Source organism: Nakamurella lactea DSM 19367 (genome assembly GCF_000426645.1).
Lineage (GTDB): Bacteria > Actinomycetota > Actinomycetes > Mycobacteriales > Nakamurellaceae > Nakamurella > Nakamurella lactea.
Genome location: NZ_AUFT01000008.1, coordinates 113,755 through 344,440, shown reverse-complemented (window position 1 = coordinate 344,440; position 230,686 = coordinate 113,755). Strand labels below are relative to the sequence as shown.

Below are 230,686 nucleotides of genomic sequence, written 5' to 3'. Positions count from 1 at the left end.
GCTGGCTTTCAGCGTACGGCCATTCCTGACCCCGTCTCGAAGTGCCTGCGGGACAACCCCGCCGCGGCCACCCGCGGGACAACCCCGCTACGCCGGGGTCAGGCGACGTCGCGGCGGCGGAACAGCAGCAAAGAGGCGACCGTCACCACGACGATCAGCACCCCGATGTAGGCCCCGCCCTGGAGCGCGCTGATCCGGATGATCTCCGCCTCACAACCGGACGTCCCGCAGACGTTCGGGTACCGGTAGATCAGGTACTGACCATCGAGGAATGCCGCCACCCGGCTGGACAGCAGGTACGGCTCGACACCGCTTGATACCGACCGCAACACGGCCTCACCGACCAGCCCGTATCCGGCGACCAGACCGACCGCGACCAGGCTGCTGCGGAACATCATCGCCAGGGCGAAGCCACCGGCTCCGCCGCCCCCGATCAGCGCCAGCGCCCGCAGCGCCCGTCCGACCAGGTCGGTCCTGCTCAGCGGGACCTGAGCCCCGGTTACCGGATCGTTGCCGATCAGCGCGGTGGTCCCCCACTTCGAGGCCATCCAGTAACTCGCACCCCAGGCCAACAGCACGCCGACGGCACCGATCACCAGTGCCACCAGCGTGATCGCGCCCAGTTTGCTGCCGAACACCCGACCACGCCGGGACTCGAACAACAATTGGGTGCCGATGCTGCCGGACGACCAGTCCGCGCCGGCGAAGGTGACGCCGGCGAGGGCGAAGACCAGCGTCAGGATCCCGGTAATACCCAGCAGCAGCACCCGGAACTGTTCGACGAAGTCCGGCGCCCGCCAGTCCACGAAATACTCGGCCTTGGGCAGCATCTGGTCGCAGTCGAGGTCGGCGGGGAACTGGGAGTTTCCACCGGCCGTCACGGCGGTTCTGCACTCCGTCAACATCTGCTGGAATTCGGGATCAGCCAGCTGCTGGTCCACCTGCGCCTTGGCCGAGGCGAGCTCCGCCGCGCTCGGCGGAACCGCATCCGTGACGGCGAACCCGATCAACAGGACGCACCCGAGCAGACCGAGCAGGACCAGCAGCAGCACGGCGCGCCGGGATCGCAGACGCAGCAACTCGACGCGAAGGCCTGCGGTCACAGCCCTTCCCCCTCGGTGATCTGCAGAAAGACACTTTCCAGATCGGCCGAGACCGGCGTCAGCTCACTCAGATAGATACCGCGTTCCGCGAGCAGTCGGGTGATCTGCGCCGGCTCGGCCGCACCGCCGACCAATAGCAGCTCGCCGTCCGGTCGGGATGTCAGGCCGTTGCCCTGCAACAGCTCTGCGGCCGCAGCCGGATCAGGCACGCGAACCCTGACCTCGCTCGGTCGGGTAGTGCTTCGGAGCACCTCGGCGACCGAACCGCCGGCCAGCAGCCGACCGCGTCCGATGATCGACACCGAATCGCACACCTGCTGTACCTCGGCCAGAATGTGCGAGCTGATCAGGACCGTCGTTCCGTCAGCCGCCAAGGCGCGAATCAGGTCCCTGATCTCCCTGATCCCCGCCGGGTCGAGTCCGTTCGTCGGCTCGTCCAGCACCAGCAGGTCAGGCTGCTTCAACAGTGTGGCGGCGATCGCCAATCGCTGCTTCATCCCCAGCGAATAGGCCTTGTACCGGTCGCCGGCGCGATCGGTCAACCCGACCGCCGCCAGCGCGGCGTCGACACGTCGATCGTCCTGATTGATGCTGCGGGCCAGCACCTGCAGGTTCCGTCGACCGGTGATTCCCGGAAACAGGCGCGGTTGCTCGACCACCGCACCGACCCGGCCCAGCACCGATGGCAGCGACTTCGGTACCTCTGCACCGAAGAGTCGCACGGTGCCGGCATCGGCACGGGCGAGCCCGAGAACCATCCGGATCGTGGTGGTCTTACCGGAGCCGTTCGGGCCGAGGAATCCGTGGACGCCGCCGGCCGGCACGGCCAGATCGAGTCCGTCCACTGCAGTCTGTCGTCCGTGCCTGGTCCGAAATGATTTGCGCAGGCCCCTGGTCTCGATGACGAACTCAGGCATTCGGCTCCCCCGGCAGACCTCGGTTCGCAGGGACGCTACCCGATGGAGGTCGATCCGGCCGTGGTGGTTTGGCGCGGAGTCGCGCGCACTTCACGGCAGGGCGCTGGTCCGTCAGCCGTTCAGCACCAACCATTGCTTGCCATCGAGCAACTCGCGAACGGCGTCGAGCTGCCCGGCGTGGGTCGCCGTGTCCGTCAGCGCGTGCAGGACGATCGCCCGTAGCGACTGCCGCTCCCCGTCGCCGACGAACTCGGACGGCCACCAGCTCGCGAGCGAGTCCAGCGGGGTCGCGGAGATGATCGCATTCGACTTCGCGATCTCCTCGCGATACTGCTGGAGCACTGTCTCTGCAGGCACTTCGGGCCCGACCTTCCAGGCCGTGTCCATCGCATCAGTGTCCACCCGCTCGCCGGCGACGATGCCCTGGAACCAGAACTGTTCGACCTCAAGGGCGAGGTGTCGGACGGCGCCGAGGCAGTTCCAACCCGACGGCAACACCGCGCGGTGGAGCTGCTCTTCCGTCAGCCCCTCGAGGGTGCCCAGTACGTGCCGGCGCTGCCCGGCCAGGCACCGCAGCAACAGGTCGGTTTCGCTCTCAGCCACCCAGTGACATTAGCCTGGGAACAATGAGCGAATGGCCGTCCGTGCGGACACACCGCGAGATCTGTTACGCCGTAATCCCGGGCTTCCGGCCGCTGCTGCTCGACCTGACGATCCCGCATTCGGATGGGCCGGTCCCGGTGGTCGCGTACGTCCACGGCGGGGCTTTCCGGGTCGGAACCCACACAGCGGGCGGCAATTCGCTGGTACGTGAACTGACCGACGAGCTGCTGCCGCGTGGCATCGCCCTCGCCTCGGTCCAGTACCGGCTCAGCGGCGAGGCCCGGTTCCCGGAGCCGGTGCACGACGTCAAGGCGGCGGTGCGTTGGCTCAAGCTGAACGCCGGCGAGCTCGGCCTGGATCCGTTGCGGGTAGGCGCTTTCGGCGATTCGGCCGGCGGCTATTTCGCCACCGCGCTGGCTACCACAGCCGGAGTCAGCGACCTCGACGGCGAGCTGAACCCGACCGAGCTGGGCAGCGGCATCAAGGCCGCCGTCAGCTGGTACGGGCCCACGCACCTGCCGACCATGCCGCCACTCGGGGCGAAGTCGTTGGGCGGCACCGACCCGGCCGCCTCACCGGAGTCGGAGTTCCTCGGCGCGGTGGTCGCTTCGGTGCCCGACCTCGCCGAGTACGCGAGCCCCGTCAGCCACGTCACGGCCGACGCCGCACCGATCCTGCTGGTGCACGGCACCGATGACGACGGCGTGCCACTCGAGCAGAGCGAGCGTCTGCGGCACGCCTACCTGACGGCCGGCGCGGAAGCGGAGCTGATCGTCGCGCCGGGCGGTGACCACGGTTTCCACACGGTGGATCGATCAGCACTGCTCGCCAGGTCAGCCGACTTCCTCCAGCACCGGCTCGGCGCGTGAGCGCCGCAGGAGCGGGTAACGCCGAGGCAGAACGGCTGCTGCTCGCGGCGGCCCGCAACAACGCGGAGTGGTGTGCTGCGGTGTGCCGGTCGCACGGCCTGGTCACCAGCTTCGACGAGAATGCCTGGTGGAGCGAGGATCCCGCCCCGCAGTACTACCCCGATGCGATCACCCTGCATCGCGAGGCAGGGCCGCACGACGTGTTGCCGAACCTCCGGCAGCGGCCCGGATGTTCGATCAAGGACAGCTTCGGCGCTCTCGACCTGCGCGAGCACGGCTTCGTCGAACTGTTCAGGGCCGACTGGATCTATCGACCGGCAACGCTTCCGGCCCCGAGGATGACGAGACTTCGCACCGAGAACGTCCGCACGCCAGCATCTCTGGCCGAATGGGCACGCGCCTGGAGCGACGATGAGACACCGGCCGACGTCTTCCGCCCGGCGTTGTTGAGGAACGGCGACATCCGGCTGCTGCGAGTGCTCGACGGTGACCGCGTGGTCGGCGGCGCAGCCCTGAACATCGCTGCCGGACTCGTCGGGATCTCGAACGTCTTCGCCGGTCCGGCCGCCATCGACGATGTCTGGCAGGCGGTCGCGACCGCTGCCGCCGACCAGTTCCCCGGGATCGATCTCGTCGGCTACGAGACTGACGGCGATCTGCCGCCAGCAGCGGCGGCCGGCTTCGCCACGATCGGGTCGCTCCGGGTCTGGTTGCGGCAACGATAGCCGGGCCGGCGCGGTTCATCACCGACAACTCCCGCGGATTCGGCGGGCAGGGCGACCGGCCGCGTGACCACGTTCTCCCATGATTGCCAGCGCGGCTTCAACTTCTTATGCATTGGACGGCAGGGTGACCCGCTGGACCTTCAGCGGCTTCCGGCGGATCAGCTGCCGGACACCAGCTTCGATGTCGCCGATCTGGCCCAGGATCACCTTGCCAGGAGTAACACGGTTGTTGATCCACTCGCCTTCGGCCTCAAGCGCGTCCAGCACCATGTCGAACCGATCGCGGGAGATCTACAACCAAGCGAACGCAGCGTCAGCGCTGAGCGGATAAACTCACCCACCACGGTTCGTCGACCTGGGCCGCGCTCGTCGCGGGCCGCCAGTCGCGTCCCGGCCGTCGGGGAGTACAGATGCGTGGTGAGACCGAATCGGCGTGGCCGCTGGCCCGCTTGCGCCTGACCCGCTTCTTCGGCCGGGCCGCCGAGACCGCCGAGGTGCTGGCGCTACTGCGGGGCTCCCGGCTCGTCACCCTGGTGGGCGCACCCGGCGCAGGGAAGACCCGGCTGGCGGCCGAGGTGGCAGACCGGGCCCGGTCGTCATTCTCGGGCGGCCTACGACCGATCAGCCTGGCGGCGGTGTCCGACGACGACGTCGTCCGATCCGTGGCCGACGGGCTGGAGGTCCGCAACGAACGGGCCGCCCGACTGACGGATTCGATCCTGTCCGCGCTGCGACCGACCGAGGTCCTGGTACTGCTGGACAACTGCGAGCACATCACGGCACCCGTCGCCGAGCTGGTGAGCCTGGTCCTGTCCAACTGCCCCGACGTCCGGGTGCTCGCAACCAGTCGGATCCCGCTCGAGGTTCCGGGCGAACAGCTGCACCGCGTCCCGCCGTTGGACGGCGGCTCGGCGGCCGAACTGTTCGTGGATCGGGCTTCGCTGGTGACCGACTTGGTGCTGGATGACGCGGGAGCCGTTACGGTGCAGCAGATCTGCGACCGTCTCGACGGCCTCCCACTGGCGATCGAGCTGGCCGCCAGGCAGACCCGGGTGCTGTCCCTGAACGACCTGCTCGCCAGGCTGGACACCGAGCTCGCGCAGCTGACGGAGCCCCGGTCAACAGCTTCCGGGTCGACGGCTTCCAGGTCGCCGGCCAACGGTTCGACGACCGCCGAGCGCCCGACGATGGCGGCCGCTATCGCCGGGAGCTGCCGGCTGCTGTCGGCCGAACAGAACGACCTGTTCGAGCGGCTGTCGGTGTTCGTCGAGGGCTTCGACCTGCCCGCGGCGGCGGCGGTAGCCGGCCCCGACCTGCCGCTGCTGCCCGACCTGACGGTGCTGGTCGACCACTCCCTGGCACTCGCCGAACCCGCGGGGTCCGCAGCCATGCGCTACCGGATGCTCGAGCCGATCCGGCAGTACGCCGCGGCCCGTCTCGACAAGCGCGGCGACACCGACACGGTCCGGCAACGCCACGCCGCGCATTACCTGCAGGTCGCCCAGCGGGCAGCGGGCAACCTGATGGGAGTGGCCGGCCACCGCTGGTACGGCGAGCTTCGGCGGGCCGAGGCCAATGTGCTGGCCGCGGTCGGCTGGGCCCGCGAACTGACGTCGGATCTCGCACTGCAGCTGGTGACCTGCTTGGGCGGCTACTGGGAGCACCGCGGGTACGTCAACGAGGCCCGCGATCGGATCGCGGGGCTGCTCGACCATGGTGTGCCGTCGCCACGCGCCCGGGCCGAAGCACTTCTGGTGCTCTGCTACTTCGGCTATCGCCAGGGCCGGTACCGCGAGGCACTGGCGCACGCCGACGAGCTGCTGGACATCATGCGCGAGCTCGGTGACGACGACGGGGTGGCGCGGGGGTTGCGGGCCCGCGGCATGGTCGCCGCCGGCGCCGGGGACGGGGCACTCGCCGTCGCCTCCGCCGAGCGGAGCGTGCAGATGTTCGCCGCGCTCGGCGACCGGCACGGACAGGCCTGGTCCTGCACGGTGCTGGGCCTGTCCCATTTCGTCGCCGGGGACGTCGACCGGGGCGCCGAGGCACACACCACTGCTCTGGACCTGCTTCGCGCCGCCGGCGAGGCGCCGGCGGTCTCCCGCCGGGCCCACATCGGGCTGACGTTCGCCGCGTGGAGTCGACGGGATGTCGCGGCCCACCGCCGGCACCTCGAGGCTTCGATCACTGACCTGCGCCTGATCGGCGCCCTCGACGGCGACACCGAGTGGATCTGGTCGGGCGCGTCGCTGGCCCGCAGCGAGGGCCGGATGACGGCGGCGCTGCGGCTCGGCGGCGCCGCCAGGGTCCGGGGGCGACGCGGGAGCGTACTGCCGCCGGTCGCCGAAGCCGTTGCCAGCGAGGCGATGACCGCGGCGGAGGCAACGCTTGGGCCGCGGCTGGCGCAACAGCTGCTGGCCGCCGGCGCCACCCTGACCATCGACGAAGCGGTCGCCACGGCGTTGGCACCGCCGTCGGTGGACGACTCGCCGCTCTCGGCCCGCGAATGGGAGGTCGCGCGATTGACCGGCCAGGGACTCAACAATGCCGAGATCGCCCGGCGCCTCGTCATCTCCCGTCGCACCGTCGAGTCGCACCTGGAGCACATCCGGGAGAAGCTGAAGCTCACCAGCCGCTACGAGCTGATGGCCTGGGCGCTCGCCGAGCGATCATCGGGTTCAGGAACCGCCGAAAGATCCGTGTAATTACCGATGTGCCCGGCGCTTCGCCCGGCGCAGGCTCGAATGCATGACGAAAGCGCATGCCACCGAACAACAACCCGATACCGAATACCTGTTCGACACCGGCTCCGACGCGGGTGCCGAGCACATGGACCTGCTCAGCCGACTGTTCGACCGGCACAGCTTCGGCGTGCTGGAGCCGGTCTCGATCCGGGCCGGCCAACGGTGCCTCGACCTCGGTGCCGGTGGTGGTTCCGTCACCCGCTGGTTGGCCGACCGGGTCGGCCCCGCCGGCGAGGTCGTCGCGATCGACATCGACACCACCCGGCTCGCCACGGGACCGGGGATCACCGTCCATCGGCACGACATCAACGACGGGCTGACGGGGCCGCTGGCCGGCCCGTACGACCTGATCCATGCGCGACTGATGCTGATGCATCTACCGCGGCGCGACCAGATCTTGACCGGACTCGTCGACGCCCTGGCCCCGGGCGGCACGCTGGTCGTCGGGGACGTCAGCGGACGACCGCTGACGGTGCTGTCCGCCGGCGACGCCCGCGACCTCGCGGTCTGGGAGCGGATCCAGTACCTGTCGCATGAGGTGGTGAGTCCGGCCGGCGGCATCGACTTCGGCTGGGCGCACCGGATCAACGAGGCGATGATCGGCGCCGGACTGGTCGACATCGAGGGCGTCGAGGTCTCGCACACGGTGTCCGGCGGAACTCCGGGAGCCCTGCTGCACGCAGTCCTGAACCAGCAGGCACACAACCAGCTGCTCGCCGCCGGGGCCGAGCCGTGGGAGCTGGCGCGCTACCAGGAACTGGCCAGGGATCCGCAGTTCCGGACCTGGTTCTATCAGTTCGTCTGCCTGCGAGGACGGCGCTCGTGCTGACCGCAGCGGACGGACGCGAGGACCCCGCATGTCCGGGGCCGGAGGATTGGCCGCTTTCGTCGGAATGACAGTGCTGGTACTGGCGGTGCCGGGACCGTCGGTGATGTACGTGGTCGCGCGGAGCCTGTCGCAGGGTCGCCGGGCCGGCCTCTGGTCGGTCCTCGGCCTCGAGGCCGGGCTGCTCGTGCACGTGTGCGCGTCGGCCGTCGGCCTGTCCTCGGCCCTGGCCGCATCCGAGCACGGCTACGACGCGGTGCGCATCGCCGGTGCCGGCTACCTGGTCTACCTGGCGGTCCGCCAGTTCGGCGCCCGGGCCGAGGCGGGCACGCTGACCCTGAAGTTGGGGCCGGTGGCCACCCCCGCCCGGTGGATCCGGGACGGCTTCTTCGTCGACGTGCTCAACCCGAAGACCTGCCTGTTCTTCCTGGCTTTCCTCCCGCAGTTCGTCGATCCGGCCGGCGGCGCCCCGACGCTGCAGCTGTTGCTGTTGGGGGCGGCGGTGATTCCCGTTGCTGCGCTCTGCGATGGCGGCTACGCGGTGCTGGCCGGGAGTCTGCGGCAGCGACTGCTGGGATCGGCCCGGTTCCAACGGCGCCTCAACCTCGTCACCGGCGGCGTTTACGTTCTGCTCGCCGGCGGCGCGCTGCTGGGGTGAGCGCCGGAGCGCCGGAGCCATCGAAGGCCGTTCCCTGCGCGGTGAGGCAATTCTCATCCCTGACGTGCGGCGGGCCTCACATCTTTGGCGGCTGGATCGTCAGACCCGGGAAGCTGTCGATCGAACCCGAACACGGGAAGTCGACGCGGCTGTGCAAACTCCAGTCAACCGTTTGAGCGAAGGCAGCCACCTATGACTATCTCATCTCACACCTTGCACCTCACCGTCGCCGGAGCTGACGCCGCCTCGCGCTGGTACGCGGCCGCGTTCGGGGCGATCGAGCTGGCTCGGATCCAACTCCCCGGCGACAAGCTCATCCACGTTCAGCTCCAGATCGGCGACCTTCGCGTCACCCTGGCCGATGAGTTTCCCGAGCTGGAGTCGTTCGGCCCAGCGCACTTCGGCGGAACCTACGGCGCCACCTATCTCCACGTCGACGACGTCGACGCGGCCTGGGAGCGCGCGATCTCGGCCGGCGCCGAGACCGTTCGTCCGGTCGCAGATGCATTCTGGGGGGAACGGGAGGGCCAGTTGCGCGATCCGTTCGGCCATCGATGGGGGCTGACCGAACACCTGCTGGACATCGCCCTGGACGAGTTGCAGCGGCGCGCAACCGCCGCATTCTCTGGCGAAGGCCTGCACTGAACGCGCGGCCTGGCAGGCTCACTTTTGAAGTCATCGACATCCACGATGGGATGCGGGCCAGGCGTGCCACACCTGACGGCTCACGTTCTCGAATCCAACTGCTCGGAAACGAATCCACGCTCATCGGCGCCCTCACCGACGCCGTGGTCGAGGCAATTCCTGCGCCGCCTCAACCTCAAGGCCGGCGGCTCAGGACGAGTCGCGCAGCTGCGACAGTCGCGGTGATGGAGCCGACGCGATTGCCACCAGGGTCAGAATGACGACTCCTGCCGCGACCAGAACGATCATTCGCCACGGCACGGCGAGTGGGATGTCCGTCTCCAGCAGCCGCAGCCAGGCAACAGCCAAGCCGCAGATCGCACCGATGCCCGCTCCGGCGAGCACCGGGACCAAGCTTGCGGTAACTCCGATGCCCTTGACCGCCCGGCGGCTCATCCCCAGCATTCCCAGCTGGTCGCCGGTACGCCGGCGTTCTCGCAGCGTCATCAGGGTGACCCCGATCGCGGTCAGCAAGGCAAGGATGGCGCCGAGCAGGACGGCGAACTGGCTGAAGCCGTCCAGCACCTCGGTGGGCGGCTCGTCAACCGTGACATCACGGCCGGCGACGAGATGCGCGATGGCGACCGCCCGAACCGCAGCAAGCCGGTCGGTCGGTGCCGTTGTTCGGTATCTCTGCACTGTCCCGGTCAGACCTTCGACGGCCTGTGCTGACGCCAGTACAACGGCGGCGGAGACGCCAGCAGGGAGCACGCCATCGGCGTGAACCGCTGTAGCGGTGCGCATTGGCTTGCCGTCGGGAGAAAGCAGCTGTGTCCGGTCCCGGCTGCTGGGCCAGGCAGCCGTGGAGGCCAGAACGAGGATGGACCCGGCATGCAGTGCTTGTGTGTCGCGCCCGGCAGGCTGATAGGAAGTGAGCGGCTGAACGTCCGCCACCGAATCCACCACGAGCACGTCGAGATGATTATCGCCGGTGGCGATCGACCAACAGCCGCGGTACTTGCGATCTGACAGGCATTTGCTCGGAACTATCGGCGCCCCTGCGGCGGTCCGCAGCGCTGCCAGCGCCGCGCCGTCGAGCGCCTGGCCGTGGGTATTGATATCGATCTGCCCGATCGGCACGGTAGGTGTCCGGGCGGCCAGGTTCCGATCGAACGAAGACTGTGCGCTGGTGCCGATTCCGATCGGTAGGCACACTCCGGCCATGACCACGGCCGCTACGACGATCGATCGTCCGCGGTCCCTGCTGGCCAGCCAGCCGCTGAGCCGGCCGATCAGGCCGACACGCGACAGCAGCCACGCCAGTCCCCCGATCAGATCCCTCGCTGTCGCCGAGAGCAGGACCATCACCGCCAAAACAGCGACGATTGCTCCGAGCGGTCCATCGCGCAGAAAGACCACGGCGACCACGGCTACAGCCAGTGCGACAGCTTGCACGCCACGCCGCGCGGCCACTCGTTCGGCGACGGTGGGAACACTGTCGGTCACCGGCCGTGCGGCCACGCCGTTGGCGATTCCGGCTGCCACGACCCGGCTGACGATCGCGCCAGCAAGCGCGGTCGCACCTGCCACCACCGCGAGTAACACACCGGCACCGCTGACTCCGATCCGTGCGGGCGACACCATTTCCCGGTCTAGGGCCGACGCCAACAAACTCCCCATAATGGGACCGGCCAGAGCGCCGATGAGGACACCGAGCACGGCCCCGATGAGTGCCACCAGCAAGGACGCAGCGGTCACCACGATACGAATCCGTGCCGGAGACAATCCGAGCGCTGCGAGAACGGAGAGGTCGGTCTGCAGCCTGCGCAAGCCGAGCATGAATCCGCCCGCGATCACGAAGGTCAACAACACGACCAACGGGATCGCCACCAGCAATGGTTGCTGTACGTAGAACGGATCTCCGGCCGCCAACGTGGCCGCAATGACGGAGCCACCACCTAGAACCTGAGGATCAAACTGAGCATCAGACGCGCCGCGGTCCAGGTAGAGCGTCCGAAAGGGAAACAAGGAACCCCGAACCAGGGCAGGGCTGCGCAATGTCGACCATGTGCCCTCGCCAGCCAGGATGAAGTTGCCGCTGACCGCCCTGCGGTGAACAAATGTTCCGACGACAACAGCAGGATGTGCGCGATCGTGCGCAAGAAGCACGGTATCCCCAACTGCGACACCAAGCTCTTGTGAGAGGCTGGTGCTGAGGGCGACACTGCCACTCGCCGTCGGGAACTTGCCATTAGTCATCCGGTAGATTTCGGCTGTTCCCATATTTGACCATGGTGCCTCGAAGTACCTAACTTCGTCACCGCCGGACGGCGACGTGACCGGAAGATTCATCACATCGAGCATGGAGGCAGCGAGTACCGCCGCCCCTCCGAGCTTGGAGTTAAGGTCCTTGGGGACTGCTCGTTCACCGATGGAGGCAGCGTAGTCGTGTCCTCCAGTTGTCAGTTCCGACTTCTGCTCCGCAGTGGTGACAACACCGTTCGCTCCCGCGACGGCGGCCACCGTGAGCGCCAACGGAACCGCGATCAACGTCGCCGCCAAGAGCGTTCGCCAAGACCCGGCAAGTGTCACCCTGACGATCAACAGCCGCCACAGGCGCACCGGCACGATCACACCACCGACGGCGCGACGACCCGACCATCGGTGATCGCGACCACGCGATCACCATGTCCGGCAACGGCGTCATCGTGAGTCGCGACCACAACGGCAGCACCAGCATCCCGGGCACGCAGAAGTGCAGCAACCACCTCGGCGCTCGTCCGGCTGTCCAGCGCCCCCGTCGGCTCATCGGCCAGCACCACAGGTTTGCCCGACGCAATCGCCCGAGCTACAGCCACACGTTGCCGTTGCCCACCGGACAGCTCTCCCGGGTATCGATCAGCAAGCTGATCGATACCCACCGAGGCCAGCGCTACTCCCGCCTTCTCCCGCGCCGATGCCGGATCAACACCGAGCAACTCGACCGCGAGGGCGACGTTTTCGCCGACGCGCAGCATGCTCAACAGGTTGAACTCCTGAAACACCAGGCTGGCGCATCGTCGCCGATAGTCAGCACGCTGACTCTCGCTTGCCGCCACCAGGTCAACTCCGCAGGAGGTCACGCACCCATCCTGTGGCGACAACAACCCGGCGATGATGTTGATCAGTGTCGACTTCCCGCTGCCCGAGACACCCTGGAGCACTACCATTTCACCGGCCGAAACCTCAAGGTCAACACCGTCGAGCGCCGCAACTTGCTCCGCAGCTGTCGTATAGCGAAGGCTTACACCCCGAAGAACGATTCGAAAGGCAGAAGCTGATACCGTCTGCACGTACTCAGCAGACCGTTGCACTGTGATAAACGCGCATCACAGAGGCTTCGTCATTGAAGTCATAGCCCACGTTGGAAACGCGATTGCCTGTACTGACGCAAACGTATGCCGATCCCGGGAGATCCTTGTACCACATGGTGTCGCCGCCGGTATTGCTGTGCCGGTTTCCGATGGAACTGGTCTTATCGTTGGCGACGTCCGGGAAGTTGCTCGAATCGTCATGATGAGGATCTCCGAAGCATCTTTGCCCCCCCCCGACGGAAGGCGGTTGTCATCAGAATCACACGGCGGGTCGGGGCTGTCAATACCCTGGCCTCGCCTACGTTGAGCCGGTGGCCGGAATGCCCGCCCGATGTGGTAGGCGAGCTCGACTTGACCCGAGATACAGCAGGTAACGAACAAGCCGAGGACCCAGTTCCGCAACGCCCACCCGCCGACCGATGCGATCCCGGTCGTGTGTGGCGGATCGGGGGAGAGTCTGCTGGTCTAGCGTCAGGGGCAGCTATCGACGAAGGTGAGCAGCCATGACAGAGCCCATCCGCAGAGTTGTCGTCACCTCCCCCGGCGTGATCGAGGTGACCACCGCCGACAAGCCGGTCCCAGGACCCGACGAGGCGCTGGTGCAGATGACCGTCAGCGGCGTCTGCGGGTCGGATACGCACGCCGCCCACGGCCGACATCCGTTCGTGCCCTTGCCGTATCGACCCGGGCACGAAGTGGTCGGCGTGGTCACCGAGGTCGGCGGTGACGTCACCGCGGTGACGGCCGGACAGCGGGTCACGGTCGAACCGACCCTGCCGTGCTGGCACTGCAAGATGTGCACCACCGGCCGCAGCAACCTGTGCGAGAACCTGCAGTTCTTCGGCTGCGGTTACTCGCAGGGCGGGATGGCCGACTTCTTTACGATCCCGGCCAACCGGCTGCACGTGATACCCGACGACCTGGACGACGAGCATGCAGCGCTGATCGAGCCGCTGTCCACCCCGGTGCACGCGGTGCGGCTGGCCGGTGACGTCGCAGGCAAGACCGTGGTGATCATCGGCGCCGGCACCATCGGCCTGCTGGTGCTGGCCGCCGCCCGGCACGCCGGGGCCGGCCGGATCGTGATGACGGACATGTTGCCCAGCAAGCGGGATCGGGCGGCCCGGCTGGGCGCCGATGCGGTGATCGACGGCGGCCGCGCCGACGTGGTCGAGGCGGTCCGGGCCGAACTCGGCGAGAGTGCCGACGTGGTCTTCGACTGCGTCGCGATCCAACCCACCGTCGACCAGGCGATCGCGCTGGCGCTGAAAGCGGGCACTGTGGTGATTGTCGGCGTGCCGGCGGCGCCAGTCACCGTTCCGCTGCCGCAGATCCAGGACCAGCAGGTCCGGATCCAGGGCAGCGCAACGTATCTGCCGCAGGACTACGCCACCTCCATCGAGATCATCAGGGCCGGCGGGGTGTCCGCTGCCGACATGATCACCAGCCGGTTCCCGCTGGACCGGGTGGCCGAGGCGTTCGCCGCCTCCTCCGGCGGCGAAGAGGTGAAAGTGCTCGTCACACGTGAATGACCGGTGGTCCGCCAACGAGTTCGAGCACATCGAAGTCTGCGTCCTGGGTGATCACCGACAGGCCGTTCGCAGCGGCGACGGCCGCGATCCACAGGTCGTTGACGTTGATCCGGCGCCCGATCTCGTGAACACGCACCCGCAGCGTCGCCCATTCGGCGGCAGCGGCAGCATCGATCGGGAGCGGCTCCAAGGCCGCCACCGAGTCAAGTGTCGCCAGCCGGCGAGCACGTGTCGAAGTATCGGCCGCAGCCAAAACCCCGGCCTGCAGTTCGGCAATCGTCACGACGCTGACGAACACCTCGTCGGGCAGCAGCTCGCCCCGGATCGCACGGCCCGACTCAGCTCCGATGAAGACGCTGGTATCAGCTAGGCCCTTGACCGGCCCGCCAGTCACCTGAGCGGGTCGAGATCGTCGGTGGTATCCCCTGCCAGCACGGCGAGATCGTCACGCAAGGCTGGATCTGCCTGATGCCGTGCGAGCAGTTCGATCAGGTCCTGCTTCGTGATCGACGGGCGCCGCCCGTGGCGAACCCTGGTGATCACCGCGACTGGCGCGCCATTGACCGTCACCGTCACCGCGGCGCCCTCGGAGACTTGCCGTAACACCTCGGCGGTGTGATTCCGCAGTTCACGAGAGGCAACTACTGTCATGCGCGCAATCGTAGCACTCTGCGCGCACCCGGGCACGAGGGGACGCTCTCGGTCACGCCTCAGCGGCCCCGCGCCCAGGTCGCCCGATAACGGAAGCTGTCCGGCTGGGCCATCGGCAGCCGATCCGGGCGGGAGTCCGGGCAACGGCCGGTCAGCCGGCTCGGACGAGTCGCTCCGCGAACAGCAGCACGCCGATGACGATCATCGCCGCGCCCGACAGCAGCGACACGCGGCGGGCGACCGCTGGCCGGGTCCGCAGAATCGCGCCGGCGCCGGCGCCCAGCACCGAGTAGAAGACTCCGCAAGTGCCGACGAACACCAGCCCGAGGACACCGAACTGCAGCGGTGCCGGCCAGCCCGCGGTGCGGGTGAACTGCGGCAGCATCGCCAAAAAGACCAGCACGCCCTTGGGATTCAACGCACTCACGCCGACCCCGCTGAGCACCAGTCGCCAGCGCGACGACGTCGATCGCTCCGTCGAATCATGCTGGATCGCAGCGGGTCTCGTCAGCGTCCTGGTGCCGAGATAGACGAGGTAGGCGGCTCCGACGATGGTCAGAACGGTGAGCACCGCCGGGACCCCGGCGACCACCGCACCGACGCCGCCGGCAACCACCCCGGTGAGCAGCAGGTACCCGAGCATCAGGCCGCCGACGGCCGGCGTCACGGTCCGCTCGCGCAACCCGACCGCGAGAACGAAGGCCCAATCGGGGCCCGGCACCACGATCAACAGCAGCGCGACACCCCAGAAGGCGAACACCAGCCTCGGATCCATATCGCGTCATCGCCTTCGTAAGAGGTAGCCCTGAAGGAAAAGCTATGCCGGAAGGGGCCGAAGGAGGTTCCGATCTCTGGACGATTTCGGAGTCGGCGTGGAAGAATCCACTACGTGGACGCCATCGATCGGAAAATTCTTGCCATCCTGCAGGATGACGGGCGGATCACTGTCACCGAGCTGGCTGCCAAGGTTCGGCTGAGCGTGTCGCCCTGCCACCGGCGGTTGCGTGACCTGGAGAGATCCGGAGCGATCCGCGGCTACCGCGCCGTGCTGGATCCGGCCGCCGTCGGCCTGACCTTCGAGGCACTGGTGTTCGTCACCATGAGGCAGGAGGACCGGGACACCCTGCTCGGGTTCGAGGCGGCGCTCACCGAGGTGCCGAATGTCGTGCAGGCGCAACGACTCTTCGGCGATCCGGACTACCTGCTGCGGATCTTGACCGCCGACCTCGCCGGCTATCAGCAGCTCGAGGACGACACCCTGTCGGCGTTGCCGGGGGTGCAGCGGCTGAACTCCACCCTGGTAATGAAGCAGGTCGTCGCCGATCGCTCGCTGCCCACCTGAGCCGGGCGGGCCGCCCGGTCAGGTCGTCGTCGTCAGACCGACCAGGTCGGCACTCAACCGCCAGAGACGCCGTCCGGCCGCCTCGTCGTAGCTCCGCTCGGACGATCGCCTGGGCTTGCCGTTCACGAAGAACCGGCCCGTCACACCCGTCAGTTCCGGTGACGACGCCAGCTGGATCGAGGTGGCCGCCCCGCCCGTCGGCGACTTCATGAAGGGCCGCAGGATCGGCACCATGAGGCGCTGCACGGTGCCCGGATCTCCGGCTCCGAAAGAGGTGCTCACCATGCCGGGGTGCAGCGCGTTGGCGGTAACCGCGCTTGCCGGCAGCCTCCTGGCCAGTTCGTAGTTGAACAGCAGGTTGGCCAGCTTGGACTGGTTGTAGGCCCTGGCGCCGGAATAGTTCTGCTCGCCCTGGAGGTCGTCGAATGCCACGCGCCCCAACGACTGAGCATTGCTCGACACCATGACCACCCGGGCCGGGGCGCTGCCCGTCAGCCGCTCGAGGAGCAGGTTGGTGAGCAGGAATGGCGCAAGGTGATTGATCGCGAAGGTGCGCTCCAGCCCGTCAGCGGTGATGTGTCTGGTGTTCCAGTACCCGCCGACGTTGTTGATCAGCACGTCGATGCGGTCCAGCCGGTCCAGGACCTCAGCGGCCAGCCGCCGCACCTGCGCCTGATCCGACAGGTCGCCGACGAACACGTCGACCCGACCGCTGCCGACCTGCTGGATCTCCCGTGCCGCGTCCTGCGCCCGGCCCGGATTCCGGCCGATGATCGCGACGTCCGCTCCCATGCCGGCCAGGCCCAGGGCGGTCGCCCGGCCGATGCCGTTGCTGCCACCCGTCACCAACACGGCGCGGCCGGCCATCGAGTCGGACCGGATCTGTTGCCGGCTCACGACATCGCCGTGCCCATCGGCAGGACGGCGATAGCGACCTTTGCTCGGACGTTGCCTGCTTCGAGGTGACGCAGTGCGTCGGGCACTTCCTCCAGCGGGTAGGTCCGCTCGATGCTGGGGATCACTGTGCCGGCCTGCAGGTAGGTCGCGAGCCTTTCGAAGTCGCCGGCTCGCTCCTTCGCCAGGATGCTGGTCAGCCGCTGCCGGGAGAACAGCGACGTTGCCCTGGCCCGCAGTTGCCGCCCGATGGTGCCGCCGGTCCAGTCGCCGCCGTCTTCGCCGCCCACCAGGACCAGGGTGCCGTTGGGCGCGAGCGCCCGGCGTAGCCGCTGCAGCTTCGGCAACCCGGCGATATCCAGGATCAGGTCGTAGCGGTGACCGGTGTCGGCGAAGTCTTCCCGGGTGTAGTCGACGACGTGAGTGGCACCCAGGGAGCGCACCAGGTCGAGCTTCGGGGTGCTGCAGACGCCGGTGACCACGGCCCCGATCGCCGCGGCCAACTGCACGGCATAGCTGCCGACGCCGCCGGACGCGCCGGTGATCAGCACTCGCTGGCCCGGTTCCACCCGGCCGGTGTCGACCAGTGCCTGCAGCGCGGTGATCGCCGAAACCCCCACCACCGCAGCCTGTTCGAAGGTCAGGCTCGCCGGCTTGCGGGCGATCTTGTCTGACCGGGCCGCGGCGAACTCGGCGAACGCGCCCCTGGCGATCCCGAATACTTCGTCACCGACAGCAAACCCGGTGACGGCAGGGCCGGTCGCCACCACGGTGCCGGCGACGTCCTGTCCGGGCACCCGGTTCTTCGGGCGCCGCAGGCCGAATGCCAGCCGCAGCAGGTACGGCCTGCCCGTCATCAGGTGCCACACCCCCCGGTTCACCCCGGCGGCCCGCACCCGCAGCAGTACCTCGCCGGCGCCGAACTCAGGTCGGGCGGTCCGCACCGACCGCAGCACATCGGCGGAGCCGTAGCGGTCCTGGACGATCGCCCGCATGGTCGACCCGGCCTGCTCGACCACGTCGGAAACGGCCTCGGGCCGCACCGTGCGATCCATTGCTGTCATGACTGGTGTCCCTTCGGTCGGCGGGGCGTACCTGCCGTACTAAGTAAGGGACGATACAGTACTTAGTACGAATTGGCGATGGTCGAGGAGAAGAATGTCGAAGGCAGTCAGCAAGGGCCCGGCGGTACGTGTCCCGCTCAGCCGTGATCGGGTGCTCGAGGCGGCGATGACAGTCGCCGACTCCGGCGGCCTCGATGCGCTGACGATCCGGTCGCTGGCCGCCGAGCTGGGTGTCAAACCGATGTCGGTGTATCACCACGTGGCCAACAAGGACGAGATCCTCGACGGCATCGTCGACCGAGTGTTCGCCGAGATCGAGCTGCCGGAGCCCGACGGGGACTGGCGGGCGGGAATGACGCACCGCGCCGGATCGGCGCGGCGCGCACTGGGCCGCCACTCCTGGGCGATCGCCCTGCTGCAGTCGCGGGTCAACCCGGGCCCGGCGACCCTGCGCCACCACAACGCGGTGATCGGCGCACTGCGGACCGCCGGCTTCTCGGTGAAGCTGACGGCGCACGCCTTCGCCCTGATCGACAGCTACGTGTTCGGTTTCGCGCTCTCCGAGGCGGCACTGCCGATCCACGGCCCCGACACGGTGCCCGAAGTCGCCGCATCGATGATGCAGCAATACTTCTCACCCGACGCGTACCCCCATCTACTGGAATTCACCACCGAGCACGTGATGCGGCCGGACTACCAGTTCGGTGACGAGTTCGACTTCGGGCTCGCCGTGATCCTGGATGGACTGGCCGGAATCCAGAGCAAATCCGCCTCGCGCATGCCTTGACAGGCATATACCCCTAGGGTAATACTCAGCTCGTGAGCGGCGTGTTCGAGGTTCTGGCGGAACCACATCGGCGGCAGATCCTGACGCTGCTGCTCGAGCACGAGCGCTCGGTCGGCCACCTCGTCGAGGCCCTGCCGCTGTCGCAACCCAGTGTGTCCAAACACCTTCGGGTGCTGCGCGAAGCCGGTCTGGTAACGACGCGCCAGCAGGCCCAGCAACGGGTCTACCGGTTGCAGCTCGATGCACTTCTGGAACTCGACAGCTGGCTGACGCCGTTCCGGGCGCAATGGAACTCCCGGCTCGATGCCCTCGAGTCACATCTCGACGCGACGGATCCTCCTGTGGGGCGCACCGGCCAGGACAACCCGACGTCACCAGGAATGAGGCTCAAATGACCACGACCGACGATCGACTCGGAGTCGTCGAACGCGACGGCGAACACTGGCGAATACGATTCCAACGCCGACTCAACCACTCTCCGGAGACCGTGTGGCGAGCGCTCACCGATTCCGCACAGCTACAGCACTGGATGCCGTGCGACATCGTCGGCGAGCGTCGCGCGGGCGCCGAGATCGAACTGCCGTTCTGGCCGGCGCATGTCGAGAAGTACGGGATCCAAACGCCGACACTTCAGGGCACCATCCGGGTCTGGGATCCGCCGTGCGTCTTCGAGTGGACCTGGGAAACCGACGTGCTGCGCTGGGAACTGGAACCGCGGGATGGCACGACCATCCTGACCTTCACCACCTGGCTCGGCAACGACGACAACGGTGCCGCCAACACGGCCGCCGGCTACCACGCGTGCCTTGCCAACCTTGTCGGGCTACTGGACACCGGGGCCGCCCCACCCCTGGTCGATGCCGATGTCGGTCCGCTGGAGCAGGTGTACGGCCGGGCCGTCCGGGCGGCCCATTGACGAACCCGCGCCCCGGCTCCCGATCCCGGGATCCGCGGGTCAGGCCGTCCGCACCACGGCGAGCTCCGTCGGCTCCTCGCGTCCCGGCCAGGTCCCGACCAGCGTCGGCCGGCCGGCGGGCAGCGCGTGTGTCCTCCCGGAACCCACCACCCGCACGACCACGAGTTCCAGATCACCTGACCTGACGACGGTCGTCGTCCCCACATCGACGCAGGTCACCGATCCGGCACCGGGCGGCGCCGAGTCGCTGTTGCCGCTACCGACGACCCTGGTCGTCACCGGTCGCGGCGGAACATCGGTCCCTGGTGGGTATTCCAGCTTGGCCTCGGTGCCGCCGGTCAGGATGGCGGTGGCCAATGCCGTGACGTACACCGGATCTGCGCAGCCGTCATAGACCCAGCGTTCGCCGAGGACCGAGTGTTGCATGGTGCCGATCAGCGCTTCGTCAGCACCGGGAAGCGGCGCCGCGCGGTAGGTCACCGGAACCTGGAGGACCTCCCCGGTGGACGTCGTCAGCAGATGCGTCTCGATGCCGACCTCGCCATCGGGATCGTCGAAGCGATACGCGCCGACCGCGGACAGGTCGCTCGCCGGCATCCCACCGAGCCAGTGCTGGGCCGGCACCCAGGGGGCCAGCAACTCGACCTTCGAGGGCGTCAGACTCGCCCGATGGATGATCGCCATCTCAGCACGGTACCCGGCATCGGCCGCCGTCGTTCCCACGCGGTGGCATTGCATCTCGTGCCGATGCGACTACCGCCCGGCCGGCTGTTCCGGCGGGAAATGGCAGGCGACCGCCAGACCGGCCGGGTCGACAACTGGCGGTTCCCGATCGATGCACACCGTGCGGTCCTGGTGGGTCAGCGGACCGACCGGGCAGCGGCTACGGAAGCGACACCCGCTCGGCGGATCGTGTGGATCCGGCAGGTCGCCGGCCAACGGCACCCGGTCCTCGCGATGCGCCGCCAGGCTGGGCGAGGCGTCCAACAACGCCCTGGTGTACGGGTGACGCGGCGCCGTGTACAGGCTCTCGTCGCCGTTCTCGACGATCCGGCCCAGGTACATCACCGCCGTCCGGTGACTGAAATACCGTGCCACCGCGAGATTGTGGGTGATCAGCAGGACGGCTACCCCGGTCCGCGCCTGGATCTCCCGCATCAGATTCAGGATCGACGCCTGCACCGAAACGTCCAGCGCGGAGGTGATCTCGTCCGCGATCACCACCTCAGGGTCGGTGGCGAGAGCCCGCGCTATGGCGATCCGTTGCCGTTGCCCTCCGGAGAATTCCGCCGGGTACTTGTCTGCGCCGGTGCCGGACATCGCCACCAGGTCCAGCAGCTCGGCGGCCCGGGCTCGGCGATCGACCCGGTTCAGCCCGGTGTGCAGCGCCAAGGCCTCGTCCAACGTCGCGGCGACCGTCATTCGCGGGTTCAGGGACGAGTACGGATCCTGGAAGATCATCTGCACGCGGCGGCGGAAGTGCGCAGCACTTCGTCCCCGCTCCGTCGTGACGTCCATCCCGCCGAGCAGAATCTGCCCGCCCACCGACGGCGCCAGCCCGACGATGGCCTTGGCGATAGTGGACTTCCCACACCCGGATTCGCCGACCAGTGCCAGCGTGCTGCCGCGCGGCACGGACAGGTCGACGCCGTCCACCGCCCGGAGAGCGGTGGCGCCCGCGCCGTAGGTCACCCGCAGGTCGGCCAGAACCAGCCCGGATCCGTCGTCTGCCGACTGACGATCGTGCCGGGCATCGGCTCGCTCCGCTGAGGAGGTATTCGTCATGTCCGCACCCGCCGCGTCCCGGGGATCGACCGGCCCGCCGGCGAGCCGACGCGGGGCGAAGCGAGCCCGCCGGGGGCCCGACCCTCGTCCGACTCCGACAGCGGGTGCCAGCAGGCGAGATCCCGTTGGCCATCGGGAATCAGCGGCGGCATCTCCTGCCGGCATGTCGCGTCCGCCGCCGCACATCGCGGCGCGAACGGACACCCCGCCGGCATCGCCGTCGGACTTGGCGGCTGGCCGGGAATGGACGCCAGTGGTTCCTCCCGGCCGGTCTGCAGCGTCGGAACAGCAGCCAGCAGGGCCGCGGTGTACGGATGGCGCGGCGCCGCGATCACCTCGGCCGTCGGGCCCTGCTCCACGATTCGGCCGCCGTACATGACGACCATCCGGTGGCACAGTTCGTTGATCACGCTCACGTCGTGCGAGATGAGCACCACCGCGGTGCCGTGTTCGGCATTCAGCGCTCGCAGTAGATCGATGATCTGGGCCTGCACGGTGACGTCCAGCGCGGTGGTCGGCTCGTCGGCGATCAGCAGGCTCGGACTTCCCATCAGGCCCATCGCGATCATGATGCGCTGGCGCATTCCGCCGGACATCTCGTGCGGGAACTGATCCAGCCGGCGCCGCGCAGCGGTGATCCGCATGTCGGTCAGCGCCAGGATCGCTCGCTCCGTCGCCTCGGCCCGGGTGATGCCCTCGTGGACCTCGAGCTTCTCGGTCAGTTGGCGACGCAGCCGCAACGCCGGGTTGAGCGACGTCATCGGATCCTGGAACACCATCGCCAGGTCGGTGCCCAGTAGCTTGCGCAATTGCTCCGGGTGCATCGTCGCCACGTCGGAGCCGGCGATTTCGCGGCGCTGCACCCGCACCTGGCCGGGATAGGGGACCAGGCCGGCCGCGGCCAGTGCCGTCAACGACTTGCCGGAGCCGGATTCCCCGACGATGCCCACCATTTCGCCCTCGCCGACGGTGAGATTGACGCCGCGCACCGGCTGCACCAGCGTGCCGTCCGGACCAGGGAAGTAGACCGAGAGGTCCTCCAGCCGGAGCGCGACGCGAGGTTCACCATCTGGTTCCGGTGGAGCGGCCGGCAGACCACGACCCGGCAGCAACGATCGGCCCATCCGGCGCAGCGCCCGCGCCGATACCGACCCGGCACGGCTGTCGAATCCGTGCGCCATCGACTCACCGAGCAGGTTGAATGCCAGGCCGGTCAAGACGATCGCCGCGCCGGCGCCCAGCGCCACGGCCGGTGTGGTGTAGATGTCCTGCAGGCCCTCGCCCAGCACCCGACCCCAGTCGTAGGACGGTGGTTGCACGCCGAGCCCGAGGTAGCTGAGCGCGGCGAGCGCGATCAGCGCGTCGCTGGCCGCCATGGTGACGGTGATCAGCAGCGGTTCGGCGATGTTCGGTAGCACGTAGCGGCGCAGCAGCGCTCCTCGCCGTACGCCGAGAACCCGTGCGGCGGCGACGTAGTCCGACCCGGCGACGGCGGTACCCAGGGTCTGTGCGAGTCGGGCGAAGCCGGGCGCCATGGCCAGCCCGATGGCCAGCACTCCGCCGAACGCGCCGATGCCGATCACCGTGCAGATGAACAGTGCGGTGACGATGCCCGGAAACGCGAGCGCGATGCCGATGCCGCGACCGACCAATCGGCGCCCGCGGGGCGGCAACAGCCCGGCCACGGCACCCAGCGGGAAACCGATGGCCGAACCCAGTAGCACTGCGGCCAGCGCGAGCAGCAACGACGTGCGGGTGCTGGCCAGGATGCGGGCCAGCACATCCCGGCCGAGCACATCGGTACCCAACCAGTGGCTGGCCGAGATCCCTTGCCGCGCCTCCATCACGTTCATCGTCATGGCGCGGTCCTGCCAGACCGCGGGGCCGATGATCGCCACCACGACGACGATTGCCAGGATCACCAGCCCGACGACGGTGCCGGGGGCACCGACGATGGCGCGCAATCTGCGGGACGCCATCGGTCAGTCCTCCCTCAGTGTCGAGCGCGGGTCGATGGCGGCGATGATCAGATCGACGACGGCGTTCACGATCAGCACGGCCGCCCCCAGGATCAGGATGATCGTCTGCGCCACCGGAAAGTCCTTACCGGTCACGGCAATCACGACCTGGGTGCCGATACCCGGCCAGTTGAAGACGTTCTCGATGATCACTGCGCCACCGAGCAGCCCGGGCAGCAGCATCCCGCCGATCGTCAGCGTTGCGGTCAGCAGATTGGGCAGCGTGTGCCGCAGATACAACAGCCGGTCCGGCAGTTGCTTGGAGCGCGCGGTGCGCAGGTAGTCCTCGCCGAGCACCACGGCGGTCTGCGACCGCACGATCCTGGACAGCCCGGCGATGGGCGCTATCGCCAGGGCTGTCACCGGCATCAGGTACGAGGTCCACCCGGCGCGACCGCTCACCGGCAGCCATGGATTGGCCACCGCGAAGAAATACACCAGACCAACCGCCAGCAGGAAGCCCGGGATCGAGGCAAAGAGTCCCGTCACCGCAGTGAAGGTGGTCTGCAGGGCGCGCCGGCGGCCACGGGCGGTCAGCACACCGACGGTCATGCCGAGCGGGACCGCGATCAGGATCACCGCGACGAACGCCACCGCGGCCAACGACGCGGATGCCGACAACCCGGAGGCCACCACCGTGGACACCGGGATCCGGGTTCGCAGAGAGATGCCGAGGTCACCGGTGAAGAGACCGGAAAGATATCGACCGAACTGCTGCCACAGCGGCAGGTTCAGCCCGAGCGCCTCGCGCATCCGCTCGACGTCCTCGGGTTTGGCGTTCAGGCCGACGACGTTGCGGACCGGGTCACCCGGGATCAGATGGACCATCAGGAAGGTGGCCACCAGCAGTACGGCCAGCCCCACCAGTAGTCCACCGAACCGGCGGACGGCGAAGCGCAACCATGGGTGCGCGTTCGCCGGCCGCCGGCCGGTCAGGGTGGCAGTCGTCATCTACTCAACCGGTGGTCCGCAGGGACAGCGGCAGCAGGCCCTCATCCCACACCGGGGTGAACTCAACGTTGTGTGCGAACCACTGGCCCTTGGGCACGTACATCGGGAACAGATCCAACGAGCTGAACGCCGACTCCTCCGCCTGCACCCAGAGGTCGCACCCGGCCTGCCCCGGCGTGGCCTGTGCCTTGGTGGCCAGCTCCGCATAGGTCTTGTTGCCGGAGCCCAGGTTCAGACCATCGGGTGGCTGCGGGCCAAGCAGGAACTGCGTCCACGACGTGTGCAGGGTGGTGGCGATCCGGATCAGGCTGACGTCCCAGTCTCCGCCCTTGAGCAACCGGTCGGTGCTGGAGTTGTTGTCCAACGAGACCAACTGGGCGTCGACGCCGAGCTGGGTGGACCACACCTGCTGCAGGTATTCCCACACCGGCTTGCTCGCATCGTTGGCCAGCAGGATCAACGTCAGCTTCTTGCCGTCCTTCTCCCGGACGCCGCCGGCACCGACGGTCCAGCCGTCGTCATCGAGCAACTTCTTCGCGGCCTCGACGTCATAGGTCGGAACCGAGGAAGCCGCGGCCGAGTCGTCGCAGGTCCTTGGTTGCTGGTTGACCAGGGTATTGGTGATCTCGCCCAGTCCGCCGGTGGCGACCTGGACCAGGTCCTGCCGGTTGGTCGATTTGGCCAGTGCCTCGCGCACGGCCTTGTCGCCGGCCAGCAGCCGGCCAGGCAGCTGGTTGTACACCATGAACGAGCCGGTCGATGCGACGGTGTCGGTCTTGGTGACGCTCGGATCCTTCGTCAGCCGGGTGGCCTCGTTGCCGCCCATCGGCAGCAGGTTGAGCTCGCCCCGGATGAACATGTTGACCGCGGTCGAATCGTCCTTGACGACCTTCCAGACGACCTCCGACGGGAACCCGGCCGCGGCATTCGTCTGACCGTCCGGGCCCCATTTGTAGCCGGGCCGCGCCTTGATCGTGTACTGCACGTCCGGGGTGGCCGTGTCCACGACGAACGGCCCGGTGCCGTCGCTGCCGGCCGTCAGGCTGGCCGGGTCCTTCAGGCCGCCCGGGCAGACGATGCCGACGGCCGAGATGCCGCTGATCAGGTCGCCGTAGGGCTTGGGCAGCTTGATGGTGACCGTACGGGTGGCATCGTCGGCGGTCACCGTGTAGTCGGTCGTGCTCATGTTGGACACGATCCAGGTGGCGTGGGTCTTCGGGTCCTTCAGATAGTCGTAGTTCGCCTTCACGTCGGTGGCGGTGATGACGTGACCGTCGGTGCAGGTGACGTCGTCGCGCAGGGTGAAGGTGGCGCTGTCGGGTTTGACGCTCCACTTCTCGGCGATGCCGCTGACCACCTTGCCGGACAGGTCGATGTTCACCAGCGGGTCGTACAGGTAGGTGTCGATGACCTGACCGCCGACCGTTGACAGTGCCGGGTCGAGGGTTCCCGCGTCGGCGTTCAACCGGGTGGTGACCGTGCCGCCGGGAGCGCCAGGGGCGTCCGAAGCGCCTGGCGCACCGGTGGTTGCGCTCGCGCCGGCGGTCGAACCGGCCGAGCCCGCCTGGTCGCTGGAACCGGTCGCAGCCGCCACCGTTGACGCCGGGCCGGTCGGTCCCGATGTCGGCGACGTCGAACCGGACGAGCCGCAGGATGCCAGGGCCAGGCAGGCGGCGCTCGCCGCCGCGACGAAGATCAGTTGCCGTCTCACATCGGAGCCTCTCGGGACGAAATGCGGAGGTGGATCCACGTACGGTAGGGCGACCCGACTGCCGGGGCATCGTCGGCGACAACTACGACGGACGCCGGTACTGGTGGCACCGAACGATGCGGCCGGACCAAGGATCCGACCAGACTCAGGCCGTGACCTATGCCGAAGTCGATGCATCGACCTCCAGCCCCGAGTCCGGATGGACAGCCGCGCCACTCACCGCGGCGGCACGAGCGGGCGCCGATGTATTTGCGCACGCGCTCGACATCGACTCCGGCGCTGAGGTCGGCATCAACTCGGACCACCCGGTGGTCACCGCGTCGGTGTTCAAGGTGCCGGTGCTGACGGAGTACGTCCGGCAGGTCAGCAGCGGCGAGCTGGACCCCAACGCCCGGGTGACGATCCGGGCCGGCAGCGCCACGATCGGTCCGACGGGGCTGAGCGTGTTCTCCGACGACACAGAATGGTCACTGCGGGACGTGGCGACCTCGATGATCACCGTCAGCGACAACGGCGCCACCGATATCGTCACCGGCATGGTCGGCGTCGACCGGGTCAACGCCACCATGCGATCGCTCGGACTGCCGTCGACCGCGCTGATCGGCGACTGCGCCGCCCTTTTCGCCAGCATGTCCGACGACTTCGGCACCACCGACCCGGAGCGGGTCGAGCAGCTGATGGTCGCCGACCCGGGCCGGATCGCCACCATGTCGGTGTGCACCCCGGAGCGGACCAACCGGTCCACTCCGCGGGAGTCGGCTCGGCTTCTGCAGTTGCTGTGGACCGATCAGGCCGCCGGCCCGGCCGCCTGCGCCGAGGCCAGACGCATTCTCGGCCTGCAGATCTGGCCGCACCGGCTGTCCTCCGGATTCCCCCGCGACGATGTCAAGATCTCCGGCAAGACCGGCACCATCGGCATTGTGCGCAACGAGATCGGGGTCGTCGAATTCCCTGACGGCCACCGGTACGCGGTCGCCGTCTTCACCCGCAGTCACGCCTTTGGATATCGTCAGCCCGCGGTCGACGCCCTGATCGGCACCGTCGCCGCCGCCCTGGTCGACCGACTCGCGAACGCCTAGGTCGGGGCATGGACGCCGATGCGGTGCTGCGGGGCGGAGTGCTGGTGGACGGCACCGGCGGGCCGCCGCGGCCCGTCGACATCGCCGTCGCCGGCGGGCTCGTCTCCGTCATCGCCCCACCAGGGTCGTTGACCGAAACCCCAGCCGTCGTCGAACTGGACGCTACCGGTCGGGCGATCGCGCCCGGATTCATCGACGCGCACGCACACAGCGATCTGGCCATGTTCCTGCCGGATCGGTGGCGCGATGTCACCCTGGCGCCGCTGCGGCAGGGGGTGACGACGGAGGTGTGCGGCAATTGCGGCGAGAGTCCGTTCCCCAGTACCCCGCTGCACCGATCGGCGGTCGACGACTACACCCTTGCCGGATTCCAGGTGGGGCTGGGCGGCTTCGACTCGTTGGACAGCTACGCCGAGCACCTGGCCGGCGCGGATCTGCCGACCAACCAGGCGCCGTTGTTGGGGCACGGCATGCTGCGCGGTGCTGCCATGGGTTTCGACGACCGGGCACCGACCGATGACGAACTGGCACTGATGCTGCGGCTGGCCGAGGAGGCGTTCGACCAGGGCGCGTTCGGACTCTCCACCGGCCTGATATACCCACCCGGGGTGTACGCCCACGCCGACGAGATCGCCCGGATCGCCGGTGTGGCAGCACGTTTCGATGCCCCATACGTCTCACACATGCGTGACGAGGCCGACCGGGTCGACGCCTCGATCCGGGAGGCGCTACAGGTCGGCCGGCTGTCGGGGGCGGGCATCCAGATCTCACACCACAAGCTCGCTGGCCGGCCCAACTGGGGCCGCAGCAGCCAGACGCTGGCCATGCTGGACGCCGCTCGCACCGGCGGCCAGGACGTGACGGTCGATGTCTACCCGTATACCGCCGGCAGTACCGGGCTGCACTCGTTGCTCCCGCCGTGGGTGAACGCCGGCGGGCTGGCGGCGATGCTCGAGCGGATCGCGGAGCCGGCCGTGCGGGCGCGCATCGACACGGACTTCGTTGCTGGCCTGCCCGGCTGGCAGAACCTGGCCGGTCCCGCCGGCTGGGAGAACCTGGTGATCGCCGGATCGCCGTCGGACACCAGTCTTGAGAGCCGCTCGGTGGCCGAGATCGCCGCCGGGGCAGGACGTTCGCCGGTCGACGTGATCTGCGACATCGTGGCGGCCGACCGCGGACACACCGTCGTGGTGCTGCACATGATGTCCGACGACGACGTGCAGGCGATCCGCCACTGGGACGGGGCGATGCTCGGCTCGGACGGGGTGCCGCTGCCCGGCAGGCCGCACCCGCGGCTGGCCGGCACCTTCACCAAAGCGCTGCGCGCCCCCGCGGGCACGGACGCATGGGCCGGACTGGCCGACCGGGTGCACCGGATGACGGCCATGCCCGCGCAGAGATACCGGATCCCCGGCGGCCGCGGGACGGTGACGGTCGGTTCGGTGGCCGACCTGGTGGTGTTCGACCCCGTCAGCGTCGCCGACCGGGCCACCTACTCCGACCCGTTGCTGCCACCGGTCGGCGTCGACCACGTGCTGGTCGGCGGAGTGCACTCGGTGGCAAAGGGGCAACCCACCGGCCGGTATGCCGGCCGGGTGCTGCGAGCGCGGTGAGACCCCCGCCGGGCGCTCTGCCCGGCGGAGCATTTCGGGAAAGGCTGATCAACAATGTCCAACGAGTCCCTGCTCACGGCGCTGCCCGATGAACTCGACGCACTGTTCGGCCAGTACACCGCGGCCGACAACGCACGGGGTCTGGTCTACGGGCTGGTCGGCCCGGACGGCCTGGTGCACAGCCGGGGGTTCGGCGTCGCGGACGACGCCGGCCATCCACCGGATGCGGACACGGTGTTCCCCATTGCGTCGATGACCAAGAGCTTCGTCGCCTGCGGTGCCTTGCTGGCCAGGGACCGGGGTCTGGTGAACCTGGACGCGCCGATCACCGACTTCTTCGACGAGTTCTCTGCCGGTGGCACCTTCGACGACCCGTGCGACCCACCGACCCTGCGGATGCTGCTGTCCATGTCGGGCGGGCTGACGGAGGACAACTCCTGGGTCGACCCCTTCATCGACACCCCGGTGGACGATCTACTGGCCACCGTGTCGCGCGGCCTGTACTACAGCACGCTGCCGGGGACCGTGTTCGAGTACTCCAACCTCGGCTACACCCTCGCCGGCCTGGCCGTCGGCCGGGCGGTGGGCCGGCGCATCGAGGACTGGGTCAGCGAGGAGCTACTGGCCCCACTGGGTATGAGCCGCAGCTGGTTCGACAACCAGGCGCCCGCCGATCCGGGCCTGCTGGCCACCGGATACTCGCTGGACGAGTCCGGCCAGTGGCAAGGCTTCCCACCGGCCCGCTCGGATGCCTACGCCGCAGCCGGCGGCATCCAGAGCACGGTGCGGGACCTGGCCACCTGGGTGAGTTGGCTGGCCTCGTCGTTCCGGCCGCCAACCGGAACGGGTCCGGATCCGGTCGGCCGTGCCTCGCGGCGGGAGCTGCAGCGGCTTCACCAGTTGACCCTGCCGTCAGTCGTGACCCGCGCCGACGGCGCCGTCAAGGTCAGCATCGGCGGCTACGGCTTGGGGCTGCTGGTCACCGAGGATCTGCACCGGGGCACAGTCATCTCGCACAGCGGCGGTCTGCCCGGGTTCATCCTCAACATGATCTGGCACCCGGGCTCCGGGCACGGGATCGTGGTGCTGACCAACAGCCACCGCGGCAATCCGGTGGCGCTGTCCGAGGAGGCGCTGTTCCGGGTCCTTGACCGGCACCGCGCACCGGCCCGCACCATCCGGCTGTGGCCGGCCACCCGAGATCTGCAGGGACTGGCCGAGTCGCTGATCCGCCGGTGGGACGACGAGCTGGCCGCGCGGATCTTCGCCGAGAACATCGCCTTCGACCGGCCGCTGGATCAGCGCCGCACCGAGATCGATCGGATGATCGGCGAGGTCGGACCGCTGCTGGAACCGAACCCGGCGCCGGACGCGACCCCCGACCTGCTGTCCGCGGCCACCCCCGCGGACGTCACCTGGGCCATCCCCGGGCAGCGCGGCGAACTGGTCTGCATGATCCATCTGACCCCAGCCGCGCCGCCGCAGATCCAGGAGTTCGAGGTGACGGCATCGCCCTACGCAACACCGCGCAGCGCGCGACCGACCGACATCTCCGTTCGCCGTCGGGGCGCGGGGCCCGCCTCGCTGTCGTCGCTGCCCAATTCGCAGATCGAATGGCCGGCCCCGGCCGACGCGAACGGCGGGTAGGCAACGGCACCGGCGCTGCGCGGACGGCAACGCCGACCGGCGGACCGCCGCAGGGTGGCCAAGCGCGTCCGTCAGCACGACGTGCGCAGCAGCAACCACAACACCAGTCGCTCATCCGGATCGTCCAGATTGAGCCCGAAGATCTCCGTCATCCGTCGCATGCGATGCCGGAAGGTGTTCTGGTGCAGGAAGATCCGCAGCGAGGCGGCCGGCACGTCGCCGAAACTGTCCAGATAGGCACGCAGGGTGTCCAGGTAGCCGGTCCCCTTGCTCGCGTCGTACGCGGCGATCCGGTCGAGCACCTCAAGGGTGAGACGCGGGTCTCCGGAGATGACCTCCTGGAGCTGCCGCAGCACGGTACGGCTGCGCACGTCGGCGATGGTCGCGACGGCCGGTCCGTCGGCGCGCTCGGCGAGCACCTGTAACACGCGGTCGGCCTCCTCACGAGACTGCGCCACGGCCGCCAGATCGGCCACCGTGCCGCCGATGCCGGCCCGCATGGTGACCCGCAGCGACTCGACGGCTCTGCTGATCACCCGTTCAACGAGCGCGGGCAGCACCGTCCGGTCGGCGCCGGGGCTGGTCGGCAGCAGGGCGTAGATGGTCTGGCCCAGTGTCAGGCAGGCCGCTGTGCGGTGCACGCTCTCGCAGAAGACTGTCACCAGATCGGCGGTGCGGGTGAGCAGAGTGCCGTCGGGGTCGGCCTCCCCGTCGGCAAGCTGGAACGCCACCACCGTTACGTCGAGGCGGTCAACGGTTGGCAGCGCATCCACCACCGGTCCCGGGCGCCCGAGCAGCAGCGCTCGCAGCCCCTGCGCCCTTGCCGTCCGTTCCACGTCCGCGGTGGTGCGTAACCGCAGGATGTGCAGCGAGGCGAGCCGGGCGGCGTCGGCGAGCGCCCGTGCCGCGTCCGGTGCGAATCCGCCGTCCCCCTCGATCGCCCAGATCGATCCGATCGGTTCGTCACCGGCCCGGATCGCCGTCGCCAGCCTGGGCCGGATCCCGTCCAGGACCACCCGCAGCACCGTCTCGCTGCGCCGCACCTGCTCGTACACATCGGCCAAGCGGAACTCGGCCGGCACCCGGCGCCCCAGGATTCCCGTCTGCCGGACGTCGTCGATCACCTGGCCCGGCACGTTGGAATAGGCCAGCACGTGCTGGTGTGGATCCTCGATCGCGATCGCCCCGCCGACCAACGCTGCCACCGCATTCGCCAGGGCGAACAGGTCGCCGGACAACACCGCCGACAACGGCTCGTGCCCGGCCCAACGATCTCCGGAGACGGCGGCCGACAGCAGCAGGTGCAGATGTGTCCACGGCACCGAGTCATCCACCACCAACAGTGCGATGCCCGCGGATTCGGCCGCCGCCAGGGCCGGCGTCAGATCGTCGCCGTAGCACTTGACCACGACGGCGGACAGCCCGGTTCGGGCCGCCTGGCCGATGGCGGCCGCGGCATCGGCCGCGCCGGGCCGGCAGCCAACCGCGAGCAGCAACGATCCCGGCGGGGCGCAGACCCCGTCCGCCGGGTCCAGCAGCGCCGGCTCGCCGGCGGGCAGGTCAGGACCCTGTGGCAGGCACAGCGCCTGCAGCACCGGTTGTCCCACTGCGGTCAGCACCGACTTCAGGGTGGCGAGCGAGGAGGCAGTCACCTATCGCAGCCAATCACATCGCGTTCCTGCGCGGCCGACCAGCATTCGTGGGGGGTCGACCGGCGGAGGGATCAAACTTGGTGGGACAGCACCATTTCCCGGCTGACCGTCACCGCCGCCAACGCCTCGGCATCCACCTCGACGCCGAGGCCCGGGCCGGCCGGCACGGCGATGTGGCCGTCGTCCAGTACGAACGGATCGGTGATGATGTCATGGGTGTAGAACCGGTCGGACGCGGAGGTATCGCCGGGCAACGCGAACCCGGGCAGCGCGGCCAACGCCATATTGGCGGCCCGGCCGATCCCGGTCTCCAGCATTCCGCCGCACCACACCGGAACCCCGTTCGCGGCGCAGACGTCGTGCACCCGCCGCGCCTCCAGGTAGCCACCGACCCGACCGGCCTTGATGTTCACCACCGAAGTGGCGCCGAGGCGGATGGCATCCGCCGCGACCTTGGCCGAGGTGATCGATTCATCCAGGCACACCGGAGTGGCCAGCGACCTGGCCAGGTCGGCGTGCTGGGTCAGGTCCTCGTCCTCCAGCGGCTGCTCGATCAGCAACAGGCCGAACTCGTCCAGCCGGGCCAGGTGCCGGGCGTCGGCCAGGGTGTAGGCGGTGTTCGCGTCCACCTGCAGCAGGATGTCGCCGAAGCGTTCACGCACCGCGCGCACCGGCTCGATGTCCCAGCCCGGCTTGATCTTCAGCTTGACGCGTAGGTAGCCGGCATCGAGGTAGCCCTGCACGGTATCCAGCAGCGCCGGGATCGATGGCTGGATGCCGACGCTGACCCCGGACGGGACGCGGTCGCGGACCGCGCCGAGGTAGGCGGCCATCGACATCCCGGCGACGCGCAGCTCGGCGTCCAGCACGGCCAGTTCCAGCGCAGCCTTCGCCATCCGGTGACCCTTGAACTTCGCCAGGATCGTGCCGACCCGGGCAGCGGTGAGGGTGTCAGCGGCGGCGAGTGACGGCAGCAGGAATTGCCGGATCGTCACGGCCGCCGCTTCGTTGAACTCGGGCGAGTACACCGGGTCGGGCAGGGTGACGCACTCACCCCATCCGGACTGGCCGTCGAGCTCGACCCGCACCAGCAGCAGATCCCGCTCGTTCTGCACGCCGAACGACGTCTCGAACGGGGCCACCAATGGCATTCGCACCTGCAACAATTCGGCGGCAGTGAGTTTCACGGTCGCTCCTTCCGGGTGATGTAGGCATTGTTGTCATCCATTCCGACGATCCGGTGGCCGTCGTCGAACGCCTCGGTGAACGTCGCCCGCAACGCCATCCGCCAGCGTCCGCCCAGCGCAGGGTCCTTGCGACGCAACGCCTCCATGTCGAGCGGAACCTGCAGCAGCCGATCGGTGTCGGAACCGGGTCGGCGGACCGGTCCGCCGTGCTCGTCCAGGTCCAGCACCCTGACAGCGTCCGGCTCCGGCGCGATCGGCCGGCCGGGTACGGGTCCGAGGAGATCCCATTCCACCAACAGCCGGTCGCTGCGCTCACCGACGTTGATCTGGTCCGTCATCTCTCCGTAGAAGTCGCAGAGGTAGTCGGTGGCTGCGGCTCCGAGTTTGACCAGGTTGAAGTGCGCGTTGCGCCGGATCAGCGGGTCGAACGTCCAGGCGATGGAACCGATCCCGTGTTCCAGCGCCCAGGCCCGCTGGTGCAGCTTGAGCAGGTAGCCGATCGACCGGCCACGGTACTCGGCCAGCACACCGGCGATGTGCGAGTGCAGTACACCGTGGTCCGTTCGGAATGCAGTGGAGACCCCGACGATCCGGTTCCCGTCCAGCACGGCGCCGACGTAGTTCCCGGTGTAGGCGAATGCCCGCAGCATCTCCGGCGGCAGCGGCGCGCCGTCCGGATGACCCCAGATCCGTTGCAGCACGGCCGATGCCGCGCGGTGCTCGGCAGGGTCGATGAGCGCGGTCGCTCGCACCCCGTTGCGCGCTCCGACCTCGGCGACCAGCATCCCGGCCCGCACCGCGGCACCGGTGCGTTCGGTAGCGCCGGCCGCTTCGGCGCCGGCGGCCCCGGCGTCGCGCGCCGGGTCCTGGCGCGGGGGCCGGCCCGGGTCGACGCCCTCGGCCACGCTGCTACTCACAAGGTTCAGCGTGCCGTGATCCGGACGTCGTCACATCGTTGCGACAGCCGATCCTGCCGCGAGAGTTTGGTTCCGCGCGACGACGGCAGCGCGGAAGTGTTCATCCGCTGGTCCTGGCGAACACGCGGCTGCCGAGCAACAGATGGCGAGGATGCCCGTCCGGTGTCAGTCCTGCGGCGGACAGGTCGGCCAACACCGGCAGGTACGAACCGTGCTCGGGTTCGGCACTGATCAGTGCCAAGGCCGATCCGTCCTGATACAGCGGCACCAGGGAACGGACCTGGGACTCTCCACCCTCACCCAGTGCCTGGTTGGGTTCCGGCACGGTGGTCACCGTGGCTGCGGCCCGGTCGTCCATGGCCGGCGACTCGCCCCCGACGCCGAGATCGATGGTGACGCCGTGGTGCGCGTACCGGCCGACCAGCGGGCGCACGTCGACGGCGGGCGGATTCTCCGGTGGCACCAGCGGCTCCGGCTCGGTCAGGCCGGTCAGTTCGGCGAACAGCGGTTGGCCGAACCGGCGGAACACCGCAGCCCCGCCGGGGCCGTTGGTCAGCAGCACGGCGATCGCCCCGGTGTCCGGATGCACCCGTAGGAAGGAGTACTGGCCCAACGTGCCGCCATCGTGGCCGAGAACGGTCGAATCGCCCCAGGGATACAGCGCCCACGGCATGCCGATACCGCGCACCGGCCATCGATCGGGCAGGGCCACCTGCATGCGCTGCATGGCGGCGACCGACTCCTCGGACAGCACCCGGGTGCCGTCGGTGGCCAACCCACCTGCCAGGTGCATCCGAACGAAGGAGACCAGGCCGGCCGGGGACATGAATGGGGTGGCCCCGGCCGGCCCGGCGGAATACGGGATGGCCCAGGCTCCCGCTGGCACCACGGGGCTGCCGTCCGGGCCGTCGACATGGCCGACCGCGGCGCGGTGCAGCATCGCCTGCTCGGCCAGCGTGCCGCCGGCGATGCCGAGCGGTCGCAGCAGTCGCTCGGTCAGAATGCTGTCGAAGTCGTTGCCGCGCAGGGTCTCCAGCAGAAGGCCGAGCACACTGAACCCGCTATTGCAGTACGAGAAACGCGAACCGGGTTCGTGCAGCATCCCGACGTCGGCCAGCGAGTGAACGTAGCGACGCACCGCATCGCTGCCCCGGCCGAAGTCGGCGAAGTAGTCCCCCTGCAGGCCACTGGTGTGGGTCAGCAGCTGCCGCACGGTGATCGAGGATGAAGCAGCCTCGTCACCGGCGTCGAAGTCCGGCAGATAGCCCCGCACCGGCTGGTCCAGGTCCACCAGGCCATCGTCGACCAACTGCATCACCATGGTGCCCGTGAACAGTTTGGTGATCGAGCCGATCTGGAACCAGCTGTCCGGCGTGGCCGCCAGACCGGTGGTCCGGCTGAGCACTCCTGCCGCGCCCTGCACCAACTCGTCGCCCCGGGCGAACGCGAACGCGGCGCCGGGCAGGTCGAACTCGTCCAGCCGGTCGGCGAGTCGTGCCGAGAGTTCCGCCGATCGATCCGCCGACGAGTCCGCGGTCAAGGTAGATGTCTGCATGGTTCAGCACGCTAATCCGGTCCGGCCGCCCACTCATGGTCGACGACCACCAAAGCGGCGCACGGACTTGGGGCAGTCCGACATCGCCCGGCGGGATCGACTTCGCCCCCACGGATCGCCAGACCCACCGTGCCACGGCCGGTTCGGCGCCGGTCGCCAGGCCTACCGGTCGCCCGGGCCTACCGGTCACCCGGCCCTGCTGTGCTGTCGGGCGAGGCCGAGTCGGTCGGCAGCCGGTTACCCAGCCGCAGGCTCCAGCGCAGCGCATCCACGCGCCCATCGGCGTCGCGCAGGAACACCCCGCCCGGCTCTGCTGGATCCTCGTTCGTGGCCAACAGGTCAGGGCCGATGAAGTGCGCCGGGAGCACGGGGCCGTCCAGCGATGGTTCGGCCGGATAGCGGGTCTGGACGGTCAGCGCACCGGCACCTTCGCGGACCGCGACGAACGCGTCGCCGGTGCCGTAGTCGCCCACCAGCTCAGCCAGATCGCCCGGGGGCGGCACGGTCGGCAGTGGTGTCGCCTGTGCGCCGAGCACCCGCTGCAGCGCCCAATCCAATACTCTGCCGCCGAGCTTCTCACCGGGACGTGCATTGGTCAGCGTGCTCACCGCAAACTCCGCCTCCGGCACCATCGCGAACGCCGACAGTTGTAGGTAGGAAACGTTTCCGCCGTGCGCGACCAGCTGCAGGCCGGCGCGTTCCCGCAGCAGCCAGTTGATGCCGACCTGCTGTGCAGGATTCATCGTGCTCCGTGGGCGCCGCATCATTTCCCGGGTCGTGTCGTCGATCGGCGGGTCGCCGGCGCCCCGGCCGGTCAGCTGGAACCTCGCGTACGCCAACTGGTCGCGCACGCTGGACAGCACGCCGCCGGTGGGGGTGAAGCAGCGCGGCAGCGGCCAGTCCGGCATCGGAACCTGCCGCCCGGCCACCTCCCGGTGCCCCACCGCGTGGCGCCGGTTGGCTACCTCGGCCGGGAACAGGAAGGTGTTGGTCAACCCGATCGGCTCCAACACGCGACTGCGGAGCAGGGCTTCATAGCTACCGCCTGCCAGCACTTCCACCAGCCGAGCGGCGACGACCATCGACAGATTGTTGTAGGAGGCCCTGTTGCCAGGAGCGGTGTGCTGCGGCACCGTCGGCAGCTGCTCGTGCACGGCCCTGGCCAGCGCGTCGTCGCCTGGCCCGGCGTCGAAGTACACGTCGCCCACCCATCCCGCGGTGTGCGTGAACAGGTCGCACACCCGGACGGCGGCCCGCTGCTCGCGCAGTTCCGGCGGGCAGGCCAGCACGTCCGGCAGGTACTCGTGCACCGGTCGGTCCAGGTCCAGCAGTCCCTGCTGGACGAGCGACATGGCCAGCGTCGCGGTGTATGTCTTGGAGGTCGAACCGATCATGAACAACGTGTCGGCATCGATCGGCAACGGATCTGCCAGGCTGGTCACGCCGGTCACCGCGACCGTGTCGACGCCGCGGTAGGTGATACCGACGGCGGCACCCGGAACGCCCAGATCAGCGGCGGCCGCGCCCAGGAATTCCTGCAGGTCCGCCTGCAGGTCAGCGTCGGTGGTAGCAACAGCGGGCGGGTTCTGCGGAGTCGGGGCCATGGTCGGTGACGCTATCCGCCGACGCGTCGCAGAACATGGTCCGTCAGCACGATTCTCCCCGGTGGCGATGTGCGTCCGCGACGAGCGCGGTCAGCCGAGAGCGCGCACGAAACGATCCCGCAGATCCGTCAGCCGCTCCACCGGCTCGTTGGCGAAGACGAGCCGGAGGTAGCGGTCGCCGCTGGGTCCCCAGCCGCCCATCGGGGTGGCGGCGACCCGCCCGAGGTCGAACAGCCGATCCGAGGCCTGCGCCGGGGTCATTCCGAGTTCGGTGGTGTCGATCAGCAGTGACCAACCGCCGTCCGGTCGGATCAGCGGGTAGTCGGCGAGCTGGTCGACGATGAGATCGGCGCGGCGGCGCCAGGTCTCGGTGGCGGAGGTGATGTCGGCGTCGGCATCCGGGGCGGTCAGCGCGGCGGCCACCGCGTCCTGCGCGATGCCCACCTGGCACACCACGTTGGCCATCCCGACCAGCGCGATGTCCGTCATGATCGGCGCCGGTCCGACCACCCAGCCGACCCGCCAGCCGATCATCCGCAACTCCTTGGACGCCGACCCGACCGTGATCGTCCGCCCGGCCAGGCCGGGGTGCGCCGCCGGGTGCACCGGCGGCGATCCGTCGAACCGGATGCGCTCCATCGCGGCGTCGTAGATCACCCAGGCGCCATGTTCGTTGACCGGTCCGGCGATCGCTGCCAGATGCGCGGCGGTGAGCAGCGCACCAGTCGGCATCGCCGGTCCCATCAGCAGCACGGCGGCGGTGTCGGGTCCGATGGCGGCCGCCAGTTCGTCCGGGTCGGTCTGCCAGCCGGTGTCGGTCGGTCGGGCAGCGACATGGCGCGGGACGCCGCCGACCAACCGGATTCGGTTGATCAACCCCGCGTAGATCGGATCGGAGATCACCACCTGCTGGCCCGGTTCGACCGTCGCCAGCAGCGCGTTCAGCACACCGTTCAACCCGCCGGCAACACTCACGCACTCCGTCACCGGGTCGTAGCCGACGCCCGAGATTCGTGAAACGTGTTCCGCAGCAGCAGTTCTCAACGAGAGCAGCCCCTCGAACGGCAGATAGCTGTTCGCCGCATCGTCGTCAACCGCCCGGCGGGTCGCCGCCAGCGCCACCGCCGGTGGTGGCAGGTCGGTGTCCAGATTCTCCAGCCGGAGCATGTCCGGATCGTGCTCGGCATCGGCCCGATCGCCGAGCTGATTGACCCCGATCCCGGGGATGTGTTGCAGTCGCGACACCGTCATTCCGGCAACGATAGGCCACCGCGACGGACCACCAGGGCCCGGGCCGACATCACCAGCGCGAGCGTGAACAGTGCGGCACCGACCGCCGCGCACCAGATCAAGCGGTCGAGAAACTCACTGCCGCGCAAGGGGTCTCCAGCGATGGCACCGAAGAGCGCGACCCCCAGCGCGGTGCCGGTCTGCCGGGCCGCATTGTTCACCCCGCCGGCCAGTCCGGCGCGCCCCGGCACCGCCGCAACCGTCATCGTGACCAGCGCCGGCGTCAACCCGCCGAGCGCGAGGCCGATACCGAACAGCGGGACCCACCAGGCCCAGACGGAGTCCGTCCCCAACAGCGACAGACACCCCACACTCGGCGCCGCCAGGGCAAAGCTGACGACCAACGTGCCCAGCGGGCCGTTCCGGGCAATCCGACGGCCCGCCAGCGGTGGCAGCGCCACCAACGGCACCAGCAGGGGCAGCATCGTCAGACCGGCCTGCAACGGGTCCAGGCCGTGGACCACCTGCAGGGCGAGGGTCGTCACGAACAGCACCCCGTTGCAGACCAGGTTCATGCTCAGCGACCCGAGGACGGCACCGGTGAACGGCCGTACCCGGAACACCGCGATCGGCAGCAGTGGTTGGGCCACCCGCCGTTCGACAGCCAGAAACGCCAGCAACAGCAGGGCCGATCCGATCAGCAGCAGCGCCGCCATGCTGCCCCATCCGGAGTGACCGATGCGGATGACGCCGGAGACCAGCAGCGCCAGGCATCCGCCGCCGGTGACCGCCCCGGCCAGATCCGGTCGCGGCGCAGCGGTGCGGACCGGGCGTGACGTCGCGTGCCGGCCGAACCAGCTGCCGAGCAGTGCCGCCGCGACCACCGGCAGGTTGATCGCGAAGATCCATCGCCAACCGATCCCGGCGACGATCAGTCCGCCGAGCAACGGCCCGGCCGGAAGCGCCAGCGCCGAAATCCCGGACCACACACCGAGAGTCCGGGCGCGGGCGGCCGGACCCGGCACCAGCCTGGTGATCGCTGCCAGGCTGGCGGGCAGCAGTGCGGCACCGCCCGCGCCCTGGACCGCGCGCCCGGCCAGCAAGGTCGCGATACCCGGCGCGACCGCGCAGATCGTCGATCCGGCCGCGAACAGCAGCAGGCCGAAGCCGAACACCCGCAACGGGTTTGCCCGATCGGCCAGGCCGCCGGCCAGCAGCAGCAAGCCCGCGATGCTCACCGTGTAGGCATCCACCACCCACGACAGGGCCGCCGGCCCGGCACCCAGTGACCGGCCGATCGATGGCAGCGCCACATTCACCACGGAGACGTCCAGCAGCACCAGGAACATTCCGGAGCACAGGGTCAACAGCAGCGGCAGCGCGATGCCGATCGGCGCAGGCGAGGTGGTCGCGGCCGGCAACGGCGACCGGGCCACCTGGGTGGTGGGTTCTTGCACCCGCCGAGTGTGGACGCCAGATACTTCGCCGGCCGCCGAAGCATCGTCGGGGCACACTGGTTCGCATGGCCGCAGCACCCGCACCGACCCCAGCGCCCGATCCACCGGCAGCGCCGATCGAGGTGATCACCGGCCGCGCCAGGTCGGCGGGCGGCGGCGGCGACCCCGACGTGTCGAAGGTGGCCGCGATGTTCGCCGACGCCTCCCGCGCCCGGATGCTGTCCGCCCTGACCGACGGACGGGCACTGCCGGCCAGCCGGTTGGCGAGTGAGGCCGGCGTGTCGGCCGCCACCGTCAGCGGACACCTGACGCGACTGCTGGATGCCGGCCTGGTGACGGTGACCCGCAGCGGTCGGTTCCGTTTCTACCGACTGGCCGGGCCCCGGGTCGCCCAAGCACTCGAAGCGCTGACCGCACTGTCGAAACCCCGACCGATCACCTCATTGCGGGCAAGCACCAGGGCGGCCCGGCTGCGCGCCGCCCGCAGCTGTTACGACCATCTGGCCGGAAGGTTCGGGGTCGCCGTCACCGCGACCCTGGTGGATCGGGGCGTACTGGTCCGCACCGACGGGCTGACGGGCGTCTGCGCCGCGCCCGGCGACCGGTACTCCGCACCGGTCGCCGAGATCCCGTACCGGCTCGGCGGAGCGGCCGGCGCCGGGCTGGCGGACTGGGGCGTCGACCTTGACCGGGTGCTGCAGGAGTCCGGCAGCCGGCCGCCGCTGCGGTTCTGCATGGACTGGACGGAACAACAACACCACCTGGCCGGCGCTCTCGGCGCCGCCGTGCTGGACGCCTTCGTCCGACGCGGCTGGGTACAACGAGGGTCACAGCCGCGGGAGCTGACGGTGACCGACGCCGGCCTACAGTCGCTGGCGGATTCAACCGGCGTGCGGCCAGATTGAGCTGAGGGCCGACTTTCGACCCGAAATGACCAACCGGTCGCAGTCTGACTGAATCCGCGTCGGTCAGTTCACCTCGTCCGGGTGAGCGGAAACCCGGTGGCCGCGCTCGAGTCCGGTGATGCCGGCCATCTCGGCATCCGTCAGCTCGAAGTCCGTCACCGCGAAGTTCTCGGCGATCCGGGCCGGATTGTTCGACTTCGGGAAGACGATGTTGCCGCTCTGCAGATGCCAGCGGATCACCACCTGGGCGGGCGTCTTGCCGTGCGCCTGCGCCGGGCCGGTCACCTCGGGAACCTCGAACAGGTCGTACTTGCCCTGGCCGAGCGGACCCCACGCCTCGATCTGAACGCCCTTGCTCCTGGCGAAGGTCGTCAGCTCGGTGCTCTGCAGGGCCGGGTGCAGCTCGATCTGGTCGACGGCCGGGACCACGTCCGTCTCGGCGAGCAGCCGGGTCAGCTGCGGCAGCAGGAAGTTGGAGACGCCGATCGAGCGGGCCTTGCCCTGCTGCTGGATCTGCTCGAGCGCCTTCCAGGTCTCGATGTAGCGGTCCTGGGCCGGCGACGGCCAGTGGATCAGGTACAGATCGACGCGGTCCAGACCGAGTTTGCCGAGGCTGGCGTCGATCGCAGCGAACGCCGATTCGGTGCCGTGCTCGGTGTTCCACAACTTGGTGGTGATGAACAGCTCGTCCCGCGGGATCCCGGAGGCGGCGATGGCCCGGCCGACGCCTTCTTCGTTGCCGTAGATGGCAGCCGTGTCGATATGCCGGTAACCGGCCTCAAGCGCGGAGCTGACGATCTTCTCGGTCTGTGCCGGGTCGACCTTGAAGACGCCGAAGCCGAGCTGCGGGATGGTGGTGCCGTCGTTGAGCTCGATGGTGGGTACTGCAGATCGGGATGCGGTGGTGTCGGTCATCGCACCGGTCTATCAGATTCCGCCCGCCGCTCGGAATTCGGCGAACCACCCGGACCCCGCCGGGGCCGCACCTACGGCGGGCCATTCGCTAAGCTTCCCCGGCGAGACCGGGCAGCGCCGTTGCGACGTGATGGTCCGGCGCCGACTCAGTTTGACCCCGACGCAAAGGACGAACCCGTGCGGGACTACGCGGTAGCCGCCGTCGGGCGGACGCATGTCGGCCTGCAGAAGCCGAACAACGAGGACTCGTTCCACATCGGCCGCGGGCTGCTGCTGGTCGCCGACGGTGTCGGCGGCAGCGTCGCCGGCGAGGTCGCATCGCGCACCGTCGTCGAGGTGTTCGCCGGCGTGGAGACCGCATCCCCGGACGATGATCTGTACGCCATCCTGACCGACGCCGTGCAACGCAGCACCAACTCACTGCTGGAACAGGTGGAGGCCGACCCCGAACTGGAGGGGATGGGGACCACTGCCACCGTGATGATGTGGTCCGGCCGGCGGATCGTGTTCGCCCAGATCGGCGACTCCCGGGCCTACTACCTGCAGGGCGGAGCGCCGGGCGGCACCCTGCATTCGGACCAGCAGCCGGAACTGCAGCAGGTCACCAAGGACGACTCGTTCGTCCAGCACCTGGTGGACCAGGGCCTGCTGGCACCGGACGAGGCGGCACATCACCCACGCCGCAACGTCATCCTCAAGGCGTTGAACGGATCCACCGTCTCACCGTCGTTCAGTACCTTCGCACCGCGGATCGGCGACCGTTACCTGCTGTGCAGCGACGGCCTGTCGGACTATGTCGAGGCGGACGAGATTCGCGAGGCCCTGCTCGGCACCGATGCCGAACCGGCGGCGGACCGGCTGATCGAGCTGAGCCTGGCCGCCGGCGCCCCGGACAACGTCACGGTGATCATCGCCGATATCGGCGCCGGCCACTGACTTTCGCCGAGCACGGACCTTCGTCGAGCACGGATGGTCGCCCCGCTCAGACCGGACGCGGTTTGTCGGCTCCGTCGGCGAAGCCCCACCGCACCTGCACCGTCGCCGTCACCTCGGTGTCGCCGGTGGACACCGCCATCGAATCGGCACTCTGAATGGACCGCATCAGGCCCGCTGCCATCGGGACCGCGTGTTGCATCGGGTTTTCGCTGATCTCTTGCACCGCACCGAGGGTGCGGCCGGCCAGTCCTGCGTACTGTTGCGCCTTCTCGGCGGCAGCCGCGAACGCGGCATCCCGTGCGACCCGGTAGGCCTGCTCCGGATTGCCGGCCGACAGCACGACACTGTCGATCCGCACGCCGGCGCCGCCCCTGGCGGCCACCTCGGACAGGATCCGCTCGACGTTCCCCAGCGCCTCCAGGTGCACGATCATCCGCTGCGAGGCCGCATAGCCCAGCAGCACCTCATGGCCTTCGCGATAGTCGGTGCGCGGACCCAGGTTCAGGTCGGCGGTCCGCACCGAACGGGCGTCGACGCCGTTGTCGGCCAGCACCGACAGCAGGCTGCTGACGGTGGCCGCGGCGGTCCGGAACGCCTCACCGGCGTCCGGTCGCAGGATCTCGACGCCCAAATTGATCGTGACCTCGTCGACCGTCGCGGCGGCCGACCCGGCGCCGATGACGGTGACGCCCTGCCGGTGCTGATGCTTGTTCGTCATGACACCAGTGTGCCGTCGGGCCGGACCGTTCGCCCGATCGATCCCGGGGATCTCCGGCCGCCGCCGCCGCGGCGCCGTCAGGGCGTGCCGCCGGCCTGTCGACCGAGGGTCGATTCACGGGCGGTGACCACCGGCCGGAAGCTCCGGTGGCTCTGCCCGGGCTCTTCCCGGCCCGCCATGCAGGCCAGCAGGATTTCCGCGGCGGCGACGCCCATCTCGTACGCGGGCTGGGCGACGGTGGACAGCGGCACGGTCGCGTTGGCGGCGAATTCCGAGCCGTCGTAGCCGATGACGGCGATGTCGCCGGGGACGTCGATGCCCGCAGCGCGCAGTTCGTGCAGTAGTCCCACTGCGATCAGGTCGTTGGCGGCGAACACCGCATCGGGCCGGTCGGCCGCGGTCATCTCGATGATGCTTCGGGCGGCGTCGGCGCCGTCCCGCATGGTGAGTCCCCAGGTTTCCAGGAGGCGGCGCCTCGCTCCGGCCGCGTCGGCGGTGCGGCTGAAGCCGTCGAACCGGTCCTTGACATGGCTGACCCGCTCCGGGTTGCCGACCAGCACGACGTCCCGGCGACGGCACCCCAGCAGATGCTCGGCGGCAGCCCGACCGCCGGCGAGGTCGTCGATCTCGACGGAGGAGATGTCGTCGGCGTTGGCCGGCTGCTCAACAGTGACGCAGCTGATGCCCTGCCGCTGCAGGTTGCGGAGTCGGTCGCGCAGGTCCTGAGCCGGCACCACCAGAATGCCGCCAACCCGTTGGGCGGCAAAGGTGTCCAGGTTGCGGAGCTCGCGTTCGGGGTCTCGGGCACTGTTGCTGAACAGCACCGTCCAGCCGCCGGCGCTCCCGATGTCCTCCACCCCGCGGGCCAGTTCGCCGTAGAACGGGATCCATGCGTCCAGCAGGACGACCGCGAAGGTGCGGCTGGATCCGGCGCGCAGCTGCCGGGCGCTCTCGTTGCGGACGAAGCCGAGTTGCTGCACCGCCCGGTCGATCTTCGACCTGGTGTGCTCGTTCACCACTTCCGGTCGGTTGAGGTAGTTCGAGACCGTCGATGCCGATACCCCGGCCAGCGCGGCGACGTCCTTGAGTCCGGCGCTCGGGCCGGCCGGCCGCTTGACCATCAGACCTCCCGATTCGCCGGTGCACCCGGGGTCAATGTAGCCCGGGCTGCGGCCACTCACCGGGCGCCGACCCGGATCGTTGACACGTTGCAGCCCGCAGTCTAACGTCACTGGTCAGCTGCAGTTGTAACGTTTCAATGAAGGGACCGTGACAGAGTGACCGGATCACCGATCGGCTGCCATGCGCTCGTCTGGACGGGCGATTTCGACGCCGCCGGCATCACCTCCTCGATCGATCGGACCAAGGCCGCCGGGTTCGACCTGATCGAATTTCCGTTGATGGAGCCGGAATCGTTCGACAGCACGGTCGCCCGTCGGGCCCTGCAGGACGCCGGGCTGAGCGCGACGGCCAGCCTCGGCCTGCCGGAGCATGCCGACGTCAGCAGCGACGACCCGGAGGTGGTCGCCGCCGGCGCGAAGCTGTTGCGGACGGCGCTGGAACGGACCGCGGAAATGGGCGGCACCGTGCTGTGCGGCGTGCTCTACGGCTCGATGCGCAAGCACCTTGCGCCGATGTCGGATCGGGGCCGGGCGAACAGCATCGAGGCCATCCACCGTCTCGCCGATCAGGCGCAGGCACTGGGCGTCCGACTCTCCCTCGAGGTGGTGAACCGTTACGAGTCCAATCTGCTCAACACCGGCCGGGACGCGCTGCGGTTCCTCACCGGAGTCGACCATCCCTCGGTGTCGGTCCATCTGGACACCTATCACATGAATATCGAGGAGTCGGACCTGTTCCAGCCGTTCCTGGACACCGGGGAGCGCCTCGGCTACGTGCACATCGGCGAGAGCCACCGCGGTTACCTGGGCACCGGGTCCGTCGATTTCGACAGCGCGTTCCGGGCCTTGGACCGGATCGGCTACACCGGTCCGATCGTCTTCGAGTCGTTCTCCTCGGCGGTGGTCTCGGCGACCCTGAGTAACACGCTGGGGATCTGGCGGAATCTGTGGACCGACTCCGACGATCTCGGCGCCCACGCGAACCGCTTCATCCGGGACCACATCGCCGCCGTGCGGACCATCGAACTGCACTGAACGGCCCCGATTCCCGTTCCTGGAACCACGTTCGCTGCGCGGGACTCAGTGCCCGCCGAGGTGCCCGGACAGCCGTTCGTGGCGGGCGGAGCTGTGTTCGTCGAGGCCGATGATCTCGACAGTCCGGCCGTGCCGGTGGAATTTGTTGGTCACGGCGTCGAGGGTGGCGGTGCTCGAGGCGTCCCACAGATGCGCCCCGGTCAGATCGACGATCACGTGCTCGGCCGGGTCGTTGTAGTCGAACTGGGCGTAGAGATCGTTGGAGGAGGCGAAGAACAGTTCTCCGGTGACGACGTAGATGCGGGTGGTGCCGTCGGCGGACAGGGTGCTGGTCAGGTTCACCAGGTGCGCGACGCGGCGGGCGAACAGGGTGAGCGCCAACAGCACTCCGGCGATGACGCCGTACGACAGGTTGTGGGTGACGACGGTGACCACCACGGTGAGCACCATGACGGCGGTCTCGCTCCTGGGCATCCGGCGGAGTGTCTTCGGCGCGACCGAGTGCCAGTCGAAGGTGGAGATCGACACGAACACCATGACGCCGACCAGCGCGGCCATCGGGATCTTGCCGACGGTGTCGCCGAGCACGACGACCAGGATCAGCAGGAAGGTGCCGGCCAGGAACGTGGACAGCCGGGTGCGGGCACCGGACCGGACGTTGATCATCGTCTGGCCGATCATCGCGCAGCCCCCCATCCCACCGAACAGCCCCGTGACGATGTTCGCGCCGCCCTGGCCCCAGGCCTCGCGGGTCTTGTTCGAGTGGGTGTCGGTGATGTCGTCCACCAGCTTCGCGGTCATCATCGATTCCAGCAGACCGACCAGTGCCATCCCGATCGCGTACGGGGCGATGATCTTGAGGGTGGCGATGTCGAACGGCACGTCCGGCAGACCGAGAGTCGGGAGGCTGTCCGGCAGTTCACCTTGGTCGGCGACGGTGGGAACCTGCAGTCGGAGGATCATCGTCAGCCCGGTCAGCACGATGATGGAGATCAGCGGTGACGGAACGACTTTCGTCAGCCGCGGTAGTCCGTAGATGATGGCCAGGCCGACGGCGACCATCGGATAGACCATCAAGGGAACGTGCTGCAGCTGCGGCAACTGGGCGAGGAAGATCAGGATGGCCAGCGCGTTCACGAAGCCGACCATCACGCTGCGCGGCACGAACCGCATCAACTTCGCGACCCCGAGCAGACCAAGGACGATCTGCACGACGCCGGCCAGGATGACGGTCGCGATCAGGTACTGCAGGCCGTACTGGTGCACCAGCGGGGCGATCACCAGGGCAACCGCGCCGGTGGCGGCGGAGATCATCGCCGGCCGGCCACCAAGGATCGAGATCGACACGGCCATGGTGAACGAGGCGAACAGCCCCACCCGCGGATCGACGCCCGCGATGATGGAGAACGAGATCGCCTCGGGGATCAGCGCCAACGCGACCACCAGCCCGGCCAGCACCTCCGTCCGCAGGATCCTCGGGGCCAACCAGGCAGGACGAGAAACGGTGAATCGCCGGGTCAGTGCGCCAGCCAACGAAGATCCGATCTGTGCACGGCAGGGCCCGGCCCACCGTCGGGAAAGTCACGGGATCCGGCGTCCGAGTACGCGCCGGCAGAGCTAGTGTCCCAGCAATGTGCGCTCCGGATCCCCGCCCCGGTCACGCTGGAGCTCTGGCGGTGGCCGGTCACCCGGGGAATATCGGTTGCGGTCGGCAACGCTGGTTCCGGGTATGACGACAATCGGATTGATCGGAAGCGGCAATATCGGCGGCACGGTGGCACGGCTGGCGGTGGCGGCCGGGCATCAGGTGGTGCTGAGCAACTCGCGCGGCCCCGAGACGCTGGCGGCGCTGGTATCCGAGCTCGGGCCGTCGGCCCGGGCCGGGACCCCCGAAGAGGCGGCGGCCGCCGGCGACATCGTGGTGGTGACCATCCCGTTGAAGGCCTACCCCAGTGTCCCGGTGGAGCCGTTGGTCGGGAAAGTGGTGATCGACACCAACAACTACTACTCCCAGCGCGACGGCAACATCGCCGAGCTGGATGACGATTCGACGACCTCCAGCGAACTGCTGCAGCGGCACCTGCCCGGCTCGCACGTGGTCAAGGCGTTCAACAACATCAACTTCGTCCACCTGGGCGAGCTGGCCCGGCCGGCCGGCTCACCAGAGCGCAGCGCCCTGGCCGTCGCCGGTGACGACGCCGCCGCCAAGCAGCAGGTCAGCACCTTCCTGGACAGCCTCGGCTACGACAGCGTCGATGCCGGTCCGCTCGCGCAGGGCCGGCGCTACCAGCCGGGCACCCCCGCGTACGGCACTCCGTACAACGACCCGCAGGCACCGGCGCAGGAGACCGACCCGGCCCGCGGGGTCATGCCTCCGGCCTCGCCGACGCCGGCCGTCGAGCTGCAGCGGGCGCTGGACGCGTTCGGCGGGTAGACCGAGCAGGATCCGCGCTGCCTGCGGCACCTGCGCTCCCGGTGGCGCTTCGTCCTGCAGGGTGACCGCGGGCTGGGTTAGGTTCGGCCGACCCAGTCGCGATCGCACCGAGGAGATCCGCCATGACCATTCGTCACCGATCACTGCCTCGCCCGACGATGGGCCTGGCGGCGACCGCCGGGCTGATTGCCGCGACCGTCGCCGTCAGCCCCGCGGTGTCTGCCGCGAGCCTGGTCCCGACCGGCCACGGCGACCATCGGGCCACGACCTTGGTACCGATTGGTGGTGGCTACGAGGCCGACACCGAGCAGCAGTTGGTGACCATCGCCGAACGCACCGCCAGCGGCCCGACGCTGGACATCCTGGTGGTGCCGTCCAGCTACGGCGATGCACCGGAGGACCGGGAGGCCAATCTGGAGCAGGCACAGCTGCGGACCGACGAGCTGGACACCAACTGTGAAGCGGTGATCGATCACAGCCGGTTCACCAACTGCACTGCGACTCTGCTGGTGCTGCTGGACCGGGCCGACGCCGAGAACCCGGTGAACTCAACGGCCTTCGACAACCCGGCGGTGGACGTCGGGTTCGTGCTCGGCGGCGACCAGGTACTGGCCATGCAGGTGCTGGCGAACACGCCGGCCGAGGCAGCGATGGCCCGGGCGCACGCCCGCGGCGTGGTGATCAGCGGGACCAGCGCCGGCAACGCCGTCGAATCGCGGACGATGATCACCGGCTACACCACGGACGGCCAGCCGTGGACCGGTCTGCAGAAGGACTCGGTGACGATCGGCTGGGGTGACGACCTCGCCTCGGACGACCGCGGACTGACCTTCGGCTCCGGGCGGGCCATCTTCGACCAGCATTTCTACCAGCGAGGTCGGTTCGGCCGCCTTTTGAATATCACCGCGCAGTCGGTCGACCGCTATGGCCACGGCGGCAAGATCGGCCTCGGCTCCGACTACGCGACCGCTCCGGTGGTGGTCGACGACCGCCAGGTGACGTCGATGATCGGTGAGTCGTCGGCGACCGTCCTCAACTTCGACACCGCGACCCGGCCTCGCTGGGTCGGCGCCGACGCCACCCTCTCCACCCGTAACGTGCTGACCCATCTGATCGCCCCCGGCACCTCGACCGGCTACGACCTCGTCCACCGGCGGATCGAACTGAGTGGACGTCCGGTCTCGACGCCGCGACCGACGTCACTGCCAACGCTGCGGACCGCGGGGCGGGCGACCGTGTTGCTGGGGGGCGGCGGGAATGACGCCGCCGACTCGGCGGTACTCAAGTCGTTCGTCAAGGCGGCCAAGGGTTCTCGGGTGGTCGTGTTGACTGCGGGTTATCCGTCCGCCACGGCGGCCGAGCAGGCCGGTGACCTCTACCGCAGCGCACTCACCGGCGCGGGCTGGCCGGGCGCGGTGTCGGTGCTGGTGCAGGGCCGGGACCGGATCGATGCCACCGCGGTCCGCAACGCCGCCGGCGTGATCGTGGTCGGCGACGACCAGTCGCTGATGCCGGCCGCGGTCGCCGACCGCGGCTTCGCCGATGCCGTCCGATCGGCCGTCAGGACGACCCCGGCGGTGCTGACCGACGGCGCGGCGACCGCCGCGATGGCCGAGCGCTACGAGGCCGTGCCGAACCCGACCTCGGACAACTACGAGGACGAGGGCATCCGCTACTTCCGCACCGATGCACAACAGTTCCGGCCCGGCCTGGGCATCGTACAAGGGGTGACGCTGGAACCGTGGCTGACGTACAACTACCGCTGGGGTCTGCTGTTCGGATCGGCGGCACATCGATCGGTAGCCCTCGGGGTGAGCGAACAGACCGCGATCCGGTTGCACGACAACGCCTCTGCCGTCGTCGGCGCGCGGTCTGTGGTGAGCGTCGACGGGCGGCAGGGCCGCTTCGACACCGCCCCGAACGGTGCGATCACCGCAGTGAACGCCTATCTGTCGACGTTCGCCGGCGGCGATCGGCTGCGCTGAGTTGTCCGGTTCGCCGGCCGCGCTCGGCTGCGGTCACGAGGTCGGCTCGGCCCAGCGGGGCGGTGCCGGTGGCATCCGGCACAATCGTCATCCATGTCTGCCCTCTCAGCGCCACCGGTCCCCGCGCCGGTCCGCCGCGTCCTGACCCGCCGTCTGGCCACCCAACGACTGACCTCCGCGGGACTGACGTCGGCCGCCGAGGTGGTCCGGTTGCTCTGCTGCGTCCAGTCCCAGGAACCGCTGTCGGCGTCGTATTCCTTGGGCCTGCGGATCGGCGGCCGACGCCCGACCACCCTGGAGACGGTGCGGGCGGAGATCGATGCCGGCGCCATCATCCGGACCCATATCCTGCGCCCCACCTGGCATTTCGTCGCACCCGAGGATCTGCGGTGGATCCTGGCGGCCACCTCACCGAAGGTGGAACAGGGAATGGCCGGCCGGCACCGGCAGCTCGAGCTGGACGAGCGGACCATCGGACGGGCGCTCGAAGGGCTGACGGAACTGCTGGCCGGCAAGAACTACCGCACCCGCAAGCAGCTCGGCCCGGAGATGACGGAGCACGGGATCGACGTCGGGGAACGCCTGGGGCACATCTTGTTCCTGGCCGAAATGCGCGGGTTGATCTGCTCCAGTCCGATGATCGGCGGCCAGCACGGCTACGCCCTGATCGACGAGTGGGTGGCACCGGCACCGGAGTTGGACGCCCAGGAGGCGACCGCGCGCCTGGTGTACCGGTTCTTCGCCGGCCATGGACCGGCATCGGTCGACGATCTGGTCCGCTGGTGCGCGTTGACCAAGGGACAGATCCGGCCGGCGCTCGAGGCGATCGGTGACGGCCTCGAACGGATCGAGGTCGACGGCGATGAGCTCTGGTTCGATCCGAACATTCCGGCCCGTCCCAGCCGCCGGCCGGAAGCCTTGCTACTGCCGGTGTTCGACGAGGCAACGTTGACGTATCCGCGGATCAATTTTCCGCGACTCGACGGACACCCGCTCGCCGGGCGACCGACGGGCAGCGCAGCTTCCAGCGATCTGGCCAGCGGCGCCGTGCTGGTCGACACGGAGAACGTCGGCCGCTACACCCGCACCGTCGGGCCGAAGTCGGTCACGGTGCGGATCCAGTTCGCACCGACCGCGACCGCGGAACACCGTGAGCGCGCCCGGATCGGAGCACAGGCGATCGGCGCCTTTCACGGCCGTCCGATCACCATCGAGGAGAGCTAGCTCCGCCCGGACGACGCATGCTTGACTTGAAGTCAGCTTCAAGTTCTAGCGTGAAGAAATGTCCTTCACCGACGCAGAAGTGAGTTATCTCCGCAGCCAGACCCTTGGCCGGATGGCCACCCAGCACCCGAACGGGACGCTGCAAGTGAACCCGGTCGCCTTTGTCGTCAACGACGACGGCACGATCGACATTGGCGGGCACCGGATGGAGGCCTCCCGGAAGTTCCGCAACGTGCGGGCAAACGGTCGGGTGGCCTTCGTGGTCGACGATCTCGTCTCCGTCGACCCGTGGCAGGTTCACTGTCTCGAGGTGCGCGGAACTGCCGAGACAGTGCCACGGGACCCGGATTCGCCGGCCGTCGGCAGCGGCGACCTGATCCGGATCACCCCGACGTGGGTCCGCAGCTACGGCCTGGACGGGTCCACCGGCTGAGCCCGGCCCGACCGGCCGGAGCGCCGAGTGGACAGGCAGCTCACCAGGCTGTGTGGCCGGGCGGAGTGCCGTCCTGATCCAGACTCACCTGTCGGGTTCGGGGACCCAGCTCCGGGTCGCCCAGCACTTGGTCCACCAACGCCTGGGTGCCACCGATACACGTCCAGTCGTCGTCCCACAGGGTCGAGACCAGCCAGCAGTGATCGGCGGGAAACAGCAGATTGGGCAGTGTGCCCTTCCAGAAGTAGGCCGGCTCGTCGAGGCGCCACGTTGCCGCCTCCGGCGGTCCGGCCTCGACAATCACGTACTTCCAGCCCGCATACAGCGTCGTTTGGGGTGCATCAGGAAAGACGAGGTCGTCGGCACCCGTGTCGAGATACCCGAGCCACCACGACTGCGGCTGTGCGTGTGCGGTCAACAACGCCAACAGCGCGCGTTCGTGCCGCTGCTGGATCCGGGTGCGATGGTCCGGTTCTGTGGTCGGCAACTCGACGGTCGCATAGGCATCGAAGAGCGGCGGGATCGCCGAGGTAACAGCCTTGGTGGCAAAGGTGCCGGCGCGGATCCAGGCGACGTCGACATCGCTGCCGATCCGCCACGAGCGGCCGCCCTTCTGCCGCGTGACCAGCCGGGCCGAGCCGTCAGCATCCACACCGACAACCCTAGCTAACCTCGAGCAGCTGAAGCAGACCCGCTGCAGTCGAACGCATCCCACAGGCGTCTTCGTAGAAGCTGACCAGCCCTGGTTCGTAGTCTGCGTGAAGCCACTGGCAACCCAACCGCTTCGCCTCCTGAGCAGCGGCGCGGACAACGACCCGGCCGATGCCGCGACCCTGCAGATCCGGGGCAACGCACGCGTCCAACAGGACCGCATGAGCGCCGCCATCGCCGATGATATTGACGAAGCCGCATAACCTGCTGTCGAGTCTGGCGGTCACCCAGGTCAGGCTGTGCCTCGTCAGCCGATCGTTCCACGGGACGGTCGTCGGACCATGGCCGAAGGCCAACGTGTGCAGCACATTCAGCTCTTCATCGGAGACCTGGCCACGCACCCGCACATCCACCGATGGGTCCATGACCCCATTCGATCATCCCGCCGGCCGCGGCGGCGCGCCGGACCAGTAGCGTCCGAGAGCGTGGAGTCACGAATGGTCGAGACCGGCGATGTCGCGCTGCACGTCGGCGTCACGGGGGAGGGGCCGGACGTTGTCGTCCTGACCGGCGGACCCGGCTGCGTGCAATATCTGGAACGGGACGAGATCGCGCCGGCCGGCCACCGCGCCTGGTATCCGGAGCCCCGCGGCGTCGGCCGCTCCGGCGGCGGCCCGCACGACATGGCGCAGGCGATTGCCGACATCGAGGCCATCCGTCGGTCGGTCGAGGTCGACAGTTGGATCGTGCTCGGTCATTCCTGGGGAAGCGATCTCGCCGTTCGGTACGCCGTCGAACATCCGGAATCGGTGACGGCGCTGGTCGGCATCGCCGGTCGCGGTCCTCAACGCGACCGCAGCTGGTCCGAGGCCTACGAGGCCGGCAAAGCCGTCGAGCCGGTCGTCGAGATCGACTGGGTGCCCGAGGTCCACGCTGCCCTCAGTGCCTCGTTCTCCGAGTGGATCCGTCGCCCCGATCTGTGGCGCGGTCTGCGTGACTGCGAGGTGCCGATGCAGTTCATCGCTGCCGGCGACGACATCCGGCCGTCCTGGCCACTCGCACAGCTGGCCGCCCTCGTTCCGCGCGGCACTTTCTCGTCCATCCCTGGTGTCCCCCATGACTTCTGGTCCACCGACCCCGACGTCTGGACCGAGGCTGTCACGGCGGCCTGCGCCCGTCACTCAACCGGCATGCACGCCCAGTTCGGCGCCAGGGGCCGCTGACGGCGGGCGGTCCTCGGCCCAGATCCCGGCGAACGCATCACCGGCACCCCGCCGGATCGCGGTGATCGCCAACACGAATCTGCTGAACCGTGACTGTCTGGTCTCGGTGTCGTAGGGCGGCGTCCTGGTCCGGAACAGGTCGAGCTGCACGTTCATCGCATTCGCCATCTGCATCGCGGCCAGCGCCGAGTCGCGCCAGCGGTACAACTGGATCAGCGATTCTGCGACCACCGCCAGCGCTCCGAGCGCGCCCAACCAGACCTTCCCGATCTCGGGCACGGTCGCCAGCACCGGCACCAGGCCCGCGGCAACGATCGCCACCACTCGCGCCACCCGGTATCTGCGCAGCCGCGAGGTCATGTAGCCCTGTTGCTTCTCGATGTCGTCGGCCACGTCCTGGACGAACTCGGCGATGACGGCTGCCACTGCCTTGTCGTAGGCAGACCGACCCGCCGGAGTTGCCGGGTCGGCGGGCGCGGATTCCGTGGCCGGGCCCGGATGAGTTGCCGGGTCGTCGACGGCACTGTCCGATGCCGATGCGGCAGCGGTCGAACCGCCGCCGGTCATGTACCCGCCGGCTCGTCCGGGATCTGCGTGGTACGGACCGTCGTCGTGTTCTTGTCGTCGAGGACGTAGCTGGTGACCCCGGGTGCGCCCTCGGACGGTGCCGCCGATCCGTCGAACGGCGGACGCTCGAACGGCCGGCCGGGCAGATTCGACAAGTCCGGTTGGTCCGATGCAGCGCCCGGGTGGATCTCCCGGTCCTGATCCTGGTTCTGTTCCTCGGCCATTGCGGCCTCCGCGTCGTCGGGTTCGGGCGCGGCGGGTCCACGCCCCCTACCAGGTAGAGCGGCGAGCCGGCCGGCCGGATTCAGTCGGCCAGCACCGAACTCAGCCGGTCGGCGCATTCCTGCATCTGCGCATCCGAGTCGTACGGCTTGCGGGGCCAGAAGAAGCCGCGCAGCCCGTCACCCTTGGTCCTTGGCACCACGTGAAAATGCAGATGCGGAACGCTCTGGCTGACGATGTTGTTGTTCGCCACGAAGCTGCCCTGCGCCCCGAAGGCCTCGGGTACTGCCGCGGAGATCCGTTGCGTCGCCAGCATCACCGAGGTCAGCAGCCCCGTCGGCAGGTCGCCCAACGTGACGTGATGCTCCCGTGGCACCACCAGAGTGTGGCCGGGGAAGACCGGCCGCCGGTCGAGGAACGCCAGCACCTCCGGCTCGTCGATCACGAACGCGGCGGGCAGCCGGCCGGCGATGATGTCGCAGAACACGCAGCTGTCGCTCATCCGGCACAGGGTAGTCAGCAGCCGACCGGTGATCGGCACGGTCGGTCCGCCCGGCCCCGGCATTTCGCGCTGCCGGTCGCCACGGAGCGCTCTACAGTGCCAGGAGCCGGGATCCCCCGACGGTGGGCCGGGTCGGCTCGCCCGAGCCGGAAGGTCGACAGATGACTGGTCTGCTGGACACAGTGCTGAGCACCAGCATGTTGGATGCGGCGAGCAGTCGGCTGCACCGCATCGCCGCTCCGTTGGCAGCCGGCGAGCCGACCGCTTCCGAGAAGGCACACGAGCCGTGGACCGGCATGGACACCCGGCTGATCATCGTCGCGGTGATCAGCATCGCGGTGATCGTGCTGCTCATCGCCTGGCTCAAGATGCATCCGTTCCTGGCCCTGATCCTGGGCTCAGCGGTGCTCAGCATCGCCGGCGGAGTGTCGGCCGCCGACAGCGTGGTCAACTTCGAGAAGGGCGTCGGCGACACCCTGAAGGAAGTCGGGCTGCTGATCGCGCTCGGCGCGATGCTCGGCAAGCTGCTGGCGGATTCGGGCGGCGCCGACCGCGTCGTCGACAAGTTGCTGTCCGGCGCCCGGAAGTCCGCCGTGCCCTGGCTGATGGCGCTGGTCGCGGCGATCATCGGCCTGCCGATGTTCTTCGAGATCGGTCTGGTGCTGCTGCTACCGGTGATCGTGCTGGTGGCCAGCAGGTCCAAGCTCCCGTTGATGAAGGTCGGCATCCCGGCGCTGGCCGGCCTGTCGGTGCTGCACGGACTGGTGCCGCCGCACCCGGGGCCGCTGATCGCCATCGACGCGCTGAACGCGCCGCTGGGTCTGACGCTGGCCTTCGGACTACTGGTCGCCATCCCCACGGTGATCATCTGCGGGCCGTTGTTCGCCATCATCGCGGCCAGGTGGGTGCCGGTGTCGGCGGCCAACGCGCCGCTGGCGCAGACCGCCGGGATCACCGCCGATGACGACACCACCGACAACTCCGCCGGCGACCGACTGGATTCGGGCATCTCCGGCGGCGTCGCCGACAAGGATGTGAAGCGGCCGCCGAGCTTCCTGGTCACGGTGCTGACCATCCTGTTCCCGGTGGTGCTGATGCTGATCCGCGCCATCTTCGACGTGATCTGGGCCGACTCTCCGGACAACGGCGTCCGGAAGTTCTTCGACTTCCTCGGCGAGCCGCTGGTCGCGATGACCCTGGCGGTGCTGTTGGCGATGGTCACCTTCGGCTACTCCGTCGGATTCACCGGCAACTCGATCTCGAAACGGCTGACCGCCAGCGTCGGCCCGATCGCCTCGGTGTTCCTGATCGTCGGCGCCGGTGGCGGCTTCAAGCAGAGCCTGATCAGCGCCGGGGTCGGCGACACGGTGGCGAAAGCCGCCGTCAGCCTGGGGGTTTCGACCCTGCTGCTGGGCTTCCTGCTCGCCGTGGTGATCCGGGTGGCGACCGGTTCGGCGACGGTGGCGACCACCACCGCTGCCGGCATCATGGCCGGTCTGGCCACCGGTCTGCCGCCGAGTCAGGCGGCCCTGCTGGCGCTGGCCATCGGCGCCGGCTCGCTGTTCCTGTCGCACGTCAACGACGCCGGCTTCTGGCTGGTCAAGGAGTCCTTCGGGCTGACGGTCGGCCAGACCTTCAAGACCTGGTCGCTGATGGAATGCCTGATCTCGGTGATCGGATTCGGCGGCGTCGCCCTGCTCTGGTTGTTCGTCTGAGCGGAGCCGGGCAGCGACCGGCCGGCGACCGGGCTCAGGCGCGGCCCCGGACGCACCAGGCCGTCGCGGAGATCTCGAACGGCCCGGCCGGCAGCAATTCGCGGCACCTGGCCCGGAGTTGGTCGCGGCCCTGCTGGTCGAGGCCGGCGACGTAGGCTCCGGCCGGCCCGACGCCCAGGGTGTACGGCTCCCACCAGTCGTCGAAGTCGGCGAAGGCGGAGGTCACCGTCAGCTCCCCGTCGCGGATGTCGGCCAGGCCGGCCGCTGCGGCCAGTTCGGCGAGCTCGCCCCGGCCGCCGCCGGGCAGCTCGGCCTCGCCGACGAACCCGGGATCGAGGTCGTGCACCGCTCGCCACAGCAGCGAGATCGGCGCCCGGGCGCCCGGGCCGAGGTCCCAGACGCACGCCGCGACCGTCCCGCCGGGCCGGGTGACCCTGGCCATCTCGCGCAGTCCGGCCACCGGGTCGGTCATGAAGTGCACCACCAGCTGGGCCATCGCGAGATCCACCGCCGCGTCCGGCAACGGCAGCGACTCGGCCGACGCCTCCGCGATGTCCAGGCCGGGGAACCGGGCGCGGGCGGCCGCCACGAACGACGGTGACGGGTCCACCGCCCGCACCTGGTCAGCGCCGAGCAACTCGACCAGCCGGGCGGTCAACGCTCCGGGGCCACATCCGACATCGAGCGCCTGCTGCCCGTCGGCGACCCCGGACCACTCGGCGAACTCGACCGCGAGCGGCTCCGAGAACCGCCCCATGAACCGCCCATAGGCATCCGCGGACACGTTGAACGACATGGGCTGACGATACGCCGTCAGCAGTCCGAATTGTCCGGCCCGACCGGGCCGGATTCGGAACCCGGGCCCTTCGTCAGCGGAGTGGGTGTTTCCGGGAGAACGGCGACCCTGGCTGCTCGCAGAGGAACGGCGGGCGGTTCCTGGCGGAGTGGTAGTCGTAGCGCCGGCCGGCGTGCTCCAGCACGATCCGGCTGCCCTCGGTGAGCATCTGCGGGTACATCATCCCCGGCTGCGGACAACCAGCACTGCCATCCGGCCAGACCACCGCCTCGTCACTGACCACGGTGATCGCCGCGGCCTCGACGTTCAGCCGGCCGACCAGGTCGGCGACGGCCGCGGCCACCAGTTCGTCGGTCATGCCGTTCTCCTTCGTCCGGGCAGGTCAGCGACGGTACTGCTACATCTGGGTGAACGCCGCCGTAGCCGGGTCAGCGCCGGTCCGGGCGCCGGCCTCGAGGCCGTTCAGGCTCTCGATCTCGGCGTCGGTGAGCCGTACGTCGACTGCCGCCAGGTTCTGCGCGATGCGCTGCGGGTCAACAGATTTCGGGATGACGATGGTGCCGGCGGCCAGGTGCCAGGCCAGCACGACCTGGGCCGGGGTGGCATCGTGCGCCTGGGCGATCGCGAGCACCGCCGGGTCGGTGAGATCGGCGCCCTGACCCAGCGGACTGTAGGCCTCGACAGCGATGCCGGCGTCGCGGGTGGCTGCGGCCAGCTCCCGCTGTTGGAACGTCGGGTGCACCTCGATCTGGTTGACCGTCGGGAGCACATCGGTGGCCGCCAGTAGCCGCTCCAGGTGCTCCGGGAGGAAGTTGGAGACGCCGATCGCCCGGGCCCCGCCATCGGCATAGATCTTCTCCAGCGCCTTCCAGGCGTCGATGTACTTGTCCTGCGAGGGAACCGGCCAGTGGATCAGATACAGGTCGATCACCTCGAGACCGAGAGCCTGCCGGCTGGCCTCGAAGGCCTCGGCCGCGGTGGCCTGCTCGCCGTTGCGCAGCTTGGTGGTGATGAACAGTTCCTCGCGCGGGAGGCCCGCGGCCGCGATCGCCGCGCCGACGCCGGCTTCGTTGCGGTAGGCCGCGGCGGTATCGATGTGCCGGTAACCGGCCTGCAGTGCGGTCTCGACGGCGCGCTGGGTCTCGTCGGCCGGCACCTGGAAGACGCCGAACCCGAGCTGCGGGATGCTGACGCCGTTGTTCAGGGTGACGGTGGGGACCGTGGTCATGGTGCTCCTCGTACTTGATGGCTCATGAATCTGTCCCTACCACGCTAGTCGGTCGGCCGACGGTGGGCCGGGGCGGTCGCCCGCCGCCCCGGCCACTGACCCGCTCAAGCCTGCGTGCCCACCCGTTGGCTCTCGACGAGGACAGTGACGTCCTTGCTGCCGGCGTCGCCACGACCATTGGGGAACAGATCGTCCAGATCGACCGCGGCGTGGATGTGCCCGCTGAAGGTCGCCCGGCCCGCCCCGATCGCCTGGTAGTCGAACTCCAGCTCCACCGATTCCCCGACGTCCAGCCGGGAGTCGAACGCGAGCGGGTTCGCCGCGACGCCCGGATCGGGCAGGAAGACGAACATCTCGTCCACCAAGGTGTTCGAATTCAGCCGCGGGTCGTTGATGTCGGCGGTGGCTCTCGGCTGCAGGATCGCCGAGCCGGGCGGTTTGATCAGTGCCACCGACCCGGGGTCCACCGTCAGGTGCAGGAAGACGTCCCGGAGTCGGACGCCGGTCGGCGCGGCCGCGTTGGTCCAGCGCACGGTCCAGGTGCCGGACTCGCCGGCCTCCAGGTTGCCGGTGACCCGGCCGATTCGGACCTCGACCTGGTCGTGGAGGTAGTCCGACGTCGCGGTGACGATGTCGGAGAGTTGGATGGTCATGACGATGTCCTTACTGGTGGGGTGGAACCTGATGTGGAGGTGGAAAGTGTGATGGCGTCCAACAGCTCTGCGCGATCCGGAGTCGTCGGCGGGTAGCGGGGCCGGCCCAGGTAGCGGCCCAACCGCTGTTGGACCGTCGGATCGGCGAGCACCGTCTGCGGCGGCGCGAGCAGGCCGGCGATCCGGCTGGACGCCCTGGCCAGCAGCGGGTCGAGGCCGGCGCCGGCCAGCAGGGCGGTCGTCATCGCCCAGCTCGGATCGTCGGTGGCGTAGGCGATCCCGTCGATGTCTGCGTTCAGTTCGGCCAGCCGGTGCCGGTCGAATACGGCGGACAGCTGCACCCAGGGCGCGACCTGTTCGGCGGTCGCGGCGGCGAACCTGACGATCTGCTCGCGCGGGTCGACGGTGGCGGCGAGTACGTCGCGCAGCGCCAGGGCAGCGATCACGCCGAGGGTCACGCCGCGGCCGAGCGCCGGGTTGGTGGTGGCCAGCGCGTCACCGATCGCGAGTACCCCGGTGACGTTCGGTTCGCCGTCCCGCAGATAGCTGCGACTGTGCTGATCGGGGCCGGCGTACGGCGTCACCTCCGTCATCGGGATTCCGCATCGAACCCAGTGCGCGGCAACCGGACTGCATCCGACGGCAGCCAGCCACCCGTGCTCGTTCCGGAGCGCCCGCAGGGCGCGGTCGCGAGAGCTGGTGACCAGCACGACGCTGTACGTCCCGAGATCAGCGGGCAACGTCAGCACCGAGAATGACGGCAGGTGGCTGAGAACGGCGCCGCGACCGGCTGGCAGCCGGCCGTCGGCCGCGCGGAACTGCCTGCCGTAGTAGCGGAATCCGCCCGGCACGAGGCGCTGCTCCGGGAGCACCCCGAGGCCGGCGAGCCAGCCGGGAACGGGGGTCCGGCGGCCGGCGGCGTCGACCACCAGATCGGCGGCGACCTCGCCGGAGTCGGTCCGCAGTCCGCGGACATGCGGCGCGCCCGAACGGGTTCCGGCGAGCAGCCCCGTCACCCGCAGACCGCGCCGGATCGTCAGCCGCGGCTGCGCCGCTGCCGTCCTGGCGAGCGTTGCCTCCAGCGCCGGGCGGCGGGCGGCGACGGTATCGAACCGTTCGTCGCCGGGCCGCCAGCCACCGGTAGCCGATGCTGGCTGCAGGTGCAGCAGGTTCGTCCGCCGGCCGCCGCCGGCCAGCAGCGCCTCCAGCAGGTCGGGCAGTTCCCGCGCCATCTCGTGGTGCCAGCGCGGCAGCATCAGATGCGGCTGTCGGAACTGGCCGACGCCCGGGCGCTGCCAGCCCTGGCACGCGGCCTCGGCATCGACCGGGGGACTCTCGGGGTCCCGCTCCAGCACGGTGACCCGGTGCCCGTCCCTGGCCAGCAGGATGCCGGTGGTCAGGCCGATCACGCCGGCGCCGATGACGGCGATGTCGGCCCGTTGCTTAGTGATCATCTGCGTCTCCTTCCGACGAGATCACCACCGTCGCCCGAAGAACTGATCGCCTACCAGGTCATTTGCCGTCCACTTGCTGCCCACTTCGGTCCGGCCGGAAGCCCGGCCGCTCACCGATCTCGACCGCCCACAAGATCTCGATCAACCGCTGCTGGGCCTGGCCGAGGTGCCGGCGGTAGGTGCTGAACGGGAGATCGAGCAGCTCGGCGGCCGCCTCCTGCGACCGCGCGCCCTTCAGGTACGTGCGTTCCAGCACCCGGCGATGCTCGGCGCCACGGCGTTCGTCACCCAGTGCACCGATCGCCGCCAGTACGGTCGCCCGCAGCGCCTCGGCGGGGTCCGCGGCCGCCGGGTCGACGAGCGCCGAGCCCAGCAGGGGCGACCGGGAGAGCCGGTCGGGTCGAACGGCGTGGACCAGCGCATCCCGCACCGCGACGGCAAAGTCGTTGCGCGACATCGGTGCCGGCCGTAGCTGGTCGTCCGGCGGCGGGCCGACCTCGCCGCTGAGCTCCCGGCGGGCCATCAGGTCGAACAGCCCGGTAACCGGGAACCGACGACGGTCCCAGCCGTAGCCGACGATGTCGCGGCCGAACGCTCGAAGCCGCACCATCGGGCTCATCCCGAGGTACTCGAAGTAGCGGCCGAAATAACCATGGTCCACCGGCACGATGAAGGTCCAGGCGGCCGGTTGGTGCGCCCACTCCAGCAAACACGAGACTCCACCCGCCAGCAGCACCATCGGATCGCGCTGATAGCTGCCGGTGGCGCCGGAGAACCGGTTGATGTGGATCCGCTCGCCGGGCCGCAGCGCCCCGTGCTCGCCGACGGCCCGAAGGATCGCCGCGGCCACCGGATCGTCGGACTCCAGTCCGCCCGACACCGGCAGATAGACGTGCATGGAGAAGCTCTCGACCCCGTTGTCCGATCGGGACCGGTACAGGGAGCGCGGTTGCTCGCCGGCCCAGCGCCTGGCCAGCTCGGCCGATTCGGCGCCCTCGGCGTCCTGGATGAGGGCGAAGATCGCCTCGCTGTCCCCGGGTCCGGCCAGGGAGATCGGCGGCAGTCCGCGTTCGCGCAGGACGGCCGTCTCGGTCGCCAACGGGCCGCTGCGGTGCAGCAACAGGATCTCGGCGGCCGCGCGATCGGCCCGCGGCTCTGCCGGGTCGAGGAGCCGCTGCAGGAAGTAGCCGCGTACCGCCACGTGCAGCGCGGAGTAGCCGTCCGGCGAGCGGTGGATGAACTCGGCCTCGAAGAGTTCCCTGACCACATCGTGCAGGAACAGACCGATCGCCCCACGGCGCACGTACGCACGCGACTCCAGCCACGCCCAGACCTCCGGCGCCCGCGCACCGACGATGCGGGCCAACAGGTCCTGCGTCATCCTGGTGGCGTGGGCGCAGGTCGCCAGGCCGGCCCGGTGGGCGGCATCCGGAACGTCGTCGACGATCAACGCACACAGCCGCCCGACAACGTCGGGGGCGTCCGCCAGTTGAGTGGGCACGTTCCCGCTCCGGCCGGCCTCGGCGAGCATCGCCAGCACCAGCGGATGCCCCCGGCCGAGCCGGGCCAGCGCGGTTCGATGCGGTCCGTCGACGCCCAGTCCGGCGAGCAACGCGTCGCTGTCGTCGCCGTCGAGCGCCGTCAGCTGATGGATGTCGATCAGCTGACGCCAGCCGACATCCAGCCACCACGGCGTCGGCGGTGCCGCCCGGCCGGCCAGCACCGTCACCGATCCGTACGGCAGCGACGGCAACAGCTCCTCGCGGATCCATCGATCGACCGGGGTGAGCAGCTCGTAGCCGTCGATCAGCAGCACCTGTGGGTCGCCGGGCGTCGCTCCGCTGCGGACCGACCGCTCGGCGATCGCCGCGGTGACGGCTTCCGCGGTGCAGGCCACGTCGCGGGCGTCCAGGTAGACGGGCCTGCGGCCGGCTCGTACCGCGTGCCGGGCGAAGGCGTCCAGCAGCGTGGTCTTGCCGATGCCGCCGGGCCCGTGCACGAAGTGCAGGCGAACGTCCGACGATCCGGTCAAAGACTCGGCGAACGACCGGATCTCGGCGGTCCGCCCGACGAAGCCCCGCTCACGCGCGCGATGCAGCTGTCCGGACAGCTGCCCGGCGCGGGCGGATGACGGTGGATCACCGGTGACCACCCGCTCAGTATGACCCGGTGAGGGCGCCCCAGCCCTGGTCGAGCGCGGACGGGTAGGCCCGCGTACCTTGGTGACGCGAACGGACATTGCCGGAATGCCGCGCAGGCCCACGGGTCTGGCCGGCGGCGGACGGTGTCCGTCCGATCCGTCCTCCCCGGTTGTGAAAGGCATACGCATGACGATCGCCGCTGCGGCACCGACAGCACCGGATCTGGTGCAGATCTATCAGGATCTGCACGCCCACCCCGAGCTGTCCTTCCAGGAGACCCGGACCGCGTCGGTCGCCGCGCAGTGGTTGCGGGCCAACGGCTTCGAGACGACAGAGGGCGTCGGCCGGACCGGCGTTGTCGGGATCCTGCGCAACGGCGACGGACCGACGGCGTTGCTGCGCGCCGACATGGATGCGCTGCCGGTACTGGAGGACACCGGCCTGGCCTATGCCAGCGTCGTCCGCGGAACCGATTTGGACGGCAACGACGTCCCGTTGATGCACGCCTGCGGCCACGACGTGCACGTGACGTGCCTGCTCGGCGCCTGCCGGGAACTGGCGGCCGACCGCGGGTCATGGGCCGGCACCCTGATGGTCGTGTTCCAGCCAGCGGAGGAGGTGGGCGCGGGCGCGCAGGCGATGATCGACGACGGGCTGTTCGACCGGTTCGGCCGACCGGATGTGGTGCTCGGACAGCACGTCGCGCCGCTGCCCGCCGGATTCATCGGGATCCGGCCCGGGCCGTCCTTCGCCGCGGCGGACGGCATCAGGATCACCCTGTTCGGGCGGGGCGGACACGGGTCGCGTCCCGAGGCGACGGTCGATCCGGTGGTGATGGCCGCGGCGACGGTGCTGCGGCTGCAGACGGTCGTCTCCCGCGAGCTCGCCGGTACCGACGTGGCCGTGGTGACGGTCGGCGCGCTGCGTGCCGGGACCAAGGAGAACATCATCCCGGACAGCGCCGAGCTGCTGGTCAGCACCCGCAGCTACGACGAGAAGGTGCGGAGCAGGATGGTGGCCGCGATCGAGCGGATCGTGCGCGCCGAGGCCGCTGCCGCCGGTGCCACCCGCGAGCCGACCGTCGAGCTGATGTACGGATTCCCGGCCGTGGTCAACGACATCGCCGGATCGGCGAAGGCCACCGAGTTGTTCACCGGCCTGCTCGGGCCGGGCCGGGTCGTCGACCCCGGTCTGATCACCGGGAGCGAGGATGTGGGGGTGCTCGCCGCCGCATCCGGCGCGCCGTGCGTCTTCTGGCTGCTCGGCGGTGGCGACCCGGCGCCGTTCGCCGGCGCCGGCACCGTCGAGCAGATGGCCGCCATCCTGAACGACGTGCCGTCCAATCACTCTCCGCACTTCGCCCCGGTCATCGAGCCCACGCTGACGATCGGCATCGGCGCGCTGGCGGCCGCCGCGCGGGCCTGGTTGCCGGCACCGGCCTGACCGCGACCGGCCGGCTCCGGAACGCTTCCGACCGGGCCCGGCTAGCTCGATGCCGAGCGGCCGGACCGTTTCGCGGTACTTTCCCGCTGGACCAGCCGGGTGGGGAACGTCAGATGAGTGTCGGCCGGGGTTCCGCCCTTGATCAGCGTCAGCAGCATGTCCACCGCAGCCATACCCATCTCCCGGATCGGCTGCGCGACCGTGGTCAGCGTCGGCGTGGTCGTCGCGGATTCCGGAATATTGTCGAAGCCGATGATCGAGAGCTGTTGCGTCCCGGCGGGTCTGCTCACCACCGCGGGTGCCGGCCGACCCGGGAGCGGGAGTCACCACGGATCTGCTGGCCGACCGAACCTTCCCGGCTGGGGCGGCGGCAGTTGCTCAGCGGCCTGACCGCCGGGTTCGGCAAATAGCCGCGCTGGCTGTCATTCGCGGGTCGGACGGTGCCAGGTGACCCCGTCAAACCGGCGAAATCGCTGTCGAAGGAACAGATTCCGACGCCGTTCTCGACGGCGAGGGCCGCAAGCTGCGCGTTCGTGACGAGATTTCCGCGCAGTTCGCCCCGGACCAGCATGTCGCCGAGGCCCTGGGATGGGTGGCGATTCGCTGGAACGCCATCAGTGAGGTCCACGGCAGCCCGATCCTGGACGGGCCATCCGCGTTCCAACCACTGCCTGGCCGGGTCATGGAAGGCCGCATCGGAGTCGACTGCGTAGAGAAGAACGCTCGCATCAACGATCACGCGGACGGTCCACCTGCTCTGTCTTGCTCGTCCAGCAGTTCGAGAGCCTCTGCGATATTGGAAACATTGACGCGGAGGCCGAGCGCCGCGGTGCGCTGCCGGTAGGGCTGGTCAGCGCGTGAAGCACGCGCCAGCCCCGCCCTGGCGAGTTCGTTGATCGCTTCGCCGAGCCCGATATGCCGTTCTCGACGTCACACACTCAGAATTCCTTGACACGAATATTCGTGTTAGTGAATACTCGATGGCATGGACGAGTTCCTCGCAGCACTGGCCGATCCGGCCCGTTGGCGGCTGGTCAGGCTTCTGGCCGAGCGGCCCCGCTCGGTCGGCATCCTGGCCGAGCTGGCCGGGGCACGTCAGCCGCAGACCACCAAGCACCTGCAGACATTGGAACGCGCCGGCATCGTCAGCTCCCAGCGCACCGGCCAACGACGCATCTACGCCCTGCGGTCCGCGCCGTTGCGGGAGCTGTCGGCGGAACTCGGTCGACTCGCGGAGACGGCGGACCGGCCGGGCGGCGCGGGCGAGACCCACCAGCGCTACCAGCACAGCCTGGACGCCGAACGACGGGCAGCGGACCAGCCGGGCTGGGCCGACGGTCGCGGCTTCCACTTCCGCCGGCAGCTGCCCGGCCCACCAGACGCCGTCTGGCGTCAGCTGACCGAGCCGTCGCTGCTCGCCGGCTGGTGGGCACCCGCCGATCTCCGCACCTCCGAGCTGGTCTTCGAGCCGGAGCCGGGCGGCCGGATCGTGCTGGAGTTTCGCGACCTCGAGGACACCGACGGTCGGGAACCGGTCGCCGGCCAGGCGGAGGGCCGGGTCGACGACGTCCGCCGCGGCGAGCATCTCGGCTACCGACTCTCGCCGCTGTCGGCTGACGGCAGTCCCGCCTTCACCTCCCACGTCGATCTCGACCTGTGGCCCACCGACACCGGCACCGACCTGGAGGTCAGCTGGCGGATCACCGGCAGCACCGTCGATGCCGCCGACTTCATCGCCGGCATCGAGATCGGCTTCGGCCAGAGCCTGGACACCCTCGCGGCCATCCTCGCCCCCGATCTGCACGCCCAGGACCGCACCACCAGCGCCACCGAGCAGGACACCGACACCATCGGCAACACCGACCCAAGGAGCACGACATGACCCAGCAGACCGACGGCCGCCGGATCGTCACCAACATCGCGCTGTCCCTCGACGGCCGCTACGCCAAGCCGGACAACCCGCTCGACATGAGCTGGGTGATGCCGTACGCCGTCACCGATGTCGCCCGCGACCACCTGACCAGCCTCTGGGAGCCGGCCACCACGGCGGTGATGGGACGGGTGAACGCCGAGGGGTTCCTGGGGTTCTGGCCGACCGTGATCGGCGTGGAGGGCGTCGACCCGCGCGACGAGGGCTTCGCGAAGTGGCTCGTCGACAGCGACAAGGTGGTGCTGTCATCCACCCTCGCCGACGCGCCGTGGGAACGGACCACGGTCGTCGACAAGCCGACCGCGGAGGTGGCCGACGACCTGAAGGCAACCGACGGGGGTGACGTCCTGGTGCTGTCCAGCGCCAGCGTGATCAAGGGGCTGCTGGCGGCCGACCGGGTGGATCGGTTGGCGCTCACGGTCTTTCCGGTCTTCCTCGGCGGCGGACCGCGACTTTTCGACGACGGCCTGCCGACCGGACAGTGGGACCTGGCGAGCCAGGCGGCCGGGGAACACGGCACCCTGGCACTGGTCTACGAACGGGTTCGAAGTTGAGTCACGGCACATCGGGCATCCGTCGGCGGCTGGCCTGTGCGGTTCGGTCGTACCATTCTGCCCCGGCTGCCGGGGCACAGTGGTAGCACCGCGACCCCCGTCGGGCAGCTTCTGCCCGGGCAGCTTCCGCCTGGCAGCTTTCGCGCGCCGTATTGCCTGCCTCAGCCGTTCGCCCGTAGATACCGGCCGAAATGCGGGACGGTGAACGCGATCCGGCCCCGCTCGCCGGAGTAGATCAGGCCCTTCTTGAGCAGCGCGTCGCGGGCCGGCGACAGCGACTGCGGCTTGCGGTCGAGAATGACGGCGACGTCGGACGTGGCGACTGAATCCAGTTCTTGCGCCGCTCCGTCCGGTTCGGAATCGCCAGCGGGGGTTGGGTTTTCGTCATCCCCGTTGTCGTTGCTGGCCGCCGGCAGGGCCGCGTCGGCCATCGCCCGCAGGTACTCCCGCTCCGCGGGAGTGGCCCGCTCGTACCGGGAGCCGAAGAACCCGACGGCGAGTTCCTGCTCCGCCTCCGGCACCGCGACCGCGACGTCGGCGGCGGTGATCGGGCTGGTCGGCGCCAGGTCCCAGACCACCTTCCCGTAGGCCTGGACGAAGTAGGGATAGCCGGCGGTGATCGTGTACATCGACTCCAGTGCGTCGTCGGTGAACTCCGCGTTCTCCTCCCGGGCCGGCGCGACCAGTGCCCGGCGGGCCGCCAGGGGATCCAGTCGATCGATCCGCTGGTAGCGGAAAAGCCGTTCGCTGTACGACTTACTGGCACTCAGTACGGCGGGAAGATGCGGCAACCCGGCGCCGACCACGATCACCGGGAGACCATTCTGGCTCAGCTCGTGACAGGTGGCGCAGAGCGCCGAGATGTCGTCCGGCCCGAGGTCCTGCATCTCGTCGATGAAGATCGCCACCCCCTTGCCGAGGTCCGCGGCCAGCCCGCCCACGTCCGAGAGCAGCTCCACCAGGTCGATCTCGATGTCGCCGGAGTCGGCCCGGCCGGTGGTGGCCGGGGCATCGATGCTCGGGCTCCACCGGTCGCGGACCTTGCCGCCGGAATTCGCCGGGTCCCGCTGGGCGAACGACTTGATGGTGCCGAGCACCTGGTCGACCTCGCCGGTGTTGGGATGCCCGAGTTCCCGCACCGCCATGTGCACGGCTGCCGACATCGGCCGGCGCAGCGGCTGGTCGGGCCGTGCCTCAAGTTTGCCGGTACCCCACCCGGCCCGCACCGCCGCCGACCGCAAGGTGTTGAGCAGCACCGTCTTTCCGACGCCGCGCAGACCGGTCAGCACCATCGAGCGTTCCGGCCGGCCGCGGGCGATGCGTTCCAGCACGACGTCGAACGATGCCAGTTGCTCATCGCGACCGGCCAACTCGGGTGGGCGCTGCCCGGCGCCGGGGGCATAGGGGTTCCTGATCGGGTCCACGATGGGACTGTATGCGGCTCTCTAGCCAAATCCCGATATTGGCCGATCGAGCGGCATCGGCGCGTCGTCGTGATCCCGCCGGTGGCGCTTATCAACATCGCAGGCGCTTACCAACGTGCGGGATTTGGCATTGAAGTGACAGAAGTCGATCACTTCGCAAGCGGCTGGGAAGTTGATAAGCGCCGGTGGGGTCAGGCGACGGGGTCGATCAGCGGGAAGTGGCAGGCGGCCTGGTGCGTCCCGCCGAACTCCCGCAGTGGCGGCTCGACCTCGGCGCAGCGGTCCTGGGCCAACGGACACCTGGTGCGAAACCGGCAGCCCGACGGCGGATCGACCGGGCTGGGGAGCTCGCCGCGCACCAGCGCCCGCTCCTTCTCCCGCGCGACCCGCGGATCCGGCACCGGGATCGCGGCGATCAGACCCGCGGTATAGGGATGGGCCGGGGTGTCGTAGACCTCGTCGCTCGTCCCGGTCTCGACCAGGACCCCGAGGTACATCACGCCGATCCGGTCGGCGATGTACCGCACCACCGTCAGGTCGTGCGAGATGACGATGTACGTGGTGCCGTGTTCGCGCTGGGTGCGGCGCATCAGGTTGAGGATCTGCGACCGGATCGACACGTCGAGCGCGCTCACCGGTTCGTCCGCAACGATCACCTTCGGATTCAGCGCCAGCGCCCGCGCCAGACCCACCCGCTGACGCTGGCCGCCGGACAGCTCGTGCGGGTAGCGGGACGCCGCGCTCCGCGGCAACCCGATCTCGTCGAGCAGCTGTCCGACCCGCTCGGTCCGATCGGCCGCCGATCCCTGCCGCTGGATCTCCAGCGGCTCCGCGAGCGACTCGGACACGGTGAGGTGCGGGTCGAGGGAGTCGAACGAATCCTGGAACATCAGCTGCAGGTCCCGCCGCCGGCGGCGCAGCTCGGTCCGGCTCATCCGGGACAGATCGCTGCCCTCCAGCAACACCGCGCCGGCGCTGGCATCCTCCAGCGCCACCACCATCCGCCCCAGGGTCGATTTGCCACAGCCGGACTCGCCGACCAATCCGAAGGTCTCACCGGCGCGCACCTGCAGCGACACCCCGGACACCGCCTTCACCGTCCGGACCTCGCGACCGGGCAGCAGCCGACGACCGAGCGGGTACTCCTTGCGCAGCTCCCGGAGCTCGATGACGGGCGGGGATGACGTCACCGACCACGCAGCCGGCACCGACGACGCGGCCGGAACGGACGACACCAACGGCGCCGATGCGTCGGTACGCACGGACAGCTCGATCGGGACCGGACCTGCAGCGGCCGGTGCCGTTTCCGGCTCCGGGTTCCAGCAGGCGAAGGCGTGCTCCGGATCGGCCAGGTCGAGTTCGGGTGTCTGCTCCCGGCAGCGCGGCTGGGCCCGGGTGCACCGGTCGGCGAACGAGCACCCGACCCGATGGTCGCCGAGCTCCGGCGGGGCACCGGGGATGCTGTCCAGCTCGACCGAGCGGTCGGAGTCCAGCCGCGGGATCGAGCCGAGCAGCGCCGCCGTGTACGGATGCCGGGTCCGCTGGAACAACCTGGCTGTGTCGGCGGTCTCGACGATGCTGCCGCCGTACATCACGCCGACCCGTTCGGTATGCCCGGCAACGACTCCCATGTCGTGGGTGATCAGCATCATGGCCATGCCGAGCTGCCCTCGCAGATCGTCCAGCAGCTCGAGGATCTGCGCCTGGATGGTCACGTCGAGCGCCGTCGTCGGCTCGTCCGCGATCAGCAGGCTGGGCTCGCAGACCAGAGCCATCGCGATCATCACCCGCTGCCGCAACCCGCCGGACAGCTCATGCGGGTAGGCGGCCAACCGTTCGGCCGGGCGCGGGACACCGACCAGTCCGAGCAGTTCGGTCGCCCGGCTCAGCGCGGCGGCCCGGCCTAGTCCCAGGTGCAACTCGGCGGGCTCGGCGACCTGCCGGCCGATAGTGCGGGTCGGGTTCAACGCCGTCAGCGAGTCCTGGAACACCATCGCGATGTCCTTGCCCCGCAACCGGCAGTAGTCCGCCTCGGCGAGGTCGGCCAGCTCGGTACCGCGGAACCGGATCGACCCGCCGGTCACCGTGACGCCCTTGGGCAGCAGGCCCATCACCGCCAGACCGGTCATCGACTTCCCGGAGCCCGATTCCCCGACGATGCCCAGGGTCTGACCCGCTCCGAGCTGCAGGTTGACGTCGGTCAGGATCGGTTGGACGGTGCTGCCCTTCACCAGTCCGGCCGACAGAGAAGTCACCTCGAGCACAGGGTCCACGGTGTTCTCCCGGGTCCGGGCGACCGCGACCGCCGGTGGCGTTGTCGGTGGCATCAGCGCCGCCGCAATCTGACGTCGACGGCATCCCGCAGCGCGTCGCCGACGAAGTTGAGGGCCATCACCACCCCGATCAGGCAGATCGCGACCGGGTAGATCAGCCACCAGTAGCCGTCTAGCAGGTGGCTGACGCCGCCGGAAAGCTGGCCGCCCCAATCGGTCTGCGGGAAGTACAGGCCGAAGCCGAGGAAGCCGAGGGTGGCGACGGCGAGGATCGCGTCCGCCACCTGGAAGGTCACGTTGACGACGATGACGCCGAGGGCGTTCGGCACCAGGTGCCGGCTGATCGTCCGCCAGCGGCTGCCGCCCATCCCCTTGACGGCGATGACGAACTCGCGGGTCCGCAGCACCAGCACCTCGCCGCGGACCAGGCGGGCCGGCATCAGCCAGGCGAACAGCCCGAGGACCAGGCTCAGCGACAGCACCGTCGAGCTGAATCTGGTCGCCACGATCAGCACGATGAACAGGAACGGCACCGACATCAGGATGTCGACGATCCGCATCATCACGCTGTCCAGCACGCCGCCGGCCAGCCCGGCGATCGCTCCGTAGAGGGTGCCGATGACGGTCGCGATCAACGCCGCCAGCAGTCCGATCTCCAGCGAGGCCTGGCCACCGAGCATGATCCGGCCCAGCACGTCGAAACCCTGATCGTCGGTGCCGAGCGGGTATCCGCCACCGGGCGGGAGGAAGCTGTTGAGCACATCGACCGAGAGTTGATCGGTGCGGTAGAACAACGGTCCCAGGTAGCAGAAGCCCACTGCCAGCAGCAGAATGGCCGCCCCGATCAGCCCCAGCTTGGACTCGGCGAAGCTGTGGGCCACGCCGCGCCAGCCGCCGGGGGAGCGCGGGTCGGGTTTCGGCAACAGTGCCGCCGCCGGCGGCGCCTCCGGCCGGGTCGCCGGAGCTGGCTCCGGGAGGCTGTTCTCGGGCGTCGAGGCTGGCATTGCGTTGTCCTCCACGATCATCGGAGCTTGATCCGCGGGTCGGCGAAGGTCAGCGCCACGTCGGCGGCGAAGTTGCCGATCACCGTCAGCACGCCGGTGACCAGCGCGTAGGCCAGCAGCACTGGGTAGTCCTGGCTCTCCAGGCTCTTGTAGAACAGCAGCCCCAGCCCTGGATAGTTGAAGACCTGCTCGATCACCAGATTCCCGGCGAGCACCAACGGCAGCGTCATCCCGATCAGGCTGATCAACGGCAGCAAGGCGTTGCGCACCACATGCCGGCGGACCACCTGGTTCATCGTCAGCCCCTTGGCCCTGCCCACCCGCACGTAGTCGGCGACCAGTTCGTCGAGCGCCGCCGACCGTTGATATCGCGAGTAGAGCGCCACCGTGATGGCCACCAGGGACAACACCGGCAGCGCCATCGACACCGGGTCGGTGAAGACCACCCATGGCGAGGTCGACTGCGATGCCTGCGCCGGAAAGATCCCCAGCCGCAACGAGAACACCTCGATCAGCACCATGCCGAGGAAGAACGAGGGCATGGCGTAGGTGGTGAAGGCGACCGTGGTGACCGTGTAATCCATGATCGAGTTCCGCTTCACCGCCTGGGCGATCCCCAGCGGCACCGCGATGAACAGCGCGATGATCAACGACACCGACACCAGCACGGCGGTCCGGCCGGCATTCTGGCCGAACAGGTCGACCACCGACTGGTTCAACTTGTACGAGTAGCCCAGATCGAAGTGCAACAGCTTCCACAGATAGCTGCCGTACTGCAGCAGGAACGGCCGGTCGTAGCCGTTCTCGGTGTTGAAGGCGGCCACTGCCTCCGGGCTGGCCTCCAGCCCGAGCACCGTGCGGCCGGGCGATGGCGAGATGATGTGCAGCAAGGCGAAGCTGACGAAGGTCACGCCCAGGATGACGACGAGCGACGTGCCCAGCCGCTTCAGGACGTAGGAACCCATTGATCGCTTCCTCGGTGTCGTCGTTGTTCGGGGCCCCGCCGCCCCCCGGCCGGCGGGGCGGCACGGCGGGAGGCGGCGGGGCGGTCGGTCAGCTGGTGAAGTACCAGTCCTCGGGACTGAAGCTGCTCTGGGTCAGGGCCGAGAAGGAATCGGGCGGGCCCGACAGATCCTGCTGCCACGCCCAGACCTTGTCCGGGGACGGCAACCACAGCACCGGCAGATCTTTACGCAGGAAGTCGCCCTCCGCCTTCACCGCCATTGAGTCGCTGCCGAACACCGACTGTTCGATGAGCTTGTCCGCCTCTGTCGACGAGTAGCTGCCGACGTTGCCGCTGCCGGTGGTGTTGAAGGTCCCGTTGGCCGTCGGATAGGGGGTGATGGTGAATCCGCCCCACTGCTCCATCGACCAGGCGTCGGCGTTGGCCGGGGCCGCGGGATTGTTGAAGTTGGTGATCATGTAGCCGAAGGTCTTGGGCTGCACCGTGATCGTGATGCCGAGCTTCTTGGCCTCCGAGGCGAAGGTATTGCAGATCACCTCGTTGGCGGCGGTCTGGTCGCTGTGGAACAGGCTGAAGTTGATCGCCTGACCGGCCGGAATGCCCTCGCCGCACTGGTCGTCACCGGTTCCCGGCTTGGTGCAGGTGGTGGTGCCGTTCGGCTGCACGTCCCAACCGTGCGAGGTGAGCGACTCGGCCGCGGCCTTGGGGTCGAACGGGTACGGCGAGACGGTGCTGTCGTCAGAAGCGAAGTCGTTCGTCGGAACGCCCGGCACGGTGCCGTAGGACGGGGCCGCCGCACCGTTGTAGACGGACTTGCTCTTGATCAGCGAATCGGTGTCGATCAAGCGCTGCAGGACCTCCCTGACGTACCGCTGGCCGATGATCTTGTCGTTGTTGTCGGTGGTGTTCTTGAAGTTCAGCATGATGAAGCTGAAGCCGAAGTTCGGTGCCCCGAAGACGTTGTAGCCCTGCTTCTGCAGCTGCGGGACCTGCGCCAGCTGCGACGCATCGACCGGTCCCATGGTGATCTCGCCGCTGCGCAGTGCGTTCAACTCGGCCGCGGCGGAGGTGAACGCCATCTGCTCGAGCTTGTCGATCCGTGGTTTGGTGCCCCAGTACTTCTCGTTCGGGACCATGGTGTTGGCGCCGGTCGACGGGGTGTACGAGGACAGCTTGAACGGGCCACTCACGTTCTGCCACAACGGGTTTGTGGCGAATGTCGCCAGCTCGTTCGACTGCTTGTTCAGATAGGTGTAGATCTTGGCGGCGTCGGCCGGATCGGCGGAATCCAACGGCGCACCGGAGTCCGAGTCCCGGTTCCACTGCTGCGAGGGCAACGGGGTGATGTTCGTCAGCTGGTTGTTGGTGAACCACTGCGGGTTGTACGCCTTGTCGAGCTCCAGCACCACGGTGCTGGCGTTCGTCGCCTTGGCGGACACCACGTTGTCCGGGAACTGCCCCGGGGTGTAGCCGGCCCAGTTGGCCGGGCTGAGCTTGAGCGCCGCCTTGATCAGCTGGATGTCGAACACCACGTCCGAAGCGGAGATCGGGTCGCCGCCGGACCAGGTGAGCCCGGACCGCAGTGTGATGGTCACCGTCTTGTTGCCGTTGGAGTACTTGGGCAGCTCGGCGATGCTCTTGTCCGCGTTGATCTTCGGGTTCATCCCGGTCGGGTACCAGTACAGCGGGCGGAACATCAGCCACTGGAACTGCTTGGTGACGTACACCGAGTTCGCCTTCGCCGGCACGATCGGCAGGATGTAGTTCGGAGCGGCGCCCGGCGGCAGCGCGACCTTCACGGTGCCACCGTCCTTCGGTGTGCCGCCCTCCTTCGGCAGCGTGCCGAAGGTGTAGCCGTCGGAGGTACTCGCCGGGGCGGCCGCGGAGCCGGCGCCGCCCGCCGAGCCCGATGCGCCCCCTGCGCTGCTGCCGCAACCGGCCATCACCACCAGGGCGGCGACCGCAGTACTGATCCGGATGATGCGGGTGCGATGTCGGCTGCCCATAGGTGTTCTCCTGTTCGGGGTGGGACTGGTATTCGGGTGGTCGTTGGCGATGTCTAGGCGTCGGCCCAGACCCGCTGTGCGTAGGCGATGAAGTTGCCGCCCAACAGCTTGTCGATCTGCTCGGCACCGAATCCACGGTCTCCGAGCAGGCCGGCGAGGCGCTCGAACTGGCCGACTCCGCTGAGGTCCTTGACGAACGGCACGGTGTCCGCGCGTTCTCCGGCGGCCCCGGCCCCGGATGCCCGGCGCGCCTCGACGTGGTCGGCGAGGGTCACCAGATAGCCGTCCAGGTCGTCGATCGGTGTTGCCGACCCGTCGGTCCCGATCCCGACCTGATCGATCCCGCAGACGTCGACGGCGTGCGCGATGTGCTCGACAACGTCGGCGGCGGTGGCGTGTCCGGATGCATTCAGGAACGGCATGAAGTAGATGCCGACGAAGCCGCCGCGCTCGGCGACCGCGCGCAGTTCCTCGTCGGTCTTGTTGCGCGGCAGGTCGACCAGCGCGCGGCAGCCGGTGTGGTTGATCGAGATCGGGGTCCGCGAGTACCTGGCGGCGTCCAGACAGGTGCGCTCGCCGCTGTGCGACAGATCGACCATCAGGTTCCGCTCGTTGAGCCGGTCGATCACCTCGCGGCCCAGGTCCGACAGGCCCGGGTTGCCCGGCGCCATGCAGCCGCCCCCGAGCTTGTTCACGGCGTTGTAGGTGAGCTGCACGACACGGACGCCGAGGTCGGCGAACAGGTTGATACGACTCGCGTCTGCGCCGACCATGGCGGCGTTCTGGAACCCGTAGATGATGCCGAGCCGGCCGTCGTCGTGCGCCCGGGAGATGTCTTCGGCCGTGTAGACCTTGACCAGCTCGTCGTTGGTCCGGACGATCTCGTCCCAGTACGCCAGGTCGCGCACCGTGCTCTCGAACGGGTCGTCGTCACCCGCCGTATAGCCGATCGTCACGTTGACGGCGGCGAGGCCGGAACGCAGCGCGTCGTCGATCGCACGGGCGTCGATGGTCAGATCGGCCGCCCGCTGGTTCAGCTGCCCGCCGGTTTCGGCGGCCACCCCGGCGTTCGGATTGTTCAGGGTGCCGAGGGCATTGACGATCGGTGCCCGCCGGGCATCGAGGGTTCCGGTTGCCATGGATCAGCCTTTCGGTGCAGCGTCGGACGTTCGGGCGCCGCCGGCCGGCCGGTCGTCCCGGCAGAACCTGCGCCCGCGCTTGAGGACGAATTCGATCCGGCCGATGTTGCGGATGTCGGCCGTCGGATCGGCGTTGAGTACCAACAGGTTTGCCAGCTTCCCGGGTTCGATCGTGCCCATCACGTCCTGCTGGCCCAGTGCGCGGGCGCCGACCAGCGTCGCCGAACGCAGCACCTGGATCGGCGACATCCCGACCTCCTCGGCGAGGAACAACAGCTCCCGGTGCAGCGACGGGTACGGATCCGCCGCCGGCGTCTCGTAGTCGGTGCCGGTCGAGATGTCCACGCCGGCCCGGTGGGCCTGCGCGGTGAGTCCGACGGCCGCCCGCCGGTCGGCCTCCCTGGTCGGCCGACCCTCGGTCTCGACACTGGTCCACATGCTGACCGTCGCGTCGAGGATGGTGCCGCGCTCACGCATCTGCGCGAACAGACCCGCGATCTCGGGCACCGGATTCCCGGCCGGCACGGTCGGCATCGCCGGCCGTTTGCCGGCATAGGTGGACAGTTCGCCGTCACCGGCTAGCTCGTAGCCGAGCATCTGGGCGTGCGAGATCGAGTCGACCCCGGCCGCCACCACCTGGCTCGGCCGGGTCGGGAAGACCGCGGCATGGGCCCAGACCAGCAGCCCCTGGCGCTGCGCCTCGGCGGTGATCCGCTCGATCAGGTCGCTCGGCAGGTCGGCATAGATCTTCACCGCGACGGCCGAGGTGCCACGGGCCAGGGTCACATCGGTGGGGATGTCGCTCGCGGAGTCGATGGCCTTCATCCACGGCAGGCCACCGGGTTCCAGGCCCTGGGAGACCTGCCAGGTGCGGGGATCCGCGAAGAAACCAGGGCCGGCCATCAGGGCGGAGTAGGCGATGTCCGGGCCCGGAATCTCGCCGACCAGGGTCGCCCTGGTCAGGTCGCTGATCTGCCGCAGATCGTCGGCCATGTCCCGGATCGCCGTCACCCCACCGAAAACCTGCCGCCGCAGCCAGGCCTGTGCCTGCTCCCGGTTGGGCGGCGTGGCCAGGTGCTGGTGGGTGTCGATCAACCCCGCCAGCACGTACCGGCCGGACAGGTCGACCGACTCCGCCGCGTCGATCAGCTCGGCCGTCACCGACGCGTCGGGCAGCACTGCTTCGATGACGGAACCCCGGACGACGACCGTCATCCCGGGCCGGATTGCGCCGTCGACACCGTCCGCGCAGTCCACCAGGGCCGCCGATCGGTACAGCACGAGCTCGTCCTTCGCCGGCGCCCAGGGCGTCGGAGCGCCCGCCGGGGCTGTCGGTCCAGCGGCCGGAATCGGGTCCGCCATCAGAGTCTCCTTGTTGCATTGTAGGTAACGCGTGTTGCGACTACGGTACCCAGGGCGGTAACATATCGTCAAGAGCGCCTCCGATCCCGTCGCTACGGGGAGCAGCGCTGTCGGGCCGACGAGAGGGGTTCTCCAGTGCCGTCGAATGCTGGAAGCTCGTCCATCGACAAGGCTCTCGACCTGCTCGAGGTCATCGTCAGCGCCGGCCGGCCGATGCGGCTGAGCGAACTTGCCCAGGCCGTCGACATGCACCGCGCCACCGCCTACCGGGTGCTGCTCACCCTGATCCGCCGTGGGTGGGTGCTCCGCGACGGCGACGACTATCTGCCGGGGCTGCGCCTGCCGCAACTGTCCAAGGCGGACACCATCGGCGTCCTGGTCGCCAGGGCCCGACCGGTCCTTGAACAACTCGCCGGCGATTCCAACCTGATGGTCAACCTGCAGGTGCTGCACTCGGCCGGCTCACAGGTGGTCGACGTGGTCCGCCCGCAGCGGCTGGAGATGATCAACGACCTGCGCGGCGAACTGCTGCCGATCCACCGGTTCGCCGGGCCGCTGGCACTGGTCGCACTACTCACCGAACCGGCCCGCGAACACTACTTCCGGCTCGCGGCGGAGGCCGGGCTCGAGCCCGCGGCGATCCAGGAACTCCGCGACGACGTGGAGGCGGCCGCCCGGACCGGCTTCGTCATCGAGCGCGGGCGGCATGAGGCGGTCATCGCCTCGATGAGTCACGGCGTCCGGGTCGGAGACGGGCTGCCGGACTGCGCCGTCACCGTCGTCGGCCTGGTCGCAGACTTCGACGACGAACGACTGCCGGCCATCCGGGACCGACTGACCGGCGCGGCCGACGCGCTGCAGGCGGCATCCCTGTGACCCTTCCGGTTCCGAGAAGCCATCCGACCACTCCGCGTCCGGCACGTCTGGACACCGCGGCACCCGACATCGAAGCGGAGCCCATGCACCGAACCCTGCTCCTTGACCGTGCGCAGACCCGTCAGGCGCTGATCCCGGACCGCCTGATGGCCGCCGTCAGCCATGCGCTGGTCTCGATCTCCCGCGGCGAGGACTCGACGCCGGCGCGGGTCGCGGCCTTCACCCCGACGGGGCTGCTCGGCGCGATGCCCGGCTACGTCCCGGGTCTCGGCCTGGCCGCGAAGCTGACCTCGGTGTTCGGGGTCAGGGAGGCCGCCGGACGGACGGCCCACCGCGGCGTCGTCGTGTTGTTCGACGAGGACGAAGGGCGACTGCTCGCGGTGATGGACGCGGAAGCGGTGACCGCGGCCCGGACCGCCGCGACCGCGACCGTCGCGATGCAGACGCTCGCCCGTCCGGACGCCGAGCGGATCGCGGTGATCGGCGCCGGCGCCCAGGCCAGGGCACAGGTCGGCTATCTGGCCGGACTCGGCGTGCTGTCGAAGGTGGTGGTCGGCGCCCGGTCACCGGAGGTGGTCAGGGCCGGCGCCAGGTTCGACGAATCGATCCCGGTCACCGACATCGAGAGCGCCGTGCGCGGGGCCGACATCGTCCTGTGTTGCACCGGCGCCCATAACCCCGTGCTCTGCAGGGAGTGGCTGGACTCCGGAGTCCACGTCGGCTCCGTCGGCGGGTCCGAGGGGTGGGAGATCGATACCGAAACGCTGGATGCCGGCACGGTTTTCGTCGAATGGACCGGAGCGGTCGACTGTCCGCCGCCGGCCGGCGCGCACGAACTGCAGAACTATCCGGCCGACCAGGTCACCGTCATCGGCTCGGTGCTCGACGGCCGCCGACCGGGCCGCACCTCGACCGCCGACCTCACCGTCTTCAAGTCGACCGGGCACGCGGCGCTCGACGTCGCCGCGGCGCACACCGTCTACGTCGAGGCACGCCGGCTGGGAATCGGTACCAGCGTTGATCTCTGATCCGACTCGCCCGACCCGACGGGCTCAGGCTCGGCGGAGCCGGTAGCGGGTCTGGGCGTACCGGCCCTTGGCGAAGGCCAGCACCTTCGTCGGGTCCACCCGGTAGAGACCGGCCAGGCTTTCGCCGTCGGGGCTGACGAACTCGCCGCGCACCCGGTAGTCCCAGGCGCCCAGGTACTTCTCCCGCATCAGATCCGCGAACCGCTGCAGCTCAACCGGATCGGTGACGGTCGCCGCGGCGCCCTCGATCACCACGTCCAGCCCGGTCGTCCAGCCGTTGCTGCCGGTGGTGATCGCGACCTGCTGGTTGCCGGCGAGGTTGTGCGCCTTCTGCTCGCCCGGGCCGGTGGCGAACAGGAACGTGTCGTCGACCCACAGTGCCGTCAGCGGGGTGACGTGCGGCCGCCCGTCGGCGCGCACCGTTGTCAGCCAGTACAGTTCCGCCCCTGCCAGCGCGGCCGACGTCTCGGTCCACGGCGTTGCGGCAACGGTCGAGTCGGAGAACCGCGGGTCGACGACCGCGGCCGGGGCGGCGTTCACCGGACCTCCGCCGTTCCCCAGTGCGGGTCACGGCCGGCCATCCCGAGCAGCCGATCCAGCAACGACGCATCCGTCGGCACCTGGACTTCGGGGCCGTAGATCGGCGGCCGGGCGGCCTGCGGATCGGGACCGGAGAACGGTGCGAGCAGACCGCTGCAGACGCGCAGGTCGATCTCGGCCGGTCGGTACTCCTGGCCGCTGGCCCTGGCCAGGTCCCAGCCGTGCAGCACCAACTCGTTCAACGCGACCAGGCCGGCCACCTCGCCGGGCAGCGGCACGCCGCCGGCCTCGGTCATCCCGGCCCAGGCATCCGGTTGCTGCCAGGCCGCACCGAGTCGATCCAGGTCGGACGCGATCCGCAGCCGCCAACCGGCTTCGAGACGCGAACCGTCGGGGTGGGGCGCCTGCGAGCCGCCGGGCGGAATGTCCTTGGTGGCCGCATCGGTGAATGCCTGGGCCAGCCCACCGACGTGTTCCACCAGATCGCCCAGTGAATACTCGGTGCACGGAGTCCGCCCGGCGAGCGCATCGTCGTCGATGGCGGTGATCAACGCGGACATCCGGGTCGCTGCCGGAGCCAGATCGTGCATGGTGGATCCCTTCAGGTGACGTCGCGGGTCGCGCAGGGTCGGGTCCCGACCCTGCGGATGAGACCACCGTCGACGGCCGAACTCATCGGCGCCACCGGAGCCTGCAACAGATTCGTCGCCGGATACTGGTTTCAGCCCGCCAGGGCGGCATTGTTCAATCTGGCGGCGAATCTGTTGCGGCCGGGTCACAGGGCAAGTTCGGCCGGCCCGGGGCGAAGCGCGATCACGCCGAGTTCCTGGGTGCAGCGCGTCATCGCGACGTACAGCGCATTCCAGCCGCGCCGGCGTTCGACGATGCCGTGCGGGTCGACGATCAGCACCGCGTCGAATTCCAACCCCTTGCTCTGTTCGGGATCCAGCACCACCACCTCTGCCGGATCGTCCGGATCCGGCTCGGTGCCGGTCACCAGCAACGAGGACAGCCGGCCACACCGCTCGGGCGGGGCGATCAGCGCCACCCGGCCGCCGCGGTAGCGGTCGGCCAGTTCGCCGACAGCGCGCACCGCGTCCACGGCGACGTCGGCCTCGGTCGACGCCAGGCGCCAGGGTTCGATGCCGTTCGACCGCACGGCTTTCGGCGGCACGACGGAACTGCCGGCCGCCGCGAGAACCGGTGCGGTGCGCGCCATCACCTCGTGCGGCGTGCGGTAGCAGACCGTCAGGTCGACCCGCCGGCGGCGGTCGCCGAAGACCGGTGCCAGCGCCTCGTCCCAGGACAGCGAGCTGCCCGGCGCTTCGGCCTGGTTCACGTCACCTACCACGGTGAAAGAACGAGAGGGGCAGCGGCGCAACAGCATCCGCCACTGCATCGCCGACAGCTCCTGCGCCTCGTCGACGATCACGTGGCCGTAGGTCCAGGTGCGATCGGCCGCCGCTCGCTGCGCCATCGCGTCGCCGGCCACCGCCGCCCGGCCGTCCGGGTTGGGTGCGCCGACCAGGTCGGCCAGCTCGTCCAACAACGCGACGTCCTCGGCCGACCAGCCGGCCGGGCCGCCCGCGCCGACTGCGCCGACTGCGCCGACTGCGCCGACTGCGCCGACTGCGCCGCGATGGTCGCGGCGGCGCACCGCGGACCGCTCGGCGGCGGTCAACTCCGGTGCCAACCTGTCCAGGGCCTCGGCATCGGTGAGCAGCTCGTGCAGCACCACGGCCGGATCGAGGGCCGGCCAGACCTCGTCGAGCGCCTGCCCGACCCGGGCGTCGTCGGCCAGGTCCTGTCGGATGGCCGCCCGGTCGGCGGCGGTGGCGACGCCGTCGACCTCCAGGCCGGCGACGTTCTTCCGGGCGCCACGACCGGGATCGCGGTCCAGCCCGGCGTCCACCTTGGCCAGGATGTCCTCCAGACCCGCCTCCACGTCGGTCAGCAGCTGTCGCCCCTCGTCGATCACCTGGTGCGTCAGCAGATCCAGCATCGCGGACCGGAAGGTCTCCCTGGCCAGATGCCGACCGGCAACCTCCGCCCTGGCCTCGTCGAGCGTCTCGGCGAGCGCATCGGCGTGCACCATCAGCGTGCCGCCGCCGTACCCGAGCACCAGGTCGGCGACCACCGGATCCCGTTCGTCGACAGCCCGGGCCAACACGTCGGCCCAGATCGACCGGCCCTTGATCTCGGCGGCCACCGGGTCGTCCTGGCCGGTGGCGACGATCCCGGGCAGCAGTGACCCAGGGGTGGCCGAGACCACCTGGGTCTCGCCGAGGGACGGCAGCACCTGATCGATGTAGGACAGGAACGCCGGTGACGGCCCGACCACCAGCACCCCGCGCTCGGCCAGCCGGGGAAAGCTGAACAGCAGGTAGGCGGCGCGGTGCAGGGCCACCGCGGTCTTGCCGGTACCGGGTCCGCCCTGCACCACCAGGCAGCCGTGGTGCGGCGCCCTGATGATCTCGTCCTGTTCCGCCTGCAGGGTGGCGACGATGTCGCCCATCGCGCCGGTCCGGCGGGCGTCCAGCGCGGCAATCAGCGCGGCCTCGCCCACCAGTTCGGTCGATTCCCCGTCAGCCGCAAGAGTTTTCGACGCGGCGCCGGCCAAGATCTCGTCGTCCACGCCGCGGACCAGTCGGCCATCGGTGCGGATGTGCCGCCGGCTGCGCAGGCCGAGCGGGTTGGCCGCGGTGGCCGTGTAGAAGGTGCGGGCGATCGGCGCCCGCCAGTCGACCAACAGCGGGTCGACCTGGTCACCGTCGCCTGCAGCGTCGTCGGTGCCCGCGCCGTCCGGAGCGCGCAGACCGATCCGGCCGATGTACCGGCGACCGCCGTCGGCCTCGTCGATCCGGCCGAAGCACAAGCCGCTGTCTGCGTGCTCCAATTCGGCCCGGCGACGGGTCAGCGCGTCCAGCCTGGCCTGCTGCCCGATCCGCTCACCCGGGTCGTCCAGCCGACGGGCTCGGGTCGCCTCGAGATCGGCGACGGTCGCGGCCAGCTCGCCGTCGCGGGTGGCGAACAGCAGATCGAGATACTCCTGCTCCACCTGCACCTGATGCTGCTGTCGTTGTTCGGGCGTTCCGGTCGAGGTCGCTCTGGTCACACAACTCCTTCGCTCACCGTACGATGTACGGAAGACCCAACGGCGACCACACCCGGTTTGTTCCCGCTCGTTGCAGGACATTCGCCGGGCCGCCGGCCTGGCCGGTCCCGATCGCGGGGTACGCTCACTTCGTGACCACCCGTTGGTATGCGTTCTTTACGTTGGCTCTGAAGGAGCCCGCGGCAAGCTGACGCGCACCGACACCTTCAGAGCCAACAGGGCAGAGAGCAATCTCTGCCCTTTCGCCATTTCAGCGGCGGGTTCTGAACACTGATCCCGCTCGAGCAGACGGGATCTTCGCAGATGGACACCAGCACGGCCGGCGCTGCCGGCACCGACGACCGCCTCGGCACGGACAAGCTCCCCGGTACGGACGACCGGCCGGCCGCCACCTCGAACCTGCGGGTCCGGCGGTTCGAACCGCTGCCGTCACCGCGGGAGCTCATCGACGAATGCCCGCTTACCCCGGCGCAGGCCGCCGTGGTCGAACGCGGCCGCAGCCAGGTCCGCGCGGTGATGGACGGCCTTGACGACCGACTGCTGGTGATCGTCGGCCCGTGTTCGATCCACGATCCGGCGGCCGGGCTCGAGTACGCCGGCCGACTGGCCGAGCAAGCGCAGCGACATCGCGGCGAGCTGCTGATCGTGCTGCGCAGCTACTTCGAGAAGCCTCGCACGACCGTCGGCTGGAAGGGCCTGATCAACGACCCGCTGCTGGACGGCAGCCACCGGATCGGCACCGGGCTGCGTACCGCGCGGGCGTTCCTGGCCGAGGTGACCGATCTGGGGCTGCCCGCCGCGACCGAGTTCCTGGAGCCGATCAGCCCGCAGTACCTGGCCGACCTGATCAGCTGGGGCGCGATCGGCGCCCGCACCACCGAGAGCCAGATCCACCGGCAGCTGGTCAGCGGACTGTCCATGCCGGTCGGGTTCAAGAACGGTACGGACGGCGGGCTGCAGGTCGCCCTGGACGCGTGCGCGGCGGCCGGCGCCGCGCAGTCGTTCCTCGGCATCGACGCCGATGGCCGGGCCTCACTGGTCGCCACCGATGGCAATCCGGACACCCACCTGATCCTGCGTGGCGGCGCCGGTGGCCCGAACTACTCGGCCGCGCACGTCGCCGCCGCCGGCGAGCGGCTCGGCCGTGCCGGACTCAACCCGCGGCTGATCCTCGACGCCAGCCACGGCAACAGCGGCAAGAGCCACCTGCGTCAGGCCGAGGTGGCCACCGAGATCGCCGGCCAGGTGGCCGGCGGCGGCACCGCGATCGGCGGGGTGATGCTGGAGAGCTTCCTGGTTCCGGGTGCGCAGCGGTTCGACGTGGCGGACGGTCCGGCCGGGTTGACGTACGGGCAGAGCGTCACCGATGCCTGCCTGGGTTGGGACGCGACGGTAGCGGCGCTGGACCGGTTCGCCGACGCGGCCCGGACCCGCGCGGCGCACTGAGCGGGTGACGTTACCGGCAAGTACGGGGCAGATTCCGCCGCGACTACGCGGCCGAAATCGACCCAACAACCGTCACGGTGCCGGCGCAGCAGGGGTCAACGCGGAACCGGGCACCCGAGCGCCCGGATCGACGCCCGGTTCGAGCAACCGTGCGTGACGGTCAACGGGTGACGCTGGGCCGGCCGGTGGAACCCACTGGCCCCGGCGGGGTTCGGGGCGCAATGCTCAGGGTCATCCCGACCCGCACCCGGAGGTGCCGATGTCCCGCTCCACCCGAATCTCCCTGTCCATCCCGATCGCCGTGGCCGCGTTGCTACTGGCCGCCGGTTGCTCGACGGCGCCCGGCTCGGCAACTGCCGTCGTCGCGCCGGCCGCCCCGGCCGACGGCGGAGCGGTGGTGGCCGCAGCCGCGCCCGCGAACGCCGCGGCCGGCAACGCTGCGGCCGGCACACCCTCGTCATCGAACCCGCCGACCGCCGGCCAACCCGGCCGCTACGACGCCGTCACCGACGTCCCCGGCGTGCGGGTCGGCCAGGTGCAGTCGGCCAGGGCGCCGTACCTGACCGGTACCACCGTCGTGTATTTCCCGGCCATGTCGGTGGCCGGTGTCGATCAACGAGGCGGCGCGCCGGCCACCAAGGAGACGGACCTGCTGAGCCCGCTCAACTCGAATCCCGGGGTCAACGCCATCCAGCTCGGCGGCAGCTCGATGTACGGCCTGGGCGCCACCGACGGGGTGATCCGCTGGCTGGAGGACCGCGGTGAGGGCGTCCCGCTCGGGCCGACCGGGGTGGCGCCGATCGTGCCGGCCGCCGACATCTACGACCTCGGCCGCGGCGGGAACATCAAGGCCCGTACCACCGCCGAGTGGGGCTATCTGGCCGCGCAGGCGACCTCCGCCGGACCGGTCCGGCAGGGCGTCGTCGGCGGCGGAACCGGGGCCAGCTCCGGCGGTCGCAAGAGCGGTGTCGGCACCGCCAGTGTCTACCTCGCCAACGGCTACTGGGTCGGCGCCATCGTGGTGGTGAACTCGGCCGGCTCAGCGGTCGATCCGACCGATTGTTCGCTGCTGGCAGCGCATCTGGGCATCGGCGACGAGTTCGCCGGGCTCCGGACGCCGACCGCGGCGGAATGCCACCCGACGGCCGCCCCGGCGATGAACTCCGACAACCTGAACACCACCATCGCGGTGGTGGTGACCAACGCTCCGCTGGAGAAGGCGGCCGCCCAGCGGCTGTCCGGCAATGCGCACGACGGTCTGGCCAGGGCGATCAGCCCGATCCACACGCTTGCCGACGGCGACACCGTGTTCGGTGTCTCCACCGGCACCGGCACTCCGTTGGCGAACAACAACCCGGCGGACGGTTCGAAGTTGAACGCGATCTACGGCGCCGGCGCCGACGTGCTGTCCAGGGCGGTGGTGAAGGCGTTGCTGTCGGCCACCTCGGTGGGCAACCGCACCAGCTACTGCGACACGTACCCGTCGGCCTGCGCCCAGATGCCGCAGCTGCAGCAGTGGCGGACCGCGGGCGACGCGCCGGAGGTCACCCAGAAGGCGATCGACCGGGCGCACAAGAAGCTCGCGGTGCTGCCGGTGCCCAAGCGCTGATCCGCCACGTCCCCACCATCCGCCGGCGACTGGTGCAGCGGCTGGCAATGCACAACGCCGGCGGACGGTGGGGAACGCCAGCGGCTATGGCTGACACCGTGAGACCGTCGGGGAATGGACACCGAACTACGAGCTGCCCGCGAGTCGCACCTGCACCGCTGGTTGGGCGGCAACTACGACATCCTGCAGGAGAAGGAGTCCGACGCGATCCGGCTCGACGTATACGTCTTCGACGTCGAGCCCGAGCGCCCGTACCTGACGCTGGTCACTTCGGGGATGTCCGATCTTCCGATGACGATGCCGCCGGGGCTGGAACGGTTCGCGCGCGCCGAACTGGTGCTCAACCTGCCGTCACCCTGGCCCGGACTCGGGCTGATCCGCGAGGGCGAACTGCCGCAGGAGCTGGCCGACGACCGGCACTACTGGCCGATCCGGTTGGTCAAGGAGCTGGCCAGGCATCCGCACGACCGCGGCAACTGGCTGGGCATGGGGCACAGCATCGAGAATGCCGGGCCGGGGACCGGGCCGGCGGAACCGTTCCCCGGCACCGGTTTCACCGGGTCCCTGGTCGGCCCGCTGCTCACCCTGCCACCGGGATTGGCGCGCCTCGACACCCCCGACGGGCCGGTCCTCTACTACGGGATCTTCCCCGTCACCCCAGCGGAGCTGACGCTGGCGACCCGCGATCCGGACGGCCCGCGCGAACTGTTCGAGCTGTTCGACCAGCGGGGGATTTCCGACGTGGTGGACGTCGGGCGGGCGAGCGCCGTCGAGCCCGGCTGAACCGGAGCCACCAACTGCGCACAGCTCCCGGTCGCGACCATCAGCCGCTGATCAGCACCACCTTGCCGACAGCCCTGCGCTGCTCCAGATCTCGATGCGCGCGGGCAGCGTCGGCCAACGGATACCTGCTGACCAGAGGCTGCCAGCGACCGTCCGTCAACCGTTCCAGCGATCGGCCGGCCAGGCCGGCGGAACCGCCCGGCAGCGACTGCATGGCCGGGCCGAGCCGCCAGGACACGCTGATGCCACCGCGCACCACGTCGTCGCTGTCGAACCGGGTCGGTGTGCCGGCCGAGAACCCGAACATCACCAGCCGCCCGCCGGGCCGCAACAGCTCCATTGACGCCCGGCCGACCTGACCACCGACGCCGTCGTACACCAGGCTGACGCCGCCGAACGTGTCCCGAACCGACTGTCCCCAGCCGTCGACCCCGTAGTCGACGACCAGATCCGGCCGCAAGGCGGCAAGCCGATCGACCTTGTCGGCGCCGCGCGCGGCAGCCACCACGGTCGCCCCGGCCTCCTTCGCCGCCTGCACCAACAGCCAACCCATGCCACCCGCGGCCGATGGCACCAGCACCGTGTCGCCGGAGTCGATCGGATCGAGTTCGAGGACGGCGAGCGCCGTCCGACCGGTACCGACCGCGGCGACCGCGTCGGCCAGGTCGATGTCGGCGGGTACCGGGAACGCGTTCTCCACTGCAGTCACCGCCTGCTCGGCGTAGCCGCCCGGCACTTGGCCGAGGTGCGCGACAACCCGTCTACCGAGCCAGCTCTCGTCGACCCCATAGCCGATCAGATCGACCGTGCCGGCAACCTCGCGGCCCGGGATCGTCGGCAGCTCCGGCCGCGGCATCGGGCCGGCATCGCCGCTGCGCAGCTTCGTGTCGATCAGATGCACACCGCTGGCGCCGACGGCGATCCGCAGCTGACCGGCGGCGGGTATCAGATCGGGCAATTCGTCCAGGACAAGATTCTCGGCGGGACCGAAGGCATGGAGTCTGATCGCGTGCATGCGATCAGTCGACCTCCTCACGTCCACTTGAGGTCAAGCGGTCGCCCGCTCGATCCGCGGCTCGGGCAACAGCAGGCCCAACAACAGTACCAGCGGCGGCACCACGCAGAGCGCGGTGAACACCGCCTGGGTCCCGTAGTGATCGGCGATCGCGCCGAGCACCGGGGCGGACAGCCCGCCGATGCTCACCCCGAGGCCCAGCGTCACCCCGGCCGCGGTGCCCGGCCGGGTCGGCAGGTAGTCCTGGCCCAGCTTCACCAGAACTGCGAACGGAATGTTCACCGCGACCCCGACGAGCACGGCGAAGATCAGTGGGGCAACGGTTCCCGACGTCATCCGGAAGGCGAGCAGCAGCGGAATCGCCACCGCACCACCGAGTTGGACGGTGCGGACCGACCCGATCCGGTCGGCGATCCGACCACCGAGCAAGGTTCCGCTGACGCCGCCCACCAGGAAGCAGGCGAGCGCAACGCCGGCCATCACCTTGGAGCCGTTCAGGTAGCCGATCCAGTACAGGGCGATGAAGGTGTTGATGCCGAAGAACATCACCGAGCGGACCACCTCGACCGCGGTGAGCACGGCGAACGGCCCCCAGCGGTCGGCGCCGGCCCTGGGCGGCGCGTCCGCGATCATCTCCGAGTGCCGACGACGATTGCGCAGCAACAGGAATGCCATCAGCACCGCCGGCGGCATGAACAGCGCGGTGGCCCCGACGCCCCAGGCCATCAGCGCCGGGGTGGCCAGCACCGGGGCGAGGAAGAAACCGACGCTGCCGCCGGCGGCGAAAATGCTCATGCCGGAGGTGCTCTCACCGGCGGCTTCCCTAGCCGCCTTCCCCGCCGCCGGGTGGAACATCGCTACGCCGAGGCCGGACAGCAGGATCAACGTCCAGACCGCCGGATAGCCAGTGACCAGACCGGAAAGTCCCAGCCCGATGCCGGCGACCGCGATCCCGCCGGCCGGCAGCCAACCCAGCCGGAACCGGTCGACCGCCAGCCCGAAGATCGGCTGCGGCAGCGAGCTGCCGAGGGTCGCGGCCAAGGTCAGGCCGGACGCGGCCAGGTAGCTGTAGCCGCGATCGAGCACGAAGTACGGGAGAGCGGCCGGCACCAGACCCTGGTAGAGGTCGTCGACCGCGTGGGCAATACCCCACAGCCGCATCCGTTTCCAGATTCCGGCGGCCGGCTGGGTCGGTTCGGCGCGCGCCGTCGGCAGGTGCTGCATGACGTCCAGGATTGTCGCCCGACCGCGCGACGGGCTACCGATATGCTGCCCAACTATGTCGATAACCCGCCAGCATCTGTCCGGGCCGACCCGGCTCGATCTGACCAACCGAGAGCGGATCGACTGGCACGACCACGACGTTCACCAGTTGATCCACCCGAGCCAGGGGGTGCTGCAGGTCTCCACACCGATGGGCGCCTGGATCGTGCCACCGCACCGGGCGGTCTGGGTGCCGGCCGGTGTCGCGCATTCGCACCAGGCGCACGGCCCGACGCAGATGCGGAATCTGATCTTCGACGCCACGGTGAATCCGCTGCGACTCGACCGGCCGACAGTGCTGGCCGTCAGCCCGCTGTTGCGCGAGGTGATCATCAGCCTGACCACCGAGCCGCAGGTCGGCGCCGACTCCCGGGCGAACCTGGAACGTGTTGCACTGGACCAACTCCGGCGGGTGGAGGAGCTGCCGGCCTGCCTGCCGACGCCGAACGATCCGCGGCTGGCGCGGATCGCCGACCTGTTGCATGGCGAGCCGTCCGACCAGCGTTCACTGGCCGACCTCGGCCGAGCGGTCGGCGCCTCCGAACGCACCTTGAGCCGGTTGTTCCGGCAACAGACGTCGATGACCTTTCCGCAGTGGCGCAGCCAGCTGCGGCTGCAGCACTCGCTGATCCTGCTGTCGACCGGCGCCTCGGTGACCAGTGTCGGAACCGCCTGCGGCTACCACAGTTCCAGCTCCTTCATCGAGACCTTCCGGCGCGCCTTCGGGGTGACGCCCGGCAGGTACTCCCGCGAGTCGCATCCGGCCGTCGCCGGTTGACGCCATCGGTGTGCTGCAGCCGAAGGTCACGAATCAGGACAATGAGCACTTTGGTGAAGCAGCACGACCTTCAGCGTGGGATGCTCACACCGGTACATTTCACCGCTGCTTGACGCTAGGGGAGCCATGTCGACTGCCGACGCCACCGCTGATGAAACGGCACCGTCCGAATCCGGTGGGTTCCTGGGTTGGATCGAACGGGTCGGCAACAAGGTGCCCAACCCGTCGATCATGTTCCTGTACCTGATCGGCCTGATCGCGGTGCTGTCCGCGGTGCTGTCCTGGATCGGCGTCAAGGTCACCGAGACGGTCGCGATTCCGCACCCGACGCAGGAGGTGCTCAGGTCGATCGACCAGCTCGGCGGGTCGATGGCACTGCACGACCTGCAGCTCAACGCCCCGGTCGATCCGCAAGGCCTGCCCGCGTACACCATCGAGACCATCACCGTCCCGGTCCGCAACCTGCTCAACGGCGACGGAATAGCACACATCTTCTCCTCGTTCGTCGCCAACTTCTCCGGTTTCGCGCCGGTGGCGGTGGTCCTGATCGCGATGGTCGGTGTCGGCGTTGCCGAGCATGCGGGCCTGATGGCCAGCCTGATCCGCAAATTGGTGAAGGTGGCGCCACGCTCCTGGCTGCCGTTCATCATCATCTTTGTCGGCGTGCTGTCCAGCGTCGCGACTGACGCCGGTTACCTGATCCTGATCCCACTCGCCGCCTCCGCATTCGCCGCCGTCGGCCGACACCCGCTGGCCGGAATGGCCGGGGCGTTCGCGGCCGTCGGCGGAGTGTTCGGATTCAACCTGATACCGACTCCGTCGGATTCGATGCTGACCGAGATCACCAACGAGACGTTGCCGGGCAGCGCCGAGCCCCTTGACGTGCTGGCGAACTACTTCTTCATGATCGTCGCCTCCATCCTGCTGGCGATCGTCGTCACCTATGTGACCACCAAGATCATCGAGCCGCGGCTCGGCACCTGGGAGCCGTCCGAGGGATCGATCGTGGTCACCGAAGCGACGGAGGGGGACTACGACGAGCAGGCGGACCGTCGCGGCCTGCGCTGGACGTTCTGGGCCTTGATTGCGAGCGTCGTCGGGTTGATCGCGCTGGTCGCTCCGCCGGGAGCCCCGCTCCGCGGCGACGACGGCGCGATCTTCGGCCCGACGCCGTTCATGGACAGCCTGGTGTTCACCATTTCGCTGTTGTTCCTGATCTGCGGCGCCGCCTACGGATTCGGGTCCAAGTCGTTCCGCAGCAAGGACGATGTGATTGCCGGCATCACGCACGCATTCGCCGGTCTCGGCGGATTGCTGCTGATGTTCCTGATGATCGCCCAGTTCATCGCGCTCTTCAATTACACCCAGATGCCGATGATTCTCGCCGGGGTGATGGCCAACTGGCTCGAGTCGGCGAACATGCCGGCGCTGGTACTGCTCATCGTGCTGATCCTGGTGTTCGTCCTTCTCGACTTCATCATGCCGGGGCTGGTGCCCAAGTGGGCCATCTTCGCGCCGATCTTCATCCCGTTGTTCTACAACCTGGGCATTGCCCCGCAGACGGTTCAGGCGGCCTACCGGGTCGGCGACAGTCCGGTCAATGTGCTGACCCCGCTGATGGTCTACATGCCGTTCATCGTGACCGTCGCCCAGCGTTACCGGAAGAAATCCGGCATCGGCACACTGATCGCCCTGATGCTGCCGTATGCGGCCATCCTGCTGGGGGTCTCCACGTTGCTGTTCGTCGGCTGGTACGCGCTCGGGATTCCCTGGGGGCCGGGCGCGCCGGTACACCTCTGAACGTGTTCCGACTCGCCTTCCTCGAACCGCGGATCCCGCCGAACACCGGCAACGCGATTCGCACCGCGGCGGCCACCGGCTGCGAACTGCATTTGATCGGGCCGCTGGGCTTCGACCTGTCTGATGCGAAATTGCGCAGAGCCGGTCTGGACTACCACGACCTGGCGTCGGTAACGGTGCACGAGAACCTCGACGCCGCCTGGGAATCGCTACTTCCGGCGAGGGTGTTCGCGTTCACCACCGGCGCCACAACGGGCTATGCCGATATCGCCTATCTGCCGGGGGATGTGCTGCTGTTCGGCACCGAGCCGACCGGGCTGCCTGCGGCGGTGGTGGAGGACGAACGGATCACCGGCACCGCCCGGATCCCGATGCTGCCGGCCCGCCGGTCGCTCAACCTGTCGAACGCCGCCGCGATCGTGGTTTACGAGGCCTGGCGCCAGCACGGCTTCGCCGGCGCGACCGGCGCCGGCGCGGGCGTCATCGAGGGCTGACGCGCACACTGGAGCGTGCTCGGTCACCCCTCGCCGCCCGGCGGCGGGTGCACAGCACGAGAGGAGCTCGACGTGGCTTTCTTCCCGGAGCCGTCCGGACCGCCCGAGGACGACGAGTTGTTCGACGAACCGCAAGGGCCGGTCTGGCTGAATCCTCCGGAGGACGTGCTCCCCGGAGTCGTTCCCCTCGAGCTGGTGCTGGGTCGCTCGGACAGCACCGTGGTGATGCTGTCCGAAATCCGGGCCTTCTCGCAGGGCCTGCAAATGCAGTTCGCCGTGCGGGTCAGGGGCCGGCTCGTCCCGCACGATCTGCACAGCGAGGTGTTCCGTCATCCGGGTCGTCGCGGCACCGTTCCCCGCCGCAATCCGGGCGGGTTGCAGTGGGGCTTCGAATTCGCTGACGGCCGCCGGGTCACCAACGTCGATGCCTGGCCCGACACTCCCCCCGATGATCGGCTATGGACGCCCGATCACCCGGTACTGGTCGTCGGTGGCGGAGGCGGCGGTATGCGGTCGGTGGACACCAGCTTTTGGCTGTGGCCGCTGCCGCCGGCCGGACCGATGAAGGTCGCCTGCCAGTGGACCGATCAGGGCATCGAGTTCACCGAACACGACCTCGACACCCAGCTCATCCTGGACGCCGCCGCTCGCGCCCGATCGGCCTGGGACGTCGACTGACGGATCCGGCGCAGCAGCCGGACTCCGGGATGGTGTCGGCGAGCCGTCAGCAGGAACCGAACTCGGTGTTGAGCTGTTGTTGCAGGCCCGTTCCGTCCGGTTCGCAGCCGCCGACGAACACCTGAAGGTGCGGGCCCCCACCGACTTTCAGCGTGTATCGAACGGGAGTACCGAGCGCGGCAATCGCCAACAGATCCGTGCGGGCCGTCGGCTCGAGCGCCTCGGCCTCGCCTTTCCAGACGGCCATGGCCAGGCCCGGCGCGATGGCCGGATCGGCTTCGATGTTCCACTGACGGTGTGTCGCGGCGAACGCCTCGGCCAGCGCGGCCACCGGCCCGGTGAGAAAGCCGTCCTGCATGGCCACCGTCGTCCGGTCCCGGCGGATCTTCCAGTGCACGCCGTGCTGCAGATCGGGTGCGACGGTCCGGAGCTGCTCGACAGCGGCATCGACACCGCCCGCGGGCGAATATTCGATCAGGTTCAGGTCCCCCTCCGACGCCATCGACCAGCCGAACGGGCCGTCCAGCGCTCCGGTCAGCGTGTACCAACGTTGAAAGATGGTCAGCGGCGGATCCGGGCGGGTCCGTCCGGAGAAGAACGTCATCGAGCTGTCGTCGATCCTGGCGTTCAGACTCGAGGTGTGACCATCGAGCTTCGGGTCGGCGAGCCGGGAAAAGTACAGCGCGACAAGGGTATTCACCTCGTCAGCGGCCACCGCGGGGGTGAACCTGACCCGTACGTTGTACGACTGCCCGCTCGTCATCCCGTTCTGGTAGTCGCCGACCACGTCGTCGACCCCCGGCAGCTGACGCAACTCAGCAGTGATCGCCGCGGCCAGATCGGTCCGGTCCGGCACTCCGGAGCACCCGGTGACGGTGGACAGCACCGCGGCCAGCACCCCGAGGAACCCGGTCAGCCGACGAGCCATCCAGCCCTTGGGGCGCATCCGGACCCGGTCGCCGCACTGCCCGCGTGCGCCGACATCGCCTCCGCCCATCACGCAGACCCCCATACGTCCGGCAGCGCAACAACTCCAACAGGCCGAACTCTATCCGCACCAGGCGATGCAGGAGTGACGTTCCGACCACCCCCACTCGACACCAGCGGGGTCGCTACCGGACCTCGGACCGCGATCAACCCACCGCCGGCAGCACCCTGGATCGGAACATGTCGATGAACTCGGCGTGGTTGTCGCCCACGTTGTGCACGTAGACCTGGTCGTATCCCGCGTCCAGGAACTGCTTCAACAGCACGACGTGACGATCCGGGTCGGTCGCGACCAGCAGTCGGTCGTCCAGGTCATCCGCCCTGACCAACGCCGCGATCTGCTCGACCAGCAGCGGCGAGCGCAGGTCGCCCCGGGCGAATCGCATGGCCCCGATGGGAAATCTCGTCAGCGCCTGCTGCACCGCCTGCTCCTGGTCGGGCGCCCAACTGACATTGACATGTGCGACGCGGAGCAGCCCGGCCGGATCCCGCCCGGCACTCTCGGCGCCCTCGTCCAGGCGCTGCAGCAGCCGGCGCGCCTGGTCCGGCCGGACCCCGAGGGCCAGCAGGCCGTCCGCCACCCGGCCGGCACGCCTGGCGGTGACCGGGCCACCGGTGGCAACCAGCACCCGCGGTGGGGTCGGCGGAACCGTCCACAGCCGAGCCGTCTCGAGCGTCACAAACGCCCCGCCGTAACGGCTGTCGCGACCCGATGCCGACGCGGTGAACAGTCGCCGGATCGCTTCGATGGCCTCGAACATCCGCTCGATCCGTTCGGGTGCCTCCGGCCAGACCGTCCCGGTGACGTGCTCGTTGATCGCCTCGCCGGGCGCGACGGACAACCACACCCGGTCGGGATGCAGGGCCGCCAAGGTCGCCGCGGCCTGCGCCAGCGCGGCGGGATGCAGCCGATAGCCGGGTACCGTCATCCCCGGGGCGAGGTCACCGGAGATGTGTTCGCCGATGGCCGACAACAGGTTCCAGACGAAGGGCGCCTGTCCAAGACTGGGCAGCCACGGCTGGAACAGGTCGGAGGCGAGGACACCCCGGAAGCCGGCGGCGTCGGCCTGTTCGGCCAGGGTCACCGCGTCACGCGGCGGCACCCGATCGATCGGCAAGACCCAACCCACTCGCGACGGCACCGGGTCAGGATAGGGCACCGGCTAGCCGGCGCCCCGGCTGAAGACGATCACCGGTCGCTGGGTCCGCGGATGCAGCAGCACGTCGACCCGCACGCCGTAGATCTGCTCAAGGACCAGCGGGTCGAGTGCCTCGGTGACCGGGCCGGCGGCGACCACCCGGCCGGCGTCGAGCACCACTGCCTCGTCACAATGCGCCGCTGCGGCGGAAAGATCATGCAACGCAACGAGAATGGTCATCCCCTCGACATCGGCGAGCTCGCGGAGCAGGCCGAACATGTCGAGCTGCGCAGCGACGTCCAGATGGTTCGTGGGTTCGTCGAGCAGCATCAGCCGGGGCTGCTGAGCCAGCGCCCTGGCGAGCTGGACCCGTTGCTGCTCGCCGCCGGACAGGGTGCCGAGCAGCCGCCGTGCCCACTGCGTCACGCCGGCCCGCTGCATGGCAGCCTCGACGACATCGCCGTCGGACTCTGCCGCCCACCAGCCGCGGTGCGGGGTCCGCCCCAGGGCGACCACCTGCTCGACCGTCACGGCGAACTCGGTGCTGGCCTGCTGCTCGACCAGGGCGACCCGGCGGGCCCGCTCCCGCCTGGACAGCCGCAGTAGGTTCTCGCCGCCCAGGCTCACCTCGGCCAGCTCCGGCCGCTCGGCCGGCAGCGCGCCGCTGATCATCCGCATCAGGGTCGACTTGCCGGCACCGTTCGGCCCGACCAGGGCGATGATCCGGCCGGCCGGCGCCGAGAACGCCGCGTGGTCGACCAGGGTCTTGCGGCCAACGGAGAACGTCAGCCCGGCGACCGACAGGACCCTGTTCGATCCCGTCATGTCCGACCCCGTCATGTTCGACTCGGTCATGATCGGCTCCTGTTGCGCCACAACACGATCGCGAACAATGGCGCACCGACCAGCACCGTGATGATGCCCACCGGCAGTTCCCGCGGCTCGAACAGGGTGCGGGCGCCGGTGTCCACCCAGACCATGAAGATCGCGCCGACCACGGCGCTGACCGGCAGCAGTACCCGATGCCGGAAGCCGACCACCAGCCGCACCGCATTCGGCAGCACCAGCCCGACGAATCCGATCGACCCGGACACCGAGACGGCCACGCCGGTCAGCAGCGCGGTGGAGCCGAGCAGCAGCCACCTGGCTCCGGACACGTTGATGCCCAGTGATGCGGCGGCGGTGTCGCCGAAGACGAAGGCGTCCAACAGCCGGCCGCTGGCCGCCAGCGGTACCCCGACCACGAGCAGCGCGAGCCACACCGTCCAGGTGGTGGTCCAGTCCGATCCGGCCAACGAGCCGAGCAGCCAGTTGAGGATCTCCCGGTAGGAATCGCCGGTGACGTTCCAGAAGATCAACATCGAGGCGATCGCGGAGGCCAGCGCGGAGACCGTCATCCCGGCCAGGATCGTCCGCGACGGCGAGATCGGCCCGAGGCTGCGCGCCAGCAGCAGGGTGGTGACCAGCGCCAGCAGGGCGCCCAGGAATGCCGCGACCGGCAGCAGCAGGCCGACGCCGAGCATCAGTACCGCGACCGCGCCGAGCGAGGCCCCGGACGACAGCCCGAGCAGGTACGGATCGGCGAGCTGGTTGCGGGTGATCGCCTGCATCACCGCGCCGGACATGGCGAGCGCGCCGCCGACCGCGGCCGCCGTCAGCACCCTGGTGAGCCGCAGATCCCAGACGATGCCGTCCCGGATCGGGCTCAGCGGGCTGGTGCCGAGATGCAGGTGCGCGGCCACGGTGCGCCAAACGTCCACCATGCCGATGCCGGCCGAGCCGACGGTGACCGCGAAGGTCAGGGTCAGCAGCAGCGCGGCCGCCAGCACGATCGCCCAGCCCCACACGCCGGCCCGGCGCCGCCTGGTGGCGGTGGGCCGGCTGGTCCTGGATGCGGTGGTGACCATCAGTCGCCGAACCCCAGCTGTCGCGCCTTCGCGCCGACGTCGACGGCCGCCTGGACCGACCGGACGCCGGCCTCGGCGGCCGCGAACGGGACGACGATGTACCGATGGTGGACGACCGCGTCCAGCCGGGCGGTCGCCGGATTGTTCTGCAGGTCCGCGATCTTCTTCGTCGCCGGGTTCCAGGACGCGTCGACCAGCACGATCACGTCCGGGTTCGCCGCGATGATCGGCTCCCAGCCGAGCGACGTCCAGGTGTCCTTGACGTCGGCCGCGATGTTCGTCAGCCCTGCGGCGTCCATCACCATCTGTGGGGCGCCGATACCGGCACCGACGTACGGGGTGTCGGTCCCGGACGACCACCACAGTGCGGTGGTGCCGGCCTTCGCCTTCTGCACCGTGGTGAGCAGCTGTTGCTGTTGCGCGATCAACGCCGCGGCCTTGTCGGAGACACCCAGCAACCGGCCGAGCTCGGCGAACTCGTCGAAGAGCAGCTGGTAGGTCAGCTTCGCCGGCTGGTACTGCTTCTCCTTGCAGGCCGCCGGGGACACGTAGCTGGCGATTCCCTTGGCGGCCAACGTGTCGCGCTTGCCGGCCGTGTCGGCCGCCAGGTTGGACTCCCAGCCGGCGACGATGAGGTCGGGTTCCAGCTCGAGCACCGGTTCCTGCGCCGGCGCCTGGTCGGAGATCACCGGGATCTTGCCGGCGGCCGCGGTCCACTGCGCCGGAACCGGGCTGTCGACGAACGCCTGGCCGACCACCCGGTCACCCACCCCGAGGGCGAGCAGCAGCTCCAGCGAGGTGGACTTGATGGCCAGGATCCGTTGTGGCGGCGCGTCGACGGTGACCTGGGTGCCGCAGTTGTCGATGGTGACCGGGAAGCCGGCTTGGGCCGCGGGCGGCCCCGCGGTGCCGGACGGTGACGCGCCGGTCGGCGCGGTGCCGGACGATGATGCGCCGGTCGGCGGCGCGGTCGGGACGGCCGTTCCGGCGGCATTCGACGCCGGTGAGGCACAGGCCGCGCTCAGCAGGGCGATGACGATCAACGGAATGACGAGAACCCGCCGACGGTGGGCGCGACCGGCGGGCGAGCGAGGAACAACGGGGGGCATGCGGAGACCTCCGGGACAGTGCACTGCCGGACCCGCACAAGAGGCGGGCAGGGCGGACGGCACGCAAAGGGAGGGCCTTCCTGGCCCGGACCAGATCCGCCCGGGCACTGCGTCGAATCATACGACCATCGATTGAGGCTTCGCCCCCGGCGTTGGCGCTCCCCGCGCCCGACCGATTCAGCCCAGCTGAGACCAGTAGCGCGAAACCGGCTTTTGATGACAGATATGCCGGACTGGTCGCAGTCCGGATGAATCTTCGCCGGTCAGGGCGTCATACCGGGCGGCGACCAGGCCGACGCAGTTGAGGCGTTCCGCTCCTGGAGCTCGGCGTTGGCGACAGCAGCGTCTGCTCGGGTCAGTCGCGAGCGGCCCAGACGGCGCTGGGGGCGCTGACCCCGAGCGAGGTCGATGTACTCGCCCTGAGGGCAGAGGGCTGGTCGAACCCGGCGATCGGCACCCGGTTGTTCTTGTCGGCGCGCACGGTCGAGACACACATCGGCAGCACTTTCGCCAAGCTCGTCGTCCCCGAATCGTCCGATGCGAACCCGGCGAGTGCGCGCGATCCTCACCTTTCTGGAGGTGCGCGGGCGATGACGCTGGGATTCGCATCGGCGTAGTCCTCGGCCCGCGCGGATGCGGAACCGACACGATTGGGCCAAGCCTGAAGCGATCCTGAATCACCGCAATGCCGTTCGTCCGGGTCACGGCAACTTTGGTTCGAACCATTGCCAAGCGCTCCACACCCTGCCACAATCATGTCCGACATAAGAGACATAGTTTCCGTATATCGAAACGTTCTGGCAGGCACATCCCTCAGGAGGACCACATGGCAGAAAGCATCTCCCGACGAAGAGCACTGCAATTAACGGGCGGAGCAATGGCGACAGGCGCGTTGGCCGCCACCTCGCCGTGGGGGGTGAGCGCGGCTGCCGCCGACACCATCCTGGACACACCGTTGCGGCCAGGAGCGCCCGAACCGAATGTCGACGCCGCCAAACACTGGTGGCATCCGGCTCGCCAGGTGTGGACGCCGATAGGTTGGAAAGGACACATGTTCCGTTTCAACTGCTTCTACAACGGCACGATGGTCTGTGAACCGAGCACCGTCATGGCGGCGAAGCCGAACGTTCAGCCATACGCTGGCAAGAACTTCCAGCTCACGGTCACCATGCCGCGACGCGACGGCTCCTGGAATCCGTTCCCCACCCACGACCAGGCCATGTGGGACGAGGATCTCGGCTATCGCAAACAGGGCTGGGCTACCGACCAACAGACTCCAGTGCTGTGGACCGAGTACCGCCGCCAGGAAGGGGTGGTGCTGCGCCAATCGGTGTTTGCCCACCTACCAGGCGGACAGGACGTGGACACCGCGGTCGAACCGCTCTATGCCTGGATGCGATTCGAAATAGTTCACGTCGACGAGGTGAAGGCACCGAAGGAATTCACCGTCGGGTTGTGGCTGTCCAAGGCATTCGCCAAATTCAACGGACCGTTCGACCAACAGCACGGCGTCGAGGTCTATCTGATGCCCGAGCTGGCGCCGATGGCCGGACCGCTGCGGACCGACCGAATCTACAACCCGACCGGCAAGCCAATGTCGGTACCGGTCTTCGATTCCGACGACAACATCCGATTGATGGTCGGTACCCCGCAGGGCGGCTCGATCGCGCTGACACCCAACACTAACGAAGGGATCTACGACCTTCGGCTGGGACTGCCGGCCGAGGTCGGCACCGCAGTCGACATCATGGTCCCGATGATGGTTGCCCCGGCGGACGAGGCGAGGGCGGAGTTCGCCCTAGGCCGAGCCGCCGCACTTGCTGAATGCGAGAGCTTTTGGGCTCCCAAGGCGGCAACCGTCGCCGACGTCCAAACCCCGGAGGATCACCTGAACCAGCTACTGCGGCGGGGTCCGCAATTGGCGCAAGTGGTCGCGGAGAAAAGCACCGATACCGGCCTGTACACCTTCTTGTCCGGCTCGTACGCCTACGACGTGCTGTGGAGTACGCCCACTTCGATGGTCAGCCACATGTTCCTGGATCTGCTCGGCTACCACGACGTGGTCGAGCAGCACATCGAGATCTACCACGAGTCGCAAGGCAGCCGGGTGCCGCCGGGCACCATTTTCGCCGGCGGCAACTATCCGGGTTTCCTCTCGACACCGAAACAGTTGCAGGCCATTGATTGGCTCAGCGACCACGGCGCCATCCTGGAGACCATTTCCGTGCACGCACTGTTGACGAACCGGAAGGCATTCATCGACCGCTGGCTGGATCCGATCGTCAAGGCCTGCGATTTCATCGTCCAGGCCTGCGCGATGACCAATCACAATGGCGTGAAAGGACTGATGCCGCCAGGGTTCGCCACCGACGAAACGATCGACACCCAGGGTGTCAACATCCAGTGCTTCACCTACAAAGGGCTCACTTCGGCGATCGCGCTGCTGCGCCGAGTCCGCCATCCACGGGCTCACGAATTCGCGGCCTTCGCCGCCCGATTCCGCTCGGTCTATCAGCAGGCACTGCGCGATATGGCTCAGGGCGCCAGGACCTGGACGGATGCAACGGGCCTTAAGCAGCCGGTCCTGCAGCCGAGTTTCACCGACGAGGCGACTCCGTGGGAGGGAATGACCCGGTACGATACCGGCCCGCTGATGTCGGTCTGGGCCGGCCTGATGCCCGCGTCTGACCCATTGATGGTTTCGTTCCTGGACTTCTTCCGATCCGGCCCGGACGTCGCATTGTTCGACGAGGCGCACCACAACGCTCTCGATCGAGTGATCTTGCAACACGAAGTCGGGTCGGGTGAGCCCTGCTACAGCTGGAGCATGATGCACAACTGGCAGCTCGGCGACCGAGTTCGCTATCTGGAAGGGATGTACGGACTGGTCACCGGGGCTCTCTCGCAGGACACCTTCATCTCCTGCGAACACCGCAATGCGATCTACGGCAACCTTTTTGCCCACCCATTGATCGTGTGGTCGCTCCGGCATGCGGTGGTCGACGACGACATCGACCCGGACCGGCTGCACCTGCTGCGGATGTGCCCACAAGGTTGGGTCACCGACAGCCAGACTCGGTTCGATCGGATGCCGACCCGGTTCGGGCCGATCGACCTCCGCATCCAAAGGTCCGCCGACGGTCGCACTGTCGACCTGACGGTGCACGGCAGCTGGCATCACCGGCCGGCGGGTATCACCGTGCACACCGCAGCGCTGGCCGGCGCAAGACGGCTGCGGGTCAACGGCAAAACGCATCCCCTCGGTCATAAGGAGACGATCGACCTGTGAACACCGACCGGACTCATCGGCTGTCCCGGCGACTCCCCCGGCCGGCCACCGCAATCGTCATAAGTGTGGCGCTTATGCTCGGCGGCATCGTGACCGCGCCACTGGCTGGCGCCGGTCCGGACACGGCCGGTCCGACGATCGACGCCGATCCCCCGGCACACGCCCTCAAGCTGCCGTCGAGACATAAGGCACCGGTTGCCCGACATGACCGCGCGGGTACGACGCCGAAGGCCGGCCGGACCACCGATGGAGCCGAGACCAGCGCCGGTACGGGCCACTGGTCCGACCTGGTGGTCAGGCAGTCGGGGCCGGGTGCGGGCCAGCTCCGCACCCACTACGGAAACGGCTCAACCACATCCGACCCGTGGACCGAAGCTCCGCTGAACACCGCTGCCGCCTGGGACTTCGCCGACATCCTATTGCTGGCCGACATCACCGGCGACGGCCTGGCTGACATTTTGGCCCGCGAGCCCGGTCTGGACAACGGAACGCTGTGGATCTACCCGAACGATGGCTCCGGCAGCGCCGATCCGTGGACGAACCGCTATGCCGCCGGCAACGGCTGGAACACGGTCAACACCATCCAGCTCGCCGACGTCACCGATGACGGCCGACCGGACATCGTGGCCCGGAATCCTGCTCGCGACTCGGGGTTGTTGAATGTGTATCCGCACAACGGATCGACTACCAGCAACCCGTACACGTCCGTCTTCGCCGCGGGCACCGGCTGGAACCTGGCCAAGGACATTCGGTTGGCAGACTTCACCGGCGATGGTCACCCGGATATCATGATCCGGGACAGCAACGACCATCTCGCGGTCTATCCCAACAACGGGTCCACCACCGGCAACCCGTGGACGACCGCGCCGGATCGAATCAGCGAAGCGGACTGGAACTGGGCAGACACTCTGGCACTGACCGACGTGACCGGCGATCAGCAACCCGACCTGATCGCCCTGGACCCCACCGGCGCCCTGTGGATATATCCGAACAACGGCTTGGGCCAGCCGTTCACCGCGCCCAGGCTGGCTGCTGGGAACGGGTGGGGCTATACGGACACGCTGCAGATCGGCGACGTCAACGGCGATGGGAAGCCAGACATCGTGGGCCGGGTCCCCAGCGGCTCGGACCTGTGGATCTATCCCAACAACCATTCGACCGGCGGGCCGCCCTGGACCGACAGGGTGGCCGCGGGGACCGAATGGGTCGGCATCGACCTGGTTCGAACAGCAGACGTCACCGGCGATGGTCGACCGGATCTGGTCACCAGGGACCCGAGCACCGACAACGGCACCCTGTGGGTCTACCCGCACAACGGATCCACCTCCGGGTCCCCGTGGGACTCGCGGTATCGCGCCGGCTTCGGCTGGAACACCATGACGTCCATCCTGTTGGGTGAACTCACCGGCGACGGCAAGGCCGATGTCCTGGGCCGGGACGCTCAGGGCAACCTCTGGGTCTACCCGGGTAACGGCAGCAGCCAGAGCTTTCCATGGAATTCCCGGATGTGGGCGGGCAGCGGCTGGAACACCGCCCGGCTGCTGGCCCTGGCAGACGTCGACGGCGACCACATCGACGATCTGATCGACCTGGAGAAAGACGGCTCGCTGTGGCTGTATCCCACAGGCGTCTCGACCGTACCGGTGAACATCCCAGGTGATTGGTCCGGCGCCACCGCGATCGACCTCGGCGATACCACCGCAAGCGGCCGGCCAGATCTGGTGATCAAGGAGGGCTCAGATCTCTGGATCTATCCCAACACCGGGCCGGAAGGCGGCAATCCGTGGTCCACTCCTCGCAGACCGGCCGGCTCAGGTTGGGACGGCGCGCTGAATTTGGCGGTGACGTAACCGACCCCTGGCCACCGGTTCGGAACGCGAGGGCCCCGAGGACGCGAGGTCCTCGGGGCCTTTACGTTTCGGGCTTCCATCGCAGATCGATGATCAACGTCAGTTGCTCGCCCGCGGCCATCTCGGCAAGCTGTTCTGCTGGTCCGGTGACCGGTTCGGCGCACACTCCGTCCGGGTGCGCCGTGTATGCGATCAGGTACTCGGTCGTGGAACAGATCTGCAACGCTCCCGCACCCGGCCAGCGGAGAGTCACGGGTGCACCGGTTCGCAGATATTCGTCCCAGGGGGGCGCCGACAAGCGTTCCCAACTGCCGGTAGGGACACCGCGAGAGTCCCGCTGTTGTTGCTGCGCGGCCGGATCGACCTCGACCTGCACCTCGTCACCGACATCCAGGCGGCGCCGGAACCATGGGTGCCAACCGAGCGCGGCCACCATCGGACCGTCACCCGCAATCAGACACAGCTCGATGCGTAGGTGCCCGGCTCCGAGCCACAATCGCTGTTCCACCGAACCCCCGAGCGGCCACGGCGGTGCCATTTCGCATCGCCAGGCACCATCGCCGATCCGCTGCCAGGCCGACCCTCGGGCCACTCCGTGATGGGCGAGGTGCCCTGCGGAGTCCGGAAAGCTGCCCGACAGCGGGTAAGGCTGCCCAGCTACCGTCAATGTGCGGTCCCGCAGCAACCCGGTCCACGGCGCCATCACGAAGGCCCCCCATCCCAGGGCGTCGTGAGAGTCATGCGGCACCAACATTGAGTGATGGCCCAGTACCAGTTCGGTGATGCGGGCGCCGTCGATCGCATCCACTGATACACGGTCACCGGGCTCAGCGCGGTTCTGGGAGCGCATCAGCCCTTGACTGCGCCCACCGTGAGCCCCGCGGTGACTCGTCGTTGCAGCAGACCGTAGACCAGCAGTACCGGTACCGCGGTGATGATCATGCCCGCGAACAGCTTCGGCCATTGGCTGCCGTACTCCGCGGCCTGGCTCAGCTGGAACAGCCCGAGGGGCAGGGTCGCCTTCTCCTCGCTGTGGATCAGCACCAGGGCGTAGAAGAACTCGTTCCAGTTGTTCAGGAAGCTGATGATGGCCACCGACGACAGACCGGGGCCGAGCAACGGCATGATGATGCTCGCGAAGGTACGGGTCGGCCCGGCACCGTCCACCGCCGCAGCTTCTTCCAGTTCCTTGGGCAGGGTCTTCATGAATCCGACCAGAACGAAGATGTTGAAAGGCAGGTTGTAGGTCGCGTAGACGAGGATCAGCCCCAAGTGGGTGTCCGAGAGCCCGAGGTCGTCGATGATCATCGACAGCGGAATGAACGTGACCATCCACGGCACCATCAGACCGGTGACGAACATCCCGAGCACCAGCCCGCTGAACTTGAAGGGGATCCGGGCGATCGGGTAGGCGGCGAATACGGCCAACACGATTCCCAGCGCGGTGGCCGACACCGACACCACGACGCTGTTCCAGAAGTAGCGTCCGACGTCCGCGGAGACCCAGGCGTCGCGGAAGCTGGTCAACCGGATCGAATCGGCCAGGCTCCACGGCGGGGTGCCGATGAACTCCTGGTCCGTCTTGAACGAAACATTCAGCACCCAGAGAAACGCCAGGATGGCGGCAACCGACAAGCCGCCGAGGAACAGGTAGAGCACCAGGTGGAACAGCCGGAACCTGGCCCGCTCGGGCGGCGGTTCCCGCCGCCGCCGACCGGTCTTCTCCGGTCCGACGGGTGGCGCACCCGGGTCGGCGGGACGAAGCTCAGTATTCGATGTCATGGCTCTTCATCACCTTGTTCACCAGCAGCGCGACCGCCAGCATGACGACCACCAGCACTATTCCCATAGCCGCGGCCAGACCGAAATCGCCCTGGTCGAAAGCCGTTCGGTACATTAGGTTGGCCACAATGTCGCTGGACCCGAATGGTCCACCGTCGGTCATGATGTGGACGAACGCGAATGCCTGCATGGCCTGGACGATCCACAGCACCACCAACACCCGGAACAGGTCACGCATCATCGGCAGCATGACGCTGCGGAACAGCCGCCACTCGCTGGCACCATCGATCCGTCCGGCCTCCAGGACTTCGGTGGGCAGTCGTTCGAATCCGGCGGAGATCAGGATCACCCAGATCCCCACCCCCTGCCAGACGACAGTCAGGGCGATCGCCGGCAAAGCGGTGGCCGGGTCACCGAGCCACGCGCGGGTCAGCCCACCGAGCCCGATCCCTTCCAGGGCCGGATTGATCAGGCCCAGTGTGGGGTTGTACAGAAACTTCCACATCAACGACACAACTGCTGCCGACAACACCACCGGGGCGAAGATGCAGAACCGGAAGAACGATTCGCCGCGCAGTCGCTGCTTCAACGCCCAGGCGATCGCGATGGACAGTGGGAACAGCAGCACGCCGCCGATCAGGGCAAAAACGAAGCTGTTCTTCAGTGTCGAGACGTAGGCCGGATCATGCAGTAGTTCTTGGTACTTGTCCAGACCAACGAAATGTGATCGCCCGGTTCGTGAGTACTCGCTCAGCGAAACAACTACCGTCCGTACCAGCGGATAGACGAAGAACAACCCCAGCAGGGCGGCGGCCGGCAGTACGAAGGGGAGGATGATGCGTCGTTGAGCGTGCCTGAGCATTCGGTCTCCAATGGCGACGCCGGGCGACGTTGTCGCGCCGCCCGGCGTCTTCTCGCGTCGGTCAGTTCCCGTAGACCCGCTTCAGCCCGGTGTCGATGGCCGCCAGCGTGGCGTCGGCGTCCTGCTTACCGAAGAACAGTTTGGCAATCTCCGGATAGACGACGTCGTTCGCCTTCGACTGCAGCAGCCCGTAGTAGCTCGGATTCAACGATCCGGCTCCGGCCACTAACTTGTCGATGCCGGGCATACCTTCCGGGCTCGGCACACCCAGCACTGCCGACACCTCGCCGGTCGCCTTAGCGCGGTCGGTTTGGACCTTCTCGCTGGTGACCAGCTTGGCCCATTCGACGGCCAGCGGCACGTTCGCGCTGTTCGCGTTGATCGAGATGTTCTGCATCGTGCCGAGCATGGCCTCTTGATCACCGTTCGCACCGTCGATGGTCGGGAACGCGACCACGCCGAGGTCGAAGTCCTTCGGGATCACCGCCTTCATCTCGCTCACCAGCCACGATCCCATCAGGATCATGCCGGCTTTCCCCTGGAAGAACTGGGTCTGGACAGCGGTGAAGTCGGTGCCCTCGAAACCCCTCAGAAAGGCGTCCTTGTCGCGCAACTCCTGGATCTTCGTCAGCCCCGCAAGGAACCCGGGGTCGTCGGAGATGCTCCCCTTACCTTCGGTGAGCACCTCGTGCGTTTTGGCGTATCCGACCTCTCGTGCCCACAGATAGTCGCTCCACATCCCCATGTAGGGCTCGATCATTCCCGACACCGCGATCGGATCCACTCCGGCGGACTTGAGTGCGTCGACGGCGGTCAGGAGCTCGTCCCAGGTGGCCGGCGGTGCGATGTTGTTGTCCTTGAAGATCTTCGCGTTGTAGAACAGCACCTCGGCGGACAGCTCGGTCGGCACGCCGTAGTACTTGCCCTCATCAGGCATCTGCATGAACTTCCGCACTGCGGGGTTGAAGGTGTCCAGCCAGGTCTTGCCGGAGTCCGGATCCTTCTGCTGCAGGTAGGGAGTCAGGTCGAGCAGATCACCTTCGCTCGCCCAGTCCATCAAGGCGGCATTGGTGCCGTCGAACATGCCGTAATCGACGTCCGGGCCCTTCCCGGAGCGCCATCGCTGCTCCATCGCCGGACGGGCGTCCGTGTTGGCGAAAGTGAAGGTCATCTTCGTCCCCGGATAGCTCTGCTCCAGTTCGTCCCCGGTCGCCTCCCAGAACTTCATGCCGGGAGTGTCCTTGGCGGTCAGTACCCCGACCTCCAGTGGGCCGCCGGTCACCGCGGCGGGTGCCTCGGCCGAAGCATCCGCCGAAGCATCCGCGGCTGCAGCCGGCGGGCTCACCGCGCCCTCGTCATCACTTCCGCAACCGGTGACGATCAACGCGACAACGGCAATCACCGCGGTCCCGGCAAGTCTCTTGATTCGCATGTCTTCCTCCTGTGCTGTGGCCGTGGGGCCGGATGAAAGTGCGGGTGCTCAGCCGATTTCCGATGTCACCGGCCTCGATGGATCAGACTCCGATCGAAATGAAGTCTGTGAACTCAGCCATGAAGCGGTCGATCATGCTGAGCTCCTCGGCGTCCAGGCGATGGGCAGGCTCACGACAACGGGCGCTCGCGAACAGACCGCGGCGTCGCGAGATTTCCTTTTCGGCTGCAATGATCAACTCGGTGTCGAGCATCCAGTAGGAGATGTAGGGCAGTAGCCGTCGGTGCAGCGCATCGCCGCCGGCCAGGTCGCCATCGGCGAACCGTCGCCAGATCTCCTGGTAGATCTCGATGAACGAGCAGCCCGGCTGGCTGCCGACCGCCCCTCTGCGGAAGGCATCGGGGAGTTGCACCCCCGCATAGCCTTCCACCGCCAGCAGGCTAGGAGTCCCGGCGGCCAGCTCATGGATCAGACTGCCCGGTGGGCTGGACTCGACCTTCACCATCCGCAGGTTGGTCGACTCAGCGGCGATCATCCGCAGAGTAGCGGCGTCGAGACTGGTCCCGGTCTCTTTCGGCGCGTACTGCATGATCACCCCGGCCGGTGCGACCGCCTCGAGGACTGCGCTGACGTGTTCGATCAGCGCCCGCCTTGACGGCGACAGGAAGTGTGGCGGCAGCAGGTTGATCATGTCGGCGCCCGCAGCGATGACACTACGGGCACGCGCCACTGCCAGCGTGGTGGCGTGGTCCTGGACCGCGACGATCGCACAGACGTCGGGCCGATCCCTGGTGTGCCGCAGCAGAATCTCGGTGAGCGTGTCCCGCTCGAGCTCAGACAGTTTGTGAAATTCCGAAGCGAACCCGGGGAACATCACGCTGCTCACGCCGGTGGCCAGCACGTACTGGACCACCCGTTCGAAGCCGTCGAGATCGACGTCCCCGCCATCGGTGAACGGCACTTCGAGCACCGGCGAAATACCGCGGACGAGGTCTGAAGCAGACGGGTTCGGCCCGGCAGCTGAGGCTTGCAGCTCCGATCCGGTCGTACGGGATTCGGAAGTCATCTTCGATTCTATGGTCACAGGATCCCCTTCAGCTGAAGTCATTACCGTCAGATCTGCAGGCCGAGCAGTGCGGCCACGGTGCCACCGAGGACCGCCAACCGCTCGGCCTGGGTCAACGGCCAGTCGGTGACCCGCTCGAGTTCGGTCGCGGACACCGTGTAGGGCGCGTCAGTGGAGAACATCAGCCTATTGGCGCCGATCTCCGGGTCTGCCGCCAGCGCGGCGAGCACCGTATCCCAAGGCGCGTAACACGTATCCCCGACCAGATTCGGCGCCTGCCGCAGCGCCGGTCCGGCATCGATCCAGAAGTCCGTCGCCCCACTGCGGCCCATGACGAATCGAACCTCCGGATGCTGCCCTGCCAGCAGTGCCAGCGGCATCGGCAGCGCGGTCGGCGGCGTCCCGGTCCGCACATAGACCGGCCAGTGCCTGGCGGCGGCGAACTCCAGCAACGGGACCAACAGGCCATCGAGCAGGTCAAAGCCCTGCAACACCGGATCGACCGCGAGGGCGACGGCCCCGCGGTCGGCGGCCCGGTCCAACTCGTCCAGTGCGTCCCGGCCGCGCCACGGGTTGGCGACCGCGTAGGCCAGTAGTCGCCCGCCGGAAGATGCTGCTGCCGCGGTGACAGCGTCGTTTCCGCGGCGGTTGTGGTAAGCGATCGCTGCTTCGTCGGGTGCGACCAGTGCCCGGTCGATGCCGAGCCGGTCCATCGTGTCCAACAGGGTATCGGCCGTGAGTTCGACCTCGCGGCCCTGGCCGATCCGCACGTGACCGTCAATAATCACGATGCACCAGGCAAGGTCAGGCCGAGCATGCCGAGCGCATCGGCGTGGATGATCTGCTCGATCAGTTCCGTCGGGATCCTCGGCAGCGCAGTGCCCTGCAGGATCTCATTGACCCGCCGCAAGCCGGCGATGGCCTCCCCTGTGGTGGCGATCGGGAAGTCCGACCCTAGAAGCAGTTTGCTGGTGGCTCCCCATTCGACCGCGGACAGCAGCGATTCGTAACAGACCCACGGCCGCAGGTAGATCGAGGAGACGTCGGCATAGACGTGTGGATGTTTGCGCATGGTCACCACGGTTTCGCGGCCCCATGGATGGCCCATATGCGCCATCACGATCCGCAATTCCGGAAAGGCAAGTGCCACTTCGTCGGTGACCAGCGGGTAGGTGTAGCGCAGGGGTGCATGCCTGATCGGCGACGCGCCCTGATGGAACAGGATGGGCAGGCCGTTGCGCTCGCAGTAGGAATAGAACTCGAACGCTTTGTCGGACAACGGGTCGAACACCTGGTAGTTGGCTCCGAGCTTGACACCAACCAGGCCGGCCTGCCGCCACCGTTCCGCCTCCTCGATCGCGTCCGGCCGGGTCGGGTTCACCGACAGGAACCCGAGCCGACGCGTCGGATCGGCCGCGACGAACTCGGCGGTCGCTTCGTTGATCCGATCGGGCGAGCTCGGGATTCCGGTCGACCCGGCCGGGTCTTCGACGTCGATGTTGAAGGCAATCGTGACGTCGGCATCGGCCATGGTCGTGTCGTATTCGGCCCAGGAGTTCGTGGTCACGACCGGTCGATCGGTCCGCCACGCCGCAAATTCTGTGCGCTCCGACTCCGGGACCATGTCCCGATGAGTCGGAGTGTGCGTGTGTACGTCGACGATCATCATCGGCCCCCGAGCAGTCGTTGCGGATTGTCCACCAGCATCGCCTGGCGCTGGTCGGCGGTGATGCCCCAGCCGGCAATTTCCCTGACCCGGGCCGCGGCGTAGTCCTGGCTGGGTTTGTCGGAAAGCCCCGCGTCGGTGCCGAACAGCACCCGGTGCTGTGGTGCGTGTTCGAGAATGTACCGGGCGGCGTAGGGAGGAGTACCGCAGATGCACAGGTAGAGATTGGGTGTCTGGGCAACGGCAGCGAGGGCCTCTCGCCAGCAATCGTGCAGCCCTCCGTGACCCAGCACAACTGGAAGTTCGGGATGCCGACGAGCCAGCGCGGCGATCTGAGCCGGCGTCGAATACGGCGGGGTGCCGTCGTGCGAGACCACGATTCCGCCTGCGGCCTGCACCGTTTCGCAGATCGGGTCGAGCGCTGCCTCATGCAGGCTGAACCCCTGCAGCCAAGGGTGGAGTTTGATCCCGCGAAGTCCGAGTACCGACATCATCCGCTCGGTCTCGACGACCGCATCGGGCCGCCGCGGGCTGACCGAGCCAAACCCGATCATCCGTTGCGGATGCCGCGCCACAAAGGCGGCGAGCTCGTCATTGGCCTGCGAACTCGGATCGAACAAGCCGTCGTGGCTCAGCACCACAGCCCGGTCCACTCCGCTGTCGTCCATGAAACTGATGAACTCATCCGCGTCGAAAGCCGCCCCGGCCAGCCAACTCGCGCTGCGCCATGCGGGTGTGTGGGTGTGGAAGTCGATCACAGCATCCTCGCCAGTTCATCGATGCGTCCGGACATGCCGGCAACGATTTCTTCGAGCCAGCGAGCGCCGATTTCAGCGGTCGCCAACTCCGGTTCGTCGGTATACCCGTCGATCTGGTGCCAACCGGCCGCGCTGTGCAGGCCGACGTCCTGTACCGCCGGGTACGGCGGCCGCGATCCGCGCCCGGTCGTCGGCCGAACGAGGTCGGGACGGGTCGCGATCATCAGTGACGTCTCGAACGCACCAGCGTGGCCGGGCACCGGATGTGCGGATCCGGGGGCGAGCACATTCCAGTAGTCCAGGTGCGCCACCCGCATCGAATGGCGGGCCGCCGCGGCGCCAGCCGCGGCCTGACAGATGCCGGCGTTGCCGCCGTGACCGTTGACCAGCACCAGCCGGTGACATCCCGTGGTTGCCAACGAGTCGACGATGTCGGACAGCACCGCCAGCAGCGTTGCCGGCGACAGCGACAGCGTCCCGCCGAAAGGCAGGTGATGATCCGACGCGCCAATGGTCAGAGTCGGCGCGATCACCAATTGTCGGTCCTGCGCAGCCGCGCTCCGCGCGGCAGCCTGCTCGGTGACGGCGGTCGCGATGATCGCATCGGTGCCGGCCGGTAGGTGCCGGCCGTGCTGCTCGGTGGCGCCCATCGGGAGCAGGACCAGCGCCTCAGTCAGCACCTCGGACAGGGTCTGCCGGTCGGTCTCAGCCCAGTGCAGCACTGTCATCGCTCCGCCACCGCGGCAATCCTTTCGGCAGTCCATAAGGCGTCCAGCCCGTCGGCGATGCTCGGGGAGGGTGCGGATCGCCGGCCGGTGATCAGCTCCACGAATCGCTGCAACTGCCGGTCGAATGAGCGGAGCGTTCGGTCACCAGGCGTGCTGATCATCTCGGTGCGACCATCGAGTTGAACAGTCATCTCGAAGGTCCGGGCATCCATCACGACCAGCCCGTTGGAACCAAGCAGGCTCAGTTCGCACACTGGCAATGCCGCTGTGTACCAGCCGAATTCGACCAGCGCGGTCGAGCCGTCCGGATACCGCAGCCGACCACCGGTCAGGTTGTCGGCCAGATTGGCCGGGTCGGTACGCATCGACCAGCAGTCCAGCACCTCCCCGGCGCCACCGAACAGGTGGGAGAGCCAGTCGAACACGTGCGCACCCTCGTGAATGACCGGGACTCCGTGCGCCAACGCGGACTGAATTCGCTCGCTGTGTGCGACGTCAGCCGCATCCAGACGTTCGTCGTAGATGTGCGCACGCACCAGCAGCGGGCTTCCAAGCCGTCCCGAGTCGACCAGCGCCTTCAACGCGTCCATCGCCGGATCGTGTCGATAGGTCAGTCCGATCTGGACCCTGGCTGCCGCCTCGGCCGGCAGACCCGCCAACGGTGCCGCGGCCTCGGTCGAGACGGCAATCGGCTTCTCTGCCAGGACACGAACACCCTCGTGGGCGAGCCGGGCGGCCAGTCCGGTGGTAATCCACGGCGGCGTCGCCAGCACGACACCGTCCATTCCCACCGGCAGCTCGGTCAGATCCCCGAACGCCGGGACGTCCGGCGCGATCGCCCGGGCGGCATCCCGGCGACTCTGCACGGGATCGACCAGGGCGACCACGCGCACCTCGGGATGACGCAACAGCGCGGGAAGGTGGGCGCCGATGCCGATCTCGCCCAGTCCCACCAGCGCCAGATCGACCTGCATGTCCACCACTCTCGCATTCTCAATATTTCGTAATAACGAAGATACCTTCGTCCACTCAGAGATAGTAGAAGGTGTCCGGCTCAAGCCGCAAGGGTTGTGCGGCGTTATCCGTGATCGGGATGAAACCCGAGGCGGGCCGACACTTCCCGACTGATCGCAGTGACTCCGGCCACCGCCCGCTTGAGGGAAGCACCTTTGAAGTCCTTGGCGAAGCCGGTGATCCCTACGGCGCCGGCCGCGCGCCCGTCGGCGTCGAAGAACGGGGCAGCGGCGCACCCGATGTCGCTCTGCTCCTCCTCGATCTCCACCGCGTAGCCACGACGTCGCACCTCGTCCAGCAGTGCCAGGAAGGACTCTGGATCGGAGGCACGTGCCTTGGGACCGGCGCCCGCACTGAGCTTGCCCAGCAACGGCTGCAACTCTTCGTCCGACAGGTGGGCGGTGATCGCTCTGCCCAAGGCGGTGAGGTTGAACGGGGCGATCTTGCCCAGGTAGGTGTTGAACTGGATGAAGCCCTCATGGGTTGCCTTGGCGACATAGACGACGGACGTCCCATTGAGGACACCGATGTGCACGGGCATGCCCAGCTCGAGAGCAAGCTGTTGCATCTCCGTTTGGGCAATGGACGTCAAGTCGACCTTGCGCACCAACTGAACAGCCAACCCGTACAAGCCCAACGTGGGACGCCAGAAGTGGCTTCGCCCGACGATCTTCCGCGCCGCGTAACCGCGCTGTTCCAGCGTGTACACGATGCTGGCGCAGGTGGCCAACGGGATGCCCGCCTTCTTGGCGAGCGCCGTGAGGGTGAGGCCCTCCTGACTCGCAACCAGAGTTTCCAGCACCGTCAACGCGCGACCGACCGCCGGCGACGGCTCGTGAGCCGGGGCGGCAGAGCGGGAAGGTGAGGCCGTCATGGACGGAGCGTACGTCAGAGTGACGATCCTTCGCCCTGCGGCGACCGCGACTACTCGACACGCTATATTCCAGAATCAGTAAACGCCTTCCGAATGCCGGAGTCCCGAAGAGCCCGAAGGAAGCCTTGATGACAGGTGCAGCAACCACGCCCGAGGAAGGGCTCGTGGCGGTTCCTGCGGAACCGCCGACTCCGGGCGCAACCCGGCCGGAAGTCGCCGGCGCGGTCCGGTACGGCGATCTGTTGATGACCTCGGGACAGACGGCCGTACAGCCCGACGGTGCGCTGGTGGCCGTCGGCCGACTCGGGGAGTCGGTCGATGTCCCTGACGGGCGACGGTGCGCCTGGCAGTGCGCGGCGAACGTCGTCGCGGCGGCGCGCGCCGAGTTGGGTTCTTTGGACCAGGTGGAGCAGGTGGTGCGGGTGACGGTGTACGTCGCGAGCGCCCCGGGATTCGTCGAACAACACCTGGTCGCCGACGCGGCGACCCAGTATTTTCACTCTGTCTTCGGAGCGGACATCGGCCGCCATACTCGCGCTGCGCTGGGGGTTGCCGAGCTTCCGACTGGCAGCCCGGTCGAGATCGAAGCGGTGATGCGGATCCGACCGGCCACCGGATCCTGATCCGATCAGTTCGAGATGCCCAGGCGTGCCAGCAGTTCCGGCTTCAGCTCAACCCCGAGACCCGGCCCATCGGGCAGCACCGCCCGGCGGCCGTCGCTGTCCAATGGCGATGCCAACACATCGTCATCGTAGTAGAAGGCGCCGATGATGTCGGACGGAAAGTCCGACAGCAGTTCGGGTGCCGCACAGGCCACGTGCAGTTGCGCCGCCGCGCCGAGGCCGAGTTCGCCATTGGAGCCCAGCAACACACCGAGACCGTGCGCCGCGGCGACAGTGGCCATCGCCACCGCCCGTCCCGGCCCCCCACTTTTGCCGACGTACAGGCTGACAGCGTCTGCCGCCCGCGCCCGCAGCACAGCGATCAGATCGGCCATCCCGAACACGCTCTCGTCCGCAATGATCGGCAGACCCAGCGAACGAAGCTCACTCATTCCCGCCAGGTCGGCCGCCGGTACCGGTTGTTCCAGGAAAGCAGGCGCGAACTCCCCCAACGCCTTCACCGCTCGTCGTGCTTCCGCCAGACTGTAACCTCCGTTGGCATCCAGGCCCAGGAACGTATCCGGCCCGACCAGGTCTCGCGCCTGGGCTACCCGTTCGATGTCCGATGCCAGCTCGATGCCGACCTTGATCTTGAACGCCCCGAAGCCGGCTACTGCCGCGGCCCGGTGAGTGTCCGCCAGTCGCTGCCCGTTGCCGCTCAGTGAACACTTGATCGGAACCTGCGTGCGTCTGGGTCCGCCCAGGGCGGTCGCCAGCGGCACATCGAGCAGCCGCGCGTAGGCATCCCACAAGGCAGTGGCCACACCGGCTTTGGTGAACGCGCTACCGGCCAGTACTGCGTCCATCCGCGCCTCGAGATCGGCCACCGGAACAATCGGTCGGCCGACGATCGCCGATGCGAGCACCGCCGAGATCGCATGCTCCGCGGTCACGGCGTCCTCACCACTCCACAGCAGTGTTGCGCTCACCTCTCCGAAACCGTCGACACCGGCGGAGGTCTCGACCCGGACCAACAGGAAGTCTGACCGATCGTGGGTTCCTCGTGCACCGCTCACCAGCAGCTCCGGTCGGACCTGCGGGCTCACTGCCAGCGTCCGGACGGCGGTGACGGTGACGCGGTCGAGCGACGGTATTGGCATTCGTGGTCCTCCACAGATTGGTGCAACGACCGGGCCGAGGAAAGGCACCCCGGATCATGACATGTTGGCGCACGCTCGGAGCCACCTTCCTAGCCGCGGATGCACCGGACCCGGGGTGAGTCAGATGAAGATGACCCGGTCCGGCTCGGTGAATCCATCGGCGATGATCACGGAGTCGCCGTAGGGCCTGTCGGTGAAGCCGGTGTCGTTGTGCCAGGCCCGCACCTGCCCGTCAGGCTGGATCGAGATCATCTCGACACGACCGTCCTGGTCGAGGTCGGCGACCCTCACGCGTTCGGGGTCGATGAATCCGTCGGCGATCAGCGCCGAGTTGCCGTACGGCGTCGTTGCGAATCCGGCGTCGTTGTGCCATGCCCAGATCTCACCGTTCGGGCGAATATCCATGATCTCCGCCCGACCGTCGCCGTCCAGGTCGCCAAACAGGGTGCGATCCGCGGAGAACCCAGTCGCGACCACCTTGAATGCCCCGTACGGTGCGGTCGCAAATGCCGCATCGTTGTGCCAGGCGGTCACGTCGCCGTTCGCGGCGATGTTGATCAATTCGGCACGGCCGTCATCGTCGAGATCGGCGAACCGCACCCTGGCGGGATCGGTGAACCCGGTGGCGATCAATCGGGAGGTCCCGAAGGGGTTGGAGGCGAACCCGGCGTCGTTGTGCCAGGCCCAGATCTCACCGTTGGTCGTGATGTAGATCGCCTCTGCGCGGCCGTCGTCATCGAGATCGGCGAACCGGGTCCGCGCCGGGTCGTCGAATCCGGTGGTGATGAACAGCGAGTCACCGTAGGGACTGACGGCAAAGCCCAGATCGTTGTGCCAGGCCTGCACTTCCCCGTCGCGCCGGACGGCAGCGATTTCGGCGCGGCCGTCACCGTCCAACGAGCTTGCCCTGCTACCGCCTTGAACCGGCTGCAGGCCGTTCCAGCTCAGGTCGATGGAGAATAGGTGGCGGGCGCCGTTCACCCAACCGTGGAAGATCACCTTGTCCCCGCCGGTCAGCCCGTTCGTGGCGGTCTTGACGTCTGCACCGCCAGGTCCGCACACACCGGTGTTCCCCGTCGTCATGAAGGTGGTTGGGCCGGTCCACGGTCCGTTGAGACTGGTCGAAGTGGCATAGGCCGTCTGGTAGTCACATCCGCCGTAGCCCCCGGTCGAGACGAACATCGCGTAGCCCGTCGGCCGCCGGACGACGACGGGTGCTTCGATGATCGAACCGGCTGGTCCGGTGATCAATGCCGTCGGTGATCCGGTGAGCGCGGTGCCGTCGGAGTTGACCGGGGCCAGGTAGATCGAGCTCGAGACGCCGACGGCATTGCCGTCGTTCTTCCACAGCAGATAGCGCGATCCTCCGGGTTCAACGAAGGTGCTCGCGTCAATGGCGCCCCCTTGCGCCAGCGGGCAGAGCAGAGGGCCGGTTCCGACGGGAGTGAACGGCCCCAGCGGACTGGTGGCCTTCGCGACTCCGATGCACTGCCGACCTGATGCGGTGTGCCATGCGGTGTAGGTCACGGTCAACGTGCCGTCGCTGTTGACCGCCACATCGGGAGCCCAAGTCCGGCCGGCGGTTGCCCAGCTCGTCGACGGCCCGCCGGGCATCGCGTCACCCTGCAAGGACCATGGTCCGTCGACCGTCGGTGCCGACGCGACCGGCAGGTAGGCCCAGGTGTTGGTGGAGTAGGCGTACCAGGTGCCGTTGACCGGGACGACGTCCGGATCGGGGAAGTTCTGAGCGATCAGGTCCTTCGGTATCTCAATCGCCTGGGCTATCCCCGAGGCAAAGACGGTGGCGGACAGTGCCAGCAGTACCGCGGCCACCAGCCGTCCGACGCGTGCGCGTCCCATGTCTTCCTCCGATTGCATTCGGTCAATCACAACAACACGTGGGAGGCGAAATCCCAGTCGCCGGCCAGGAACCGATCATCGGTCCATGGGGTCGACTGCGATCCGAACTCGCGGACACTCAACCGCCCGTCGCTCCAGAGGACGACCAGGCTCGGGGTTCCGGAAGTGTCGATGTCGCCGCCGGCGAGTGATCGGGCGGCTCCGAACTCGCCCGGGATCCGGTAGGGCGCCTGTCCGGCGCGGTAGAGCCACGCGGTGCCGTCGGTCTCGACGTCGACCAGATCTGCTTCGCCGTCGTGGTCGGCATCGAGCATCAGCAACTTCGCTGTCGTTCCCCAGCCGGTGCCGATCCAGCTGCGTCCCTGGTCGAATGGCGTGCGGTCGCCGGATCCATTGTTCGGGTAGACCCACATGTCGCCCGCCCGGTCGATAACGACGAGATCGGGGAAGCCGTCGCCGGTCACATCACCGACTGCCAACCGCCGGGCAAGGTTCCATCCCGTGCCGAGTAGTACAGGTGGAGCAGGCACGGCACCGGGCTGTGTTCCCGGGTAGAGCCACAGCGAGCCATCGGACCGGCCTGGCTCACGGACGACGATGTCGCCAAGTCCGTCGCCGTCGACATCGGCAGTCACCATCGCGTCGTCGAAGTTCCACCCGGTACCTGCGGACGACCTGATCGGCCAGAGGTCTGCACCGGTGGCGGTCTCATAGCGCCAGAGGGTGGCACTGCGGTGCACGGCCAGCAGGTCCTGGCGGCCGTCGGAATCAACGTCGGCCGCGAGCAGAGCGCTCGTGTCCGACCAGCCGGCGCCCCCGGACACTCTTGGTCCCCAGGGATTGCCGGTGCTGGCGCCGTTGTGCGGATAGCGCCAGAGCGCCCCCGAGCGGTCACGGATCACCAGGTCAGGGAAGCCTGTTCCGGGGTCGATCAGCGTCATCAGATCGGCGGTGCCCCAGCCACTTCCGGCGAATCCGCGGGAGGTGTACGGGTTTCCGTTGGTGATGCCGTTGTGCGGATAGATCCACAAGTCACCGTTGCCGTCCCGAATGACCATGTCGGCGAGGTGATCACCGGTGACGTCGGCCAGCATGATCGTGGTGGCCAGGTTCCAGCCGGTGCCCGCCCAGCGACCTGTCCCCGTCCAGACGTTTCCGCTGGAGGCGCCATTGTGGGGGAAGATCTTCAGGGTGCCGCTCGCGGCGCCTGGTTCACGGGCCAACAGATCGGGCCTGCCATCACCGGTCACATCCGCGATCACGATCGTGTCGAAGCGGCCCCAGTTGGTCCCGGCGACGAAGCGGGTCGGCCAAGGGTTGGCCGGGTCTGCTGTCCCAGGGTAGACGTAGAGTCGGCTTCCCGACCTAGCGATGAGATCCGTGCGGCCGTCGCCGGTGACGTCTGCCGACAGCAGCTGGTCAGCCCAATCCCATTGCCCCGCAACGTCAGTCGTGATCTGCCATGGGTCGGCCGGGCCGGTGGTAGTGGCCACCCCGAGCGCTCCAGCGTTCGTGCCTCCATCTCGCACCAAAAGGTCGGGCGGAATGGTCTGCGCGGCCGACAACCCCGGCTTCGCCTGTGATGGGCCCGTGATCGCGGCCTTCGAACGGGGGGCACTGTTCGACCGAAGGACAGCGTTCGGACCGTCGGCAACGCGCTCCTTCGATCGAGTCTGCATCGCTTCGGGATGCCAGCTGCGACCGGGCGAGGCCGGCGCCGCCGCCGCGTGAACAGCGACGATCAGGGGAGCGCATGTTGTGGCGACGACGAACACCGACGCGACCAGCAGTGATCGACGGGCTTTCATGGCTCTCCTGAGGGAAGGGTTCGGTATGGCGGACAGCAGGCAAGGCGCATTACAGGAACGTTCAGAACGTGACGAGAATCCGGTCGCGGGGCGGAATCGCTCTGCCATTGACCCGCATCCGGACGTGACCCGGCTGGCGATACAGGTAGATCCGGGATGGCTTGTGGCGCCAGCTGGCACTGAGCTGGACATCGACCTCACCCCGGTCGGAAGACACCGTCACCTTCACCGACACCGGCCCGTACCGAGTGGCCATTCGGGTCATCTCCAGCGGTGCCGACGAATCCAGCCAGGCGGCCGGGCACAGGCGCAGCAGATGTAGTTCGTTCGCGGCTAGCGAGTCGTCGACCACCGCGTGCTTGACCGCCCAGGTCACCATCGGTTGGACGAACAACGTCCCGTACATGCCGTGCCGGTGTTCGCCGGCGATGAAAGTGTCCGGCGAACATGCGCCCACCATCAGGCCGTACATGGCTTCGAGAAAGCGTTTGCGGTCCCCGGACTGCCAGCTGTGGAACAGGTTCCAGCTGTAGCAGGGTTCGCCGCTACTCTGCTCGTGATCGAGAACGACCCGGTCGAGTGCGGTGTGGTGCCATGGATCGAACAGCCGGGTGTTAGGGCCGGACCGGAAGTACTCCAGGAACGAGGTCATCAGTGGGTCGCTCGCCGGCAGCAGCCCGGCCCACACCGCGGCCAAAGCACCGGAGTCGAATGCCTCCAAATAGGGCCACCCGCTGGCCGGGCCGCTGAACTTGCTCGGCACGATCGGGTATTCGTGCCCGTTGCTGTCCGTCCAGGTCGGCGCCGATGCCGCCGAGTCACGCAGAGCGGCGGCGAAGGTGGCCCGGAACTTGTCCGCCAGGCTTGCAAACTCCTTGGCCCTGGGGTGGCGCTGTTCCGCGAGGGCCTCCGCGCCGGACCGCAGGCCCTTATAGGTCCAGACTTGGATCCACACCGACTGCTGTTCGACACCGGTGTCGTTCGACGCCGCAGGTGGCATCAGCCCGGCGACACCGTCGTGATCGGTGACAGCGCAGGCCCGCTTGATGAAGTCCATCGCGGCGACGACGGCAGGAGTCCAGCGGCCGATGAACGCCTCGTCACCGGATAGCAGCATGTGCCGCGCGACGGACTCGAGGATGGCACCGTGGTCACCGAGCCAATCGAAGGACTGCAGTGAGGCCGGGGTCGCGAAGAAGCCCTCCTTGCCTACCTTCTGGTAGGCCGTTCCGGGCGGGTTGCGGGTGCCTTGAAACAGGAAATACGGCTCGAGGTGGGTCTGGACGATCTCGTGTTCACCGAGCTGGTCCAGGAACATGTGGCTGATCATCGAGGTGGGGGTGCTCCACAGCAGGTCGTAGCCGTATGACCCGGTCAGGAAGGTGTACAGCCCGGTGTCCGGGCTCTTCTCCGCGATCACCTCGGAGAGCTGCACGCTGCGGTGGAAGTAGCGATTCACCAGAGTCTCTGGGGTCGAGATCCTTGCCGAGGTCGATGATCTGGCAGACCAGAAGCCCTCGGTTTCGGCGAGCGCGCCGTCGTGGCCGAGCTGCCAGACCTTGTCCACCTCGACCCGCGGCTGCGGGAGATAGGGCAGCAATACATCGACCGTGTTACCAACCTCCACAGGGAGCTTGACCGTCAGGTCGTAGACCCCGGGATGGCTGTCGAGCTCGGTCAGCGAGATTCCAGCTCCGGCGGGCAGACCGAGCATCAACCGGACATCACCGGAGCTGTCGTCGAACACCGGCACCGTCATGGGGTCACCGCCGGGGTTCCAGATGCGGTCGATCCGTAGAGGATCCGTCATCGTCGCAGCATCCGGGGTGACCTGCATGGTCACGAAGGCCTCCTGCTGCTCGGGAGGGTCGATGTAGTGCTTGTACATGGCGCGGGTGCATCGCAGAGCGAACTGGAACACTGCGGGGGAATCCGCGTCCTTCTCCGTGATCCGGTACCGCACCCACGCGTACAGCGGCTCGTCGGCGGTCTGGACGGCCATGCCGCCCGGGAGATGCGCGAAGACCTCTTGGCGCAGGACGAGTCCCTCCTGGCGACGGAAGTCTGTCCACAGGACCGGTGTCTGTCGGTCCATGTCCCAACCCTGGACCCCGACGCCAAAGTCGTGGCGGTGCAAGTAATACGGTTCCGTCGCCAGGTCAGGTATCTGTCCCCGCTGCGGCATGATCGGCGTCAGCTGAAAGTCCCGACCGGCGTACTGCCTCAGGTAGGGCTTGATCGACGGCGCACCAGTCGGGAGGGCGACGGCCGGCTGACAGACGATGGCGCCCGTGTAGAAGTTGTCGTACCGGAACAGGTGGCCCTTCCAGCCGACCGGAGTCCACACCTGCCGCTGCGGCGGCCACCACGTGAGAGCCCGGGCTACCGACGGCTCGTCAACGACCGGGTCTGCCGACGCGGGCGGCGCCGCCGCCTGGCGCGCGGGCGCGGCACTCGCCGGTGAAGGGCCCATCAATGGCATCGTGCCCAGGGCGGCTGCGCTGCCAATCAACAAACTTCGACGAGAGACTCTCACGATGCAGCTCCTGTGCCTGTTGAACGCTCTACGAAATACGAGAAATAGATACGAACTATCGTAGACGTCGAAGACTAGAGCGAACGTTTGCGCAATGCAATAGCGCGGCATATCTGTGGTGCGACGGGATCCAGCGGGACACGGCGTCAGGGATCGTGATGACTACCTTTCCTTTGGCATGAACGTGTCTCCGAGTAGTCGATCGCCCTGGCAATCTCGTCAATCTCGTGGAGTGGGTAACAGCGGTCGAGAACTGTACGAACGACGCCGTCGTTCAATCAGGCCGGCGAGGGCGACGACGTCCGCCTGCCGGCGGGAGGCGAGCATCGGCGTCAGCCGCTGACGACTCACCCTGCGCCGAGCGCCTTCGCGATCTGCACGGCGAGGCTGCCGACACCGCCCGATGCACCGTTGATCAGGACTGTGGATGGAGGCGATGTCGCTGTGCAACCAGTACGACGACACGGCCGAGTTCGCGCTGGTACTCGATCTGATCCTGGATGGATTCCAGCGGCTGCGCGGCTGACCGCCGGGGAATACCTACGCCCGGCGGAACAGGTCCGCCTCGAACCGGTAGGCGTCACCGCGGTAGGTGTTGGTGCCGACCAGAACCGGTGTGCCGTCGGAGGTATAGGCCACCTCGTCGCCAACCAGCACGGGCGCGCCGACGCCGGTGCCGAGCAATTTCGCCAGGTCACCGTCGGCGACCGCGGCCATCAGGGTGTAGGCGCTGCGGTAGATCTCGATGCCGCACTGGGTCCGCAGCACCTCGTACAGCGAGGCGTCGGTCAGGTCGGCGGTGGCCAGCGCCGGCGCGCGATTCTCCGCGACCACCACGACGTCGAAGCAGACCGGGGTGCCGTCCATCCCGCGCAGCCGGTCGATCTCGATCACAGGGGCGGCCGGCGCAATCCGCAGCTTGCCGGCCTCGTCCATGGTGGCAGGCCGGATCTCGTGCCGCAGCACCCGCGCAGTCGGCCGCAGTCCCCTGGCCCGCGCCATCTCGGTGAACGACTGCAGGGTGCTGGGCGGCTCCCCGATCAGTTGCCGCGGGACGAACCAGCCGCGCTGCGCCGAGCGTTGCACCACACCTTCGGATTCCAGCCGACCTAGTGCGACCCGCAGCGTCGCCCGGCTCACCCCGAGCTCGACCGCGAGATCTCGCTCCCCCGGCAGCCGGCTGCCGACCGCGTACCGGCCCACCGTCAGGTCGTGGACGAGCCGGTCGTACGTCTGGGTCGCGGCACTCGGTGACGTCACGAACGCAACATACCAGTGTCGACCGATTGGTTCGACCAGTTGGGCCAACTGGTTCGATCTGGACTAACTGGGTCACTTTGTCTACTGTCGGGAAAGTCGGTCCCGCAGTGCGAGCGTCAGCCCGGCTCTCCCGGATGCGGGCCCCAGATCACAACGGAGTGAAGATGAGAGTTCTTCGAGCACGGATGGCGACCACCGTCGCGGTCGTCGCCGGCCTCGCTCTGACCATGTCCGCCTGCGCACCCGGCGGGGGTGGTGGCAGCGAGAGCAGCGCCCAGCCGAGCAGCATCTCGACCGACATCGCCTCGGCCGGCACCGTGACCCTGAAGATGACCGATTTCTGGGGTTCGGCCGAGGGCAAATGGATCGACCAGGCGATCGCCGACTTCCAGAAGAAGTACCCGAACGTCACCATCGACCGCACCTCGGAGGACTGGGGCCAGCTCAACTCGACGCTCAACCTGCAGCTGCAGGACGACGCCGGACCGGACATCGCCAGCGCGAACAATGGCTGGCAGTCGCTGGGCACCCTCGCCAAGGGTGGGCTGGTGGTCAACCTCGACAGCTACGCCAAGGCCTACGGCTGGGATTCGAAGGTCCCGACCACGATCATCAGGCAGAACAAGTTCACCACCGACTTGAAGACGATGGGCTCCGGCTCCTGGTTCGCCACCCCGATGGCGCGGACCTCGCTGATCGGCCTGTACTACAACGCCGACAAGCTGAAGAAGCTCGGCATCGAACCGCCCAAAACCCTCGACGAACTCGAGGTCGACGCCGCCAAGGCCAAGACGGCCGGCGAGATCCCGTTCCAGTACGGCAGTCTCGACGGCTCGACGTCCGCGCTGCTCGGCGTTCAGGCCGTGCTGGCCGACAAGAACAAGCTCAACGACTACGTCTACGACGTGCCGACGGTGAAGGCATCCGACGTCGGCATGAAGGAAGCCGTCGAGACGGTCAAGAAATGGGCTGACGCCGGCTACTTCCCGAAGGACTTCGCCGGTATCGACTACCAGACCGCGGTCGCCAACTTCGTCAAGGGCCAGGGCGTTTTCCGGTGGGAGTACACCGGTTCGCTGGGCCTGAGCACCGAACAGCAGAAGCACTTCGGCTACGTCCAGCTGCCGCAGTCGGGCGGCAAGACCGTCGGCGTCGGTGCCGCACCGGGCGCGATGGTGATCTCCGCCAAGTCGAAGCATCCCGAGGTGGCCGCCGCCTTCCTGGACTACCTGATGTCGCCTGCAGCCGGCCAGACCGCGGTCGATCTCGGCCTGGTGCCGGCACTCTCGCCGGACGTGAAGGTGCCGGAGACCTCGCTCAGCCTGACCGGCGAGTCGGCGGCCGCGAAGACCCTGGACAGCGACGACGGCTACGTCCCGTACTTCGACTGGTCCAGCCCGACGATGCTCGACACACTCGGCCAGAACCTGCAACTGGTCTTCGCAGGGAAGATGGACTCCGGCAAGTTCACCGCCGCCGTCGACGCCGACCGGGACGCATTCCTGGCCGGACAGGCCTGACGGTGTCCGCACCCGCCCGCTCTACCGGCGTCTGGACGGCGGCCGCCGGGTCCGCCGCGGCGGAGCCGCGCGAGACGGCGTCGGCTCCACCCCGGCGCCGCTCCGCGCGGCGTCGGCGGCGGTGGACCGGCCTGGCCTTCGCGGCCCTGCCGCTCGCCGTCTACGCGGTGGTGGTGCTGGCGCCGCTGGTCCAATCGATCCAGTACTCGTTCTTCAAGTGGGACGGGGTCAGCGCGGCGACCTGGGTCGGCTTCGACAACTACGTCACCTTCGTCACCGACCCGATCCTGCGTTCCACCTTCGGGCACGTGCTGGTGCTGATCTGCTTCTTCGCGCTGCTGCCGATCGTCCTCGGCCTGTTCTCCGCGGCCCTGCTGACCAGGGCCAAGCAGCCGGGGATGGCCGTCTACCGGTGGATCTTCTTCCTCCCGCAGGTGATGACGACCGTCGTCATCGCCCTGGTCTTCAAACGGATCTACGCCCCCGACGGCCCGCTCAACCAGGCGCTGCGGGCGATCGGGCTGGACTCGCTGGCCCGCACCTGGCTGGGCGATTTCACCTGGGCGCTACCGGCCCTTGGCCTGATCGGCACCTGGGTCACCTTCGGCTTCTGCATGGTGCTGTTCATCTCCGGCACCTCGGCGATCGCGCCGGAACTGTACGAGGCGGCGCGGATGGACGGCGCCGGCCCGTTCCGGGAGTTCTTCGCCGTCACCCTGCCGGGTCTGCGCGGGCAGCTCGCCGTTGCGCTGACGCTGACCATGACCGCCGCGCTGCGGACCTTCGATCTGGTCTGGATCACCACCCACGGCGGCCCCGGCACCTCGACCCTCACCCCGGCCGTCGCGCTCTACAAGGCCGCGTTCCAGAACCCGCAGGTCGGGTTGGCCGCCGCGATCGGCGTGGTGATGGCGGTGCTGTGCCTGGTGGTCGCCCTGGTCATCACCCGCGTTTCGGAGCGTGACTGACATGATCTCCAGGACCGAACGCACGGTGAACTACGTCGTGCTGACCGTGATGGCCGTCGTCGTGCTGTTCCCGATCGTGACGTTCGTGTTGGCGGCGCTGAGCCCCGACCGTTCCGGCGGGCCGGTCTCGCCGTCGAAGTTCGAGTGGGGCAACTTCGCCACCGCCTGGCAACAGGCCGGATTCGGGCGGGCGCTGACGGTCTCGCTGACCATCGCGGTCTGCGTCGTCATCGGTCAGGTGGTGTTGGCCTTGCTCGGCGGGTACGCCTTCGGCGTCCTCGGGGTCGCCGGGGAGAGGGTGCTGTTCCCGATCGTCCTGCTCGGCATGATGATCTCCACCGAGGCGATCATTGTCCCGCTGTACTACCAGTTCCGGACCTTCGGGATGACGAACTCGCTGCCCGGGATCATCCTGATCAACCTGGGCATGGGCGTGCCATTCGGCATCTTCTGGATGCGCGCGGCGTTCCGCGCACTGCCGCGGGCCACCTTCGAGTCGGCCGAGATCGACGGAGCCGGCCCGGTGCAGATGCTGCGCCACCTCGCCACGCCGATGGTCCGGCCGGCGATCTACACGCTGATCCTACTGAGCTTCATGTGGACCTGGAACGATTACTTCCTCTCGCTGGTGTTCCTGCACGGCAGCAACCAGACGGCCACCGTCGCCCTCGGCGTCTTCCAGGGCAAGTACGTCACCCAGATCAACCTGATGGCGGCCGGCGGCCTGATTGTCGCGGCCCCTGTGCTGATCCTCTACGTGATCTTCCAGCGCAAGTTCATCTCCGGGATGCTCGCGGGCGCGATCAAGGAATGACTTCAGCCCGTTCTCGCCGGCCCACCAGCATCCGCCGCACCCGCTATCACTCCCAGGGGGAGATGTGACTCTGCCACCGATGGTCCTGCCCGATCCCGACACGGTCGGCGAGGCGGTCGCGGCGATGATCCTGGACCGCCTGGCCGCCACCAAGGGGCAGCACTTCCTGCTCGGCTGTCCCGGGGGACGGACCGGCGCGCCCAGCTACCGGGCCCTGGCCCGGCTGGCCGGTCGGGGCGCCGACCTGTCCCGGCTGGTGATCGTGATGATGGACGAGTACGTGGTCCCGGGCGCCGACGGTGCGCTGCGCTGCGTCGACCCGGAGCGGTCCTACTCGTGCCTCGGGTTCGCCCGCCGGCAGATCCTCGGGCCGATCGCGGCCGGCTGCGCAGCGGCCGGAACCGTTGCCCCGACCCAGGTCTGGCTGCCGGACCCGGCCGATCCTGCCGGCTACGACGAGCGGATCGAGGCGGCCGGTGGGATCGACCTGTTCCTACTGGCCACCGGCGCCTCCGACGGCCACATCGCGTTCAACCAGCCCGGCACCGCCCGCGACTCCCGATCGCACGTCACCGAACTCGGCGCGGCGACCCGCCGCGACAACATGGGCACCTTCCCCGAATTCACCACCCTGGACCTGGTCCCGACGCACGGGGTGACGGTCGGCATCGACACCATCGCCGCCACCTCCCGCGAGGTGATCATGATCGTCTGCGGCGAGCACAAGCGCGACGCCTACGCCCGGATCGCCGAGGCAGAACGGTACGAGCCGGACTGGCCGGCGACCATCACCGTCGAGTGCAAGAACCCGTCCCTGATCGCCGACCGCGCCGCCGCCGGCCACTAGCCGCGGCCCGGGTCGGCAGCACCGGCCCCCGCACGCCTTTCCACCACTCAACTATCGAAGGAAACTGATCAGATGGCAGCCATCAAACTCGTCTACATCGGCGGCGGATCCTCCCGTGGCGCCGGGACCATGGCGTCGTTCCTGGCCCACGGCAAGGAGTTCGACGGCTCCGAGGTCGTCATCCAGGACGTCAACCCCGACCGGCTGCAGGCCGTCGAGACGATCGCCACCAAGATCGCCAAGGCCCAGGGTGTCGACATCACGATCAGCTCGACGACGGATCGCCGGGCCGCGCTCACCGATGCCGACGCCGTGCTGTCGAGCTTCCGGCCCGGCGACTTCGCCGCCCGCGCCCTGGACGAGCGGATCCCGCTCAAGCACGGGGTGATCGGCCAGGAGACCCAAGGGCCCGGCGGGTTCTTCATGTCGCTGCGCTCGATCCACATCTACGAGGACATCGTCCGCGACCTGGACGCCGTCGCCCCGAACGCGATCATCTTCAACTACACGAACCCGGTGAACATCGTCTCGCAGGCCGTCACCCGGTTCACCGACCGGACCATGTGGTCGATGTGCGAGGGGCCGATCACCTTCCCGAACACGGTGCTGCGCGCGGCCCGCCTCGATCCGGCCAAGGCCGACATCGTGATGGCCGGCGTCAACCACAACTGCTGGTCGTACCAGCACACCTACGACGGCCAGGACCTGATGCCGCTGCTGGACGCCGCCTGGGAGGAGCGCCGCGACGATCCGACGCTCGACACCCACTCGAAGCGGATGCTGCAACTCGCGACGACGATGAGGTCGGTGCCCAGCGACTACTTCCAGTACTACTACTTCCGTGAGGAGGTGCTGCGCGAACTGCAGGGCGCCCGCACCACCAGGGCCGAGGACCTGCTGGCCGCCGTCCCCGGCTACTGGCAGCATTACGAGGAGCAGGCGAACGCCGAGATCCCGGAGCTGGACCCGAAGCGCTCGCGCGGGGGCATCCACGAGCTCGAGCTGGCGATCGACGTGATGAGCGCCTACTACAACGACACCGGCGCCCGGCTGCCGGTCAACCTGCAGAACACCGGAACGGCGCTGCCCGGGTTCGACGAGGACGTCGTGGTCGAGGTGTGGTCGACGGTCGATGCCCAGGGCGTGCATCCGCTGCCGCAACAGCCGTTGCCGCACGCGGTGCGCGGCCTGGTCCAGGAGTTGGCCGAGTACCAGTACCTGGCGGCCGAGGCGGCCTGGAGGGGTACCCGCGCCGACGGCATCAGGGCACTGGCGGCGAACCCGATGGTGCCGACCCTGCGAGTCGCCGAAGAGTTGTACGACGAGATGGCGTACGCGCACCGCGAGTACCTGCCGGAGCGTCTGCTGACGTGAGCACCCGACATCTGGCGGTCGACGCCGGCAACTCCAAGACGGTCGCACTGGTCGTCGACGGCGACGGCACCGTGCTGGGCCGCGGCCGCGGCGGGCGGGGCGACATCTACGGGGCCGCCAGCATTCCGGAGGCCCTGAACGCCGTTTTCGGTGCCGTCTCGGTCGCCTTCGCCGACGCCGGGGTGACGGACGCCGAGATCACCTCTGCGGCGTTCAGACTGGCCGGCGTCGACTACCCGGAGGATGAGCAGTTCTGGGCCGAACACCTCGACCGGCGATTGCCGGCTCTCGGGTCGCGCAGCATCAAGAACGACGGGTTCGCCTCGCTGCGGCTGATCGACGGATCCGGCGTCGGCGTCTCGATCGCGGTCGGCACCGGGCCGGCCATCGGCGCCCGGTCCGCCGACGGCCGCGAGGAGTGCTCCGGCATGTTCGTCTTCGACGCCCTGGGCGGCGCCGCGCTCGGCGACGCCGCGCTGCGGGCCGTGGTGCGCGCCTGGATGGGGATCGCGCCGGAAACCGCACTGACCCCGGCACTCTGCGAGCTCTACGGCGTCGTCGACGCCTGGGAGCTGCGGCACACCTTCACCCGCCGGTTCGGTGCCCGGCCCGGATCGGACCTGTGGCGGGCGTCCCGGATCGTGCTCGCCGCGGCCGACGCCGGCGACGATGTCGCCCGCGGCATCGTCGCGGACCAGGCGGCGGCGTTCGTCCGGTACGCGCACTGGTGCGCGCGTCGGGTCGGCGTCGAGCTGGCGTCCGGGGAGCTGCCGGTGCTACTGAACGGTTCGGTCGCGACGTCCGAACACCCTGCGATGCGGGATGCCCTGGTCACGGAGCTCGGTCGGGTCGCACCGGCGGCGCGGGTCGTGGTGGCCGCCGCCTCGCCGCTGTCCGGCGTCGTGCTCGACGCGCTGGCCGAGGGCGGCGTGACGGTCGGGCCCGAGCTACTCGCCCGAGTGCGGGACGACCACCCGCAGGACTTCCTGATGACCTGAGCGCCGTACCGTCCGTTGTTCGTTCCCAGTCAAGAAGGATTGTCATGCCCTCCGTTCCGTTCGATGTCGAGGCCGTGCTGACCGCACTCACCCTGCCGGAGAAGGCATCTCTGCTCTCCGGGCACGACGACTGGTACACGGAGACGATCGACCGGCCGGCAGACGGCGTGCGGGTGCCCGCAGTGGAGGTCGGGGACGGCCCGCACGGGCTGCGCAAGGAGACGGGGGTCGACATGGTCTGGATCCCGGCGACCGGGTTTCCGACGGCCTCGGCGATGGGCGCGTCCTGGGATCGGGAGCTGACCCGCCGGGTCGGTCGCGCGATCGGCGAAGAGGCCAGCGCGCTCGGCGTACAGGTGGTCCTGGGCCCCGGCGTCAACATGAAGCGTTCGCCGTTGTGCGGACGCAACTTCGAGTACTTCTCGGAAGATCCGACGCTGTCCGGGGAACTTGGCGCCGCGTACGTCGACGGCGTCCAGTCGGTCGGCGTCGGCACCTCGCTCAAGCATTTCGCGGCCAACAACCAGGAGATCGAACGGACCCGGATCTCCGTCGAGGCCGACGAGCGGACGCTGCGCGAGATCTACTTCGCGGCGTTCGAACGGGTCATCGCGAAGGCCGATCCGTGGAGCGTGATGTGCTCCTACAACCGCCTGCAAGGCGTGCATGCGTCGGAGAACCGGTGGTTGCTCACCGATGTGCTGCGTGACGAGTGGGGATACGGCGGCGTTGTGATGTCCGACTGGAACGCCGTTCACCATCGCGTGCCGGCCCTGCGCGCCGGACTCGATCTTGAGATGCCGGGGACGGCCGGGGTGACGGATGCGGAAATCGTCGCGGCCGTGCGGTCCGGCGAGTTGAACGAGAAGCTGGTCGATGCCGCCGCCCGTCGGGTGCTGCAGCTGGTCGCCCGTGCCTATCCCGGGCCCGACCTGGTGAACGGCCCGGTGATGGATCTGGGAGTCGCACCCGGCGACCGACTGAGCGATGAGCAGCTGGCCCTACTGCGCGCCGACGAGCATCATGCCCTCGCCCGCGAGGCGGCCGCCGCATGCGTCACCCTGCTGCGCAACGAGTCCCGCCGAGCACCCGGTGACCGCAGCGGGGTTGTCCCGGTTGGGCGTAGCGGGGTTGTCCCGGCTGACGCGGGCAGCGCGGGCGGCACTGCGGTGCTGCCGATCGATCTCGCCCAGCCAGGGCGGGTAGCCGTCATCGGCGCCTTCGCCGAACACCCGCGCATCCAGGGCGGCGGGTCATCCGGGGTCGACCCGACACGCGTCGACAGCGCCCTGGACGCATTACGGGAGGCCGTCGGTGATCGGATCGACTACGCGCCCGGGTACTTCCACGCGCCCAAGAACCCGTACCAGGACGACCTTCGCGCCTACCTCGACTCGCACAACGCGCAGTTCGTCGACGACGGCGTAGGGCCGGCTCGCCGGTCGGCGGCGCTGGCCGAGGCGCTCCGACTGGCGGACGCCGCGGAACGGGTCGCCGCCGGACCACTGTCCGCGACGGCCATTCGGCTGGCCGACGAGGCCGTCGCGGTCGCCGAGAACGCCGACGTCATCCTGGCTTTCGTCGGTCTCCCACTGGCCTTCGAGCAGGAGGCCGACGACCGCACGACGCTCGCTCTGCCCGGCGACCAGGTGGCGCTGCTCGGCCGGCTCGCCGATCTGCGCGAACGGACGGAGGCGGCGCTGGTGGTCGTGCTCGCCAACGGCGCCGCCGTGACCATGGACCCGTGGCACGACCGGGTCGACGCGATCGTCGAGGCCTGGCTCCCCGGCCAGGCCGGCGGCATCGCGGTGGTCGACGTGTTGCTCGGGCGGGTCAATCCGTCCGGGAAGGTCGCCGAGACGTTCCCGCTGACACTGGAGGACACGCCAAGCTACCTGACCTGGACCGGCGAGCGCGGCACCGTCGTCTACGGCGAAGGCGTGTTCATCGGCTACCGCTGGTACGACGCCCTGCGCCGCGATGTCCGCTACCCCTTCGGCCACGGCCTGTCGTACACGGCGTTCGGCTACTCCGACCTGAGGGTCGAGATCACCGATGCGAAAGCCGGTGCGGTGCAGGCGATCTGCACGGTGACCAACACCGGGCCCCGCGCGGGCCAGGAGATCGTCCAGCTCTACGTCGGCGACCCGGACGCAGCCGTCCGGCGTCCGGAGCGCGAACTCCGCGGATTCGACAAGGTTGCGCTGGCCGCCGGCGAGAGCGCCGAGGTTGCATTCGCATTGACCAGCCGCGACTTCGCCTACTGGGACGTGGCCGTCGACCGCGACGACGGCCGACACGGTGCATGGCGGCGGGAGGGCGGCGAGTTCGTCATCGAGATCGGTTCGTCGTCGCGTGACGTGCGCCTGCGTGCCGTCATCGAGCTGCCCGACGATCCGCAGCTGCCGCCCGTGGTCGCCGACGCATACCTCCCGCTCGTCGAACGGTCGCCGAGACCCCGGTAGTCCGGCCGAGGCGGCCTACCCGCGCCGCCCGGCAACGATGAAAACCCGGCGGCTCATGCACTCGATGGTGGCCTGCATCTCCTCGAGAGAGACGCGGATCTTGGCAGGGTCACGGCCGCTCTCCGCCGCCAATTCGTCAACGGCCCGCAGCATGAGGTCCGTGGTTCGGGTCTGCCGGTCCCGCCAGTGTTCGGTCTCCTGATAGGCGATCACGTCGAATCCAGCGTCCTGCAGCAACGGACGGTGGTCCGCCAGCTGCGGCGGCCGGCCGACGGGCTGTCGGGAATAGTCCCAGCTGGTCAGGACCGCGCGACCGGAGGGCATCAGGATCCTTGCCAGTTCCGCGATCGCGGCGGACTTGTCCGGTGCAAACAACAAGGCGTCCGCGCTCATCACGGCCTGGACCGTTCCAGTGGCCAAACCAGTGTCGGCGAAAGATCCGAGCCGGAAGTCGGCGGAGTCGGCCATCCCCAACGCCTCAGCTCGAGCGCGGGCCGCGTCCAGCGCTGTGGCGGCGATGTCGATCCCCACCAAACGGGCCCGTCGACGGCCGGCGACCCACAGACCTGGCCCGCCCCGTCCGCATCCCAGGTCGGCCAGTACGTCCCCGGACCCGACCTGCAACTCTGTGTCGAAGCGCTCCAGCTCGCTGACCGAGACGTAGCTGTGCGGATTTGCCGCGGCCGGGAACTCCTCGCCGTAGACCTCTGCCCAAATCCGCTGCTCCACAGCAGACTCCGGGCGAGCGAAGGTACTCGAGAAGCGCTCCTGCCAGCTTTGAGGACTCCCGGTCACGGACGTCACCCTAGGGCCGGTCGCCGCACGAGGTCCACAGCCGCCGGACCAGGACACTGCCAGTACGGGTACCTCGAGCTCGGCAATGGCGGTCAGGCGATTCGATACCCGCACTCGGCGGCCGCGCGCACCATGGTCGCCTGGATCGCTGGATGGTCGAGTGGCCGGCGGAACGAGGGGGCCGCCGGAAATGCAGTCAACGACGGATCGAAGAGGGTAACCATCTCTCGGCCGGTCATGGTCGAGCGACTGACCAGACCGTCCAGGTCTGGCCAGCTGTCCCGAATTGCGGCGGACCAGGCCCTGCACGTCGACCGCTTCCATGAGGCCAGCGAGTTGGAAGCGCCGTTGCGTAGCGCCCAGGTGTCAGTGAGGTCGAGGAGCTGCAGATCTCGTGTCGGCGGCCAGCCAGTGACGTCGTGCTCGTCGGTGAGTGCGATCGTCCGGGATGCCTGAAACACCTCGGCCGCGCACGTTGCGATGTCGAACGCGGTGTAGGCGACGCCGTATCCCGGATGGTCGCCTAGCGGGGGCGGATGCGGGTCGAACCGTGCGGTCTTCAGCGGACCGAAGGTCCGAAGGGCGTTCCAGCGGCTCGGGTACGGACCCCTGGCTGTGTGGATGCGCCACAGCGGCAGGCGACGGACGACGACGTCACGGGGCTCGCGAACCAACTCAGCTGGAGGATTCGAAGGGACCTTCGCGATGCGGGTCACTAGCGGGCGAGCTCGGCGACCATTTCGGCAACCAGTGCCGGGTTGCCACCTGTTGACAGGTAGTCGATCGGAGTCCGCGCTCCGAGTTCGTCCTGGTCGGTGGTCATGAACCCTTCGACGACGCTCGGGTGCAGGTGCTCCGGAATAGTAGGCACCACCTCAACCAGGCCGGGCAGGACAGCGTGTTCGGTGAACTGCCAGCGCGGGATTCGCCAGTGACGACCGACGCTGAGCCCATACAACCTCTTGGCGTTGAGGTCGCGGGTGATCTGGGATCGGCTTTTGCCGGTCAGTTCAGCTACCTGGGCGGCCGAGAGGGTCTGGGCGAAGACATGCTGCGCGCTTGCGGCGACGATGCGGCTGCGGCGGTCGCGTTCTGCCTCCGGATCCCACTGAGCGACGGCGTTCCGTGCTGCTTCGCCGCCGTGTTCGCTCAGGAACGCCAGCTCGCCGGCGGTCAGCGACGGGTCGTCGGTGCCGTGGACTTGCTCAAACTTCAATCGCAAGTCCTCGGCGAAGTCGGTCTCGCTGATCTCGGGCGCGTAGGTCCCGAGCACTTCGGCGAGTGTGCTCATCATCAACACCTCCGTGCACAGTCTAGCAATCCGCCGCATGGCCGTGCATACAGGAGCCGGGTCGCTTTCGACCTACATGCGCGCCGCGAGGTCGGTGAAGCGGAAGTAATGCAGCTGATAGGCGACCGGGATGGTGCGGGTCGCGCCGTTCCGATGCTTGGCCACGATCAGGTCGGCCTCACCGGCGCGGGGATCCTCGGCATCCCAGGCGCCGGGCCGGTGCACCAGGGCCACCAGGTCGGCGTCCTGCTCCAGCGAACCGGACTCACGAAGGTCGGACAGCGTCGGCCGCTTGTCGGTCCGATGCTCGGGTCCACGGTCAGCTGGCAGGGCACTGTGATCGAGTAGACCTCGCCCCCGCGGCCGGGATCAGAGCCGTAGATCGGCCAACGCCGATCGCACCCGGGCCGAGCGCGAAACTGACAGAACTCTCTTCAGTTCCGCGAGCCGGTTCGCGGATACATTGCGCCCATTCGTGTCGACCAGGTGTCGGACCAATCGCATCGACTGAGAAATGCCATGGCGCTCGTCCGCGAGCTCACTCAGGGCAATTTGAAATTCGTTCTTGTTGCCGCGCGTGATAACGCCGTACAAGAGGGCTTGCTGAGCATTGTAGCGAACTGACGAGACAGGATCCCGAGATAGATATTTGAGCACGAACGATGACGAGTCGAGACCCGCAGCCGAGACGAGATCGACGCAGTCGGATCGTTCTCGCTTAGTGCCCAGAGCAAGTCGCTCGACCTGCTTTCGCACGTTCGATTTGCCAACCGACCCGAGCATAGCTCGACAAACCTCAGGCATTCCACCAAGTGTATCCGACGACCGAAATTCATGAACGAAATCTCGTCGCGGCAATCCCCGGTCCAAGGCGGCGCATACCTGTGCCGAAATCTCGACTGGAATCGAACTGGCATTCGCTGCGATCAGACTTAGAGGCCTCCTCTTCAAAAAGCCGTAGACGGAACCGCTCTCCAGGAACTCTATTACGCTCGCCCATTCAGCTAGTTCTGGGCGCTTGATCGATGCTAGGGTCAATATCTCGCAGGGCTCCGCCCCGCCCATACCAAGGCCAGGTGTTTCGCAATCCACGATTCGGGATTTCGGTGCATCTCGCCAGTGCGTGACGTACTCAATTAGAATTTCGATTGGGAATTGCTGCGAATCCAGCGCATTCACCGCGAGATAGCCATTCGAAGAGGCGACACGCATAATCACCGCTCGGCAAATCTCGGAATAGTCCACGAGCTTCGTGCTCAAAGCGATTGCTACACTGCTTGTCGGGTGCTGTTCAACCCAAACTTCAATATCTGGCAATCGGCTCCGCAAGAAGTTATCACCAACATGGTCAATGAGCCGGGTCCACTCCTGGTTGACGAGCTCATTCGAAGCGCTAGATGATCTGAGCATCCCGGCAAGCGCCTCGCTGTGTGTTTCAATGCCACAGCCGACAACTAGCGTACTTATAGCTCTGATTATTTCCTGTTGAAGGCTTAGGGATTGTGTAACAAGATTGCGAAGTGGGGAAGCATTCTCGGTCAGGAGCTGAACCTACTGAGACACGAGCCGAGAGCGCATATCCGTCGGCAACAGGTCGCCGGCATGCTGGAACAGCCTGGCACACGAGTCCAGGGAGTGCCGCGTGACCCTCGCACTACCTGCTGCAATTGTAGCCTTCGAGAGATCGTCGACTGGGCCGGTCATCCAGATTTGATAGGCGATGGCACCGACCTCTTTGGGAGAGTTGCACATTCGAAGCGTATTTATGACATTCAATATTCCCGCCCCATCAGACCGATTGCCGCGCAGTCGAGCGTAGTCGAGCTTCGCCAGCTGATTGCTGTATGCCCGCCAACTTTCGTAATTGGCCGACATCAGACAGGTCACCGCGGCAGCCGTCAACCGATTGTGGCTCTCCACGTCAGCGTCAGCAACCTTCGAAAGGTTCACTCCTGTCCGAGAGAAGGAAAAGTCCACCTCCCTCGAGGGTACGGACTCCATCGAGAACGCTCGCCACCATGCCGAGAGATTATCTCGGCTCTGAATGAGCGTCTTTACGTCTTGGCCCTCCCAGTCGCTGAGGCGGAACACTGTAGACGTGAGTGATGCGATGATTGGCTCAAGTGTGATATCGCCAGCGATCCGTCGTGCCCGATTGAGCCACACTACGGCTAGGTCCTTAGCGTCACGCTCGCAACCCAAGTCATACAGTAACTGAGTCTCGTGAGCTCTAAGCCAACAGATATCGGTCTCGGTCATGCCTAAGAGATCTACACTTCGAAGGGCATCGAGCGCGTCGTTCGGCCGATCGTCATCAACAAGTGCTGCAACTAGCAAGACTGCGGCTGCTGCTCGCTGACTCGGCATTTCGGACGCGAACAGGGCTGCCTTAATCCCACGGACACCCTCACCTGCCATCCAGGCAGCGAACGCGTCATAGAACATCCACCCCCACCCCGTTCCGTGCGGCAAGTCGTCATCCGGTTGCTCACCCTGAAGATAATGGCTGAATCCAGTCAGGACTATGCCAATGGCGGCGCAGGGATCCTGGGGCTTTAAACGCCCTTGGTTCGGATGCGGGGCGATCAGTCTTGGTGCGATCAGGGCAACTCGATAGCGTATCGACTCCTGCACAGTAAGGTCTGATGTTCTCCAAATCGTGCCTTGGTAGGGGTTCCGAAGATACGAGGCCTTCGCAATCTCGATGATTTGATCAATGGCGTCGGCATTCAAAAGATTCTTGCCCGGTACAAAGATCTTCTTGCCCTGAACGCTGTTGGTGTTGACGATTCTCGTCTCTGAGACATGCACCCAATGAGCATCCGTAGTTTGGGGATTGTAGAGCACTAATATGTATGGGATCGAACTCAAGGACCAAAGTCCGAAGTGGGCGTCCCCTTCCTTTTCGTAGAACCACCACCCTGAGCCATCTTCATCGGTCGAGCCACTCCACTCGAAGAAGCTGAGCCCCGATTTGATCTGGCCGCCAACAGTCAGGCCGATCCCTTCGCCCGTCGAAGGGATCCGCAGCTCCATGTGAAAGTCTGTGCCGACATCGTTGTCCGTGGCTAGGTTCACGCCTTGGCGCAACCCTTGAAGGAGACCTTGGACCAGCCTGGCTCCGGATGAGCCAGTTGCGTCGGTCTGACTGGTGGGAACGCTCGGCAGCCTCGGCATCATGCTTGAATCCTCCAGGTCGGCCTGTCGAAGTCAATGACTAGCATCGATTCCCGTCTCCACAGGTGAATCGACCTGCACCAGTGGGGAGCCGAACCCGGGTCCTACATGCCCGCCGCGAGGTCGGTGAAGCGGGAATAGTGCAGCTGGTGGGCGACCGGGATGGTGCGGGTCTCGCCGTTCCGGTGCTTGGCCACGATCAGGTCGGCCTCGCCGGCGCGGGGATCCTCGGCGTCCCAGGCATCGGGCCGGTGCACCAGGATCACCAGGTCGGCGTCCTGCTCCAGCGAACCGGACTCACGAAGATCGGACAGCATCGGCCGCTTGTCGGTGCGCTGCTCAGGTCCACGGTTCAGCTGCGACAGCGCGACCACGGGAACCTCGAGTTCCTTGGCCAGCAGCTTCATCTGCCGGGAGAACTCGGAGACCTCCTGCTGCCGGGACTCGACCTTCTTGCCCGAGGTCATCAGCTGCAGGTAGTCGACCACGATCAGCTTCAGGTCGGTGCGCTGCTTGAGCCGCCGCGCCTTCGCCCTGATTTCCATGATCGTCATGTTCGGCGAATCGTCGATGTACAAAGGCGCATCGGAGATCTCGCCCATCCGCCGGACGATCTTCTGCCAGTCCCGGTCCGTCATCGACCCGCCGCGCATCTGGCTGAGCTTGATCTCCGCCTCCGCCGACAACAACCGCATCGTCAGGTCGGTCTTGCTCATTTCCAGCGAGAACACCACGGTCGACATCTTGTGCTTGATCGCGGCGTTGCGGGCCATGTCCATCGCCACCGTGGACTTACCCATACCCGGCCGGCCCGCGATGATCACCATCTGACCCGGATGCAGCCCGTTCGTCAGCGCATCCAGGTCGGCATAACCGGTCGGGATCCCCGACGACATTCCGCCGTTGTTGGCGATCGCGTCGATCTCGTCCAGCGTCGGCTGCAGCAGATCGTCCAGGATCACGTAATCCTCGGCCGTCCGCCGCTCCGTCACCTCATAGATCTCGGCCTGCGCCCGGTCGACGATCTGGTCGACCTCACCACCGCCGACCTCACCCTCGGCGCCGCCGTAGCCCAACTGCACAATCGTGGTTCCGGCCTCCACCAGCCGCCGCAGGATCGCCTTCTCGGCCACGATCCGCGCGTAGTAGCCGGCGTTCGCCGCCGTCGGCACCGTCGAGGTCAGGTGGTGCAGATAGGTCGCGCCACCCACCCGGCCGATGCTGCCGACCCGGTCCAACTCCGCCGACACCGTGATCGGATCGGCCGGCTCACCCTTGGCGTACAGGTCCAGGATCGCGTCGAAGATCAACGCGTGCGCCGGCTTGTAGAAGTCGCCGGTGCGCAGCGTCTCGACGACATCGGCGATGGCGTCCTTGCTCAGCAACATGCCACCGATCACCGACTGCTCGGCGGCCAGATCCTGCGGCGGCTGACGATCGAAGCGGGACGCCCGCGGCTCGGACTCGTACTGCTGTTCCTGCAGCGCCGCCCCAGCCGTCATCGGTGCCCCGACCTCCTCGTCCGCGTGCGGACCTTGTACTGCCTGATTCTGGACTGCCTGGTTGCCACCGGTCCGGCGGCGCGCCCGGCCCCGGACGGCGGTTCCGGAATTCGGTGACGACATACCAACAGATGATGTCGACGGACACCGACAGCCAGAGATCTACAACCGGAAGATCCGACCGTATGACGACAGCGCCCGGGCACCAAAAGCAGCTGTGCACACCGCTGTTGACGCCGTGTTGACGGATCCGGATCGGCGCAGGTCGACCGGTGCTCAGCGTGTGGACAGTTGTGGGGAAATCTTCCACGCAAATTCCACTTTGTGCAGGTCACAGCACTGGTTGCCCCGCCGCACGCTGTGGACAACTATCAATTCGGGGCTGACGGCGTGGCGTCCTCCGGCGTGTCGGTTCGGGCACTGGATCCCCGACCGGGGAACCGATCGCCCACCCCGGGACGTCGCAGGAGGCATGCGTAGATCATCGATCATCCTGCTGACCACCGCCGCGCTCGGAGCGATTCTGTTGACGGGCTGCGGCAACGCCCCGGGCTCGGTTGCCGGCGATCCGCTCGCCGTCAAACTGGTCGATGCCGAGAAGAAGATGCAGGGCTGGGGGGGCGTCGAGATGTCGATGACATTCTCCGGCCACGGCGCCCTGTCCGGCCGAACCCTGCCGTGCATCGCGATGACCTCATCGACCGAGCCCGCCGAGACCTTCACCATGGACTACGTCACCTCGCCGGATTCCTCCTCCGGCTGTTCGGGCAGCCCGGACGAGACGGTGACGATCGACTACGCCGACGGCACGCTCTACGTCACCGACCCGACGGACTACTCCGCCGACGGTCCGAAGGGGTGCGACGTCCGCATCACCAGCCATGCCGTCAGCGCCGACCTCGCCGAGGAGTTCATGGGCGAGCAGACGAGCCAGACCAAGATGGCGGATCTGATGAAGGCCGCCACGAAGATCAGCGGCGACGAGCACACCATCACCGTCGCCGTCGACACCGCGGCGATGATGAAGCTCGGCAACACCAGCATTCCGGCCGGCGCCGATCCCGACGACATCGACGTCACCGCTGTGGCGCAGTTGGACGACGACGGGGCGATGGCCTCGCTGACGATGACCATCCAGGCTGGTGACGAGGGTTCGCTGGACATCGACACCCATTACGCGAAGGCGAGCGCCAAGCCGGAATTGCCCGATTCGAAATGCGTGACCGCCGGCTCGCCGGCGACCTCCGCCGACGACATCAAGGGCTACCTCACCTGACGATTCCCCGCGACAACGGAGCCGGCCCCGGACGCACCGAGCGTCAGGGGCCGGCGTACTGCCGGTCGCCGACCATGACCGGCTGTCGGTACCCCCTGCGATCCTCGCGTCATGACCTGACCGAGGAAGCACCTGGGGGTTCTCTTGAGCAGTCGCAGGCAACGTAAGTCGAAGTCGCCTGGCGGAGCGGGCGGTGACCGCACAGTGGGGTGGCTGTTGGTTCACGGCGTCGGCAACCAGCGCCGAGGTTCGATGCTCTCCGAACTGGGCGAGCCGATTCTCGACGCCTTGACCGCCATGGGTTGCCGGGTCCGCAAGGTCGATGGCACCCAGCAGGACCACACCGAACCTGCCAACCTGCGTGCTGCCATCACCGACGCCAACGGGCATTCGTTCAGCCTGATTCTCGCTGAATCACTCTGGTCGGAGACATTCCATGAGAACCGGCCATCGTGGTGGCGTCATCGGCCGTGGTGGTGGCTGAACCTCGGTCAGGCGATCCTCTGGATGCTCTCGCCGACCCCGCACGAGAACGCCCAACCGCGTCGCGGCCCGTGGTGGTCCCCGCGGGTGGCGCTACCGGACCCGGGCATGGCAAGGGTGATGTGGCGGATCCTGACCTTCATTGCTTTCGTCGTCGTCGGCGCGTGGGCCGTCAGCCTCATCAGTGGCCCAGCGACCTGGCCGGTGCTGGCGGTCCTGACCACCGGTGCTCTGTGGTTTCTCTCGAGCAGGTTCAATCTCGCCCAGCATGTGAAGGTTGCCGCCGCCGATCCCGACCGCACGAATGCGATCGTGGACAAGATTGACGCTGACCTGCGATGGCTCGAATCCCGCTGCGACAGTGCAACAATCGTGGCGCACTCCCAAGGCGGCTATCTTTCCCATCTCCTACTGAGCCGCCGGCGGAATACCGCTGTCCGCTCGTTGATCGGGATTGCCTCCGGCCTCCGCCCCATTACCTTCCTGAGGGCATTGAGTACCCCGAAAGCTGCGGTGTCGGGGTTCCTCGTGCTCATCGGTGCCGGGTTAGCTGCTTGGTCCTTTCATCCGTTCATGACCGCATATGCGCAGGCCGACCGGGAGATGTTCGAGGGAATGTTGGGCTTCGTGGCGGTCTCTGCCACCAGTCCTCTTGCCCTCCTTCCTCCTTCCATACCGTCCCTGGATTGGTTCGGGGGCTTCACGAGTCTCGCGCGAAGCCTGACTGCGGTGACAGTGGTCGACTGGACTCTCACGGTCTTGGGTGTCCTGATCGCGTTGTCGGCGCGCTGGTGGGGTCTGCGGGCCCTGGACACCGAAATCGACTCACCTCGTTCCGGAGTCGAGTGGCGTGAATACGCAACCGCACAGGACATCGTCGGCCGGCCCAGCTATCCGGAACTTCCGGACGGAGTTTCGCAAGCAGCGGTTGCCGGTTCCCACCCCATCTGGGATCACCGGTTGGGCGCATACCTGGCGCCCCATATGCTCTTTCGCTTTCGGCTCGCCTGGCTCTGCTTGCGAGCCGGCGGTCTCACCGACTGTGCGCGCCGATGGGGCAGCCGGCTGACGGCGATCGAAGATCTGGCGCGCCGCTCATCGGATCGTCGCGTGATTCTTCGAGGCTGGCTCTTCGTACTTCCGCTCTTGATCGGAGTCGGCGCACCATTGGTCCTCGGCGCCGGTTTGGTGTGGTCCATCTGGCCGTGGTTGATCTCGGTCACGATGTTGATCGGCGCTGGCGGCCTGGGAGTTCTCGCTGCGCAGCGAGCGGGACGTCGATCGGTGCGTGAACTGCTCACCGGTCGCGCGCTTGGTCTGATCCCCTATCAAGCCGGTCCTGAACGCATCCGGAACGTCGTTCTGCTGGCCACGGCCGCCAGTTTCGCCGGATTGGGTTGGCTGGGCAGCACGGCACTGGTGTCGTTCGCTCCGGAATCGCGTCTGCTCATGCCGTCGAACCATCTACTGCTGCTGGCGGTTGCGGCATTCCTGGCCACGGTCCCGGGAGTTCTGAGCGGCTACCGACTACCCAGAATCCCGGTATGCGTTGCCGGAGGTCTTTGCGTTGCAGTCCTGGTCAGGAATAGTGCCGCGGCGGCGCAGGTCACCGGTCATCCTGTCCTGGCAGCGTTTCAGCCTTTGGGTGCGGGCGTCCCGGTCGTCGCGGCGGTGCTGTTGCTCGCGTTCGGTAGGCCGGGTCCATCCGGACGCACGACGCGAACCCCGGCCGTGACGGTAGGCCAGCGGTAACGCTGCCTGAACTACCGCCCCAGGCAGCAATGAGATGAGTCCGGCGGAACGGAGATGGGCCGCGACCCCTCGCCGGAGCGGGGATCGCGGCCCATCGCTGGTGCCCTGGATGCAGACGCGGCGTTGTTGCCGTTACTTCTCGGCGACAACCACGACGGTGACGTTGGCAGTCACCTCGGGGTGCAGTTTGACCGCGACCGGGTGCTTGCCGACGGTCTTGATGTGCCCGTCGGTGGCGATGGTGCGCTTGTCCAGCGTCGGTCCGCCGGCCTTCTTGACCGCGTCGGCCACGTCGGCGTTGGTGATCGAGCCGAACAGCTTGCTGCCGTCGCCGGTGGTGCGGGCGGTGATGGTGACCGCGAGCTTCTCCAGCGACTGCTTGACCTCGTTGGCGTGCTCTGAGCCGCGGATCTCCCGCGCCAGCTGGGCCCGCTTGATGGTCTGGACCTGCTTCTCGGCGCCCTTGGTGGCGACGATGGCCTTGCCCTGCGGGAGCAGGAAGTTGCGGCCGTAGCCGTCCTTCACCTCGACGATGTCGCCGGGGCCGCCGAGGTTCTCGACGTCAGTGGTCAGGATGAGTTTCATGTTCGATTCCTTCCTGATCAGCGAGCGGTCGAGGTGTACGGCAGCAGGGCGACCTCACGGGCGTTCTTCACGGCCGTGGCGATGTCGCGCTGGTGCTGGGTGCAGTTGCCGGTGACCCGACGCGCGCGGATCTTGCCGCGGTCGGAGATGAACCGGCGCAGCAGGGTGGTGTCCTTGTAGTCGATGGCCGGCGCCGATTCCTTGCAGAAGGCGCAGACCTTCTTCTTCGGCTTGCGGACGGGGGGCTTGGGCATGGTGGGAATTCTCCTGAAATCTGGAATGACGGCCGGCGCGGGAGATCCAGCACCGGGCTGTCGAAGGGGTGTCGAGAGTTGTGAAGTGGCGTCCGGAACTGCGGCGCCGGAAGGGCTTTAGAACGGCGGCTCGTCGGAGTAGCCGCCACCGCCGCCGGCCGGGGGCGCCGAGGCCCACGGATCGTCGACCGGTGCGCCGCCACCGCGGTTGCCACCGCCGCCGCCGGAACCGCCGCTGTAGCCGCCGGAACCGGAGCCGCCGGAGGCGCCGTAGCCGCCACCGCCGCCGTCGGACCTGGCGACCTTGTTGACCTTCGCCGTCGCGTACTTCAGCGACGGGCCGATCTCGTCGACCTCCAGTTCGATGACGGTGCGCTTCTCGCCTTCCTTGGTCTCGTAGCTGCGCTGCTTGAGCCGACCGGTGACCACCACGCGCGCGCCGCGGGTCAGCGACTCGGCGACGTTCTCGGCGGCCTGGCGCCAGATGTTGCAGCGCATGAACAGCGCTTCCTGGTCCTTCCATTCGCCGGAGTTCCGGTCGAAGATGCGCGGGGTCGACGCGACGGTGAAGTTCGCGACGGCAGCGCCGGAAGCGGTGAAGCGCAGCTCAGGATCGGCGGTCAGGTTGCCGACCACAGTGATGATGGTGTCGCCTGCCATGACTTTCTCCTGTTCGGAACGCGGTCGGGGTTACTTGGCGTCCGGCCGGGTGATCTTGGTCCGCAGCACCGACTCGTTCAGGTTGAGCTGACGGTCGAGCTCGGAGACCACCGCGGAGGTGCAGGTGACGTCGATGACGGCGTAGATGCCTTCGGGCTGCTTGCGGATCTCGTAGGCGAGACGGCGCTTACCCCAGATGTCGACCTTCTCGACGGTGCCCTCGCCCTGGCGGATCACGTTGAGGAACGTGTCGATCGACGGAGCGACGGTGCGCTCGTCGAGGTTCGGGTCGAGGATGAGCAGTAGTTCGTAGTGACGCGGCGCAATGGAAACGCTCACGTTCACCTCCTGTGGACTCGTCGGCCGCGGTCTTTCCGCGGCAGGAGGGTGATGCTGGGCGGCTCCGGCAACAACCGGGACTGACCCCAACAGCATGCTGCCCACCTCACGGCGAGGCGGGCAGCAAGCAGTCTATCAGCGTTGTCCGGTTCGCCGGCCGCGCTGTGTTGTCTTGGTTCGCCGGCCGCGCTGTGTTGTCTTGGTTCGCCGGCCGCGCTCGCTTGCGGCCACGAGACCGGCTCCTGCGTCGCCGGGCTCGTGTCCTCGCGTTGCTGTGCCGGCAAACGATGGGGCGTAGCGCGGTTGTCCCGGCGTAGCGCGGTTGTCCCGCCCGACCCGGCGTCGCTGGTTGGCCGTCAGCCCCGGTCCAGCTTCGTCAGCAGGGCGGCGGCGTCGAGACTGCGGGGCCGACCGCGCTCGGTGGCCAAGGCGGCGACGGTGCGTTGCAGCAACTCGTTCACCGGGGCGGTTTGCCGGCTCCGGCGGGCGACCGCGACGATCTCGCCGTTCAGGTAGTCGGTCTCCACCGCTCCGGTCCCGCGCGCCAGGCTCTGCCAGGTGGAGCCGCCGCCCCTGGAGCCGGGCGGTCCGTACGCACGGAGCAGATCGCCGCGGCGGTCGGTGTCGTCGTCGGCGCTGGTCACCGCGATGCCGGCGGCGGTCAGCACCGCCTCGCCCTCGGCCCTGGCGAGGCGCATCAGTTCGGTCGCGGCCTCGCCGCGGGCACAGGCGGCATCCACCGCGTTGCCGAGATTGCTCAGCAATTTGCGGTACTTCGCCGGCATGACGTCGGCCCGCGGCTGCGACAACATGCCGGCCCGTTCGAGGGCGGCGGCGATCGTCGCGGCAGCCGGGTCGACATCCTCGGTCGCCGGATACCTCCCGATGTCCAGCACCGCCGCGACCGGGCCGCAGTCCGCGGCCACCAGACCGGGCTCGGTGTGCGAGGTCGGGGCCATCACGCAGATTCCGTAGACCCGCTCGAACCAGCGCAGTGCGAGGGGCTCGTTGGCGACGCCGTTCTGCAGGCAGGCCAGGGCGATCGTGGGCGGCGCGACCGCGGCCAGTTCGGCGAGCAGACCGGCGGTGGCGTCGCTCTTCACCGCCAGCAGGACGACCGTCTCCCCGGCCGGGTCGGCTGGGTCGCCCGTCGCGCACCAGTCGACCTCGGCGACGGATCCGACGGCCCGGATGGGCAACAACTGCTCGCCGTCGATCGTGCGCAGTCGCAGCCCCGCCTGCTGGATCTTCGTCAGATGCTCGCCGCGGGCCACCAGGGTCACGTTGAATCCGGCGACGTCCAGCAGACCGCCGACCACGCCACCGACCGCACCGGCCCCGACCACCACGAATCTCATGGGCGCGATTATTCAGTGATCCGCGCTACCCGAACCGATCGGGCCTCAACTTCGGCAAAAGGCCTGGTCGTGCTGGGGCTTTGCGAAAGTTGAGGCCCGATCGGTTCGGGGTCGGCGTCAGACCCGCGGTTCCGGCTCGCCGGGTACCGCGGTCAGCACGGGCCGGGCAGTCACCGTCTCCAGTGGCTCGTCGGTGCGCCGGCCGCCGTCGTGCAGCCGCCGGACCAGGGTGGGCAGGGACGGCAGGGTGAACCGGTCCGGCTGGTTTTCGAGGACGCCGCCGGTCGGGTCGTCGTCGCCGGTCTGCCGGACCAGGTCACGCTCGGGCCGAAGGGCGTCCCTGATCACCATCACGATGAGCATGATCACCAGGGCGCCGCGGATGATCGCGGCGCCGACGAACGGCTCCACCGACAGTCCCTTGTTGTCCACCCCGGCGAACTGGAACATCAGCAGCATCCAGACCACCACCTCGGAGATCTGCCAGATCATCACCGGGCGCCAGCGGGGCAGCGCCAACGCCACCAGCGGGAGCAGCCAGATCGAGTACTGCGGCGACCACACCTTGTTCGTCAGCAGGAAGGCGGCGACCACCAGGAAGGCGAGCTGGGCGAACCGCGGGCGGCGCCGCACGGACAGCGCGAACCAGCCGATCGCCGCGCAGGCGAGCAGGAACAGCAACAGCGACAGGTTGTTGAGGAAGGTAGGGGTATCCGCGTTGGCGTCGTTGTCCCAGATCTTCGAGCCAGTGATGTGCGCGAACAGGAAGTACCAGGAGTCCCACTCCGGCGGTCGTTCCGAGTTGAGCCGGATGAACTCGTACCAGGCGTGCGGGTAGGCCAGCAGTACCGGGAGGTTGACGGCCACCACCGCAACCGCGGCGCCGAGCATCGCCCGGACCCAGGCGCCCATCTTTCCGGCCCGCAGGCACAACACCAGCAGCGGTCCGAGCAGCAGGATCGGGTACAGCTTGGCGGCCATTCCCAGTCCCAGCAGGACGCCGGACAGCACGGGTCTGTTCCGCGACCAGGCCCACATGCCGCCGGCGCACAGCCCGACCGCGAGCAGGTCCCAGTTGGTGAAGGCGTGCACGACCAGCAGCGGCGACAGGCACATGATCGCGGTGTCCCAGATGCGCTTGCGGGACATCCGCGCGGTGCAGGCGATCGCCCACAGGTAGAACAGCGCCAGGAAGATCGCGCCGATGGTGAAGTACGCGGCGACATCCAGCGGCACCGGCAGGATCCCGCTGCTGCGGGCCAGGTTCAGGTAACCCTCGGTGGTCCAGCTGACGCCCCACTGGAACAGCCCGGTCAGCACCGGGTACTCCAGGTAACGCACCTGCCCGAGGTCGTCGATGTTGCCGACCGGGACCAGCTGGTTGCCCTGCACCTCCCGGTAGCCGGAGTCGGCGTCACCGACGATGTCCTTGTCCGACAGCTGGACCGGGCCTTTGGGGGTGGCGGCCTGGAATCCGTCACCGGAGGGGGTCACGATGTCGGCCGGATAGATCCGCCGCTCGCCGCCGTCCTTGAGCTCGATGAACGAGTTCGCGTACGGGAAGTCCTGCGGCCGGTCGAAGCCGCGGCTGCCGTACAGCGGGACCACGTCGTTGTAGCAACCGGTGAGCCACGGCCGCTGCCCGGACTGGTCAAGCGTCGGCTGCGCGCTGTCGCCGCCCTGCTGGATGCATGGCGACTTGAACATCCAGCCCAGCGCGAGCACCACGATGCCGAACATCAGGCAGACCCGCAGCGGGGTGATCAGCCGGTTCCGGCCGACCTGGGCGTGCCGGCCCAGAGGGCCTCCGACCAGGTCCGAGGCGCGGCGGACGGTCGGGTCGGTCCAGGACGGGATGACGCGATCCGCCGGCGACAGGGATGACGAGGGGGGCAGGTCGGCCGGGTCGGCAAGCACGGTGACGTCGGCGTCGTCGGGCCCAGCCGGGTCGCCGTCGGCCGGGGCGCTGTCGGCCCGGTCGCTGCCGGCCGGGGCCGAAGCTGCTGTCGCCTCCGGCGAGAACGCCCGGTCCGGATGATCCGGCGGCAGGGCAGGCTGCGACGTCTCGTCGCCGGGGGTCGGACCGCTCACCGGGGTCCCTGCCGCTCGTTCCCCGCGCAGGTACCCCGATCTGTATCAATCTTCGCTCGCTGGCGCTCGCTCACCCGGCAGAGCCTACTGACAGTGGCGGCGCGGCGACCTGCCACGCCGCCGATCGAGGATCAGTCGGCGAGCCGCCGGGTCGAAGTCCGCGGCAGCGCCGACGTTCGCGGCAGCGGCACCAACTGATCGCCGGAGACCACAGTTCTGCCGCTCAGCCGCTTGAGCGCCACCGGACGCTGGACGAACGCCTCGGCCTCCATCGCCGCGTAGCCGACCCTGGGCAAGGACGCGATGCCGCGGAAGCACAGATAGCGCGGCACCCAGGTCGGCCCGAACTTGGCATTGAACCGGTACAGCGACTCCAGCTGGAACCACCGGGACAGCTGCCGCAGCAGACCGGCCCAGCCGCGGGCCGCCCAGCCGGCGCCGAGCCGCTCACCCTGCGCGAAGGCCTGGCGGAGCATCGCGAAGTTCAGCGACACCCGGCTGATGCCGAACTGTCCAGCCTGCTGGAGCGCGCTGACGATCATGAAGTCGTTCATCCCCGGATCGGCCGCCGGGTCCCGTCGCATCAGATCCAGCGACCAGCCGTCGTTTCCCCACGGGACGAACTGCAGCAACGCCCTGGGCCGCGGAGAACCATCCGGTTCCGCGCTGGAAGCAATGACGATCACGCAGCCCGGTCCGCCGAACCGGCCGAGCGCCATCGAGTACCCGCGTTCGAGGCGGCCGATCCGCCATCGGGCCGCGCACTCCTCCAGGACGCCCAGCTCGTCGCCGGACAACTGTTCGATGCGACGCACTTCGACCTGATAGCCGTTGCGACGGACCCGGTTCACCATCTGCCGCACGTTCCGCATCGACCTGCCCTCGAGCGAGAACGAGGATGCGTCGACCAACGCCTCGTCACCGATCTCGAGGACCGACAGGCCCTGCCGCCGGAACGCCAGCGCGCCCTCGGCGGAGCAGCCGAGGACGGCCGGAACCCAGGAGTTGCGTCGACACAGGGCCAAATACGCGGCGATCGCCGGCGGCCAGGCATCCGGTTCGCCGAGTGGGTCGGCCGAGACCATCGCCACCCCGGTGATCACCCGGTAGGTGATCGCGGCCTTCCCGGTCGGTGACACCACGACGCTCTTGTCGGCCCGCAAAGCGAAGTAGCCCAACGAGTCGCGTGGCCCGTGCCGCTCGAGCAGTTCGGTCACCGCCGCCTGTTCGGCCGGGGTGCGGAACGGGGCCGGCTCCGCGGCGCGCAACAACAGGTAGCCGGCAACGGCGATCACCAAGAGGGTGAAGGCCACCAGCGTCAGCTCGAACTGCGCCTGCCGGTGCGCGGCCTCGAACCTCACCGGTCCGCCGACGCCGAGAAAGCCGCGCAGCACCGTCACGGCCCTGGCCCCGAGCCCGGTGTCGCCGACCAGATGCTGCCGGTCGGCGCCCATGGCGACCATCCCGACGAGGAACCCCATGGCCAGGATCACCGCGGACGCGCCGGCGGCGCTGCCCCGCAGGGTGGCGTCGGTGCGGCCGGTGAACTGCGGGCGGCAGGCAACCAGCAGCAACAACAACGCCACCGAGACGATCAGCGAATCGAAGTCCTTGGGCCGAAAGGCATCCAACAGGGTCAGCACCCCGAGCACACCGGCGGCGACCTGCCAGGCGCGGCGCTTGCGGCGGGCCAACCCGTGTGCGACCAGCACGATCGCGGCGCCCAGCCCCACGGTAAGGGCCGAGCCGACCGGTCCGGGAACGATGTGCACCCTGACTCCGAGCAGTTCCTGCTGCAGGTGATGCACCGGCCAGATGCCACGCGCCATGGTCAGCAGGCCGTAGAGGCCGGCGCACAGGGCAATCAGGCGTGACATCCGTGACGAGGCAACCGACCAGCCACCCGACCAGCTGCGAGCGGATCCGGCCGGCCGGGGAAGATCGTCCATCGCCACTCAACCCCTCGTTCCCACTCGATGAGGCACCGATAAGACTCACAACAGACCATCAGGCGGTTCACAGGTCTCACCGTGAAAGTAGGCATTGTCGATGTCAGCCCGGTGTGAAAAGCCGGTGTATTTGACCCGGTGAACGGCGACGGAAGGGCACGCCGTGACTCAGTTCCTGCAGCCGTCCAGCGTCGGGTTGATGTGCGTGGCGATCGTCGCGGCCGTGGCGTTGACCGGCGTGACGGCGTTCGCCTGGGACCGCCGTGGTGGCTGGCTGCTGCTGCGCGCCGCCGGTCCGCTGCTGTCGTGTGCGCTCTTGACGCTCGGAGCGTTCATCGGGATCAACCTGATCACCAGCCTGTTCCAGACCTGGCCCGAGGTCTGGGGTTACCTTCGATGACGCCGAATTCACTGAGCCTGCAGATCGTCATACTGGCCGCCACGGCTGGGCTGATCGCGCTGTCGATCGTCCGCTGGAACCGCTTCCGGCATCGGCGAATCGGTCGGTTCGGTGCGTTGCTGGCGGTGCAGGTCCTGCTGATCGCCAGTGGCGTCGTGGCGATCAACAGATCCGGCGACTACTACACCACCTGGCCCGGCATCGTCGGGTCGACGGCCGGGCTGAACCCGCAGGTGATCGTCGATCGGCAGACCGCAGCCCGGCGCAGCGTCGACCCGGTACGGTCGGCCGCCGACACCTGGCAGACCACCCCGGCGGAACGGGCCGTCGACGAGTCCGACGCCCACCGATCGAAGGTGGAAGCCGTGACGATTCGCGGGGCATCGACGGGCTACTCGCTGCCTGCTGAGGTGTATCTGCCCGGCAGCTATCAGGCGAACGACACCAGGCGTTTCCCGCTGCTGCAGTTACAGCCGGGATATCCGGGGAACGAGCGGTCGTGGACCGCATACCTGAACCTGCAGTCCGCCCTCGACACCATGATCGCGGACGGCGCGATGCCGGCGGTGGTGGCCGTGATGCCACAGCAGAACCCGATCCGCGGCCGGGACAGCGAATGCGTGAACGCCGATCCCAAGGTGCATCCGGGATCGCTGGCCGACACCTACCTGTCCCACGATGTGCCGCAGTACATCCGTTCTCACCTGCGGGTCGGCCGCACCAGGCAGGATCTGATCGTCGGTGGATATTCGACGGGCGGGTACTGCGCCGCCAACCTGGCGTTGCGTCATCCCACGGTTTACGGCGGCGCGATGGTGTTGTCCGGCTACTTCCGCACCATCGTCGACGACACCACCGGTCCGCTGTTCACCGACCAGAGCGAGGTCGACGCGAACGCCCCGATCATGACGATCAGGCGCCGGCATCCGTCGCTGGCATTCTTCCTGTCGGCATCCAGGGACAACCGGGAAGACCTGCAGCAGCTGGCCCGCTTCCAGCAGCAGGTGCCGCCCACGGATCAGCTGGAGGTGTTGACCACCGCGACCGGCGGGCATTCGTCCGTCGCCTGGAAGGTCCACAGCAGGGCGGGGTTCGCCTGGTTCGCGAAGATACTGGCCCGGTAGCCGGCCGGCTCACTTCGCCGCGCGGCGACGGGTCCGGCGGGGCTCCTGCTGCTCACCGTCGGTGCCCATCACGAACGCGGCGACCAGGTGGTTCCACGAGCAGGTCCGACAGACCTCGACCTGGTACACACTGAATTCCCGATAGGAACCGGCCAGCTGTTCGAGCTCGGTGGGCGTGCGGGCGGAGCCGGCCAGGTGCTTGATCTCGTCGCCGTAGACCCAATAGACGTGGGTGAGCGGTTCTTTGCGGCAGACCGGGCACGGCAGATCGGTGACGATGCCATGGAACTTCGCTGCGCGCACCAGGTACGGGGAGGCATCACAGACGTCGTCGACGGCGGCGCGGCCGGCCATTACCTCGGCGAGCACGGCGCGGCGCTTCAAGGCGTAGTCGACCAGCCCTCTCTGCGTTCGCACCCATCAAAGATTACCCGTCATGCCGTTGCGGGCGCCCCCCGGCGCAGCGAAACCTCGCGGACCGCGCCGCCCGCAACCACCATCGCGGCGGACCCGGCCGACGGTGCGGTCACCCGGCGCCGGACGATTCGAGCGTCACCAGCTCGCCGCTGCGACTCAGGGCCAGGCACCCTCCGAGGGTGGCCAGGAAGCCGAGTACCGCCAGCGCGGTGAACCCGGGGCGCACCGCGTCACCCAGCCAGCGCAGACCGACGGCGGCCGGGACCACCGTCTCGATCGCCAACGAAATGGCTGCCACCGTGGTGACCCGCCCGGCGGCCAGGGCGAACGCGTAACACACCGACGAGAGCACGGCGAAGCCGATCAGCGCCCACGGCACCGGATCACCGAGAAGCCGCCACCACGGATCGGGGATCACCACCACCCGGGCGGCGATGCCGACCCCGCCGAAGCCGACTCCGGCGGCGATCGCGAGGACTACCGCCCGCCGCCGCCCGGCCCGGCGGCCGTTACCGGCCGCGTTCCGGCGGCCGAACGGACGGCGAACAGCCGTCAGCGCAAGGAGTCCGGTCGGCACGATGGCCAGCAGCAGGATCAGCGAGGCGGTGTCCGACAGGATCACGGACGGACCGCTGGATCCGCTGACGGCGAGCGCGACCAGGCCGGCCCCCACCGCGGCCAGCGCGAGCACCTCGGACCGGCGCAGGTGGGTATCGAGGAAGACCACGGCGAGCACTGCCGTCACCGCGATACTGGCGGCAATCGCGGACTGCACCAGAAACAGCGGCAGGGTGCGCAGCGCCGACAACGACGCCAGGAACCCCACCCCGTCCAGCGCCAGGCCGACGGCGTAGGCGTTCGCTCGTCGGAGCCGGACCCGCAACGGTGACCCGGCGGGTGATTCCGCGAACCGCCGGACCCCGACCGCCTGCAAGACGGATGCAGCGCCGTAACAGAGCGCTGCCAGCAGCGCGCCGGCCAGTCCGGGCCACATGTGCGCGATCCTGCCACTCGGGCCGGAGGACCGGGGGTCTGCTCAGGCCGCCGGTCGCTGGACCCGTCGTCGATGTATCGTGCCGATATAGCGGATGACCTCGTCGACGATCGGTCGACGTTCGTCTGGGACGGGTAGCGATCAGGAGGCCGGATGGGCAGCGGCGGATCGTCGGTGCTGGAGCTGGCTGTCCTCGGGTCTCTGGCCGAATCGTCGATGCACGGCTACGAGCTGCGCAAACGGCTGTCCAGCAGCCTCGGCACCCTGCGTGCTTTCTCGTTCGGCTCGCTGTACCCGTCGTTGAAGCGGCTGCTCGCAGCCGGTCACATCGCCGAGGAGTCGCCGGCCGAAGATGTCGATGCCGTGCCGCTGTCGTCCAAGAGGTCCCGGGTGGTCTACACCATCACCGCGACGGGCAAGGAACGGCTGGCCGACCTGCTCGCCGATTCCGGACCGCAGTCGTGGTCCGACGACGGCTTCGGCATCCACCTGGCGTTCTTCGGCCGGACCAAGCCCGAAGCGCGGATCCGGATCCTGGAGGGCCGCCGGCGCCGGGTCGAGGAGCGACGCGAGGGGCAGCGATCGGCGATCGCCAGGGCCGCCGACCGGATGGACGGGTACACCGAGCAGCTGCAACAACTCGGCCTTGAAGCCACCGAACGCGAGGTGCGGTGGCTCAACGAACTGATCGCCACCGAGCAGCAACTCGGCGATCCCGGCCCGGCAACGGCGCCGGATCCATCCGGCGCGAAGCCGGCCCGCCGCCGGGGAGGTGCCGACCGCAGACCCTCTTGACCACGTCATCGTTGTTGTCCTGACACATATCTGATCCCCCACCGCTATCAGCAGAACAGGAATTCACCATGGGCACTCATCCGATCCGCGTCGCCATCATCGGCGTCGGGAACTGCGCGTCATCCCTGGTCCAGGGCGTCGAGTACTACCGCGACGCAGAGCCGGGCGGCCGGGTTCCCGGCCTGATGCACGTCCAGTTCGGCGACTATCACGTCTCCGACCTGGAGTTCGTCGCCGCCTTCGACGTCGACGCCAAGAAGGTCGGTTTCGATCTGTCCGAGGCGATCGCCGCCAGCGAGAACAACACCATCAAGATCGCCGAGGTGCCGCCGACCGGCGTCATCGTGCAGCGCGGCACCACCCTTGACGGGCTGGGCAAGTACTACCAGCAGACCATCACCGAGTCGGACGCCGAACCGGTCGATGTCGTGGCGGCACTGAGGGAATCGCAGGCCGACGTGCTGGTCTGCTACCTGCCGGTGGGCAGCGAGGCAGCGGCGAAGTTCTACGCGCAGTGCGCGATCGACGCCGGGGTGGCCTTCGTCAACGCGCTGCCGGTGTTCATTGCCGGCACCCCGGAGTGGGCCGAGAAGTTCAGGGCCGCAGGGGTTCCGATCATCGGTGACGACATCAAGAGCCAGGTCGGCGCGACCATCACGCACCGGGTGCTGGCCAAGCTGTTCGAGGACCGCGGGGTGATCCTGGACCGCACCATGCAGCTGAACGTCGGCGGCAACATGGACTTCATGAACATGCTGGAGCGGGACCGGCTGGAGTCGAAGAAGATCTCCAAGACCCAGTCGGTCACTTCGCAGCTGCAGCACGACATCGGCGCCGGCAACGTGCACATCGGCCCGAGCGACTACGTGTCATGGTTGGACGACCGCAAGTGGGCCTATGTCCGGCTCGAGGGTCGCGCCTTCGGCGACGTGCCGCTGAACATGGAGTACAAGCTCGAGGTCTGGGACTCGCCGAACTCGGCCGGCGTCATCATCGACGCGGTGCGCGCCGCGAAGATCGCGTTGGACCGCGGCGTTGGCGGCCCGATCCTGTCGGCGTCGTCGTACTTCATGAAGAGCCCGCCGGAGCAGTACGGCGACGACGTCGCCCGCGACGCCGTCGAGGCCTTCATCCGCGGCGAGTAGACCGACCAGCCCGTCCTCGGGGGACCAATTTCGCCTTCGTCACCCGCTGGTGGTGCACAGAAGTCGAGGTTCGTACCTCGAAGACGGGGATGACCCGTCAGACCTGCTTCTTGGCCTTGCGGTGGTGGGCCTCCTCGGTCATGTCCTCGAGCTCGGCGCCCTTGGTCTCGCGCACCCAACGGATGACGAAGAAGAACGACAGGAACGCGAAGACCGCATACATGCCATAGGCGAATCCGAGCGAAAGGTCCTTCAGCGCCGGGAAACTCACCGTCACCAGCCAGTTCGCCACCCACTGGCCGGCGGCCGCGAACGACAGGGCCGCGGCCCTGATCCGGTTCGGGAAGCTCTCCCCGAGCAGAACCCAGACCACCGGACCCCAGCTCATCCCGAAGGCGACCACGAACAGGTTGGCCGCGATCAGCGCGATCGGGCCGGCGGCACCGTCCAGTACCGGCGTGCCGTCCGGCCCGGTCGATGCGGTGCCGAACACGATGGCCATCGTCGCCAGCGTCACCGTCATCCCGACGGAACCGATCACCAGCAGGGGTTTCCGGCCGAATCTGTCGATGCTGGCGATGGCCACCAGCGTCACCAGGATGTTCACCACCGAGGTGATCACGGTGATCACGAACGAGTCGGACTCGTCGAAGCCGACGGCCTCCCACAGCACGTTCGAGTAGTAGAAGATCACGTTGATCCCGACGAACTGCTGGAACACCGACAGCGCCAGGCCGACCCAGACGATCGGGAACAGCCCGCCGGTGGGTTTGCGCAGGTCACGCCAGGACGGCGGCTTGTCCTTCTCCAGGGTGCGCTGGATCCGGTCGAGGGTGACGTCCAGATTGGCCTCACCGAGCAGGGTGCGCAGCACCCGCCTGGCCTCCGGGATGCGGTGGGTGGCGACCAGGTAGCGCGGCGATTCCGGGATGGTCAGGGCGAACAGCCCGTAGACGACGGCCGGGATCAGCATCATCAGGAACATCCAGCGCCAGGCCTCGAGCCCCAGCCACAGGTCGGCGCGGGAGTTGCCGGCGATCTTCGCCAGCAGGAAGTCGACCAGCAGCGAGACGAAGATGCCGGTGACGATGGCCAACTGCTGCAGTGACCCGAGCCGGCCGCGGATCCTGGCCGGGGCGATCTCGGCGATATAGGCCGGCGCGATCACCGAGGCGAAGCCGACGCCGAGCCCGCCGATGATCCGGAAGACGATCAGCAGCCACAGGTTCGGCGCCAGCCCGGCACCGATGGCGCTGATCGCGAACAGCACGGCGGCGATCTTCATCACCGAAAGCCGGCCGAGCTTGTCGGCGACCCGGCCGGCGGTCAGCGCCCCGGCCGCGGCTCCCAACAGGGCTGACGCCACCGCGAACCCCAGCACCCCCGACGTCACCTGGAACTGGTCGCCGATCGCCGACACCGCGCCGTTGATCACCGCGCTGTCGTAGCCGAACAGGAAACCGCCCAACGCGGCCACCGAGGCGATCCGGATCGCGCTGCTGCCACTGGACGTGTCGGGGTCGTCGCCGTAGATCGACTCCGAACTGTCGAACGTTCCGTGCTCGCTCATCTGGCGTACCGCCTCCCGGCCGGCGCCCGGCGACCCGACGTGCCGGACGACGTCAGCCTGCACCCTTCGGGGCGACGGCGCGCGCGGAACTATTTGCCGACGCCGATCGCTCTTCTAGGGCACGCTGGTGGTCGGCCCCGGAACCGGCGGCAGCAACGAGGAGGACCTGCAGTGGAAACCGCTATCGGCATCATCGCCTTTTTCGTCACCTTGGTCGGACTGCTGGCCACCCTCGGCTACACCGGCTACCTGTGGCAGCTGGACCGGGTCGCGCAGAAACGGGCGGGCGGCGACGCCACCATCGTCCGGGTCAAGAAGCGGATGCCGGTCGCGCTCGGCGCCACCGGCATTGCTGCCCTGGGCTTCCTGCTGACCCTCGGCGGCATCGCGCCCGACATCATCGGCATCATCCTGGCCGGCGGGGCCGGCTCGTTCTCGGTCAAGCAGCTCGGTCAGGCCAACAAGGATCTCTGACGGGCCGTCGGCCTGAGCAGCTCCCGGAGTCGGGAGCCGAGCGGAGTTGTTGCGCGCTACTCCGGTAGCTCGGTCACCTCGACATCGCCGGTCACCCTGGCGATCGCCCGCATCTTGTTCGCCGCATCCAGCGCCGCCACCTTGTACGACTCGGCCAGCGTCGGATAGTTGAACACCGCGTCGACCAGGTAGTCGACGGTGCCGTCCAGGCCCATCACCGTCTGCCCGATGTGCACCAGCTCGGTGGCGTTGGTGCCGAACACGTGCACCCCCAACAGTTTCCGGTTCTCGGCGTGCACCAGCAGCTTGAGCATGCCGTACGAGTCGCCGAGGATGGCGCCGCGAGCAAGTTCGCGATAACGGGCCACGCCGACCTCGAACGGCACGTTCTCCGACGTCAGGTCGTCTTCGCTGCGTCCGACGTAGCTGATCTCCGGGATGGTGTAGATCCCGATCGGCTGGACGTCGACGTTCGCGGTGCCGATCGGCTCCCCGAACGCGTGGTAGGCCGCCCGGCGGCCCTGCTCCATCGAGGTCGCGGCCAGTGCCGGGAAGCCGATCACATCGCCGACGGCATAGATGTGCTGGGCGCTGGTGCGGAAGCTCTCGTCGACGTCGATCCGGCCACGGTCGCTCGCCGACACTCCGGCGGCCTCGATGTCGAGCGCGTCCGTCACCCCTTGCCGGCCGGCTGAGTACAGCACCGTGTCGGCCGGGATCCGTTTGCCGGACTCGAGAATCGTCAGTGTCCCGGATTCGTGCTTCTCCACGATCTTGACGGTCTCGCCGAACCGGAAGGTGACGGCCAGGTCGCGCAGCCGGTACTGCAGCGCCTCGACGATCTCCCGGTCGCAGAAGTCCAGCATCGCCGGCCGCTTCTCCACCACCGTCACCTTGGTGCCCAGCGCGGCGAACATCGACGCGTATTCGATCCCGATCACCCCGGCGCCGACCACCACCATCGAGTTCGGCACCCGATCCATGTCCAGGATCTGGTCGGAATCCACGATGGTCGACCCGTCGAAGGCGACGCTGGCCGGCCGGGCCGGCTTGGTACCGACCGCGATGACGATTTTCTCCGCGGACACCTGGTGGTCGTCGCCGGTGCCGTCGTCGATCCGCAGCTCGTGTGGCGAGATGAACCTGGCGATCCCCGGCAGCAGGGCAACCCGGTTGCGGGACAACTGATTCCGGATGACGTCGATCTCCCGGTCGACCACGTGCCTGGTCCGTGCGGACAGATCGCTGACGGTGATTTCGTCCTTGAGCCGGTACGACTGGCCGTACAGCTCGCGCTGCGTCATCCCGGTCAGGTACAGCACCGCCTCGCGCATCGTCTTGGACGGAATGGTCCCGGTGTTGATGCAGACACCGCCGATCATGTCCCGTCGTTCGATCACCGCTGCGCGCTTGCCCAGCTTCGCCGCCGCGATGGCCGCCTTCTGCCCGGCGGGTCCGGAACCGATCACCAGCAAGTCATAGGTCTCCACGGGTGCCAGTGTGGCCGAACTTCGCCCACCGTGGGACGCCCCGACCGGGGAAATTCGCGGAGGCCCCGAGGCCCGACCGCTGCGGAGGTGGGGTCCGCGCGGGTGACGTGCCGGTTCGCGGACCACCGCCGACCGTCACCTGTCGCGTCGCACCCGCTTCTCGTCCCACACCGGCTCGTCGGACTCGAACACCCGACCGTCGCTGCCGAACACCAGGTGCCGGTCGAATCCGCGGGCGAACCAACGGTCGTGCGTCACCGCCAGCACGGTGCCCTCGAACGCGTCGAGGGCCGCCTCCAGCGCCTCGGCCGAGTGCAGGTCGAGGTTGTCCGTCGGCTCGTCGAGCAGCAACATGGTCGCCCCGGACAGCTCCAGCAGCAGGATCTGGAAGCGGGCCTGCTGTCCGCCGGACAGCGAGTCGAAGGTCTGCTCGCTCGCCCTGGCCAGCTCGTAGCGGTCCAGCGCCCTGGCCGCCTCCTCCCGCGGCCGGCCGCGACGGTGCTCGTCACCGCGGTGCAGGATCTCCAGCAACGTCCGGCCCTGCAGGCTCGGATGCTGATGGGTCTGGGCGAACCAGCCGGGCCGCACCCGGGACCCGAGCTTGGCAGATCCGGTGCAGGCCACCGGATCCGGTCGGATGTCGCCCACCGGTTCGTGTTCCGCCTCCGGGTCCGTGCCGCCGGCCGCGAGCAATCGCAGGAAGTGCGACTTACCGGACCCGTTACTGCCCAGCACCGTCACCCGCTCGCCGAAGAACACCTCCAGATCGAACGGTTGCATCAGGCTGGTGAGCTCGAGTTGTTGGCAGACAACGGCTCTCTTCGCCGTCCGGCCGCCGACCAACCGCATCTTGACGTGCTGCTGGAAGGGCTGCTCCTCCGGCGGCCCGGCCGCCTCGAAGCGCGCCATCCTGGTCTGCGCCGAGTGGTAACGAGAGGCCATATCCGAGTTGTAGGCGGCTTTCTGCTTGTACATCAGCACCAGGGCGCGCAGCTTCGCGTGTTCCTCGTCCCACCGTTTACGCATCTCTTCGAGCCGGGCGAACCGGTCGGCGCGGGCCTGGTGATAGGTCGCGAAGTGGCCGGCGTGCACCCACAGGGTGCTGCCGGCGGCACCCGGCTCGAGGGTGGCGATCCTGGTGGCCACCCGGTCCAGCAGTTCCCGGTCGTGGCTGATGAACAGGATCGTCTTCGGCGACGCCAGCAGGGTCTCCTCCAGCTCCCGCTTCGCCGGCACGTCCAGATAGTTGTCCGGTTCGTCCAGTAACAACACCTCGTCCGGTCCGCGGAGCAGGGCCTGCAGCACCAGCCGCTTCTGTTCGCCGCCGGACAACGAGGTGACGCTGCGGTACTGCGCCCGGTCGAAGGGCACACCGATGGCCGCGACGGTGCAGACGTCCCACAGGGTCTCGAAGTCGTGCCCGCCCGCGTCCGACCAGTCCGAAAGGGCCTGGGCGTAGGCGAGCTGAGTGGCTTCGTCCTCGGTCTCCATCATCAGCAGCTCGGTCCGGTCGATCTCTGCCGCTGCGGCCCGGATCTTCTGCGGGGCAACGGAGATCAGCAGGTCGCGAACCGTGGACTCGTCCCGCACCGACCCGATGAACTGCGGCATCACGCCGAGCCCGCCGGACCGGGTGACGGCGCCGTCACCGACCGGCAGGTCGCCGGCGACGATCCGGCTCAGCGTGGTCTTGCCGGTCCCGTTGGGACCGATCAGCGCGACCTTCGCGCCCTCACCGACCCGCAGGCTGACGTCGTTGAGCAGCGGCCGGCCGTCGGGCAGGTCGAAGCTGACGGAGTTGATGTCCAGGTGTCCCACGGTGCCGAGCCTTCCATCGCATGGCGAGGGTTGTCACCCGGGTATCGGTCGGGCGGCGTGTTGACCGGGTGGTCACGGCCGGAGGCCGGGAGACGCGATGCCTGAAAAACCGTCGCCAGTTGATCGAATCGGGCCCGGAGCGACCGGTCTTGCCCGTCTGGCGACGGGTTTCAGACTCTCGGCTCCCGCACCTGCAGTCGATCGCCGACCCGGACGGTGCCGCGACCGGCGACCCAGGCCCGATAGCCGCGGGCACCGTCGCCGAGCGCCTTCAGCGTCTCCTTGAGTCGGGCGTCGACCGGCGCGGAGGCGGGCAGCCGGAGGCAGAACCGGGTGAACTCGACGCACGGGTCGGCGACCCGGAAGTCCTGCAGCACCAGGGTTTCGTCGGCGCCCTGTACCTCGATCGAGTCGGGGAGAGCGATCCCAGCGAGTCCAGGATCGGCGTCCACCAACACGGATTCGCCGGCAATCCCGTCCACCAGGTGCGGTCCGTACCGCTCCCGGAGCACCCGGTAGTCGCCGGTACCCATCACGCTGATCCCGCCGCGGCCCTGCGGGTCCCTGGTCTGTGGATGGTGTCGGTGATGCACGTCAACGATCCGCTCTCCATCTGCGGTGATGCCGACCGCGCCGTCGTCGCTCATCTCGAGTGCATCCACTTGCTGCAGTGGAGTCGGGTCGTACCAGCGGCGAGGAGCCCGGCCGGGCTTGAGCGGTGATCGTTGCACCTGCAGGCGGACGACGGAGAGGTTCACCGCGCCATTGTGCCCTGGCGGCCGGCCGCCCTCCGTTGCGACTTCGTTACCGACGACAACGAAGGCGTGCGCGAGACTGATCAGGTCCCGTTCGGTCTCTTCGGGGGAGCCGGCGTCGCTGTCACCTGGTGGTTACCTGATGTCCGCAGACCTCCCGCAGAGCCCGTACAACTTCGACCGCCCGGCGGCGCCGCCGAAACGCAAGCGTCCGTGGCTCGGAGCAGGCCTGGTAGCAACCGGCACCCTGGTGGTCGGGTTGGTGATCGGAAACGCCGCCGGTGGCGGCACTGCACCGACCGATACCGCGGCCGGGGCCGGTTCGACGGTCACCGTATCCGCCCAGCCGAAGGCGTTGGCAGCGGTCACCGTCACCCAAAAGGCGAAGGCGGCCACCCCGAAGACGAAGACCGTCGAGGTGGCCAGCACCGTCCTGCGGGAGCAGACGGTCCGGGTGCCGACCACGGTCGCCGTCACCCACCAGGTCACCAAGACCCTCTCCGTCGACCGCACCGTGCAGCAGGTCGTCAAGGTGACGGTGACGGCCGAGGGCACAGCAGCCCAACAAGCCGAAGCACCCCAACAGGTCGCGGACGGCGGCCCAGTACCCCCGAGCGGCGGCAGTTGTCCGGCGGAGGCGCCGATCAAGGGCAACGCCGACAGCATGATCTATCACGTGCCGGGCGGCGAGTTCTACGACCGGACCAATCCCGAGGAGTGTTTCGCCACGGAGGCCGACGCAGTCGCCGCCGGCTACCGGGCCTCCAAGCGCTGATCTTGCGGAGTGCCCGACCGCGGAGCGCGCCGTTCCTGGGGCTCCGGTTCTGGGACGCCGGTCCTAGGACCGGTCCGCCCTGGATGATCGCCGGGATCGACGGCAGAGTGGAGTGGTCGTGGAATGCCACGACGTTCGATGCGAAGCGAAGGACACCGATGACCACCACTGTTCCGGCCGGCACGTTCAGCATGGCCGACGATCTGACCGTCACCCGCGTCGGCTACGGCGCCATGCAGCTGGCCGGACCACATGTATTCGGCCCACCGGCCGATCGCGCCGGCGCCGTCGCCGTGCTCCGCGAGGTGGTCGAACTCGGCATCACCCACATCGACACCAGCGACTACTACGGCCCGCACGTCACCAACCAGATCATCGCCGAGGCGCTGCACCCCTACCCGGAATCACTGCGGATCGTCACCAAGGTCGGTGCGCTCCGGGACGCCGAGGGCGGCTGGCCGCCGGCGTTGGCCCCCGGGCAGCTGCGGCAGGCGGTGCACGACAACCTGCGCAACCTGAAGCTGGACGCCCTGGACGTGGTGAACCTGCGGGTCGGCGGGTTCGACGCGCCGACTGCCGGATCCATTGCCGCACCGTTCACCGTGCTGGCGCAACTTCAGCAGGACGGCCTGATCAAACACCTGGGGATCAGCACGGTGACCGCCGAGCAGGTGGCCGAGGCGCAAACCATCGCGCCCGTGGTGAGCGTGCAGAACCGGTACAACATCGCGCACCGGGAAGACGACGCCCTGATCGATTCCCTTGCCGCGCAGCAGATCGCCTACGTGCCGTACTTCCCGCTCGGCGGTTTCACTCCGCTGCAGTCGGACACGCTGGCGGCGGTCGCCGCCCGCCTGCAGGCGACGCCGTACGCGGTTGCGCTTGCCTGGCTGCTGCAGCGCTCGCCGAACATCCTGCTGATTCCCGGCACCTCGTCGGTCGCCCATCTGCGGGCGAACGTCGAGGGTGCCGGGATGCAGCTGTCGGCAGCCGACCTAGCGGAGTTGGACGGCATCGGGAGCTGAGCCGCCGGCCCTCCTGCTCCGTCTGATCAGCAGGGCGCCGCCCAGCAGGAGCAGCAGGCCGGTGAGCCCGAGTCCGAGCAGTGGGGCACCGGTATGGGCCAACCCGCCGTTGCCGTTGCCCGAGTTCCCGGTGCCCGAGTTGCCATTATCCGAGTCGCCAGTGCCGGAGCCGTCGGACTGCCCGTTCACGGTGAACTCGACGACGCTGGATACCGGCGACCGGTGGCCCATCGCATCGGTCGCGGTGGCCGTCACCCGATGCGTTCCAACGCCGAGCGGCTCGGTCGGGACGAAACTCCAGTGCCCCTGCGGATCCGTGACGGTGGTGCCGACCACATCTCCGTCGATGCTCACCGTGACGGTGCTACCCGGTTCTGCGGTGCCGCCGATCGTCGGGGTGGTATCTGCTGACCCCGACCCGGGCGCGGGGGTGGTGATCACCGGAGCATCCGGGGCGGTGGTGTCGATGGTGAACGTCACCGGATCGGAGGCCGCGGAGGAGTTGCCGGCCCTGTCGGTCTGGGTGGCGGTCAGCGTGTAGACACCGTCCGGTAGCGGACCGGTGATCGGCATCGACCAGCTGCCATCGGGTTTCACCGTCGCCGGGCCGTACGTCTTGCCGTCCTGGTCGGTCACCGTCACCATTGACCCCGGTTCACCGACTCCGCTGACGGTCGGCGAGTTGTCGTCGATGACACTGCCGTCGGTCGGCTTGGTGATCGCCGGTGCCGTCGGCGCTGCCGAATCGACGATGAAGGATCGGAAGTTCGACTCCGGCGACATCGCGCCCTGCGCATCGAACTCGACGGCAGACACCGTGTATCGCCCGTCGGCCAGACCGGTCATCTTCAGACTCCAGGTGCCGCGGGCCACCGCGGTTGCGGCCAGCGCCGCCCCCGACTGGAATCCGCTGTTGGTCAACAGCTTCGGCGCGGTCGCCGATACGACCTTCGCCACCGCCGAGCCGCCGCTGACCGTCACCGGCCCGTAGATCCTGCCGGTCTGGTCCATCATCAACAGGATGGCCCCGGCGTCTCCGGTACCAGTGACCACCACGTCGGGCCCGGTGTGCACGGAGTTCTCCGGCGGCCCGATGATCACCGGCGCTCCCGGCGCCGGGGCGACCACCGTGAACATCACCGGATCCGAAGGATCCGAGGAGTTGCCGGCCGGATCCGTTGCCGTGGCGGAGATCTCGTAGTCACCGTCCGGCAACGGCTCAGGCACGGTGAGGGTCCAGCCGCCCTGATCATCGGCGGTGACGGTGCCGATGGGGTACCCGTCGATGAACACCTCGACTTCGGATCCCGGTTCGGCCGTGCCGGAGATGTCCGGGGTGGTGTCGTCGGTCGTGGCGCCGTCGGTCGGCGAGGTGATGACCGGAGCCGCCGGAGCAGAAAGGTCGATGGTGAAGCTCACTGTGTTCGAGACTCCGGACACGTTGCCGGCCGCGTCCGCCGCCGTGGCGGATGCCGTGTGCTCTCCGGCGGCCAGTTCGGTGGTCGGGGTGAACGTCCAGGCGCCGGTGCCGTCGGCCGGCGCGGTACCGACGACCGCGCCGTCGATGGACACGGTGACCGTCGAGTTCGCCTCAGCCGTGCCGATGACGTCCGGCGTGGTGTCATTCGTCGACGAGCCGTTCGCCGGAGCGGTGATCACCGGCGCACCGGGCGCAATGGTGTCGACGGTGAAACTCACCGGCGCTGACGGAACCGACACGTTACCGGCGGCATCAGTCGCGGTCGCCGTGGCTGTGTGTTCACCGTCGGCCAGATCTGTTGCGGGAGTGAAGGTCCAGGCTCCGGTGCCATCGGCGTTGGCGATGCCGGCCACCACTGCGTCGATGGTGACGGTCACCGTCGAGTTCGCCTCAGCCGTGCCGATAACGTCCGGGGTGGTGTCGCTGGTCGACGAGCCGTCAACCGGAGCGGTGATCACCGGCGCCGCCGGTGCCGTGGTGTCGACGGTGAACGTCACCGGCGCTGACGGAACCGACACGTTACCGGCCGCATCGGTCGCGGTCGCCGACGCAGTGTGCGGCCCTTCGGTCAGATTCGTTGCGGGAGTGAAGGTCCAGTTCCCGGACGGATCGGCGATCGCGGTGCCGGCAACCGCACTGTCGATCGTCACCGTCACGATCGAGCCCGGCTCAGCGGTACCGGTCACGTCCGGCGTGGTGTCATTCGTCGACGACCCGTCAGCCGGAGCGGTGATCACCGGCGCCGCCGGCGCCGTGGTGTCAACGGTGAACGTCACCGCGTTCGACACCGGCGACACATTGCCCGCCGCATCAGCAGCTGTCGCCGTCGCCGTATGCGGTCCCTCGGCCAGAGGCGTCGTCGGGGTGAACGTCCACGCGCCCGCGCCGTCCGCGGCGGCGGTACCGACAACGGCACCATCGATGGACACGGTGACCGTCGAGTTCGCCTCCGCGGACCCGGTGATGTCCGGGGTGGTGTCGTTGGTCGACGAGCCGTCAACCGGGGCAGTGATCACCGGCGCCGGCGGCGCCGTGGTGTCGACGGTGAAACTCACCGGCGCCGACGGAACCGACACATTGCCGGCCGCATCCGTCGCCGTCGCCGACGCGGTATGCGGGCCCGGAGCCAGCGGAGTCGTCGGCGTCAGGGTCCAAGCCCCGGCCCCGTCCGCGTCGACGGTACCGATCACGGTGCCATCCACCGACACGGTGACGGTCGAATTGGCCTCGGCGGACCCGGTGATGTCCGGCGTGGTGTCGTTGGTCGACGAGCCGTCAGCCGGGGCAGTGATCACCGGCGCGGCCGGGGCGGACGCGTCCGTGCTGAAGGTGACCGGGGCGGACGCCGGCGATACGTTGCCGGCGGCATCTGTCGCGGTTGCCGTAGCGGTGTGCTCACCGTCGGGCAGCGGAGCGGTCGGCGTCAGCGTCCAGTTCCCGGCGCCGTCGGCATCGGCAGTGCCGATGACGGTCCCGTCGACGGTCACGGTGACCGTGGAAAGCGGTTCGGCGGTACCGGAAATCGGCGGCGTCGGGTCCGTGGTGGTCGAGCCATCGGCCGGGGCGGTGATCACCGGTGCCACCGGCGCGGTGGTGTCGACCGTGAAGCCCACCTCGTTGGAGACCGGGGAGATGTTGCCGGCCAGGTCGGTGGCGGTCGCCGTCGCCGTGTGCGATCCAGGGGCCAGCGGAGTCGTCGGCGTCAGCGTCCAGTTCCCGGTGCCGTCGACATCGGCGGTCCCGATCACCTCGTCCTCGACGGACACGGTGACGGTCGAGTTCGCCTCGGCGGTACCGGAGATGTCCGGCGTGGTGTCGTTGGTCGACGAACCATCGACCGGCACGGTGATCACCGGGGCCGCCGGCGCGGCGGTGTCGACGGTGAAGTCGCGGGTGTTGGACACCGGAGACACGTTGCCGGCGGCGTCCGCCGCGGTCGCGGTGGCCGCGTACGGTCCGTCGGCCAGCGGGGTGCCCGGCAACATGCTCCAGGCGCCGGCACCGTCGGCACTGGCGGTGCCGACGGGATTCCCGTTGAGCAGCACCGTGACGGTGGTGTTCGGATCGGCCGTTCCGGAGATGGTCGGCGTGGTATCGGTGGTCGTCAGATTCTGCGCCGGAACCTGGATCACCGGTGCTGCCGGCGCCGTTGCGTCAATGGTGAAGGCCACCGTGTTCGACGGCGGCGAGACGTTCCCGACCGCGTCGGTGGCAGTCGCGACCGCAGTGTGTGGTCCTTCGGCGAGCGGGGTGGCCGGCGTATAGGTCCAGTCGCCGGCGGCATTGACCGGGACCGAGATCGGCGTGGCCGCACTGTCTATGGTCAGGGACAGGGTCGAGCTGGGCTCGGCGGTGCCGCTGAACGCCGGGGTGGTGTCGTTGGTCGTCGATCCGTTCGCCGGGGTAGTGATCACCGGTGCCGGTGGGGCTGTCGCGTCGACGGTGAAGTTGTTCGGCGCTGATTCCGGCGACGTGGCGCCGGCGATCGTCTGAGTGGCGGTGACCGCGTGCGCTCCTCCGGCCAGCGGCGTGGTCGGCGTTGTGGTCCAGGCACCCGTCCCGTCAGCCGTCGCCGTACCGACGGGGGTTCCGTCGACCAGCACGTCGACCGTCGCATTCGGCTCGGCAGTACCGCTGTAGGTCGGGGTGGCGCTGGTGGTACTGCCGTCGGCCGGGGAGGTGATGACCGGAGCGGGCGGAGGACAGTCGATTCCGCCGACCGGCGCGGTGGCGCTGACAGCCATCGGGGTGAGGTCGACGATCGCCGATGCCGCGTTGAGCAGCAGGTCGATGTCCACCGACAGGAAGCTCCAGGTGGCAGCGATCGCGGTGCCGTCTGCCGCCTGGGTGGTGATCGTCGGGTTCGGGTGCAACGTGATTGTCGTACTACCGACCAGCGGCACGGTGACGGTGACCGACGGCAGCGCGGCGGTGAGGGTGACGGTGCCGATCCCCGGTCCGGTCACGGTCACCGTCGGCGCCTGGTGGGTGATGGTGGCGCCGCCGGTCTGGCCGTTGGCGGTTGCGGTCAGGGTGGCGTCGCCCTGGACTCCTACCTGGACGGCGTCGTTCAGCAGGTTCAGTCCGGAGATGGTGCCGGTCGAGGCACTCTGCGTCGCACGATTGAGACCGCTGGTGGCGATCAAACTGTTCGTATTGTGAACCGACGACACCCCGAGAGTCAGCAGATTGGCCAGGCCGGCCGGGGTCACGGTGGCACCTGCGGTCTGATTGACCGCATCGGACAGCAGAGTGCCTGTGACACAACTGTTGTTGCTCGTGTAGCGCGCATCGTTGTGGGTGGTCATCGCCCCGACTCCGATGCCGAGGGCATTGACCGCCAGCAGCGCACCGTCCAGTGGCGCCAGCTGCGGCGGCGCGGATCTCTGGTTCGCCACCACCGTGATCGGCAACCCGGCAACGGCGACCCCGAGGTTTCGGGAGGACGAATTCACCTGCGGTGATGCGGCGGTGTCGGTCTTCGCCTGCGAGTTGGCCAGGTTGACCCCGGCCAGATCGAGCGCGGCCACGGTGAGCCCGACGCCGAGAACAGAACTCTGAGCGTCGGCCGCGTAGGGGGCCGGTAACGGCGCCGCGGCGGCGGGGTTCGCGCCGAGCGACCCCCCGACAACGATCGAGGCCAAGGCCAGCAAGAGCACGGACAGGAGCGAGGCGACGCGCTTCATGTGGATCCTTGCGGGAGGAAAGGTAGGTCGACATCGCGGACAGTATGGGGAGAACTGCCTAACCCAAATGGGGCGGCCGCCCTCGTTATGCAATCGTTGCGCGCACGGTGCGTCAACAATCGGCCCGATGAGTGGTCCGAAATGATCTGTTTGGTCTGTAACGACTACAACGCGTCGCATTCGGGTGACGACAGCCCGCATTCGAGGGGCTCTCCAGAGATCATCGGACACCGACGGGTCTCTGCGGCGGGCGATCGATCACAGAAAGTCATGTCGCCTGCGCTCGACGGCGGACCAGATCCGAGGACTTCTCGACCCTCGCGGCGCTCGAGAAGAAGCGCCCGGGATCGATCAGGCGCGCGGGACGGTGTTGATATCGAAGCGGATGTTCTCGCCACTGGGCAACATCTTGCGGACTGCGGCGACGCGCGACGGATCGACGTCGACAAAACCGACCGCCGGCTCAGCCGTCCCCAGGTCCAGCAACGGCAGGCCGAACGGGTCGAACGCTGCCGAGCGGCCGATCCCCTTGCGGCCCACCTGGTCTGACGCGATCACGTAGGTGGTGTTCTCGATCGCCCGCGCTCGCAGCAAGGTCAACCAATGTTCTTCCTTGCCGGGCCCGACCACCCAAGCGCTGGCCAACGCCAGAACGTCGGCACCGGCCGAGCGCAGCACCCGGAACAACTCGGGGTAACGCAGGTCGTAGCAGGTGGCAAAGCCGATCGAGATCCCGTCGAACTCCAGCACCGGCGGTGCCTGGCTGCCGGCCTCCACCGTGTCGGACTCCTGGAAGGAGAACGCGTCGTACAGGTGGATCTTGCGATAGGTACCCCGCAACTCTCCGCGATCGGCGATGACGAGGGTGTTCGTCACCTTTCCGGCGGTATCCGTCGGCACGAAGGTTCCGGCGACGACGGCGATCCCCAGCCGGCCGGACGCCTCGACCAGGGAGGTGACGAAAGGCCCGTCCAACGGCTGCGCATTTCTGACGGTGGCTGCCGGATCGGTCAGGAAATCGGTGATCGATCCTTCCGGCGCGAGCATCAACCTGGCACCGCCGTCAGCCGCGCGCTGGGCCAGCTCGGCGAGGGTGGCGCCGTTCGCGGCGGGGTCGTCGGTCGGCTCGAACTGCGCGATCGCGATTCGCACGGGCAACCTCCTGGATGCGGCGGTGCCTTCGACTCTACAAAGTCGGCGGCCACCGACGGGCAGGTCGTCCTCGACGATCAGCGGGTCCTGGTGGTTCCGGTCTGACGTCGGCGGTCAGACGGCGCCTTCGCCGACTCGGAGCAACTGGTCGACCAGGGCACCGATCCGCTGCGGCCCGGCATCCGACAGCCGACCGTCCCTGGTCAGGGTGACCAGGCCGTGCAGGGTCGCCCACAGCACCTCGGTACGAGCGCCCCACAACGGGTCGCTCGCCGGCAGGGGCAGCGCGGCGCCGAGTTCGGCGAATGCGTCGTGAAGTTCCTGCGGTGCGAGGGGATCGGCAAACGGCAGGCCGGTCTGCAGGGTGAACATCGCCTCGTAGGTTGCCGGATGCTGCCTGCCGAACTCCAGATAGGCCTCCGCGACGGCGACCAACCGCTGACGATCACTGCGAGCGCGGGCGCGTGCCGCCGCCAGCACGGTAGTGAGTTCGCGGATTCCGTCGAGGGCGACCATCCGCCTGATCCCGACCTTGCCGTCCGGGAAGTGCCCGTAGAGCACGGGTTGGCTGTAGCCGATCTCGTCGGCCAGCCTGCGGGTGGTGACGGCGGGCCAGCCGTCACTCTCGGCGATCGATCTGGCACTGTCGACGATCGCCCGCTCCCGTTCGGCGGGATCCACGACACGTTTGCGATGCGCTGGCACATCACCACTCTAGCAGTGCTAACCTTTCTAGCAGCGCTAGATCATGGTGATCTGGTCACCACTCGAAAGTAGGAACAAGCGGTGCATTTCATCGGGCTCGCCATCACTTGGGTCGTCGTCGTCGGCATCATCGGCATCGGCATCGCCTACCTGGCCAAGAACGAGGCCAATGCCGCCGGATTCGGCCTGCCGGTGCTGCCGGCACCGGACGCCCGTGGCTGGTGGCAGGTGAAGGGGATCAGGGACGTGGTCTCCGGACTGGTTCTCGGCATCGCGATCTTCGCTGCGCCGCAAGCACTCTGGTGGCTGCTGCTGGTCGCCGCGATCACCCCGTTCGGCGACGCGGCGATCATCTGGACCAATCGCGGCAACCGGAAGACGGCACTGGCGGTCCACGCCGGCACCGCGATCGGGGTGGTGGTCGCGTCCATCCTGTTGCTGATCAGCCGCTAGCTGGCGGCCCCGCGCCAGCCGCGACGCAGGAGTCCCGGAACCAGCTGTAGCCTTAATGGAACCTTGTTTCAGCGACGAAAGGCTCGCGTGGCCACCGACCCCATCCGGCCGGGACGACTCGTCCTCGGCGCGGCACAGTTCGGACAGTCCTACGGGAACGGCGTGGACCGCGAGCCGCCCGACAATGCAGTTGCCGCCGAGATCCTGCGCACCGCCCTCGACGGCGGTGTCGACGAGATCGATACCGCCCGCGCCTATGGCGCCAGCGAGAGCGCCATCGGCCAGGCCCTGGGGACCATCGGACCAGCCGGCGACCGGCTGCGGATCGTCACCAAGGTGCGCCCGCTGGACGACATCTCCGTCGATGACGATCCGGCGACCGCCGAGCACGCCATCAGAGCAAGCATCCGGACCTCCCTGGAGCAGTTGCGCAGGGCGAACGTCGACGCGTTGCTGCTGCATCGGGCCCGCGATCTGACGGTGGCCGGCGGAACCGCCGTCACCACGCTCGACGCGCTGGTCTCCGAGGGGACCGCGGCCCGCTGGGGCGTGTCGGTCGGATCGGTGGACGATCTGCTCGCCGCGTGCGCAACACCAGGCGTCGGGTACGTTCAGTTGCCGTTCAACCTGCTCGATCGCCGCTGGCTCGCCGAACCCGTGCAGCAGGCATTGCGCGAGCGTCGGGACATCAGGATCGTCGTTCGATCCGTTCTGCTGCAGGGGCTGCTGTCCAGCGACGATCCGCGCCGATGGCCGGCGATCCCGGGTGTCGATGCATCCGCAACCCAGTCTGCAATGACCAGGCTGGTCGCCGAGCTGGGTCGTCTGGACCCGCTCGACCTGGCAATCGGCTACGTCCTGGGTCACCCGTGGGTCGACGCCGTCGTGCTCGGCGTTCGGAGGCCGGCGCAACTCGCCGACATCCTGACCGCGACCTCTGCTGCGCCCCTGTCTGCCGAAGGGATCGAGCTGGTGCACCGGACGATCGACGGTGGCCCGCACGATCTCGTCGACCCTTCGCGCTGGTCGGCCTACCCGAAGACATCCTGAGAGGAACACCATGACCCACAACAGTTCACCAGCGATCGCTCGTTTCGACCTGGCCGGGAAGGTCGGCTGGGTGGCCGGCGGCGCCGGCTACCTCGGCAGTCACGTCAGCCGGGCACTGGCCGAGCACGGCGCCCACGTCGTGGTCACCGACGCCAACCCCGAACGCGCCGAACAGGTCGCCTCCGAACTTCGCGCCGACGGTTACGCGGCCACCGGGAAGGCACTGGACATCGGCGACGAGGCCGCCGTCGACGCCCAGGCCGCCGAGATCGTCGGCGAACACGGTCGGCTCGACTTCGCGGTCAACCTGGCTGCCGTCGGGGCAGGCCTGAGCTACGACGAGATCACCCGTTCAGACCTCGAGGGGACGCTGCGGATCAACCTGGTGGGGGCGATGCTGTTCTCCCGGGCCGCCGGTCGGCTGATGGGTCCGGGTGGCAGCATCGTGCAATTCGGCAGCATGTACGGAATCGTCAGCCCCGATCCGGCCAACTACGGCGACCTGCCGGTGAACCCGATCGAGTACGGGATGGCCAAAGCCGGCATCCTGCAACTGGTCCGCTATCAGTCGGTGCAACTCGGGCGCGATGGCATCCGGGTGAACGCGGTAGTGCCGGGACCGTTCCCGAACCCGGCCGGCCAAGGGGCCGAATCGGCGTTCGTGCAGAAGCTGGGCAGCAGGGTTCCGTTGGGTCGGGTCGGCCGCGCCGACGAGGTCGCCGGCGCCGTGGTGTTCCTGGTGTCGCCGGCGGCCTCCTTCGTCACCGGCACCCAGCTCGTCGTCGACGGCGGCTGGACCGCCTGGTAGCCCTCGGCCACACTTGCCCGTTGGCAGGTAGCGGAAAGTTGCACCGACACGCGGCGACACGCCCGCTGCCCGACCAACTTTCCGCTACCCCGCGGAGGGAGGGCTCAGGGGACGATCGACACCATCCGGCCGGGCACCACGACCACCTTGCGCGGCGCGGCCCCGGCCAGCAGTTCGACGATCTTCTCGTCGGCCAGCGCCGTAGCCTCGACCGCGGCCGCGTCGGCGTCGGCCGGCACGGTGATCCGGGACCGAACCTTGCCCTTCACCTGGATCGGGTATTCGACCGTCTCGTCGAGAAGAAACTCCGCATCGGCCTGCGGGAACGGGCCGTGCGCCAGCGACTCGTCGTGGCCCAGCCGATTCCACAGCTCCTCACAGACATGCGGGGCCAGCGGGGCGGTCATCAGCACCAGCGCTTCGACCACCTCGCGGGCCGGGTCGACGCCGCTCTTGGTCAGATGATTGGTCAGCACGATCAGCTTGGCGATCGCCGTGTTGTATCCCATCGCGGCGTAGTCGGTGCGCACCCCGTCGATGGTGCGATGCATCAGGGTCAGCGTCTCGACATCGGGCGCGTCGTCGGAAACCCTGACGGCACCGGTGTCCTCATCGATCACCGTCCGCCACAACCGCTGCAGGTACCGCTGTGACCCGACCACGTCGCGGGTCTGCCACGGCCGCGACTCGTGCAGCGGGCCCATGCCCATCTCGTACATCCGGAAGACGTCGGCGCCGTAGGCGGCGCACATGTCGTCCGGCGTCACCACGTTGTTCAGTGACTTGCCCATCTTCCCGTACTCGCGATGGACCGGCTGCCCCTGGTAACGGAATTCGCCTGGGGTCTCCTCGGTGACGTCCTCGGCCGGCACATAGACGCCGCGGGCATCGGTATAGGCGTAGGCCTGGATGTAGCCCTGGTTGAACAGCCGGCGGAACGGCTCCTCACTGGACACATGCCCCAGGTCGAACAGCGCCTTGTGCCAGAACCTGGCGTACAACAGATGCAGCACAGCGTGTTCCACGCCGCCGACGTACAGGTCGACCCCGCCGGGATCGTTCGGCCGGCTCGGATCCTTGCCCATCCAGTACCGCTCGTTCTCCGGATCGCAGAACGACTTCGAATTCGTCGGATCCAGATATCGCAGCTCGTACCAGCAGGAGCCGGCCCATTGCGGCATCACGTTCAGTTCGCGGGTGTAGGTCTGCTCGCCGTCGCCCAGGTCCAGGGTGACGGTGTTCCACTCGGTCGCCTTGCCCAACGGCGGCACCGGCTCCGAGTTCGGGTCGTCCGGGTCCAGGTCGGCCGGCGAGAAGTCGACCAGCGGCGGCAGGGTCAACGGCAGCTGGGTGTCGGGCAGTGAATGTGCGATGCCGTCGGCGTCGTAGACGATCGGGAACGGCTCGCCCCAGTAGCGCTGCCGGGAGAACAGCCAATCCCGCAGCTTGTACTGCTTGCGTGGATGGCCGAAGCCCTTGTCCTGCAGCCACCTGGTGATCGTCGACTTGGCCTCGTCGATGGCCATGCCGTTCAGCGACACCTCGTCGTTGGCGGAGTTGATCGCCGGTCCCTCGCCGCCGTGGAACTCATCCGACGGCATCCCCTCCGGACGTTCGACGGTGTCCACGATCGGCAGCCCGAAGACGCCGGCGAACTCGTAGTCGCGGGCGTCGTGCGCCGGGACCGCCATGATCGCCCCGGTGCCGTAGCCCATCAGCACATAGTCGGCGATGAACACCGGGATCCTGTTGTCGTTCACCGGGTTCACCGCGTAGGCACCGGTGAAGACGCCGGTCTTCTGCTTGTTCTCCTGCCGGTCCAGATCGGATTTGCGGGAGGCTGCCAATCGGTACCCGGCGACGGCGTCGATCGGCGTCGCGGCCCCGCCGGTCCAGGATTCCGGCACGTCAGCCGGCCACTCGGCCGCGGAAATGGTGTCCACCAGTGGGTGTTCGGGCGCCAACACCATGTAGGTGGCACCGAACAGCGTGTCCGGCCGGGTGGTGTAGACCTCGATCGGCCCGGCGCCGGCGTGCGCATCATCGGCCAACCGGAACGCCACCTGTGCGCCGTACGACCGGCCGATCCAGTTGCGCTGCATGGACTTCACCGACTCTGGCCAGTCCAAGCGGTCCAGGTCGTCGATCAGCCGATCGCCGTAGGCGGTGATCCGCATCATCCACTGCCGCATGCTGCGTCGGAAGACCGGAAAATTGCCGATCTCGCTGCGGCCGTCGGCCGTCACCTCTTCGTTGGACAGCACAGTGCCAAGGCCGGGGCACCAGTTCACCGGCGCCTCGGTGATGTAGACCAGCCGGTAACTGTCGACGACGGCGGCCCGGTCGGCCTTGGACAGCTCCGCCCATGGCCGGCCGTCGGGTATCTCACGGGCACCGGAGGAGAACTCGCCGATCAGGTCGGCGATCGGCCGGGCGCGGCCCTTGCCGGTCTGCCCGCCGCCGGGTGCCGGCTCGGCCTGCGGGTCGAACCACGACTCGAACAGCTGGGTGAAGATCCACTGGGTCCAGCGAACGAATTCCGGGTCGGTGGTGGCGACGCTACGGCGCTGGTCGTGGGCAAAGCCCAACCGGCGCAGCTGAGAGCGGTAGCGGGCGATGTTCTCGTCCGTGGTGACCTTCGGATGGGTACCGGTACGGATCGCGTACTGCTCGGCCGGCAGCCCGAACGAGTCGAACCCGACGGTGTGCAAGACGTTGCGGCCGGTCATCCGCAGGAAGCGGCCCCAGACGTCGGTGCCGATGTAACCCAGCGGGTGCCCGACGTGCAGCCCCTTGCCCGACGGGTACGGGAACATGTCCAGCACGTAGGTCTTGTCGTCGGCGACCGGTTTCCCGTCCGTCGGAGACAGCTCGCCGACCGGGTTCGGGGTGTTGAAGGTGCCGGTCTCCTCCCAGACGTCCTGCCACTTCGCCTCGATGTCGTTGGCCATCGCGGCGGTGTAGCGGAAGGGGGGGGTGTCGTCAGCGGCGCCGACACCGGCGGCCGATGCCGTTCGTTCGATGGTCATCTGAGATCTCTCCTCGCACGTTCCCGGGCCTGAACAGCAGAAATCCCTCCGGCCCATCGGGGGCGAGAGGGATCGCCGCGCTGACCTCGAATCGTCGTCCGGTCAGCGCGGCCCGGGAAGCAGCAGCGTCCGTGCCATAGGTCCATAGTATCCCGGCAAGACTCAGCCGACATCGCACACCGCGATCGGGGCAGTTTCGGCCGCGACTACGCGGCCGGAATTGCCCCGGTCCATCCACCCACCTCGAACCATCCACATGAGCGGTCTCCGTACCCCACGTCCGGCGCGCAGGGCTGCAGGCTCTACCCATGCACCCGCGCATCGACCCGTCGCCGGAGCTCCGCCAGCTCGCCGCGCTGCAGGGTGGCGTGCTGACAACACTGCAGGCGGAGAAGTTCGGCATCGGACGACACGGCCAACAGCGGCTGGTGCGGCAGGGCCTCTGGCAGCGTCCGGGGCCGGGGCTGCTGCTGGTCCACGGCCAGCCGCCGGACTGGCGCGCCTGGGCATGGGCCGGAGTGCTGCGGGCCGGCGAATTCGCCCGTCTCGGCGGACTGGCGGCCGGACACCTCTGCGGGCTCGTCGACTCCACACCGGACGAGATCGTGGTCCTGCATCCGCATGTGCGCCGCTTGCTGGACACCCCGCCCGTTCGCTTCCGCCGGGAACGTGACGGGGTGCGGAATGCCCGCTCGGTCGGCAGTCCGCCGCGGACCCGGATCGAGGACACCGTGCTGGATCTGTGCACGGACTCGCCGCAGCCGTCCGGTGAGTCCGCCGCGCACTGGATCACCGTGGCCGTGCAGCGTCGGCTGACCACCACCCACCGCCTGCTGTCCGCCCTGAACCAGCGGCCGCGGGTCAGCGGGCGCCGCGAGCTGGCCGAACTGCTCGGCGACACCGGTGCGGGTGCACAGTCCCCGTTGGAGCTGCGCTACCTGCGCGACGTGGAGCGGGCGCACGGGCTCCCTCGTGGCCGCCGTCAGGTCCGGGACACCCGCACCAACACGTTGGTGTACCGCGACGTCTACTACCAGCAGTACCGGGTGCTGGTGGAGCTGGACGGCCGGATCGGACATCAGGGTGCCGGCCGGTTCCGCGACTTCCGGCGCGACAACGCCGCCCTGATCGTCGGCGATGTGACGCTGCGCTACGGGTCTGCGGACATCGACCAGGATCCGTGCAGTATCGCGATGCAGGTCGGCGAGCTGCTGATCAGGGCCGGATGGACCGGCCTTCCCGAGCGGTGTCCGCGCTGCCAGCGCTGAGCCGGTGAAGATCGGGGCAGTTTCGGCCGCGACTACGCGGCCGGAATTGCCCCACAACCGCTCCGCAACCGAACGGTCGTCGAATCAATCCCGATCCCGCGGAGGACCGGTGCTCTGCCTGACCACCAGCGTCGTCGGCAACACGGCATGCTCCGGCGCGGAGGCGTCACCAGCCGCGACCGACGGCGCGGAGTCGTCATCCGCCGCGGCCGACCCGGCGCCGACACGCCCGAGCAGCCGGATCACCGCGGCCGCGGCGATCCGACCCTTCTCGATCACGTCCTGATCGACGGTGGTGAGCGGCGGCTGCAGATGCGCCGCCAGCGGGGTGTTGTCGAAGCCCACCACCGAGAGATCGCCGGGCACCTCCAGCCCGCGTTGCTGCGCGGCCAGCATCAGGCCACGGGCGATCACGTCGGAGAAGCACAGCACGCCGGTGATCGCCGGGTCCGCCGCCACCAGACCGTCCAGCGCGGCGGCGCCGCCCGCCGGGTCGTTGGTGCGAAAGACCGTCGGGGTGATGCCGGCCGCGCCCAGCGCCTCGAGCCAGCCGTGCATCCGTTCGCTGGATCCGAAGCCCTCGGTCGGCAGCGGCGTCGGTTCGGTGACGCCGTGCGGCGGGCGGACGGCGAAGGCGACGACGCCGACGTGCCGATGGCCGAGATCGACCAGGTGCTGGGCGGCGGCCCTGGCACCCGCCCGGTCCTCGACATTGACGCTGACGGTGTCCTCCCGCGGGTACTGATCGACCAGAACCAGCGGCAGGCCACGCTTCTGCAGCCAGTGCAGGGCGGGGGACTGCGGATCGCAGTGATACAGCAGCGCGGCATCCATCGGCACGTCGCGGGCCGGCACCTGGTCGCCGACCTCGACGGCCGGCACCAGGGTCAGTGCCAACCCGGTCGGCGCCAGCTCGGTGGCGATGGCGCCGAAGAAGCGGGTGGCTACCTCGTCGGTGAAGGCGGTGACGGCCGAGTCCGTGAGCACGATCCCGACCGCCCCGGTCGAGCCGCGCGCTAGTGCTCTGGCCGACGGGTCAGGGCCGGCATAGCCGAGTTCGTCGGCGGTGGCCAGCACCTTCTCACGCAGCGCGGCGGACAACTGGTCGGGGCGGGAGAAGGCATTCGACACCGTCATCCGGGAGACACCCATCTTGTCGGCGATCGTCTGCAGGGTCACCCTTGCCATCGTCGCGCCCGCCTCCCGTGCCACCTGGTCTCCGGAAGTCGACGGTAGCCCGTCTGCTGGGTCCGCCCGGCGACGGGCGGCGGCGGCACGTCAGGCGCCGACCGACCGGAGCGGCTGACCCTGACCGGCGGAGCGCGGCGAGGGCTCGAGTCCCCGGCCGGCGCGGATCAGCAGGGCCGACAGCGACCGCCGCACCCGCCGTTGGGGTTCCCGCCGGGCAGGCTCAACCGGGCCATCCAATCGGGCAGCGTCCAGATGCCTGCGCTGGGCTGACCTGGCCATGATCATGGCGGTGGGGTCAATCATCGTGCGTTCCTCTCGAATCGGGAGGCTCGCTGCGCGGACGATCTGTACCGCTACAGCAACCTCTGTAGCGGTACAGTACGAGGATCTTCTCTACCGGTCAAGTGAATTCTGGAATCACCACGCTGTGCAGACGCTACGGCCCGATCTCGATCACAGCACGAGATCGCCGAACACCGGATCCCTGCTACCCGACCCGCCGATGCACCACCAGCGGCAGCACCGCGGCCGCACCGTTGCTCCGCAGCATCGACGCGGCGATCGTCACCGGCCACAGCGACCCGGTGGCGTCCACCAGCAGCAGCACCACCTTCCCGGCGATCGCCCCGGGATCCGACACCACGATGTTCTTCGCCCAGGCCGCCGCCTCCTCGGGCGAGGACAGATCACGGGAGACCGGGCCGTTCACCGTCAGCCCGGCGGTTTCCATCCGACCGATCTCGGCGATCCGGGCCACCAGAGCGTCCGTCAGGTTCCGGAATCCGGCGGCCGGCAGGCCGATCACCACCTCCGGCCGGCTCGCCCAATCCCGGCGCCACGACGAGAGGACCGCGACCAGCCCGTCCACCAGCTCCTTCGGCGGTTCGGCGTCGGTATCGCTGCCACCGAAGACCTGCTGCACCAGCTCTCGCCACTCGGGTGCGTCGGCGTGGATCAGTGCCCGGCCGACGGCCGCCTGCTCGTTCGCCGGTATCCGGCCGCGGCTGCCGAATGCACCACCTGGCCACATCTTTCGCGGCTCGACGAGGTGCGATTGAGTACGCAGCACGCCGGCAACGGCGCGGGTCACGTCGATCGCCGGCTCACTTGGCAATCCGTCGGGCAGCTGCCCGATGCAGACGCTGCACCTCCCGCACGGCGCGGCGGTCGGATCGTCCAACGCCTCCTGCAGCAGTTGCATCAGGCAACGCCGGCCGCGCGAGTAGTCCCGCATGATGTCGGCCTCGCGCTCGCGGACGGCGACCACCCCGTCGTAGTGCTCGGCGTCGTAATGCCACTGCTTGCCGGTGCGCACCCAGCCGCTCTCGGTGCGCTCGACGATGTCGTCGACGGCCAACTGCTTGAGCATCAGCTCGACCTTGGTCCGGCGCAGGCCGGACTCGGCCTCCAGCGCCGGCACGCTGGCCGGCTCCGCCGGACTGACGGGGGTGACGGCCAGCAACTTCTCCATCGACCGCGGCTCCGGGATGGACGCGGTGGCGAAGTAGTCCCAGACCCCGACGTCGGCCGGCGAGGTGAGCAGCATGACGACCGCATGATCGATGCCGCGGCCGGCCCGGCCGACCTGCTGGTAGTACGCCACCGGCGACGGCGGCGACCCGACGTGCACGCAGAAACCGAGGTCCGGCTTGTCGTAACCCATGCCCAGCGCTGAGGTCGCCACCAGCGCCTTCAACTCGTTGCCACGCAACGCTTCCTCCAGCCGTTCGCGTTCCGCGCCGTCCAGTTGCCCGGTGTAGGCGGCGACGATCGGGCGTACTGCGCCGTGCTGTTCATTGATGGCGTCGGCCAGCCGGTGGGCGTCGGCGACGGTGAGGGCGTAGACGATGCCGGAGCCCGGCAGCTTCGGCAGGTTCTCCACCACCCAGGCGTATCGCTGCAACGGAGTGAGTGAGTCGATCACCGCCAGCTGCAGGCTGCTGCGGGCCAGCGGGCCGCGGAAGGTGAGGGTGTTGGCGCCGAGCTGCCCGGACACGTCGTCGGTAACCCGCTGATTCGCCGTGGCGGTGGTGGCCAGCACCGGAGTGTCCGGGTTGAGCGCGCGGACCGTGTCGGCCACCCGCCGGTAGTCGGGCCGGAAGTCGTGGCCCCAGTCGGACACCGCGTGCGCCTCGTCGATCACCAGCATGCCGAGGTTTCCGGCCAGCGCGTCCAGCACCCGCCGACCGAAGCCAGGGTTGGCCAGGCGTTCGGGCGAGACCAGCAGCACGTCGATCACACCGTCCCGAAGGTCGTTCTCGATGGCCGACCAGTCGGAGATGTTCGACGAGTTCAGCGTCGCCGCGTTCAGGCCGGCCCTGGCCGCGGCCCCGACCTGGTCCCGCATCAGCGACAGCAGCGGCGAGACGACCAACGTCGGACCGGCACCCTCGGAGCGGCGGATGGCCGTTGCCACCCAGTAGACCGCCGACTTCCCCCAGCCGGTGGCCTGCACCACCAACACCCTGGCAGCCGGCTCGAGCAGGCCCTCGATTGCGGCCAGTTGGTCCCCGCGCAGGGTTGCGCCAGGTCCGGCCAGGGCTTCGATGACGCGGGTCGCGGTCTGCTGTCGGGCCTCGGTCAGGGTCATGCTCGCCACCGTAGAGGCGCGCGCCGACACGGCGCTGGTTCTGTCCACATTGCCGGTGATCCGCGGACCGCCCTCCGGTGACGCCTGTCGCCGCGCGTCCTGCGGGATCGGCGGATCGGCGGCGCCGACGACCGCAACCGCGTCGAGACGTCGCAAACGCAGCCGGAACCCACGCCGGGCGACCGCAACCGCGTCGAGACGTCGCAAACGCAGCCGGAACCCACGCCGGGCGACCGCAACCGCGTCGAGACGTCGCAAACGCAGCCGGAACCCACGCCGGGCGACCGCAACCGCGTCGAGACGTCGCAAACGCAGCCGGAACCCACGCCGGGCGACCGGAAGCACGTCGAGACGTCGCAATCGGGGCTGACGGCGACCCGGGTCGGGACAACAGCGGACAACAGTGGGTCCAGCCAAGCGGGTCCAGCCAAGTGGGTCCAGACAAATGGGTCCCGACCGTGACTCCGGACCACAGTGACTCCGGACCACACTGACTCCGGACCACAGCGGCTCCGGAGCACAGAGGCCTACCTGCCGGTCGGCCCGGACGGCGGTGGGCCCGGATACAGCGAACCCGCCCGCTCGGTCGGCAACGGGCCGGTGAGCGGGCGGGTTCGTGGAACCAGAAGTTACTTCTTCTTCTTGTTGTTCTTCTTTTTCTTGTCCTTCTTGTCCTTCTTGTCCTTCTTCTTCGACATGGTGAACCTCCTCTGCGCGGTTGCTGCCCGCACTCGTCGGAACGCGGGCTCGTGGTCAACTGTTCATTGACTCCGCCATCAACATATCGTTGACGCCCGGCGAATGCAAGCTATTCTGACCGGCGTGGCAGATCCGGCGCACGTCAAACGGTTCGAGCGGGCCCTACAGGCGCTCCGTGATGTCGGCGACCCGCTGGACCGGCTCGATGCGGTGCGCAGTTCGCGGGAACAGCTCGAGGCACTCGAAGCCGCCACCGTGGTCGCGGCGCGCACGTCCGGCGCCACCTGGAAGGACATCGGAGCGCTCTACGGCCTCAGCAAACAGGGCGCACAGCAACGATTCCGGCCGGCGGCCCCGGCCCTGAAGCGCTCACCGAAGCCGAACCCCAAACCAGCACCGCCGCCCGCGACCAAACCGGCGCCGAAGCCGGCAGGCAAACCCACACTGCCGAGCAATCTGGCAACGCCGGACTGACTCCGCATGTACCAGATCGCGGCCACGCCCCGCCCGCGCTGGCCGGACCTGCCGACGGAGGTGCACCGACACATCGAGCGGCTGCTCGGCGCGCCGGTGGTCGCGGCCGGGTCGGTGACCACCGGATTCAGCAACGGCTACGCCGGCGCGCTCACCCTGACCGACGGCCGGCGAGCGTTCGCCAAGGTGATCGCCGAGTCCAGCAACCCGGTCGGTGCCGGCATGTACCGCGACGAGGCGCGTATCACCGCGCAACTGCCCGACGTCGCGCCCACCGCGCGGCTGCTCGATTCCTTCGATCTGGGTGTGGCCGGCGATCGGTGGATCGGGCTGCTGCTCTCCCACATCGACGGTCGGCCGCCCATCGCGGCCAACGCCGACGACCTGGACCTGGTCGTCGAGCTCACCGTGCGGCTGGCCGAGCTGGATCCCTGCCCGGTCGCGGGCCTGCACCCGATTACCGCTGCCGACGGCACTTTCGACCGCTGGTCCGGTATCGATCGAGGGCTCCCCGGCCTGCAGAGCTACCGGCCGTGGCTGACGAATCAGCTCGATCGGCTCGTCGAGACCGCGGCCGGCTGGCGGCAGGCGATGGCCGGAACTGCGCTGCTGCACGGCGATCTGCGCCTGGACAACGTCCTGATCGCCGACGACGCGGCATACGCTGTCGACTGGCCCTCGGCGGCCGTCGGGGCGCCGTGGATCGATACGGTTCTCGCCCTGCCCGCTCTGGCCATGCTGCCGGGCGCACCGGCGGCGGAATCGTTCGCTGCCCGGCATCCGCTGGTCGCGGCGGTCGATCCGGCGGACGTCGATGCGGTGCTGGTCGCCGCCGTCGGGTTCTTCGTCAGCTCATCACTGCAGCCGCCGATCCCCGGACTCCCGACGATCCGCGCCTTCCAACGGGCGCAGGCCGACGCCGCTCTGGATTGGCTGCAGCAACGGTGGGGCTGACGGACCACCGGCTGCCCATCACAGCGCCGGACAGGTAGGCATTCTGCCGGGCATAGTCGTTGGCCTGCACGATCAACAGATCGACAGCGCGATCGGCGGCCATCTCGAGTCACGCCGGGTGCCGCGTCCGATTTCCGCCGGTGCCGGGCCCGGCGCATCGGCACGATGAAGGACATGACACCGACATCAGCACCGGCACCGGCACCGGCACGTATTCACACCCGGACCCAGTCGGCCCGGATCACCGGCATCGACCTCGACGAGCTGGCTCGGCTGCGCGAGTCCGGCGTCGACCACGACGGCAATCCGGTGCAGCCCTTCACCGATGACGAGGGCGACTGGCCGATGCGGTGCTGTCTCACCGATTCGCGGGTCGGCGACCGGCTGGCGATCGTCAACTGGTCGCCGTTCCCCTGGCACGGCGCCTACCGGGCGGCGGGCCCGATCGTCATCCACGCCGACCGCTGCCCGTCGGTCCCCGACGGTTCGCTGCCCGAGCCGTTCGAGCAGCGCCGGCAGATCCTGCGCGGCTACGGCCACCACCACCGGATCGTCTACCGGCTGGGCCGACTCGTCGAGCCGGGTACCGGACTGCTGGCGGCGATCGAGGAGATGCTGGCCGACCCGGAGGTCGACTTCGTCCAGTCGCACAACGTGCTCGCCGGCTGTTACAGCTTCACCGCGCGGCGGGCGTGACGTCGGGTCGGGAGCCAGTGGACCGGGCCAGGAGGTAGCCATGGATCTCGGCCAGACAGTCGGCGACCTCGGCGGTGGTGCCCGGCGGCGCCGGCGGGCCGCCGAACTCGATCAGCGTCATCCGAATCTCAGCCCTGCCCGGAGAACACCTTGCGCTGCAGCGCCTCCCAGGCGCCGTCACGGTAGTAGCGGGCTGTCCAGCCGTCGGTCTCCTCGAGGTAACCGATCGAGCGACGCTGCCCGTCGTTGATCGACCGGCCCTGCGCCCAGGCACGGAAGACGGAGTGCATGAACAACCGGTGGTATTCGGTCAGGTAGATGTCGGCGACCCGGCGCACCGCGGCCCGGCCGGCGGCGCGACTCGAGCCGCCGCGGATCACCACGGTGTTCTCCTCGTTGCTGGTGGTCGAGGCGCCGGAGTAGTTGGCCGATCCGGTGAGCACGGTCGGGTCGTCGGTCAGCGGGTCGATCAGGATGATCTTGGTGTGGATGTACTTCACGTGGGTGTTGAAGCCGGTCAGGTGTTCGGCCGCCCACTGGTCCAGAGGTCCGGCGGCCAGGTGAGATCCGGTGGACAGCCGCACGTTCGGGTCGGTCAGCGGGATCCGGCCGGAGGCCGGCGGCACCTTGTCCAGCAACACGGTGCGCACGACCGACGGCTCGGCGACCCCAAGCTTGTCCCGGAAGACCTCGTTCAGGCCGAAGGCACCGGTGATGTGCGCGCTCTGCCCGGCGTCGGCGAAAACGTCGGAGTACCACTGCAGCACGGTCGAGTTGGTGGCCCGCGGCGAGAACACCCGTCCCACCTTCCGGGTCGCCGGGACCTGCTCGGCCACAGCGTTTTCGCTTTCGTGCAGCGTCCGCAACTGCGCGGTGGTGTCCGGGGTCTGCAGCCGCTGCCACTCGTGCAGGAAGTCCCTGGCAACGGTGGTGTCACGAATCAGGTGCCCGACGTTGGAGTGGCCGAACACCGCGCCGCGGGTCAGGTTGGTGGATCCGGTCCAGACGGCTACCGGGCTGCCATGATGCAGCAACACCAGGAACTTGTCGTGCATCAGGGCCGACTTGTTCGGTGCCGTGCGCCAGGTGATCAGGTCGGTCAGGCCGTACTTCTGGGCGGCCTCCCGGGCATCGGCGGCGGTGGTGTCGTCGTCTTCGCCGGCCTCGGTGGCCGCGGCCGAATCGGAATCCCGGCCGTGGATCACCAGCGCCACGTCGGCGCCGCGGTCGCGCGCGGCGGCCAGCGCCGTCAGCCCCGTTCCCCAGGTGAATTCGTAGAAGGCGCCGCGCAGCGCCCAGCCGGGCCCGAGCGCCTCCGCGCAGAAACCGGTGAACGCCTCGCCCAGGCCGCGGGACAGCCAGACCATGGCGGCGTCGGCCTCGTCGACGTCCGGACCAGGGGTGAAGCCGGGGAAGCGCTTCTCGAAGGCCTGTGAGCCGGCCACCCCGCGGTTGAACCAGATGCCGTGGATCCCGTCGTCCTCGTCCTCGGCGGTCACCTCGACGGTCACTGTTGCCAGGACGACAAGGGCTGACGGCTGCCCGCTCAACGCCGAGACGTCATAGCTGTAGTGGTGACCGGGCTTTGCCGTGTAGTCGCCCCACTGGAAGCTCTGGATCGGCTCGGTCCTGGTGCTGTAGTCGCTGCCCGGCGGCGGGTTGGGCACCACCGACTCGAACGTCTTCATTCCGCGCAGCCAGCGCGTCTCACCCTCGTCGTGGTCTGTGCGCCGGATGCCGAATCCCAGGCAGCCGGCCGGATCGGCCAGGTCGAACCCCAACAACACCGTGTACGTGCCGGCGACGGCGTGGACCGTCAGCCCGTTCGCCGCCGCCGACGCGCGCATGGTGTCAGAGCTCGAACTCGGCCGGGTCGAGCCCGACGGCGAAGCAAGCCTCCTTGACGACCTTCTTCTCGTCGTCGTCGAAATTGCCGTCGGCGCCGCCGATGATGATGCCGATCTGGATCACCGCGCGGGCCTCGACCGGCTTCTTCTTGGTCTTGCCGATCTCCTGCAGCACGCTGACCTTGCCGAAGTCGAAGTCGGCGGCCAGCTTGTCGGCGAAGCCGGCGAACTTGGCCAACAGGTCGTCGGCCGGGAAGTTCGCCAGCACGTCGTTGCTGGTGATCAGCGCCGCGACCTTGCGCTTCTCGTCGGCGTCGATGCTGCCGTCGGCGGCGGCGACCAGCGCACACATCGCCATGCTGGCGTCGCGGAAGGCGCCGCTCTTCAGGTCGTTCTTCTTGGCGACGAGCTGCGACTGCATGCCCTGCGCCGCCTGCCGGAGTTGGTTCCAGATTGCCATGCGGTGATGCCCCGATCCTGATGGTTGAGGTGCTGCTCTTACAGAGGCGGGCGACCGCGGTTCGGATCGCCGGTACCTCACTGAGCCAACGGCCGGCGCTGGCCGGATGGTTCCCTCAGGGCCAATTGCACCGGATAGCCACCACGTAGCGCGGCGAGCGCCAACGGCGGAGTGACGACGCTCGCGGCGCCGGCGGTCGGTCGGGTGAGCGGCCCGCCGTAGCCGTCGGCGCTCCATGGGCGCAGGGCCTCCCCGGCCACCAGGGCCGGGCCCTCGTCCAGCAGCACGAAGGCGCCGTCCGGCAGTTCGCGCCACGGCAGCCGGTGCAGCCGCCGTCGGTGCGTCCCGGCATACAGCCGCTCGGCGTGCAACCGGCCGTCCAGGTCGGCGGCATGCAGGTCCGGCTCGCCGAGGGCCGCCCGGAACTCGTTGTAGGCCGGCCGCCGGCACAACGCACAGGGACGGTGGCCGGCCGCGAGGGTGACCGCCTCGTCGTAGAAGAACAACACGGTGAAGTGGTGCGGATGCCACTGCTGCAGCTGCCAGCCGCGGAACTGCAACGCGCAGGTGATCCACAGCTTCGAGGCGTGGAAGCGGACGATGTCGGTGCCCCGGTGCAGGATTCCGCGATTTCCCAGCCAGGCCCCGCGCTGCGGGATCGCGACGATGTCACCCATCGGCGTCACCCGGTTGCGCATGGTCATAGCGGGATACGCAGTGCGGCCGACCCGTGCAAGTCCAGCCAGACCGCCGACGGCCCGCGGACGATCCGCAAGACCACCGAATCGCAGCCCGGACAGCGGGCCACCCAGCCGGGGTCAGGCCCGTAGACCAGCAGATCGGCGACCGCGTCCTGCTGGCCGCAGCCGGCGCACCGGCTGACCGCGGCGGTGACGTCCACCGCGAACAGCTCGCTCAGCGGTCCGGCGAGGGTATTGCCGTCCAGCGCCATCTCGTGCTCCGTCCTGTCGTCGTTGCCTGCTGTCGACTGGTCACTCAACTGCCGCTCGGGCCGAACCGCTCGGTCTTGACCCGATCGGCCGGATGCCCGAGATCGACCAGGGCCGTCGCCACCGCCTCGACGAAACCCGTTGGGCCGCAGACGAAGCACATCGGCTCCAGGTCGGCGGGCCAGCCGTGTGCGGTCAGGTCCGACAGGGTGATCCGGTGCGGGAGGCCGGCGGCGCCGGCCGGCGCCTCCCGGGTGTAGACCCACGCGGTGTCCAGTCCGCCGTCCGCGATCGGCGGCTGCCGCAGTTCCCGGGCGAACAACACGTCCGCCGGCGTGCGCACGGAGTAGATCAGCCGGAACGGCACCCGGGAGCCCGCGGCACGGCGGGCCCGGATCATCGCCATCAGCGGCACCACCCCCGATCCGCCACCGACCAGCAGGACAGGCGCCGGATCGGTCGGGCGCCAGACGAACCAGCCGCCGACCGGCCCGCGGAGCTCGACCGCGTCGCCGATCCGCAGCTGGTCCACCAGGTACGGCGACACCTCACCGTCGTCGACCCGTTGGACCGTGATGGTCACCAGGTCGCCGCCGGCGGGTGCCGACATCGAGTACGAGCGTTGCGCGGTGTATCCGTCGTCGGCCGTCAGCCGAAGGTCGACGTGCTGGCCGCCCAGGTGCCCAGGCCAGCCGGGGACCTCAAAGGCCAGCGAACGGGCGCCGGCCGTCTCCTCCGTGACTGCCAGCAGGGTCGCCCGCTGCCACACCAGCCGGCCGGTCAATCGCCCTGATATCGCTGTTCCCGCCATGGGTCTCCGTAGTCGTGATAGCCGACGCCCTCCCAGAATCCGGGCCGGTTCTGCACCATCAGTTCGATGCCACGCACCCACTTCGCCGACTTCCACAGGTACAGGTGCGGCACCAGCAGCCGGGCCGGGCCGCCGTGCTCGGGATGCAGGTCGGCGCCTTCGTAGGTGTGCACGATCCAGGCCTTGCCGTCGAGCAGGTCGGCAACCGGCAGGTTGGTGGTGTACCCGCCGAAAGAGTGCACCATGGCGAACTCGGCGGCGGTGTCGACCCCGGCGAACAGGTCGTCCAGCGACACCCCGCGCCAACTGGTGGCCAGCTTCGACCACTTGGTGACGCAGTGCAGGTCGACGGTCGGGGTCTGCACGGGCAGTTGCTGCAGCTGCGACCAGGACCAACGGTGTTCCACCTGGTGTTCGGTGCGGATGGTGAACTCCCAGCGTTCCCTCGAGATCCGCGGGGTAGGCCCGGCCGAGAGCACCGGAAAGTCCGTCGTCAGGTACTGGCCGGGCGGCAGCCCGGCCGCCTGGGACCGGTGCCGACCGCGAAAACCTGGTGACAGCGTCATCGGACCTCCGATCGTCGGATTCGTCCATCCTGACCCATCGACGCTTCGGGCGATACCGAATCGAGTGCCGGGTTCGGACTTGACGGTCGGTTACCGGCGGATCGCCCAGGTGATCAGGTCGCCGTCCTCGTCGCTGTGGTCGGTCCCGGTGCGGACGAAGCCGTTCTTCTCCAGCACCCGTTCGCTGGCCCGGTTGTCGACGGCGGTCTTCGCGGTGATCTCGGTGACGTCGGCCGGTACCACCTTGCGGTCCCACAGGCGGGCGACCAGCAGCCGCACCGCGGTGCCGGCGAAGCCCCGCCCGCGCTCGGAAGCGTTGATTCCGTAGCCGATCTCGACCGATCCGTGCTCGACCTGGCCAAGGATGCCGGTCGCGCCAACCGCCAACGACCGATCGGTGTCGACCACGATGTATTGGCCGAGCGCCGCCTCGTTGCCGGACAGGGCGGAGGCGAACACCGGAAAGATCGGCAGCAGGTCACCTGGCCACTCGTCGCCGAACCGGACCGGTTCCTTCACTCCGAGCAGCGTTGCGGTGAAGTCGGCGCGTTCCAGCCGGCGCTGGATCACGGTGGCGATCAGCGGAACGAGCTTGACCTGGCCGGCCGAAAGGGTCATCTAGGGATGAGTACCTGGGAGTCGCCGATCGGGCAAGGGGTTTGACTGAATTGCCAGCTGTTCGTCGTTCGAGCGAACCGGCGCACCGCCCGACGCACCCGAGGCGGGCCACCGGCCGGCCCCGATAGTCTGCGCGGGTGACGCCGACCTTCATCACCGCCGCCTTCTGTTTCGTCCGCGACGGCCGACTGCTGACCGTCCGCAAGGCCGGGACGCAGCGCTTCCAGCTACCCGGCGGCAAGATCGATCCGGGCGAAACTCCTTGGCAAGCAGCCGTTCGCGAGGTGTCGGAGGAGATCGGGCTGGACTGCTCCGGTGCCGAGCAGGTGCCGCTCGGCGAGTTCACCGACAAGGCCGCCAACGAACCGGGCGCCACCGTCAGGGCCACCGTGTTCGTCGGCGCGCTGACCGCCACCGACAGTCCGAAGCCGCTGGCCGAGATCGCCGAACTGCGCTGGTACCCGCTCGACGCCGCGCCGGCGCCCGAGCTCGCCCCGCTGCTGGCTCGCAAGGTGATCCCTGCGCTCCGGGCGCACCGCGCCGGCTGACGCCGCAACACCCGGTCGGTCCAATTCAGGGCAGTAGCGCCAACTTGCCGACGGTGGCTCGCGCCTCGAGGTCGGCGAGTGCTCGCGGCCCATCGGCCAGCGGATAGGTAGTGGGCCGCCCGGGGCCGAGGACTCCCGTTGCCAGAAGCCCGAACATTTCGGCCATCACCTCGCCGAAGATCTGAGGCGCCGACCGGATCAGCGTTCCCAGATTCAGCCCGATGAGCTGGATCTGGTGCCGGTACACCAGGTCCCAGTTGGTGAGAGTCGCCGCGCCGCCGGCGACACCGAAGACCACCACCTTGCCGGTGACCCGCTTGGCCGCGGCCAGGCTGGCCTGGAAATTGGCGCCACCCGCAGATTCCAGGACCAGATCGACGCCGGCACCGCCGGTCAGCTGGAGCACCTCGGCGGCGATGTCCGCACCGCGCGAGTCGATGACGTGGTCGGCGCCGAGCGTTCGCAGCAGATCGTGCTTACCCGGGGAGGCGGTGCCGATCACCGTTGCACCATAGTGTTTGGCCATCGTCACAGCGGCCTGTCCGGTGCCGCCGGCGGCGGCGTGGATCAGCACGGTCTGCCCGCCCTTCAGGTCACCGAACGGGCGGAGCGCCGCCAACGCCGCGGGCCAGCTCACGCACAGCCCAACCGCCTGCTCGTCACCCCAGCCGCTTGGAACCGGAACCGCGCCGGCGGCGGCGAGCACCATGTACTCGGCGAACGCGCCGCCGTTGGCACCGACGCCGATGACGTGTGCGCCCGGGCCTGGGCTCGTTACCCCCTCCCCGACGGCGACCACCTCACCGGCACCCTCGATGCCGGCGACGTACGGCGGCCGCGGACTCCAGTCGCCTGCTTCGCCCCTTGACCGTGACAGGTCGAGGAAGTTGAGGCCGGCGGCCGTCACCCGAATCAGTACCTCGCCAGGTCCGGGGTTCGGGACCGGTGCGTCCGTCATCAAACCCAGGTCCTGCGGGCCCCGGTACGAGGTCTGCAGGAGCGCGCGCATCGTGGAGGGGGTTTGCATGAGGTGCTCCTTTTTTTGTTGATCGACCAATAATCCCGCCGATGCCACCGTAGCGCAGCTCGGCGGTAATATTGATCGATCATCAAAGAAATGTGGAGACCGATGGCAGCTCGCGGCAGACCTCGCACGTTCGACCCGGACATCGCCCTGCGCCAGGCGCTGGAGGTGTTCTGGGAACACGGCTACGAGGGCACCTCGCTCAGCGACCTGGCCCGGGCCATGGGCATCGCCTCGGCCAGCATCTATGCGTGCTTCGGCAGCAAGGACGACCTGTTCCGCAGGGTCATGGCGCTCTACGGCAGCACAGCAGGCGCGCCGCCGCGGAACGCGCTCACCGAACACGCGACCACCCGGGACGCGATCCACGCCATGCTGCGCGCGACCGCGGACCAGATCACCCGCTCCGACGCACCCCACTACTGCATGCTCATCCTGGCCGCGCCGACCGGCGCCGTGGAGAACGACGCGATTCGCGAATTCCTCGCCGACATCCGGCGCGAGCAGTTCGCCGCGATCAGAGGGCGCCTCGCCCGGGGTGTCGTCGAGGGGGACCTCACCGTCCCTGCCGGTGATCTGGACGCCGTTGCCCGCTTCTACGCCACCGTGGTGCAGGGCCTGTCGATCCAGGCCCGTGACGGTGCGGACCGCGGCGAACTGGAAGCGGTGATCAGTGGCGCGATGGCCGGCTGGAACGCGCTCACGCAGCGTTCTCACATCCAGTGAGCTAGCTCCGCCTCAGCGCGAGACACCTGAGCCCGAAACATCTACCGCGCCAACACCTGTGGCAACCAGCCGGCGATCGTCTCGCGGATCAGGGGCAGGTCCTTCTTCAACGAATGGTCACCAGCCACCACCACGACCCGGCAGGTCGCCGATCCCTCCGGCCGGCCGAACGGATCCCGCTCGCCCTGGATCACCAGCGCCGGAACGGTGACCCCGGACAGTTCCTCCTGCCGCGATTTCTCCGGCCGACCCGGCGGGTGCAGCGGAAAGGCCAGGCAGAGCACCCCGGCGCTGCCGGTGCCCGCCGAGGTGCGGCAGGCGACCCTGGCACCGAACGAGCGGCCGCCGGTGACCAGCGGGAGACCGGCGAACTCCGCGTCGGCGCCGTGCAACCACTCCGCAACGGTCGTCCAGGCAGTGTCCACCTGGGCCGCCGGTGCCGGCGCCTTCCGGCCGGCCACCCGGTAGGGCTGCTCGATCAGCGCGGCCGCCATTCCCAGGTCGAGCGCCACCCGCGCGGCGGCCTCCAGGTCGCCGGCGGTGATCCCGCCGCCGGCGCCGTGTCCGAGCATCAGCAGCCCGATCGGTGCGCCGGTCGGTCGGTGCAGGTGCAGCCTGGCCGGGCCGTGTGCAGTCTCGACCTCGGTGACGTCAGCCACTCGATCATTCATCGGGCCATTGTCCGTCAGGTCGACGCCGGCGGCGCCCCGACATCCGGTCCCGTCGATTCGGTCGGGTCGACGGTATCGGCCGCCGCCAACAGGTTTCGATGCTCCCAGTACTCCCGGATCACCTTCTTCGGCACCACCATCTGCCAGGCATCGAGCACCAGCTCGCGCATCTCGGCCAGGTCCAGCGCGGCCAGCCGGGCACACACCCAGTTGAAGCGCAGGTCGGATTCCCTCGGCAGCAGGAATTTTGCCGGCTCGGAGGCGACCAGCGCGTCGCGTTCCAGCTTCGGGAAGCCGAATCCCAGCACCGTCTCGTCCGGCGAGATCGACAGGAAGACGATGCCGCGCACCCGGAACTTGCGCCGTTCGTGCACCCACGCCTCCTCGGCCCTTGGCAAGGTGCGGGCCAGTGCGGCGATCTGCTCGGCCGTCACCACGAGCGTTCTCCTTTGCTTCGGCTGCTGGTTCAGAACAGCGCGGGCTGATCCAGGTACGGCTGCCGGCCGCGATACAACGTCAGCACAACGCCGACCCGCTGCACACCCCGACCGTCTTCACTGAACCCGGTGCGGCCCAACAGCTCAAGAGCCAGCCGGTGGATCTGGTCGGCATCGTCGGTAGCGACCGGCAGGGCCAGCCGGGTGGCCACCGACTGCTGGTCGTCGTAGCGGACCACCACCTCGAGCCTGGATGCCAGCTGACCTCGGGAGTCCAGCCGCTCCACCGCGGAATCGGTCGCGGCGGTCAGCACCTCGGCCACCCTGGTCGCCGACCTCGAGGTCGGCGTCACGGTCCGCTCGCCGCTGATCAGCCGGCCGGGCTTCGGCGCCTGCACCGCGGCGTCGTCGGTGCCCATCGCGATCGACACCAGCCGACGGGCCATCGCCAGCCCGACCACCGCGGCGAGTTCCGGCAGCTCGAGCCCGTCCAGATCACGGACGGTATGGATGCCGAGGTCGCACAACCGTTCCCGGGTGACCTGACCGACGCCCCAGACATCGGCGATCCGCAGCTCGTCGCGGAGCTGCTGCTCGGCGTCGCCGGCGATCACCACCAGACCGTCGGGCTTCGCCCGCCGACTGGCCAGTTTGGCCACCAGTTTGGTGCGGCCGACGCCGACGCTCAACGGCAGGCCGATCTCGGCGCGCACCTCCCGGCGGAGCCGGCTGCCGACGTCCACCGGATCGCGGTCGCCGACATCCAGGAACGCCTCCTCCATCGAACCGGGCTCGATCGCGACGGCATACCTGGCGAACAGCGCGAACAGCTCCTCGCTGGCCTGCCGGTACGGCTCGGCCCTGGCCGGCACCGTGACCAGCTCGGCGCACCGGCGACGGGCCTGGTGCAGCGTCATCCCGCCGTGGATCCCGTAGGCACGGGCCGGGTAGTTCGGGCAGGCCACCACCTCACCCAGCCCGGCGATCACCACGAACGGCACGTCCAGCAACTCCGGGCGATCCCTGGCCTCCACCGAGGCGAAGAACGCATCTGCGTCGGCATGCAGGATCGGCTGCCCGTCGGGCGCCACCGTCTCGGGGGTGAGGCCGGCCGGGAACGACAGACCGGGAACCGTCGCGGTGTTCGGTACCTGCATGGAGCACAGGATGGACCCTGAGTCCGACAGTCCTGTTCGGACGAGCTGGCCGTCCCCGCGGCTGGATCGGGAGCCGTTCGGGCCACCGCCTAAGATCGACACGTGTCCGCTTCCTGGTTCCTGACCGTCCCGCTCGCGGTACTGCTGCTGGTTCCGGCGGCCGCGGCAGCGTCGGCCGGCCTGCGGGGTCGGGCCGGCACCCTGCCTGCGGACTCGAAACTGGGAGTGCACGGTCCGGCAGCAGCGGTCTCGCCGGCCGCCTCCGCGATGGCCAACCGGGTCGCAGCGCCGGTGGTGCTGGCCGCCGCCGCGGTGTTCGTCATCGGCGCGATCCTGACCCTTGCCCTCCGGCAGCCGACGGGGACCACCCTGGTGATCTTCGCGGTGGCGCTGATCGGCGGTATCGCGCTGCTGATCGCCGGCGGCTCACTCGGCGAGCGCGCGGCCGCGACGGTGCCGAAGCCTGCGGCCAAGCCGGTCGGCTGTGAAGGCTGCGCCTGCGGATCCGGCGGCTGCGCCGGACTCACCCGGTCGGCAGCTGCTCAGGCGTAGGGCGACCCGGCTCGGGCCGAGTCCCGGGCCCGACTCGCAGGACCGAGTCCCGGCCGCGGCCGACGGGCGCCGTTCGCGATGGACTAATCTGCAGGAACGGCGGAGGGGCTCGCCGTCAACCGCGTCGGCTGCTGTTCCGGATCAGGTGCAGTTCCGGATCACCCGCAGTGCCGCCGCCAACGGTCCCTACCTCGACAGTTCTGTCCAGACCTGGAGGTAGCGCGTGCCCGACCGATCCGAGCGTCATCGGACCAACCTTCCCGACGGCTTCACGGTGATCGACCCCGATGTCGATCTGCACGATGCCGACCAGCTCGCCGAGACCCGCCCGCGGGAGTGGGACCTGCTGCTGGCGATCTCGGCCGGCGGGGTGATCGGCACCCTCTCGCGGCACGGGCTGGACCTCGCAGTTCCGCACCCGCCCGGCGGTTTCCCCTGGTCCACCCTGCTGGTCAACGTCTCCGGCTGCCTGCTGATCGGCGTGCTGATGTCGCTGCTGTTGCGTCGCCCGCATCCGCCGCGACTGCTGCGGCCGTTCCTCGGGGTCGGCGTGCTCGGCGGCTTCACCACGTATTCGACGTTCGCCGTCGACGCGCAGACCCTGGTGCTGGCCGGCCGACCGACAGCCGCGCTCGGATACCTGGCGCTCACCATGGTCGCCTGCCTGCTGGCGGTATGGCTGGGCTGGGTGGTGACCGGATCCGTCACCCGCCGCGGCATCGGTCCGGTGCCCGGGCCGGGCCCGGCGGACGTCACGCCGGCCACGCCGGAGGCCAGGGGATGACGGTGCTGCTACTCGTGGTCGGCGCCGCCGTCGGCGCGCCTTCCCGATATCTGATCGACCGGTTCGTGCAGTCCAGGCACAGCAGCGTCTTCCCCTGGGGCACGCTGGGGGTCAACATTCTGGGGTCGTTGATCCTCGGCGGGTTGGCCGGGGCGAACGCCGGCCTTGATCCGCAGCTGGCGATGCTGATCGGCACCGGCTTCTGCGGTGCGCTGTCGACGTTTTCCACCTTCGGATTCGAAACGCTCCAGCTGACCAGGTCCGGCGCCCACCGGCAGGCGGTGGCCAACGTCGTGGTCACCCTGCTGGCCGGACTGGGTGCCGCCTCGCTCGGCTGGACGATCGGACAGGCGTTGGTCTGACGGCGGGTACGTTTGTGCCCGTGACCGAGCAACCCGAGAACGGACAGCAGAACGGCTCGCCGACGCCACCGGACCCGCAGGGTCCGACGGAGACGGCGCCGGACGGGATGGCCCCCGAGGACATCGCCGAGGAAGACGCGCTGGTGCTGACCACGGTCGCTGTGCCCTACGGCGACCGGCTCACCACCTACGACGCCGCCGGCTCCGGCATCATCTGGCAGGTGCCGGCCACCCTGCAGGCGAAGATCGCCGCCGGATCGTTGCCCCGGCGCGAGGGCGGTGAGGGCACCACCGCACAGTGCGTGGTGGTCGACCAGAAGCGGCTGGTGCTCAAGGGTCTGGAGGACGACCAGTGGCCGGTGACGGTGGTCGACGAGAAGACCCTTCCGGTGCCGATGGATGCCTACCGGGAGCGGATCCGGCAGATGCTGGTGCAGGCCGCCCGCCGCGGTGAGGCGGTGATCTTCTCCCGGCCGGGGCTGGCCGAGATGGAGCCTCCGTGCGTCCGCTCGTCGGTGGTCCGCGATGACGACGGCGCGTGGCTGTCGGTGGTCGAGGCATTCCCGGCGGTGAACCTGGAGGGCTGGGCCGACGCCGAACATGACGAGGACGGCGCCGCCTCCCGCAAGTACGCGATCGCGGACGAGGAGACGATGACCGGCGCCGCCATGTTGATGCTGATGGCCGCCCAGACCTTCGCGCCGGGTCCGGAACAGATCGGGCTGTTCTTCGAGGAGTCGGCCGACGGGCCGTGGGGCGAATGAGTGCACCGACCGGCGGGTCGACGATGCGCGCCGCCGTGCTGCACGTGGACCGCAGCATCACCGTCGAAGACCGCCCGGTGCCGCAGCCGGCCCCCGGAGAGGTGCTGATCGAGGTGGGCGCGGTCGGCGTCTGCGGCTCCGACGTCCATTACTACCGCGATGGCCGAATCGCCGATCATGTGGTGACCGGCGACCTGATCCTCGGTCACGAGGCGGGCGGCTCCATCGTCGCGGTCGGTGCGGGTGTCGACCCGGCCAGGGTCGGCAGCCGGGTGGCCATCGAGCCGCAGAAACCGTGCCGGGTCTGCGCCGCCTGCAAGCGCGGCCAGTACAACCTGTGCCCGCGAATCGAGTTCTACGCCACACCGCCGATCGACGGCGCTTTCTGCCAGTACGTGGTGATCGGCAGCGACTTCGCCTTCGACGTCGCCGATTCCGTCAGCGACGAGGCAGCCGGCATGCTCGAACCGCTTTCCGTCGGCATCGCTGCCGCCCGCAAGGCCCGACTGCGACCGGGGGACCGGGTACTGATCGCCGGCGCCGGCCCGATCGGCGTCATCATGGCGCAGACCGCCCGGGCCTTCGGCGCCGGCGAGGTGATCGTCTCGGATCCGATGGAGCAGCGCCGGGACACCGTGCAGCGGTACGGAGCGACCGGTGTGATCGACCCGGTGGCCGACGGCGGCGCGTTCGCAGACCTGCAGGTGGACGCCTTCATCGACGCCTCCGGTGCGCAACCCGCTGTGCTGTCGGGCGTTTCGGCGGTTCGGCCGGGCGGCACCGTGGTGCTGGTCGGCACCGGGATCGACAGCATGCCGCTGCCCATCCCGGCGATCCAGAACGGCGAGCTGAACGTCACCGGCATCTTCCGCTACACCGACACCTACCCGCTGGCGGCTCGGTGGGCGGCCGACGGCACGGTGGAGTTGGACTCGCTGGTCACCGCGACCTTCGGCCTGGCCGAGGTGGAGCAGGCATTGTCGGTAGCCGGTGCTCCCGACCAGCTGAAGGTGGTCGTGCACCCCGGTCGCTGACGGCGTCTGGTGGTGAACGGTCCGTCGTGAGGGCGGGGCCTCGGATTCCCGAACCGGGCACCCGGTGCGCGGTCGATTGCCGTGGGCGAACAAGATCGTGTGAACGTCGAGCGGGTCCTCAGGCGTCATACACGTATGAGCCGTTCCGCGGTGCCTGCGAGTGAGGGGGAGACAGTGCCGCGTCCCGACAGATCTGACGACGCGGGGGTGGAGCAACTGTTCCGCAAGCACTACTTGGATCTGGTGCGCCTCGCGAGCCTGTGGACCGTCAACACCGCGGAGGCCGAGGACGTCGTCCAAGACGCCTTTGCAAACCTGCAGCTCTCCGAGATCTCGTCGCCATTGCCGTTCCTTCGGACTGTTGTGGCCAACCGCGCGCGGTCGGCGGTACGCCGCAAGAACAGCGAGCGCCGCGCGATCGACAGACTTGCGGCTGCGCCACTGGCAGGAGCAGACGTGTCCGAGGATCCGCTGGCGGCCTTCGATCGGGCGCTGATGCTGTCGATACGGCGGCTCCCCAACCGACAGTAGGACGTCCTGATCCTCCGCTTCTATCTGGATTGGTCGACCGAACGAACGGCCCATGAGCTGGGCATATCCGTCGGCGCGGTGCGTTCCTCCACGCACCGCGCCATTCAGTCGTTGAAATTGTGGATGGCGAGGGACACCGATGAACACAGATGACATCGCGCGTGCGCTCCGGCGACAGGCAGCGAGCGTGACCGAGGACCAGCTGCGAGGCCCGGGCGAGGTGCGGGCACGCCCCAGCAACCACCGCCGGCGTCATCGGAATAGCCTCCTCGCCATTGCTGCCGGCCTGGTGGCGATCGCAGTAGTGACCACATCGATACTGCTCATGCGACCCGACTCCGGGCCCCTACAGGCGCAACCCCAGCCGACACCGGACCAGCAGGTGTCGCCCCGGGTCACTGGGACGCAGGCTTCGACTCGCGTCACTGAGACGCAGGCTCGGGTCGAAGTCGAGCGCGGCATGACCTTCCACAACGACGAACCACAAACGGCGAGCGGCGCCTGCAGTAAAGACGGCTATGTCGAGAATGCCGGCCAACTGAAATCGAAAACAGCCATCATCGTGCTCGGCAAGGTGACCGCCGTGCGCAAGGATCTCAGCGTCCTTGCGACAACTTCGGCACCGACGAGCAACGATCTGGGCAGCTATACGCCGGAAGTCACACTCCTGCCGAGAATCCTCACGGTCAGCGTTCAGCAGACGATCTCCGGAGATGTTCGCGCAGATTCGGCCTTTGACATGACCGACGTCGGGTGGACGCGCGGCCAGATCGACGATCCGAATTGGTATCCGCTGACCATGCCGGGACGGCGCGCCTCGAGGACGGATCGACGGCAGTCTTCGCGCTCCAGAAGGACCCAGACGGGTCCTACCACTTCACCTGCTCGGGCGCTTTGCCGGTGGATGCCAGCGGCCGTATCGCCGGAGCGCCAGGCAGTGACGATCCCCTGGTTCGTGAGGTCACCGGCCTCACCGTTGCCGAATTCATCAAGAAGATCCAGGGGTAGCAGGTCGCCCTTGACGTCCACGCGCGCCGGACCGCCGACGGATCGGGCGACGGGTCGGTGTCGCGCCCGAGGACCGACCGAGCGGGTCCGTGCGGATCGGCCGACAATGGTCGGCGACCCGAGGAGGCCGACATGATTGGTTTGAGGACACTGGGTGTCGCACTGATGGCCGTCATCCTGGCGGTACCGCTCACGCCCGCGGCAGCGGGCGCCGACCGGACGGCGACCGGGCACCGAGCCGCCGCCACCCGCGCCGCCGCCGCGACCGACGTGCTGGCATCGGGGCTGAGCATCCCGTGGGGCATCGCCGCCCTGCCGGACGGGGGTGCGCTGGTCACCGAACGCGACTCCGGGCGGATCTGGCGGGTCAAGCCGGGCACCAGGGCGAGCGTCGTCTACACCGTCACCGAGACCCGGCCGGCGGGCGAGGGTGGCCTGCTCGGCATCGCCCTGTCACCCGACTTCGCCCGGACCAAGGCGTACTTCATCTACTACACGACGGCGACCGACAACCGGGTGGCCAGAGTGGTTCTCGGCTCGACGGCGCGACCCAAGCCGATCGTCACCGGGATCCCGAAGGGCACCATCCACAACGGCGGGGGACTGGTCGCCAGGTCGACCGGCTACCTGTACATCGGAACCGGCGACACCGGCAACCGGGCCCTCGCGCAGAACACCAAGAGCCTGGGCGGCAAGGTGCTCAAGGTCAACCTCAACGGAGCGGCAGCATCGGGCAACCGGTGGGGCCGCGTGTCGTCGATCGGCCACCGGAACGTGCAGGACCTGGTGTTCTCGCCGGGCGAGAAGCGGCTGTGGGCCACCGAACTCGGCCAAGACACGCACGACGAACTGAACTACCTGGTGGTCGGCGGCAACTACGGCTGGCCGATCTGCGAGGGCGTCTGTCACCGCGCCGGATTCCGCGACCCGGCCCGCACCTGGAGCCCCGCGCAGGCCTCACCGTCCGGAATCACCACGGTGACCACGGGCTCCGTCACCCGGTTCTACGTCGGCGCCCTTCGCGGGCAACGGGTCTGGAAGATCGCCGTCTCGGGAGCCACCGCGCCCAGCGCGACCCCCAAACTGATCGGCACCTACGGCAGGATCCGCGGCGTGCAGGGTCGCGGCGACGGATCGCTGTGGATCATGACCAGCAACGGTGGCGGCACCGACCGGGTGATCCGGCTGCGCCCGGCACCCTGATCCGGCCGCGGCGGCCGAGCTGCGGCGCGGTCCGCTCGACCGACAGGCGTGATACGTCAGTAGACGTCCACCGCGGCCTTCGCCAGGGTGAACCCGTGTCCGGTCCGGGTGCTGCGGCAGTCCACGCCAGTGGTGGCGCTGCTGCACCGGAACTGGCCGATGGTCAGGGATCTGCCGTACGGCAGGATCTTCGGATGTACCTCACCCGGATCACCGTTGCAGGCCGTTCCTGCCCGGCCTGCCGCGTCGATCATCAGCTGGTTCACGGCCCTGGCGCTTGCGGCGGGGCACAGCGACGGTGCATCCGTCGGGGTCGGCACAGTGAAGTCGTAGCTGAAGATGACGCACCGCACCGTGTCGGTCATCTCGCAGTACAGGTTGCCACTCGGACTCTTGAAGTTGTGGATCGCGTGGTCGGCGAAGTCGTCCGGGTTGACGGCACTACCGGCGGAGCTGGTTCCGTTACTGCCCGGACCGGCCTGCGCGGCGATGCCGGGAGTGCGGTTCACCGCGAACCAGGCGGTGCTGACGCCGATGTGTTGCGGTGCAGGGAATGTCTCGGTGCCGTTCGGTCCCAGCGGGCCGTACGGAACCGTCCACAGGGGAGCGCCGGCGTCGATCGGGGTGTGCTCGGTGGACGCCACCAGCACCACGTCGCCGCTGTGGCCACCTGTGCAGGAGTAGGCGCCGACGTAGCCATCGGCCCGGCCGCCCCAGGCGCCGCCGATCCGGATGCTGCAGAACGCTCCGTTGGTCAGTTTCAGCGCCCAGGGCAACGGCTCACTGCTCGCGGCACCGTCGGGCAGCGGCTCGTCGGCGGCGAAGACCCGGATCGTCGGATCGTCCGGGGTCGACATGCAGTAGACATGCCGAGCATCCTGCGGCCAGCAGGCCGGTGCATATAGCGCCGACGGTCCGCACTGGTACACCTGCGCGGTGCGGCTGACCGGTGACTGTCCGCACCCGGAAATCGATCCGTCCTGCGACTCAGCGGCGAAGCCGGACTTCAGCTTTCCGACCGCAGCCAGCGGGCTGAACTCGATCACCCTCGTCGCCGAACCGGTTGCGGTGCCGGTGCTTCGCGCCGTACTGCTGCGAAAGGTCGTCGACGGGTCGGGCTTCGACCGGGTCGGTGTCGTCGATGCCGGTGGGGTGGTGGGGATCGGTGAGGCAGCCGTCGTCGTGGTGTTCGTCATCGTTGTGTTCGTCATCGACGGAGTCGTCGACCTGTCGGACGCGGACCGGGATAGCGACGGTGACGCCGGCGGGGTGGCGATCGGCAGCAGGCCGGTCGTTCCGGCGCCGACGGTCGATGGACTCACGGAGACCGACGCCGGCCCGGTCGAGGTCGCAACGGCCGCCGTCCCGGTGACCGTCGAACAACCCGCCGCGGCCACCGCCAGCAGCGACACCATCACCGCGAGACGCCGCGTGAGTCCGTCCATCATGACCACCGTGCCGATCCGGATCAGCCCGACCACAACTGTCAGTCAGCGACAAGTGTGATCTGTCGGCAGCCGGATGGCAATCCTCACCCGATCGGCGGCAGAGCAGTCAGCCTTGGATGTCGCGGCGATGGTGGGCGTCGCCGTCAGCCGATCCGGTGGCGATGCGTCGAGGTCCGGCGCAGCCGGCCGACGACGAACAGCAGTGCACCGGCCGCCAACAACAGGACTCCGATGGTCAGCCATCCGGTCGGGTCGAACCCGGTCGACGCCAGCCCGTCGTCGGCCGCCGGCGGGAACGCCCCGGGGCTCGATGTCGGCGGCACGCCGGCCGTCGAGGTCGGGCCGGTGCTGGTGGCCGGCGGGCCGGAAGTCGTTGGCGGCGCTTGCGGTGCGAGGGCGACCACGATGCTCGTCGTCGCTTCGGCGGCGGCCAGGTCGGCGGTGCCGGCGAAGGCGACCACCAGTTGCGCGGTGGGATCCGCGGCGGTCGGGGTCAGCGAGCAATCGGCGTTTCCGGCCGCATCGGTCACGGCGGTACAACTCACCGAGCCCAGGGTGAAGGTGACTCTCAGACCGGCGACGCTCACCGCGGTGGCCGGTGCCGGCGCGGCCGCGACCCGAACCGCGGAGATGCCCCGCAACGGATGCCCATCCACCGCGGCGGCGACCGTCGGGGCCGGAGCTGATGAAACGATGCGCAGTTCGGCACTGACCGCGAGCGGGCTGCCGGCGGTACCGGCGTCCGGGCCGAGATAGTCCAGGGTGGTAGCCGCCGGCGCGACCGAGATGTCCGATGCGACAGCGGATTCCAGGTAGTCGGTGGTGCCGGCGAAGGTGACGGAGATCGGCCCGGCCTGGGCCACCGCGGTCGGCGTCAGCTCACACGCTGCGGTGCCGTCATCCCCGGTCGTTGCCGTGCAGGCCAGCCCGCCCCGGGTGAAGTCGACGAGCTGTCCGGCGATGGTGGCGTCGGCCGCGGTATTCGTCAGCACGGCCGAGACCGTCAGCGGGGCACCGACAATGCCTTCGGTCCCGCCGGTGTAGGCCAGTGCGGTCGGTGCCGGCGTCTCCACCACGGTGGCCGTCCCGGCAGAGCCGAGATAGTCCGCGGTGCCGGAGTAGGTGGCGGTGATCTCGTCGTCGCCGACCGGCAGCGCGGTGGTGACGCAGCCGGCCACCCAGTGGCCGGCCCGATCGGTGGGCGTCACTGCCTCACAACCCTCGATGGCGGTGCCGGCCAGGGTGAAGGCGACGGCGCCGACCCCGTCGTTCGGGCTGACGGCCGCCTCGATGGTGACGGCGGTGCCGAACGCTGCCGTCTCCGGCGCGGTGACGGCCGTCGTCGTTGCCGCCGGCGCCACCGAGATGTCCGCCGTGGTCGTCGATTTCAGGTAGTCGGTCGTCCCACCGAAGGTCACCGAGAGCGGGCCGGCCTGGGCGATCGCGGTCGGGGTGAGGGTGCAGGTGGCCGTCGCGCTGTCGTCCGTGACGGCGGTGCAGGTGATCCCGTCGGCCAGGGTGAAGACCACGGTCCGGCCGGAAAGCGGCACCGGGTCGGCGCCGGCAATGTTGGTCAGCACCGCCGAGACCGCCAGCGGCGCAGCGACGGTGCCGGCCGTCGCGCCGGTGTAGCTCAGTGCCGTCGGGGCCGGCCGCACGGTAGCCGTCGCCGAGTCGGCGGAGCCGAGGTAGTTGTCGGTGCCGCTGAAGGTGGCGGTGATCTCGTCGTCGCCGACCGGCAGGATGGCGGTGGTACAGGACGCCGTCCACCTCGCGGGCTGCACGCTGTCCTGGACCAGCGCGACCGCGTCACACCCGGCCAGCGCAGTGCCGCCGGTGGTGAAGGCGACGGTGCCGCCGTCGGTCGGCGTCACCGTCGCGGTCACGGTGACCGGGAGGGTGAAGTCCGTCGGTGTCGGGTCGATGGTCACCGTGATGGCGGCCGCTGCCTTGGCGATCGTCACCGCGCCCGATCCGTCCGACGTCAGGTAGTGCGGGTCGCCGGCGAAAGTCACTGTCGCGTCCGAGGTACCGGCCTGACGGACGAACACGTTGCAGCTGGCGATTCCGCTGGCGTCGGTGTTGCCGCCGCAGCCGAGGCCCTGGAACGAAAGGTCGAGCCGGAGGCCGGCGACCGGTTCACCGGAGAGGTGGTCGATCGCCTTGCCGGACAGCGCCAACGCGCTGCCGACCGTCCCGGTGGCCGGTCCGACGTAGCTGATGTCGACGGCTCGCTTCTGCACCTGCACCGTTGCGTTGCCGAGGGAGTCGGCATAGGTGTCGTCCCCGGAATAGTGGGCGGTGACCTGCTGCGAACCGGCCTCGAGGCCGTCGGTGACGCACGTGGCCGTCCCGTCCGTCACCGGCACCGCAACGCATCCGGTGATCGCGACGCCGGCAACCTCGAAGGCGACCGTTCCGGTCGCGCCGGCCGTCACCGCTGCGGTCAGGGTGACGTCATCGCTCCACGGAACGGGGTTCGGGGCTGCGTGCACGGAGGTGGCACTGGCCTTCTTGGCGACCAGGACCACGCCGTCGATCTGCTCACCCTGGTAGTGGACGTCTCCGTTGTAAGCCACCGTCACCGCCAGATTGCCGACCCGATTGGCCGTCATGCTGCAACTCGCGATGCCGGCCGCATTGGTGTCCGCCGTACAGGAGAGGCCATTAGCCATCCCGAACCTCAGCGTCTGGCCAGGGACCGGACCGGTGGCACCGTCGGCGGCATTCGTCAGCTCCGCCGAGACCTGAACAGGGGACCCGATCGTGCCCGTGGAGGCACCGGTGTAGGCGAGCGCCGTCGGCGCGGGGTTTACCGTCACCGTTGCCACTGGGCTGGTGGAAGGGAAGAACTTGCCGAATCCCGAGAAAGACGCGACGTAGCTGTGGGCGCCGACGTCCAGCGAGGCGGCTGGAACGGTGCAGGTGGCGGTCGAACTCGTCACCGGGACGTCCTGGCAGACGGTGGCGCCGCCGCCGCTGAAGGTGATGGTGCCGCCCGCGACGACGGGCGAGACCGTCGCGGTGAGGGTCGCGGTCTGCCCGTAGAAGATGCTGGCCGGCGCTGTCTGCGTGGTGGTGGTCTCAACGAGTACCGGCGGGTCCACGGTGATGGTCACCGAGCCCGCGTTTCCCGAGCATTGCGGCCACACCTGTTCGTTGGAGAAGCAGTAGGCGAAGGCGTCATTGCCGACGAACCCGGCGTTCGGGGTGTAGGTGAAGGAGCCATCGGTGTTGAAGTCGCTGACAACGCCGTTCGGTGGCGAGCTCTTCAGATACAGCGTGTCCTGCGGTCCCGGGTTCCGCGAGCCCTCCAGCAGCCCCGGTGCATTGACGGTGAGTGCTTCGTCCTGGACGGTCGTGTAGAAGTGCAGGGCAACGAACGGTTCGTCGATGAACAACGACACGATGGCGGGGTCCGATACGCAGGAGCCACCACCGGGCGCCGCGACCAGGCAGTAGCTGAAGGTGTGCTCGCCGGTGGCTCCCTGCGGGTCGTAGTCGAAGGATCCGTCGGCGTGCAGGGACACGGTGCCGGCATCCGGCGGGGACATCACCAGCGGCTGATACCCGTCGGTGTCGGAGTCGTTGGCCAGCACCCCTGGAGCGTCGACGACCAGGTGCTCGCCGGCGTCGCCGGGGTAGAAGTCGTTGGTTGCCACCGGATCTGCGGCGGCCCGCGCTGCCGGAACACTGGTCGCCAGCAGGCCGCAGCCGATCAGGGCCGTGATCGCCACCGCGATGCCGCTGCGGCGTGCAGTGCGACGCAGCGCCGCAGTCAGCCGGGTCTGCCGGTGTCGGCCGGATCGATGGCGGTCAACGAAGCGCACAGGTGTGCCTTTCAGGACGACGGGAGGCAAGACGGAGATTCCCCAGAATTCGGTCAGAACAAATCAAATCTATGGGGCGACGCCTGTTGTCGCAATGGCACCATCAGCACCCATTCGGGTGAATCCCCCCGTTCCCGTGCTCTCGAACGGCGACCGTGCGGAGATCGTCTCATCGATTCGAGCGGCCGCATGGGTCTTGGCGACCGCCGAACTTCGCTCAGTTGAGTGACGGTTCGAGCGGCTGATAGGCCGCCAGCGCCAGCGGCAGGCCCTGCCGTCGCAGCACCCTGAACCACAGATCGACGCTCGGGCCGGCGAGCACGTCATCGGCTTCCGAATCCAGCACGTACCACGACCCCTGGTCGATCTCGTCAGCCAATTGACCTGCGCCCCAACCGGAATGTCCGGCATAGACGCGAGCGCCGCGCAGCTGGGTGAAGATCTCCAGCGGATCGGAGTCCAGGTCGACCAGCACGAGTTCGCCGGAGACCCTGGCCAATGGCCTGGCCACCGGGTCGAGCAGGGAATCGATCTCCTGCTCCAGCGAGCCGGCCGGTGCGGAGGTACCGGCCCGGCGCACGCCGACACACAGCGCGGACGAGGATCCGACCGGGCCGCCGTAGAACATCGCCCGCGGCTTGGACACCCAGCGCTCCCAGCCCGGCAGCACCGTCTGCACCGAGGTCTCCGACGGCCGGTTCAGCACCACGCCGAGGGTGCCGTCGTCACCGTGCGCCAGTAGCAGGATGACGGTCCGCTGGAACGACGGATCGATCAGGCTCGGGGTGGCCACCAGCAACGAACCAGGGCCGAACGACGGACGATCCATCCGTCGATTCTGCCCCGCCCGCACCCCCGACGGGCGTAGCGGGGTTGTCCCGGAGTCGGCGCCACCCGGGGCGCCCCCGCCCGACGGCGTAGCGGGGTTGTCCCGCCGGAGGCCGGGACAACCCCGCTACGCCTGATGGGGTCAGAGCGCGCGCAGGATGTCCTCGACCCGGTCTTTGGCGTCGCCGAAGAGCATCTGGCTGTTGTCCTTGAAGAACAGTGGGTTCTGCACGCCGGCATAGCCGGTGGCCATCGACCGCTTGAACACCACCACGTCGCGGGCGTCCCAGACGTGCAGCACCGGCATGCCGGCGATCGGGCTGCCCGGCTCGTCAAGCGCCGCCGGGTTCACCGTGTCGTTGGCGCCGATCACCAGCACCACGTCGGTACCGGCCAGATCGCCGTTGATCTCGTCCATCTCCAGCACGATGTCGTAGGGCACCCTCGCCTCGGCCAGCAGCACGTTCATGTGTCCTGGCAGCCGGCCGGCGACCGGATGGATGCCGAACCGCACCTGGGTCCCGTTCGCCCGCAGCCGCGCGGCCAGGTCGGCCACCGGGTGCTGGGCCTGCGCCACCGCCATCCCGTAGCCGGGGGTGATCACCACGGACGTGGCCTGCCGCAGCAGCTCCGCGGTCTGATCGGCGGTGATCTCCCGATGCTCGCCGTACTCGGTGCTGTTCCCGCTACCCGCGCCGGTCGTGCTGCCGGCGCCGAAACCGCCGGCGATCACCGAGAAGAACGAGCGGTTCATCCCCTTGCACATCAGGTAGCTCAGGAACGCGCCCGAACTGCCGACCAGCGCGCCGGTGACGATCAGCAGGTCGTTGCCCAGCATGAAGCCGGCGAACGCCGCGGCCCACCCGCTGTAGGAGTTGAGCATCGAGATCACCACCGGCATGTCGCCGCCGCCGATCGAGGCGACCAGGTGCAGCCCGAAGGCCAGCGCGATCACCGCGACGATCAGCAGCAGCACCAGGCTGGGGGAAACAGCGAACCAAATGGTCAGGGCCAGGGTGACGATCAGCACCAACAGATTGAGCAGATGCCGGTGCGGCAACATCAACGGGGCTGACGAAATACGAGCAGACAGCTTGCCCCAGGCGATGATCGAGCCGGTCAGCGTCACCGCGCCGACGAACACCCCGAGCACGATCTCCACCAGGTGGATCCGCAGCTCGCCGCCGGACAGCGGCTCGTGCTCGAGGTAGGTGTTGAAGCCGACCAGCACCGCGGCCAGCCCGACGAAACTGTGCAACATGGCGATCAATTCCGGCATGCCGGTCATCTGCACCTTGCGCGCACGCCAGATGCCGATGCTGGCGCCGATCGCCATCGCGACCGCGATCAACAGCAGGGTGAGCAGTGCCCCGCGGCTGGAGTCCCGCACCGCCACCACGGCGGTGGCAACGACCGCGATCGTCATTCCGGCGATGCCGAATCGATTGCCGCGCTTGGCGGTTTCGTGCCGGGACAGGCCGGCCAGCGCGGCGATGAACAACAGCGCCGCGAGGATGTAGGCGACCTGGACGGTCGCATTCAGCGTCATCGCGGTCAGTCCCGCCGGAACATGCCGAGCATGCGGTCGGTCACCGCGAAGCCACCGAAGATGTTGATCGAGGCGACCACCAGGCCGGCCAGTGAGATCAGCATGATCGCGGTGTTGCTGCTGCCCACCTGCAACAGCGCGCCGACCGCGATGATCCCGGAGATCGCGTTGGTCACCGACATCAGCGGGGTGTGCAGCGCGTGGGTGACGTTGGTGATGACATAGAAGCCGACCACCACCGCCAGCGCGAACACCGTCAGGTGCCCGAGGAAGGCCGGTGGCGAGAAGGTCGCGCCCAGCGCGAACAGCACCGCCAACAGCCCGAGGATGACGGTCCGGCGGCGCAGGCCGCCGGGAAGCGTTGCAGCGTCCGGCTTCTCCGCCAGCGCAGCGGGATCCGGGACAGCCGCGGCGGCCGGAACGGCCGCGCTCACCGCGATCGGCGGTGGCGGCCACAGCACCCGGCCCTGGTGGGCCACCGTCATCCCGCGGAGCACCTCGTCGTCCAGGTCGACGGCCGGCGCCGCGGTTCTGGCTCCGGCCTCAACTGTCGCGGTCCCGGGCGTAGCGGGGTTGTCCCGCTCGGGCGTAGCGGGGTTGTCCCGCTGAGGCGTAGCGGGGTTGTCCCGCGGGGGCGTAGCGGGGTTGTCCCGCTGAGGCGTAGCGGGGTTGTCCCGGTCGAGCAGCTTCACCAGATTCACCATGTTGGTGCCGAACAGCTGGGACGCCTGGGTGGGTAGCCGGTCGGCCAGGTCGGTATAGCCGAGAATCGTCACCCCGTTGTCGGTGACCACGCGCTCGCCGGGCACCGTGCCGGCGACGTTGCCACCGTTTGCCGCGGCCAGGTCGACCAGCACGCTGCCGGGCCGCATCACGGCCACGGTGGCGTCGGTGATCAGCCGGGGCGCGGGCCGGCCGGGGATCAGCGCGGTGGTGATCACTACGTCGGCGGCCCGTGCCTGTTCGTCATACATCTTGGCGGCCAACGCCTCCGCGCCCCCGCTGAGTTCGGAGGCATAGCCGTCGGCCCTGGTCTGCTGCGCGTCGCCCAGATCCAGCCGGACGAACTCGGCGCCCATCGACTCGACCTGTTCGGCCACCTCGGGTCGCACGTCGAAGGCGAGCACCCGGGCGCCGAGGCTGTTGGCCGCGCCGACCGCGGCCAGCCCGGCGACGCCGGCCCCGACGACGAAAACCCTGGCGGGCTGGGACTTCCCGGCCGCTGTGACCTGCCCGGAGAACAGCCCGCCGTAGGCATGCGCCGCCTCGATCACCGCCCGATACCCGGCCAGGTTCGCCATCGAGCTGAGCACGTCCAGCGACTGCGCCCGAGAGATCCGCGGGACGGCATCCACTGCCAGCGCGGTGACGTTCGCCCGGGCCAGCGCGGCGAGCAGTTCGGGGGATCGGGCCGGCGCCAGCTGGGCGGCGAGCAGGGCACCGGGCCGCAGCAGGCCGATCTCGTCGGCGGTCGGCGGGCCGATCATGGTGACCAGCTCGCAGGCGAACACCTGCTCTCGTTCGGACAGTTCGGCGCCGGCAGCGGCGTAATCCGCATCGGGGAATCCGGCGACGGTGCCGGCCTGGCGCTGCACCCGGACCCGGTGCCCCAGTCCGATCAGCACACCGACCGACTTGGGCGTTGCAGCCACCATCTGCCGGCCGGGGGTCGACTCCCGCGGAACTCCGATCAGCACGCCGCCTCCTCGCCGTCGACACCGTTGACGTTCGGGGCCGACCCTGCTGTGACCGTACTGCCCGCCGTCCCGGACCCTGGATTGGGTGCAATTCGGCCGAGACTACGCGGCCAAATTTCCCCGATAACGGGGGTTCCAGTCAGGTTCGTGCCCTGGTACCGAACCCGGTCCAGCGCAGTTCTGCGGGCAGGTGGCTCTGGTCGTTGAACATGACGAGTCCGGGCGGCAGCTGGGGCCGGTATTCGATGACGGTGAGTGCGGTGTTGGCGCTGTCCAGCCCGAGCCAACGGGCTGGTGGAGCGTCCAAGGCGTGGCGGACCAGCCAGGCGATCGGGTACGCGTGGGTGATCAGCAGCTCGTGGGTGTCAGGGGCATCGGCCTCGGGGGCGGTGCCGAAACGGACGACCAGGCGCTCCGCGATCCGGTTCCCGGCTGCGGCGTCGGTGGCGTCATAGCCGTCGAAGAACGGGATCCAGCCGGCGGGTGTCTCCGCGGGAGTGGGAACGTACGGAACGTGGTCGATCAGTTCGGCGGCCTCGGCGGCGGGAGTGCCAGGGCGCAGGAGCGGTGCCAGTTCGCGAGTACTTTCGACGGCCCGTGGCAACGGGGAGTGCCAGACCGCGTCGAACTCGATGTCGGCCAGACGCCGGCCGAGCAGAGCGGCCTGTCGCCGGCCGATGTCGGTGATTTCACCGAACGCGTCCGCCTCTCCGTGACGGGCGACGTAAAGGTGGCGGGTCACGATGGCACGCTGACGATGGTCCCGGTGGTGCCGTCGATGGTGATGGTGGTCCCGTCGCGGATCTCGGTGGTGGCGTTCCGGCAGCCGAGGACTGCGGGGATACGCAACTCGCGGGCGACGATCGCGGCATGGCAGAGCACGCCGCCGGTCTCGGTGACGACTCCGGCGGCGATCCGCAGCAGCGGCGTCCAGCCCGGATCGGTGTAGGGGCAGATCAGGATGTCGCCGCGACGTACCCGGTGGAAGTCGTCGGCGCCCCGGACCACTCGCGCCACGCCGGTCGCGGATCCGTGACTGCCCGGTGTTCCGGCCAGGGTGGCAGTCGGGGCGGTCCGAATTCCGACGGTCTGCGGTGCGGCGGCGGTGACCGGCCGGGACTGCAGGATCCAGAGTTGGCCGCCGGTGATCGCCCACTCGACGTCCTGCGGCCCGCCGAGCAGGTCGGCGATCTTGTGGCCCATTGCGGCGAGCCGGGTGAGCTCCGCACTGTCGAGCGCCGGCCGGTTGCTGGCGTCGGCCGGCACCGGCCGGGTGACCAACCGTCCGCCATCGCGATCAATGCGGGTTCGCTTGTCCGAGATGGTGCTGTCGATCGACCCGTCCGCGGCCACCCGGTAGGAATCGGGGGTGACGATTCCGCCGACGACGCTGGGACCCAGACCCCACGATGCCTCGATCGCGGTGCCATCGTTCGCGCCCGCCGGGGTGAACATGACGCCGGAGACCTCGGCATCGACGAGGCGTTGAACGAGCACCGCCATCGCCGGACGTGCCGGCGGCCGGTCCTGATCGGTGCCACTGGGATCTGCACGACGTCGGTAGCTGACGGCGCGCGCCGAATGCAGTGAGGCCCAACATGTTCGGACTGCGTCAGCGACGTCGTGGACACCACGCACTCCGAGCACGCTGTCGTGCTGACCGGCGCCTGACGCGTCATTCGTGTCCTCGGAATCGGCTGACGAACGGACCGCGACCGGCACGTCACCGAACTCTTCCAACCCGTCGGCAAGAGCGCCGATCAGCCCGGCTGGGAGAGGACGGCGGAGGCCGTCAGGCAAACCGTCGGCGGCCGCCCGGAAGCTGTCGAACGGGATGACGAAGCCGTCGGGCACCGGCAGCCCGGCGGCCAGCAACGCAGCCAGCGCGGCCGCCTTACCGCCGCTTGTCCCGGCGGCGGCGTCGCGGAGGGCGACGATCATCCGGACCTCTCAACAAAACGTTGACAACATTCTGTTGATTCTGCAGGGTGGGGACCATGGAACGCAATCAGGAGAGCGACGAGGCGGCCCGTCGCGATCACCATCGAGCGCGCCGGGAACAGGACGCCGGCGAGGTTCTGCGCCGGCTCGGCGCCGAAACGCTCGCCGCCCGTCCATGGCGGCCGCCGCCGGCCCCGCCGTCCGCCGTTGACCTCGCTCATTTCGCGCTCTGGCGCGCCGGCAATCTGGACCCCTCGGGGGTGCTGAGCGCACTCACGCTGCTGCCCGCCGCCCGGGCCGAGATCGACGGACTCGAGGCCGGGCTGCTGTTCACCGCCCGGAGCGCCGGCCTCACCTGGGCGCAGATCGCGGAGGCGATGGGATTCAATTCCCCGCAGGCCTGCCAGCAGTACTTCAACCGGCTGGCCGGCCGACAGAGCGCCGACTCATGACCCACAGCTCGCGTCCCGAACTGCTGACCCTGCATGCCGTTCGCCTCCTCGGATTCGCCGACACCGCGGCGATCACCCGCCGCTATTGCATGGATCCGGCCCGGACCGCGGCGCTGCTCGAGGACTTCCAGGTGCGCGGCTGGGTCGAACGCGCCGCCTTCGCCGACCTCGCCGGATGGTCCCTGCGCGAGTCCGGCCGTCAAGAGAATGAACGCCGGCTCGCTGCCGAGCTCGATCAGGTCGGCGCCGGCGACGAGGTCCGCGCGGTCTACCGCGACTTCCTGCCACTCAACACCCGCCTGCAAAAGGCTTGCACCCGTTGGCAACTGCGCCCCACCCCGGGTGATCCGCTCGCCGTCAACGACCACTCCGATCCCGCCTGGGACGACGCCGTCCTCGACGAGCTCGCCGCCATTCACCGCGGACTCACTCCACTCGCCGAGCGGCTGGGCGGCTCCCTCACCCGGTTCCGGAGCTACGACCCGCGATTCGCCGCCGCACTCCAGCAGGCCTGGCGCGGGGACGGCGGCTGGGTCGACCGCACCGACCTCGACTCCTGCCACCGCGTCTGGTTCGAACTCCACGAGGACCTGATCGCCACCCTCGGCCTCGTCCGCCACCCGTAGCCTTGACACCCGCCCAGATATCGCGAGAACCGAGCCGGCCGGTACTCGTTCAAGGCTCGGGGCTGTCACATTCGCTGGGAACACGGTGTCTTCATGCCGAACAATCCAACTGGCGAGGAGAACACGATGGCGTTGCGAGTTCCGAAGGCAGAGGTCCCCACCGAAATCAGGGAGAACCTGATCGAGCAGCTCGGGTCCGTGCCCGAACCGGTCGAGGTCCTCTACAACAACCCCGAAGTGGCGATGGCCAGCCAGGAATTCTCCGCCGGCGTCGCCGGCTGGGGCGCTGCCGACGCGAGCCTCAAGACGTTCGCGCACATGGCCGTCGCTGCGCAGGTCGGTTGCAGCTGGTGCCTGGACGTCAATTACTTCCTGGCACAGAACCAAAACCTGGACCTGACGAAGGCCAGCCAGGTGCCGCGCTGGCGGCAGTCGGAGGTGTTCACGCCGCTGGAGCGGGACGTGATGGAGTACGCCGAAGCCATGACCAATACGCCGACGACCGTCACCGACGGGTTGTCGGCGAGCCTGCTGGAGCGGCTCGGCCCGGCCGCGCTGGTTGAGCTCACCGTATTCATCGGCTTCGCCAACCTGTCGACCAGATGTAATACGGCGCAAGGGATCACGTCACAGGGCTACTCCGATAGCTGCCAGATCCCGCTGGCCGCACGGCCAGCACGCTCGGGCGTAGCGTCCACGGCATGACTGACGACCCGTTCGTCGCCCATCGCAGCCTGCTGTTCACGGTCGCCTACGAGATGCTCGGGTCGGCCGCCGACGCGGAGGACGTGCTGCAGGAGTCCTGGCTGCGGTGGGCCGACGTCGACCGCAGCCAGGTGCGCGACTCGCGGGCGTATCTCGTCAGAATCGTTACCCGGCAGGCGCTCAACCGGCTGCGAACGTTGTCGCGCCGCCGTGAGGAGTACATCGGCCATTGGCTGCCGGAGCCGCTGTTGACCAGCGCTGATGTCGCCGACGACGTCGAACTCGCGGAGAGCGTCTCGATCGCGATGCTGACCGTGCTGGAAACGCTCGGCCCGGCCGAGCGCGCGGTGTTCGTGCTCCGCGAGGTCTTCGACCTGCCGTACGAAGAGATCGCCGAGGCCATCGGGAAGTCCGCGGCCGCGGTGCGGCAGATCGGTCGGCGGGCCCGCGTGCATGTGGCGGCCAGGCGGCCGCGGGTGCGGGTCAGCCGGTCGGAGCAGCAGGCCGTGGTGGAACGCTTCCTACTCGCCCTGCGCACCGGCCAGTTGCTGGAGCTGATGGAGGTGATGGCACCGGACGTGGTCCTGACCGCTGATGGCGGCGGGATCGTGGCCGCCGCGCTGGCTCCGATTCACGGGGCCGAGCTGGTGGCGAAGGTGCTCGCCCGCGCACATGGACTGGAGGCCGGGTTCGAGACGACGACCGTGTGGCTCAACGGCGCGCCGGCGGGCCGGTTCGAGATCAACGGCGAGACGACCGCGGTGAGCGTCGTCGTGGAGGACGGAAGCATCACCCGGATCTATCTGATGCGAAATCCGCAGAAGCTGACACGGCTGGACAGGCCGGCCGCACTCGCCAGGTGACCGCTGGTCACCCAGCCGACCACTGATCACCCAGCTGGGTGGACAGTCCACACGGCAGCTACGGCCATCGCCAGACCCCTGGAACTCACGTAGCGTCGATTCGTGACCAGCCGTCAGCAGCTCGGCGCCGCCGCCGGCGACCGCTACGGCGATGACGCGCGCCATCCCAGCGTCCGCGGGCCCCGCGCGCTGCTCGCGCTGCGCGGCCTGCGGCAGCTGGTGATTCTGCGACTGCTCGGCGCACTCGGCGACGGCGCGTTCCAGGGTGCGCTGGCCGGGGCGGTGCTGTTCAGCCCGGAGCGCCACTCGGACGCCACCTCCATCGCCGCCGGCTTCGCCGTGCTGCTGCTGCCGTACTCGGTGCTCGGACCTTTCGCCGGGGCGCTGCTTGACCGTTGGAGCCGGCGGCAGGTGCTGGTCTGGGCGAACCTGATCCGCTGCCTGCTGGTGCTGGTGGTCGCGGTCGCCATCGCGGCCGAGGCGCCGGAAGTGGTGTTGTTCGTCACCGCGTTGTTCGTCACCGGCGCCTCCCGGTTCGTCGGTTCCGGGCTGTCGGCGGCCATCCCGCACACCGCGCCGGCCGACTCGCTGACCGGCGCGAACTCGCTGTCCACCACGGTGGGCTCGATCGCCACATTGATCGGCGGCGGCGTCGCCTTCGGACTGCGGGCACTCATCGGCGACACCCACTGGCCGATCGCGTTCGTCACCTGCAGTGTGGTGGTCTTCTACCTGCTGGCCGCCTGGTCGGCCACCCCATTCAGCCGCCGGGCGCTCGGGCCGGACGAGACCGACGAGCCGCCGCAGCCGCTGTTGGCTGTACTGCAGGGCCTCGGCTCGTCGCTGCGGTACCTGGTGCGCAAACCCAGCGTGGGCCTGGCCATCGGGGTGGTGATGCTGGTTCGGTTCTGCTTCGGACTGGCCACGCTGTTGGTGCTGCTGCTGTTCCAGCACCACTTCGTCGGGCACGGCATCTTCGCTGCCGGGGTGGCCGGGATCGGACAGGTGCTGGCGGTGGCCGGCGCCGGGTTGCTGGCCGGCGCGGTGTCGACCGCCTGGTTCGCCCGCCGACTCGGCATGCACCACTACCTGGTGATCCTGCTGGTGGTGTCCGCGATGGTGGTGCTGGTCGCCGGGTCGCGGTTCACCGAGCCGATGACGATGCTCACCGCGTTCGTGCTGGCCTTCGGCTACCAATCGGCGAAGGTCTGCGCCGACACCGTGGTGCAGTCCGACTCCGACGATGCGCACGTCGGCCGGGTGTTCGCGCTCTACGACACCGGCAACAACGTCTTCTATGTGGCCGCCTTCGCGGTCGGCGTGTTGCTGGTGCCGCCGGACGGCCGGACGGTCGTCGCGCCGATCCTGATCGCCGTCGTCTACCTGATCGCCGCCGGCTGGTTCTGGTGGGGGACGCGGGCGTTGCAGCGGCGCGCGGTCTGATCGTTACGGATCTGCCTCGGCGTCCGCTGGATCGTCCGCCGTGAGTCGGCCGATCAGCAGACGAACCAGTGCGGCCTCGATCGGCAGACCCGTGGCCCAGCCGCCGTCGAACCCGTTCAACCCGGCGCGCGCATGCTGGTGATGGACGTGCACACCTCGGTCCGAGCTTTGGAACGAGCGGCCGCCAGCACCGTTTCGTTCAGATCCGACGTGGTGCGCATGAGGTCGTCATAGCAGACATCACGGCGGCCGTGACTGCCCGGAAACAGAACGCCGGCAGTGGTGAGCAACGCGCGTGGGCGTTGCCGACCAGTGCCGGCGTTCGCACATCAGGGCTGACGACCAGGTGCTACTTGCTGAGCCCGTCGATCAGCTCCTGGTTGTTCTGCAGCCAGGCGTCGACACCGGCGTCCGGGTTCGACTTGTTCTTGATCAGCACCTCGTTCTCCAGGTCGGCCAACTGCTCGTCGGACAACGTGAAGTTCTTCAGCATGGCCGCCGCCATCGGATGGTCCGCGGCGAAGCCTTGGTTGCCGATGACGTGGATCTGCTCCTTGTCGCCCATCACGCCGTCCGGATCCTCCAGGTCCTTGATCGGGTACGCCGAGTACGCCCAGTGCGGGTGCCACAGGGTGACGACGATCGGATCCTCGGCCTTGGTGGCCTTCTCCAGTGCAGCCAGCATCGCCGAGGTGCTGGACGTCTGCAGGTCCAGATCGTCGAAGCCGTACTTGGCCAGCATCTCCTTGGTGACCCTGGTCAGGCCGGCGCCGGACTCGATCCCGACGATCTTGCCGTCCACCTGATCGGCGACGTTCTTCAGGTCGGCGATCGTGTTGACGTCCTTCATATAGGTCGGGACGGCGATGTTCAGCGTGGCCTGGTCGTACCAGGTGCCCAGGTCCTCGACCTTGTCCTTGTACTTCGCCCACTGCGGCGCGTGGGTCACCGGCAGCCAGACGTCGAAAAAGAGGTCGGCCTTGTCGTTGGCCACCGCGTCGAAGGTCGGCGACACCTCCAGCTGCTGCATCTTGACGGTGTAGCCCTTGTCCTCCAACACCTTCTTCCACAGATGGGTGACGGCGACGTCCTCGTCCCAAGGGATGTAGGCGATGGTGATGTTGGTGTCCTCGTCGGCGCCGATACTCCCAGCGCCGGCGCCGGCCGCACCGCTGCCGGCCGCACTACTGCCGGCCGCACCGCTGGCCGCACCGCTGCCGGCCGCACTACTGCCGGCCGACTCGCCACCTGCCGCACTGCTCTGGGTCGACTCGCTGCCGCCGGCGGCGGCATCGGCAGCACTGCTGCCACTGCTGTCGTCATCGCGGCTGCCACAGGCGGCTACCGACATGGCGACCGCGCCGGCGAGGGCGACGGCCAGGAACCTCAGTTTCTTGCTCTGCATGTTCTCCCCTTCATCGTTCGTGCAGCTGTTTGCACCGTGTTCAGTTCACTGCAGTTCTTCCTTGCTCGCGGTTTCACGCCGTGGCGGCCGCCTTCTTCCTGGGTCGGCTCGCCCTGGCCACCGCCGACTTGTCCCCGAACGCCGACGTCAGCCGGTCGAGGTAGATGGCCAGCACCACCACGGCCAGCCCGGCCTCGGACGCCGTCACCAGGTCGAGATTCGAAATACCTTGGTACACCGGCTCACCGAGCCCACCGGAGCCCACCAGCCCGGCGATCACCACCATCGACAGCGACAGCATGATCACCTGGTTGATGCCGGCCATCACGGTCGGCATCGCCAGCGGGAACTGGATGCCGCGCAGGATCTGCCGACGCGGCGCGCCGAACGCGTGGCCCGCCTCCACCATCTCGGGGTCGACCTGGCGGATACCCAGCTCGGTCAGCCGGACGCCGGGCGGCATCGCGAACACGATGGTGGCGACCAGGCCGGTGGTCGGCCCGACACTCCAGAAGAACAACGCCGGAACCAGATAGACATAGGCCGGCATGGTCTGCATCAGGTCCATCACCGGCCGGATGATCCGGGAGGCGATCCCGTTGCTGGCAGCCAAGATTCCGATCGGGATGGCCAGGATCATCGCTATCACCGCCGCCACCAGCACCAGGGCGAACGACTCCATCGCCTCGGGCCACAGATCGGCGGTCGGCATCGCCTGGATCAGCAGCAGTCCGATAACCGCGAAGAGCCCGAACAGCCAGCCGCGCACCCAGGTGCCGAGACCGGCGAGCAGCAACACCATGATCAGCGGCGGCACCCAGTTGAGGAAATCCGTCAGACCGTCGTTCAGGGTGGTCAGCGCGTCGTCGATCACGTTCAGCAGTGGGCCGAGATTGTCGTTCATCCAGCTCACCACGTTGTTGAACCACTGCCCGACGTTCAACGTCGGCAGGAAGTCACTGTTCCACAGACTCACTGCGTCACCTCCTGCTCAGATCCCTTGGTGCTCAACGCGTTCAACAGGGTGACCCGGGGGATCACGCCGACCAGTCGATCGCGCTCGCCGAGCACCGGCAGTGCGCCGCGACTCTCGGCGGACTCACCGAACAGGTCGGCCAGCGCAGTGCCTTCGGTGACGGTCGGAATATCGGTGCGGATCAGTCCGGCCAGATCCGACTGGCCGTGCTGCACGGCGGCGGCCACGTCGTCCTCGGTGACCACCCCGCGCAGCACCCGGTCACGGGACACCACGAAGAGTTGCGACACCTGGTTCTCCCGCATCAGCTTGTGCGCCATCCGCGGCCCCTGATCGGCGCCGAGCAGCACGGCGGGTGGCTCCATCACCGACTCGGCCGTCAGCACCCTGGCGCGGTCGACGTCCTGGACGAAGGAGGCGACGTAGTCGTTCGCCGGGTCGTTGAGGATCTCCTCGGCGGTGCCGATCTGGACGATCCGGCCGTCCCGCATCATCGCGATCCGGTCGCCGAGCTGCATCGCCTCGTTGAGGTCGTGGGTGATGAACAGGATGGTCTTCCCCAGCTGTTGCTGCAGATCGATGAGCTGGTCACGCATCTCGCGGCGGATCAGCGGGTCGAGCGCACTGAACGCCTCGTCCATCAGCAGGATGTCGGTGCCGGCGGCCAGTGCCCTGGCCAGTCCGACCCGCTGCCGCATGCCGCCGGAAAGCTCGCCGGGCAGCGACCCCGCCCACTTGTCCAGGCCCACCATCCGCAGCGCCTCGTCGGCCTTCGCCATCCGGTCCGACCGGTTGAGTCCGCGGACCTTCAGCCCGTACGCGGCGTTCTCGCCGACCGTGCGGTGCGGGAAGAGGGCGAAGTGCTGGAACACCATACTGATTCGGTCCCGGCGAACTGCCCGCAGTGCTTTCGGCGACAGGGTGGTGATGTCCTGGCCGTGCACCTGCATCGAGCCGGCAGTGGGCTCCAGCAGTCCGTTGACGGTGCGGATCAGCGTCGACTTGCCGGATCCGGACAGGCCCATCACGACGAAGATCTCGCCGTCGTCGACCTGGAACGATGCGTCGATCACGGCGGCCGTCAGGCCGTCGGCGCGCAGCGTCTCCCTGCTGTCTCCGTTGTGCAGTCGCGCGACTCCTCGTTCGGCGTTTCGTCCGAAAACCTTGTAAATACCTTCGGCTTTGATCGCCGGCACAACACTCCCAACAAGTCCATGCACGAGTCGGGTCCCGGTCGGGGCCCTGACAAGGCATCGACGTTAACAGTGACCGGTGGTTCGCCCCAATCGAACGACCTTAGGGCACAGCAACTCCGCCGAGTTGCCGGCCGAGAGCTGTTACAGACAACGGGATCTCGTCGCCGTTGTTCCGGAGGTCACAATTGCGCATACGTCCGGAATGCCGTCGCCGATCGAACTCCTCGATCAGGATTCGGCGCGACCGAGCCGCCAGTACCCCATGAAGGCGACCTGCTGACGGGCCAGCCCGCACTCGCCGACCAGATGACGACGAATCGCCTTCACCGCGCCGGCCTCGCCCGCGATCCAGGCCCGGATGCCTGGACCGGCGGCCGATGCGGTGGCTTCGGCAGGTTCGTCCGGCACCTCCCACACCAGCTCCTCGTCGTCCGGTTCCGGCAGTTCGGTTCCCGCTTCGTGCCGACCCGGCTGCGGCCGGCCGGGCTCCGGGCGCCAGGACGTTCCGGCAGCAGCCAGCCGGGACCCGCAGCCGGCACCGTCGCGTGGCAGCCAGACGATCCGGATGCCTTGGGGCGCAGTCAGGGTGATCGCGTCGGCAGGCTCCGGAACCTCGATCAACGCGGTACCGGTTGCGTGCCAGGGCAGCCGCTCCAGGATCGCCGCGATCGCCGGCAGCGCGGTTTCGTCACCGGCCAGCAGCAGCCCTTCGGTCACCGAGGTGACGAACTCCAGCCCGCCGTGTGGACCGCCGTGACCGGCGCTCGGCGCCAGCACCGCCGCCTGCAGCTCTGGACGGCTCCGGGCCGACGCATCGGCCTCCAACAGCCGGCACACCCAAGCCGAGGCCGGTCCGCTGACGCCGTGCAGCACCATGTCGAGGTCCAGTTCGGCCGTCTCGGTACCGACGCCCCGCACCGCCCGGATCGTGTAGGTACGCACCGTTGGCCGGTTCCGATCCGGCATCGCCCGCAGGAGTCGGTACCAATCGGCACCGGTCGGGAGTTCGTCCAGGTTCCCGCCGGCCGGCGGCAGGATCAGCTTGATCCGCTGGTCGTAGCCGTTGTCGGCCAGATCCGCCAGGCCGCCGGGGTCGGTGCCGCGCAGGGTGACCCGGACCAGGTGCGGACTCAGCCGCTGCACCCGGTGGGCCAGCACGCGGAAGGTCGCCCAGGGCAGGACCTCGGTGGTGCGGGTCGCAAGCTCAGTCACGAGTTCTCCAGAGCAGGTAGACGAAGTACGGAGCGCCGATCACGGTCGCGACCAGGCCGGCCGGCAGTTGAGCCGGGAAGATCACCGTGCGGCCGACGGTGTCGCCAACGCTCACCAGGACGCCGCCGATCAGCGCGGCGACCGGCAGCACCCGGCCGTTGCGGGCACCGACCAGCGCCCGCGCGCAGTGCGGCGCCACCAGTCCGACGAACCCGACGACCCCGACGGCGCAGACCGCGGCCGCCGTCAGCAGTGCGGCACCGCCCAGGTGCAGCAGCCGCGCACGTTCCAACTCGACCCCGAGCAGCCGTGGGGCATCATCGTCGAGCGACATCAGGTCGAGCCTGCGGCGACCCGCCATCATCAGCGGCAACAGCACCACCAGCAACACGGCCACCGGCAGGATCTGCGTGATCGTCCGGCCGTAGGTGGAGCCGGACAGCCAGGTGAGCGCCTTCACCTGGTTCCACGGGTCGGTCAGCACGATCAGCATGCTGATCAGGGCGGTGCCACCGGCGAAAACGCCGATGCCGACCAGCACCAGTCGACCGGAGTCGAGGCCGTTGCGCCTGGCCAACAGGTAGACCAGGCCGAAAGCCAGCACCGCGCCGGCGGCCGCCGCGGCCATGATGGTGACCGCCCCGGCCGCCGGGAACACGGTGATCACCAGCACCGCACCGAGCCCGGCCCCGGCGGTGATTCCGAGCAAACCCGGCTCGGCCAACGGGTTTCGGCAGACGGCCTGAACCGTGGTGCCGGCCGCGGCCAGCGCGGCACCGGCCAGGAACGCACCCAGCACCCGCGGCATCCGCTCGTCCAGCACGCCGGACAGTTCGACGCTCGACCGACCGGCCAGCCAGTTCGGCAGGTCGCCCAACAACACCAGCCGTCCGCCGAGGACGATGCCGGAGACCAGGAAGATGACGGCGGCGACAATCGCCACCGCGAGCCAACAGGCGAACCGGCGGCGGCTGCCGGTGGCTACTGCGCCGGTGCTGCTGGCAACCCTGGACGCCGACGTCCGGCGGGCGATCGCCACCAGCAGGATCGCGCCGAGCACCGTCGTCACCACCCCGGTCGGCACGTTGACCCCGGCCGTGTCGCCGAAGATGGCACGCAGCAACACATCCGCACCGATCACCGTGACTGCGCCGATCAGCGCGGCGGCCGGGTACCGCACCCGATGCCTGGCCAACCCGGGCGCGAAACGCACCAACAGCCCGACGCTGGCCGGGGCGAACAGCCCGACGAAACCGATCGGCCCGGCCATCGCCACCGCCGTGGTCGCCAGCAGCACCGACACCAGCAGCACCACCACCCGGAGCCGCCCGACGTGCACCCCGAGCATGCTGGCCGTGTCGTCGCCGAGTGCCAGTAGGTCCATCCGGTGGCTCAGCAGCAGCAGCACGCCGATCGCCGCCACCATCACCGGCAGCAGCTGCCGGACGGTGTCCAGGTCGATCTGTAGCAGACTGCCACTGCCCCAAGCGAAAAGGCCTGCCGTCTCCTGCTGGAACAGGATCATCATGGTGCTGGTGACCGCGGACAACGCCATCGCCAGCGCCGTCCCCGCGAGCACCAGCCGCGCGGTGCTGCCGCTGCCGCCGATCAGCACCACGACTCCCGCCGCCAACAGTCCGCCGATGAAGGCCACCCCGTTGCCCGGCAACGCCGGTAGCGAGATGCCAAGCGCGGCAACCATCGTGACCGCGAACTGGGCGCCGGCGTTGACCGCCAGAGTGTCCGGCGAGGCCAATGGGTTGCGGGCCAGCGACTGCATGGCCACCCCGGCGACGCCGAGCACGACGCCGACCAACAGGCCGGTCACCAGCCGCGGGATCCGCGACCCGGTCAGGATCGTCCCGACCAGGGTCCGATGGGCGTCATCGCCGCTGTGCGTCAGCTGCGCCCACAGATCGGCCAGCCCGATGCCGGACGTGCCCTGAGTCAGATGAAAGGCCGCCAGCACCAGTAACAATGCACTGACGCCGGCGAACAGCAAGCCGATCCTGGCCCGGCCGCCGGCGGGCAGTGCCGGTCTGCCCCCTGACCCGCCGGGCGCACCGGCGTTGCCCGCCGGTGATCCCGCCGGGTCGCTTTTCTGGAGGTCGAGGGCGGTCACAACGGGACGATCAGGCGCCGTAGGCCGCAAGGACCTGCTCGACGAAGAAGTCGACGGAGGCCGGACCGCCGAAGGTCCAGGTGCCGGTCCTCAACTTCGTCAGCTGCTCACTCTTGACGAAGGGCAGCGACTTCCAGATCGGGTTCTGCGCCAGCCCGTCGACGAAAACGTCCTCCTCCGAGGCGCTGTAGAACAGCCGCAGCGCCGGGTCGGTCATCGCCGCCATGCCCTCCACGTCGGTCTGGGCCAGGCCCCAGGCGGCGTCGCCCTTGCCGGTCCAGGCGTTCTTCAGCCCGAGCGCCTCGGCGACGTCCGAGTTCTGCGAGCCCTTCGCGAAGACCCGGATCGCCACCGCCGACCCTTCCTTCCAACCATCCGCCATCAGGAACGGGTCGCCGGCGTTGCCCGCTGCGGCCAGCGCGGCCTTGCCGTTCACGAGGGTGGAGTCCATGTCCGCCAACAGCTTCTCCCCGGCGGCTTCGGTCCCGGTGGCCGCGGCGAGCAGGGTCACGTCGTCCCGCAGCCGGTCCAGCTGACGGGTCGGATCGGTGCCCTTGGTGACCAGCACGGGCACCGAGTTGCCGATCAGCTTCGCCTGGTCGGCACTGTCCCCGGTGATCACCACCAGGTCGGGCTTTAACGCCAGGATGGCGTCGATGCTCGGCTCACTGCGGGTGCCGACATCCTTGACCGACGAGTCCATCGGCTCGGCGACATCCCAAGTGGTGTAACCCTTCAGGTCGGCCACCCCGACCGGCATCACCCCGAGCGAGGCGAGCGTCTCGGCCTCGCCCCACTCCAGGGCAACGACCCTGGTGGCCGGCTTCTCCAGCGTCAAGGTCGTTCCGCGCCCGTCGGTGATCTCGACCGGCCCGGTCGCGCTCGAAGCCGCGCTCGAAGCCGCACCGGCCGAGGGGGCGACGCTCGATCCCGCCGCCGCGTCGCTACCGGGACCCGAATCGGTGCTGGTCTCCGTTTCGGTCGTCGCCGCGACCGCCGACGCGGCCGCTCCGGCGGCCTGGGTGCCGGCCGCCGCCGGGTCCTCGGTGGTGCCGCAGGCCACCGTCAGCGCGAGCAGCGCGGCGGTGCAGAGGCCAAGGGCGGTACGGGTTCTGCTCATGAAGCGATCTCTCCTGGTTCTCGGCCGGCCGGTGCGGCGCACCGGCTCGACTGGGCATGCCCAACGGGTTGACGGGAATGACGGGTAATCGGGCCCGGCTCAGCGGTCGGTTCGGGTGCGCCGCAGCGGACGGGTGGTCAGGACGCCGGTGGCCGGATCCGTGTGCACCGCGATCGGCACCTGGTACACGTCGGTGAGCCGATTGGCAGTCAGTACCTCGGCGGGTGACCCGTCGGCGATCACCCGGCCGGCGGCCAGCAGCACTACCCGATCGGCCACCTCGGCGGCATGGTTGAGGTCGTGCAACACCACCCCGACAGCCACCCCGCCGGCCGCCAGATCGCCGATCAGGTCGAGCATCTCGGCCTGGTAACGCAGATCGAGGTGGTTGGTCGGTTCGTCCAGCAGCAGCACCGCGGTGTCCTGGGCGAGGCACGACGCGAGCCAGACCCGCTGGATCTGCCCACCCGAGAGTTCGTCCACCCGGCACTCGGCCAGGTCCGCGACCCCGGCCGCCCACATCGACCGCTCGACGATGGCCGGGCCGGCGGGATCCTGCCGGCGGAAGCGACCCTGGTGCGGGTTCCGGCCGAAGCCGACCAGGTCGCGGACCGTGACCCCGTCCGGGGTGGGTCGCTGCTGGGTGAGCAGTGCAACCCGCTGGGCGAAAGCGCGACGGCTCAGTGCCAGGGCATCTGTGTCCCCGGCTACGGCACGGTCGCCGGCTACGGCACGGTCGCCGGCAACGGCACGGTCGCCGGTTACGGCACGGTCGCCGGTGACGGCAGGGCCGCCGGTCAGCACGACCTGACCGGACTCGGCGGTGTGCAGCCGGGCCAGGGCTCGCAACAGTGTCGACTTGCCGCTGCCGTTCGGACCGACCAGTGCGGTGACGACACCCGGCTCGATCGCCACATCTGCAGCGTGGACAACGGTGCCGGTCCGGTAGCCGAGGGTCAGGCTGCGGCCGGCCAGCCCGCCGGCGGCCGACCGGTTCGAGGCGGCGGCTGCGGGCAGCCGGGCGGCATGGCTGCCGGGAGCGGGCGCGGTCATCGTCACCAGGCAAGGCTAACCTTACCAATGGGGGAGACGTCAAGTCCGGGTGACGAGCGTCGCGTCGACCTCAGGCTCCGGTGTCGGACAGCATTCCTACAGTGCGTGCATGCGACGATTCGAGGACGAAGATCTGCGGGGCGCGGAATTCCGCGAGTGCGATATGAGCGAGGCCCGGCTGGTCGGCGTGGTCATGCAGGACGCCGAGATCGACGGCCTGGTCACCAATCTGGTGGTCAACGGCGTCGAGGTGACCGGCTTCGTCGAGGCCGAACTCGACCGGCGTCATCCGGTCCGGTTGTTGATCCGGTCCGATGACCCGGCCGAGCTTCGCGAGGGCCGCCGGCAGCTGGATGCCGAGTGGGCGGCGACGGTCGAGCGAATGCGGCGCACTCCCGGCATCGAGCACCGCGGCGTCAACGGCGAATGGTCGGCCGTGCAAACCCTGCGGCACCTGGTGTTCGTCCACGACTCGTGGTTCCGCCGTTGCTGTCTCGGATCGACCGCGCCGTTCACCGCGCTGGGGCTGGCGACGGACTTCGTTCCCGACCGCGAGGGGCAGGGCCTCGATCCGGACGCGACGCCGACGCTCGACGAGGTGCTCGCGGTGCGACGCACACAGGCTACTGAGCTGCAGGACTGGCTGGCCGCCGTGACCCGGGAGCAGCTCGACGCGCCGGCCCCGATCCCCGATGGCCCCGGTTGGCCGCCCTACGCCCGCGGCCGGTCGGTGCGACAGTGCCTGAGTACCGTCCTCGACGAGGAGTGGGCGCACCACAGCTTTTGCCGCCGGGACCTCGATCTGCTGGGTGCCTGAGGTCCGGCCGTCGCCGAGTTGCGGTTCAGCCGAAGTGCCAGTCGTTGGTGTCGACCACATCGTCGGCGAGGTGCGCGTACGGGTCGTCATCGCTGCCGGTCTGGTAGCCCGTCTCGAGGCCGGCGCCATCATCCGGCGCCTGGTCCGCCGGACCCTCGGTGGTCACCGTCGACGGGTCGGCGTCGTCGCCGGCGTCGGACGCACCTGTTCCCGGGTCGTCGGTGCGGCCGGGATGGTCCCGGTGATCCGAACCGTCCGCGCCGGCGATCGCACCCGGGTCGGACGCCTCGGCTCCGGCGGCCGGATCCGTTGGCTCGTCCGGGGTTTGCCCGGAGTCGTCAGCGGCGCCCGTACCCGCCGGGCGGGCATCCGCCGGATCGCCGGTGATCGGCTCGGCGAGGTTCCAGTGGCCGTTGCCGGCCGGGTCGTGGTAGGCGACGTCGAACGTGCCGTCGTGCTTCGACGACACCAGGATGGTGTCCACGGTGCCGTCACCGTCCGAGTCGTACGCGACGGCGTCCCGGTGACCGGAGCCGTCGAAATCGAGCGCGATCCCGTCGGCCACTCCGTCGCCGTCGACGTCGGTATCGGCCAGGCCGGTGTAGATCTGGGTCGGCGTGTGGCTGTCGCCGAACGAATAGCTCAGGGTGACGCCCGTCGCGTCCGGGCCGTCGGCCTGACCCGGTTCGTCATCCGGGGGTCCGAGCTGCATCGACACCGATTCGGCCGTGTCCCAGGCGCCGTTGCCGGAGTGGTCGTAATAGGCGGTGTCGTAGGTGCCGTCGTGCCTCGACGACACCAGGATGGTGTCCACCGCGCCGTCACCGTCCGAGTCGTAGGCGATCGAGTCCCGGTGGCCGGAACCGTCGAAGTCGAGCCGGATTCCGTCGAGGGTGCCGTCGCCGTCCACGTCCACGTCCGGCTTTCCGGAGTAGTCGGTACCACCGAAGATGTAGGTCAGCTCATCGCCCGGCCCGACCTGTGCACTGCTGCTCGCCATCGCGGAACTGCCTTCCCGTGTTGTGCGTGGGACTGGGCGCCCCGAAAACCGCACCCTGTCGACTCGGTTCGGACGGTACGGATCGAAGCCCGGTTCCGGGGCCCGGAGCGGGAGGTCGACGACCATGACCACTCTCCTGGGGACTTGCCGATGTACCAAATGGGTGATTAACGTGGATTCCAGCCGGCTGAATCCGCTGCCGATCTCTGGTGCCGCGACTCCTGGCGACGATCAGTCACGGGAGGATCCGGCATGCCGCACTTCGCTACCGTTCACCGGAACGAGCAGCGGGCCGCCCATCCGCGTGATCGGCTCGACCCGGCCCAGGGGGATCCGACGGGGGCGAACCCGGTCGGTGCCGCCCTGCGTGCGCCGGCGCCGGTGCCCGGAACGGTGTTGGGCCGGCTCCGCCGCCAACCGTCGGACGATCCGCTGGGTGGAACCGAGGCACCGGACACGGTGGTGCAGGCCCTCCGTCGCCGGCGCGGAGGCGGGCAGCCGCTGCCGCAGCAGCTCGCGGGCCCGATGGGACAGCAGCTGGGCGTCGACCTGTCCGGAGTGCGGGTGCACGCCGATCCGGACGCCGGCCGGCTGGCCGGCGCCGTCCAGGCCGCCGCATTCACCCACGGCCAAGACATCTACTTCGCCCCCGGTCGCTACCGGCCCAGCTCGGCCGCCGGGCAACGGATGTTGGCGCACGAGGTGAGTCACGTCGCGGCGCAGCAATCGGGTGCCGACCGCGGCAGCGCCGGCCCGCTGACGGTCGGTCGCGCCAACGATCCGGCAGAGGCGGCCGCCGACCGGATGGCGGACGGCGTGATGAGCGCGCTGCGGCGCACGGCGGCCGTCACGCCCGGCCGAACGGAGGTCGCCACGGACCGCACTCCGGAAACGGTGCTGACGGCATTGCGCCGGTCCGCGGAGGCCGGCCGGGACGAGGCTGCGGTACTGCGTCGCTGGCCGTGGAGCAGGGGTTCGAAGAGCTCAGCCTCCGGCGGCTCGGCTTCCGAAGGTCCAGCTCCCTCGACAACCCCCAAGGTGAAGAAGGTCAAATATCCACGCACCATCGACCTCGGGGCCGAACGGGTCCGGGTGGAGAAGGAGGCCGACGAGGCAGAGGCCGCCGCCATCGTGAAGCTGCTGAAGGACACCTACGGCATCGACCTGTCCTCCGCGACAGCGGTCGCTGGACTGAAGGCCCAGTACACCAAGGTCGCCGCGAAGGTGCTCAACAAGGTCGCCGCCGGGGTGTGGCGGATGTCGGAGCTGCGAGCGCTGCGCACCGCGCTGGTCAGCTACGCCCCGATTCTCGGCGCGGCAAGGGCCGGCTCGTCGCTGTCCGCCGAGGTGCAGGGCGTCACCACCATCGGCAAGATGAAGAAGGCGATCAACCGGAACGTCGCCAAGGGCAAGCTCGAGTCGAGCACGGTCGGTGAGTACTTCAAGGGCAGTTCGAGCCTCGGCCTGTTCGAGGCCGGCACCAAGTACACGGACACCAGTTTCGTCGCCGAGGGAAAGACCAAGAGCGACGTCGACACCAGCCTCACCGCAACCGCGATCCACGAGATGGCACACGGTCTTGTGGTGCCACGGGTGCTGGACAAGTGGTTGGCAGAGATGAAGTACTGGAAGAACACCTTCACCGCCAGCGGTCTGGACAATATGGAACCGCCGCCGACGGATTACGGCGAGACGAACGCGAAGGAGGACATCTGCGAATCGACCGCGATGTTCTTCGTCAACCGGCCGCAGTTGAAGAAGGTGGCGCCGAAGCGGGAGGCGTTCATGGCGGCCGAGGTGGCCGGCTGGACGCCCGCCCAGGCAGATGCCGCTGCCGACGATGCGGCCGGCGAGCCCGGCAGCGAGTCTCCGCCGTCCGGCGGACCGATCGCCGCCCCGAGCGACACCGATCCGGGCGCCTCGACCCCGATCGTCACCCCCACCCAGCCCACGGCCGGCCGTCAGGACCCGACGACAACCATCGGTGCTGATACCTCCGGCGACGTCCCGGTGCTGACGGCCAGCTGATGACCCTCGATGAGATGCTCGGCCTGCCAGGCGCACCGCTGAGCGTGGCGGCCACCCTGACCGGCGCCGACACCGCCAGCCGCGCAACGGGTTTCGCGTACCAGGGGATGACCGGCCTGGACGCCATCGACACCCCGGGCGGCGGCTGTCTCTACCTGCGCGGCGAGGAACTGGTGCTGATCTACCTCGGCGATGCCGCCCTCCCAACAGGGCTGGACGACGAATCGCTGCGCACCGCACTCGGGACCGCCGGTGACGAACTTCCGTCCAGGGAGGGCAAGACCGCCTCGCTGCACGTGGTCGCCGACCAGGGCGTCGCCTGGTCGGAGGACAACGGCGCGATCGGGTTCGTCGAGCTGTTCCCGCCGACCACCGGCCGGGACTACCGTCGCCGGATCTACCGGAAGCCACCGAAGTTCGTCCGCTGAGCCAGTCCTGATCGCGCGTCGCCTGTACGAAGGTGACGCGACCGAACCGGACCCGCTGGTGGACCGGGTCTTCGACGAGATCGAACGACCCATCAGCACCGGGTGAGCGGGCGAACGATCAGGCGCGGTCGTGGAGGGTGATCTGGTAGCCGTCGGGGTCGGCGAAGGTGAACGTCCGGCCGAAGGGTCCGTCGATCGGTGCGGACACGATCGGGTGGCCGTCGGCGACGAGCGCATCGTGAATGGCCTGGACGTCGGTGGCATGGAGCCAGATCGCGGCACCGATGCCGGGCTGGGCAACGGACGCCAGATCGGTGCCCGGAACGATGTCTCGCAGTGCGAACGCGATCGGCTTCGTCTCGAAGACGACAGCATGGGGAGGGCCCGCCGGAGAGCGGACGAGGCCGAGGTACTGCTCGTAGAACGCCTGCGAGGCGTCGAGATCGCGCGCCTGCAGGGAAATGAAGTCGGGGCCGGTGGCAGGCATGGTGATACTCCTTCTTGTCGTGTCAGTTTTCTGACACCAATCAATTTATGTCAGAATGCTGACATGAGTCAAGACGGACCGGGTATCGATCTGGAGACCTCGCTCGGCTACCTGCTGAAGGAGGCCTCGAGCGCCCTTCGCGCCGCCATGGACGCAGTGCTGCGGCCGCTCGGGATGACCGTGACGCACTACTCCTGCCTCGAGCTGCTGGCTCAACGCCCGGGTCTGTCCAACTCCGAGCTTGCGCGAGGTGCGTTCGTCACCAGGCAGTCGATGAACGTGCTGCTGCAGGCCTTGGAACGGGACGGGTACGTGACCAGGCCGGCCGAGGCGCCCGTGGGGAAGGTTCTGCCCACGCGGCTCACGCCACGCGGTCGGCGAAGCCTCGCGACGGCGACCGCTGCCGTCCGATCCGTCGAGGTGAGGATGCTGAGCGGGATGACGCAGGCCCAGCAGTCGGCTGCGTTCACCGCTCTGCAGAGCATGATCGGTTCCCTGAAGGACCAGGACGCGCGCGGGTGAGTCGTGGCCGGCGTCCGTCTGATCAGGCACCCGGCTACGGCGTTCCGAGGCCTTCCCTTTTCGCCCAGGCCAGCAGTTCAACCTCGGCGTCCGCCGGATCCAGCGGCCCGCGTTCCAGCCGCAACTCCTTGAGGAACGACCAGGCCCGGCCGACCAGCGGCCCCGGCGGAATGTTCAGCAGCTGCATGATCGCGTTGCCGTCCAGGTCCGGGCGCACCCTGGCCAGGTCCTCGGCCGCCGCGAGTTCGGCGATCCGCCGCTCCAGCGAGTCGTAGGCGCCCTGCAGCGCCGCCCGCCGCCGCTTGTTGCGGGTGGTGCAGTCGGCCCGCACCAGCTTGTGCAGCCTGGGCAGTAGCTCGCCGGCGTCGGTCACGTACCGGCGGACTGCCGAGTCCGTCCACTCGCCACCGGCATACCCGTGGAACCGCAGGTGCAGGAACGTCAGGTCAGCGATGTCCTCGGTGAGATTCTTCGGAAACTTCAAGGCGCGCAGGCGTTTGCGCACCAGCTTCGCGCCGACCACCTCGTGGTGGTGGAAGCTGACACCGCCGTCGGGCTCGAATCTGCGGGTGGCCGGCTTGCCGATGTCGTGCAGCAATGCCGCCCAGCGCAGGGTCTCGTCGGCCCCCTCCGCCGGATCCTCCTGGGCCATCGCCTGCTCCAGCACGGTCAGGCTGTGCTGGTAGACGTCCTTGTGCTGGTGGTGCTCGTCGCGTTCCAGCTTCAGCGCCGGCAGCTCGGGCAGCACCAGCTCGGCCAGTCCGGTGTCCACCATCAGGGTCAGCCCGGCCCTGGGGTTGGCGGTGAGCATCAGCTTGCGCAGTTCAACCTGCACCCGCTCGACGGTGATCCTGGCCAGCTGCGGTGCCATGTCGGTCATCGCGGCGACCACCCTGGCCGTCGGGGTGACCCGGAGCTGGGAGGTGAACCGGACCGCGCGGAGCATCCGCAGCGGGTCGTCACCGAAGCTCTGCTCCGGAGCGGCCGGGGTGTCCAGCCGACCCGCGGCCAGATCGCGCAGGCCGCCGAACGGGTCGGTGAATTCGTGCGCCGGCAGCGATACCGCCATGGCGTTGACGGTGAAGTCCCTGCGCTGCAGGTCGTGGTCCAGGGTGTCGCCGAAGGTGACCACCGGGTTGCGGGAGTCGCCGTCGTACTGATCACTGCGGAAAGTGGTGATCTCGATGACGAAGCCGGCCTTGCCCACCCCGACAGTGCCGAACTCGATCCCGGTCTCCCAGACCGAATCGCCCCAGTCCCTGACCAGGTCGAGGATCTGCGCCGGCCGGGCGTCGGTGGTGAAGTCAAGATCGTTGCCGAGCACGCCGAGCAGCGCGTCGCGGACCGACCCGCCCACCAGATGCAGCTGGAAGCCGCTGCGCTGGAACAGTTTCCCCAGATCGTCGGCCACCGGCGAGATGCGCAGCAGTTCGGCCACCGCATCCTGTTGGGCACGGGTCAGCCGGGCGGCATCGGCCGCCGGCTGATCAGGTGGTTGCACGGCCGGCCGGCCTGGAGTCGGGGGCGGATCAGACACGTTGGGCGATTCTACGGGCAGTCGGACGCACGCTCGGCCCGCCGAGCGCGACCGGAGGGCACCGAGACGTCGCAAAAGATCCCGAGGCCGGATGATTTCCCTCCCGGAGGGCACCGAGACGTCGCAAAGGATCCCGAGGCCGGATGATCTCCCGACCGGAGGGCACCGAGACGTCGCAAAGGATCCCGAGGCCGGATGATTTCCCGACCCGAGGGCACCGAGACGTCGCAAAGGACACCACGGTCGCGAGCTCGGGCACCGCGTCACCGGCGGCGCGAACGGCCAGCGTTGAGTCGGTGAGCCGACCGGGGCACCCAGGGCGCCCCACTACCATCGGACGAATGCCCGCTTCTGCACGCTCTCGACCCCGGCGGCGCCGGGCGGACGAGACCTCGGCGGGCGGCCTGGTGGTCCGATTCGCGGACGGTGTGCGGGCCGGCGCGCTGATCGGCCGGCTCGACCGGCGCGGCAGGCTGCGCTGGTCGCTCCCCAAGGGTCACGTCGAACGGGGCGAGACCACCGAGCAGGCGGCGGTCCGCGAGGTGGCCGAGGAGACCGGCATCGACGGCCGGATCACGGCCCGGCTGGGCAGCGTCGACTACACCTTCACCGTTGAGGGCCGGCGGGTGCACAAACGGGTGCACCACTATCTGATGGAGGCCGTCGGCGGCGAGCTGTCCGACGAGGACGTCGAGGTGACCGAGGTGGCCTGGGTCCCGCTGCAGGAACTCGACGAACGCCTTGCCTACGCCGGCGAACGGCGGCTGGTCCGCAAGGCCACCGACATGTTGGCGGACGACGCGTGAGCGAGCTTGCATGACGGGCGCGGAACGCCGGGCCGCAGCGAACCGCGGGGACGAACCGTCGGCACGCAGCGGCGGCAACGAGCCAGGGACGAGCCAGGGGGAGACAGCGTGAGGGCGGGCCGCCTCGCGGCGGTGATCGCGCTGGTGCTGGCGCTGGCGGCACCCCTGCTGTTCGCCGGCCTGCCCGCAGCAGCTGCCGGCACGACGGTCGGAGCGGTCGACAGACGTAGCGCGGTTGTCCCGCCGGCCGCCGCCGGCACGCCGGGCACCACGGCCGACAGAGGTAGCACGGCCGCCCCGTCGGGCATCTTCGCCGACACCCTGCAGTTCATGCTCACCGCGCTGACGCCGTCGGTGGTCACCACCCGCAGCGGGAATGCGCTGGCCATCCGCGCCGCGGTGACGAACACCGCCGAGGTACCGGTGACCGGCCTGATCTTCCGGCTGCAGCGCGGCGCGGCGCTGACCAGCTCCGCTGCCGTCCAGAAGGAGATCGACACCCCGTCGACGCCGACCGAGGTGATCACCGGCGACTGGGTCAAGCTGGCCGACCGGATCGACCCCGGCGCCCGCACCAACCTCGCGGCGGCCACCACCATCGTCGGCCAGGGGGTCGACAGCCTGCGCATCTCCCATCCAGGCGTCTATCCGCTGATGGTCAACGTCAACGGGGTGATCTCCGATGACGGGGAACAGAAGGAGGCCCGGCTGGGCGAGTTGCACGTGCTGATCACCGTCACCTCGGTGCCGGCGGTGCCCGGCACGGCCGCCACCGCGCCCGCGGCGCCCGCAGCCCGCGCCGCGGTCCCGTTCGGACTGATCTGGCCGCTCACCTCACGCCCGCACCGCGGCGTCGGCGGGGTGTTCCTGGACGACTCGCTGGCCACCGACATCTCGCCCGGCCACGTGCTGGCGGACCGGGTCGATGCGCTGGCCAACGCC

At 68.7% G+C, this 230,686-nt stretch carries 214 protein-coding genes and 1 pseudogene (1 of these 215 cut by a window edge); 84 read left to right on the top strand and 131 right to left on the bottom strand.

Annotation, left to right across the window (positions count from 1 at the left end):
- Positions 1 to 98: 98 nt before the first annotated feature.
- From K340_RS0111500 to K340_RS0111490, 3 genes are all read right to left on the bottom strand, one after another.
- Positions 99 to 1,103 (bottom strand): ABC transporter permease, encoded by a 1,005-nt coding sequence (locus K340_RS0111500; protein ID WP_029136820.1) that lies wholly within the window; start codon positions 1,101 to 1,103, stop codon positions 99 to 101.
- A complete protein-coding gene (locus K340_RS0111495; protein WP_029136819.1) occupies positions 1,100 to 2,020 on the bottom strand; it encodes an ABC transporter ATP-binding protein in 921 nt (306 codons plus the stop codon). The genes K340_RS0111500 and K340_RS0111495 overlap by 4 nt, the downstream gene beginning before the upstream one ends.
- A 111-nt stretch (positions 2,021 to 2,131) precedes the next feature.
- Positions 2,132 to 2,623 (bottom strand): DinB family protein, encoded by a 492-nt coding sequence (locus K340_RS0111490; RefSeq protein WP_029136818.1) that lies wholly within the window; start codon positions 2,621 to 2,623, stop codon positions 2,132 to 2,134.
- Between the two features lie 23 nt (positions 2,624 to 2,646).
- Between K340_RS0111490 and K340_RS29355 the strand changes: the two genes are divergently transcribed.
- Complete coding sequence (locus K340_RS29355) at positions 2,647 to 3,492, top strand: alpha/beta hydrolase (protein ID WP_037364040.1); 846 nt, start codon at positions 2,647 to 2,649, stop codon at positions 3,490 to 3,492.
- A complete protein-coding gene (locus K340_RS0111480) occupies positions 3,489 to 4,217 on the top strand; it encodes a hypothetical protein (RefSeq protein WP_051265888.1) in 729 nt (242 codons plus the stop codon). Before K340_RS29355 ends, K340_RS0111480 begins: the two co-directional genes overlap by 4 nt.
- Before the next feature lie 105 nt (positions 4,218 to 4,322).
- Here K340_RS0111480 and K340_RS35850 read toward each other — a convergent pair whose 3' ends face one another.
- Positions 4,323 to 4,487 carry a hypothetical protein gene (locus K340_RS35850; RefSeq protein WP_154674202.1) on the bottom strand — a complete coding sequence of 55 codons (165 nt, stop codon included), beginning with the start codon at positions 4,485 to 4,487 and terminating at the stop codon, positions 4,323 to 4,325.
- Between the two features lie 140 nt (positions 4,488 to 4,627).
- Between K340_RS35850 and K340_RS0111470 the strand changes: the two genes are divergently transcribed.
- The 4 genes from K340_RS0111470 (at position 4,628) to K340_RS0111455 (ending at position 9,090) form a co-directional block, all read left to right on the top strand.
- Positions 4,628 to 6,922, top strand: a complete 2,295-nt coding sequence (locus tag K340_RS0111470) for an ATP-binding protein (protein WP_029136816.1) — start codon at positions 4,628 to 4,630, stop codon at positions 6,920 to 6,922.
- A 43-nt stretch (positions 6,923 to 6,965) separates the two neighbouring features.
- Positions 6,966 to 7,790, top strand: coding sequence for a class I SAM-dependent methyltransferase (locus tag K340_RS29350; protein ID WP_051265885.1), 825 nt, complete (start codon positions 6,966 to 6,968; stop codon positions 7,788 to 7,790).
- 28 nt (positions 7,791 to 7,818) lie between these two features.
- A complete protein-coding gene (locus K340_RS0111460) occupies positions 7,819 to 8,445 on the top strand; it encodes a LysE family translocator (protein ID WP_051265882.1) in 627 nt (208 codons plus the stop codon).
- A gap of 192 nt (positions 8,446 to 8,637) precedes the next feature.
- Positions 8,638 to 9,090, top strand: coding sequence for a VOC family protein (locus K340_RS0111455; protein ID WP_029136814.1), 453 nt, complete (start codon positions 8,638 to 8,640; stop codon positions 9,088 to 9,090).
- Between the two features lie 189 nt (positions 9,091 to 9,279).
- Here K340_RS0111455 and K340_RS0111450 read toward each other — a convergent pair whose 3' ends face one another.
- Positions 9,280 to 11,697, bottom strand: coding sequence for an ABC transporter permease (locus K340_RS0111450; protein ID WP_161632092.1), 2,418 nt, complete (start codon positions 11,695 to 11,697; stop codon positions 9,280 to 9,282).
- A 2-nt stretch (positions 11,698 to 11,699) separates the two neighbouring features.
- Positions 11,700 to 12,401, bottom strand: a complete 702-nt coding sequence (locus K340_RS0111445) for an ABC transporter ATP-binding protein (RefSeq protein ID WP_037364272.1) — start codon at positions 12,399 to 12,401, stop codon at positions 11,700 to 11,702.
- Positions 12,402 to 12,925: 524 nt separating this feature from the next.
- On the opposite strand from K340_RS0111445, the gene K340_RS0111440 reads away from it, so the two are divergent.
- Positions 12,926 to 13,954, top strand: coding sequence for a zinc-dependent alcohol dehydrogenase (locus K340_RS0111440; protein WP_037364038.1), 1,029 nt, complete (start codon positions 12,926 to 12,928; stop codon positions 13,952 to 13,954).
- Here the strand turns inward: K340_RS0111440 and K340_RS0111435 are convergent.
- The 3 genes from K340_RS0111435 to K340_RS0111425 form a co-directional block, all read right to left on the bottom strand.
- Positions 13,941 to 14,348 carry a type II toxin-antitoxin system VapC family toxin gene (locus tag K340_RS0111435; RefSeq protein ID WP_029136810.1) on the bottom strand — a complete coding sequence of 136 codons (408 nt, stop codon included), beginning with the start codon at positions 14,346 to 14,348 and terminating at the stop codon, positions 13,941 to 13,943. The two genes, K340_RS0111440 and K340_RS0111435, sit on opposite strands and share 14 nt — an antisense overlap.
- On the bottom strand, positions 14,345 to 14,605 hold the full coding sequence (locus K340_RS0111430) for a type II toxin-antitoxin system Phd/YefM family antitoxin (protein ID WP_029136809.1): 261 nt from the start codon (positions 14,603 to 14,605) through the stop codon (positions 14,345 to 14,347). Before K340_RS0111430 ends, K340_RS0111435 begins: the two co-directional genes overlap by 4 nt.
- A 151-nt stretch (positions 14,606 to 14,756) precedes the next feature.
- A complete protein-coding gene (locus K340_RS0111425; protein ID WP_029136808.1) occupies positions 14,757 to 15,380 on the bottom strand; it encodes a LysE family translocator in 624 nt (207 codons plus the stop codon).
- A 114-nt stretch (positions 15,381 to 15,494) separates the two neighbouring features.
- Between K340_RS0111425 and K340_RS0111420 the strand changes: the two genes are divergently transcribed.
- A complete protein-coding gene (locus K340_RS0111420) occupies positions 15,495 to 15,947 on the top strand; it encodes an Lrp/AsnC family transcriptional regulator (protein WP_029136807.1) in 453 nt (150 codons plus the stop codon).
- An 18-nt stretch (positions 15,948 to 15,965) separates the two neighbouring features.
- On the opposite strand, the gene K340_RS0111415 is transcribed toward K340_RS0111420, so the two are convergent.
- Positions 15,966 to 16,844 carry an SDR family oxidoreductase gene (locus K340_RS0111415; protein ID WP_245599528.1) on the bottom strand — a complete coding sequence of 293 codons (879 nt, stop codon included), beginning with the start codon at positions 16,842 to 16,844 and terminating at the stop codon, positions 15,966 to 15,968.
- Positions 16,841 to 17,896: an NAD(P)-dependent alcohol dehydrogenase gene (locus K340_RS0111410; protein WP_407662220.1), complete on the bottom strand. Its 1,056-nt coding sequence runs from the start codon at positions 17,894 to 17,896 to the stop codon at positions 16,841 to 16,843. Before K340_RS0111410 ends, K340_RS0111415 begins: the two co-directional genes overlap by 4 nt.
- Positions 17,897 to 17,999: 103 nt before the next feature.
- Between K340_RS0111410 and K340_RS0111405 the strand changes: the two genes are divergently transcribed.
- From K340_RS0111405 to K340_RS34205, 3 genes are read left to right on the top strand one after another with little or no spacing between them, the layout of a single operon-like run.
- On the top strand, positions 18,000 to 18,692 hold the full coding sequence (locus K340_RS0111405; RefSeq protein ID WP_037364036.1) for a TetR/AcrR family transcriptional regulator: 693 nt from the start codon (positions 18,000 to 18,002) through the stop codon (positions 18,690 to 18,692).
- Positions 18,693 to 18,724: 32 nt separating this feature from the next.
- Positions 18,725 to 19,087 carry an ArsR/SmtB family transcription factor gene (locus K340_RS0111400; protein WP_029136803.1) on the top strand — a complete coding sequence of 121 codons (363 nt, stop codon included), beginning with the start codon at positions 18,725 to 18,727 and terminating at the stop codon, positions 19,085 to 19,087.
- Entirely contained in the window at positions 19,084 to 19,608 is a 525-nt protein-coding gene (locus tag K340_RS34205; RefSeq protein WP_051265878.1) for an SRPBCC family protein, read from the top strand. The genes K340_RS0111400 and K340_RS34205 overlap by 4 nt, the downstream gene beginning before the upstream one ends.
- A 39-nt stretch (positions 19,609 to 19,647) precedes the next feature.
- Here the strand turns inward: K340_RS34205 and K340_RS0111390 are convergent, their stop codons facing one another.
- The 5 genes from K340_RS0111390 to K340_RS0111370 form a co-directional block, all read right to left on the bottom strand.
- Positions 19,648 to 20,292 carry a CG0192-related protein gene (locus tag K340_RS0111390; RefSeq protein ID WP_029136802.1) on the bottom strand — a complete coding sequence of 215 codons (645 nt, stop codon included), beginning with the start codon at positions 20,290 to 20,292 and terminating at the stop codon, positions 19,648 to 19,650.
- Between the two features lie 69 nt (positions 20,293 to 20,361).
- Positions 20,362 to 21,393: an ABC transporter ATP-binding protein gene (locus tag K340_RS0111385; RefSeq protein ID WP_084614279.1), complete on the bottom strand. Its 1,032-nt coding sequence runs from the start codon at positions 21,391 to 21,393 to the stop codon at positions 20,362 to 20,364.
- On the bottom strand, positions 21,390 to 23,372 hold the full coding sequence (locus K340_RS29340; protein WP_084614278.1) for a dipeptide/oligopeptide/nickel ABC transporter permease/ATP-binding protein: 1,983 nt from the start codon (positions 23,370 to 23,372) through the stop codon (positions 21,390 to 21,392). Before K340_RS29340 ends, K340_RS0111385 begins: the two co-directional genes overlap by 4 nt.
- Positions 23,373 to 23,375: 3 nt before the next feature.
- Positions 23,376 to 24,362 (bottom strand): ABC transporter permease, encoded by a 987-nt coding sequence (locus K340_RS0111375; protein ID WP_029136800.1) that lies wholly within the window; start codon positions 24,360 to 24,362, stop codon positions 23,376 to 23,378.
- 4 nt (positions 24,363 to 24,366) lie between these two features.
- A complete protein-coding gene (locus tag K340_RS0111370) occupies positions 24,367 to 26,073 on the bottom strand; it encodes an ABC transporter substrate-binding protein (protein WP_029136799.1) in 1,707 nt (568 codons plus the stop codon).
- A gap of 152 nt (positions 26,074 to 26,225) precedes the next feature.
- On the opposite strand from K340_RS0111370, the gene K340_RS0111365 reads away from it, so the two are divergent.
- From K340_RS0111365 to K340_RS0111355, 3 genes are read left to right on the top strand one after another with little or no spacing between them, the layout of a single operon-like run.
- The gene (locus K340_RS0111365) at positions 26,226 to 27,152 is read left to right on the top strand and encodes a serine hydrolase (RefSeq protein ID WP_211229387.1); all 927 of its coding nucleotides are present in this window, start codon (positions 26,226 to 26,228) and stop codon (positions 27,150 to 27,152) included.
- Positions 27,153 to 27,160: 8 nt separating this feature from the next.
- Positions 27,161 to 28,765, top strand: a complete 1,605-nt coding sequence (locus K340_RS0111360) for an N-acyl-D-amino-acid deacylase family protein (RefSeq protein ID WP_029136797.1) — start codon at positions 27,161 to 27,163, stop codon at positions 28,763 to 28,765.
- A 54-nt stretch (positions 28,766 to 28,819) separates the two neighbouring features.
- The gene (locus K340_RS0111355) at positions 28,820 to 30,412 is read left to right on the top strand and encodes a serine hydrolase domain-containing protein (protein ID WP_029136796.1); all 1,593 of its coding nucleotides are present in this window, start codon (positions 28,820 to 28,822) and stop codon (positions 30,410 to 30,412) included.
- A gap of 71 nt (positions 30,413 to 30,483) precedes the next feature.
- Here K340_RS0111355 and K340_RS0111350 read toward each other — a convergent pair whose 3' ends face one another.
- The 7 genes from K340_RS0111350 to K340_RS29320 all read right to left on the bottom strand — a co-directional run bounded on the left by K340_RS0111350 (position 30,484) and on the right by K340_RS29320 (position 40,014).
- Positions 30,484 to 32,064 carry a PucR family transcriptional regulator gene (locus K340_RS0111350; protein WP_029136795.1) on the bottom strand — a complete coding sequence of 527 codons (1,581 nt, stop codon included), beginning with the start codon at positions 32,062 to 32,064 and terminating at the stop codon, positions 30,484 to 30,486.
- A gap of 71 nt (positions 32,065 to 32,135) precedes the next feature.
- Complete coding sequence (menC, locus tag K340_RS0111345) at positions 32,136 to 33,251, bottom strand: o-succinylbenzoate synthase (protein WP_029136794.1); 1,116 nt, start codon at positions 33,249 to 33,251, stop codon at positions 32,136 to 32,138.
- On the bottom strand, positions 33,248 to 34,168 hold the full coding sequence (locus tag K340_RS29335; RefSeq protein WP_051265875.1) for a GNAT family N-acetyltransferase: 921 nt from the start codon (positions 34,166 to 34,168) through the stop codon (positions 33,248 to 33,250). The genes menC and K340_RS29335 overlap by 4 nt, the downstream gene beginning before the upstream one ends.
- 100 nt (positions 34,169 to 34,268) lie before the next feature.
- Entirely contained in the window at positions 34,269 to 35,723 is a 1,455-nt protein-coding gene (locus K340_RS29330) for a serine hydrolase domain-containing protein (protein ID WP_051265872.1), read from the bottom strand.
- Between the two features lie 179 nt (positions 35,724 to 35,902).
- The gene (locus K340_RS29325; RefSeq protein WP_051265869.1) at positions 35,903 to 37,327 is read right to left on the bottom strand and encodes a serine hydrolase domain-containing protein; all 1,425 of its coding nucleotides are present in this window, start codon (positions 37,325 to 37,327) and stop codon (positions 35,903 to 35,905) included.
- Between the two features lie 90 nt (positions 37,328 to 37,417).
- Positions 37,418 to 38,578: a pyridoxal phosphate-dependent aminotransferase gene (locus tag K340_RS0111325; protein ID WP_029136793.1), complete on the bottom strand. Its 1,161-nt coding sequence runs from the start codon at positions 38,576 to 38,578 to the stop codon at positions 37,418 to 37,420.
- Positions 38,575 to 40,014 (bottom strand): MFS transporter, encoded by a 1,440-nt coding sequence (locus tag K340_RS29320; protein WP_154674200.1) that lies wholly within the window; start codon positions 40,012 to 40,014, stop codon positions 38,575 to 38,577. The genes K340_RS0111325 and K340_RS29320 overlap by 4 nt, the downstream gene beginning before the upstream one ends.
- Before the next feature lie 65 nt (positions 40,015 to 40,079).
- On the opposite strand from K340_RS29320, the gene K340_RS0111315 reads away from it, so the two are divergent.
- Complete coding sequence (locus tag K340_RS0111315; RefSeq protein WP_084614276.1) at positions 40,080 to 40,919, top strand: ArsR/SmtB family transcription factor; 840 nt, start codon at positions 40,080 to 40,082, stop codon at positions 40,917 to 40,919.
- 63 nt (positions 40,920 to 40,982) lie between these two features.
- Here K340_RS0111315 and K340_RS0111310 read toward each other — a convergent pair whose 3' ends face one another.
- Positions 40,983 to 41,834 (bottom strand): aldo/keto reductase, encoded by an 852-nt coding sequence (locus K340_RS0111310; protein WP_029136791.1) that lies wholly within the window; start codon positions 41,832 to 41,834, stop codon positions 40,983 to 40,985.
- A 177-nt stretch (positions 41,835 to 42,011) separates the two neighbouring features.
- Between K340_RS0111310 and K340_RS0111305 the strand changes: the two genes are divergently transcribed.
- Positions 42,012 to 42,770: a PP2C family protein-serine/threonine phosphatase gene (locus tag K340_RS0111305; protein WP_029136790.1), complete on the top strand. Its 759-nt coding sequence runs from the start codon at positions 42,012 to 42,014 to the stop codon at positions 42,768 to 42,770.
- Positions 42,771 to 42,816: 46 nt separating this feature from the next.
- On the opposite strand, the gene K340_RS0111300 is transcribed toward K340_RS0111305, so the two are convergent.
- Together K340_RS0111300 and K340_RS0111295 are read right to left on the bottom strand one after the other, a co-directional pair.
- A complete protein-coding gene (locus K340_RS0111300) occupies positions 42,817 to 43,488 on the bottom strand; it encodes an SIMPL domain-containing protein (RefSeq protein ID WP_029136789.1) in 672 nt (223 codons plus the stop codon).
- A 77-nt stretch (positions 43,489 to 43,565) separates the two neighbouring features.
- Complete coding sequence (locus tag K340_RS0111295) at positions 43,566 to 44,609, bottom strand: LacI family DNA-binding transcriptional regulator (protein ID WP_029136788.1); 1,044 nt, start codon at positions 44,607 to 44,609, stop codon at positions 43,566 to 43,568.
- 156 nt (positions 44,610 to 44,765) lie between these two features.
- Here K340_RS0111295 and K340_RS0111290 point away from each other — a divergent pair, with 156 nt between their 5' ends.
- Positions 44,766 to 45,644 carry a sugar phosphate isomerase/epimerase family protein gene (locus tag K340_RS0111290; protein WP_029136787.1) on the top strand — a complete coding sequence of 293 codons (879 nt, stop codon included), beginning with the start codon at positions 44,766 to 44,768 and terminating at the stop codon, positions 45,642 to 45,644.
- Between the two features lie 45 nt (positions 45,645 to 45,689).
- On the opposite strand, the gene K340_RS0111285 is transcribed toward K340_RS0111290, so the two are convergent.
- Positions 45,690 to 47,177: a SulP family inorganic anion transporter gene (locus K340_RS0111285; RefSeq protein WP_154674198.1), complete on the bottom strand. Its 1,488-nt coding sequence runs from the start codon at positions 47,175 to 47,177 to the stop codon at positions 45,690 to 45,692.
- A gap of 196 nt (positions 47,178 to 47,373) precedes the next feature.
- Between K340_RS0111285 and K340_RS0111280 the strand changes: the two genes are divergently transcribed.
- The 4 genes from K340_RS0111280 to K340_RS29315 all read left to right on the top strand — a co-directional run bounded on the left by K340_RS0111280 (position 47,374) and on the right by K340_RS29315 (position 51,720).
- On the top strand, positions 47,374 to 48,078 hold the full coding sequence (locus K340_RS0111280) for an NADPH-dependent F420 reductase (RefSeq protein WP_029136785.1): 705 nt from the start codon (positions 47,374 to 47,376) through the stop codon (positions 48,076 to 48,078).
- Between the two features lie 122 nt (positions 48,079 to 48,200).
- Positions 48,201 to 50,063, top strand: a complete 1,863-nt coding sequence (locus K340_RS0111275) for a Type 1 glutamine amidotransferase-like domain-containing protein (protein ID WP_154674197.1) — start codon at positions 48,201 to 48,203, stop codon at positions 50,061 to 50,063.
- Between the two features lie 93 nt (positions 50,064 to 50,156).
- Positions 50,157 to 51,287, top strand: a complete 1,131-nt coding sequence (locus tag K340_RS0111270) for a winged helix DNA-binding domain-containing protein (RefSeq protein WP_029136783.1) — start codon at positions 50,157 to 50,159, stop codon at positions 51,285 to 51,287.
- Between the two features lie 58 nt (positions 51,288 to 51,345).
- Positions 51,346 to 51,720 (top strand): PPOX class F420-dependent oxidoreductase, encoded by a 375-nt coding sequence (locus K340_RS29315; protein ID WP_037364030.1) that lies wholly within the window; start codon positions 51,346 to 51,348, stop codon positions 51,718 to 51,720.
- Between the two features lie 40 nt (positions 51,721 to 51,760).
- Here K340_RS29315 and K340_RS34200 read toward each other — a convergent pair whose 3' ends face one another.
- Together K340_RS34200 and K340_RS0111255 are read right to left on the bottom strand one after the other, a co-directional pair.
- On the bottom strand, positions 51,761 to 52,372 hold the full coding sequence (locus tag K340_RS34200) for a hypothetical protein (protein WP_051265863.1): 612 nt from the start codon (positions 52,370 to 52,372) through the stop codon (positions 51,761 to 51,763).
- A 10-nt stretch (positions 52,373 to 52,382) separates the two neighbouring features.
- On the bottom strand, positions 52,383 to 52,796 hold the full coding sequence (locus K340_RS0111255) for a GNAT family N-acetyltransferase (protein ID WP_029136781.1): 414 nt from the start codon (positions 52,794 to 52,796) through the stop codon (positions 52,383 to 52,385).
- Between the two features lie 60 nt (positions 52,797 to 52,856).
- Between K340_RS0111255 and K340_RS29305 the strand changes: the two genes are divergently transcribed.
- Positions 52,857 to 53,594, top strand: a complete 738-nt coding sequence (locus K340_RS29305) for an alpha/beta fold hydrolase (RefSeq protein ID WP_211229386.1) — start codon at positions 52,857 to 52,859, stop codon at positions 53,592 to 53,594.
- On the opposite strand, the gene K340_RS0111245 is transcribed toward K340_RS29305, so the two are convergent.
- The 3 genes from K340_RS0111245 to K340_RS0111235 all read right to left on the bottom strand — a co-directional run bounded on the left by K340_RS0111245 (position 53,553) and on the right by K340_RS0111235 (position 54,885).
- Entirely contained in the window at positions 53,553 to 54,161 is a 609-nt protein-coding gene (locus K340_RS0111245) for a DUF4231 domain-containing protein (protein WP_029136780.1), read from the bottom strand. The two genes, K340_RS29305 and K340_RS0111245, sit on opposite strands and share 42 nt — an antisense overlap.
- Positions 54,158 to 54,385 (bottom strand): hypothetical protein, encoded by a 228-nt coding sequence (locus tag K340_RS0111240; RefSeq protein ID WP_029136779.1) that lies wholly within the window; start codon positions 54,383 to 54,385, stop codon positions 54,158 to 54,160. Before K340_RS0111240 ends, K340_RS0111245 begins: the two co-directional genes overlap by 4 nt.
- Positions 54,386 to 54,465: 80 nt before the next feature.
- Positions 54,466 to 54,885, bottom strand: coding sequence for an HIT family protein (locus tag K340_RS0111235; RefSeq protein ID WP_029136778.1), 420 nt, complete (start codon positions 54,883 to 54,885; stop codon positions 54,466 to 54,468).
- Between the two features lie 296 nt (positions 54,886 to 55,181).
- On the opposite strand from K340_RS0111235, the gene K340_RS0111230 reads away from it, so the two are divergent.
- Complete coding sequence (locus K340_RS0111230) at positions 55,182 to 56,600, top strand: GntP family permease (RefSeq protein ID WP_051265991.1); 1,419 nt, start codon at positions 55,182 to 55,184, stop codon at positions 56,598 to 56,600.
- A 34-nt stretch (positions 56,601 to 56,634) separates the two neighbouring features.
- Here K340_RS0111230 and K340_RS0111225 read toward each other — a convergent pair whose 3' ends face one another.
- From K340_RS0111225 to K340_RS0111200, 6 genes are all read right to left on the bottom strand, one after another.
- Positions 56,635 to 57,396, bottom strand: a complete 762-nt coding sequence (locus K340_RS0111225; protein WP_029136776.1) for a class I SAM-dependent methyltransferase — start codon at positions 57,394 to 57,396, stop codon at positions 56,635 to 56,637.
- Positions 57,397 to 57,469: 73 nt separating this feature from the next.
- Positions 57,470 to 57,754, bottom strand: coding sequence for a hypothetical protein (locus tag K340_RS29300; protein WP_051265857.1), 285 nt, complete (start codon positions 57,752 to 57,754; stop codon positions 57,470 to 57,472).
- A gap of 39 nt (positions 57,755 to 57,793) precedes the next feature.
- Complete coding sequence (locus tag K340_RS0111215; protein WP_029136775.1) at positions 57,794 to 58,624, bottom strand: aldo/keto reductase; 831 nt, start codon at positions 58,622 to 58,624, stop codon at positions 57,794 to 57,796.
- Between the two features lie 104 nt (positions 58,625 to 58,728).
- On the bottom strand, positions 58,729 to 59,277 hold the full coding sequence (locus K340_RS0111210; protein ID WP_029136774.1) for a hypothetical protein: 549 nt from the start codon (positions 59,275 to 59,277) through the stop codon (positions 58,729 to 58,731).
- Positions 59,274 to 60,731 (bottom strand): FAD-dependent oxidoreductase, encoded by a 1,458-nt coding sequence (locus tag K340_RS29295; RefSeq protein WP_051265854.1) that lies wholly within the window; start codon positions 60,729 to 60,731, stop codon positions 59,274 to 59,276. The genes K340_RS0111210 and K340_RS29295 overlap by 4 nt, the downstream gene beginning before the upstream one ends.
- Before the next feature lie 58 nt (positions 60,732 to 60,789).
- On the bottom strand, positions 60,790 to 62,883 hold the full coding sequence (locus K340_RS0111200) for an ATP-binding protein (protein ID WP_029136773.1): 2,094 nt from the start codon (positions 62,881 to 62,883) through the stop codon (positions 60,790 to 60,792).
- Between the two features lie 175 nt (positions 62,884 to 63,058).
- Between K340_RS0111200 and K340_RS0111195 the strand changes: the two genes are divergently transcribed.
- Complete coding sequence (locus K340_RS0111195) at positions 63,059 to 64,315, top strand: amidohydrolase (protein ID WP_029136772.1); 1,257 nt, start codon at positions 63,059 to 63,061, stop codon at positions 64,313 to 64,315.
- 41 nt (positions 64,316 to 64,356) lie between these two features.
- Here K340_RS0111195 and K340_RS0111190 read toward each other — a convergent pair whose 3' ends face one another.
- Together K340_RS0111190 and K340_RS0111185 are read right to left on the bottom strand one after the other, a co-directional pair.
- Positions 64,357 to 64,605 carry a substrate-binding domain-containing protein gene (locus K340_RS0111190; RefSeq protein ID WP_211229385.1) on the bottom strand — a complete coding sequence of 83 codons (249 nt, stop codon included), beginning with the start codon at positions 64,603 to 64,605 and terminating at the stop codon, positions 64,357 to 64,359.
- Positions 64,602 to 65,054 carry a PIN domain-containing protein gene (locus tag K340_RS0111185; RefSeq protein ID WP_029136770.1) on the bottom strand — a complete coding sequence of 151 codons (453 nt, stop codon included), beginning with the start codon at positions 65,052 to 65,054 and terminating at the stop codon, positions 64,602 to 64,604. The genes K340_RS0111190 and K340_RS0111185 overlap by 4 nt, the downstream gene beginning before the upstream one ends.
- A 246-nt stretch (positions 65,055 to 65,300) precedes the next feature.
- Here K340_RS0111185 and K340_RS0111175 point away from each other — a divergent pair, with 246 nt between their 5' ends.
- Both K340_RS0111175 and K340_RS0111170 read left to right on the top strand, forming a co-directional pair.
- Positions 65,301 to 66,197 (top strand): metalloregulator ArsR/SmtB family transcription factor, encoded by an 897-nt coding sequence (locus K340_RS0111175; protein WP_029136769.1) that lies wholly within the window; start codon positions 65,301 to 65,303, stop codon positions 66,195 to 66,197.
- Entirely contained in the window at positions 66,194 to 66,799 is a 606-nt protein-coding gene (locus tag K340_RS0111170; protein ID WP_029136768.1) for a dihydrofolate reductase family protein, read from the top strand. The genes K340_RS0111175 and K340_RS0111170 overlap by 4 nt, the downstream gene beginning before the upstream one ends.
- Positions 66,800 to 66,960: 161 nt before the next feature.
- Here the strand turns inward: K340_RS0111170 and K340_RS0111165 are convergent, their stop codons facing one another.
- The 7 genes from K340_RS0111165 to K340_RS29280 form a co-directional block, all read right to left on the bottom strand.
- On the bottom strand, positions 66,961 to 68,223 hold the full coding sequence (locus K340_RS0111165) for an ATP-binding protein (protein WP_029136767.1): 1,263 nt from the start codon (positions 68,221 to 68,223) through the stop codon (positions 66,961 to 66,963).
- Between the two features lie 191 nt (positions 68,224 to 68,414).
- A complete protein-coding gene (locus K340_RS29290; protein ID WP_051265851.1) occupies positions 68,415 to 70,550 on the bottom strand; it encodes a dipeptide ABC transporter ATP-binding protein in 2,136 nt (711 codons plus the stop codon).
- A complete protein-coding gene (locus tag K340_RS0111155) occupies positions 70,550 to 71,500 on the bottom strand; it encodes an ABC transporter permease (RefSeq protein WP_051265989.1) in 951 nt (316 codons plus the stop codon). Before K340_RS0111155 ends, K340_RS29290 begins: the two co-directional genes overlap by 1 nt.
- A 17-nt stretch (positions 71,501 to 71,517) precedes the next feature.
- On the bottom strand, positions 71,518 to 72,465 hold the full coding sequence (locus K340_RS0111150; protein ID WP_029136765.1) for an ABC transporter permease: 948 nt from the start codon (positions 72,463 to 72,465) through the stop codon (positions 71,518 to 71,520).
- A gap of 88 nt (positions 72,466 to 72,553) precedes the next feature.
- A complete protein-coding gene (locus K340_RS0111145; protein WP_029136764.1) occupies positions 72,554 to 74,470 on the bottom strand; it encodes an ABC transporter substrate-binding protein in 1,917 nt (638 codons plus the stop codon).
- A gap of 53 nt (positions 74,471 to 74,523) precedes the next feature.
- Positions 74,524 to 75,609: a dipeptidase gene (locus K340_RS29285; RefSeq protein WP_051265849.1), complete on the bottom strand. Its 1,086-nt coding sequence runs from the start codon at positions 75,607 to 75,609 to the stop codon at positions 74,524 to 74,526.
- A gap of 3 nt (positions 75,610 to 75,612) precedes the next feature.
- Complete coding sequence (locus K340_RS29280) at positions 75,613 to 76,971, bottom strand: amidohydrolase family protein (protein ID WP_051265846.1); 1,359 nt, start codon at positions 76,969 to 76,971, stop codon at positions 75,613 to 75,615.
- Positions 76,972 to 77,106: 135 nt separating this feature from the next.
- Between K340_RS29280 and K340_RS29275 the strand changes: the two genes are divergently transcribed.
- Entirely contained in the window at positions 77,107 to 77,847 is a 741-nt protein-coding gene (locus K340_RS29275; RefSeq protein WP_154674195.1) for an IclR family transcriptional regulator, read from the top strand.
- 83 nt (positions 77,848 to 77,930) lie between these two features.
- A complete protein-coding gene (locus K340_RS29270) occupies positions 77,931 to 78,875 on the top strand; it encodes an ornithine cyclodeaminase family protein (protein ID WP_051265843.1) in 945 nt (314 codons plus the stop codon).
- Positions 78,876 to 78,899: 24 nt separating this feature from the next.
- Here K340_RS29270 and K340_RS0111120 read toward each other — a convergent pair whose 3' ends face one another.
- The 3 genes from K340_RS0111120 to K340_RS0111110 all read right to left on the bottom strand — a co-directional run bounded on the left by K340_RS0111120 (position 78,900) and on the right by K340_RS0111110 (position 82,530).
- Positions 78,900 to 79,415, bottom strand: a complete 516-nt coding sequence (locus K340_RS0111120; RefSeq protein ID WP_029136763.1) for a pyridoxamine 5'-phosphate oxidase family protein — start codon at positions 79,413 to 79,415, stop codon at positions 78,900 to 78,902.
- Entirely contained in the window at positions 79,412 to 80,005 is a 594-nt protein-coding gene (locus K340_RS0111115) for a TIGR03086 family metal-binding protein (RefSeq protein ID WP_037364026.1), read from the bottom strand. The genes K340_RS0111120 and K340_RS0111115 overlap by 4 nt, the downstream gene beginning before the upstream one ends.
- Positions 80,006 to 80,190: 185 nt before the next feature.
- Positions 80,191 to 82,530 (bottom strand): HelD family protein, encoded by a 2,340-nt coding sequence (locus K340_RS0111110; RefSeq protein ID WP_029136761.1) that lies wholly within the window; start codon positions 82,528 to 82,530, stop codon positions 80,191 to 80,193.
- A gap of 303 nt (positions 82,531 to 82,833) precedes the next feature.
- On the opposite strand from K340_RS0111110, the gene K340_RS0111105 reads away from it, so the two are divergent.
- The 3 genes from K340_RS0111105 (at position 82,834) to K340_RS29260 (ending at position 86,368) form a co-directional block, all read left to right on the top strand.
- Positions 82,834 to 83,976, top strand: coding sequence for a 3-deoxy-7-phosphoheptulonate synthase (locus K340_RS0111105; RefSeq protein ID WP_029136760.1), 1,143 nt, complete (start codon positions 82,834 to 82,836; stop codon positions 83,974 to 83,976).
- A gap of 259 nt (positions 83,977 to 84,235) precedes the next feature.
- Entirely contained in the window at positions 84,236 to 85,585 is a 1,350-nt protein-coding gene (locus K340_RS29265) for a P1 family peptidase (RefSeq protein ID WP_084614274.1), read from the top strand.
- A gap of 114 nt (positions 85,586 to 85,699) precedes the next feature.
- Positions 85,700 to 86,368, top strand: a complete 669-nt coding sequence (locus K340_RS29260) for a suppressor of fused domain protein (protein WP_051265840.1) — start codon at positions 85,700 to 85,702, stop codon at positions 86,366 to 86,368.
- Positions 86,369 to 86,408: 40 nt separating this feature from the next.
- On the opposite strand, the gene K340_RS0111085 is transcribed toward K340_RS29260, so the two are convergent.
- Positions 86,409 to 87,383 carry a zinc-binding dehydrogenase gene (locus tag K340_RS0111085; RefSeq protein ID WP_029136758.1) on the bottom strand — a complete coding sequence of 325 codons (975 nt, stop codon included), beginning with the start codon at positions 87,381 to 87,383 and terminating at the stop codon, positions 86,409 to 86,411.
- A gap of 33 nt (positions 87,384 to 87,416) precedes the next feature.
- Entirely contained in the window at positions 87,417 to 88,607 is a 1,191-nt protein-coding gene (locus K340_RS0111080; RefSeq protein ID WP_029136757.1) for an MFS transporter, read from the bottom strand.
- A gap of 55 nt (positions 88,608 to 88,662) precedes the next feature.
- Between K340_RS0111080 and K340_RS0111075 the strand changes: the two genes are divergently transcribed.
- The 4 genes from K340_RS0111075 (at position 88,663) to K340_RS34195 (ending at position 92,396) form a co-directional block, all read left to right on the top strand.
- Positions 88,663 to 89,424: an AraC family transcriptional regulator gene (locus K340_RS0111075; RefSeq protein WP_029136756.1), complete on the top strand. Its 762-nt coding sequence runs from the start codon at positions 88,663 to 88,665 to the stop codon at positions 89,422 to 89,424.
- A gap of 126 nt (positions 89,425 to 89,550) precedes the next feature.
- The gene (locus K340_RS0111070) at positions 89,551 to 91,224 is read left to right on the top strand and encodes an AbgT family transporter (protein WP_029136755.1); all 1,674 of its coding nucleotides are present in this window, start codon (positions 89,551 to 89,553) and stop codon (positions 91,222 to 91,224) included.
- A gap of 2 nt (positions 91,225 to 91,226) precedes the next feature.
- A complete protein-coding gene (locus tag K340_RS0111065) occupies positions 91,227 to 91,718 on the top strand; it encodes a tRNA (cytidine(34)-2'-O)-methyltransferase (protein WP_029136754.1) in 492 nt (163 codons plus the stop codon).
- A gap of 72 nt (positions 91,719 to 91,790) precedes the next feature.
- Positions 91,791 to 92,396, top strand: coding sequence for a hypothetical protein (locus tag K340_RS34195; protein WP_029136753.1), 606 nt, complete (start codon positions 91,791 to 91,793; stop codon positions 92,394 to 92,396).
- A 46-nt stretch (positions 92,397 to 92,442) separates the two neighbouring features.
- Here K340_RS34195 and K340_RS0111055 read toward each other — a convergent pair whose 3' ends face one another.
- From K340_RS0111055 to K340_RS37000, 6 genes are all read right to left on the bottom strand, one after another.
- Entirely contained in the window at positions 92,443 to 93,393 is a 951-nt protein-coding gene (locus K340_RS0111055; protein ID WP_037364022.1) for a hypothetical protein, read from the bottom strand.
- A 136-nt stretch (positions 93,394 to 93,529) separates the two neighbouring features.
- A complete protein-coding gene (locus tag K340_RS0111050) occupies positions 93,530 to 94,525 on the bottom strand; it encodes a TIGR03557 family F420-dependent LLM class oxidoreductase (protein ID WP_051265986.1) in 996 nt (331 codons plus the stop codon).
- Positions 94,526 to 94,546: 21 nt separating this feature from the next.
- Complete coding sequence (locus K340_RS0111045) at positions 94,547 to 95,377, bottom strand: ABC transporter ATP-binding protein (RefSeq protein ID WP_211229384.1); 831 nt, start codon at positions 95,375 to 95,377, stop codon at positions 94,547 to 94,549.
- The gene (locus K340_RS0111040) at positions 95,374 to 96,429 is read right to left on the bottom strand and encodes a putative F420-0 ABC transporter permease subunit (protein WP_084614273.1); all 1,056 of its coding nucleotides are present in this window, start codon (positions 96,427 to 96,429) and stop codon (positions 95,374 to 95,376) included. The genes K340_RS0111045 and K340_RS0111040 overlap by 4 nt, the downstream gene beginning before the upstream one ends.
- The gene (locus K340_RS29250) at positions 96,429 to 97,538 is read right to left on the bottom strand and encodes a putative F420-0 ABC transporter substrate-binding protein (protein ID WP_037364019.1); all 1,110 of its coding nucleotides are present in this window, start codon (positions 97,536 to 97,538) and stop codon (positions 96,429 to 96,431) included. The genes K340_RS0111040 and K340_RS29250 overlap by 1 nt, the downstream gene beginning before the upstream one ends.
- A 355-nt stretch (positions 97,539 to 97,893) precedes the next feature.
- Entirely contained in the window at positions 97,894 to 98,034 is a 141-nt protein-coding gene (locus tag K340_RS37000; protein ID WP_245599525.1) for a hypothetical protein, read from the bottom strand.
- Between K340_RS37000 and K340_RS37500 the strand changes: the two genes are divergently transcribed.
- The 3 genes from K340_RS37500 to K340_RS0111020 all read left to right on the top strand — a co-directional run bounded on the left by K340_RS37500 (position 97,988) and on the right by K340_RS0111020 (position 102,677).
- Positions 97,988 to 98,155, top strand: coding sequence for a hypothetical protein (locus K340_RS37500; protein WP_407662219.1), 168 nt, complete (start codon positions 97,988 to 97,990; stop codon positions 98,153 to 98,155). The two genes, K340_RS37000 and K340_RS37500, sit on opposite strands and share 47 nt — an antisense overlap.
- A 260-nt stretch (positions 98,156 to 98,415) precedes the next feature.
- Entirely contained in the window at positions 98,416 to 100,827 is a 2,412-nt protein-coding gene (locus K340_RS0111025; protein WP_154674194.1) for a hypothetical protein, read from the top strand.
- 89 nt (positions 100,828 to 100,916) lie between these two features.
- Positions 100,917 to 102,677, top strand: a complete 1,761-nt coding sequence (locus tag K340_RS0111020; RefSeq protein WP_161632090.1) for an FG-GAP repeat domain-containing protein — start codon at positions 100,917 to 100,919, stop codon at positions 102,675 to 102,677.
- Between the two features lie 61 nt (positions 102,678 to 102,738).
- On the opposite strand, the gene K340_RS0111015 is transcribed toward K340_RS0111020, so the two are convergent.
- From K340_RS0111015 to K340_RS0110965, 11 genes are all read right to left on the bottom strand, one after another.
- Positions 102,739 to 103,485: an aldose epimerase family protein gene (locus K340_RS0111015; RefSeq protein ID WP_029136746.1), complete on the bottom strand. Its 747-nt coding sequence runs from the start codon at positions 103,483 to 103,485 to the stop codon at positions 102,739 to 102,741.
- A 41-nt stretch (positions 103,486 to 103,526) separates the two neighbouring features.
- Positions 103,527 to 104,459, bottom strand: a complete 933-nt coding sequence (locus K340_RS0111010) for a carbohydrate ABC transporter permease (RefSeq protein ID WP_051265838.1) — start codon at positions 104,457 to 104,459, stop codon at positions 103,527 to 103,529.
- Positions 104,443 to 105,321 carry a carbohydrate ABC transporter permease gene (locus tag K340_RS0111005; protein WP_029136744.1) on the bottom strand — a complete coding sequence of 293 codons (879 nt, stop codon included), beginning with the start codon at positions 105,319 to 105,321 and terminating at the stop codon, positions 104,443 to 104,445. The genes K340_RS0111010 and K340_RS0111005 overlap by 17 nt, the downstream gene beginning before the upstream one ends.
- A gap of 61 nt (positions 105,322 to 105,382) precedes the next feature.
- Entirely contained in the window at positions 105,383 to 106,753 is a 1,371-nt protein-coding gene (locus K340_RS0111000; protein ID WP_029136743.1) for an ABC transporter substrate-binding protein, read from the bottom strand.
- An 82-nt stretch (positions 106,754 to 106,835) separates the two neighbouring features.
- Entirely contained in the window at positions 106,836 to 107,819 is a 984-nt protein-coding gene (locus K340_RS0110995; protein ID WP_084614271.1) for a dihydrodipicolinate synthase family protein, read from the bottom strand.
- A gap of 47 nt (positions 107,820 to 107,866) precedes the next feature.
- Positions 107,867 to 108,607: an amidohydrolase family protein gene (locus K340_RS0110990; protein ID WP_051265835.1), complete on the bottom strand. Its 741-nt coding sequence runs from the start codon at positions 108,605 to 108,607 to the stop codon at positions 107,867 to 107,869.
- Positions 108,604 to 109,485 (bottom strand): amidohydrolase family protein, encoded by an 882-nt coding sequence (locus K340_RS0110985; protein ID WP_029136740.1) that lies wholly within the window; start codon positions 109,483 to 109,485, stop codon positions 108,604 to 108,606. Before K340_RS0110985 ends, K340_RS0110990 begins: the two co-directional genes overlap by 4 nt.
- Positions 109,485 to 110,243, bottom strand: a complete 759-nt coding sequence (locus K340_RS0110980) for an amidohydrolase family protein (RefSeq protein ID WP_029136739.1) — start codon at positions 110,241 to 110,243, stop codon at positions 109,485 to 109,487. The genes K340_RS0110985 and K340_RS0110980 overlap by 1 nt, the downstream gene beginning before the upstream one ends.
- A complete protein-coding gene (locus K340_RS0110975; protein WP_029136738.1) occupies positions 110,240 to 110,971 on the bottom strand; it encodes a creatininase family protein in 732 nt (243 codons plus the stop codon). Before K340_RS0110975 ends, K340_RS0110980 begins: the two co-directional genes overlap by 4 nt.
- The gene (locus tag K340_RS0110970; RefSeq protein ID WP_029136737.1) at positions 110,968 to 111,945 is read right to left on the bottom strand and encodes a Gfo/Idh/MocA family protein; all 978 of its coding nucleotides are present in this window, start codon (positions 111,943 to 111,945) and stop codon (positions 110,968 to 110,970) included. The genes K340_RS0110975 and K340_RS0110970 overlap by 4 nt, the downstream gene beginning before the upstream one ends.
- A 104-nt stretch (positions 111,946 to 112,049) precedes the next feature.
- Complete coding sequence (locus K340_RS0110965; protein ID WP_029136736.1) at positions 112,050 to 112,859, bottom strand: IclR family transcriptional regulator; 810 nt, start codon at positions 112,857 to 112,859, stop codon at positions 112,050 to 112,052.
- A gap of 128 nt (positions 112,860 to 112,987) precedes the next feature.
- On the opposite strand from K340_RS0110965, the gene K340_RS29245 reads away from it, so the two are divergent.
- The gene (locus K340_RS29245; protein WP_084614270.1) at positions 112,988 to 113,482 is read left to right on the top strand and encodes a RidA family protein; all 495 of its coding nucleotides are present in this window, start codon (positions 112,988 to 112,990) and stop codon (positions 113,480 to 113,482) included.
- Between the two features lie 5 nt (positions 113,483 to 113,487).
- Here K340_RS29245 and K340_RS0110955 read toward each other — a convergent pair whose 3' ends face one another.
- From K340_RS0110955 to K340_RS0110930, 5 genes are all read right to left on the bottom strand, one after another.
- Positions 113,488 to 114,621, bottom strand: a complete 1,134-nt coding sequence (locus K340_RS0110955) for a mandelate racemase/muconate lactonizing enzyme family protein (RefSeq protein WP_029136735.1) — start codon at positions 114,619 to 114,621, stop codon at positions 113,488 to 113,490.
- Positions 114,622 to 114,741: 120 nt separating this feature from the next.
- Positions 114,742 to 116,481 (bottom strand): family 43 glycosylhydrolase, encoded by a 1,740-nt coding sequence (locus tag K340_RS36225; RefSeq protein WP_051265831.1) that lies wholly within the window; start codon positions 116,479 to 116,481, stop codon positions 114,742 to 114,744.
- 26 nt (positions 116,482 to 116,507) lie between these two features.
- On the bottom strand, positions 116,508 to 117,974 hold the full coding sequence (locus K340_RS0110945) for an FG-GAP repeat domain-containing protein (protein WP_161632089.1): 1,467 nt from the start codon (positions 117,972 to 117,974) through the stop codon (positions 116,508 to 116,510).
- 376 nt (positions 117,975 to 118,350) lie between these two features.
- On the bottom strand, positions 118,351 to 120,762 hold the full coding sequence (locus K340_RS36220; protein ID WP_161632088.1) for a hypothetical protein: 2,412 nt from the start codon (positions 120,760 to 120,762) through the stop codon (positions 118,351 to 118,353).
- 603 nt (positions 120,763 to 121,365) lie between these two features.
- Complete coding sequence (locus K340_RS0110930) at positions 121,366 to 122,085, bottom strand: GntR family transcriptional regulator (RefSeq protein WP_029136732.1); 720 nt, start codon at positions 122,083 to 122,085, stop codon at positions 121,366 to 121,368.
- Between the two features lie 164 nt (positions 122,086 to 122,249).
- On the opposite strand from K340_RS0110930, the gene K340_RS0110925 reads away from it, so the two are divergent.
- The 7 genes from K340_RS0110925 (at position 122,250) to K340_RS29225 (ending at position 131,071) form a co-directional block, all read left to right on the top strand.
- Positions 122,250 to 123,605: an ABC transporter substrate-binding protein gene (locus K340_RS0110925; RefSeq protein ID WP_161632087.1), complete on the top strand. Its 1,356-nt coding sequence runs from the start codon at positions 122,250 to 122,252 to the stop codon at positions 123,603 to 123,605.
- Positions 123,606 to 123,607: 2 nt separating this feature from the next.
- Positions 123,608 to 124,573 (top strand): carbohydrate ABC transporter permease, encoded by a 966-nt coding sequence (locus K340_RS29235; protein ID WP_051265828.1) that lies wholly within the window; start codon positions 123,608 to 123,610, stop codon positions 124,571 to 124,573.
- Between the two features lies 1 nt (position 124,574).
- Positions 124,575 to 125,387: a carbohydrate ABC transporter permease gene (locus tag K340_RS0110915; RefSeq protein ID WP_029136730.1), complete on the top strand. Its 813-nt coding sequence runs from the start codon at positions 124,575 to 124,577 to the stop codon at positions 125,385 to 125,387.
- Positions 125,388 to 125,466: 79 nt separating this feature from the next.
- Entirely contained in the window at positions 125,467 to 126,234 is a 768-nt protein-coding gene (locus K340_RS0110910) for a 6-phosphogluconolactonase (RefSeq protein ID WP_037364015.1), read from the top strand.
- 72 nt (positions 126,235 to 126,306) lie between these two features.
- Positions 126,307 to 127,608 carry a family 4 glycosyl hydrolase gene (locus tag K340_RS0110905; protein ID WP_029136728.1) on the top strand — a complete coding sequence of 434 codons (1,302 nt, stop codon included), beginning with the start codon at positions 126,307 to 126,309 and terminating at the stop codon, positions 127,606 to 127,608.
- Complete coding sequence (locus K340_RS29230) at positions 127,605 to 128,606, top strand: BadF/BadG/BcrA/BcrD ATPase family protein (RefSeq protein WP_037364012.1); 1,002 nt, start codon at positions 127,605 to 127,607, stop codon at positions 128,604 to 128,606. Before K340_RS0110905 ends, K340_RS29230 begins: the two co-directional genes overlap by 4 nt.
- A 44-nt stretch (positions 128,607 to 128,650) precedes the next feature.
- Entirely contained in the window at positions 128,651 to 131,071 is a 2,421-nt protein-coding gene (locus tag K340_RS29225) for a beta-glucosidase family protein (protein WP_037364009.1), read from the top strand.
- 15 nt (positions 131,072 to 131,086) lie between these two features.
- Here K340_RS29225 and K340_RS29220 read toward each other — a convergent pair whose 3' ends face one another.
- The 7 genes and pseudogenes from K340_RS29220 to dnaB form a co-directional block, all read right to left on the bottom strand.
- Positions 131,087 to 131,800: a class I SAM-dependent methyltransferase gene (locus tag K340_RS29220; RefSeq protein ID WP_211229381.1), complete on the bottom strand. Its 714-nt coding sequence runs from the start codon at positions 131,798 to 131,800 to the stop codon at positions 131,087 to 131,089.
- A 158-nt stretch (positions 131,801 to 131,958) separates the two neighbouring features.
- Complete coding sequence (locus K340_RS0110885; RefSeq protein WP_029136727.1) at positions 131,959 to 132,582, bottom strand: RES family NAD+ phosphorylase; 624 nt, start codon at positions 132,580 to 132,582, stop codon at positions 131,959 to 131,961.
- Entirely contained in the window at positions 132,582 to 133,157 is a 576-nt protein-coding gene (locus K340_RS34185) for a helix-turn-helix domain-containing protein (protein ID WP_154674192.1), read from the bottom strand. The genes K340_RS0110885 and K340_RS34185 overlap by 1 nt, the downstream gene beginning before the upstream one ends.
- Positions 133,158 to 133,229: 72 nt before the next feature.
- Positions 133,230 to 133,478 (bottom strand): annotated as a pseudogene (locus tag K340_RS35835) (DnaB-like helicase C-terminal domain-containing protein); the annotation flags it as partial.
- 48 nt (positions 133,479 to 133,526) lie between these two features.
- Complete coding sequence (locus K340_RS35110) at positions 133,527 to 134,567, bottom strand: hypothetical protein (protein WP_154674191.1); 1,041 nt, start codon at positions 134,565 to 134,567, stop codon at positions 133,527 to 133,529.
- A 141-nt stretch (positions 134,568 to 134,708) separates the two neighbouring features.
- Positions 134,709 to 136,334, bottom strand: coding sequence for a DUF4365 domain-containing protein (locus K340_RS35105; RefSeq protein ID WP_281170714.1), 1,626 nt, complete (start codon positions 136,332 to 136,334; stop codon positions 134,709 to 134,711).
- A 104-nt stretch (positions 136,335 to 136,438) separates the two neighbouring features.
- Positions 136,439 to 137,836: a replicative DNA helicase gene (gene dnaB, locus K340_RS0110865; RefSeq protein WP_029136726.1), complete on the bottom strand. Its 1,398-nt coding sequence runs from the start codon at positions 137,834 to 137,836 to the stop codon at positions 136,439 to 136,441.
- A 472-nt stretch (positions 137,837 to 138,308) separates the two neighbouring features.
- On the opposite strand from dnaB, the gene K340_RS0110860 reads away from it, so the two are divergent.
- Complete coding sequence (locus tag K340_RS0110860; RefSeq protein ID WP_029136725.1) at positions 138,309 to 139,112, top strand: hypothetical protein; 804 nt, start codon at positions 138,309 to 138,311, stop codon at positions 139,110 to 139,112.
- A 252-nt stretch (positions 139,113 to 139,364) separates the two neighbouring features.
- Positions 139,365 to 141,347 (top strand): hypothetical protein, encoded by a 1,983-nt coding sequence (locus tag K340_RS0110855; RefSeq protein WP_154674190.1) that lies wholly within the window; start codon positions 139,365 to 139,367, stop codon positions 141,345 to 141,347.
- Positions 141,348 to 141,479: 132 nt separating this feature from the next.
- Here the strand turns inward: K340_RS0110855 and rplI are convergent, their stop codons facing one another.
- From rplI to K340_RS29200, 7 genes are all read right to left on the bottom strand, one after another.
- On the bottom strand, positions 141,480 to 141,932 hold the full coding sequence (gene rplI, locus K340_RS0110850) for a 50S ribosomal protein L9 (RefSeq protein ID WP_029136723.1): 453 nt from the start codon (positions 141,930 to 141,932) through the stop codon (positions 141,480 to 141,482).
- Between the two features lie 17 nt (positions 141,933 to 141,949).
- On the bottom strand, positions 141,950 to 142,186 hold the full coding sequence (gene rpsR, locus K340_RS0110845) for a 30S ribosomal protein S18 (RefSeq protein WP_029136722.1): 237 nt from the start codon (positions 142,184 to 142,186) through the stop codon (positions 141,950 to 141,952).
- 117 nt (positions 142,187 to 142,303) lie between these two features.
- Positions 142,304 to 142,846 carry a single-stranded DNA-binding protein gene (locus K340_RS0110840; RefSeq protein ID WP_029136721.1) on the bottom strand — a complete coding sequence of 181 codons (543 nt, stop codon included), beginning with the start codon at positions 142,844 to 142,846 and terminating at the stop codon, positions 142,304 to 142,306.
- 30 nt (positions 142,847 to 142,876) lie between these two features.
- Positions 142,877 to 143,185 (bottom strand): 30S ribosomal protein S6, encoded by a 309-nt coding sequence (rpsF, locus tag K340_RS0110835; protein ID WP_029136720.1) that lies wholly within the window; start codon positions 143,183 to 143,185, stop codon positions 142,877 to 142,879.
- Positions 143,186 to 143,541: 356 nt separating this feature from the next.
- Positions 143,542 to 144,543 (bottom strand): ketopantoate reductase family protein, encoded by a 1,002-nt coding sequence (locus tag K340_RS0110830; protein WP_029136719.1) that lies wholly within the window; start codon positions 144,541 to 144,543, stop codon positions 143,542 to 143,544.
- 117 nt (positions 144,544 to 144,660) lie between these two features.
- Entirely contained in the window at positions 144,661 to 146,634 is a 1,974-nt protein-coding gene (locus tag K340_RS29205; RefSeq protein ID WP_051265822.1) for a glycosyltransferase family 87 protein, read from the bottom strand.
- Between the two features lie 131 nt (positions 146,635 to 146,765).
- Positions 146,766 to 148,511, bottom strand: a complete 1,746-nt coding sequence (locus K340_RS29200; protein WP_154674189.1) for a phosphatidylglycerol lysyltransferase domain-containing protein — start codon at positions 148,509 to 148,511, stop codon at positions 146,766 to 146,768.
- 235 nt (positions 148,512 to 148,746) lie between these two features.
- Between K340_RS29200 and K340_RS0110815 the strand changes: the two genes are divergently transcribed.
- A complete protein-coding gene (locus tag K340_RS0110815) occupies positions 148,747 to 148,983 on the top strand; it encodes a hypothetical protein (RefSeq protein ID WP_029136718.1) in 237 nt (78 codons plus the stop codon).
- A complete protein-coding gene (locus K340_RS34180) occupies positions 148,980 to 150,107 on the top strand; it encodes an alpha/beta hydrolase (RefSeq protein WP_029136717.1) in 1,128 nt (375 codons plus the stop codon). Before K340_RS0110815 ends, K340_RS34180 begins: the two co-directional genes overlap by 4 nt.
- 9 nt (positions 150,108 to 150,116) lie before the next feature.
- Here the strand turns inward: K340_RS34180 and K340_RS0110805 are convergent, their stop codons facing one another.
- Both K340_RS0110805 and K340_RS0110800 read right to left on the bottom strand, forming a co-directional pair.
- On the bottom strand, positions 150,117 to 150,524 hold the full coding sequence (locus tag K340_RS0110805) for a DUF5318 family protein (RefSeq protein ID WP_029136716.1): 408 nt from the start codon (positions 150,522 to 150,524) through the stop codon (positions 150,117 to 150,119).
- 109 nt (positions 150,525 to 150,633) lie between these two features.
- The gene (locus tag K340_RS0110800) at positions 150,634 to 151,518 is read right to left on the bottom strand and encodes a hypothetical protein (protein ID WP_029136715.1); all 885 of its coding nucleotides are present in this window, start codon (positions 151,516 to 151,518) and stop codon (positions 150,634 to 150,636) included.
- Positions 151,519 to 151,692: 174 nt separating this feature from the next.
- Between K340_RS0110800 and K340_RS29190 the strand changes: the two genes are divergently transcribed.
- Together K340_RS29190 and K340_RS0110790 are read left to right on the top strand one after the other, a co-directional pair.
- Positions 151,693 to 152,313: a PadR family transcriptional regulator gene (locus K340_RS29190; RefSeq protein ID WP_051265980.1), complete on the top strand. Its 621-nt coding sequence runs from the start codon at positions 151,693 to 151,695 to the stop codon at positions 152,311 to 152,313.
- Between the two features lie 68 nt (positions 152,314 to 152,381).
- Entirely contained in the window at positions 152,382 to 153,458 is a 1,077-nt protein-coding gene (locus K340_RS0110790) for an inositol-3-phosphate synthase (RefSeq protein WP_029136714.1), read from the top strand.
- 97 nt (positions 153,459 to 153,555) lie between these two features.
- Here the strand turns inward: K340_RS0110790 and K340_RS29185 are convergent, their stop codons facing one another.
- Entirely contained in the window at positions 153,556 to 155,028 is a 1,473-nt protein-coding gene (locus K340_RS29185) for a sugar porter family MFS transporter (RefSeq protein ID WP_051265977.1), read from the bottom strand.
- Positions 155,029 to 155,199: 171 nt separating this feature from the next.
- Between K340_RS29185 and K340_RS0110780 the strand changes: the two genes are divergently transcribed.
- A complete protein-coding gene (locus K340_RS0110780; RefSeq protein WP_029136713.1) occupies positions 155,200 to 155,502 on the top strand; it encodes a hypothetical protein in 303 nt (100 codons plus the stop codon).
- Positions 155,503 to 155,558: 56 nt separating this feature from the next.
- On the opposite strand, the gene sthA is transcribed toward K340_RS0110780, so the two are convergent.
- The 3 genes from sthA to K340_RS0110765 all read right to left on the bottom strand — a co-directional run bounded on the left by sthA (position 155,559) and on the right by K340_RS0110765 (position 159,568).
- On the bottom strand, positions 155,559 to 156,992 hold the full coding sequence (gene sthA / locus K340_RS0110775; protein WP_029136712.1) for a Si-specific NAD(P)(+) transhydrogenase: 1,434 nt from the start codon (positions 156,990 to 156,992) through the stop codon (positions 155,559 to 155,561).
- A gap of 135 nt (positions 156,993 to 157,127) precedes the next feature.
- Entirely contained in the window at positions 157,128 to 158,810 is a 1,683-nt protein-coding gene (locus K340_RS0110770; RefSeq protein WP_029136711.1) for an ATP-binding cassette domain-containing protein, read from the bottom strand.
- 170 nt (positions 158,811 to 158,980) lie between these two features.
- Complete coding sequence (locus K340_RS0110765) at positions 158,981 to 159,568, bottom strand: hypothetical protein (protein WP_154674188.1); 588 nt, start codon at positions 159,566 to 159,568, stop codon at positions 158,981 to 158,983.
- 139 nt (positions 159,569 to 159,707) lie between these two features.
- On the opposite strand from K340_RS0110765, the gene K340_RS36635 reads away from it, so the two are divergent.
- Positions 159,708 to 160,340 (top strand): sunset domain-containing protein, encoded by a 633-nt coding sequence (locus K340_RS36635; protein ID WP_029136709.1) that lies wholly within the window; start codon positions 159,708 to 159,710, stop codon positions 160,338 to 160,340.
- Positions 160,341 to 160,498: 158 nt separating this feature from the next.
- On the top strand, positions 160,499 to 161,365 hold the full coding sequence (locus K340_RS0110755) for an oxidoreductase (protein WP_029136708.1): 867 nt from the start codon (positions 160,499 to 160,501) through the stop codon (positions 161,363 to 161,365).
- Here the strand turns inward: K340_RS0110755 and K340_RS35825 are convergent.
- The 3 genes from K340_RS35825 to K340_RS0110740 all read right to left on the bottom strand — a co-directional run bounded on the left by K340_RS35825 (position 161,336) and on the right by K340_RS0110740 (position 168,388).
- Positions 161,336 to 166,531 carry an Ig-like domain-containing protein gene (locus K340_RS35825; protein WP_051265817.1) on the bottom strand — a complete coding sequence of 1,732 codons (5,196 nt, stop codon included), beginning with the start codon at positions 166,529 to 166,531 and terminating at the stop codon, positions 161,336 to 161,338. The genes K340_RS0110755 and K340_RS35825 overlap by 30 nt on opposite strands.
- A gap of 351 nt (positions 166,532 to 166,882) precedes the next feature.
- Complete coding sequence (locus K340_RS0110745) at positions 166,883 to 167,683, bottom strand: carbon-nitrogen hydrolase family protein (RefSeq protein ID WP_029136707.1); 801 nt, start codon at positions 167,681 to 167,683, stop codon at positions 166,883 to 166,885.
- Between the two features lie 114 nt (positions 167,684 to 167,797).
- Entirely contained in the window at positions 167,798 to 168,388 is a 591-nt protein-coding gene (locus K340_RS0110740) for a TetR/AcrR family transcriptional regulator (RefSeq protein ID WP_029136706.1), read from the bottom strand.
- Positions 168,389 to 168,469: 81 nt separating this feature from the next.
- Here K340_RS0110740 and K340_RS0110735 point away from each other — a divergent pair, with 81 nt between their 5' ends.
- The 3 genes from K340_RS0110735 (at position 168,470) to K340_RS0110725 (ending at position 170,699) form a co-directional block, all read left to right on the top strand.
- Complete coding sequence (locus K340_RS0110735; RefSeq protein ID WP_029136705.1) at positions 168,470 to 168,841, top strand: DUF4267 domain-containing protein; 372 nt, start codon at positions 168,470 to 168,472, stop codon at positions 168,839 to 168,841.
- Positions 168,842 to 168,928: 87 nt separating this feature from the next.
- Complete coding sequence (locus tag K340_RS0110730; RefSeq protein ID WP_029136704.1) at positions 168,929 to 169,891, top strand: aldo/keto reductase; 963 nt, start codon at positions 168,929 to 168,931, stop codon at positions 169,889 to 169,891.
- A gap of 10 nt (positions 169,892 to 169,901) precedes the next feature.
- Positions 169,902 to 170,699: an SDR family NAD(P)-dependent oxidoreductase gene (locus K340_RS0110725; RefSeq protein WP_051265814.1), complete on the top strand. Its 798-nt coding sequence runs from the start codon at positions 169,902 to 169,904 to the stop codon at positions 170,697 to 170,699.
- 104 nt (positions 170,700 to 170,803) lie between these two features.
- Here the strand turns inward: K340_RS0110725 and leuS are convergent, their stop codons facing one another.
- On the bottom strand, positions 170,804 to 173,728 hold the full coding sequence (leuS, locus tag K340_RS0110720) for a leucine--tRNA ligase (protein ID WP_029136702.1): 2,925 nt from the start codon (positions 173,726 to 173,728) through the stop codon (positions 170,804 to 170,806).
- A gap of 308 nt (positions 173,729 to 174,036) precedes the next feature.
- On the opposite strand from leuS, the gene K340_RS0110715 reads away from it, so the two are divergent.
- On the top strand, positions 174,037 to 174,996 hold the full coding sequence (locus tag K340_RS0110715; protein WP_051265811.1) for a type IV toxin-antitoxin system AbiEi family antitoxin domain-containing protein: 960 nt from the start codon (positions 174,037 to 174,039) through the stop codon (positions 174,994 to 174,996).
- A gap of 84 nt (positions 174,997 to 175,080) precedes the next feature.
- On the opposite strand, the gene K340_RS0110710 is transcribed toward K340_RS0110715, so the two are convergent.
- The 3 genes from K340_RS0110710 to K340_RS0110700 form a co-directional block, all read right to left on the bottom strand.
- Positions 175,081 to 176,208, bottom strand: a complete 1,128-nt coding sequence (locus tag K340_RS0110710; RefSeq protein ID WP_211229380.1) for a LacI family DNA-binding transcriptional regulator — start codon at positions 176,206 to 176,208, stop codon at positions 175,081 to 175,083.
- 66 nt (positions 176,209 to 176,274) lie between these two features.
- On the bottom strand, positions 176,275 to 176,490 hold the full coding sequence (locus K340_RS0110705) for a hypothetical protein (protein ID WP_154674186.1): 216 nt from the start codon (positions 176,488 to 176,490) through the stop codon (positions 176,275 to 176,277).
- A 184-nt stretch (positions 176,491 to 176,674) separates the two neighbouring features.
- Complete coding sequence (locus K340_RS0110700) at positions 176,675 to 178,777, bottom strand: RecQ family ATP-dependent DNA helicase (RefSeq protein WP_037364178.1); 2,103 nt, start codon at positions 178,775 to 178,777, stop codon at positions 176,675 to 176,677.
- A gap of 822 nt (positions 178,778 to 179,599) precedes the next feature.
- Here K340_RS0110700 and K340_RS36630 point away from each other — a divergent pair.
- The 3 genes from K340_RS36630 (at position 179,600) to K340_RS34170 (ending at position 181,600) form a co-directional block, all read left to right on the top strand.
- Positions 179,600 to 179,950, top strand: coding sequence for a hypothetical protein (locus K340_RS36630; RefSeq protein WP_211229379.1), 351 nt, complete (start codon positions 179,600 to 179,602; stop codon positions 179,948 to 179,950).
- A gap of 6 nt (positions 179,951 to 179,956) precedes the next feature.
- The gene (locus K340_RS0110685) at positions 179,957 to 180,904 is read left to right on the top strand and encodes a phosphotransferase (RefSeq protein ID WP_037363998.1); all 948 of its coding nucleotides are present in this window, start codon (positions 179,957 to 179,959) and stop codon (positions 180,902 to 180,904) included.
- A gap of 174 nt (positions 180,905 to 181,078) precedes the next feature.
- Positions 181,079 to 181,600, top strand: a complete 522-nt coding sequence (locus K340_RS34170) for a DUF1203 domain-containing protein (RefSeq protein ID WP_161632085.1) — start codon at positions 181,079 to 181,081, stop codon at positions 181,598 to 181,600.
- Here the strand turns inward: K340_RS34170 and K340_RS35815 are convergent.
- From K340_RS35815 to K340_RS0110640, 8 genes are all read right to left on the bottom strand, one after another.
- On the bottom strand, positions 181,581 to 181,721 hold the full coding sequence (locus K340_RS35815; RefSeq protein WP_154674185.1) for a hypothetical protein: 141 nt from the start codon (positions 181,719 to 181,721) through the stop codon (positions 181,581 to 181,583). The two genes, K340_RS34170 and K340_RS35815, sit on opposite strands and share 20 nt — an antisense overlap.
- Positions 181,722 to 181,728: 7 nt before the next feature.
- A complete protein-coding gene (locus K340_RS29165) occupies positions 181,729 to 183,447 on the bottom strand; it encodes a phospholipase D-like domain-containing protein (protein ID WP_051265805.1) in 1,719 nt (572 codons plus the stop codon).
- A gap of 4 nt (positions 183,448 to 183,451) precedes the next feature.
- The gene (locus K340_RS0110665) at positions 183,452 to 183,907 is read right to left on the bottom strand and encodes a tellurite resistance TerB family protein (protein ID WP_029136695.1); all 456 of its coding nucleotides are present in this window, start codon (positions 183,905 to 183,907) and stop codon (positions 183,452 to 183,454) included.
- A 77-nt stretch (positions 183,908 to 183,984) separates the two neighbouring features.
- Positions 183,985 to 184,611 (bottom strand): hypothetical protein, encoded by a 627-nt coding sequence (locus K340_RS0110660; protein ID WP_029136694.1) that lies wholly within the window; start codon positions 184,609 to 184,611, stop codon positions 183,985 to 183,987.
- Positions 184,608 to 184,907, bottom strand: a complete 300-nt coding sequence (locus tag K340_RS0110655) for a DUF6510 family protein (protein ID WP_211229378.1) — start codon at positions 184,905 to 184,907, stop codon at positions 184,608 to 184,610. The genes K340_RS0110660 and K340_RS0110655 overlap by 4 nt, the downstream gene beginning before the upstream one ends.
- Positions 184,904 to 185,668 (bottom strand): ferredoxin reductase, encoded by a 765-nt coding sequence (locus K340_RS0110650; RefSeq protein WP_037363995.1) that lies wholly within the window; start codon positions 185,666 to 185,668, stop codon positions 184,904 to 184,906. The genes K340_RS0110655 and K340_RS0110650 overlap by 4 nt, the downstream gene beginning before the upstream one ends.
- The gene (locus K340_RS0110645; protein WP_037363992.1) at positions 185,638 to 186,234 is read right to left on the bottom strand and encodes a molybdopterin-dependent oxidoreductase; all 597 of its coding nucleotides are present in this window, start codon (positions 186,232 to 186,234) and stop codon (positions 185,638 to 185,640) included. The genes K340_RS0110650 and K340_RS0110645 overlap by 31 nt, the downstream gene beginning before the upstream one ends.
- A gap of 90 nt (positions 186,235 to 186,324) precedes the next feature.
- Entirely contained in the window at positions 186,325 to 186,852 is a 528-nt protein-coding gene (locus tag K340_RS0110640; RefSeq protein ID WP_029136690.1) for a GNAT family N-acetyltransferase, read from the bottom strand.
- 137 nt (positions 186,853 to 186,989) lie between these two features.
- On the opposite strand from K340_RS0110640, the gene K340_RS0110635 reads away from it, so the two are divergent.
- Positions 186,990 to 187,400 carry an NUDIX hydrolase gene (locus K340_RS0110635; RefSeq protein WP_051265802.1) on the top strand — a complete coding sequence of 137 codons (411 nt, stop codon included), beginning with the start codon at positions 186,990 to 186,992 and terminating at the stop codon, positions 187,398 to 187,400.
- Positions 187,401 to 187,425: 25 nt separating this feature from the next.
- Here K340_RS0110635 and K340_RS0110630 read toward each other — a convergent pair whose 3' ends face one another.
- Positions 187,426 to 188,427, bottom strand: a complete 1,002-nt coding sequence (locus K340_RS0110630; RefSeq protein ID WP_029136688.1) for a quinone oxidoreductase family protein — start codon at positions 188,425 to 188,427, stop codon at positions 187,426 to 187,428.
- 102 nt (positions 188,428 to 188,529) lie between these two features.
- On the opposite strand from K340_RS0110630, the gene K340_RS0110625 reads away from it, so the two are divergent.
- Positions 188,530 to 189,150 (top strand): TetR/AcrR family transcriptional regulator, encoded by a 621-nt coding sequence (locus K340_RS0110625; RefSeq protein WP_029136687.1) that lies wholly within the window; start codon positions 188,530 to 188,532, stop codon positions 189,148 to 189,150.
- A gap of 41 nt (positions 189,151 to 189,191) precedes the next feature.
- On the opposite strand, the gene K340_RS0110620 is transcribed toward K340_RS0110625, so the two are convergent.
- The 3 genes from K340_RS0110620 to K340_RS34165 are packed head-to-tail and all read right to left on the bottom strand — an operon-like array spanning position 189,192 to position 191,415.
- Positions 189,192 to 189,821, bottom strand: a complete 630-nt coding sequence (locus K340_RS0110620; RefSeq protein WP_029136686.1) for an alpha/beta hydrolase family protein — start codon at positions 189,819 to 189,821, stop codon at positions 189,192 to 189,194.
- Between the two features lie 14 nt (positions 189,822 to 189,835).
- Positions 189,836 to 190,255 carry an MmcQ/YjbR family DNA-binding protein gene (locus K340_RS29160; RefSeq protein ID WP_211229377.1) on the bottom strand — a complete coding sequence of 140 codons (420 nt, stop codon included), beginning with the start codon at positions 190,253 to 190,255 and terminating at the stop codon, positions 189,836 to 189,838.
- A 32-nt stretch (positions 190,256 to 190,287) separates the two neighbouring features.
- Positions 190,288 to 191,415 (bottom strand): Y-family DNA polymerase, encoded by a 1,128-nt coding sequence (locus K340_RS34165; protein WP_084614261.1) that lies wholly within the window; start codon positions 191,413 to 191,415, stop codon positions 190,288 to 190,290.
- 102 nt (positions 191,416 to 191,517) lie between these two features.
- Here K340_RS34165 and K340_RS29150 point away from each other — a divergent pair, with 102 nt between their 5' ends.
- From K340_RS29150 to K340_RS37495, 7 genes are all read left to right on the top strand, one after another.
- On the top strand, positions 191,518 to 191,967 hold the full coding sequence (locus tag K340_RS29150) for a hypothetical protein (RefSeq protein WP_051265799.1): 450 nt from the start codon (positions 191,518 to 191,520) through the stop codon (positions 191,965 to 191,967).
- A gap of 223 nt (positions 191,968 to 192,190) precedes the next feature.
- Positions 192,191 to 192,751 (top strand): fluoride efflux transporter FluC, encoded by a 561-nt coding sequence (locus K340_RS29145; protein ID WP_084614260.1) that lies wholly within the window; start codon positions 192,191 to 192,193, stop codon positions 192,749 to 192,751.
- Entirely contained in the window at positions 192,748 to 193,113 is a 366-nt protein-coding gene (gene crcB, locus K340_RS0110595) for a fluoride efflux transporter CrcB (RefSeq protein ID WP_029136685.1), read from the top strand. Before K340_RS29145 ends, crcB begins: the two co-directional genes overlap by 4 nt.
- A gap of 20 nt (positions 193,114 to 193,133) precedes the next feature.
- Entirely contained in the window at positions 193,134 to 193,877 is a 744-nt protein-coding gene (locus tag K340_RS0110590) for a condensation domain-containing protein (protein ID WP_154674183.1), read from the top strand.
- On the top strand, positions 193,874 to 194,911 hold the full coding sequence (locus tag K340_RS0110585) for an NAD(P)-dependent alcohol dehydrogenase (RefSeq protein ID WP_029136683.1): 1,038 nt from the start codon (positions 193,874 to 193,876) through the stop codon (positions 194,909 to 194,911). Before K340_RS0110590 ends, K340_RS0110585 begins: the two co-directional genes overlap by 4 nt.
- Before the next feature lie 207 nt (positions 194,912 to 195,118).
- A complete protein-coding gene (locus tag K340_RS0110580) occupies positions 195,119 to 195,442 on the top strand; it encodes an RNA polymerase sigma factor (RefSeq protein WP_029136682.1) in 324 nt (107 codons plus the stop codon).
- A 6-nt stretch (positions 195,443 to 195,448) separates the two neighbouring features.
- Positions 195,449 to 195,595, top strand: coding sequence for a sigma factor-like helix-turn-helix DNA-binding protein (locus K340_RS37495; protein WP_084614302.1), 147 nt, complete (start codon positions 195,449 to 195,451; stop codon positions 195,593 to 195,595).
- A gap of 540 nt (positions 195,596 to 196,135) precedes the next feature.
- Here the strand turns inward: K340_RS37495 and K340_RS35810 are convergent.
- On the bottom strand, positions 196,136 to 196,471 hold the full coding sequence (locus K340_RS35810) for a hypothetical protein (RefSeq protein ID WP_154674182.1): 336 nt from the start codon (positions 196,469 to 196,471) through the stop codon (positions 196,136 to 196,138).
- Between the two features lie 111 nt (positions 196,472 to 196,582).
- Between K340_RS35810 and K340_RS29140 the strand changes: the two genes are divergently transcribed.
- Positions 196,583 to 197,653 carry a PQQ-dependent sugar dehydrogenase gene (locus K340_RS29140; protein WP_084614258.1) on the top strand — a complete coding sequence of 357 codons (1,071 nt, stop codon included), beginning with the start codon at positions 196,583 to 196,585 and terminating at the stop codon, positions 197,651 to 197,653.
- Positions 197,654 to 197,709: 56 nt separating this feature from the next.
- Here K340_RS29140 and K340_RS34160 read toward each other — a convergent pair whose 3' ends face one another.
- On the bottom strand, positions 197,710 to 198,510 hold the full coding sequence (locus tag K340_RS34160; protein ID WP_051265792.1) for a hypothetical protein: 801 nt from the start codon (positions 198,508 to 198,510) through the stop codon (positions 197,710 to 197,712).
- Between the two features lie 79 nt (positions 198,511 to 198,589).
- Here K340_RS34160 and K340_RS29130 point away from each other — a divergent pair, with 79 nt between their 5' ends.
- Positions 198,590 to 199,159: a hypothetical protein gene (locus tag K340_RS29130; RefSeq protein ID WP_037363989.1), complete on the top strand. Its 570-nt coding sequence runs from the start codon at positions 198,590 to 198,592 to the stop codon at positions 199,157 to 199,159.
- An 85-nt stretch (positions 199,160 to 199,244) separates the two neighbouring features.
- Here the strand turns inward: K340_RS29130 and K340_RS0110555 are convergent, their stop codons facing one another.
- The 6 genes from K340_RS0110555 to K340_RS0110530 all read right to left on the bottom strand — a co-directional run bounded on the left by K340_RS0110555 (position 199,245) and on the right by K340_RS0110530 (position 208,946).
- The gene (locus K340_RS0110555) at positions 199,245 to 202,931 is read right to left on the bottom strand and encodes an Ig-like domain repeat protein (RefSeq protein ID WP_029136679.1); all 3,687 of its coding nucleotides are present in this window, start codon (positions 202,929 to 202,931) and stop codon (positions 199,245 to 199,247) included.
- Between the two features lie 217 nt (positions 202,932 to 203,148).
- On the bottom strand, positions 203,149 to 203,760 hold the full coding sequence (locus tag K340_RS0110550; protein ID WP_051265787.1) for a YqgE/AlgH family protein: 612 nt from the start codon (positions 203,758 to 203,760) through the stop codon (positions 203,149 to 203,151).
- 141 nt (positions 203,761 to 203,901) lie between these two features.
- Positions 203,902 to 205,308 carry a Re/Si-specific NAD(P)(+) transhydrogenase subunit beta gene (gene pntB, locus K340_RS0110545; protein WP_029136677.1) on the bottom strand — a complete coding sequence of 469 codons (1,407 nt, stop codon included), beginning with the start codon at positions 205,306 to 205,308 and terminating at the stop codon, positions 203,902 to 203,904.
- 5 nt (positions 205,309 to 205,313) lie between these two features.
- On the bottom strand, positions 205,314 to 207,005 hold the full coding sequence (locus tag K340_RS0110540) for a Re/Si-specific NAD(P)(+) transhydrogenase subunit alpha (protein ID WP_029136676.1): 1,692 nt from the start codon (positions 207,003 to 207,005) through the stop codon (positions 205,314 to 205,316).
- 139 nt (positions 207,006 to 207,144) lie between these two features.
- Positions 207,145 to 207,750: a histidine phosphatase family protein gene (locus K340_RS0110535; RefSeq protein WP_029136877.1), complete on the bottom strand. Its 606-nt coding sequence runs from the start codon at positions 207,748 to 207,750 to the stop codon at positions 207,145 to 207,147.
- Positions 207,744 to 208,946, bottom strand: a complete 1,203-nt coding sequence (locus K340_RS0110530; protein WP_029136675.1) for a PEP/pyruvate-binding domain-containing protein — start codon at positions 208,944 to 208,946, stop codon at positions 207,744 to 207,746. Before K340_RS0110530 ends, K340_RS0110535 begins: the two co-directional genes overlap by 7 nt.
- Before the next feature lie 56 nt (positions 208,947 to 209,002).
- Here K340_RS0110530 and K340_RS0110525 point away from each other — a divergent pair, with 56 nt between their 5' ends.
- From K340_RS0110525 to K340_RS0110505, 5 genes are all read left to right on the top strand, one after another.
- A complete protein-coding gene (locus K340_RS0110525) occupies positions 209,003 to 209,398 on the top strand; it encodes an SANT/Myb-like DNA-binding domain-containing protein (protein ID WP_029136674.1) in 396 nt (131 codons plus the stop codon).
- Positions 209,395 to 210,024: a hypothetical protein gene (locus tag K340_RS0110520; protein ID WP_029136673.1), complete on the top strand. Its 630-nt coding sequence runs from the start codon at positions 209,395 to 209,397 to the stop codon at positions 210,022 to 210,024. Before K340_RS0110525 ends, K340_RS0110520 begins: the two co-directional genes overlap by 4 nt.
- Positions 210,025 to 210,150: 126 nt before the next feature.
- Positions 210,151 to 210,729 carry a carboxymuconolactone decarboxylase family protein gene (locus K340_RS0110515; protein WP_029136672.1) on the top strand — a complete coding sequence of 193 codons (579 nt, stop codon included), beginning with the start codon at positions 210,151 to 210,153 and terminating at the stop codon, positions 210,727 to 210,729.
- The gene (locus K340_RS0110510; protein ID WP_029136671.1) at positions 210,726 to 211,592 is read left to right on the top strand and encodes an RNA polymerase sigma-70 factor; all 867 of its coding nucleotides are present in this window, start codon (positions 210,726 to 210,728) and stop codon (positions 211,590 to 211,592) included. The genes K340_RS0110515 and K340_RS0110510 overlap by 4 nt, the downstream gene beginning before the upstream one ends.
- Positions 211,593 to 211,694: 102 nt before the next feature.
- On the top strand, positions 211,695 to 213,035 hold the full coding sequence (locus tag K340_RS0110505; protein ID WP_051265785.1) for an MFS transporter: 1,341 nt from the start codon (positions 211,695 to 211,697) through the stop codon (positions 213,033 to 213,035).
- A 349-nt stretch (positions 213,036 to 213,384) separates the two neighbouring features.
- Here the strand turns inward: K340_RS0110505 and K340_RS29125 are convergent, their stop codons facing one another.
- From K340_RS29125 to K340_RS0110465, 7 genes are all read right to left on the bottom strand, one after another.
- Complete coding sequence (locus K340_RS29125) at positions 213,385 to 214,440, bottom strand: glycine betaine ABC transporter substrate-binding protein (protein WP_211229374.1); 1,056 nt, start codon at positions 214,438 to 214,440, stop codon at positions 213,385 to 213,387.
- A 73-nt stretch (positions 214,441 to 214,513) separates the two neighbouring features.
- Complete coding sequence (locus K340_RS0110490) at positions 214,514 to 215,416, bottom strand: ABC transporter permease (RefSeq protein WP_029136669.1); 903 nt, start codon at positions 215,414 to 215,416, stop codon at positions 214,514 to 214,516.
- Positions 215,413 to 216,612: a quaternary amine ABC transporter ATP-binding protein gene (locus K340_RS0110485; RefSeq protein WP_029136668.1), complete on the bottom strand. Its 1,200-nt coding sequence runs from the start codon at positions 216,610 to 216,612 to the stop codon at positions 215,413 to 215,415. Before K340_RS0110485 ends, K340_RS0110490 begins: the two co-directional genes overlap by 4 nt.
- A 228-nt stretch (positions 216,613 to 216,840) precedes the next feature.
- Positions 216,841 to 217,824, bottom strand: coding sequence for a siderophore-interacting protein (locus K340_RS0110480; protein ID WP_029136667.1), 984 nt, complete (start codon positions 217,822 to 217,824; stop codon positions 216,841 to 216,843).
- Positions 217,817 to 219,946 (bottom strand): iron ABC transporter permease, encoded by a 2,130-nt coding sequence (locus tag K340_RS0110475; RefSeq protein WP_051265782.1) that lies wholly within the window; start codon positions 219,944 to 219,946, stop codon positions 217,817 to 217,819. The genes K340_RS0110480 and K340_RS0110475 overlap by 8 nt, the downstream gene beginning before the upstream one ends.
- A gap of 10 nt (positions 219,947 to 219,956) precedes the next feature.
- On the bottom strand, positions 219,957 to 221,066 hold the full coding sequence (locus K340_RS0110470) for an ABC transporter substrate-binding protein (RefSeq protein WP_029136665.1): 1,110 nt from the start codon (positions 221,064 to 221,066) through the stop codon (positions 219,957 to 219,959).
- Positions 221,067 to 221,165: 99 nt separating this feature from the next.
- Positions 221,166 to 222,119 (bottom strand): ABC transporter ATP-binding protein, encoded by a 954-nt coding sequence (locus tag K340_RS0110465; protein WP_029136664.1) that lies wholly within the window; start codon positions 222,117 to 222,119, stop codon positions 221,166 to 221,168.
- 109 nt (positions 222,120 to 222,228) lie between these two features.
- On the opposite strand from K340_RS0110465, the gene K340_RS0110460 reads away from it, so the two are divergent.
- Positions 222,229 to 222,936: a DinB family protein gene (locus K340_RS0110460; RefSeq protein WP_029136663.1), complete on the top strand. Its 708-nt coding sequence runs from the start codon at positions 222,229 to 222,231 to the stop codon at positions 222,934 to 222,936.
- Positions 222,937 to 222,961: 25 nt separating this feature from the next.
- Here the strand turns inward: K340_RS0110460 and K340_RS36625 are convergent, their stop codons facing one another.
- On the bottom strand, positions 222,962 to 223,936 hold the full coding sequence (locus tag K340_RS36625; protein WP_211229372.1) for a hypothetical protein: 975 nt from the start codon (positions 223,934 to 223,936) through the stop codon (positions 222,962 to 222,964).
- A gap of 252 nt (positions 223,937 to 224,188) precedes the next feature.
- On the opposite strand from K340_RS36625, the gene K340_RS34145 reads away from it, so the two are divergent.
- The gene (locus K340_RS34145) at positions 224,189 to 225,964 is read left to right on the top strand and encodes an eCIS core domain-containing protein (protein ID WP_084614257.1); all 1,776 of its coding nucleotides are present in this window, start codon (positions 224,189 to 224,191) and stop codon (positions 225,962 to 225,964) included.
- The gene (locus tag K340_RS0110445) at positions 225,964 to 226,392 is read left to right on the top strand and encodes a hypothetical protein (RefSeq protein WP_029136661.1); all 429 of its coding nucleotides are present in this window, start codon (positions 225,964 to 225,966) and stop codon (positions 226,390 to 226,392) included. Before K340_RS34145 ends, K340_RS0110445 begins: the two co-directional genes overlap by 1 nt.
- A gap of 118 nt (positions 226,393 to 226,510) precedes the next feature.
- Here the strand turns inward: K340_RS0110445 and K340_RS0110440 are convergent, their stop codons facing one another.
- The gene (locus K340_RS0110440; RefSeq protein ID WP_029136660.1) at positions 226,511 to 226,879 is read right to left on the bottom strand and encodes a VOC family protein; all 369 of its coding nucleotides are present in this window, start codon (positions 226,877 to 226,879) and stop codon (positions 226,511 to 226,513) included.
- 63 nt (positions 226,880 to 226,942) lie between these two features.
- Here K340_RS0110440 and K340_RS0110435 point away from each other — a divergent pair, with 63 nt between their 5' ends.
- A complete protein-coding gene (locus K340_RS0110435) occupies positions 226,943 to 227,401 on the top strand; it encodes a MarR family winged helix-turn-helix transcriptional regulator (RefSeq protein WP_029136659.1) in 459 nt (152 codons plus the stop codon).
- A 34-nt stretch (positions 227,402 to 227,435) separates the two neighbouring features.
- Here the strand turns inward: K340_RS0110435 and K340_RS0110430 are convergent, their stop codons facing one another.
- The gene (locus K340_RS0110430; protein ID WP_029136658.1) at positions 227,436 to 228,902 is read right to left on the bottom strand and encodes a CCA tRNA nucleotidyltransferase; all 1,467 of its coding nucleotides are present in this window, start codon (positions 228,900 to 228,902) and stop codon (positions 227,436 to 227,438) included.
- A 377-nt stretch (positions 228,903 to 229,279) separates the two neighbouring features.
- On the opposite strand from K340_RS0110430, the gene K340_RS0110425 reads away from it, so the two are divergent.
- The gene (locus K340_RS0110425) at positions 229,280 to 229,744 is read left to right on the top strand and encodes an NUDIX hydrolase (RefSeq protein WP_029136657.1); all 465 of its coding nucleotides are present in this window, start codon (positions 229,280 to 229,282) and stop codon (positions 229,742 to 229,744) included.
- Positions 229,745 to 229,852: 108 nt separating this feature from the next.
- Positions 229,853 to 230,686, top strand: the 5' portion of a protein-coding gene (locus K340_RS0110420) for a DUF6049 family protein (protein ID WP_029136656.1). Its footprint extends 1,779 nt past the window's final position; only the first 834 of its 2,613 coding nucleotides appear in the window; it begins with the start codon at positions 229,853 to 229,855; its stop codon lies off the right edge, out of view.

Bases quoted from the DNA above. Each gene is read 5' to 3' on its own strand.
- K340_RS0111495 (WP_029136819.1), bottom strand. From the start codon at position 2,020: ATGCCTGAGTTCGTCATCGAGACCAGGGGCCTGCGCAAATCATTTCGG.
- K340_RS29355 (WP_037364040.1), top strand. From the start codon at position 2,647: ATGAGCGAATGGCCGTCCGTGCGGACACACCGCGAGATCTGTTACGCC.
- K340_RS35850 (WP_154674202.1), bottom strand. From the start codon at position 4,487: ATGGTGCTGGACGCGCTTGAGGCCGAAGGCGAGTGGATCAACAACCGT.
- K340_RS0111470 (WP_029136816.1), top strand. From the start codon at position 4,628: ATGCGTGGTGAGACCGAATCGGCGTGGCCGCTGGCCCGCTTGCGCCTG.
- K340_RS29350 (WP_051265885.1), top strand. From the start codon at position 6,966: ATGACGAAAGCGCATGCCACCGAACAACAACCCGATACCGAATACCTG.
- K340_RS0111460 (WP_051265882.1), top strand. From the start codon at position 7,819: ATGTCCGGGGCCGGAGGATTGGCCGCTTTCGTCGGAATGACAGTGCTG.
- K340_RS0111455 (WP_029136814.1), top strand. From the start codon at position 8,638: ATGACTATCTCATCTCACACCTTGCACCTCACCGTCGCCGGAGCTGAC.
- K340_RS0111440 (WP_037364038.1), top strand. From the start codon at position 12,926: ATGACAGAGCCCATCCGCAGAGTTGTCGTCACCTCCCCCGGCGTGATC.
- K340_RS0111430 (WP_029136809.1), bottom strand. From the start codon at position 14,605: ATGACAGTAGTTGCCTCTCGTGAACTGCGGAATCACACCGCCGAGGTG.
- K340_RS0111425 (WP_029136808.1), bottom strand. From the start codon at position 15,380: ATGGATCCGAGGCTGGTGTTCGCCTTCTGGGGTGTCGCGCTGCTGTTG.
- K340_RS0111410 (WP_407662220.1), bottom strand. From the start codon at position 17,896: ATGGATCGCACGGTGCGGCCCGAGGCCGTTTCCGACGTGGTCGAGCAG.
- K340_RS0111405 (WP_037364036.1), top strand. From the start codon at position 18,000: ATGTCGAAGGCAGTCAGCAAGGGCCCGGCGGTACGTGTCCCGCTCAGC.
- K340_RS34205 (WP_051265878.1), top strand. From the start codon at position 19,084: ATGACCACGACCGACGATCGACTCGGAGTCGTCGAACGCGACGGCGAA.
- K340_RS0111390 (WP_029136802.1), bottom strand. From the start codon at position 20,292: ATGGCGATCATCCATCGGGCGAGTCTGACGCCCTCGAAGGTCGAGTTG.
- K340_RS0111385 (WP_084614279.1), bottom strand. From the start codon at position 21,393: ATGACGAATACCTCCTCAGCGGAGCGAGCCGATGCCCGGCACGATCGT.
- K340_RS29340 (WP_084614278.1), bottom strand. From the start codon at position 23,372: ATGGCGTCCCGCAGATTGCGCGCCATCGTCGGTGCCCCCGGCACCGTC.
- K340_RS0111375 (WP_029136800.1), bottom strand. From the start codon at position 24,362: ATGACGACTGCCACCCTGACCGGCCGGCGGCCGGCGAACGCGCACCCA.
- K340_RS0111360 (WP_029136797.1), top strand. From the start codon at position 27,161: ATGGACGCCGATGCGGTGCTGCGGGGCGGAGTGCTGGTGGACGGCACC.
- K340_RS0111355 (WP_029136796.1), top strand. From the start codon at position 28,820: ATGTCCAACGAGTCCCTGCTCACGGCGCTGCCCGATGAACTCGACGCA.
- K340_RS29330 (WP_051265872.1), bottom strand. From the start codon at position 35,723: ATGCAGACATCTACCTTGACCGCGGACTCGTCGGCGGATCGATCGGCG.
- K340_RS29325 (WP_051265869.1), bottom strand. From the start codon at position 37,327: ATGGCCCCGACTCCGCAGAACCCGCCCGCTGTTGCTACCACCGACGCT.
- K340_RS0111325 (WP_029136793.1), bottom strand. From the start codon at position 38,578: ATGACGGTGTCGCGACTGCAACACATCCCCGGGATCGGGGTCAATCAG.
- K340_RS0111315 (WP_084614276.1), top strand. From the start codon at position 40,080: ATGGCCGCAGCACCCGCACCGACCCCAGCGCCCGATCCACCGGCAGCG.
- K340_RS0111310 (WP_029136791.1), bottom strand. From the start codon at position 41,834: ATGACCGACACCACCGCATCCCGATCTGCAGTACCCACCATCGAGCTC.
- K340_RS0111300 (WP_029136789.1), bottom strand. From the start codon at position 43,488: ATGACGAACAAGCATCAGCACCGGCAGGGCGTCACCGTCATCGGCGCC.
- K340_RS0111295 (WP_029136788.1), bottom strand. From the start codon at position 44,609: ATGGTCAAGCGGCCGGCCGGCCCGAGCGCCGGACTCAAGGACGTCGCC.
- K340_RS0111280 (WP_029136785.1), top strand. From the start codon at position 47,374: ATGACGACAATCGGATTGATCGGAAGCGGCAATATCGGCGGCACGGTG.
- K340_RS0111275 (WP_154674197.1), top strand. From the start codon at position 48,201: ATGACCATTCGTCACCGATCACTGCCTCGCCCGACGATGGGCCTGGCG.
- K340_RS0111270 (WP_029136783.1), top strand. From the start codon at position 50,157: ATGTCTGCCCTCTCAGCGCCACCGGTCCCCGCGCCGGTCCGCCGCGTC.
- K340_RS29315 (WP_037364030.1), top strand. From the start codon at position 51,346: ATGTCCTTCACCGACGCAGAAGTGAGTTATCTCCGCAGCCAGACCCTT.
- K340_RS0111255 (WP_029136781.1), bottom strand. From the start codon at position 52,796: ATGGACCCATCGGTGGATGTGCGGGTGCGTGGCCAGGTCTCCGATGAA.
- K340_RS0111245 (WP_029136780.1), bottom strand. From the start codon at position 54,161: ATGACCGGCGGCGGTTCGACCGCTGCCGCATCGGCATCGGACAGTGCC.
- K340_RS0111240 (WP_029136779.1), bottom strand. From the start codon at position 54,385: ATGGCCGAGGAACAGAACCAGGATCAGGACCGGGAGATCCACCCGGGC.
- K340_RS0111235 (WP_029136778.1), bottom strand. From the start codon at position 54,885: ATGAGCGACAGCTGCGTGTTCTGCGACATCATCGCCGGCCGGCTGCCC.
- K340_RS0111230 (WP_051265991.1), top strand. From the start codon at position 55,182: ATGGACACCCGGCTGATCATCGTCGCGGTGATCAGCATCGCGGTGATC.
- K340_RS0111225 (WP_029136776.1), bottom strand. From the start codon at position 57,396: ATGTCGTTCAACGTGTCCGCGGATGCCTATGGGCGGTTCATGGGGCGG.
- K340_RS29300 (WP_051265857.1), bottom strand. From the start codon at position 57,754: ATGACCGACGAACTGGTGGCCGCGGCCGTCGCCGACCTGGTCGGCCGG.
- K340_RS0111215 (WP_029136775.1), bottom strand. From the start codon at position 58,624: ATGACCACGGTCCCCACCGTCACCCTGAACAACGGCGTCAGCATCCCG.
- K340_RS0111210 (WP_029136774.1), bottom strand. From the start codon at position 59,277: ATGACCATCCAACTCTCCGACATCGTCACCGCGACGTCGGACTACCTC.
- K340_RS29295 (WP_051265854.1), bottom strand. From the start codon at position 60,731: ATGATCACTAAGCAACGGGCCGACATCGCCGTCATCGGCGCCGGCGTG.
- K340_RS0111195 (WP_029136772.1), top strand. From the start codon at position 63,059: ATGACGATCGCCGCTGCGGCACCGACAGCACCGGATCTGGTGCAGATC.
- K340_RS0111175 (WP_029136769.1), top strand. From the start codon at position 65,301: ATGGACGAGTTCCTCGCAGCACTGGCCGATCCGGCCCGTTGGCGGCTG.
- K340_RS0111170 (WP_029136768.1), top strand. From the start codon at position 66,194: ATGACCCAGCAGACCGACGGCCGCCGGATCGTCACCAACATCGCGCTG.
- K340_RS29290 (WP_051265851.1), bottom strand. From the start codon at position 70,550: ATGCCACCGACAACGCCACCGGCGGTCGCGGTCGCCCGGACCCGGGAG.
- K340_RS0111155 (WP_051265989.1), bottom strand. From the start codon at position 71,500: ATGCCAGCCTCGACGCCCGAGAACAGCCTCCCGGAGCCAGCTCCGGCG.
- K340_RS0111150 (WP_029136765.1), bottom strand. From the start codon at position 72,465: ATGGGTTCCTACGTCCTGAAGCGGCTGGGCACGTCGCTCGTCGTCATC.
- K340_RS0111145 (WP_029136764.1), bottom strand. From the start codon at position 74,470: ATGGGCAGCCGACATCGCACCCGCATCATCCGGATCAGTACTGCGGTC.
- K340_RS29285 (WP_051265849.1), bottom strand. From the start codon at position 75,609: ATGGCAACCGGAACCCTCGATGCCCGGCGGGCACCGATCGTCAATGCC.
- K340_RS29280 (WP_051265846.1), bottom strand. From the start codon at position 76,971: ATGGCGGACCCGATTCCGGCCGCTGGACCGACAGCCCCGGCGGGCGCT.
- K340_RS29270 (WP_051265843.1), top strand. From the start codon at position 77,931: ATGCACCGAACCCTGCTCCTTGACCGTGCGCAGACCCGTCAGGCGCTG.
- K340_RS0111115 (WP_037364026.1), bottom strand. From the start codon at position 80,005: ATGCACGATCTGGCTCCGGCAGCGACCCGGATGTCCGCGTTGATCACC.
- K340_RS0111105 (WP_029136760.1), top strand. From the start codon at position 82,834: ATGGACACCAGCACGGCCGGCGCTGCCGGCACCGACGACCGCCTCGGC.
- K340_RS29265 (WP_084614274.1), top strand. From the start codon at position 84,236: ATGTCCCGCTCCACCCGAATCTCCCTGTCCATCCCGATCGCCGTGGCC.
- K340_RS29260 (WP_051265840.1), top strand. From the start codon at position 85,700: ATGGACACCGAACTACGAGCTGCCCGCGAGTCGCACCTGCACCGCTGG.
- K340_RS0111085 (WP_029136758.1), bottom strand. From the start codon at position 87,383: ATGCACGCGATCAGACTCCATGCCTTCGGTCCCGCCGAGAATCTTGTC.
- K340_RS0111080 (WP_029136757.1), bottom strand. From the start codon at position 88,607: ATGCAGCACCTGCCGACGGCGCGCGCCGAACCGACCCAGCCGGCCGCC.
- K340_RS0111075 (WP_029136756.1), top strand. From the start codon at position 88,663: ATGTCGATAACCCGCCAGCATCTGTCCGGGCCGACCCGGCTCGATCTG.
- K340_RS0111070 (WP_029136755.1), top strand. From the start codon at position 89,551: ATGTCGACTGCCGACGCCACCGCTGATGAAACGGCACCGTCCGAATCC.
- K340_RS0111055 (WP_037364022.1), bottom strand. From the start codon at position 93,393: ATGGGCGGAGGCGATGTCGGCGCACGCGGGCAGTGCGGCGACCGGGTC.
- K340_RS0111045 (WP_211229384.1), bottom strand. From the start codon at position 95,377: ATGACCGAGTCGAACATGACGGGGTCGGACATGACGGGATCGAACAGG.
- K340_RS0111040 (WP_084614273.1), bottom strand. From the start codon at position 96,429: ATGGTCACCACCGCATCCAGGACCAGCCGGCCCACCGCCACCAGGCGG.
- K340_RS29250 (WP_037364019.1), bottom strand. From the start codon at position 97,538: ATGCCCCCCGTTGTTCCTCGCTCGCCCGCCGGTCGCGCCCACCGTCGG.
- K340_RS37000 (WP_245599525.1), bottom strand. From the start codon at position 98,034: ATGTGTGTCTCGACCGTGCGCGCCGACAAGAACAACCGGGTGCCGATC.
- K340_RS0111025 (WP_154674194.1), top strand. From the start codon at position 98,416: ATGGCGACAGGCGCGTTGGCCGCCACCTCGCCGTGGGGGGTGAGCGCG.
- K340_RS0111010 (WP_051265838.1), bottom strand. From the start codon at position 104,459: ATGACATCGAATACTGAGCTTCGTCCCGCCGACCCGGGTGCGCCACCC.
- K340_RS0111005 (WP_029136744.1), bottom strand. From the start codon at position 105,321: ATGCTCAGGCACGCTCAACGACGCATCATCCTCCCCTTCGTACTGCCG.
- K340_RS0111000 (WP_029136743.1), bottom strand. From the start codon at position 106,753: ATGCGAATCAAGAGACTTGCCGGGACCGCGGTGATTGCCGTTGTCGCG.
- K340_RS0110995 (WP_084614271.1), bottom strand. From the start codon at position 107,819: ATGACTTCCGAATCCCGTACGACCGGATCGGAGCTGCAAGCCTCAGCT.
- K340_RS0110985 (WP_029136740.1), bottom strand. From the start codon at position 109,485: ATGATCGTCGACGTACACACGCACACTCCGACTCATCGGGACATGGTC.
- K340_RS0110975 (WP_029136738.1), bottom strand. From the start codon at position 110,971: ATGACAGTGCTGCACTGGGCTGAGACCGACCGGCAGACCCTGTCCGAG.
- K340_RS0110970 (WP_029136737.1), bottom strand. From the start codon at position 111,945: ATGCAGGTCGATCTGGCGCTGGTGGGACTGGGCGAGATCGGCATCGGC.
- K340_RS0110965 (WP_029136736.1), bottom strand. From the start codon at position 112,859: ATGACGGCCTCACCTTCCCGCTCTGCCGCCCCGGCTCACGAGCCGTCG.
- K340_RS29245 (WP_084614270.1), top strand. From the start codon at position 112,988: ATGACAGGTGCAGCAACCACGCCCGAGGAAGGGCTCGTGGCGGTTCCT.
- K340_RS0110955 (WP_029136735.1), bottom strand. From the start codon at position 114,621: ATGCCAATACCGTCGCTCGACCGCGTCACCGTCACCGCCGTCCGGACG.
- K340_RS36225 (WP_051265831.1), bottom strand. From the start codon at position 116,481: ATGGGACGCGCACGCGTCGGACGGCTGGTGGCCGCGGTACTGCTGGCA.
- K340_RS36220 (WP_161632088.1), bottom strand. From the start codon at position 120,762: ATGGGCCCTTCACCGGCGAGTGCCGCGCCCGCGCGCCAGGCGGCGGCG.
- K340_RS0110925 (WP_161632087.1), top strand. From the start codon at position 122,250: ATGAGAGTTCTTCGAGCACGGATGGCGACCACCGTCGCGGTCGTCGCC.
- K340_RS0110915 (WP_029136730.1), top strand. From the start codon at position 124,575: ATGATCTCCAGGACCGAACGCACGGTGAACTACGTCGTGCTGACCGTG.
- K340_RS0110910 (WP_037364015.1), top strand. From the start codon at position 125,467: ATGGTCCTGCCCGATCCCGACACGGTCGGCGAGGCGGTCGCGGCGATG.
- K340_RS0110905 (WP_029136728.1), top strand. From the start codon at position 126,307: ATGGCAGCCATCAAACTCGTCTACATCGGCGGCGGATCCTCCCGTGGC.
- K340_RS29225 (WP_037364009.1), top strand. From the start codon at position 128,651: ATGCCCTCCGTTCCGTTCGATGTCGAGGCCGTGCTGACCGCACTCACC.
- K340_RS34185 (WP_154674192.1), bottom strand. From the start codon at position 133,157: ATGAGCACACTCGCCGAAGTGCTCGGGACCTACGCGCCCGAGATCAGC.
- K340_RS35110 (WP_154674191.1), bottom strand. From the start codon at position 134,567: ATGCTCAGATCATCTAGCGCTTCGAATGAGCTCGTCAACCAGGAGTGG.
- K340_RS35105 (WP_281170714.1), bottom strand. From the start codon at position 136,334: ATGCCGAGGCTGCCGAGCGTTCCCACCAGTCAGACCGACGCAACTGGC.
- dnaB (WP_029136726.1), bottom strand. From the start codon at position 137,836: ATGACGGCTGGGGCGGCGCTGCAGGAACAGCAGTACGAGTCCGAGCCG.
- K340_RS0110860 (WP_029136725.1), top strand. From the start codon at position 138,309: ATGCGTAGATCATCGATCATCCTGCTGACCACCGCCGCGCTCGGAGCG.
- K340_RS0110855 (WP_154674190.1), top strand. From the start codon at position 139,365: ATGCTCTCCGAACTGGGCGAGCCGATTCTCGACGCCTTGACCGCCATG.
- rplI (WP_029136723.1), bottom strand. From the start codon at position 141,932: ATGAAACTCATCCTGACCACTGACGTCGAGAACCTCGGCGGCCCCGGC.
- rpsR (WP_029136722.1), bottom strand. From the start codon at position 142,186: ATGCCCAAGCCCCCCGTCCGCAAGCCGAAGAAGAAGGTCTGCGCCTTC.
- K340_RS0110840 (WP_029136721.1), bottom strand. From the start codon at position 142,846: ATGGCAGGCGACACCATCATCACTGTGGTCGGCAACCTGACCGCCGAT.
- K340_RS0110830 (WP_029136719.1), bottom strand. From the start codon at position 144,543: ATGAGATTCGTGGTGGTCGGGGCCGGTGCGGTCGGTGGCGTGGTCGGC.
- K340_RS29200 (WP_154674189.1), bottom strand. From the start codon at position 148,511: ATGTCACGCCTGATTGCCCTGTGCGCCGGCCTCTACGGCCTGCTGACC.
- K340_RS34180 (WP_029136717.1), top strand. From the start codon at position 148,980: ATGACGCCGAATTCACTGAGCCTGCAGATCGTCATACTGGCCGCCACG.
- K340_RS0110800 (WP_029136715.1), bottom strand. From the start codon at position 151,518: ATGTGGCCCGGACTGGCCGGCGCGCTGCTGGCAGCGCTCTGTTACGGC.
- K340_RS0110790 (WP_029136714.1), top strand. From the start codon at position 152,382: ATGGGCACTCATCCGATCCGCGTCGCCATCATCGGCGTCGGGAACTGC.
- K340_RS29185 (WP_051265977.1), bottom strand. From the start codon at position 155,028: ATGAGCGAGCACGGAACGTTCGACAGTTCGGAGTCGATCTACGGCGAC.
- K340_RS36635 (WP_029136709.1), top strand. From the start codon at position 159,708: ATGTCCGCAGACCTCCCGCAGAGCCCGTACAACTTCGACCGCCCGGCG.
- K340_RS0110755 (WP_029136708.1), top strand. From the start codon at position 160,499: ATGACCACCACTGTTCCGGCCGGCACGTTCAGCATGGCCGACGATCTG.
- K340_RS35825 (WP_051265817.1), bottom strand. From the start codon at position 166,531: ATGAAGCGCGTCGCCTCGCTCCTGTCCGTGCTCTTGCTGGCCTTGGCC.
- K340_RS0110725 (WP_051265814.1), top strand. From the start codon at position 169,902: ATGACCCACAACAGTTCACCAGCGATCGCTCGTTTCGACCTGGCCGGG.
- leuS (WP_029136702.1), bottom strand. From the start codon at position 173,728: ATGACCATCGAACGAACGGCATCGGCCGCCGGTGTCGGCGCCGCTGAC.
- K340_RS0110715 (WP_051265811.1), top strand. From the start codon at position 174,037: ATGCACCCGCGCATCGACCCGTCGCCGGAGCTCCGCCAGCTCGCCGCG.
- K340_RS0110705 (WP_154674186.1), bottom strand. From the start codon at position 176,490: ATGATTGACCCCACCGCCATGATCATGGCCAGGTCAGCCCAGCGCAGG.
- K340_RS0110700 (WP_037364178.1), bottom strand. From the start codon at position 178,777: ATGACCCTGACCGAGGCCCGACAGCAGACCGCGACCCGCGTCATCGAA.
- K340_RS0110685 (WP_037363998.1), top strand. From the start codon at position 179,957: ATGTACCAGATCGCGGCCACGCCCCGCCCGCGCTGGCCGGACCTGCCG.
- K340_RS34170 (WP_161632085.1), top strand. From the start codon at position 181,079: ATGACACCGACATCAGCACCGGCACCGGCACCGGCACGTATTCACACC.
- K340_RS35815 (WP_154674185.1), bottom strand. From the start codon at position 181,721: ATGACGCTGATCGAGTTCGGCGGCCCGCCGGCGCCGCCGGGCACCACC.
- K340_RS29165 (WP_051265805.1), bottom strand. From the start codon at position 183,447: ATGCGCGCGTCGGCGGCGGCGAACGGGCTGACGGTCCACGCCGTCGCC.
- K340_RS0110665 (WP_029136695.1), bottom strand. From the start codon at position 183,907: ATGGCAATCTGGAACCAACTCCGGCAGGCGGCGCAGGGCATGCAGTCG.
- K340_RS0110660 (WP_029136694.1), bottom strand. From the start codon at position 184,611: ATGACCATGCGCAACCGGGTGACGCCGATGGGTGACATCGTCGCGATC.
- K340_RS0110650 (WP_037363995.1), bottom strand. From the start codon at position 185,668: ATGGCGGGAACAGCGATATCAGGGCGATTGACCGGCCGGCTGGTGTGG.
- K340_RS0110645 (WP_037363992.1), bottom strand. From the start codon at position 186,234: ATGACGCTGTCACCAGGTTTTCGCGGTCGGCACCGGTCCCAGGCGGCC.
- K340_RS0110640 (WP_029136690.1), bottom strand. From the start codon at position 186,852: ATGACCCTTTCGGCCGGCCAGGTCAAGCTCGTTCCGCTGATCGCCACC.
- K340_RS0110630 (WP_029136688.1), bottom strand. From the start codon at position 188,427: ATGCAAACCCCCTCCACGATGCGCGCGCTCCTGCAGACCTCGTACCGG.
- K340_RS0110625 (WP_029136687.1), top strand. From the start codon at position 188,530: ATGGCAGCTCGCGGCAGACCTCGCACGTTCGACCCGGACATCGCCCTG.
- K340_RS0110620 (WP_029136686.1), bottom strand. From the start codon at position 189,821: ATGAATGATCGAGTGGCTGACGTCACCGAGGTCGAGACTGCACACGGC.
- K340_RS34165 (WP_084614261.1), bottom strand. From the start codon at position 191,415: ATGCAGGTACCGAACACCGCGACGGTTCCCGGTCTGTCGTTCCCGGCC.
- crcB (WP_029136685.1), top strand. From the start codon at position 192,748: ATGACGGTGCTGCTACTCGTGGTCGGCGCCGCCGTCGGCGCGCCTTCC.
- K340_RS0110585 (WP_029136683.1), top strand. From the start codon at position 193,874: ATGAGTGCACCGACCGGCGGGTCGACGATGCGCGCCGCCGTGCTGCAC.
- K340_RS29140 (WP_084614258.1), top strand. From the start codon at position 196,583: ATGATTGGTTTGAGGACACTGGGTGTCGCACTGATGGCCGTCATCCTG.
- K340_RS34160 (WP_051265792.1), bottom strand. From the start codon at position 198,510: ATGTCGACCCCGGACGATCCGACGATCCGGGTCTTCGCCGCCGACGAG.
- K340_RS0110550 (WP_051265787.1), bottom strand. From the start codon at position 203,760: ATGGATCGTCCGTCGTTCGGCCCTGGTTCGTTGCTGGTGGCCACCCCG.
- pntB (WP_029136677.1), bottom strand. From the start codon at position 205,308: ATGACGCTGAATGCGACCGTCCAGGTCGCCTACATCCTCGCGGCGCTG.
- K340_RS0110530 (WP_029136675.1), bottom strand. From the start codon at position 208,946: ATGATCGTCGCCCTCCGCGACGCCGCCGCCGGGACAAGCGGCGGTAAG.
- K340_RS0110525 (WP_029136674.1), top strand. From the start codon at position 209,003: ATGGAACGCAATCAGGAGAGCGACGAGGCGGCCCGTCGCGATCACCAT.
- K340_RS0110520 (WP_029136673.1), top strand. From the start codon at position 209,395: ATGACCCACAGCTCGCGTCCCGAACTGCTGACCCTGCATGCCGTTCGC.
- K340_RS0110515 (WP_029136672.1), top strand. From the start codon at position 210,151: ATGGCGTTGCGAGTTCCGAAGGCAGAGGTCCCCACCGAAATCAGGGAG.
- K340_RS0110510 (WP_029136671.1), top strand. From the start codon at position 210,726: ATGACTGACGACCCGTTCGTCGCCCATCGCAGCCTGCTGTTCACGGTC.
- K340_RS29125 (WP_211229374.1), bottom strand. From the start codon at position 214,440: ATGCAGAGCAAGAAACTGAGGTTCCTGGCCGTCGCCCTCGCCGGCGCG.
- K340_RS0110470 (WP_029136665.1), bottom strand. From the start codon at position 221,066: ATGAGCAGAACCCGTACCGCCCTTGGCCTCTGCACCGCCGCGCTGCTC.
- K340_RS0110465 (WP_029136664.1), bottom strand. From the start codon at position 222,119: ATGACCGCGCCCGCTCCCGGCAGCCATGCCGCCCGGCTGCCCGCAGCC.
- K340_RS0110460 (WP_029136663.1), top strand. From the start codon at position 222,229: ATGCGACGATTCGAGGACGAAGATCTGCGGGGCGCGGAATTCCGCGAG.
- K340_RS36625 (WP_211229372.1), bottom strand. From the start codon at position 223,936: ATGGCGAGCAGCAGTGCACAGGTCGGGCCGGGCGATGAGCTGACCTAC.
- K340_RS34145 (WP_084614257.1), top strand. From the start codon at position 224,189: ATGCCGCACTTCGCTACCGTTCACCGGAACGAGCAGCGGGCCGCCCAT.
- K340_RS0110445 (WP_029136661.1), top strand. From the start codon at position 225,964: ATGACCCTCGATGAGATGCTCGGCCTGCCAGGCGCACCGCTGAGCGTG.
- K340_RS0110440 (WP_029136660.1), bottom strand. From the start codon at position 226,879: ATGCCTGCCACCGGCCCCGACTTCATTTCCCTGCAGGCGCGCGATCTC.
- K340_RS0110435 (WP_029136659.1), top strand. From the start codon at position 226,943: ATGAGTCAAGACGGACCGGGTATCGATCTGGAGACCTCGCTCGGCTAC.
- K340_RS0110425 (WP_029136657.1), top strand. From the start codon at position 229,280: ATGCCCGCTTCTGCACGCTCTCGACCCCGGCGGCGCCGGGCGGACGAG.